Source organism: Methyloceanibacter caenitepidi (assembly GCF_000828475.1).
Taxonomy (GTDB): Bacteria; Pseudomonadota; Alphaproteobacteria; order Rhizobiales; family Methyloligellaceae; genus Methyloceanibacter; species Methyloceanibacter caenitepidi.
The window spans coordinates 1,251,174-1,481,859 of the sequence record NZ_AP014648.1; the positions used below are offsets into that span (position 1 = coordinate 1,251,174).

Annotated in this window: 193 protein-coding genes, 1 tRNA gene and 1 riboswitch (2 of these 195 only partly in view); of the genes, 114 read left to right on the top strand and 80 right to left on the bottom strand. The window is 61.5% G+C overall.

The annotated features are described in order from the left end of the window. Positions 1-1,039: the 5' portion of a DUF4331 family protein gene (locus GL4_RS05825; RefSeq protein WP_045365543.1), read on the bottom strand. The gene continues 38 nt to the left of window position 1, outside the view; 1,039 of the gene's 1,077 nt are visible here — the first part of the coding sequence; it begins with the start codon at positions 1,037-1,039; the stop codon falls past the left edge of the window. Between the two features lie 544 nt (positions 1,040-1,583). Between GL4_RS05825 and GL4_RS05830 the strand changes: the two genes are divergently transcribed. The 10 genes from GL4_RS05830 (at position 1,584) to GL4_RS05880 (ending at position 14,110) form a co-directional block, all read left to right on the top strand. Beyond that, positions 1,584-3,353, top strand: a complete 1,770-nt coding sequence (locus GL4_RS05830; RefSeq protein WP_045365546.1) for a PQQ-dependent sugar dehydrogenase — start codon at positions 1,584-1,586, stop codon at positions 3,351-3,353. A 25-nt stretch (positions 3,354-3,378) separates the two neighbouring features. Next, entirely contained in the window at positions 3,379-4,365 is a 987-nt protein-coding gene (locus GL4_RS05835) for an aldo/keto reductase (protein WP_045369577.1), read from the top strand. Between the two features lie 385 nt (positions 4,366-4,750). After that, positions 4,751-5,218: an RrF2 family transcriptional regulator gene (locus GL4_RS05840; RefSeq protein ID WP_045365549.1), complete on the top strand. Its 468-nt coding sequence runs from the start codon at positions 4,751-4,753 to the stop codon at positions 5,216-5,218. Positions 5,219-5,371: 153 nt separating this feature from the next. Beyond that, positions 5,372-6,394 carry a sulfate ABC transporter substrate-binding protein gene (locus GL4_RS05845; RefSeq protein ID WP_045365552.1) on the top strand — a complete coding sequence of 341 codons (1,023 nt, stop codon included), beginning with the start codon at positions 5,372-5,374 and terminating at the stop codon, positions 6,392-6,394. An 8-nt stretch (positions 6,395-6,402) separates the two neighbouring features. Further along, complete coding sequence (cysT, locus tag GL4_RS05850) at positions 6,403-7,251, top strand: sulfate ABC transporter permease subunit CysT (protein WP_045365555.1); 849 nt, start codon at positions 6,403-6,405, stop codon at positions 7,249-7,251. After that, entirely contained in the window at positions 7,244-8,128 is an 885-nt protein-coding gene (gene cysW, locus GL4_RS05855; RefSeq protein ID WP_045365558.1) for a sulfate ABC transporter permease subunit CysW, read from the top strand. Before cysT ends, cysW begins: the two co-directional genes overlap by 8 nt. 81 nt (positions 8,129-8,209) lie before the next feature. Continuing rightward, the gene (locus GL4_RS05860; protein ID WP_045365560.1) at positions 8,210-9,244 is read left to right on the top strand and encodes a TOBE-like domain-containing protein; all 1,035 of its coding nucleotides are present in this window, start codon (positions 8,210-8,212) and stop codon (positions 9,242-9,244) included. Between the two features lie 66 nt (positions 9,245-9,310). Next, positions 9,311-11,056 carry an SLC13 family permease gene (locus GL4_RS05865; protein ID WP_045365563.1) on the top strand — a complete coding sequence of 582 codons (1,746 nt, stop codon included), beginning with the start codon at positions 9,311-9,313 and terminating at the stop codon, positions 11,054-11,056. A 181-nt stretch (positions 11,057-11,237) separates the two neighbouring features. Next, positions 11,238-12,623, top strand: a complete 1,386-nt coding sequence (locus GL4_RS05870) for an OprO/OprP family phosphate-selective porin (protein WP_045365566.1) — start codon at positions 11,238-11,240, stop codon at positions 12,621-12,623. Positions 12,624-12,721: 98 nt separating this feature from the next. Continuing rightward, on the top strand, positions 12,722-14,110 hold the full coding sequence (locus GL4_RS05880; protein ID WP_082025505.1) for an FAD/NAD(P)-binding protein: 1,389 nt from the start codon (positions 12,722-12,724) through the stop codon (positions 14,108-14,110). A 179-nt stretch (positions 14,111-14,289) separates the two neighbouring features. Here the strand turns inward: GL4_RS05880 and GL4_RS05885 are convergent, their stop codons facing one another. After that, positions 14,290-15,183 carry a LysR family transcriptional regulator gene (locus GL4_RS05885; protein ID WP_045365575.1) on the bottom strand — a complete coding sequence of 298 codons (894 nt, stop codon included), beginning with the start codon at positions 15,181-15,183 and terminating at the stop codon, positions 14,290-14,292. A gap of 135 nt (positions 15,184-15,318) precedes the next feature. Between GL4_RS05885 and GL4_RS05890 the strand changes: the two genes are divergently transcribed. The 4 genes from GL4_RS05890 (at position 15,319) to GL4_RS05905 (ending at position 22,281) form a co-directional block, all read left to right on the top strand. Next, entirely contained in the window at positions 15,319-16,194 is an 876-nt protein-coding gene (locus tag GL4_RS05890; RefSeq protein ID WP_045365578.1) for an SMP-30/gluconolactonase/LRE family protein, read from the top strand. Between the two features lie 194 nt (positions 16,195-16,388). Continuing rightward, positions 16,389-17,948, top strand: coding sequence for a PQQ-dependent sugar dehydrogenase (locus GL4_RS05895; protein WP_425283186.1), 1,560 nt, complete (start codon positions 16,389-16,391; stop codon positions 17,946-17,948). Positions 17,949-18,130: 182 nt separating this feature from the next. Next, positions 18,131-19,183 (top strand): efflux RND transporter periplasmic adaptor subunit, encoded by a 1,053-nt coding sequence (locus GL4_RS05900; protein WP_045365581.1) that lies wholly within the window; start codon positions 18,131-18,133, stop codon positions 19,181-19,183. A gap of 2 nt (positions 19,184-19,185) precedes the next feature. Next, positions 19,186-22,281: an efflux RND transporter permease subunit gene (locus tag GL4_RS05905; RefSeq protein WP_045365584.1), complete on the top strand. Its 3,096-nt coding sequence runs from the start codon at positions 19,186-19,188 to the stop codon at positions 22,279-22,281. Positions 22,282-22,417: 136 nt separating this feature from the next. On the opposite strand, the gene GL4_RS05910 is transcribed toward GL4_RS05905, so the two are convergent. The 13 genes from GL4_RS05910 to GL4_RS05970 form a co-directional block, all read right to left on the bottom strand. Continuing rightward, positions 22,418-23,884 (bottom strand): DUF1254 domain-containing protein, encoded by a 1,467-nt coding sequence (locus GL4_RS05910; RefSeq protein ID WP_045365587.1) that lies wholly within the window; start codon positions 23,882-23,884, stop codon positions 22,418-22,420. 36 nt (positions 23,885-23,920) lie between these two features. Further along, positions 23,921-25,363 (bottom strand): DUF1254 domain-containing protein, encoded by a 1,443-nt coding sequence (locus tag GL4_RS05915; protein ID WP_045365590.1) that lies wholly within the window; start codon positions 25,361-25,363, stop codon positions 23,921-23,923. A 62-nt stretch (positions 25,364-25,425) separates the two neighbouring features. Further along, entirely contained in the window at positions 25,426-26,235 is an 810-nt protein-coding gene (locus GL4_RS05920; protein ID WP_045365593.1) for a hypothetical protein, read from the bottom strand. A 122-nt stretch (positions 26,236-26,357) separates the two neighbouring features. Continuing rightward, complete coding sequence (locus GL4_RS05925; RefSeq protein WP_244462690.1) at positions 26,358-27,263, bottom strand: helix-turn-helix domain-containing protein; 906 nt, start codon at positions 27,261-27,263, stop codon at positions 26,358-26,360. Between the two features lie 848 nt (positions 27,264-28,111). Continuing rightward, entirely contained in the window at positions 28,112-28,771 is a 660-nt protein-coding gene (locus tag GL4_RS05930; protein WP_108681345.1) for an ImmA/IrrE family metallo-endopeptidase, read from the bottom strand. Positions 28,772-28,806: 35 nt separating this feature from the next. Next, the gene (locus tag GL4_RS05935) at positions 28,807-29,145 is read right to left on the bottom strand and encodes a helix-turn-helix domain-containing protein (protein ID WP_045365598.1); all 339 of its coding nucleotides are present in this window, start codon (positions 29,143-29,145) and stop codon (positions 28,807-28,809) included. A gap of 65 nt (positions 29,146-29,210) precedes the next feature. After that, positions 29,211-31,007 (bottom strand): recombinase family protein, encoded by a 1,797-nt coding sequence (locus GL4_RS05940; RefSeq protein WP_045365601.1) that lies wholly within the window; start codon positions 31,005-31,007, stop codon positions 29,211-29,213. Then, the gene (locus GL4_RS05945; RefSeq protein WP_082025507.1) at positions 31,000-31,506 is read right to left on the bottom strand and encodes a DUF2924 domain-containing protein; all 507 of its coding nucleotides are present in this window, start codon (positions 31,504-31,506) and stop codon (positions 31,000-31,002) included. The genes GL4_RS05940 and GL4_RS05945 overlap by 8 nt, the downstream gene beginning before the upstream one ends. A 3-nt stretch (positions 31,507-31,509) precedes the next feature. Further along, complete coding sequence (locus GL4_RS17945) at positions 31,510-32,136, bottom strand: DUF3489 domain-containing protein (protein ID WP_045369583.1); 627 nt, start codon at positions 32,134-32,136, stop codon at positions 31,510-31,512. Positions 32,137-32,344: 208 nt separating this feature from the next. Next, positions 32,345-33,757, bottom strand: coding sequence for a phage terminase large subunit (gene terL, locus GL4_RS05955; RefSeq protein WP_045365606.1), 1,413 nt, complete (start codon positions 33,755-33,757; stop codon positions 32,345-32,347). A 4-nt stretch (positions 33,758-33,761) separates the two neighbouring features. Further along, positions 33,762-34,184: a DUF5681 domain-containing protein gene (locus GL4_RS05960; RefSeq protein WP_045365608.1), complete on the bottom strand. Its 423-nt coding sequence runs from the start codon at positions 34,182-34,184 to the stop codon at positions 33,762-33,764. Then, positions 34,181-35,524, bottom strand: a complete 1,344-nt coding sequence (locus GL4_RS05965; protein ID WP_244462691.1) for a site-specific DNA-methyltransferase — start codon at positions 35,522-35,524, stop codon at positions 34,181-34,183. The genes GL4_RS05960 and GL4_RS05965 overlap by 4 nt, the downstream gene beginning before the upstream one ends. Before the next feature lie 162 nt (positions 35,525-35,686). Further along, positions 35,687-36,352 (bottom strand): hypothetical protein, encoded by a 666-nt coding sequence (locus tag GL4_RS05970; RefSeq protein ID WP_045365611.1) that lies wholly within the window; start codon positions 36,350-36,352, stop codon positions 35,687-35,689. Positions 36,353-36,706: 354 nt separating this feature from the next. Between GL4_RS05970 and mddA the strand changes: the two genes are divergently transcribed. The 8 genes from mddA (at position 36,707) to GL4_RS17435 (ending at position 44,226) form a co-directional block, all read left to right on the top strand. Then, the gene (mddA, locus tag GL4_RS05975) at positions 36,707-37,432 is read left to right on the top strand and encodes a methanethiol S-methyltransferase (RefSeq protein WP_045365614.1); all 726 of its coding nucleotides are present in this window, start codon (positions 36,707-36,709) and stop codon (positions 37,430-37,432) included. Between the two features lie 193 nt (positions 37,433-37,625). Next, on the top strand, positions 37,626-38,393 hold the full coding sequence (locus tag GL4_RS05980) for a hypothetical protein (RefSeq protein ID WP_045365617.1): 768 nt from the start codon (positions 37,626-37,628) through the stop codon (positions 38,391-38,393). 388 nt (positions 38,394-38,781) lie between these two features. After that, positions 38,782-40,041, top strand: a complete 1,260-nt coding sequence (locus tag GL4_RS05985) for an ATP-grasp domain-containing protein (protein WP_045365620.1) — start codon at positions 38,782-38,784, stop codon at positions 40,039-40,041. Positions 40,042-40,970: 929 nt separating this feature from the next. Next, on the top strand, positions 40,971-41,894 hold the full coding sequence (locus tag GL4_RS06000) for a cation diffusion facilitator family transporter (protein ID WP_045365629.1): 924 nt from the start codon (positions 40,971-40,973) through the stop codon (positions 41,892-41,894). Between the two features lie 2 nt (positions 41,895-41,896). Then, positions 41,897-42,532 carry an ion channel gene (locus GL4_RS06005; RefSeq protein ID WP_082025508.1) on the top strand — a complete coding sequence of 212 codons (636 nt, stop codon included), beginning with the start codon at positions 41,897-41,899 and terminating at the stop codon, positions 42,530-42,532. Further along, complete coding sequence (locus GL4_RS06010) at positions 42,465-43,133, top strand: CBS domain-containing protein (protein ID WP_159079787.1); 669 nt, start codon at positions 42,465-42,467, stop codon at positions 43,131-43,133. The genes GL4_RS06005 and GL4_RS06010 overlap by 68 nt, the downstream gene beginning before the upstream one ends. Before the next feature lie 133 nt (positions 43,134-43,266). Next, positions 43,267-43,719 (top strand): DUF305 domain-containing protein, encoded by a 453-nt coding sequence (locus GL4_RS17430; protein ID WP_197539063.1) that lies wholly within the window; start codon positions 43,267-43,269, stop codon positions 43,717-43,719. A 3-nt stretch (positions 43,720-43,722) separates the two neighbouring features. Continuing rightward, positions 43,723-44,226: a DUF6692 family protein gene (locus tag GL4_RS17435; protein WP_052464168.1), complete on the top strand. Its 504-nt coding sequence runs from the start codon at positions 43,723-43,725 to the stop codon at positions 44,224-44,226. Positions 44,227-44,266: 40 nt separating this feature from the next. On the opposite strand, the gene GL4_RS06020 is transcribed toward GL4_RS17435, so the two are convergent. Then, positions 44,267-47,401, bottom strand: coding sequence for an efflux RND transporter permease subunit (locus GL4_RS06020; RefSeq protein ID WP_045365635.1), 3,135 nt, complete (start codon positions 47,399-47,401; stop codon positions 44,267-44,269). 13 nt (positions 47,402-47,414) lie between these two features. Further along, a complete protein-coding gene (locus GL4_RS06025) occupies positions 47,415-48,446 on the bottom strand; it encodes an efflux RND transporter periplasmic adaptor subunit (RefSeq protein ID WP_052464169.1) in 1,032 nt (343 codons plus the stop codon). Between GL4_RS06025 and GL4_RS18085 the strand changes: the two genes are divergently transcribed. Beyond that, a complete protein-coding gene (locus tag GL4_RS18085) occupies positions 48,432-48,839 on the top strand; it encodes a hypothetical protein (protein ID WP_156137408.1) in 408 nt (135 codons plus the stop codon). The genes GL4_RS06025 and GL4_RS18085 overlap by 15 nt on opposite strands. Positions 48,840-48,925: 86 nt before the next feature. Here the strand turns inward: GL4_RS18085 and GL4_RS06035 are convergent, their stop codons facing one another. The 5 genes from GL4_RS06035 to GL4_RS17145 all read right to left on the bottom strand — a co-directional run bounded on the left by GL4_RS06035 (position 48,926) and on the right by GL4_RS17145 (position 54,260). After that, the gene (locus GL4_RS06035; protein WP_045365641.1) at positions 48,926-49,720 is read right to left on the bottom strand and encodes a tetratricopeptide repeat protein; all 795 of its coding nucleotides are present in this window, start codon (positions 49,718-49,720) and stop codon (positions 48,926-48,928) included. Positions 49,721-50,390: 670 nt separating this feature from the next. Next, entirely contained in the window at positions 50,391-51,659 is a 1,269-nt protein-coding gene (locus tag GL4_RS06040) for an efflux RND transporter periplasmic adaptor subunit (RefSeq protein WP_082025511.1), read from the bottom strand. A 113-nt stretch (positions 51,660-51,772) separates the two neighbouring features. Beyond that, positions 51,773-52,132: a hypothetical protein gene (locus GL4_RS17445; RefSeq protein WP_159079786.1), complete on the bottom strand. Its 360-nt coding sequence runs from the start codon at positions 52,130-52,132 to the stop codon at positions 51,773-51,775. 187 nt (positions 52,133-52,319) lie between these two features. Continuing rightward, a complete protein-coding gene (locus GL4_RS06050) occupies positions 52,320-52,760 on the bottom strand; it encodes a DUF411 domain-containing protein (protein ID WP_045365647.1) in 441 nt (146 codons plus the stop codon). A gap of 1,179 nt (positions 52,761-53,939) precedes the next feature. Beyond that, positions 53,940-54,260, bottom strand: a complete 321-nt coding sequence (locus GL4_RS17145) for a MerR family DNA-binding protein (RefSeq protein ID WP_244462692.1) — start codon at positions 54,258-54,260, stop codon at positions 53,940-53,942. Between the two features lie 434 nt (positions 54,261-54,694). Next, positions 54,695-54,896: riboswitch (cobalamin riboswitch) on the top strand. A 105-nt stretch (positions 54,897-55,001) separates the two neighbouring features. Here GL4_RS17145 and GL4_RS18090 point away from each other — a divergent pair. Both GL4_RS18090 and GL4_RS16610 read left to right on the top strand, forming a co-directional pair. Then, the gene (locus tag GL4_RS18090; protein WP_159079785.1) at positions 55,002-55,676 is read left to right on the top strand and encodes a carbohydrate porin; all 675 of its coding nucleotides are present in this window, start codon (positions 55,002-55,004) and stop codon (positions 55,674-55,676) included. Then, positions 55,660-56,397 carry a carbohydrate porin gene (locus tag GL4_RS16610; protein WP_159079784.1) on the top strand — a complete coding sequence of 246 codons (738 nt, stop codon included), beginning with the start codon at positions 55,660-55,662 and terminating at the stop codon, positions 56,395-56,397. Before GL4_RS18090 ends, GL4_RS16610 begins: the two co-directional genes overlap by 17 nt. A gap of 28 nt (positions 56,398-56,425) precedes the next feature. Here the strand turns inward: GL4_RS16610 and GL4_RS17880 are convergent, their stop codons facing one another. Further along, entirely contained in the window at positions 56,426-56,626 is a 201-nt protein-coding gene (locus GL4_RS17880) for a hypothetical protein (protein WP_208430898.1), read from the bottom strand. Between the two features lie 288 nt (positions 56,627-56,914). Between GL4_RS17880 and GL4_RS06070 the strand changes: the two genes are divergently transcribed. The 7 genes from GL4_RS06070 (at position 56,915) to GL4_RS16615 (ending at position 66,919) form a co-directional block, all read left to right on the top strand. Next, the gene (locus tag GL4_RS06070; RefSeq protein WP_082025513.1) at positions 56,915-59,371 is read left to right on the top strand and encodes a TonB-dependent receptor; all 2,457 of its coding nucleotides are present in this window, start codon (positions 56,915-56,917) and stop codon (positions 59,369-59,371) included. 170 nt (positions 59,372-59,541) lie between these two features. Continuing rightward, positions 59,542-59,943 (top strand): hypothetical protein, encoded by a 402-nt coding sequence (locus tag GL4_RS17885; protein ID WP_208430899.1) that lies wholly within the window; start codon positions 59,542-59,544, stop codon positions 59,941-59,943. Between the two features lie 74 nt (positions 59,944-60,017). Then, the gene (locus GL4_RS06075; protein ID WP_159079783.1) at positions 60,018-61,397 is read left to right on the top strand and encodes a TolC family protein; all 1,380 of its coding nucleotides are present in this window, start codon (positions 60,018-60,020) and stop codon (positions 61,395-61,397) included. Further along, a complete protein-coding gene (locus GL4_RS06080) occupies positions 61,387-62,775 on the top strand; it encodes an efflux RND transporter periplasmic adaptor subunit (RefSeq protein ID WP_052464175.1) in 1,389 nt (462 codons plus the stop codon). The genes GL4_RS06075 and GL4_RS06080 overlap by 11 nt, the downstream gene beginning before the upstream one ends. Positions 62,776-62,782: 7 nt before the next feature. Further along, positions 62,783-65,917: an efflux RND transporter permease subunit gene (locus GL4_RS06085; RefSeq protein WP_045365656.1), complete on the top strand. Its 3,135-nt coding sequence runs from the start codon at positions 62,783-62,785 to the stop codon at positions 65,915-65,917. Positions 65,918-66,243: 326 nt separating this feature from the next. Then, complete coding sequence (locus tag GL4_RS06090; protein WP_052464176.1) at positions 66,244-66,741, top strand: efflux RND transporter periplasmic adaptor subunit; 498 nt, start codon at positions 66,244-66,246, stop codon at positions 66,739-66,741. Continuing rightward, positions 66,680-66,919 (top strand): efflux RND transporter periplasmic adaptor subunit, encoded by a 240-nt coding sequence (locus GL4_RS16615; RefSeq protein ID WP_052464177.1) that lies wholly within the window; start codon positions 66,680-66,682, stop codon positions 66,917-66,919. The genes GL4_RS06090 and GL4_RS16615 overlap by 62 nt, the downstream gene beginning before the upstream one ends. A gap of 118 nt (positions 66,920-67,037) precedes the next feature. On the opposite strand, the gene GL4_RS06095 is transcribed toward GL4_RS16615, so the two are convergent. Both GL4_RS06095 and GL4_RS06105 read right to left on the bottom strand, forming a co-directional pair. After that, positions 67,038-67,664, bottom strand: a complete 627-nt coding sequence (locus tag GL4_RS06095) for a cation efflux transmembrane domain-containing protein (RefSeq protein WP_045369599.1) — start codon at positions 67,662-67,664, stop codon at positions 67,038-67,040. Between the two features lie 768 nt (positions 67,665-68,432). Continuing rightward, positions 68,433-68,816, bottom strand: coding sequence for a YqhA family protein (locus GL4_RS06105; RefSeq protein WP_208430900.1), 384 nt, complete (start codon positions 68,814-68,816; stop codon positions 68,433-68,435). 666 nt (positions 68,817-69,482) lie between these two features. Between GL4_RS06105 and GL4_RS16620 the strand changes: the two genes are divergently transcribed. Next, positions 69,483-69,857: a phasin family protein gene (locus tag GL4_RS16620; RefSeq protein WP_172653307.1), complete on the top strand. Its 375-nt coding sequence runs from the start codon at positions 69,483-69,485 to the stop codon at positions 69,855-69,857. Between the two features lie 279 nt (positions 69,858-70,136). Here the strand turns inward: GL4_RS16620 and GL4_RS06115 are convergent, their stop codons facing one another. Next, positions 70,137-70,439, bottom strand: a complete 303-nt coding sequence (locus GL4_RS06115; protein WP_425283187.1) for a DUF3175 domain-containing protein — start codon at positions 70,437-70,439, stop codon at positions 70,137-70,139. 261 nt (positions 70,440-70,700) lie between these two features. Between GL4_RS06115 and ppsA the strand changes: the two genes are divergently transcribed. The 6 genes from ppsA (at position 70,701) to GL4_RS06145 (ending at position 89,354) form a co-directional block, all read left to right on the top strand. Beyond that, positions 70,701-73,094 carry a phosphoenolpyruvate synthase gene (ppsA, locus tag GL4_RS06120; RefSeq protein WP_045369607.1) on the top strand — a complete coding sequence of 798 codons (2,394 nt, stop codon included), beginning with the start codon at positions 70,701-70,703 and terminating at the stop codon, positions 73,092-73,094. Between the two features lie 723 nt (positions 73,095-73,817). Further along, positions 73,818-74,927, top strand: a complete 1,110-nt coding sequence (locus GL4_RS06125; RefSeq protein ID WP_082025775.1) for a TIGR03032 family protein — start codon at positions 73,818-73,820, stop codon at positions 74,925-74,927. Beyond that, positions 74,893-76,626: a type I secretion system permease/ATPase gene (locus GL4_RS06130; RefSeq protein ID WP_045365662.1), complete on the top strand. Its 1,734-nt coding sequence runs from the start codon at positions 74,893-74,895 to the stop codon at positions 76,624-76,626. The genes GL4_RS06125 and GL4_RS06130 overlap by 35 nt, the downstream gene beginning before the upstream one ends. A 15-nt stretch (positions 76,627-76,641) precedes the next feature. Further along, positions 76,642-77,946: an HlyD family type I secretion periplasmic adaptor subunit gene (locus GL4_RS06135; RefSeq protein WP_045365665.1), complete on the top strand. Its 1,305-nt coding sequence runs from the start codon at positions 76,642-76,644 to the stop codon at positions 77,944-77,946. Positions 77,947-78,070: 124 nt separating this feature from the next. Further along, positions 78,071-78,496, top strand: a complete 426-nt coding sequence (locus GL4_RS17960; protein ID WP_052464180.1) for a helix-turn-helix transcriptional regulator — start codon at positions 78,071-78,073, stop codon at positions 78,494-78,496. Positions 78,497-78,680: 184 nt separating this feature from the next. After that, positions 78,681-89,354, top strand: a complete 10,674-nt coding sequence (locus GL4_RS06145) for an FG-GAP-like repeat-containing protein (RefSeq protein WP_208430901.1) — start codon at positions 78,681-78,683, stop codon at positions 89,352-89,354. Between the two features lie 21 nt (positions 89,355-89,375). On the opposite strand, the gene GL4_RS06150 is transcribed toward GL4_RS06145, so the two are convergent. Together GL4_RS06150 and GL4_RS06155 are read right to left on the bottom strand one after the other, a co-directional pair. Beyond that, a complete protein-coding gene (locus GL4_RS06150; RefSeq protein ID WP_045365671.1) occupies positions 89,376-90,566 on the bottom strand; it encodes a helix-turn-helix transcriptional regulator in 1,191 nt (396 codons plus the stop codon). Positions 90,567-90,598: 32 nt separating this feature from the next. Continuing rightward, the gene (locus GL4_RS06155) at positions 90,599-91,786 is read right to left on the bottom strand and encodes a helix-turn-helix transcriptional regulator (protein WP_156137410.1); all 1,188 of its coding nucleotides are present in this window, start codon (positions 91,784-91,786) and stop codon (positions 90,599-90,601) included. 153 nt (positions 91,787-91,939) lie between these two features. Between GL4_RS06155 and GL4_RS06160 the strand changes: the two genes are divergently transcribed. Both GL4_RS06160 and GL4_RS06165 read left to right on the top strand, forming a co-directional pair. Next, complete coding sequence (locus tag GL4_RS06160; RefSeq protein WP_172653308.1) at positions 91,940-92,908, top strand: SphA family protein; 969 nt, start codon at positions 91,940-91,942, stop codon at positions 92,906-92,908. Positions 92,909-92,939: 31 nt separating this feature from the next. After that, positions 92,940-94,511, top strand: a complete 1,572-nt coding sequence (locus tag GL4_RS06165; protein ID WP_045365680.1) for an MFS transporter — start codon at positions 92,940-92,942, stop codon at positions 94,509-94,511. Positions 94,512-94,554: 43 nt separating this feature from the next. On the opposite strand, the gene GL4_RS06170 is transcribed toward GL4_RS06165, so the two are convergent. The 3 genes from GL4_RS06170 to GL4_RS06180 all read right to left on the bottom strand — a co-directional run bounded on the left by GL4_RS06170 (position 94,555) and on the right by GL4_RS06180 (position 96,838). Beyond that, entirely contained in the window at positions 94,555-95,325 is a 771-nt protein-coding gene (locus GL4_RS06170) for a cobalt-precorrin-6A reductase (protein WP_045365683.1), read from the bottom strand. Between the two features lie 79 nt (positions 95,326-95,404). Next, entirely contained in the window at positions 95,405-95,842 is a 438-nt protein-coding gene (locus GL4_RS06175) for a CBS domain-containing protein (RefSeq protein ID WP_045365686.1), read from the bottom strand. A 123-nt stretch (positions 95,843-95,965) separates the two neighbouring features. Further along, positions 95,966-96,838 carry a DUF2189 domain-containing protein gene (locus tag GL4_RS06180; RefSeq protein WP_082025519.1) on the bottom strand — a complete coding sequence of 291 codons (873 nt, stop codon included), beginning with the start codon at positions 96,836-96,838 and terminating at the stop codon, positions 95,966-95,968. A gap of 279 nt (positions 96,839-97,117) precedes the next feature. Between GL4_RS06180 and GL4_RS06185 the strand changes: the two genes are divergently transcribed. From GL4_RS06185 to GL4_RS06230, 10 genes are all read left to right on the top strand, one after another. Continuing rightward, positions 97,118-97,357, top strand: a complete 240-nt coding sequence (locus GL4_RS06185) for a hypothetical protein (protein WP_045365689.1) — start codon at positions 97,118-97,120, stop codon at positions 97,355-97,357. Between the two features lie 77 nt (positions 97,358-97,434). After that, positions 97,435-99,885 carry a PAS domain-containing protein gene (locus GL4_RS16630; RefSeq protein WP_052464181.1) on the top strand — a complete coding sequence of 817 codons (2,451 nt, stop codon included), beginning with the start codon at positions 97,435-97,437 and terminating at the stop codon, positions 99,883-99,885. 9 nt (positions 99,886-99,894) lie between these two features. After that, a complete protein-coding gene (locus tag GL4_RS06195; RefSeq protein WP_045365692.1) occupies positions 99,895-100,464 on the top strand; it encodes a SiaB family protein kinase in 570 nt (189 codons plus the stop codon). 11 nt (positions 100,465-100,475) lie between these two features. Next, positions 100,476-100,865 (top strand): DUF1987 domain-containing protein, encoded by a 390-nt coding sequence (locus tag GL4_RS06200; protein WP_045365695.1) that lies wholly within the window; start codon positions 100,476-100,478, stop codon positions 100,863-100,865. Further along, complete coding sequence (locus GL4_RS06205) at positions 100,865-101,908, top strand: adenylate/guanylate cyclase domain-containing protein (protein WP_052464183.1); 1,044 nt, start codon at positions 100,865-100,867, stop codon at positions 101,906-101,908. The genes GL4_RS06200 and GL4_RS06205 overlap by 1 nt, the downstream gene beginning before the upstream one ends. A gap of 228 nt (positions 101,909-102,136) precedes the next feature. Then, the gene (locus tag GL4_RS06210) at positions 102,137-102,802 is read left to right on the top strand and encodes a Crp/Fnr family transcriptional regulator (RefSeq protein ID WP_045365698.1); all 666 of its coding nucleotides are present in this window, start codon (positions 102,137-102,139) and stop codon (positions 102,800-102,802) included. A gap of 100 nt (positions 102,803-102,902) precedes the next feature. Then, the gene (locus tag GL4_RS06215) at positions 102,903-103,112 is read left to right on the top strand and encodes a YgaP family membrane protein (RefSeq protein WP_045365701.1); all 210 of its coding nucleotides are present in this window, start codon (positions 102,903-102,905) and stop codon (positions 103,110-103,112) included. Positions 103,113-103,239: 127 nt separating this feature from the next. Further along, positions 103,240-104,103, top strand: coding sequence for an MBL fold metallo-hydrolase (locus GL4_RS06220; protein WP_045369619.1), 864 nt, complete (start codon positions 103,240-103,242; stop codon positions 104,101-104,103). A gap of 14 nt (positions 104,104-104,117) precedes the next feature. Further along, on the top strand, positions 104,118-105,797 hold the full coding sequence (locus tag GL4_RS06225; RefSeq protein ID WP_045365704.1) for a bifunctional protein tyrosine phosphatase family protein/NAD(P)/FAD-dependent oxidoreductase: 1,680 nt from the start codon (positions 104,118-104,120) through the stop codon (positions 105,795-105,797). Between the two features lie 10 nt (positions 105,798-105,807). After that, entirely contained in the window at positions 105,808-107,562 is a 1,755-nt protein-coding gene (locus GL4_RS06230) for a SulP family inorganic anion transporter (protein ID WP_045365707.1), read from the top strand. 9 nt (positions 107,563-107,571) lie between these two features. On the opposite strand, the gene GL4_RS06235 is transcribed toward GL4_RS06230, so the two are convergent. Beyond that, on the bottom strand, positions 107,572-109,575 hold the full coding sequence (locus tag GL4_RS06235) for a sensor histidine kinase (protein WP_208430902.1): 2,004 nt from the start codon (positions 109,573-109,575) through the stop codon (positions 107,572-107,574). A gap of 90 nt (positions 109,576-109,665) precedes the next feature. Here GL4_RS06235 and GL4_RS06240 point away from each other — a divergent pair, with 90 nt between their 5' ends. Further along, positions 109,666-110,319 (top strand): response regulator, encoded by a 654-nt coding sequence (locus GL4_RS06240; RefSeq protein WP_045365713.1) that lies wholly within the window; start codon positions 109,666-109,668, stop codon positions 110,317-110,319. Positions 110,320-110,524: 205 nt separating this feature from the next. Here the strand turns inward: GL4_RS06240 and GL4_RS06245 are convergent, their stop codons facing one another. After that, positions 110,525-112,945 carry a hypothetical protein gene (locus GL4_RS06245; RefSeq protein WP_045365716.1) on the bottom strand — a complete coding sequence of 807 codons (2,421 nt, stop codon included), beginning with the start codon at positions 112,943-112,945 and terminating at the stop codon, positions 110,525-110,527. Between the two features lie 179 nt (positions 112,946-113,124). Here GL4_RS06245 and GL4_RS06250 point away from each other — a divergent pair, with 179 nt between their 5' ends. The 6 genes from GL4_RS06250 to modC all read left to right on the top strand — a co-directional run bounded on the left by GL4_RS06250 (position 113,125) and on the right by modC (position 120,578). Beyond that, positions 113,125-116,091 (top strand): cytochrome P460 family protein, encoded by a 2,967-nt coding sequence (locus GL4_RS06250; RefSeq protein ID WP_082025522.1) that lies wholly within the window; start codon positions 113,125-113,127, stop codon positions 116,089-116,091. 101 nt (positions 116,092-116,192) lie between these two features. Next, complete coding sequence (locus GL4_RS06255) at positions 116,193-117,446, top strand: MFS transporter (protein WP_045369620.1); 1,254 nt, start codon at positions 116,193-116,195, stop codon at positions 117,444-117,446. Between the two features lie 112 nt (positions 117,447-117,558). Continuing rightward, positions 117,559-117,903, top strand: coding sequence for a hypothetical protein (locus GL4_RS06260; protein WP_045365722.1), 345 nt, complete (start codon positions 117,559-117,561; stop codon positions 117,901-117,903). Positions 117,904-118,038: 135 nt separating this feature from the next. Then, complete coding sequence (gene modA, locus GL4_RS06265) at positions 118,039-118,809, top strand: molybdate ABC transporter substrate-binding protein (RefSeq protein ID WP_045365725.1); 771 nt, start codon at positions 118,039-118,041, stop codon at positions 118,807-118,809. Positions 118,810-118,824: 15 nt separating this feature from the next. Continuing rightward, positions 118,825-119,493, top strand: coding sequence for a molybdate ABC transporter permease subunit (gene modB, locus GL4_RS06270; protein WP_045365728.1), 669 nt, complete (start codon positions 118,825-118,827; stop codon positions 119,491-119,493). Further along, complete coding sequence (modC, locus tag GL4_RS06275) at positions 119,490-120,578, top strand: molybdenum ABC transporter ATP-binding protein (protein ID WP_045365731.1); 1,089 nt, start codon at positions 119,490-119,492, stop codon at positions 120,576-120,578. The genes modB and modC overlap by 4 nt, the downstream gene beginning before the upstream one ends. Positions 120,579-120,606: 28 nt before the next feature. Here modC and GL4_RS06280 read toward each other — a convergent pair whose 3' ends face one another. Next, a complete protein-coding gene (locus tag GL4_RS06280; protein WP_045365734.1) occupies positions 120,607-122,166 on the bottom strand; it encodes an MFS transporter in 1,560 nt (519 codons plus the stop codon). Positions 122,167-122,407: 241 nt separating this feature from the next. Between GL4_RS06280 and GL4_RS06285 the strand changes: the two genes are divergently transcribed. The 15 genes from GL4_RS06285 to ccoS all read left to right on the top strand — a co-directional run bounded on the left by GL4_RS06285 (position 122,408) and on the right by ccoS (position 135,000). Continuing rightward, positions 122,408-122,677: a hypothetical protein gene (locus tag GL4_RS06285; RefSeq protein ID WP_045365737.1), complete on the top strand. Its 270-nt coding sequence runs from the start codon at positions 122,408-122,410 to the stop codon at positions 122,675-122,677. 47 nt (positions 122,678-122,724) lie between these two features. After that, entirely contained in the window at positions 122,725-123,078 is a 354-nt protein-coding gene (locus GL4_RS06290; RefSeq protein ID WP_045365740.1) for a hypothetical protein, read from the top strand. Positions 123,079-123,187: 109 nt separating this feature from the next. Then, the gene (locus GL4_RS06295) at positions 123,188-124,681 is read left to right on the top strand and encodes a PAS domain-containing sensor histidine kinase (RefSeq protein ID WP_045369622.1); all 1,494 of its coding nucleotides are present in this window, start codon (positions 123,188-123,190) and stop codon (positions 124,679-124,681) included. Further along, positions 124,681-125,304, top strand: a complete 624-nt coding sequence (fixJ, locus tag GL4_RS06300) for a response regulator FixJ (RefSeq protein ID WP_045365743.1) — start codon at positions 124,681-124,683, stop codon at positions 125,302-125,304. The genes GL4_RS06295 and fixJ overlap by 1 nt, the downstream gene beginning before the upstream one ends. A gap of 136 nt (positions 125,305-125,440) precedes the next feature. Then, a complete protein-coding gene (locus GL4_RS06305; RefSeq protein WP_156137412.1) occupies positions 125,441-125,842 on the top strand; it encodes a DNA-binding transcriptional response regulator in 402 nt (133 codons plus the stop codon). A 106-nt stretch (positions 125,843-125,948) separates the two neighbouring features. Beyond that, complete coding sequence (locus GL4_RS06310; protein ID WP_052464184.1) at positions 125,949-126,629, top strand: helix-turn-helix domain-containing protein; 681 nt, start codon at positions 125,949-125,951, stop codon at positions 126,627-126,629. Continuing rightward, positions 126,626-126,985, top strand: coding sequence for a c-type cytochrome (locus GL4_RS06315; protein WP_052464185.1), 360 nt, complete (start codon positions 126,626-126,628; stop codon positions 126,983-126,985). The genes GL4_RS06310 and GL4_RS06315 overlap by 4 nt, the downstream gene beginning before the upstream one ends. A 191-nt stretch (positions 126,986-127,176) precedes the next feature. Then, positions 127,177-128,850, top strand: coding sequence for a cytochrome-c oxidase, cbb3-type subunit I (ccoN, locus tag GL4_RS06320; protein ID WP_052464186.1), 1,674 nt, complete (start codon positions 127,177-127,179; stop codon positions 128,848-128,850). 10 nt (positions 128,851-128,860) lie between these two features. Continuing rightward, positions 128,861-129,595: a cytochrome-c oxidase, cbb3-type subunit II gene (gene ccoO / locus GL4_RS06325; protein WP_045365747.1), complete on the top strand. Its 735-nt coding sequence runs from the start codon at positions 128,861-128,863 to the stop codon at positions 129,593-129,595. A gap of 10 nt (positions 129,596-129,605) precedes the next feature. Next, a complete protein-coding gene (locus tag GL4_RS17155) occupies positions 129,606-129,782 on the top strand; it encodes a cbb3-type cytochrome oxidase subunit 3 (protein ID WP_082025524.1) in 177 nt (58 codons plus the stop codon). 3 nt (positions 129,783-129,785) lie between these two features. Next, positions 129,786-130,652 carry a cytochrome-c oxidase, cbb3-type subunit III gene (gene ccoP, locus GL4_RS06330; protein ID WP_045365749.1) on the top strand — a complete coding sequence of 289 codons (867 nt, stop codon included), beginning with the start codon at positions 129,786-129,788 and terminating at the stop codon, positions 130,650-130,652. 25 nt (positions 130,653-130,677) lie between these two features. After that, entirely contained in the window at positions 130,678-132,144 is a 1,467-nt protein-coding gene (ccoG, locus tag GL4_RS06335; protein ID WP_045369629.1) for a cytochrome c oxidase accessory protein CcoG, read from the top strand. Next, a complete protein-coding gene (locus GL4_RS06340) occupies positions 132,141-132,644 on the top strand; it encodes a FixH family protein (protein ID WP_082025525.1) in 504 nt (167 codons plus the stop codon). The genes ccoG and GL4_RS06340 overlap by 4 nt, the downstream gene beginning before the upstream one ends. After that, a complete protein-coding gene (locus tag GL4_RS06345; RefSeq protein WP_082025526.1) occupies positions 132,641-134,836 on the top strand; it encodes a heavy metal translocating P-type ATPase in 2,196 nt (731 codons plus the stop codon). The genes GL4_RS06340 and GL4_RS06345 overlap by 4 nt, the downstream gene beginning before the upstream one ends. Then, the gene (ccoS, locus tag GL4_RS06350; protein ID WP_045365751.1) at positions 134,833-135,000 is read left to right on the top strand and encodes a cbb3-type cytochrome oxidase assembly protein CcoS; all 168 of its coding nucleotides are present in this window, start codon (positions 134,833-134,835) and stop codon (positions 134,998-135,000) included. The genes GL4_RS06345 and ccoS overlap by 4 nt, the downstream gene beginning before the upstream one ends. Before the next feature lie 43 nt (positions 135,001-135,043). Here ccoS and GL4_RS06355 read toward each other — a convergent pair whose 3' ends face one another. Continuing rightward, a complete protein-coding gene (locus GL4_RS06355; protein ID WP_156137413.1) occupies positions 135,044-136,198 on the bottom strand; it encodes an alkane 1-monooxygenase in 1,155 nt (384 codons plus the stop codon). A gap of 84 nt (positions 136,199-136,282) precedes the next feature. Here GL4_RS06355 and GL4_RS06360 point away from each other — a divergent pair, with 84 nt between their 5' ends. Beyond that, positions 136,283-137,236, top strand: coding sequence for an SDR family oxidoreductase (locus tag GL4_RS06360; RefSeq protein WP_244462693.1), 954 nt, complete (start codon positions 136,283-136,285; stop codon positions 137,234-137,236). Positions 137,237-137,238: 2 nt separating this feature from the next. On the opposite strand, the gene GL4_RS06365 is transcribed toward GL4_RS06360, so the two are convergent. Beyond that, positions 137,239-139,593, bottom strand: a complete 2,355-nt coding sequence (locus GL4_RS06365) for an efflux RND transporter permease subunit (protein WP_045365753.1) — start codon at positions 139,591-139,593, stop codon at positions 137,239-137,241. 552 nt (positions 139,594-140,145) lie between these two features. On the opposite strand from GL4_RS06365, the gene GL4_RS06370 reads away from it, so the two are divergent. Both GL4_RS06370 and GL4_RS06375 read left to right on the top strand, forming a co-directional pair. Continuing rightward, positions 140,146-140,802: a 3-oxoacid CoA-transferase subunit A gene (locus GL4_RS06370; RefSeq protein ID WP_045365756.1), complete on the top strand. Its 657-nt coding sequence runs from the start codon at positions 140,146-140,148 to the stop codon at positions 140,800-140,802. Further along, positions 140,799-141,452, top strand: a complete 654-nt coding sequence (locus GL4_RS06375; protein ID WP_045365759.1) for a 3-oxoacid CoA-transferase subunit B — start codon at positions 140,799-140,801, stop codon at positions 141,450-141,452. The genes GL4_RS06370 and GL4_RS06375 overlap by 4 nt, the downstream gene beginning before the upstream one ends. Positions 141,453-141,488: 36 nt before the next feature. Here GL4_RS06375 and GL4_RS06380 read toward each other — a convergent pair whose 3' ends face one another. The 3 genes from GL4_RS06380 to GL4_RS06385 form a co-directional block, all read right to left on the bottom strand. Then, complete coding sequence (locus GL4_RS06380; protein ID WP_045365762.1) at positions 141,489-142,193, bottom strand: zinc metallopeptidase; 705 nt, start codon at positions 142,191-142,193, stop codon at positions 141,489-141,491. Between the two features lie 88 nt (positions 142,194-142,281). After that, on the bottom strand, positions 142,282-142,392 hold the full coding sequence (locus GL4_RS17970; protein ID WP_244462694.1) for a sensitive to high expression protein 9 homolog: 111 nt from the start codon (positions 142,390-142,392) through the stop codon (positions 142,282-142,284). Between the two features lie 102 nt (positions 142,393-142,494). Further along, entirely contained in the window at positions 142,495-143,079 is a 585-nt protein-coding gene (locus GL4_RS06385; protein ID WP_045365765.1) for a hypothetical protein, read from the bottom strand. Between the two features lie 373 nt (positions 143,080-143,452). On the opposite strand from GL4_RS06385, the gene serA reads away from it, so the two are divergent. Together serA and GL4_RS06395 are read left to right on the top strand one after the other, a co-directional pair. Continuing rightward, on the top strand, positions 143,453-145,045 hold the full coding sequence (gene serA, locus GL4_RS06390; RefSeq protein WP_045365768.1) for a phosphoglycerate dehydrogenase: 1,593 nt from the start codon (positions 143,453-143,455) through the stop codon (positions 145,043-145,045). Next, positions 145,042-145,698: an HAD-IB family phosphatase gene (locus GL4_RS06395; protein WP_197539064.1), complete on the top strand. Its 657-nt coding sequence runs from the start codon at positions 145,042-145,044 to the stop codon at positions 145,696-145,698. Before serA ends, GL4_RS06395 begins: the two co-directional genes overlap by 4 nt. Positions 145,699-145,786: 88 nt before the next feature. Here GL4_RS06395 and GL4_RS06400 read toward each other — a convergent pair whose 3' ends face one another. Next, the gene (locus tag GL4_RS06400) at positions 145,787-146,404 is read right to left on the bottom strand and encodes a hypothetical protein (RefSeq protein ID WP_156137414.1); all 618 of its coding nucleotides are present in this window, start codon (positions 146,402-146,404) and stop codon (positions 145,787-145,789) included. A gap of 440 nt (positions 146,405-146,844) precedes the next feature. Here GL4_RS06400 and GL4_RS06405 point away from each other — a divergent pair, with 440 nt between their 5' ends. Next, a complete protein-coding gene (locus GL4_RS06405) occupies positions 146,845-147,465 on the top strand; it encodes a TetR/AcrR family transcriptional regulator (RefSeq protein WP_052464190.1) in 621 nt (206 codons plus the stop codon). A gap of 62 nt (positions 147,466-147,527) precedes the next feature. On the opposite strand, the gene GL4_RS16635 is transcribed toward GL4_RS06405, so the two are convergent. Next, positions 147,528-148,649 (bottom strand): DUF937 domain-containing protein, encoded by a 1,122-nt coding sequence (locus tag GL4_RS16635; RefSeq protein ID WP_052464191.1) that lies wholly within the window; start codon positions 148,647-148,649, stop codon positions 147,528-147,530. Between the two features lie 33 nt (positions 148,650-148,682). After that, on the bottom strand, positions 148,683-149,177 hold the full coding sequence (locus GL4_RS06415) for a hypothetical protein (protein ID WP_045365774.1): 495 nt from the start codon (positions 149,175-149,177) through the stop codon (positions 148,683-148,685). 263 nt (positions 149,178-149,440) lie between these two features. Here GL4_RS06415 and GL4_RS06420 point away from each other — a divergent pair, with 263 nt between their 5' ends. Both GL4_RS06420 and GL4_RS06425 read left to right on the top strand, forming a co-directional pair. Further along, positions 149,441-149,896: a hypothetical protein gene (locus tag GL4_RS06420; RefSeq protein WP_052464192.1), complete on the top strand. Its 456-nt coding sequence runs from the start codon at positions 149,441-149,443 to the stop codon at positions 149,894-149,896. A gap of 98 nt (positions 149,897-149,994) precedes the next feature. Then, positions 149,995-151,866 carry a L,D-transpeptidase family protein gene (locus tag GL4_RS06425; protein WP_082025527.1) on the top strand — a complete coding sequence of 624 codons (1,872 nt, stop codon included), beginning with the start codon at positions 149,995-149,997 and terminating at the stop codon, positions 151,864-151,866. A gap of 29 nt (positions 151,867-151,895) precedes the next feature. On the opposite strand, the gene GL4_RS06430 is transcribed toward GL4_RS06425, so the two are convergent. From GL4_RS06430 to pgl, 3 genes are all read right to left on the bottom strand, one after another. Then, a complete protein-coding gene (locus GL4_RS06430; protein ID WP_045365779.1) occupies positions 151,896-153,434 on the bottom strand; it encodes a class I adenylate-forming enzyme family protein in 1,539 nt (512 codons plus the stop codon). A gap of 81 nt (positions 153,435-153,515) precedes the next feature. Then, positions 153,516-155,693: a 1,4-alpha-glucan branching protein GlgB gene (gene glgB / locus GL4_RS06435; RefSeq protein ID WP_045365782.1), complete on the bottom strand. Its 2,178-nt coding sequence runs from the start codon at positions 155,691-155,693 to the stop codon at positions 153,516-153,518. Positions 155,694-156,018: 325 nt separating this feature from the next. After that, positions 156,019-156,750 carry a 6-phosphogluconolactonase gene (gene pgl / locus GL4_RS06440; RefSeq protein ID WP_045365784.1) on the bottom strand — a complete coding sequence of 244 codons (732 nt, stop codon included), beginning with the start codon at positions 156,748-156,750 and terminating at the stop codon, positions 156,019-156,021. A 165-nt stretch (positions 156,751-156,915) separates the two neighbouring features. Between pgl and rpe the strand changes: the two genes are divergently transcribed. Beyond that, positions 156,916-157,611: a ribulose-phosphate 3-epimerase gene (gene rpe, locus GL4_RS06445; protein WP_045365787.1), complete on the top strand. Its 696-nt coding sequence runs from the start codon at positions 156,916-156,918 to the stop codon at positions 157,609-157,611. Positions 157,612-157,650: 39 nt separating this feature from the next. Here the strand turns inward: rpe and GL4_RS06450 are convergent, their stop codons facing one another. Next, on the bottom strand, positions 157,651-158,145 hold the full coding sequence (locus GL4_RS06450; protein WP_045365790.1) for a YHS domain-containing (seleno)protein: 495 nt from the start codon (positions 158,143-158,145) through the stop codon (positions 157,651-157,653). A gap of 196 nt (positions 158,146-158,341) precedes the next feature. Continuing rightward, positions 158,342-158,806, bottom strand: a complete 465-nt coding sequence (locus GL4_RS06455) for a nuclear transport factor 2 family protein (RefSeq protein WP_045369646.1) — start codon at positions 158,804-158,806, stop codon at positions 158,342-158,344. 198 nt (positions 158,807-159,004) lie between these two features. Here GL4_RS06455 and GL4_RS06460 point away from each other — a divergent pair, with 198 nt between their 5' ends. Beyond that, positions 159,005-159,577, top strand: coding sequence for a TetR/AcrR family transcriptional regulator (locus tag GL4_RS06460; RefSeq protein ID WP_045365793.1), 573 nt, complete (start codon positions 159,005-159,007; stop codon positions 159,575-159,577). 121 nt (positions 159,578-159,698) lie between these two features. Here the strand turns inward: GL4_RS06460 and pgi are convergent, their stop codons facing one another. From pgi to tkt, 6 genes are all read right to left on the bottom strand, one after another. Continuing rightward, complete coding sequence (pgi, locus tag GL4_RS06465) at positions 159,699-161,321, bottom strand: glucose-6-phosphate isomerase (RefSeq protein WP_045365796.1); 1,623 nt, start codon at positions 161,319-161,321, stop codon at positions 159,699-159,701. 11 nt (positions 161,322-161,332) lie between these two features. Next, positions 161,333-162,409 carry a transaldolase gene (gene tal / locus GL4_RS06470; RefSeq protein WP_045365799.1) on the bottom strand — a complete coding sequence of 359 codons (1,077 nt, stop codon included), beginning with the start codon at positions 162,407-162,409 and terminating at the stop codon, positions 161,333-161,335. A gap of 23 nt (positions 162,410-162,432) precedes the next feature. Beyond that, complete coding sequence (locus tag GL4_RS06475; RefSeq protein WP_045365802.1) at positions 162,433-163,098, bottom strand: HAD family hydrolase; 666 nt, start codon at positions 163,096-163,098, stop codon at positions 162,433-162,435. Positions 163,099-163,122: 24 nt separating this feature from the next. Beyond that, positions 163,123-164,511 carry a glucose-6-phosphate dehydrogenase gene (zwf, locus tag GL4_RS06480; RefSeq protein ID WP_045365805.1) on the bottom strand — a complete coding sequence of 463 codons (1,389 nt, stop codon included), beginning with the start codon at positions 164,509-164,511 and terminating at the stop codon, positions 163,123-163,125. Between the two features lie 12 nt (positions 164,512-164,523). Continuing rightward, positions 164,524-165,537 (bottom strand): phosphogluconate dehydrogenase (NAD(+)-dependent, decarboxylating), encoded by a 1,014-nt coding sequence (gene gnd, locus GL4_RS06485; RefSeq protein ID WP_045365808.1) that lies wholly within the window; start codon positions 165,535-165,537, stop codon positions 164,524-164,526. A gap of 62 nt (positions 165,538-165,599) precedes the next feature. Beyond that, positions 165,600-167,699, bottom strand: coding sequence for a transketolase (tkt, locus tag GL4_RS06490; protein WP_045365811.1), 2,100 nt, complete (start codon positions 167,697-167,699; stop codon positions 165,600-165,602). A gap of 393 nt (positions 167,700-168,092) precedes the next feature. Between tkt and GL4_RS06495 the strand changes: the two genes are divergently transcribed. Beyond that, positions 168,093-170,540: a plasma-membrane proton-efflux P-type ATPase gene (locus tag GL4_RS06495; protein WP_045369647.1), complete on the top strand. Its 2,448-nt coding sequence runs from the start codon at positions 168,093-168,095 to the stop codon at positions 170,538-170,540. 28 nt (positions 170,541-170,568) lie between these two features. Here GL4_RS06495 and GL4_RS06500 read toward each other — a convergent pair whose 3' ends face one another. Next, positions 170,569-171,069 (bottom strand): DUF4405 domain-containing protein, encoded by a 501-nt coding sequence (locus tag GL4_RS06500; protein ID WP_045365814.1) that lies wholly within the window; start codon positions 171,067-171,069, stop codon positions 170,569-170,571. A gap of 409 nt (positions 171,070-171,478) precedes the next feature. On the opposite strand from GL4_RS06500, the gene GL4_RS06505 reads away from it, so the two are divergent. Genes GL4_RS06505 through GL4_RS06515 form a run of 3 tightly spaced genes read left to right on the top strand, consistent with a single transcriptional unit; the run spans position 171,479 to position 174,704 of the window. After that, positions 171,479-172,774: an efflux RND transporter periplasmic adaptor subunit gene (locus tag GL4_RS06505; protein ID WP_045369649.1), complete on the top strand. Its 1,296-nt coding sequence runs from the start codon at positions 171,479-171,481 to the stop codon at positions 172,772-172,774. After that, the gene (locus GL4_RS06510) at positions 172,771-173,499 is read left to right on the top strand and encodes an ABC transporter ATP-binding protein (RefSeq protein ID WP_045365818.1); all 729 of its coding nucleotides are present in this window, start codon (positions 172,771-172,773) and stop codon (positions 173,497-173,499) included. The genes GL4_RS06505 and GL4_RS06510 overlap by 4 nt, the downstream gene beginning before the upstream one ends. Continuing rightward, entirely contained in the window at positions 173,499-174,704 is a 1,206-nt protein-coding gene (locus GL4_RS06515; RefSeq protein ID WP_045365821.1) for an ABC transporter permease, read from the top strand. The genes GL4_RS06510 and GL4_RS06515 overlap by 1 nt, the downstream gene beginning before the upstream one ends. A gap of 2 nt (positions 174,705-174,706) precedes the next feature. Here GL4_RS06515 and GL4_RS06520 read toward each other — a convergent pair whose 3' ends face one another. Both GL4_RS06520 and GL4_RS06525 read right to left on the bottom strand, forming a co-directional pair. Beyond that, positions 174,707-175,075, bottom strand: a complete 369-nt coding sequence (locus GL4_RS06520; protein ID WP_045365824.1) for a SpoIIAA family protein — start codon at positions 175,073-175,075, stop codon at positions 174,707-174,709. A 30-nt stretch (positions 175,076-175,105) separates the two neighbouring features. After that, the gene (locus GL4_RS06525; RefSeq protein ID WP_045365826.1) at positions 175,106-175,393 is read right to left on the bottom strand and encodes a hypothetical protein; all 288 of its coding nucleotides are present in this window, start codon (positions 175,391-175,393) and stop codon (positions 175,106-175,108) included. A gap of 577 nt (positions 175,394-175,970) precedes the next feature. Between GL4_RS06525 and ppa the strand changes: the two genes are divergently transcribed. The 4 genes from ppa (at position 175,971) to GL4_RS06545 (ending at position 179,976) form a co-directional block, all read left to right on the top strand. Then, positions 175,971-176,501, top strand: coding sequence for an inorganic diphosphatase (gene ppa, locus GL4_RS06530; protein ID WP_045365829.1), 531 nt, complete (start codon positions 175,971-175,973; stop codon positions 176,499-176,501). A 101-nt stretch (positions 176,502-176,602) separates the two neighbouring features. After that, on the top strand, positions 176,603-176,854 hold the full coding sequence (locus GL4_RS06535) for a DUF6455 family protein (RefSeq protein ID WP_045365833.1): 252 nt from the start codon (positions 176,603-176,605) through the stop codon (positions 176,852-176,854). A 200-nt stretch (positions 176,855-177,054) separates the two neighbouring features. Next, positions 177,055-178,281, top strand: a complete 1,227-nt coding sequence (locus GL4_RS16640; protein WP_208430903.1) for a GGDEF domain-containing protein — start codon at positions 177,055-177,057, stop codon at positions 178,279-178,281. A gap of 138 nt (positions 178,282-178,419) precedes the next feature. Beyond that, positions 178,420-179,976, top strand: a complete 1,557-nt coding sequence (locus GL4_RS06545; RefSeq protein ID WP_045365842.1) for a CYTH and CHAD domain-containing protein — start codon at positions 178,420-178,422, stop codon at positions 179,974-179,976. Positions 179,977-179,981: 5 nt separating this feature from the next. Here the strand turns inward: GL4_RS06545 and GL4_RS06550 are convergent, their stop codons facing one another. Continuing rightward, a complete protein-coding gene (locus tag GL4_RS06550) occupies positions 179,982-180,359 on the bottom strand; it encodes an HPF/RaiA family ribosome-associated protein (RefSeq protein WP_045365844.1) in 378 nt (125 codons plus the stop codon). A gap of 225 nt (positions 180,360-180,584) precedes the next feature. On the opposite strand from GL4_RS06550, the gene GL4_RS16645 reads away from it, so the two are divergent. Further along, positions 180,585-181,349, top strand: coding sequence for a universal stress protein (locus GL4_RS16645; protein ID WP_052464194.1), 765 nt, complete (start codon positions 180,585-180,587; stop codon positions 181,347-181,349). A 118-nt stretch (positions 181,350-181,467) separates the two neighbouring features. Here the strand turns inward: GL4_RS16645 and GL4_RS06560 are convergent, their stop codons facing one another. Beyond that, positions 181,468-181,950, bottom strand: a complete 483-nt coding sequence (locus tag GL4_RS06560; protein ID WP_156137415.1) for a hypothetical protein — start codon at positions 181,948-181,950, stop codon at positions 181,468-181,470. 147 nt (positions 181,951-182,097) lie between these two features. After that, the gene (locus GL4_RS16650) at positions 182,098-182,514 is read right to left on the bottom strand and encodes a hypothetical protein (RefSeq protein WP_052464195.1); all 417 of its coding nucleotides are present in this window, start codon (positions 182,512-182,514) and stop codon (positions 182,098-182,100) included. 531 nt (positions 182,515-183,045) lie between these two features. On the opposite strand from GL4_RS16650, the gene GL4_RS06575 reads away from it, so the two are divergent. The 9 genes from GL4_RS06575 (at position 183,046) to GL4_RS06615 (ending at position 196,519) form a co-directional block, all read left to right on the top strand. Beyond that, the gene (locus tag GL4_RS06575) at positions 183,046-184,482 is read left to right on the top strand and encodes an ATP-binding protein (protein ID WP_156137416.1); all 1,437 of its coding nucleotides are present in this window, start codon (positions 183,046-183,048) and stop codon (positions 184,480-184,482) included. Next, positions 184,479-185,129, top strand: coding sequence for a response regulator transcription factor (locus GL4_RS06580; RefSeq protein WP_045365854.1), 651 nt, complete (start codon positions 184,479-184,481; stop codon positions 185,127-185,129). The genes GL4_RS06575 and GL4_RS06580 overlap by 4 nt, the downstream gene beginning before the upstream one ends. A 429-nt stretch (positions 185,130-185,558) precedes the next feature. Further along, complete coding sequence (locus tag GL4_RS06585) at positions 185,559-187,475, top strand: PQQ-dependent dehydrogenase, methanol/ethanol family (protein ID WP_045365857.1); 1,917 nt, start codon at positions 185,559-185,561, stop codon at positions 187,473-187,475. Between the two features lie 646 nt (positions 187,476-188,121). Then, positions 188,122-190,011: a PQQ-dependent dehydrogenase, methanol/ethanol family gene (locus GL4_RS06590; RefSeq protein ID WP_045365860.1), complete on the top strand. Its 1,890-nt coding sequence runs from the start codon at positions 188,122-188,124 to the stop codon at positions 190,009-190,011. A gap of 157 nt (positions 190,012-190,168) precedes the next feature. After that, positions 190,169-191,998, top strand: coding sequence for a quinoprotein dehydrogenase-associated putative ABC transporter substrate-binding protein (locus tag GL4_RS06595; RefSeq protein ID WP_172653310.1), 1,830 nt, complete (start codon positions 190,169-190,171; stop codon positions 191,996-191,998). 4 nt (positions 191,999-192,002) lie between these two features. After that, positions 192,003-192,836 carry a hypothetical protein gene (locus GL4_RS06600; RefSeq protein ID WP_052464198.1) on the top strand — a complete coding sequence of 278 codons (834 nt, stop codon included), beginning with the start codon at positions 192,003-192,005 and terminating at the stop codon, positions 192,834-192,836. 506 nt (positions 192,837-193,342) lie between these two features. Then, positions 193,343-193,861: a c-type cytochrome gene (locus GL4_RS06605; RefSeq protein ID WP_045365864.1), complete on the top strand. Its 519-nt coding sequence runs from the start codon at positions 193,343-193,345 to the stop codon at positions 193,859-193,861. Between the two features lie 322 nt (positions 193,862-194,183). After that, positions 194,184-195,506: an ABC transporter substrate-binding protein gene (locus tag GL4_RS06610; protein ID WP_208430904.1), complete on the top strand. Its 1,323-nt coding sequence runs from the start codon at positions 194,184-194,186 to the stop codon at positions 195,504-195,506. Between the two features lie 23 nt (positions 195,507-195,529). After that, positions 195,530-196,519 carry a PQQ-dependent catabolism-associated beta-propeller protein gene (locus GL4_RS06615; RefSeq protein ID WP_045365867.1) on the top strand — a complete coding sequence of 330 codons (990 nt, stop codon included), beginning with the start codon at positions 195,530-195,532 and terminating at the stop codon, positions 196,517-196,519. A gap of 106 nt (positions 196,520-196,625) precedes the next feature. Here the strand turns inward: GL4_RS06615 and GL4_RS06620 are convergent, their stop codons facing one another. From GL4_RS06620 to GL4_RS06645, 6 genes are all read right to left on the bottom strand, one after another. Further along, entirely contained in the window at positions 196,626-196,871 is a 246-nt protein-coding gene (locus GL4_RS06620; RefSeq protein ID WP_045365870.1) for a formate dehydrogenase subunit delta, read from the bottom strand. A 42-nt stretch (positions 196,872-196,913) separates the two neighbouring features. Further along, the gene (fdhF, locus tag GL4_RS06625) at positions 196,914-199,760 is read right to left on the bottom strand and encodes a formate dehydrogenase subunit alpha (protein WP_045365873.1); all 2,847 of its coding nucleotides are present in this window, start codon (positions 199,758-199,760) and stop codon (positions 196,914-196,916) included. Positions 199,761-199,770: 10 nt separating this feature from the next. Further along, positions 199,771-201,327 (bottom strand): formate dehydrogenase beta subunit, encoded by a 1,557-nt coding sequence (locus GL4_RS06630; protein WP_045365874.1) that lies wholly within the window; start codon positions 201,325-201,327, stop codon positions 199,771-199,773. Beyond that, positions 201,324-201,797: a formate dehydrogenase subunit gamma gene (locus GL4_RS06635; RefSeq protein ID WP_045365878.1), complete on the bottom strand. Its 474-nt coding sequence runs from the start codon at positions 201,795-201,797 to the stop codon at positions 201,324-201,326. The genes GL4_RS06630 and GL4_RS06635 overlap by 4 nt, the downstream gene beginning before the upstream one ends. A 150-nt stretch (positions 201,798-201,947) precedes the next feature. Next, complete coding sequence (locus tag GL4_RS06640; protein ID WP_045365880.1) at positions 201,948-202,880, bottom strand: LysR family transcriptional regulator; 933 nt, start codon at positions 202,878-202,880, stop codon at positions 201,948-201,950. Between the two features lie 92 nt (positions 202,881-202,972). After that, positions 202,973-203,431 carry a c-type cytochrome gene (locus GL4_RS06645; protein ID WP_052464199.1) on the bottom strand — a complete coding sequence of 153 codons (459 nt, stop codon included), beginning with the start codon at positions 203,429-203,431 and terminating at the stop codon, positions 202,973-202,975. Between the two features lie 322 nt (positions 203,432-203,753). Between GL4_RS06645 and glk the strand changes: the two genes are divergently transcribed. Beyond that, a complete protein-coding gene (gene glk / locus GL4_RS06650; protein WP_045369661.1) occupies positions 203,754-204,728 on the top strand; it encodes a glucokinase in 975 nt (324 codons plus the stop codon). A gap of 2 nt (positions 204,729-204,730) precedes the next feature. On the opposite strand, the gene bla is transcribed toward glk, so the two are convergent. Together bla and GL4_RS06660 are read right to left on the bottom strand one after the other, a co-directional pair. Further along, positions 204,731-205,612 (bottom strand): class A beta-lactamase, encoded by an 882-nt coding sequence (gene bla / locus GL4_RS06655; RefSeq protein WP_045365883.1) that lies wholly within the window; start codon positions 205,610-205,612, stop codon positions 204,731-204,733. 60 nt (positions 205,613-205,672) lie between these two features. After that, complete coding sequence (locus GL4_RS06660) at positions 205,673-206,137, bottom strand: cupin domain-containing protein (protein ID WP_045369663.1); 465 nt, start codon at positions 206,135-206,137, stop codon at positions 205,673-205,675. A gap of 173 nt (positions 206,138-206,310) precedes the next feature. On the opposite strand from GL4_RS06660, the gene GL4_RS06665 reads away from it, so the two are divergent. Beyond that, positions 206,311-207,297 carry a helix-turn-helix domain-containing protein gene (locus GL4_RS06665; protein WP_045365886.1) on the top strand — a complete coding sequence of 329 codons (987 nt, stop codon included), beginning with the start codon at positions 206,311-206,313 and terminating at the stop codon, positions 207,295-207,297. A 37-nt stretch (positions 207,298-207,334) separates the two neighbouring features. Here GL4_RS06665 and greA read toward each other — a convergent pair whose 3' ends face one another. From greA to carA, 3 genes are all read right to left on the bottom strand, one after another. After that, entirely contained in the window at positions 207,335-207,808 is a 474-nt protein-coding gene (gene greA / locus GL4_RS06670; RefSeq protein ID WP_045365889.1) for a transcription elongation factor GreA, read from the bottom strand. A gap of 124 nt (positions 207,809-207,932) precedes the next feature. After that, positions 207,933-211,340, bottom strand: a complete 3,408-nt coding sequence (carB, locus tag GL4_RS06675; protein ID WP_045365892.1) for a carbamoyl-phosphate synthase large subunit — start codon at positions 211,338-211,340, stop codon at positions 207,933-207,935. Between the two features lie 13 nt (positions 211,341-211,353). Then, the gene (carA, locus tag GL4_RS06680) at positions 211,354-212,601 is read right to left on the bottom strand and encodes a glutamine-hydrolyzing carbamoyl-phosphate synthase small subunit (RefSeq protein WP_082025534.1); all 1,248 of its coding nucleotides are present in this window, start codon (positions 212,599-212,601) and stop codon (positions 211,354-211,356) included. A gap of 282 nt (positions 212,602-212,883) precedes the next feature. On the opposite strand from carA, the gene GL4_RS06685 reads away from it, so the two are divergent. The 3 genes from GL4_RS06685 (at position 212,884) to GL4_RS06695 (ending at position 214,778) form a co-directional block, all read left to right on the top strand. After that, complete coding sequence (locus GL4_RS06685; protein ID WP_045365895.1) at positions 212,884-213,333, top strand: GatB/YqeY domain-containing protein; 450 nt, start codon at positions 212,884-212,886, stop codon at positions 213,331-213,333. Positions 213,334-213,810: 477 nt separating this feature from the next. Then, entirely contained in the window at positions 213,811-214,206 is a 396-nt protein-coding gene (locus tag GL4_RS06690) for a hypothetical protein (RefSeq protein ID WP_156137418.1), read from the top strand. Positions 214,207-214,376: 170 nt separating this feature from the next. Further along, positions 214,377-214,778, top strand: coding sequence for a hypothetical protein (locus tag GL4_RS06695; RefSeq protein WP_156137419.1), 402 nt, complete (start codon positions 214,377-214,379; stop codon positions 214,776-214,778). Between the two features lie 100 nt (positions 214,779-214,878). Here the strand turns inward: GL4_RS06695 and GL4_RS06700 are convergent, their stop codons facing one another. The 5 genes from GL4_RS06700 to GL4_RS06720 all read right to left on the bottom strand — a co-directional run bounded on the left by GL4_RS06700 (position 214,879) and on the right by GL4_RS06720 (position 218,938). Then, a complete protein-coding gene (locus GL4_RS06700) occupies positions 214,879-215,148 on the bottom strand; it encodes a hypothetical protein (RefSeq protein WP_045365903.1) in 270 nt (89 codons plus the stop codon). 93 nt (positions 215,149-215,241) lie between these two features. Further along, a complete protein-coding gene (locus GL4_RS06705; RefSeq protein WP_052464201.1) occupies positions 215,242-216,435 on the bottom strand; it encodes a D-alanyl-D-alanine carboxypeptidase/D-alanyl-D-alanine-endopeptidase in 1,194 nt (397 codons plus the stop codon). A 93-nt stretch (positions 216,436-216,528) separates the two neighbouring features. Beyond that, positions 216,529-217,548, bottom strand: coding sequence for an SMP-30/gluconolactonase/LRE family protein (locus GL4_RS06710; RefSeq protein ID WP_082025535.1), 1,020 nt, complete (start codon positions 217,546-217,548; stop codon positions 216,529-216,531). 68 nt (positions 217,549-217,616) lie between these two features. Next, positions 217,617-218,390 carry a DUF2189 domain-containing protein gene (locus GL4_RS06715; protein ID WP_045365909.1) on the bottom strand — a complete coding sequence of 258 codons (774 nt, stop codon included), beginning with the start codon at positions 218,388-218,390 and terminating at the stop codon, positions 217,617-217,619. Between the two features lie 158 nt (positions 218,391-218,548). Next, positions 218,549-218,938 carry a hypothetical protein gene (locus GL4_RS06720; protein ID WP_156137420.1) on the bottom strand — a complete coding sequence of 130 codons (390 nt, stop codon included), beginning with the start codon at positions 218,936-218,938 and terminating at the stop codon, positions 218,549-218,551. Between the two features lie 142 nt (positions 218,939-219,080). Between GL4_RS06720 and dnaG the strand changes: the two genes are divergently transcribed. Together dnaG and GL4_RS06730 are read left to right on the top strand one after the other, a co-directional pair. Further along, entirely contained in the window at positions 219,081-221,036 is a 1,956-nt protein-coding gene (gene dnaG / locus GL4_RS06725) for a DNA primase (protein WP_172653311.1), read from the top strand. A 231-nt stretch (positions 221,037-221,267) separates the two neighbouring features. Then, complete coding sequence (locus GL4_RS06730; RefSeq protein ID WP_045365917.1) at positions 221,268-224,408, top strand: autotransporter domain-containing protein; 3,141 nt, start codon at positions 221,268-221,270, stop codon at positions 224,406-224,408. A 109-nt stretch (positions 224,409-224,517) separates the two neighbouring features. Here the strand turns inward: GL4_RS06730 and GL4_RS06735 are convergent, their stop codons facing one another. Beyond that, positions 224,518-224,790 (bottom strand): DUF3303 domain-containing protein, encoded by a 273-nt coding sequence (locus GL4_RS06735; protein ID WP_045369668.1) that lies wholly within the window; start codon positions 224,788-224,790, stop codon positions 224,518-224,520. A gap of 231 nt (positions 224,791-225,021) precedes the next feature. Here GL4_RS06735 and infA point away from each other — a divergent pair, with 231 nt between their 5' ends. The 6 genes from infA to GL4_RS17890 all read left to right on the top strand — a co-directional run bounded on the left by infA (position 225,022) and on the right by GL4_RS17890 (position 227,437). Next, complete coding sequence (gene infA, locus GL4_RS06740) at positions 225,022-225,240, top strand: translation initiation factor IF-1 (RefSeq protein ID WP_045365920.1); 219 nt, start codon at positions 225,022-225,024, stop codon at positions 225,238-225,240. After that, on the top strand, positions 225,200-226,000 hold the full coding sequence (locus GL4_RS06745) for a Maf family nucleotide pyrophosphatase (RefSeq protein WP_082025537.1): 801 nt from the start codon (positions 225,200-225,202) through the stop codon (positions 225,998-226,000). The genes infA and GL4_RS06745 overlap by 41 nt, the downstream gene beginning before the upstream one ends. Next, positions 225,997-226,209 (top strand): DNA gyrase inhibitor YacG, encoded by a 213-nt coding sequence (locus tag GL4_RS06750; RefSeq protein WP_045365923.1) that lies wholly within the window; start codon positions 225,997-225,999, stop codon positions 226,207-226,209. Before GL4_RS06745 ends, GL4_RS06750 begins: the two co-directional genes overlap by 4 nt. Positions 226,210-226,364: 155 nt before the next feature. Beyond that, a tRNA-Phe gene (locus GL4_RS06755) sits at positions 226,365-226,440 on the top strand. A gap of 367 nt (positions 226,441-226,807) precedes the next feature. Beyond that, complete coding sequence (locus tag GL4_RS06760) at positions 226,808-227,044, top strand: hypothetical protein (RefSeq protein WP_156137422.1); 237 nt, start codon at positions 226,808-226,810, stop codon at positions 227,042-227,044. A 228-nt stretch (positions 227,045-227,272) separates the two neighbouring features. Next, positions 227,273-227,437 (top strand): hypothetical protein, encoded by a 165-nt coding sequence (locus tag GL4_RS17890; RefSeq protein ID WP_208430905.1) that lies wholly within the window; start codon positions 227,273-227,275, stop codon positions 227,435-227,437. Between the two features lie 43 nt (positions 227,438-227,480). Here the strand turns inward: GL4_RS17890 and GL4_RS06765 are convergent, their stop codons facing one another. The 4 genes from GL4_RS06765 to eat all read right to left on the bottom strand — a co-directional run. After that, complete coding sequence (locus GL4_RS06765; protein ID WP_045365929.1) at positions 227,481-227,969, bottom strand: hypothetical protein; 489 nt, start codon at positions 227,967-227,969, stop codon at positions 227,481-227,483. Positions 227,970-228,365: 396 nt separating this feature from the next. Further along, the gene (eutC, locus tag GL4_RS06770) at positions 228,366-229,175 is read right to left on the bottom strand and encodes an ethanolamine ammonia-lyase subunit EutC (RefSeq protein ID WP_045365932.1); all 810 of its coding nucleotides are present in this window, start codon (positions 229,173-229,175) and stop codon (positions 228,366-228,368) included. Between the two features lie 8 nt (positions 229,176-229,183). Beyond that, on the bottom strand, positions 229,184-230,572 hold the full coding sequence (locus tag GL4_RS06775; RefSeq protein ID WP_045365936.1) for an ethanolamine ammonia-lyase subunit EutB: 1,389 nt from the start codon (positions 230,570-230,572) through the stop codon (positions 229,184-229,186). Between the two features lie 37 nt (positions 230,573-230,609). Next, positions 230,610-230,686 carry the 3' portion of an ethanolamine permease gene (eat, locus tag GL4_RS06780; protein ID WP_045365939.1) on the bottom strand. Its footprint extends 1,333 nt past the window's final position, so 77 of the gene's 1,410 nt are visible here — the last part of the coding sequence; the start codon falls outside the window, past its right edge; it ends in the stop codon at positions 230,610-230,612.

A 230,686-nucleotide genomic window follows, 5' to 3' on the forward strand; every position in this document is an offset into this window, starting at 1 on the left:
ATGTTTCTGGAGCCGGAACGTAGGGAAAATTTGCCGACGGTTTCGAAACGACAGACTCCTTGCCGATTCCGAGCGCAACCGGAGTGTTGGTTGCGAGCGAGAACATCACATTCGGTGCGTTGTCGGTAAGCGAGCGCCCATTCCAATGATCGAAACTAAATGCCGCGGCGGTTCCAACGGTATACGGGAGGATGTTGGGGAAGAACCGGTGCGCCACCCGCTCGGCATAGGCGCCCGGATTCTCGGTCGAGCCGTATGCGCGGACCACGCTTTCAATCTCCTTGACTGCAGTCTCGCCATAGGTCGCGAAATCGTCGGCCGGCCGCCCGGCATTGAGCTCGTTTCCGAGGTCGGGATTAAACTGAGTAAAGAGCGGATGGATCATGGGCAGCCCGATGCGATTTATCGAGCGCCAGCCACCTGCATCCGTGGCCAGTGTCGCGACGGCCCATACGTCGATTTGGTGGCCTGTATCCGGCACGCTTGTCAGGAGCACCTCGTCGGGGACCTCGAGCACGATTGCGTAAACGGTATGGCCGGCGAAGAGATTGGTCGCTTGGTCCGGGGTCCACTCACCAAGTTCGATCGTTGTGCCATCTTGGAAGGCATGTCCGACCGCATGAAGTACGGTCGGCTCGATCCAGAAAGGGTCGCCAGCCTTACCCGCCCAAATACGGACTCCGCACGGCGTGGTAACTTCCTGACCGGTCACGCCTTCGGCGATCACTTGTCCGGACGCGTTCACATCCTGAGCGTCGATGCCTTCGATCTGGCGCAGCACGAATCGCTGATCGCCGGCTGCGTCCCTCTCGTCGAACGCAAACCGGTAGGTCAGATCCTCGACGGCATCGGCGTCGAGGTCGATCTTGAACTCATACAGGCCCTCAGGGTGATAGCCGGGGACAGGAATGTCGCCAGCGATAGAATGGCAAACATTGATAAGGAAGACTGTGCCGATCTCGCCCCGAAAGACATACAGATCGGTGATATCGAGACGGACATCCTGACGCGCAATGGGAGAATCAAGGTGGTGTGACATGGTCGGTTCCCGGTTGGTGTCTGCTGGGACTGCGTCGCCGCCAGAGTCTGCCCGGGAACGACGTGTTGGTCGTGTCTTAGCCTCAACCGCCAAGTCTTGGCTTTTCTGGAATTGCCGCGTTTGTCGTGTCGCTGCTGATTCAACGTCCGCAGTAACGCCATAACCTCACAAATGATACGTAGGCGGTGCGGATGAGCGCTCTTCTTTGCGGGTGGACGACCGCCCGCCGGTGAACAAGGTGATCTTGTCGTTCGTTACGTCCGCCTCGACTGGTCAGGCCCTGGTTGGCAAGGTCGACCGTGAACACGCTGATAGACTCGATCACCATGATCCATTGCGCTTCTTGGATGCGGACCGGAATGAATTTCGCGGCAGGCACGTGACTGCCGTCTGCATGGTGCCACAGGGGCACCAATGGATTGCGCTCCGGGTAGTAACTTGCGCGCAGGTTTCAACAACTCGCGACAACCGGGCCCAAGCCATCATCCGAGCAATGCCTACCTTCGACGGCAGGATGGCTCCGCAAAAGAAGGGAACTCGACTGATGCATAGAGCAAACGTATTTGCGGCAACAATCTTGCCCCTCATCGTTCTCTGCGGGTCAGGCTTTTTGTTCGTGGCTATCGATCGCAACGACGCGAGGGCAGCGGCACGAGCGGATTGTAATGAGCCAAACGGGAACATTACGCTCCCGTCCGGGTTCTGTGCCACGATCTTCGCCGACAAGATCGGTCATGCCAGGGAGATCATTGTCGCCCCGAGCGGCGCGGTCTATGTGAACACTTGGAGCGGCCGCTACTACGGCAACGATACGCCGCCCTCCGGTGGCATGCTCGTTGCGCTACAGGACACCACCGGCGACGGGCATGCCGATCTGATGGCCCGATTTGGCACCACATTTGACCAAGGCAATCGCGGCGGGACCGGTATTGGACTTCGTCGTGATTGGCTCTACGCGGAGACCAACGACCGTATCGTGCGTTACAAGCTGCAGGATGACGGCATCATCCCGAAAGATAAGCCTGAGACGGTCGTCTCGGGGCTACCCCTGACCGGCGATCATCCGATGCATCCCTTCGCCATCGACCAGGACGGGAATCTCTTTGTCGACGTCGCCTCGGCCACGAACTCTTGCCAGGCTCAGAACCGTACTCCGAATGTGCGGGGTGACAAGCCGTGCACCGAGCTAGAGACGCGGGCCGGTATCTGGCGCTACGACGCGGACAGGACGGACCAGAAATTCTCACGGGCTGAGCGTTATGCTACGGGCATCCGCAATGCCGATGGCATTGCCATCGATCCTAATGGCGACGGCCTATACGCGACTCAGCATGGGCGCGATCAGCTCTACGAGAACTGGCCAAAGCTCTATACCCAAAAGCAAGGCGCCAACCTGCCTGCCGAGGAGCTTCTGCACGTGCAACGCGGCGACGATTTCGGTTGGCCGGAGTGCTATTATGACGATGTCAATGGCAAGCTTGTGTTGGCCCCGGAATATGGTGGAGACGGCGGCAAGAAGGTCGGCATTTGCGCCGATAAGAAGGGCCCCGTCGCCGTGTTCCCGGCGCATTGGGCCCCGAACGGCTTGGTGCTTTACAGCGGCAAGAATTTCCCCGGTTCTTACGATGGCGGCGCTTTCGTTGCCTTTCACGGATCGTGGAACCGGGCGCCGTCGCCGCAAGGCGGTTACAACGTCGTGTTTCAGCCTCTGACAGACGGCAGGGCGTCAGGCGAGTACGTGGTTTTCGCGGACGGCTTTGCCGGCGGCGACAAAGACCCGGGCGGCGCTGCGCACAGGCCGTCTGGTCTGGCGGTTGGCCCCGACGGAGCGCTCTACATCTCCGACGACCAGCACGGTCGCATCTGGCGCGTCACTTATGAGGGCAACATGACGGCCGCCGTGGAGGCAGCGCCGCATTCGAAAGCAGAGACGAAGGAACGCACGGCCGCAGCGGCAGCACCTCCGGAGGGGATCCATCCCGATGCCGGTAAAGCTGCTGCCCTGCCGACGCCCCCCGGCCAGGCCGCGGAGCAGGTGGCGCTCGGCGCTAGCCTGTTCCGTAGCCAAACTTGTGCCGGCTGTCACGGCGCTGACGCCAAGGGCACGCCGTTGGCCCCGGACCTCACCAACGGCAAATGGCTTTGGGCCGACGGGACCGTTCCTTCAATCGCCAAGGTGATCAAGACGGGCGTGCCGCATCCCAAGAACCACGCGAGCGGTATGCCGCCGCGGGGGGGCGCTCAACTGAACCAGGCGCAAGTTTTGGCGCTGGCCGATTACGTCTGGGCGCTCAATCACAAAGCGCAGGACTGAATGCGAATGATGAAAGGCAAGAATGATGCAAATGCGTAAACTCGGACGTAGTGGTCTGGAAGTCTCCGCCATGGGACTCGGCTGCATGGGCATGTCGGATTTCTATGGCGAACGCGACGACGTGGAATCAATTGCCACGATTCACCGGGCGATCGAGCTCGGCATCAACTTCCTCGACACGGCCGACATGTACGGGCCGTATACCAATGAGACGCTGGTCGGAAAGGCGATCAAAGACCGGCGTCACGACGTACTAATCGCCACCAAGTTCGGCATCGTGCGCGATCCGAACAATCCGCAGGCGCGAGGAGTCAACGGTAAGCCAGACTATGTACGCAGTTCTTGTGAGGGCAGCCTCAAGCGTCTCGGCATCGAGACTATCGACCTCTACTACCAGCATCGCGTGGATCCCGATACGCCCATCGAAGAGACTGTCGGTGCCATGGCTGAGCTCGTGAAAGCGGGCAAGGTCCGCTATCTGGGCCTATCGGAGGCGTCGCCGGAGACACTGCGCCGCGCCGCCAAGGTCCACCCAATATCCGCGCTGCAGACCGAGTATTCGCTGTGGACGCGCGATCCGGAGGACAAGGTGCTGCCCACGTGCCGTGATCTCGGCATCGGCTTCGTGGCATATAGCCCCCTCGGGCGCGGCTTTCTTACGGGAAAAATCGACACGAAGAAGCTGCCGAAGAACGACTACCGGCACTTCTCGCCGCGCTTCCAGGGCGAAAATTTTCATCGCAATCTGGCCCTTGTGGAACGGGTCGAGCAGATGGCTGCGCAGAATGGATGCTCCCCGGCGCAGCTCGCGCTCGCGTGGGTTCTTGCCCAAGGCGATGACGTCGTGCCGATTCCTGGGACTAAGCGCCGCCGCTATCTCGAAGAGAATACGAGCGCAATCGATATCGAGCTAACACCGGCTGACCTGCATCACCTCGAGGAAATCATGCCTCAAGACGAGGTTTCCGGTGCGCGCTATTCGGAAGAGGGCATGCGGGCGTTGGACCGCTGAGTTGGATGCGCCGAGTCCTAATCCGGAAAGCTCACATCTAGAGCATGGATGGGAGTCGCACGGGCGAGGCTCGCCTCCATTTAAGGCCTAGTTGTGGCTCTCTACTCGGCGCCAGTGAAGGCCCCCCCCCGAACCTCGACCTACACGGACCGCCAGCGCGCGCCGTGGGCATCTGAGCCATAATCGTTAAGGTCCAGGCCAGAGTCTTAGCCGAGGGTCGCCGCGTAGCGTGGAATTCGCTAACGCAGTGGGTCGAGGTCAGGGGCAACCGCGATGTCCGCTTAGTGCCACTAGCGGACATGACCAGCCCGCCGACCTGCGCGCGTTGCAAAAGTACAAAAAATCTATTAGATCGATAGAGATTACCAGGACTTTGCCTCGACCGATGATTTCTCAGAAAGCCAGATACGCGCTCAGGGCTCTCTTAGCGCTGGCGCGCGCTGACGATTCCATGATGATCGCGGAGATTGCTGAGCAGCAGCAGATTCCCCGGAAGTTCCTGGAGCAGATCCTCCTCGACTTGAAACACCAGGGGATCGTTGCGAGCCGCCGGGGACGTCTTGGCGGGTACGACCTGCTCATGCCGCCGGATCAGATCACCTTCGGCCGGGTCCTAAGGATCATTGATGGCCCGATCGCACCCCTGCCGTGCCTGAGTCGCATGGCGTATAAGCGTTGTGCAGACTGCAAATCCGAGGCGACATGCGAAATTAGGCGCGTTTTTGCGCGGGTCGCGGAGTCCGCTCGGGATGTCCTGGACCGGGTGACGATCGGTCAGGCCATCGATGACGAGTGGGACGGCCAGTCTCTGGAAGAGCCGATCCCATCGTCCGCCACGGGTCGGCGCGCCTGACCCTTTCCCGGCGGGCGCAGGGAACTGTTTTCGCGCAAGCGGCGTTCCACCGAGAATCCCTTTCTCGCGATGCAAACAAAAATGGTCGACGGCGCGCTTGATAAACACTACTGACTATATAGAGTTTTAGGTCTTGTTAGAAGGAGACAGTCCATGAACAAGCACCTTCGAATTATCACAACCGCCGCGGCGTTCAGCCTGACCGCCGCCGCCATCCCTGCATTCGCCGACACAACCCTCCTCAACGCGTCCTACGACCCGACGCGCGAACTCTACAAACAGGTCAACGCCGCCTTCGCCAAGGATTGGAAAGAGAAGACCGGCGAGACCGTTACCATCGAGCAGTCGCATGGCGGCTCGGGCAAGCAAGCACGGGCGGTGATCGACGGGCTCAAGGCCGACGTCGTCACGCTCGCGCTCGAAGGCGACATCGACAACATCGCGAAGAGCGGCCTCATCGCGGAGAATTGGCGTTCACGCCTGCCGGACGCCAGCTCGCCCTATGCCTCGACCATCGTGTTCCTGGTCAGGAAGGGCAATCCGAAAGCCATTAAGGATTGGGACGACCTTGCCAAAGACGGCGTCGAGGTCATCACGCCGAATCCGAAAACATCGGGCGGCGCGCGCTGGAATTATCTCGCGGCGTGGGCTTACGCCGACCAGAAATACGGCCACGACGAGGAGAAGAACAAGGAGTTCGTCAAGAAGCTCTACAAGAACGTCCCTGTTCTCGATACGGGCGCGCGGGGATCGACGACCACATTTGTTCAGCGCGGCATCGGCGACGTGTTGCTGGCCTGGGAGAACGAGGCGTTCCTCGCTCTCAACGAGCTAGGCGAGGACCAGTTCGAGATCGTCGTTCCTTCTCTCTCCATCAAGGCCGAGCCTCCCGTCGCCGTCGTCGACAAGAACGTCGACGCCAAAGGCACGCGCAAGGTCGCTGAGGCCTATCTCAAGTTCCTGTACCAACCGGAGATTCAGAAGGCGATAGCCAAGAACTACTACCGTCCGGCGGAGCCCGACTATGCCGATGCCAAGGACTTGGCGCGTTTTCCCGACGTGCAACTCGTAACGGTCGATGATCCGCTCTTCGGCGGATGGAAGCAGGCGCAGCCCAAGCACTTCGCCGATGGCGCCATCTTCGACCAGATCTATCAACCAGCTTCGACGAACTGAGCGCATCCATGGCCAGCATCAGCGGCCTTGCGTTGAAGCGGCCGAGCGTCATTCCCGGGTTCGGGTTGGCGCTCGGCTTCGCTTTGACCTACCTGGGCCTGATCGTTCTTATCCCGCTAGGCGCGATGGTCGTTAAGGCGGCAAGTCTCGGCTTGCCGGGCTTCTGGGACATCGTCTCGAGTCCGAGAACGCTCGCCGCGTTGCGCCTGAGCTTCCTGACCGCGCTTTTCGCCGCAAGCATCAATGCGGTCTTCGGCGTCGTCATCGCCTGGGTGCTCGTCCGCTATCGCTTTCCGGGCAAGCGGCTGCTCGACGCCTTCGTCGATCTGCCCTTTGCATTGCCGACGGCCGTTGCCGGTATCGCACTGACGGCGATCTACGCTCCGAACGGCTGGATAGGGGGCTGGCTCGCCCCGCTTGGGATCAAGGTCGCGTACACGCCGCTGGGCATCCTCATTGCGCTTATCTTCATTGGGCTGCCATTCGTCGTGCGCACCGTTCAGCCGGTGTTGGAGGAGTTCGACCGCGAGATCGAAGAGGCTGCGGCCACGCTTGGCGCACGGAGGGCCCAGACGATCTCCCGTGTCATTCTGCCGGCTCTCATGCCGGCCATTCTCACAGGCTTCGCCCTTGCTCTGGCGCGTGCCGTCGGTGAATACGGCTCGGTGATCTTCATCGCCGGCAACATTCCCTACGTGTCGGAGATCGCGCCTCTTCTCATTGTCATCCGGCTCGAGGAGTTCGGTTACGCTGAAGCGACCGCAATCGGGACGGCGATGCTCCTGATCTCCTTCGGCATGCTGTTGCTCGTGCACCTGGTGCAGGCGTGGCGGCGCAGGAGGTTCGGCAATGACTGATGTTTCGCTCGCTCCGCTATCGCGCCCCGCAAACTATGGAACGGAAGTGACCACGGAGGGCTGGCCCGTCCGCGCGCTTCTGATCGGCGTCGCGATTGCGTTCCTCGCGCTGTTCCTGTTGCTGCCTCTCGCCGCCGTGTTCGTCGAGGCGTTCCGCGCGGGCACATCGGCCTATCTCAACGCCATCACCGCTCCCGATGGACGTGCGGCGATCTGGCTGACGCTGCTCGTCGCAGTCATCGCCGTGCCGGCCAATCTCGTATTCGGTCTTGCAGCCGCCTGGGCCATTGCGAAGTTCGAGTTCCGCGGCAAGAGCTTCGTCAACGCGCTCATCGATCTGCCGTTCTCGGTCTCGCCGGTCATCGCGGGCCTTATCTACGTGCTGCTGTTCGGCGCGCAGGGATATTTTGGGTCCTACCTGCAGAGTCACGGCATACAGATCGTATTCGCGCTCCCGGGCATCGTGCTTGCGACGATCTTCGTCACCGTGCCGTTCGTCGCGCGCGAGCTCGTTCCCCTGATGCAGGAGCAAGGCACGCAGGACGAGGAGGCGGCCTTGTCGCTCGGCGCCAGCGGCTGGCAGACCTTCTTCAAGGTGACGCTACCGAACGTGCGCTGGGCCTTGCTCTATGGCGTCGTGCTTTGCAACGCGCGCGCCATGGGAGAGTTCGGCGCCGTTTCGGTGGTCTCGGGCCACATCAGGGGTAGAACCAACACGATGCCTCTGCATGTCGAGATTCTATACAACGAATACAATTTCGCGGCCGCCTTCGCGGTGGCGTCGCTTCTCGCGCTTCTCGCGCTCATCACACTCATTGTCAAAGCCACGCTGGAGTGGCGTTACGCCGACCAAATCGCCGCCTCGCGCCGGCATTAGGAGACGATCATGGACGCCTGGGTTTCGAAGAACTTTGATCAATTGCCAAGTCAACGGCAGCATCACCTGGAAGAGAGACCAATGGATGTCACGGTAGAGAATGTCGTCCGCACATTCGGAACCACGGCGGCACTGCATGGCGTGTCGCTCCACATCCGTGCCGGCGAGTTGATCGCCTTGCTGGGGCCGTCAGGCTCGGGCAAGACGACGCTTCTGCGTATCCTCGCCGGTCTCGATGCGCCGACCTCGGGGCGCGTCCTGTTCGACCGCGACGACGCGCTCAAGCTCACGGTTCAGGAGCGGAACGTGGGTCTCGTGTTCCAGAGCTATGCCTTGTTCCGGCATATGACCGTGTTGGAGAATGTCGGCTTCGGCTTGAGTGTTCGTCCGAGATCGCGGCGCCCCAGCCGAAGCGAGATCAAGAGGCGGGCTCTGGAGCTCCTCGACCTCGTGCAACTGTCTGGGCTCGACACGCGGTATCCCACGCAACTTTCCGGGGGACAGCGCCAGCGTGTGGCCTTCGCCCGGGCTCTCGCCATCGAACCGCGCGTGCTTTTGCTCGATGAGCCATTCGGGGCGCTCGACGCTAAAGTTCGCCGCGATCTGAGGCGGTGGCTGCGCGAGATCCACGACCAGACCGGTCATACCACCGTGTTCGTGACGCACGATCAGGAAGAGGCGCTCGAGCTTGCCGACCGGGTTGTCGTCCTGAACAATGGAAAGATCGAGCAGGTCGGCACGCCTGACGAGATATACGACTCGCCGAACTCCCCATACGTATTCTCGTTCATTGGCGAATCGAGCGTCCTGTCAGTGAGCGTCGATAGCGGCGAGGTTTGGCTCGGCGGCCGCCGCCTCGGCATTCCCGCCTGCGGCCTCGGCGATGGTCCCGGACAGCTTTTCCTGAGGCCCCATGACATCGACGTGGTCCCTTCAGACGGCGACGGCATCTTTGGGACCTTCACGGCGGTTCGGCGCCATGGGGGGGCGCACCGCTTTGAGCTGGAGGTTGACGGAACCGAGGAGCGGATCGAGGTCGAGCTGCCGTCTCATGTGGATCGGGCGGTCGGGGACACTGTTGGCGTCCTGCCACGGCGATGGCGAGTCTTTGCGTAGCGCACGCCGGCACAGTCGTTTCGCCGTTCAGTCTACCGTCATAGTCGGCATGGGAGGGCTCATTCCTTGACCTTCGCCCAATCAGCGACACTGGCCCTGCTGGCCGGCTTGCTGGCCGCTTTCGCGGTGGATCGCTTCCGGATCGAGATTGTTGCTGTCACAGGATTGGCCGTGGGCGTCCTGTTAGGGGTTGTTCCGCCTGGCAAGGTGTTCAGCGGGTTTACAAATCCGGCGGTCATCACCGTTGCGGAGATCCTGATACTCGTCGGGCTCATCTCACGTTCCTCGCTGATGGACAGGGTGGCGGACCGCTTAGCGCCCCTCGCGACATCGGAGCTGCGGACTGTCGCGCTCGTTTGCTGCCTCGGCGCCGTGACCTCGGTGTTTATGAACAATATCGGCGCGCTGGCCCTTTGGGCGCCTGTTGCGCTGTCGCTTTGCCGTTTGAGCGGCGTGGCCCCCGGCAGCGTCTTGATGCCGCTCTCGTTTGCCACACTTCTCGGTGGGACCTGCTCGCTGATCGGCACGCCGGCCAATCTCGTCGTCTCCGGATTTCAGAACGAGGCGGTTGGCAGGCCGTTCACCTTCTTCGAGCTTGCTTGGGTCGGCGTGCCCATCACGCTGATTGGCCTGGTGTGGCTCATATCCGCGGCGCCCCACTTGCTGGCGGCACGTGGCCTGCAGATTTCAGCTGAGGACCAGGATCAAGCCAGACGTTTTTTCGCCGAACTGGAGGTAGGGGAGGGGTCGCCCCTCGTGGATTTATCCATCGCCGAAGCGGAGAACGAGCTGCACGGCCTCATCCATTCCTACCTCCGTGACGGACGCCACCTGTTCGGCAGCCGCGAACGTCATGCCGTTCACGCCGGAGATGTGCTGCTGGTCGAAGCAGCCGCGCAGGTGATCGCGGATGCAAGTTTACGGGGAAAAGCGCGCCTGTCCGAGCCCGACAAAGTGGGCCCGGGTGAGACGTGGGTCGAAGCGATCGTGCTTCCACACAGCACGATCGTCGGCTCGACGGCGCATACGATCGAGGCGTTCTCCAACAAGGGCATTCGGATCGTCGCAATGGCGACGCGCCTGCAGAGGATCGAGGGGCGGCTGGCCGACCTTCAGGCGCGAGTCGGGGACATCTTGCTGCTTCGCGGAGAGCCGGGCGCCATTGGCCAGGCGCTGGAGGATGTCGATTGCCTCCAGTTGACCCCCCGGACCAATTTCGCGGACGCCACATATGGGCGGCGGATTCTGATCGCATTCGGCGGTGCGATCGCGCTTGCGGCGACAAACCTGGTGCCACCGGAGCTCGCGTTCGGTGCGGCGCTTCTCGTGCTCGCCTTGGGTTGTGACCTCGACCTTAGAACAGCCGTCAGCGACCTGAACTGGCCCGTTCTCATCATGCTGGCCGCGATGATCCCCATTGGCGATGCCGTCGCATCGACGGGTCTCGCCGACATCATCGCGCAGCGCGCCCTGACGTCGATCGGGTCAACCGACCCGATGGCCCTTATCGCAATCGTGCTGTTCACCGCTCTCGCCATGACGCCGTTCGTGAATAATGTCTCGGCGGCCGTGGCGCTTGCGCCGATCGCTGTGGCGATCGCGCAAACCGTGGGAGTCCCGCCGGAGCCACTGCTTGTCGCCGTTGCCATCGGTGTATCGCTCGATTTCATCACGCCCTTCGGCCACCACAACAACACCCTCGTGATGAGCATCGGGAACTACAGGTTCGGCGATTTCCCGCGCGTGGGCCTTCTTCTGACGATCTCCACGACCGTCCCCGCCATCGTCCTGATCTTGTTGGCCTTTGGCTGAGGCCTTGTGCCGCGGCGGCGCCTTCAGCACGCCCAGCCTCCTCTGGAGAACGGTTTTTCCCGATGTGGCCCACAATTAGAAACTCCGTCGCTTGATAAACTATATAAACTCGGTAGAGTTTTAGGTGTATAGCTGGCCGAACGAAAAAATAGGCCCAATTTCAATTAGATGGAGCGGGGACATGGTGCAGGGACTGGACAAGACATGGTTGGAGCTGCTGCGAAAGGGAGCTCGGGAAGCCGGCCTCTATATGCTTGCCGGCGCTGCTGCGCTTGGCGTTGCCACGGGGAGCGCGCCGGCGGTGCAAGCGCAAGGGCTCACGGAGGCGCAGTACCAGCGCCTGAAGAGTGAAGTGAAGAAGGAACTCGCCGAGGAAGGCGGCACCGATCTAAAGGTCAAATGGAAAGGCGCGCCTGAGCTTTCCAGTTCCGACGGCAAGTTCAAGTTCAAGGTCCGTGGGCGCCTGAACGTGGACTATAACGGTATCGACCAGGACGAGGCCATCACCGGCGATCCCGACGTAAGCGCGGTCGAACTGCGCCGTGCACGCATCGGCGTGGAGGGCGTCGTCTTCTCGGACGTTGGCTACAAGTTCGAGATCGACTTCGCCGGCGACGGTGCCTCCGTAAAAGATGCGTACATCGAGTATAGCGGTCTGCCCTTCGACATCACCGTCGGTAACTTCAAGCCGTACAACTCGCTCGAGGAGATGATGAGCGCCAACTATCTGACGTTCATGGAGCGCGCGGCATTCATCGAGGCGTTCGGGCTCGACCGTTTGATCGGTGCAGGACTTTCCTACGATCAGAACAAGCATTGGACATTGTCGGCCGGTGTGTTCGCCACGACACCTGAGAGCGACCAGGTTACATTCTACGAAGACGGTACGACGTTCTCGTCGCGCCTCACGGTCGCCCCCATAAATGAGGAACGCCGGGTGGTCCATCTCGGCGCGAGCGTCCGACAACGCGATGCCGCCGGTGAACCGCGTGACGGCGTAACCGAGAATCTGTTCCGCTATCGGGCGCGGGGCGCGGATCTGCACCTTGCGGACCGTTTCATCGAGACGCCCTACATCGGCGAGTCGGATACGTTCTGGGGACTGGAGGGAGCAGTCGTGTGGGGCTCCTTCTCGATCCAGGGCGAATACTCGCAGAACAAGGTCGACGTCGCCTCCTCGATCGCCAATGTCAGTCCCACCTACGATGGCTGGTATATCGACGCGAGCTACTTCCTGACCGGTGAAACGCGTCCCTACAAAGACGGCGTTTTCGGACGCGTGAAGGTCAACAACCCTGTCTTCGACGGCGGTGGCTGGGGCGCGTGGCAGATCGCCGGCCGTTACGACGTGCTCGATCTTTCGGATCAGGCGGCTGCCATCGCTGCCGGCGGCGTGGTCAGCTGCGCTGCCTGCGGTGAGCAGAAGACCTGGCTCGTCGGTGTCAACTGGTACCTCAATGATTACACCCGGCTCATGCTCAACGTGAATCAGTCGGAGATCGCGGGCGGGATCAACGACGGAGCCGAGGTCACCGGTGTGGGCATGCGCGCCCAAATCGACTGGTAGCCAACTCCCCATCGAGGGTCTGATTCCTTCTCCTTGGAGAAGCCGATTGCAGGGGCCGCCCCGTTTGGGCGGCCGTCTCTTTGCCATGCGAGGTCGGAATGATGCTTCGGAAGCAACGCTTCTCAGTTTGCGTGATTGGCGGCGGGTTCACCGGGGGCGTAGCGGCGATTGCTTGCCTCCAACGCATAGAGGAACCTTTTCGTCTGACCATCGTCGAGCCTCGCGGATCGTTAGGGCGTGGCGTCGCCTATGGTGGTCACCATCCGCTCCACTTGCTCAATGTCAGGACTCGCGACCTTTCGGCGTATCCCGACAAGCCCGGCGACTTTCTGCATTGGGCCTTTCGGCACTTGGACCAAGGCGAAAACGATCCAGCTCTCTTGGAAGGATTGGGCCACACATTCCTTCCCCGCCAGTTGTTCGGAGAGTACGTCCGGCAACGGCTCATGGAGACTGTCGACGGCCGGCCGGATGCTCAATTCAATGTGCTCACCGGAACGGCCCTGTCGTGCCGTCGCGAAGGAGCCGCCTTTGTCGTTCGCACTGATAACGCCGAGGCGATCCGGGCCGACGTGGTGATCCTCGCGACGGCCTATGGCCTCCCTGCCGAACATGGAGACGGGGCGCTTTCGCCGTTTGGCAATGTTTCGCCCAATCGCTTCGCCCAAGCGCAATCTCTGATCTTGATCGGCTCGGGCCTCACGATGGTGGACGTGCTGCGAACCGCACGCCGCGAAGGCTTCGCCGGCGATGCGATCGTGATGTCGCGCAGAGGGCAACTGCCGCGAGAACATGCCGCGAAAGGCGTGGTTCCGAAGGAGATGGCGATCCCGGCGACCAAAAGCCTCGCCCGGTTGACCACATCCGTGCGCATCGCTTGCGAAGCGGCCGAGGCTTATGGAACGCCGTGGCAGGCCGTGATCAATGGCCTGCGGGCGTCTGTTCCTGGCATCTGGCGGCAACTGAGTGTCGCGGAACAGGCTCGCTTCATCCGCCATGCGCGGCCATTTTGGGATGCCCATCGGCACAGACTGCCGTCGGAGGTTCATCGGCAGCTCCAGTCCGAGCTCGATGAAGGACGTTTGCGTCTCATGCGCGCTCGCGTTCTCGACGTCGACGCGTCGGAAACGGGGTTCACAGTAAGTTTCAAACCTCGAGGCGTCGCATCGGTGGAGAGATTGAACGTGGATCTGGCCTTCGACTGCAGAGGCTACAAACCGGAACTTCGTTCGCCGCTCATCGGAAGCTTGATTGATGAGAATCTCGCCCGGCGGGATCCTCACGATCTGGGGCTCACCGTGGAGCCCGACGGGCGCGTATTGGGGTTGCTGGGCAAGCCTACACCGGGACTCTATGCGCTCGGCCCACTCGGCCAGGGTACGCTGTGGGAGATCACAGCCGTACCCGAGATCGTACGTCAAGCCGACCTTGCGGCATCGCAGATCGCTGGCCAGCTGCCGCTCGTCGACCTCGCAATGCCCGCTTAGGGTCAAAATCGGACCTCGGAGCGTAGCTGGCTCACGTCAGCTCCGTGCCAAGAGGGGCCGCCAGGGTTGGAGTCGAGCACGCCTGGTCTGTGTCGATCGCGTTTGTCTGGTCACTCGGCATCAGTTTCCGATCAAGCATGCAGACAGGCTCTAGCCGTGTTGACGGCCGGTCTTCCTGCTCAGCCCCGGTGGCGCAGCGCATCGACCAGGAGGGTAAAGGCCGAGGTCGGTTGCCTTCGGCTTGGATAGTAGAGGCGGTATCCAGGCCAAGGCGGGCACCAATCGTCAAGCACCCGTGTCAACCGTCCGTCGGCAAGATGAGGCTGAGCTACATCCTCCGGCAGATAGGCCAGGCCGAAACCAGCAAGGGCGGCATCGAGGGCAGGGAAGATGCTGTCGAAGACGAGTTGTCCCTCCACGCGCACGTTGATCTCGTGGCCGTCCTTTTCGAATTCCCAAGCATAAAGACCGCCCTGAGCGAGGAGGCGCAGATTGATGCAGAGATGATCGACTAGATCATGCGGGGTGATTGGCCGCCCATGCCGCGCAAGATAAGACTTCGCGCCGACCACCGCGGATCGGAGATCAGGACCAATGCGCACGGCGATCATGTCCTTTTCCACCTGTTCGCCAAAGCGAATACCCGCATCAAACCGATGGGCGACGATGTCGGTGAGGGCGTTGTCGACGGCGATCTCGACGTGGATGTCGGGATAGCTTGGCAAGAAAGCCGAAAGCTTCGGCCATAGGAGCCAGCGGACAGCGTGATCGCTTGCGGTAATGCGAATAGTTCCTGCGGGTTTCTCACGAAGCTCGCTCAGAGCTTCCAGTTCTGCCTCGATCTCATCGAACCTCGGCCCGGCGGATCGTAGCAGACGTTCCCCTGCTTCCGTCGGCGCAACACTTCGTGTCGTGCGGGTCAGGAGACGCACGCCAAGCCGTTCCTCGAAGGCACGAATTGTGTGGCTCAAAGCCGATTGGGAGATTCCCAGCTTTGCCGCCGCTTTGGTGAAGCTGCGCTCTCGTGCGACGGCAATGAAGGCTGGGAGATCGGCGACGTTCTGGCGGCTCATTTATGAATTCCATTCATAGGACTATGCAGATTATACGGCCTAATGCACGCCCGGGGCAGGGCCTAACTTAGTTCTGAGGCAGCGCACGGCCGCTCGTGCCGCGCCTCGCGAAATTGACCAATCAAGGAGCGCTGAATGTCGAGAATCACGAGCCTTCTGCTCGCGACTACGTTGGTGGCCGTCGCGAGCATTCCAAGCCTCGGCTTGGCCGCCGAATTGAAGGAAGTCTGGCGCGCGGAAGGCTTGCGTCAGCCCGAATCCGTCCTGTTCGATCCCGAGCGAAACGTGCTCTACGTATCGAATGTGGACGGCGGGCCAACCGACAAGGACGGCAAGGGCTACATCGCGAAACTGACGCCGGATGGAAAAGTCGAGACGGCGGAATGGGTGACGGGGCTGAATGCCCCGAAGGGCCTGGGGCTTTATGGTGACCGGCTCTATGTTGCGGATATCGATCGGCTTGTCGTCATCGACATCGGTACAGGAGAGATCTCTAAAGTCTACGAGGCACCGGACGCCAAGTTCCTGAACGACATCGCCGTGGACAAGGACGGACGCGTGTTCGTCTCGGACACGCTCACTGACACCATCTACGCACTCGACGGCAATACGTTCGGTGTATGGCTAAACAGCGGCGATCTGGCTGCGCCGAACGGTCTCTACGCCGACAACGATAAGCTGATCGTAGCGTCCTGGGGCAAAGGCGAGATGATGTCGGCAAAGCCCGACCATCTCAGGACCGTTGACCTGGACACCAAAGAGATCGCAAATCTCGGCGACGGCACCCCGATCGGCAATCTCGATGGGATCGCGCCGGATGGCGCCGGAGACTTTCTTGTCACTGACTGGGTGGCTGGCGCTCTCTTCCGGGTCCAGCCCTCTGGAAAGGCCGAGAGACTGCTCGACCTAAACCAGGGAACCGCCGATCTCTTCTACCGAAGCGACGAGAAGCTCGTGATGATCCCGTTCATGAACGATGGTGTTCTGGTCGCGTACCGCTTGGAGCCGTGAAGATGACAACGAATGCCAAACGATACCAACGAAGCCTGGGCGGCATAGCGCTGGGTTTCACACTCCTCGTATCAGGGTCAACTATTGCTCACGCTGAGGATGAGAGCTGTTCTGAGCCCGCAGGCATAAGCTTACCCCCAGGATTCTGCGCGACGATCTTCGCGGACGAGCTCGGTCATGTCCGTCAGCTTGCCGTGACCCCTGAAGGCGTTGTTTACGCGAATACCTGGAGCGGTGCCTACTACCCGAACGATCCGCCTCCAAAGGGGGGATTTCTGGTCGCGCTGAAGGACACGAAGGGCAGCGGCAAGGCCGACGTGATTGAACGGTTCGGTCCGCCCTCGTCGGCCGGGGTCAAGGGCGGTACGGGAATCTGGCTCTACAAGGACGGGCTGTATGCGGAGAGCGACGACAGCATCGTCCGCTATGAACTGAAAGACGGCGACATCAAGCCCTCGAGCGATCCGGAGGTGATCTTGAGCGGCATGCCGCTGACCGGGGATCACCCGATGCATCCCTTCTCGATTGACGATGACGGCAATCTGTTTGTCACAAGCGCTTCGCAAACCAATGTTTGCGAGGTGAGCAACCGCATGCCGCATTCGCCCGGGAACGATCCCTGTACGGAGCTTGAGACGCGCGGTGGGATCTGGCGCTACGATGCCAACAAGACAGGACAGATTTTCTCCCCGAAGGAGCGTTACGCTACCGGTATCCGCAATGCCGAGGGGTACGACTTCGACTCGGCCGGACGTCTCTACACGACCCAGCATGGCCGGGATCAGCTCCACGAGAATTGGCCTGAACTCTACTCGCAGCAGCAGGGCTTCGAGCTTCCCGCCGAGCAGGTCATGATCGTAAAGGACGGGGCCAACTATGGGTGGCCGTTTTGCTACTACGATCCGGAGCAGAAGAAGCTGGTGCTCGCGCCCGAATATGGCGGTGATGGGGGCAAGAAGGTGGGCCAATGCAGTGAGTACGAGCCGCCGGTCGCGGTCTTCCCAGCGCATTGGGCGCCGAACGACCTCAAAATCTACAAAGGTTCGCAATTTCCGAAGGCGTATGACGGCGGCGCATTCATTGCGTTCCACGGCTCCTGGAACCGGGCGCCTGGTCCCCAAGCCGGATACAACGTTGTTTTCCAGCCTCTCGCCGATGGCAAGCCTTCCGGCGACTACGTGGTGTTCGCGGACGGCTTTGCCGGCGCGAGCAAGGAGCCGGGCGGGGCTGCGCATCGGCCGTCGGGGCTTGCGATCGGGCCGGATGGTGCTCTCTACATCGGCGATGACAAGGTGGGCCGCATCTGGCGCGTGACCTACAACGGGGATTCCAACGCCCCAATTCAGGCCGCACCGGAGCCGACCGTGGAGGCCGCGGCCTCCTCCGGCGAAGCTTTCGAGGCGGACGGTGGGCAGGACGGGGCCGCCGTCCTTCCGGTGCCCCCCGGAGCGACGCCCGAACAAGTCGCGCTCGGTATGGAGATCTTTCACGGCAAGGCCGCGGGAGCAACCTGCGCGGGGTGTCATGGCGCCAATGGCATCGGGACCCCGGTCGGACCCAACCTGACGGACGGGACCTGGCTTTGGGGCGACGGAAGCGTTCAGGCCATCACCGAAACCATCAGGCACGGCGTGCCTAAGCCGAAGCAGCATCCCGGCGCGATGCCTCCTTTCGGCGGCGTTCCTTTGTCGGATGATAATCTTGCCGCGGTTGCGGCCTATGTCTGGGCAATTGGGCACGCCAAGCAAAGGTAGCTGAGCGTGGCTGTCTTGAGAGACCCCGCGGATGCGAGTTCGATGCGGTGCGCTGCCAGACGTTCGTCCGGCACGAGATTGCCCGTTGTCAATGTCGCTTTGGCGTCACGAACCCCGAACCAGCAATCGGGCTACTTAATGCCGCATTAGTGGTAAAACATGTCGGCTGGTGAGGGACCCAGATGTCGCAGATTTGTGTTGCAGCGCGTTGCTACGTGACCGCCATCTTGGTCTTGGCAGCCATAGCTATTCCGGCCGCCGCCGCGGACCAGAGCACAGACCGCGAGGCGGTTAGGGTCGAGGTGGCCAAAGTCGTGGCCGGGCCGCTCAACGAACAGGTCACTGCCGTTGGCACGCTTCTGTCGGATGAAGCGGTTACGATCAGCTCGGAGATCTCGGGGCGCCTTGAGGCTATCCATTTTGAGGAGGGCCAGCCCGTCAAGGAAAGCGCGCCGCTCTTCAGCCTCGACGACTCCGTCTACAAGGCTCAACTGGCCGATGCAGAAGCGAAGGCCAAGCTCGCCGAGCAGACCTACCAGCGCACGAGCAAGCTGTTCAGTAGCAAGTATGCGACAGCCCAGTCGGCCGATGAGGCCTCATCCAATGTAGCCGTGACCGGCGCCGCAGTGGAGCTAGCCCGCGTCCAACTCGAGAAGACAAGGATCACTGCCCCGTTCTCCGGGATCATCGGGCTTCGGCATGTATCTGTCGGTGAGTACATCACTGCGGGGCAGGCCCTGGTCAATCTGGAGGCGATCGACCCCGTGAAGGCCGACTTTCGGGTTCCTGAAAGGTTTCTTCCAGCGATCAAGGTCGGGCAGAGCATCCGCATCCGTGTCGATGCCTTCCCAGACGAGACCTTCGATGGTGAAATCTCCGCCATCGATCCTCGGATCGACGTTTCCGGGCGAAGCCTAATGGTGCGGGCCAAAGTGCCGAACAGCCAGCAGCGCTTGCGGCCGGGCCTCTTCGCGCGGGTGACAGTGCTACTCCAGATCAAGGAGGACGCGCTAACCATCCCCGAGCAGGCCATCGTGCCCCAAGGAGACGATCAGTTCGTCTACAAGGTGCAAGACGGCCGAGCCACGCTGACCAAAGTGAGTGTCGGCATGCGGCGTTCCGGCCACGTCGAAATACTTGAAGGCTTGAAGGAGGGCGATCAAGTCGTCACCGCTGGTCAGATCAAGCTGCACGACGGATCTCCCGTTTCCGCCGTTACTGGCACCGGTGCCTAGGCGTGACACTCTCAGAACTTTCGATCAAGCGACCGGTCTTCGCCACGGTTCTTAGTCTTGTGCTGGTTCTCGTCGGACTTGTGTCCTACCAGCGATTGAGCGTTAGAGAATACCCGGCCATCGACCCGCCGGTCATCACCGTGGAAACCACATATCCGGGCGCAAGCGCGGCTATTGTCGAGACGCAAGTCACGCAGGTTCTCGAAGATTCTCTTGCCGGCATTGAGGGGATCGACTTCATCACGTCGATCAGCCGCCAGGAATCGAGCCAAATCACCGTCACCTTCAACCTCGATCGCAACCCGGACTATGCCGCGGCGGATATCCGCGACCGTGTAGGCCGCGTGCGAGGCCATCTTCCGGAGGAGATTGAGGAGCCTATCATCCAGAAGCGCGAAGCCGACGCGCAGCCGATCCTCTATCTCGCCTTTTCGAGCACGAACCACTCCGCGCTCGAGATCACCGATTACGCCGACCGGTATGTCAAGGACCAGCTACAGACGCTCAATGGCGTCGCGGAAGTCAGGCTCTTCGGCGACCGCGCCTATTCCATGCGTCTCTGGCTCGATCCCGAGCGCCTCGCCGCGTACCAATTGACTCCGCAGGATGTCGAGAATGCGCTTCGGCGCCAGAACGTCGAAGTGCCCTCGGGCCGTATCGAGAGTCTGCAGCGTGAGTTTACCGTTCTAGCCGAGACGGATCTGCGCACGCCCGAGCAGTTTAACGATCTCATCATCAAAGATGCCAACAGCTATTTGGTGCGACTGAGGGATGTCGGCATGGCGGAGTTGGGCCCGCTCGACGAGCGCAGGATCGTCCGCTTCAACGGAGAGCCGGCGATTGCCGTCGGTGTCATCAAGCAAGCCACGGCCAACCCGCTGGAAGTCTCCGACGCGGTCAACGAGATGCTGCCGACGATCCGGAATTCGCTTCCCGAAGGCATGCAAGTCCGCGTTGCGCACGACAAGTCCATCTTCATCGCCGAGTCGATCAAGAACGTTTACACTACGATCGGCGAGGCCATCGTTCTCGTTATCCTCATCATCTTCCTGTTCCTGCGCTCCATTCGCGCAACGCTGATACCGCTTGTGACTATCCCGGTATCGCTGATTGGCGCATTCGCGCTGATGTATGCGTTTGGCTTCTCAATCAATACGCTGACGCTGCTGGCTCTTGTGCTGGCCATCGGTCTCGTCGTGGATGATGCGATCGTGATGCTCGAAAACATCTACCGGCACGTCGAGGAAGGCATGACGCCCGTCAAGGCGGCGCTTCTCGGCAGCCGCGAAATCAGCTTCGCAATCATTGCGATGACGATCACGCTTGCGGCGGTATATGCGCCGATCGGGTTCATGACCGGCCTCACTGGTCGCTTGTTTACGGAGTTCGCCTGGACGCTTGCAGGCGCGGTGATCGTGTCGGGCTTTGTAGCCCTTACGCTATCTCCGATGATGTGCTCGAAGCTTCTAAAGCAACAGACACACCGCAATTTCGCCTACCGCATCATCGAGCGTTTTCTGGATGGGGTTTCACGGCTCTATTGCTCCCTGCTCAAGGGCGCTCTCGCGGCGCGCCCCCTCGTGTTGCTCATCGGTCTAGCCGTCGCGGGTTCGAGCTATTTTCTATTTGCCAACCTAAAAAGCGAGCTTGCCCCTGTGGAAGACGAGGGGAGGATCAACGTGAACTTTCGCGGGCCCGAGGGCGCCACGATCGAGTTCACGGACGAGTACGCTCGCCAGATCGAGGAACTCGCTCTTGCCGTACCAGAGGCGGATCGAGTGTTTGTTGTGTCGGGAAGCCCTACGGTGTCCCAGGGACGCGTCATCCTGCGCGTCAAGCCTTGGGATGAGCGCGTGCGCTCTCAGCAGGAGATCGGCAGATCCATCGCGCCGGCCGTGTCGGCTGTGACCGGTGTAGTTGCCTACCCAAGCAACGCGCCACCTCTCGGTCAAAGCTCACGTTCGAAGCCTATCAATTTTGTCATCCAGACGTCCCAGCCCTATAGCGAGTTGCAGAAGGACGTAGATGCACTGCTCGCCAACATCCGCGAATATCCCGGTCTGGTCGACGTCGAGAGCGATCTCAAGCTCAATTCGCCCCAGCTCGACGTGTCCGTCGACCGCGAGAAGGCAGCCTCAATGGGCATCGAGATCGAAACGCTCGGCCGCACGCTTGAGACCATGCTCGGCGGCCGGCAAGTGACACGCTTTAAGAGGGAAGGCCAGCAATACGATGTTGTCGTAAAGGTGGCCGATATAGATCGTGAAAACCCCGACGATATGCGTCGTATCTACGTGCGGGGCGTGGGCGGAGCCATGACGCCGCTGTCGAATCTGATCACGATCAAGGAAACTGTGGCGCCGAAGGAATTGAACCACTTCAATCAGCTTCGGGCCGCCACCATCACTGGCCAGCTCGCGCCGGGCTATTCGTTGAGCGATGGATTGGCATACCTTCAAGAAGCGGCGGACAAGGTGCTGCCGCCGACAGTCCATATCGAGTACGCCGGGGAATCGCGCGAGTTTCGCGAAGCAAGCGCGAACATGTACATCACCTTCATGCTGGCACTCGCGTTCATCTATCTCGTGCTGGCCGCTCAGTTCGAAAGTTTCACGGACCCCTTGATCATCATGCTGACTGTGCCGCTGTCGGTGACCGGCGCCTTGCTGGCGCTTTGGTGGAGCGGCGGCACGCTGAACATCTACAGCCAAGTCGGGCTCGTAACCCTCATCGGGCTCATAACGAAGCATGGCATCCTTATCGTGGAATTTTCCAATCAGCTCCGCGGTCAGGGCCAACCTATGCATGAGGCCGTGATCGAAGCTGCTGCTTTGAGGCTTCGGCCGATCCTCATGACGACAGGCGCGATGGTGCTTGGGGCTGTGCCTCTGGCCTTGGCGACAGGCGCAGGCGCGGAAGGTCGCCAGGATATCGGCTGGGTAATCGTCGGCGGTTTGCTGGTGGGTACGCTCTTTACGTTGTTTGTCGTTCCCGTGGTCTACACATACCTGTCCCGGCGACAGTTCATCGAGTTCGACGAGACAGTTGACGCCGCAGATGGATCGGGCGCGCAGCAGCAGCCGGAAGCGGCGGAGTAGGCAGGGAAACAGCGGAAGCTCAGTTCTGCATTGGGTCAGAAGAAGCCCAAAGGTTAGCCAGCCGGCACGGCCCCAATGTGCCAACATCGGACCTTTCGGCCAATTCAATAGTAAGAAGTCGTAGGGCCGCTCGCGATCACTCGACAATCTCGATCTTCGGGGGCTGCCAGGAGCCATCGAGGATGGGCTTCTTGCCCCAGTAGGCGCGAATGTAGAGAGAGAACGGGCCATCTGGTGCCGGCAGCCAGTTACTCTCCTTGTCTTTCCCAGGGGACGCCAAACCGGCGTAGAGAGTCAGCGAGCCGTCGTCGTTGCGCTTGAGGTTTTTGTTCTTGGTGCCAAGCGAGTAACGGTTCCGCTTGTTGGGGCTGAAAAAGTGGTGCTCGTTGTAGAGGGTGAGAGACCAAAAGCCGTTGACCGGCGGCTCCTGCCCGGCCGCGAAGGTGATCGCGTAGGTCTTCGATCCGTCCAATGCTGCACCTGAGGTGTCGTTGTCTGTATAGAAATATTGGGTCTCGTTCGGCCGGTTGTCGAACATGTTAGATTTTGCCGTGCCGGTGCGGTCGTAATAATCGACGCCCCATTGGGCATTGTTCACCGAGCGATTCCAGCTATTGCCGGCGGGCTTGCCGTTGTGTTTCCACTCAAAGAAGGGCGCGATCACTTCCTTTTCAGTCGCAACAGCCTCCTCGACAATCGCCTTTTTGAGATCCGGGTTTTTCGCGACGACGTCCATCAGCCAGCGGAACTGGGCGTAAAGGGCTTCCTCTCCCGGCAGCGGCGCCACGGTCTTCAGCACCTCGGGAAACTGATCGAAGAATTTCTCCGGCACCACCCATGCCGTCTCGGTGTCGCCGTCTTGCGCTGGGTTGGGAATCGTGGGGGCCTCGCTCCAATCGATCGTCTTCATTTTGCCGTCAAACTCAGACAGCGGGTAAACGACGACCTGGTTGATCACCGATTGGATCGCCGTGCGATCCTCCTCGGTGTCGTTCTGGAAAACGCGCGGAATGGCGTTGGCGAGCGATGTTGAAGACCGGACTACGCCCGAGATTCCGTCCGGCAACTCACCTTTCCAGTTGGGCCCGGCCAGCAAGTAGAAGCCCGGCTTGGTGCCATAAGGCTGGCCAAGCTTGCCAAATTGGTCGGTGCGCTGGTCGTAGAGCGCGTAGACCCAGAACCGGTCGCCGAAATCAGGTACTTGAATAACGACTGGCTCGCTGTCGAGGTCGAAAAACCCGAGCCCGTAGACAACGTCTTGGTTGGGGCAAACCACGAACCTTTCGCTCGGTTCGATATAGTCGTGAAGCATGCCGATCTGCCCCCTCGGCGCCACGGGGAGCACGCCGCCCAGAAGACCCGGCTCCGGCGCTTGGGTAATCTTCGCGCGGCGGTTCATCATGTTCACCATCGGCCAGCCCCAAATATAGGCGGAGCGCGCGATGGCCCGGACGTATTCCGGCGGCGGCGTCGCATCGACCGGGGGTTTTGCGAGGTCGGCAAAACTTTGAGCTGTCGTCTGCTCTGCAAGCGCCGCTGAATGCAGCTCTGTCGCGCAAAGCAGCGCTGCCGCAGCGGCGACAGTCGCTAGGTACTTTGACATACGGTACTCCTGTAACGTTTCGCGATAGCGCCGCCGTCAGTTGATCTTGACGACGTCGTCCGGCTTCCAGGTCTGATCGAAGAATTCCACTCCCGTGCCATAGAGCCGCAGCGCAACGAGGAAATCCCGCCCCTCGACGGTCTGAATCCAGTTGGTCTCGGGTACATCGGCAGGCTTCTCGGGAGCAAAATACAGGTCGATCGAGCCGTCCGCGTTCTTCTCAACATCATTGAAGCCGTTGATCGACGGCAAAAGCTGCGGTGTCTCGGGCATAGTTCCGTCCACGACGTTGTACGCCGTGACGGCCCAGAAAAGCGCAGCCGGCGGATCGGGCGGCATATGGAGCTTGTAGGCGTTGGACCCGTTGAGGAAATCGCCATCGGCATCGCGAGGCGTGAAAGGGTATTTGGAGCCCGCGCCCAGGGAACGCATTACCATGGCTGGAGCCGAGGAATAGGCGAACTGGAAGTAGGCCGCGCGCTGATCTATGTCCAAGTAGCTTTCTTGCAGGAACTCGGAGGTCGCGCTGGCCCACGCGTTTTCGTACTGGCGATCTTTGTAGTAGAGGTTGCGTTTGTCTGGTCGCCCGAGCTGGCGATTGGCAAAGATCATTTTGGGAGCTGTCTCGACTGCCTTGTTCAACAGTTCCTGCTGCTCGGCGGTGGGCTTGAACGGTTGATCCTTGACGATGCCTATCGACGCGAGTACGCCGCGAAGTTCCGGATCGATTGCAGAAATCGGCTCGTAATCCACGAACTCCTTCAGCTTCGTCCAGAATGCATTGTCCACGGGATACATCATGTTCACGCGCTGGCCGCTGGCGTTTGGGAACTCCATCGGCTTGGCGTCCTTTTCCGAAGTCCACAACGGGTAAATGCGTGTCTGTTCCGCCAGCGTTACGGCCGGCGACGGGTCCGGACCGTCTTCACCCTTCTTCATGACCGTGCGAAAGAACAGGAACACGTTGTATGTTGGGGACTCGAAAGCGAAGTAGCCCTTCGGCACCTCGCCGTCATATCCAGGCGGCAAGAGCAGATAGAGCCCACCCCGCGCCCGATCCGGACCGATCGCGCCGACGTCGGTGATCGTGCGTTGGAAGAAATCCGTGAACATGCCGATGACGTTCGGTGGTGCAGCAACGACGAGCGGTCCCGTCTCTTTGAGATCGAGATAGCTCATCGAATAGATCACATCAGCATTGGGGGTGGGCACCCAAGTCAGGGAGTTCATGCGATCTTTCCAGATCGGAAGCACGTTGTAGCCCGCGCCGAACTTTTCCTCGGAGCCGTCCCGCATGCCGATGACATTGAGCGCGGGGAGCATGGTCATGTAGGCAAAGATCGCGCGCTGGTAATACAGCTCGTCCCGCAGTGACTCTGCTTCCTGTTGCGGCAGCCAGTTGCCACTGTTCAATTGCCGCATGAGGGGGGAGACGGCCGTGTCTTGAGCGGCAACCTGGCTGCACATCCCGAAAAACATCGCTGTGGCGATCGAAAACAACGCATGTCTATTCACGGTGTCCTCCCGTCTTGTTGTTGCAGTCACCCTCCCGTGGGAAACAGCAGTTGGATCTGGAAACGCGCCTGCCAGTCCGGCCCATTCTGGGGCGTGATGACATTGTCGTAGGCTTGCAGGGACATGTTCACGGGCTGCGACCCAATATTGAAGACGCGGCCCACGCCACCGCCGAATGGCAGGGTCCATTGATCGTCGGACGGCGCTTCCCAATTCGCGGTGATGATCGGCGCGGATGTGAGATACCAGCCGTTCTTCAGGTTGTAGTTGACGAAGTACTGGAACAGGAACGCGTTTACGTCGGGATCGCTGCCATCGCCGGCGAACGACCAGATATTGTTTACGAGGGCCCCGACGACCCATTTACTCGGTGTCCATACGATGGCGGCGGTGGGCCCAGCGCCCCATTTCTCGGGGCCGAGGCTATTGTCCGTGGCCGTCGGCAGCAGGAACGTCGGACCAGCGCCGATCATGAGCGTCGGGCTGACCTGATTGACGAAGAAGAAGCTCGGATTGAAGTTGCCGAGACCGAAATCGCTTTCGTCGCCCTGATAGACCGCCGGCTGATACACGACCGGCAAGATCCAGCGCGTCACCAGGTTCCAGTCCTCGTTCAGCTTGAACGGAATGACCGGTTGGATGTTGAGGATGTTCTGGTCGTTGTCGTATGGCCCAACGTTGAAGTTAGTGTTGTTCTGGAACGGGACCGAAATCAGATTGGCGATCGGATTTTGCGCCTGCTGAGCGAGATTGCCGTCCTGCGCTTGGGCCGAAGCGGCGTTCAATAAGACGAGCGCAAGAATGCCCGCGAGCGTTCCGCTGTGAAATCGCGACATGACGACCCTCCCAACCGTCGAGGCGTCCGACTAAAGAGTTCTTTTGTCCTGAAACTTAGCTCCGGCGGGCCTTCTCGGTCTATTCGGATCGTGCCAAATTTCTTACCCCTTGACGCTCGTGCTCAAGATTTCGAGCTGCGGTTGGCCAGTGTTTCGGATGGATGCTCGTCAAATAGCTCCCGGTACCATCCGGAAAGCCGACCGAGTTGTCCGATGCCCCACCGATTGGCCACAAGTGCAACCGTGGTTGCGCGCTCAGTCTCGCAGGCAAGGTCTTGCCGGATACGGTGAAGCCTGAGCCTTCGTATGAAAGCCTGAGGGGTTTCGTCGAGGACGTGGCTGAATGCTCTGAACACCGTGCGGCGCGACGCGTGCGCAGCGCGGGCGATCTCGTCCATGCTGATCGGGCGTCCAAGATTCTCAAGAACGTATGCGCGCGCGCGCGCGACGATGCGGGCGTGCCCTCGTGGATCGATGCCGCCTATCGGTGCACGTGGTTGGCGTCCCACATGTTCGATGAAGGTGTCAAGGAACCGATAACCGAGGACTCTGACATTGGATTGAGGCGTGTGCAGGCCCGCATGGAGCGCGTCATAGTGCACTTCGAGTCTGGCAACTGCATCGTCGGACAACCGGTGCTCAAGAACCCCACTGCCGTCCAGAGAATTGAGGTCCATAATCAGACCGCGATCCTCAGCCAACGCCTCAAGGCGATCGAATGATAGCGTGACCGAAGCGTAGATCGAGCCCGACGCATACAACGCGTCGTGATCGTCACCCGGCATGAAGACGCCGCAGTTGCCGGTCGCAACCTCGTTTAGCCAGTGCCGCGTGCCGCCAGCGAGCCTGACGCCGATACCAAGCGTGACCATGGTCTCCGACAGGGGACCTCTTAGCGCAACCCGACCTCCGATATGACCGGTACTAAAGAGCAGTCCGTCATGCTCGGCAAAGGCGAGGCTGCCAGTGATGGGACCGCGTGACATCTGGACGGCTTCGAGTCCCGCGCCATGCACCGCATCGTTCAAGTCTTCGATGTAAGCAATCGGGACGCGGGTCCAACCGTTTCCTCGTCCCGGCTCGTCTGTGCAAGGCTTGGAGATCAGCTTCTCGCCGTTGGTGGCGCCCCATTTCCGAGAGCGTACCGAGTCATCCATTTGGCTCGCCTCCCCTCCTGACAAAACACAGAATTGGCCAAGAATCTGCGACTCAAAGGCGCCAGAATTTGGGTCGCTTCATTTGTTTATGACGTCCGCTTTGGGTCAGGAGCGGCCGTCGGCCTTGAGATCCGGGACTTCCGCTTCGTGCCAGAAGCGGTCAGTAGCGTTGGAAGGTGCGCAACGACAATGCTCCCTAAAAATAAGCCCCGCGCCGGGGGCTGGCGACGGGACCGGAGTAACCCTGGGAGACTGTCTCAGTAATCTGAGTAACCATTATGATAGGCCCAATGTGGGCCCACCTCAAGCCCCCGGCCGCTCCGGGTCAACAGCTGACATTGGGACCGACTTTGGCATGTCTGTTACTTCAGCTATTGCGGACATTCATCAGAGGCGAGGGGATCGCTGTTGCTGAGAAAACGTTCCCTGTTCTCAGCAAATATTTCCCTGTTCTGCTTTATAGGGAATTCCACCCGCAATCCCTTGTATAAGCTGGCGTCCGGCCCGCGATTGGCCCGCTTTCGACTATGTTCCCTGTAATTTCCCGTAGATCAGGGAATTGGAAAGCGGAGACACGTTCGCTGCTGACTGCCAGCACAGCCACCTAGTCGCGTGGTTTCCGGCTCTCTGTTGACCACCGCTAAACAGCCCCGAAGAAGTGCGGAAATGCGCCACTAGTCCGCGATGGTTCTGCCTAGTGAGAGCAGAGAGACGCGCACCTACGCGGAAGGTGGGGACCTTCTGGCGGTTTTTCTCAGTGGGCCGATTTTGGGGGTCACACTTTGCGGAGCGAGGATGGTGAGCACCATCAGCCTAGCATCATGATGTGTGTCGAGCTTCGGGCCGTACAGGTGGTGTGATTCGAGGTAGTCACCGGCAAGCCGGCGCACCCGGCTTGCCGGCATCAGGATGGCACCGCAGACATATCCGGCCTGCCATTCCATCCAGTCATACTGCGCTGCGCCGAGAATTTTGTCGCGCTTGCATATCTGCCGGTTCGCATCCGGATTGCGCCGGAGCAGATCGGCGCCCGGCGGCTGCGTGTCCCACAGATAGGCATGGAAGTGGACGTGCCCATATTCGTGGGCAAGCGTCGTACGCAGCCGGTTCTGGTAGCGCTCGTCCGCAGCGAGCACTTTCGATATCTTTACGCTGGGCTTGGCTCCGGGATGAAATTCCGTGACGCCCTCCACGTCGGTGCCGTACTTCGACAGGTCCGCAAAGAGGTCAAGATCTTCCGCCTCACGCTCGATCACCTGCGTGAGGTCGTTGGTCGAAAGTGGGAACTCGGCTTTGCCGTACTTGCCGGCCAGAAACTTGCTGACCACGTTCTCGCACTCACGGTCCAGCTCTTTCGGCTCATAGTGCGGCCGCTCCAAAAAACGCCCTGTACTATCCCGCACGTACCTGACCACTAGCGACGGCCTCCACGCGCGGGCCCTGTCTTGCGAAAGGCTGTCATCGCCGCAGCGACTTCGTTTGCGGTCATTTTCTTTCGACGCACGTCCTCCGGGAACCGGCCGGCCAGATAGTAAAGCCAGTCCACCTCCAGTCCGAGGGCAACGGCAAACTGCTTCACCATGCGATCCGATGACGGGCTTCGCCGGTCATGTTCAATATCATTCAGGTACTGCACGGATATTGATTCTCCGTTTTCACGCTTGATACGCGATGCTACGTCCTTCAGGCCCAATTCCTTTTCCTTGCGTGCGGTGCTGATAGCGCGCCCAAAAGTTGTTTCACGCTCGCTCATAGACCCTCCCTGGTACAAAGCGATTACGCGGATCAGCGTAAATTCAGGCGGAGTTCTAGTCAAGGTCAGTCCGAATTGTCCGGCGAACCGATTTGCGGTCTCGCTCCATTGTCAGCGGTAACCTGATTACTCCATAGAAGCGGGATCCGGAGCCCAGTCCGGGCTAGACGCTTCGCCGTCATTTCTGTCGGCTGTCGTCCTTCCAATATCGTCTTTGTGATCTCCGGCGAGAGAAAAGCCAAACAGATCACTCGGGTCACATAGGCCCTATCGAGCCGCTCCGCACGCGCAATGGCGCCGATTCCGTCTGCTTCTCCTCGAACGATCTGACCGAACCAATCATGCGCTCGCGCGAGCGCCTTTTCGAGGTTTGGATCGGGCTCGGCGGCAGCGGCCTGCTGGTTTAGGACGACCAGCTTTGCTTCGACGCCCCGCCGCCTAAACCTCACCGGCGCCTCAATCTTAATCGATCCACGGCCCTTCACCACAGATGTGGCGACAACTTCCTGATTGAGTAACCGCGCGGCAATAGCCTTGCGTGCCATCTCAATCGCTACCTTGTCTTGCGCGACCGTGACGCGCCGCACGAGAGCAGCAACGACCTCCGCTTGGCTGGCGGCGGACCTCGCCACGCACGCATCAGCCAATCGTCCTGCTTGCGCGAGCGCGGCCGACACCTGATCTGGCGATCTCTTCTTGGAGGGCAGGGCACCGAGCACCTTGCCGCGGTCTCTGAGAAAGGCGGCCAGTTGACTGAGTACCAACTGCTCGATCTCATGCGCGGGAAGGCGCCAGCCTTTGGCCCGCAACCCAGCTTCGCTTCTGTTGCCCTGACGGTCGACTTCCTGTTTTTCGGCCTTGGGCGCCACCAGTGACCGCTCAACATAATACCGGTACCGCCGCCCGTGGTTGACCGCATGGGACGGCGTGAAGGGAACGCCTTCCGCCGTGAAGAGGAGACCGGCGAGCAGGCTGGGGTGCTTGGAGCTGGTGCGGCCGCGCTGGCGACCGGCGTTGACCTTTAGCTTTGCCTGGACCTTCTCCCAGGTCTCGGCACCGATGATCGCCTCATGCTCCCCGTCGTAGCTGGTCTGGCGGTGGGGAATCCGGCCGATATAGATGGGACTCGAGAGGATGCGATAGAGGTGGCCGCGGCTGAAGGCGCTGCCGCCCGTTCGGCGTCCATCGGTCAAGCCACGTATCTTGGTCTTGAGACCGAGGCGCCGGGTTTCCTCTAGAAGGTTTCGGACGCTGCCGAGTTCGAGATAGAGCGCAAACAGCCGCCTGACCGTCTTGGCCTCCTCGGCATTGATCTTGAGCTTCCGGTCGACGGCGTCATAGCCAAGCGGCACGGCGCCGCCCATCCACATACCCTTCTTCTTTGAGGCCGCGATCTTGTCGCGGATGCGCTCGCTCGTCACCTCGCGCTCGAACTGGGCGAATGAGAGAAGCACGTTGAGGGTGAGCCGACCCATGGAGGTCGTGGTGTTGAAGGCTTGCGTCACCGAGACGAATGAGACGCTATGTGTGTCGAACGCTTCAACGATCTTCGCGAAATCAAACAATGACCGCGTCAGCCGGTCGATCTTGTAGACCACGACGATGTCGACCTTGCCGGCGGCGATGTCGTCGAGAAGGCGTTTGAGGGCAGGGCGGTCCATGGTCCCACCGGAATACCCACCATCGTCATAGTGGGCGGTGAGGGCGTGCCAACCTTCATGGCGTTGACTGGCGATGAAAGCCTCGCAGGCCTCTCGTTGCGCATGGAGTGAGTTGAACTCCTGATCGAGACCTTCGTCGGAGGACTTGCGGGTATAGATGGCGCAGCGGGTGCGCTTCGCACGCGCGTTGGTTTTAGTCATCGGCCGGCGCCTCCTTGGTGCGGCGCTTCAGACCGAAGAAGGCCCAACCATTCCAGTTTGTGCCGGTGATGGCGCGGGCGATGGCGCTGAGGCTTGGGTAGGTCTCGCCGCGCCAGGCGAAGTCCTTGTCGAGCACGAGCACCTCGTGCGTCTCTCCGTGCCATTCGCGGAAGAGCTTCGAGCCTTTGCTCAACCTGCGCCGTTGCGGTCTAGATGACTTGCCGTTCGTCTGACCGGCCTTCTTGAGGAGCCGCCGCGTCTCGGAGTCGAGACCGCCGTAGACTTCGGCCTGGAGCCCGTAGGCCACGGCGCGGACCAGGAACGCTCGGCTGGCGTGGTGTGGCACGTGGGGGCTCCACAGCCGTCGCCATTCCGCCTCGAGCTCGGCCCGCGGGCAGTCGGGCAGGGCATTCACCCGTGCGACAAGATCCGCCTCGGCTTGAGCGGAAACTCGCCCGCGCCGCTGTGGGCGCGGGTGAGGGGACTGAGGCCGTGACATGACCTAGGCCTTGGCTGACTTCGTTGGGGCGATGCGGTAGCGGCGCACGCCGTTCTTGCCGACTTCGGAGACAAGCGGCAGCTTGAGCTTCTTCTTGACGAGGCCGGAGAAGAAGCCGCGCACCGAATGCGGCTGCCAGTCGGTCTCGGCAACGATGTCGTCGATGGTAGCGCCCGACGTCCGGCGCAGCATCTTGAGCACAGTCTCCTGCTTGCTTTGCGACGGCGCGGCGCGCTTCTTGGATTTAGGAGCTGAAGCGGTCCGCACCTTGCTGCGCGATCTTGCGTCCGTCTTGCGCTTGCGCGGCATACTCGCTGCCGCCTGCGAGGGTTTTATCTCCTCCGTCTCGTCGATACCGAGGGCGAGCAGCCCGGCCTTGGTAATGAACAGTCCAAGAGGACGGCCCTCTTTGTCACGGCGCCATTCAGGTGCGCCGGTGTTGGCTTGCCTTTCCTCGGCCAGCTTTCGCTTGCACAAGATGTCGACCATGACTCTGTTTTGAGCGGCGCCCTTCGAAGCCAACCTTTCGGGCAACGGGAGAAGTGATCCGTCAGGGCGTTGAGCCGCGGCGCTGAGGATCACGAGCTGCGCGTCGCTGAGCTTGGCGGTTGCGTTTTGGGCTTTTGACATAATTGCCTCCATCGTGGCGCGCCGGCCCGATGCCGGCGCTTTCCACCGCCCACAGCCCGGCCAGGAGGCCAGGGGAGGCGCTGACGGAGGCTTCTGCCCGTCGCTGCGTTGGTAGCATGCACGCTCGCTTCGCCGCTGAAGTCCAGTCGAAAAAAGGGGGCGGCGCCTAGGCGCCGCCCCGACCCTTCTGAAGGGTGAATGCGCAGACTCAGTCGCTCATGGCCGCCATCAAGGCCGAGGTGTAGTCGCTCACTTTGCAGGCGAGCGCCTGGCTGAGGGAGTCGACCTGGTCGTCATGCTTTCCCCTCGGGAACGCGAGCAGCTCGGCTAGTAGATCAGCCATGAAGGGCGCATTTCGTGGGAAGAAGACGTGACCCGCCTCGAACTTTGCAAGCTGGATGAAGAACCTCATCTGCTTGTTGTGCTCGACCTTCACGGCCTCGATGCGAAACCTCCCCTTCGAACGGAGGACCTGCGCGAGCGCGATTCCAACAGACGCATCTTCGACCAACACTTTTGTCGGCTTGAAGCGTTCCGCATGTGCGAGGGCAACCTGCTGAAGGCGAGGAAAATCGAAGCGTCCGCGAAGGACGTCGAGGAGATAGTAGTCTTCGCCGTCGACCAAGATCGTCGTGCAAACAGAGTAGTCATTCTGCTCGCCGTCCTTAGCGGCAGTGTCCCAACTCTGAATGACCTTTGTTCTCGGCTTCCGTGCAGGCGCCACATCGTAATGGCGGATCCATTCGCGCTTGAGCATGGCGCCGCCTTCCGGGATCGGTGCCTGCTGATACTGCGCGCCGAAGTCGTAGGTCCCGAGGTCATTCTGGAGGACACGTAGCATCTGGATCGACTCGTGCTCCGGATGCAGTGCCGTCCCGGCACGCCGATAATGGAACTCGTCGTCGCCGATCGGCACCTGCTCGTCGACCTCGGCGATCGCCGGCAGGCTCAGGACTTCCCAATGACCGGACCCGCCCATGAGATGACCGGAAAGGTCGTCCATGTGAACACGCTGCGTCACGACGATAATGGCGCCCGTCTCCTTATTATCGAGGCGCGACATGAGCGTGTTGGTGAACCACTGGTTCAGGCCGTCGCGCCGGGTCTTAGATAGGGCATCCACCGGCTTTTGTGGGTCATCGAGGATGATCATATTGCCGCCGAGCCCGGTGAGGACACCGCCGACAGACGTGGCCTTGCGGAACCCCTTCAAGGTCGTCGCGGCCTCGTCGTCGAGACTGCGGCTCAGCCGCATCTGCGGAAACGCGCGGGCATACCAAGACGACTCGACGATCGACCGGAAATCCCGGGCATGCTTCAAGGACAGCTCGCTGCCATAGCTGATCGAGAAGATACGCTGACGCGGGTCATGCCCGAGGACAAACGCCGGAAATGCCACCGACACCGTGATCGACTTCAGGTGCCGTGGCGGCATATTGATGATGAGACGATTGATCTCGCCGCGGCGGATGCGCTCGAGCTGATAGGCGATGGCCCGGATATGCCAGTTCGGCAGAAATGGCATGCCCGGGTTCAGCGTGAGCACGCTGTACTTCAAGAAACTCTCGAAATCACTCCGCAAGGCGAAGTCGAACAAATCGCGTTCGCAGATCCCATGCATGGGATTACTCCTTTACAGGTTGGACTTTGGGGGGAAAGCGTTTGGCGAACTCTTCCAGGATCGACTGTTCGTCGTGGCCGAGCGGTTCGCCGTGCTCGGTCTCGTCGCCTTCAATCAGGCGATAGCGATTCAGGAGAAATGCCATCGCCTTGAGGTCGCCCTTCAGGGCTGCCTCGAGGCATCGAAGCAACAGAGCTTCCAGCCTCGAGATCTTGCGCGCTCGACCACCTTCGCGAACCTCCATGCGCTGATGCATGATTTCGCGAAGGATGGTGGCTTCATTCTTCGCCCCCTTCGGTCGTCCCTTGGGATTGCCACTAAGGCCGGGCTTGAACTGGTGCTTCTTGGGCGGTTTGCCGTACCCAACCTCGTAACCACCGCCAGCAGCCTTGGTTTGCGCCTTCTTGGAGTGCTTGGGCTTGGTCATGACCGTCGTCCTCCTTTTGGAGGCTGAGGAGCCTCGCTCGCACCGGCGGCAAGGGCGTCGAAAGTCTGGCCGGTGCCCTCGAGGATCGCGTCGCGCTTGGTGAGCTTCTGCCACCGCCGGATCGCGACGTCGGCGTAGAGAGGGTCGATCTCTAGGCAAAAAGCCCGCCGGCCGGTCTGCTCGGCGGCGATGATCGTCGTCCCGGAGCCGGCGAAGGCGTCGAGGACGATCGACCCGCGGCGCGAACAGTCCCGCATCGCATCGGCGATCATGGCGACCGGCTTCACGGTCGGATGCATCGCCAGCTCGTCCATGCGGCCAGCCCGAAACGTGTTCACGCCGGCGTAGCGCCACACATTCGAGCGGTTGCGACCTCCGCTCCCGAGCCCGAAATTGTTCATGTGCGGTGCCTGGCCGTGCTTGAAGACAAAGACGAGCTCATGCTCGCTTCGGTAAAAGCTGCCCATCCCCGGGGTGCTTTTGACCCAGACGCACATATTTTTGAGCTCATCGAACACCTCGGCGCCGGCGTTCGTGAGGTCGGAGACATGCCGCCAATCCATAAAGACGTAATGGATCGCGCCATCGATCGAGTGATCGGCGCAAAGCCCAAGTGTGTCCTTGAGAAACCCCTCGAACTGGGCCGAGGTCATTTCGCCGGAGGCGCAGGCAAATTCACGGCGCTTGATACGGCCGCGGCCACCGACATTGCCCTGGATCTGGACGTTGTAAGGGGGATCGTGGATGCCCATCTCCGCGACCTCGCCCGTCATGAGCTGCGCGAAGGCGGCGTCATCCCGCGCGTCGCCGATCAGAAGCCGATGTCGGCCGAGTATGAAGAGGGCTCCAGGCCAAGACACGGCCGGTCCCTCTAGAGGCTCAAGCGCTTCATCGGCCGGATCGATCGGATTCTCGGCGAGAGTGTCAAACACGGCATCGATCTCGGCCGGTTCGAAACCGGTGATCGACAAATCAAGGCCAAATGCCGGCAGCGCCAACTCGAGCTCCCCGAGCTCAAGCGAGAGGATCTCGATATCCCAAGCGCTCTTGGTCGCCAGCTGATTGTCGGCGAGCGCGTAAGCCCGAAGTTCTGTCTCCGAAAGGTGCGAGACCCGGATTACTGGGATCCGCTTCAGACCAAGCTTCTTTGCTGCGCGCCACACCACATGGCCCGCCACGATCCGGCTCTGCTCGTCGACCACGACGGGCTTGATCACACCGAAATGCAGCACCGAATTCGCGACGGCTTCTTCTTGCGCCTTGTTATGAGCGCGCGCGTTGCGCTTGGCTGCCTTGAGGGAAGCCGGCGGCAGCATCTCCACCACCCACGGCAGCTTCACCGCAAGTGCGCTATCAGAAACCGCATTCTGGGTTTCAATTGTGCGAGACTGTATCAAGCGTTTTGACATGATCACCTCAATGCAAGCGGTGGAGGAGAGGCGGGAGCGCCAAAGCAGGCCAGCAACTGCACGGCCTATCGCGTTGCGATTTAGAAGTAGAGATCACGCGTTGCCCCTCCCGCGCTTGCTCGGCATCGTTTTCGCCAACGCAGTTTGGAAGTCGTGGGCCAGCCTCGTCAGTTCCATAACAGTTATTGATCGACCGGGTTCACGGGGAAACTGCGGCGTCTTTGCATCCACGACCGCAACCTCTGGAACGTCATTTGTTTTGGCTCCTAGAGGGCGCCCCATACTCGAAACGACCTGAAAGTAAACTGGACGAGTCGATGAGACGGCGAGATCGCCTGGTTTGGCCTTCGCCAAAATCTCTTCCCAGTCAAACAACTCCTGCGGATTCCAGCTCAAAATTTCGAAGTGCTTCGGCTCGAGATGAGGGCGTACCTGACGAAGGATCTTGACGACTGTACGCTGCGTCCATCGATGTAAGAGCTCGACGCCCAGACGCATGGCGAAAGCCTCATAAGCCGAAAACAGAATCTCAACACCACTTCCGGGGGCATCGCTTGAAAAGAATGCATAATTCGCTTGCTCCGGATCGCTGGATCGCGCTTTGCGCTTGAGTTGCCGATCGGTATCCAGCAGCCGCTTCACGGCCGTTTTCAATGTCTTAGAGGGAGTAGATCCCTCGCCGAGCATCATCGAAATTGCTTCCAGAACTTGATTGCGCTTGAAGCTAGCCATTGAAGTAACGATCCGGGTTTCATTCATTCATATAGATCGGGAGTTTCGTCGGCACAAGGGGGTAAAAAACCGCCGATTTCCGGGTTTTGGTAGGGTAAGCCGCAATGCGAGAAAAGTCAGTTTCGATTGGCAACAACCCGACCGGACATCCCTTGCTGTGCACTTCACGTCGCGCCTTGCACGGAGCGGACGTCGCGGCCTGCGAGTTTGAGGTCCGCTTCTGACCCCTCACAGTCATTGCGGGTTGGGCTGGGTAAGGTCCTTGGATCGCCGCGCCAGGATAGGGTCTGGCCTGGGCACAAGGTGCAGTCTAAGCTTTGCGAGTACTTGGAAAGGAGATTAGAAGCGGGCCAGTGGCTACCCGGCCCGAGGGAGGCGACAATGGCTGCACTTCTCTACGGTGCGTTCTGTTACATCCTCTTTCTGCTGACGTTCCTCTACGCTATTGGCTTCGTCGGCAACATCTTCGTTCCCAAGACCATCGACAGCGGCGAGCCGGGTCCAGTTATCGAGGCCCTGGTGATCAACGTCGTCTTGCTCGGCCTCTTCGCTGTTCAGCACAGCGTTATGGCGCGTGCGGGCTTCAAGCGCTGGTGGACGCGCATCGTGCCGCCCGCAATCGAGCGCAGCACCTACGTGCTAGCGACGAGCCTGATCTTGATCCTCATTTATTGGCAATGGCGTCCGATGCCAGAGGTGGTCTGGAACGTGACCAACCCAGTCGGCGCAAGCATACTCGTCGCGCTCTTCTGGCTCGGCTGGGCCATCGTGCTGGTCAGTACGTTCCTAATCAATCACTTCGATTTATTTGGCCTGCAGCAGGTCTACGCGCATTGGCGCGGTACTAAGTCCGAGCCGCCCGGCTTCGCCACGCCGTTGCTCTACCGCTATGTACGCCATCCGATCTATTTCGGGTTCCTGCTCGCCTTTTGGGCCACACCGGTGATGACGGTCGGCCATTTACTGTTCGCCATAGCGACGACAGGCTACATCTTCATCGGCATCTGGCTCGAGGAACGCGACCTCGTAAACTTTCACGGTGACGCCTACGCGCAATACCGCCGACGTGTCTCCATGATCGTGCCGATGCCCCCTCGAAAAAGCTGACCAGGAGGTCCGCTAATGGGATGAAGCGGACCACCTAGGTGGCCAGCCCAAAGGCAGCTTTCGACCCAAAGTGGTCGGAGCCAGTCTGGCCCCTTCAGGAATGAATCACTGATGAATTCCACTTGATCTGAATTTCTTTCACTGGTTGCATCTGGCTAATTTCCCTTCAGTGCCGGCAATAAGGGAGAGGCCCATGAGCGGGGATGTGGGGCGCGGCGCCTGTTTGCGCCGTATCGGCTGTTTTTGCTTCGTTTTTGCAGGGGTTCTGATCGCGGCTCAGGCCGCGCAGGCACAGTTCTATGTCCGCTCACCGGACGTGGAGAAGGGCGAGCTCAAACTGGAAGAGCATGGCGCGATCTATTCGGGTCCGGGTGAGGACGAACGCCGCCGCCAGTCTCACGAATTGGAAGTGAAATACGGTTTCACCGATCGGCTAGAGGGCATCGCTGAGCTAACCGGCCGCGAGAACATCGGCGACAGCCTTAAGTGGCAGAGGTTCGAGCTCGGCGGACAGTACGAGCTGATGGAGCGCCACGGCGATGGCTGGGGCCTCGCTTTTCGTTCTCTATACGAGTGGGCGCTACAGGACGGCGATCCCGGCGAGATTCTGTTTGGCCCACTCGCCAAGTACGTTCACGGCCAGGATTCGGCCACGGTGAATGCGTTCTTCATCGGCCAGGTCGGCGATCACCGCGAAATCGACAGCCTGGAGCTCAAATTAAACTGGCGGCTGAAGCACGAGTTCAACGAGACGTGGGGACTGGGCGTCGAAGGCTACAGCGAGATCGAGGACCTCTCACACACCGGGACCTGGGACGAGCAGAAGCATAGGGTAGGGCCGGTCGCTTATTTGGAACTGGAAGGCATGCCTAAGTGGGAGTTCGCTGCAGGCACGCTCTTCGGCGTGTCCGATGCGACGTCAGATATCACCCTAAAGTTCGACATTGAAGCCGAATTCTAGGACAGTGGGTTGTGGAACAGACTAGGCTAAGTCCTGTTTTTGCGGCACTTTGGAGCGTAAAGAGCAGCTCGGGCCTTGCTCGACTTCTGAAGGCCCTTGCTGCTCCCTCCGAGTGTCGAGCGTCGAGCGTTACAGCCGTCTGTGATTGCGCTCCTTTTTCTTTCTGGGATCGTTCGGCTCTCCTGGATTCCAATCCTCGATGAACACGATCGCCGCTGCAGCCACATACGAGCGTCTGATGCACAACTCAGTGCTACGAGGGATCCAAGGCTAAAGCATGTAAGCTTAGGCGAAGCGGTCACTTGGGCCTTCCCGCGATCCGGCAATCCGAGATGATTTCCATTAGACTGTTTGCCCGCTGTCACCCAAGGAATCCAAAAAGGGTATAATGAACAGCACTCCGACATCTGAAGCCGTTCGGCTGAATCACGGTTGCGCTTGCATTACTCTGGATCGTGAGGCTCTCGGCCGCGCGCTCGACGCAGAGGCCGAAGAGTCTGGGTTCAGCCAGCGGCTCATGACTGCGCAGCCCCACGCCTTTTCCGATGTCCCTGTTTTCCTCTCAGGCGACGAGTTCGCAAAAATGGAGCAGGTGGTAGAGGCGATTGAGCAGGTGAGTGGCCTAGAACGGTACAGGCAAGCGGTTTTAGCGTGGGCTCCTGACATCGCTCGCCGAGATTTCGGTCCAGCCGGAGCGCTAATGGGCTACGATTTCCATCTCGGCGAAGACGGCCCAAGCCTTATCGAGATCAACACCAACGCTGGAGGCGCGTTTTTAAATGCGGCGCTGGGCCGAGCGCAGATGGCGTGTTGTGGAAACGCTATTGAATATTCGGGGGAGCATTACAGCTTCGAAGATCTTGCCTTCAACATGTTCCTGGCGGAATGGGGCCGACAGGGCAGAACGGGGAAGCCGAGAACTATCGCGATTGTCGACGACGTTCCCGAACAACAGTTTCTTTTCCCCGAGTTTACTCTGGCGCGCGAAGCGCTAAAGCAGAGGGGGATTCCCAGTGTCATTGCTGATGCGCGGCGTCTTCACTACGGAGGCAAGAGGCTCACCTTTGAAGGAGAAGAGATTGATCTTGTCTACAATCGTCTTACAGACTTCGCGTTGGAGTGGCCTGAGCATCAAGCGCTGAGGCAGGCATATGAAGATGGCGCGGTTACGCTCACTCCAAATCCTCATAACCACGCCCTCTTGGCCGACAAGCGCAATATGTCCGTGCTTTCGGATTCAGATAGGTTGGAGAGCTGGGGAGGCGCTGGGGAAAGGCTTGCTCGGTTGCAGGCTGTGCCGCCCACGGTTCTGGTGACGTCTGAAAATGCTTCCGACCTCTGGGAGCGACGCAAGACATTGTTCTTTAAGCCTAGCAGCGGCCACGGCAGTAAGGCCGTCTATCGCGGTGACAAGCTTACGAAGCGAGTCTGGTCAGAGATCCTAAAGGATCAATACGTGGCGCAGCATCTAGTTCGGCCGAGTGAGCGCCTTGTCATGGTCGATAGAGCACCTGAAGTGCGCAAGATCGATGTGAGACTTTACACGTACCAATCGCGTACGCTGATCGGTGCTGCGCGAGTTTACCAAGGGCAGACTACAAACCTCTCCACTCCTGGAGGAGGATTCGCACCTTTGTTTATTGTTTAGCGGCCAAGATGTCAGCCTTGGCTTCTAGCGGGCTTAGCTGCCCACTCATCGTTGCACCGACACGTTACGACTTTCAGCCCCGCGGAAATCTGCTAGAGTAGAAGTGCCTTCAATGCCCCCCAAGGCTGGAAGGCATCAACTGGAGGGCGCCTTTGCTTTAGCAAGGCGCCCTTGCTTCATCAATGTTCTGACTCAAAGCGAACATGGGCAGCCTTCGGCGGCAGCTCGCCCGGTGCTTCAATCGATAATGTCGCGCTTCTGAAGGCATTCCTCGCGGTTGATCTCTCCGCGAGCATAGCGTTCTTCCAGCACCTTAATGGTCGGAGAACGCTGATCTAGCGATCCTTGATTATCAGCAAGTGGTCGAGAGCGGACGAACCACACCGCGACCGCAATGATTACAGCAAGGACTATAAGCCAGAATATGAATCCGAAGCCCATGTCACTGCCATCCATCATCTAGCCGTGGTCATAACCCCAGACTCATTGATCGGTATCAATCAAGAGTTACAGGCGCAGGGTGGTCATATTGGGAATTCCGCTCTTGACCCCAAGTGGACATATATTTACGGCGACCGTTTTCGGTCGAGAACCCTTGGGCCGGTCGCCAAATACGCGTCGACCGCGTTTCGGCTAGAAGGGCGCTTGTTGGCGCCGTGTGTCTAGAGCAAGATCTCCGTCGCGGTGACGAAAGGAGGCAGACTCTCAGTGAGTTCAAGCACGCGTCCCAGGTTCTCGACTACTCTGCAGCGATGCTTGCGCCGGTCTGGCGCATATCTACTTCTCTCAGCTGCCTCTCACGAATCGCGATGTAATCACGTGTGAAGGGAACGGCGTCTAGACGTTTAGCAAGTTGGATCTGGAAGACCATTAGTCCGCCGTGCCTAAACCCACATGTTGCCGACGTATCGGGAATATTGGAGATAACCATGTTTGATCACTCCGCGCATGTGCCCGAAAGGACTGCCGCAAACGAGCGAGCGCTCAAAATTTCGGGTTGGCTTACGGGCGTATACTTCCTGATTGAATTGGGCATAGGGCTGTACACGGGCTCCGTGGCAGTCACCTCCGACGCTTTTCACACGTTCTCTGCCGTCGGCGGTGTGGTGCTGGCCTTCGTAGCCATGAGGATAGCGCGCCGGCCAGTTAGCCTCGATCGGACCTTCGGGAGCTTCCGCGCTGAGATAATCGGTGCCCTATTGAATGGTGTCTTCCTCGCCGGCATGGCTGTGCTGGTGCTCGTCATGGGAGCGATGCGGCTAAGGCATCCAATTGAGCTCCCAACGACACCACTGTTGGTAGCTGCCGGCGGTGGTCTGCTGACAGAGATAATATCGATACGGCTACTCTACAGCGGTCAAAAGGGCGACCTCAATCTTAGGGGCGCGTTCTGGCACGTTATGCAAACCTTCATTGGGAGCATATTGATCCTCATTACCGCTGCCGTGATCTACGTCACCGGGTTCGTCGCCATTGATCCCATTCTGGGCATGGCCTTCGGCCTCGTGTTGCTGGCTGCATCATGGGGCATCATGCGCGATGCGTTGTCGATTCTAATGGAGGGAGCGCCGAGGTCTATTGACCTCAACGAAGTAGCTGTCGCCCTCGGCACGCTCCCGGATGTCCAAACCATCCATCATATGCATGCATGGAGTCTTTCATCCGATAAGAACGTATTCTCAGCGCATATCGGAACCGACAAGTTCGACCAAGCAGACACACTTTTAGAACAGGCGCATCGCGTGTTGCGTGATCAATTTGGCTTCTACTTCTCGACCTTGCAGGTCGAGACGAAGTGTCTGGATGAGGACCATGCAAGGGAGGTAGATATCTCAACCCTTCTAAGAAGATAACCATGCGGGCAGCAACTGGCGTTGGCGCCTTCGCACATGCACAAGGTGGAACAAAGGATCTAACGTTGTCGGGAGGAGGGTGCGATGTTATTGCGGCAATTTTGGCATTATCGCTCGTGGTGGCGACGTTCCTATTGCATTTCTTCGTTCTGCGTTGGCTCTCTGGGAGTATGGCTCGCATTCCAATGACGGCAGGGGTTCGCATCATGGTCATCGTCTTGGTGGCGCTCGCGGCGCATCTTGGCGAGATAAGTTTGTATGCAGGTGCTTATGCACTCGGTGATAGGGTGCTGACCGTAGGTAGCTTGGGCGGCGTAAGGATCGCCGAGCCGCTCGACTATTTCTATTTCTCTATCGTGAGTTACACGTCCCTCGGTATCGGCGATGCATTTCCCAACGACCATCTCCGCTTCATCACTGGTGTCGAAGCCCTGAACGGGCTGTTGCTGATCACCTGGTCCGCTACCTCGCCATGGGACGCCTATGGCCATGGCAGCCTTGCGCTGAGTCCAGTGGTCAAGGGGATCTGTAAGCAACAAAAGGATGAATCACATGCATGCGAGAGACATCATGACGCCAGACGTTGTCACAGTAGATCCGGAAACGGATTTGGCGTCCATTGCAAAGATCCTGATTAGACACCGAATCAGCGCGGTGATCGTTGCGGATGAGCATGATCACGTTTTGGGTATCGTAAGTGAAAGTGATCTTATGCGGAGCGCAAAACGGGATCCTGGGCGTGGTTGGTGGCTTTCTCTCGTTGCAGATCGAGGGGCGAAATTCGTGCACAGAGAGGGGGTCCGCGCAAAGGACATCATGACCCAAGACGTAATCTGTACGACCAAAGACGCGTCTCTGTCAGAGATCGCCCGTCTCCTCGAGTCTAACCACGTAAAACGCGTACCCGTTCTCGAAGGGGGGCAAATTGCGGGCGTCGTTAGCCGGGCAGATGTACTGCAAGGTCTGGCGGCCCTCCGTGGTCGGGAGGAAGAGCCGACGATCGAAGATCTGAACATTCGTATGGGAATCGTGGAGTTGGTGAAGCGGCGGGGGGGCGTGTCAATGCAATCGGTGAATGTAGTTGTACTCAGTGCGGAGGTGTTTCTTTGGGGAATTGTGGAGGACGATGAGGATAGGGTCGCTGTCGGTGATGCGGCCGAGGCGCTTGTAGGAAGCGGTAAAGTGCACAATTTTCTGAGTACGCTTCCCGAAGTGGCGCGGGGACTGCGTAAAATTTGAGGCGTGGCACCCGCAACTGAAATGTAGAGCAATCCAAGTGGAGATGGCGCAACTTTGTGGCATCTCGTGCGTTATGGACCCGTCAACTACGTGAGCACCCCCCCCCCCCCCCCCACTCCGGAGAAATTTGGACATGAGCTACCTACGTTTCGGCGCGATGATCGCCACATCGACGATTATCATGTTTGTCCTGATGTATTTAAACACCTTTGCCTTTGAGCACATATTTTTTAGCGAAACGCGCACCTATATGGCGCTTCTTATGGGAGCGACGATGGCGGTAATCATGCTCGGCTTCATGCTGAGCATGTACGAGAACAAGAGCCTCAATGCAGCGATCTTCGTCGGGGCCGCAATTGCTTTTGTACTTTCTCTCTACCTAGTCCGAAGCCAGGTTACCGTTGATGAGGTGTCTTATATGAGGGCCATGATCCCACATCATTCAATTGCGATCATGACCAGCGAACGCGCGGATCTTAGAGATCCTCGAGCTCGCAAGCTGGCTGACGAAATCATCGAGGCGCAAAGGCGGGAGATCGCCGAAATGCGCTATCTCATTCGTGAACTTGAGAAAAAGGATGACTAAGCCATGATCACACGAGCGTTTCTCACGGGAATGACTGTGGTCGTCCTAGCGCTCTCTGGGTGCGCGGAAAATGAGCACCCCGGGAATGACCGAGGTGCCGATAGGGCCAAAGATAAGCCAGTTGCCGATGTCGTGTCGGCGGAAGAGGCCGTGCGGCTCGCCGATGTTTCCTCGACATATCCGCAGACAATGCCTGAAGAGGAGTACGCTAAAGTGGTAAGCGGACCAACCTGCCGCTTTAGCTATACCCGAGTGGGTGATCCCGTTCTAGTGGTAGAGACTAGTGGTGCGGACACCAGCCAATCACCGGCCGTTATGAAGCTCCACGGAAAGCTTTTTAAGCTGCAAGCCAAACGCAGCACCGGCACTACTCGAGCAAACGGCGAAGGAATTGCGGCCGCGGTGACGCCAGATGGAGAGGGCGAGGAACTGCGCAACGCCGAGCTGCGGTTTCGGATACAAGGCGCTGGGGAGATCGGCTACTGGGGCTATTACGCGTGCAGTTGAGGGCGGCAAAGCTAAGTCCTAACTCACGCGTCTCCCGAGTCTATTCAGTCGGCGCGCTGGTCTTTTGCTCAACTACTGTCGCTGCCAGCGGCTTGGGCACAAACCACTTGTAGACGGCGGGAATCACCAAGAGCGTCAGCACCGTGGAACTCACGAGCCCACCGACCACCACCGTGGCAAGCGGAGCCTGCACCTCGCTTCCGGCGCCTGTGGCGTAGAGTAGGGGGATTAGTCCGAGCGCCGTCGTCAGCGCGGTCATCAGCACCGGCCGCAAGCGCATGCAGGCCCCTTGCACGCTCGCCTCGTCCACGGACTTCCCTTCGGCCACGAGCCAGTTAAGATAGGTGACGAGCACCATGCCGTTCTCCAGCGCGATGCCGAACAGGGCGATGAAGCCGACGGACGCGGGCACGGAGAGGTTGAGATCGGCGAGCCACAGCGCCACCACGCCGCCGACCAGCGCCAGCGGGATGTTGAGCATGATCAGCAGCGAGGCGCGCAGCGAGCCGAAGTTCATGAACAGCAGCAGGAACACGAGCCCCAGCGTGATCGGCACCACGATGGCGAGCCGGCGGTTCGCTTCTTGCTGGAGCTCGAACTGGCCGCCCCACTCCACGAGATAGCCGGACGGCAGGTCGACGGTCTCGGCGATGCGCGCCTGGCCTTCCGCGACGAACGAGCCGATGTCACGGCCGCGCACGTTGGTTTGGACGGTGATGAAGCGCTGGGTGTTCTCCCGCGTGATCTGCCGCGGACCGACGATCTCCGTCACCTCGGCCACTTGGCGCAAGGGGATCAGCAATCCGGGCGGCGTGCGGATGACGAGCTCGCGGATAGCCTCGGGCGTGGTGCGCGCGCCTTCGTCGTAGCGCACGAGGATGTCGAAGCGCCGCACGCCCTCGAAGACCTGTCCGGCCGTCTCGCCGCCGATGGCCGTGCGCACCGCCGATTGAACGTCCTCGATATTGAGGCCGTAGCGGGAGATCTGCCCGCGATCGACGCGGATCTGCAGTTGCGGCGTGCCGGTGACCTGGTCTTTCTGCACGTCCGCGGCGCCCGGAATGTCCCGCACGACCCGCTCGATCTCGCCGGCCTTCGTGAGCAGCACGTCCTGGTCCTCGCCGAACAGCTTGATGGCGAGCTCGGCCTTGGTGCCGGTGAGGAGCTCGTCGACGGCGGCGGCGATCGGCTGCGTGAAGTTGAACTTCGCACCGGGGAAGTCCTCGAAGGCTTCGCTCATCGCCGCGAACAGTTCCTCGGGCGTGCGGTCGCTCGGCCACTCCTCTTGCGGCTTGAGCCCGACGAAGGCTTCCGCGTTGTTCACGGGGTCCGCATGCGCGCCGACCTCGCCGCGCCCGACCCGCGACACCACCCGCTCCACCTCGGGGAACCGGTCCAGCAATTGCTGCTCGAAGCGCGTGACCGTCTCGCGTGCCTCCTCGAGCGCGATGGAAGGCGCCATGGTCACGCGGACCAGGAGATCGCCCTCGTTCAGCCGCGGGACGAACTCGGAGCCGAGCCGCGGAAAAATGACGAGCCCCACCGCGAGAATGCCGACGGCAAGCGCGATGGCGAGCACGCGGGCACGCACGAACAGTTCGATCAGCGGCTGGTAAGCGCCGATCATGCCGTTCACCAGCCGGTCCGCGAGCCGCACCTTGCCGCGCGCCTCGGGGTCCGGGCGCTTCATCAGCATCTCGGACAGGACGGGCGCCACGAAGATGGCGAAGACGAGCGAGCCCAGCATCGCGAGCGAGACGGTGAAGGCGAGCGGCCGGAAGGTCTTGCCTTCATAGCCCTGCAGCGTGAACAGCGGCAGAAAGACCACGATGATGATCACGATGGCGAAGGCAATCGGGCGCACCACCTCTGCGCAAGCCCGCGCCACGATCTGGTGCTTGGAGAGCGCCGTATGCTTCTCCTTGAGATAGCGGTCGACGTTCTCGACGATGACGATGGCGCCATCGACCATGATGCCGATGGCGATGGCGATGCCGCCGAGCGACATCAGGTTGGCCGACAAGTCCGTGACCCGCATGAGGATGAAGGCGACGCAGATGGAGAAGGGGATGGCGAAGGCGACGACCAGGCTCGGTCTCAACCCGCCCATGAAGGCGAGGAGCACGAGAACCACGAGGATGACGCCTTGCGCCAAGGCCCCGTTCACCGTCTCGACGCTGCGCAGCACGAGCTTGGACTGGTCGTAATAGGGCACGACGCGCACGCCTTCGGGGAGCGCCTCGTTGATCTTCTCCAGACGCGCCTTCACGTCGGCGATGACCTTCGACGTGTTCGTGCCGATCAGCTTGAGAACGAGCCCGGCGACGATCTCGCCGTCGCCGTCCTTGGTCGCCAGGCCCTGGCGGACCTCGCCGCCGATCTTCACGGCGCCCACGTCGCGGACCTTCACTGGCACCCCGTCGACCACTTTCAGGATCGTGTCCTCGATATCGGCGATGCCGCCCGCGAGGCCGATCGAGCGCACGAGATACTGCTCGGAATTCTTGACGATGTACTGCGCGCCGGCGTTGCCGTTATTGGCCTTCACCGCGTCGACCACGTCGCCGATGCCGAGCCGGTAGCGGAGCAGGGCCTGCGGATCGACCTGAACCTGGAACTGCTTGACCTCGCCTCCCAGCGACAAGACCTCGGTGACGCCCGGGACGGTCTGCAGGTTGAACTTGATGATCCAGTCCTGGATCTCGCGCATCTCCTCGGGCGTGCGTCCGCCCGTGGTATCCTCGACGTAGTAGAACAGGATCTGCCCGAGGCCGGTGGTGATGGGTCCCATCTCCGGCTCGCCGAAACCGTCGGGGATCTCCTCGCGCGCCGTCTGCAAGCGTTCCCCCACGAGCTGGCGCGCGAAATAGATGTCCGTGGAGTCCTCGAAATAGACGTTCACTACGGACAGGCCGAAATTCGAGACGGAGCGGATGGTCTTCAGTCCGGGAAGACCGTTCATGGCGACTTCGATGGGATAGGTGACGTAGCGTTCGACCTCCTCGGGCGCGAGCCCCTCGGTCTCGGTGAAGACCTGCACGAGCGTCGGCGATACGTCCGGGAAGGCGTCCACGGGAAGATTGCGGTAGCTCTGGAAGCCCGCCACCAGAACGCCCACGGCGAGAATGCAGATCAGCAGGCGCTGTCGCAGGATGGCTTCGAGGAAGGTATGCATCGAACGCGCGGCGCTAGTGGTTGTGACCGTCGTCGAAGCCCGACTTGGCGAGCTGCGACTTGACGACGAAGGCGCCGTCGGTGACGACCGTGTCGCCGGTGCTGAGCCCCGCCAGCACCTCGACATAGTCGTGGTTGCGCCGCCCGAGGGTGACCGATTGCGGCTTCAGCTTCCCGTCCTTGTGTTTGACGAACACGACGTCCTGTCCTTCATGCGTTTGCAGGGCCGAGGCCGGGACGCGCACATTCGCGGGCTCTTCGACGACCGCGATGTCGGCGGTGACGAACATGCCGGGCCGGAGCCGCATCGGCGTGTTTTCGAGAACGACACGGGCATTGGCGGTGCGCGTTTCCTCGGAAACGTTGGGCGTCACGAAGGCGATGGTTCCCTCGGCCTCGAATCCTCCGTCCGTCAGGATGGTCACACTTTGCCCCGCCCGGACCTGTTCAAGATCGTGGGCGTAGATGCTGATATCGACCCAGACGGTGGAAACGTCGGCGATGACGAAGGCCTCACGATCGGTCGGCACGGACTCGCCGCGGGTCAGATGCCGGGTGACCACGGTGCCGCTGAGCGGCGCATGCATGACATATTCCGTGAGGTCCGAGGCGCCTTCCTCGGAAATCTCCTTCAGGCGATCTTCGCCAATGCCGAGAGCGAACAGCTTCTGCCGCGCGTTGCGAAGGTTGATGCGCGCTTCGGCGTATTCGGTCTTGACTTCGAGGTGGATCTTCTCCGAGACGATCCGCTTCTCGATCAGCGCTTCGGCGCGTGAGAAGTTCTCCTTGGTCAGGGCCAGCCGTTCGAGGCTCGCGAGATAGGCCGCCTTGGCGTCGGCCAGCTCCCGGCTTTCCAAGACGGCGAGCGCTTGTCCTTCGGTGACACGGTCGCCTTCCGCGGCGTTGATCGTCTGGGCGATGCCCGGCACGCGCGGCACCACATGCGCGAGCCTGTTCTCGTCATAGACGACTTCGGCAGGACGCTTGATCGTCACCGCGATGGGACCGCCCGCGACGGGAGCCGTGCGGACTTGGAACGTCTCCATTTGGTCGGGGGTCAGATCGACGCCGCCGTGGTCGTCGTGGTCGGAATGCTCTCCTTCGTGGTCGTGACCTTCGTGTCCCTCATCATCCTCGTTACCTTCGTTCTTTTCATGATTCTCGTGATCGTGGCCCTCATGGTCATCGTGATTCTCATGCCCCTCATGATCGTCGGTCGCGGAATCGTCCGGGGCCTCTCGATGGCCTTCTTTGGTCTCCTCGTCGTGGGCATGGTCATGATCGTGGTCATGATCCGCAGCGCCTGCCTCAGCGTCCTCGGCGGGGGCGCGGTCTTTGACCGATCCTGTCTCTTCGACCGGATCGCTCCCCGCTTCGTGATCGTCATGATCGTGATCCGCGTGGTCCTCGCGGGCCGCGGCAGACGAGAGGGAATATGAAGCCCAGATACCAGGGATGACAGTAACACTGGCGATAACTAGAGCAGTACCGCAAAGCCCGCGCGCTAGCTTGCTTGAGCTCCTTTTCATTGGTCGATTTCCTGGTTGCTATTGCTGCGCTGGGAAAGTCGCACAACTCCGGCCTGCGCTTCTTTTGACTCCGGTTGTAAGGCTAGGGCGCTGCGGTAGTCTCTCAGCGCGCTATCAATATCGCCTAGTTTTTCGTAGGCGGTGGCCCGTTGTATCAGAGCCAGGACCGTGGGTTTGAAATTGATGCCGCGCGTGAGGTCGTTGATCGCTGCACGATAGTTGCCGTCCGACAGCGCGATCTCACCTCTACCGTAGTAACAGAGCGGCATGTCAACACGTAGGTCGAGGCCCTTTTCGAAATCAGCCAGGGCTTTCTCAGGTTCCATTTTCCGCAGATAGCTAAGGCCCCGATTGCAATAAGCGTATCCGAGATCAGGTCTTATTTTGATTGCCTCAGTAAGGTCGACGATCGCCTCATCGTATTGGAGTGCCGCCACACGGGCCGAGCCTCTGTTGTACCACCCCTCAAAGCGCTCTGGAGCAAGTGCGATGACGCGGGAGTAGTCACTAAGGCCCGCATCAAATTCACCGAGCCTCACGTAAGTGCTACCGCGGTTGAGATAAGCCTGGGCATGCTCGGGGTCGATCCCAATCAGTTCGCTAAAGTCGGCTATTGCTTGAATGGGCTTTCCCGCCTTGAGGCACGAAAAAGCGCGAGTAGCGAGCTGATCTGCACGCCTCGTTTCTGTCAAAGACGAGTCAATAGGGGCGACGTCGCATTGTGGCGTTGCCAGTGCCGGCAACGGAGCCGTCATACCAATAAGGATCAGTGAAAGGAATCTTTTGCGCATGGTTCAATGCACCTTTGCTGCGGACAAGATATGCAGCAGGACTCGAACTGGAATTGCCGATTCTGGGCGAAAGTCGAGCACCAATAAGGTGCACGACTCACCCAAGATCCCACTGCTGTTTAAGCAGACAGCGTCTGCACGGGGGCAGCCGTTGAATCAGGCGATTGCGCGTGGTGGTTTTAGAAGAGAAAAGGCAACGTAGAGTGCATAACCAGGGGCGGCCGCGAATCCGAACCTACCACTCTTCAGCCCTTGCCGCAGGTCATTCTGAGGCACCGCATGCACGGCGGGCGCGCAGCAATGGGCGTCTAGACAGACACTGAGGCCGTGGCTCGGGCTTTCCCTTTCGGTTTCAAGCCCAGAAGGATCGCTGTGCGTGAACGAGCTAACCAGCCTGACCTCCGCGGGACTGGCGTGCTCATGAGGCACGCCAAAATCGCTCGAAACGGTGTGAACGACTGAATTCGCATGCCCGACCGCGCCTCCGAACATAAGTGCGGTGGCCAAAAAAAGCCGGACCAGTCGTAAAAAAAAGCGGCTCATCGATGAAACCAGCCTCGGCGGGCAAGGAATGTCAAGCCACATTGCCGAAAATGACAGAGAAATCTGGCAATTCGTGACGAGCCCGACCAGGAAGATGTTTCGACCGACCAACTAACGATGCGCGCGATTATTCACGTGCCCCCTGGTTGAAGGCTTCGAGCGCCGCTTTCAGCTTGCTTTCGGCGTCGATGAGGAAGGTGGCGGAGATCACGACCTCCTCGCCTTCCTCCAAGCCGTCGATCACTTCTATAAAGCCGCTGCCGATGCGCCCAATGCTGACCTCGCGCGGCTCGAACCGGTCTTCACCCTTGGCGATGAGAACGATCTTGCGCGTGCCGCTGTCGATGACGGCGTTGGAAGGCACCGCCATGACGTCGGGAGCATCGGCGTCGGGACGGAGCACCACGTCGGCATACATGCCGGGCTTCATCGACCCGTCGGGATTCGGCAGCTCGATGCGGACCGAGACGGTTCGCGTCTCCATCGTTCGCATGTGGGGATAGATGAAGGTCACTTTGCCTTCGTGCGGGTCGTTGGGGAAGGCGCGGAGCGTTACCGTGACGGGCGTGCCGACCTTGACGTCGGCGATGTCAGCCTCGGCCACTTCGGCAATGACCCAAACATGCGAGTTGTCGGCGATGCGGAACAACTCCTCGCCCGCCTCCACAAACTGGCCCTTGAGCACGTTTTTCTCGATTACGTGGCCCGAGGCGGGCGCCGGCCAATCGAGCGTTCTCACATTCTCCTTGGTCTCGATCACCTCGTCGATCCGTTCTTGCGGTACGTCGAGGTTACGCAACTTTTGAATGGCGCCTCTGACGTCCCGGTTGAAGCCGGTGCGGCCTTGCGTGCGCAACGAGACCAGGAGGTCGACTTGGGCCAGCTGAATTTGCGGACTGTAGAACCGGAACATCGGATCGCTCGTCTTTACGTGCGCCCCGGCCTTATTGACAAACAGATCCTCGATGTAGCCGTCGGAGCGAACCGTCACGACCCAAAGTGTCGATTCGTCGTGCTCGACCGTGCCAACGCCGCGTACCTCACGGGATAACGCTTTGAGGCCGACCGTCTCGGTCTTGACGCCGCTTCGTTGAATCTTGGCCAGGCTCACCTTCACGGTGTCACTGTCATCGACCTCGTCGGCGTAGACGGGGATGTAGTCCATGCCCATGGAGTCCTTCTTCGGCACCGGCGAGGTGTCCGGCAGACCCATGGGGTTGCGGTAATAGAGAATCTTCCGTTCGCCGTTCTCGCCTTCGCTCATCTCGTCGTGAGCGGCGGGCTCGGTCGCGGCATGTATCGGCATCGGCTCGTCCCGATGCGCGTACCAATAAGTGCCCGCCGCCCCGGCGACAATGCCGGCGGCCAGCAAGGCCAAACTACTTAGACGCTTCATAGCGCGCGTCTCCAAATCCGAGAGTGACGGGCCTTCGCAGTACAAAGGGCTCGCGCGTGCAGCTCGCCAGGCACGAGCTTGTGCGTGGCGGCGACACGACTTCGTTCAAGGATCTAGACGCGGGGTGGCGGGAGAGCCGGGTGGTCCAGCGTGGACCGGAAGCTCGTAACCAAGTTCGCGAGTTTCGGCGCTGCTTTGGGCGGCGTGGCAAGATCCATCGCCGCGACTTGAGCGGCGGAGAGCACGGTGCATTTAAGGAGGCACGCGCTGGATTCGCCGCAGCCGTTCTTAGGTTGCTTTTCGCAGTGTTTGGACTCGGCACAGCAATTCGTGTGCGCCGCCATATCGGACGCATCGGGCATGCCGGCCGCCACTCCAGCCGCCACGGCTGAGGGCATTGCGACGGCCGAGACCGGCAGGGCGGCCAGCGACAACGCCACGACGGCATCGACTATGATGCGCAAACTCCTCATGCTGCAGTTGGCGTAACCGCCGACCGTATGCTGGTCAAGTGAACTCGCTGTGAGCCCTTGACGCCCGCTTTTGACCCAGAACTGACGCACCGCCTCCCAGTACTCCCAAGTCGTGGTCGCGCTGATTAGCGCAAATCCCCCGGCAGGCGGTCGAGAGCTTCGTACAGGCGAGGCCACTGTTTAATAATTACTGAGTGGCGTAGATCGATGTGGTGCCGTCCTTCTTCACAGCATAAACCTTGATTGGTCCCTCCTTTGGACCTTCCATTCCGGGAACGCCGCTTGGCATGCCGGGAATGCTGAGACCAATGGTGTCCCGTGGCTTTTCAGCCAGAAACCTCTTTATGATTTCGCTGGTCAGGTGCCCCTCAAAAACGTAGCCGTTCAGCTTGATAAGATGGCAACCTTGAAAGCCCTCGGGCACACCGGCATCAAGGCTCATCTCAGCCAAGTTGTTCACTGACGTTATATCCAGCTCGAAGCCGCTTTTGCGCAGGTAGTCTGCGTGGGCCTCACAGCACGTGCACTGCTGTTGCTTGTAGAATGTCCCTTCTAAAGTCTGCGCAAAGGCTGAGTCGGTGACGAAGGCAAACACCAACGCGGCAATTATTCTCATGGCGTGTTTCATCCGGATACTCCTTACAATGCAGATGGCAAAGGCAAGCGTGCCAAGTGTAACCCCATTGAGGGGCGAGACTTCGGTCGCACTCGCCCTGTCCTTCTCAGCGAAAGAACAGGTACTTGACTAAGGCCGCAATAACGAGCACGGCGATGGTACCGATGATCAGCCACCAAATTCCCATACCCCACATCATTCCGTTATTCATCATCTCGCTCATGATTCAATCCTCCTAGGACTGCTGTAGAGGCTGCACTCTTTGATAATTCAGACTAATACACGCGGCGAAGATCCCTGACGCAACGCTGGTGGCCATCATCTTTGCCATATGCCCAAGCGTTCGATTATACCCGGCGCTTGAGCATCGGTCTTTGTGGGATCGGCCAGGCCTATCGGATAAGGCCCGGCCGACCCTTTCTATCGAAGTCTAACGGTTAGAGCTTTTCGTTTGGGTCCCTTGCTTCTGACCCGGACACTCGACCGCGGAACCACACTTTCCCAAGTTGTGATAGGCGTTGTGGTGCGCGGTGGCGACGTCCGACGATAGACTTACAGCGACAAACGCTACTCCAGTCAGGACGACTGCTAGTGATCGATACATTTTTCCACTCCTTTGGGCATCGATGGTTGTTCGACCGCCGCATGAACGACGGAACGCCCCCAAAAGGCGGGGGTCCCATGACTAGGCAGGCCCACTCCAGGGACTGCTCAGACGAAGTGGAAAAAGCGAGGAGGTGGTGTAGGAGCGCGGATCACCGCGCTTCTGAACCGCGAACCTTCAGTTGATTTGAGGGAGGTAGTTTTAGAGGCGGCTTCTTCCGTCCAGGTCAACGGCAAAGCCATGGGCGAGCAGGGACTATTGCAAACGACCGGCACAACACAAGGCTTGCTACAGCCATCGCAATGGTCGCACTCGCCAGCCCCAAGATTGGTAGCCGTGATCAAGTCGACAGCACCGACAATAGGTTGAGCGTGGCTCAAGCCCGCCACTGCGTGCGAACTTACGGTGAGGAAGATGGCGAAAGCGAGCCGACTGACGAACGTGACCATCTCATCAGAATGATCTCTCTGCCAAAAACATCAAGGGTCTCGTGATCAAATATTTGGCACTGGCATCCGACCCCAGTGTCGTCGTCGCTTGCACTTGCTTATGACACTTCAGCGCAGTTGCAGTCGGTAAGCCGCCACTTAACTTTGCCCGGCTAGAGCATCGAAGATGGGGCACGATTTTTGATCGCCGGGCTTACACGCCTCGGCCAGACTTTTTAGTGCTCTCTCCAACCGCTTTAGGTTGGCGATTTTGCCCTGCACCTGATCCACGTGCCGAAGAGTCAACTCCCTTGCAGCGCAATCCTGATTTCGCCCTGAGAGACTGATCAATGTGCAAATGTCGTCCAACGAAAAGCCGAGTTCACGGCTGCGACGAATGAAGGTCAGGCGTCGAGTATGATGCCGGTCGTACATGCGAAGCCCACCCCGAGTGCGGGGCGGAGCATCAAGCAGCCCCACGCGTTCGTAGTATCTAATCGTCTCGATGTTAATGGTCGAACGAAAAAAGGTAGAACTGGGGAGCGATTGCCTTCTTATTGGACACAACGTTGCACGCTGTCGTAAAGGTCATACTCCACCGTGAAGGATGTCATCATCACCCACTAGCCGATCATCACCACTTTGACCGTTCAGCGTTTCGTGTGAGCCGGCCCGAGTGGCTGGTTGCCATTCCTGAACGACCAATAAGCGAGAAGGCGCTTTGCTACCGGAGAGCCAGCCTGATCTATGTACGGCAGTCACATACGAATGCCGTACATCAACGCCCCGCTAGCCCCAACTGGCGGGGCGTCCTTTTGCATGCATTAGCCTGCGCTGAGCAACGGCCTGGCAGTGCCTCGGGACCATCCGCCTGCCAAGCAGGAACTGGCGAATTGACGAAGTTGGAATCTACTGATAATCATTTGCAAGACGGTTCCTCTATGAGGATGAAAAGGGAATGTGGAGAAGTTGGCATAATGCCAGCTAAGTCCGCAGCTGCCCCCGCAACTGTGAGCGGCAAGCCGAGCGCCAACATGTCACTGGGGGAAACCCGGGAAGACGGCGTCTAGGCAGCGACCCGCGAGCCAGGAGACCTGCCGTCACAGGTGCCTGATCGGCGTCGTGCGAGCGGGGTGCTCGCAGGCGAAGAAGGGAAGCGCTAGTTCGCGTTCCATCCGTGAAGGCTTCGCGCCGCAGGCGCACATGGATGGAAATCCTATCGTGAAGTCGATCACGGCCATTTGTCTCGTCACAACTTTATTCGCAAGTCCGTTTCTTATCGCTAACGGTTCATGGGCCGATCAGCAGCATCATCCACATGTCCGTCTTCCAGACGGGATAGGTGAGCTGCCGCCGGGGATCCCGGAGCCCTCGATTGCAACGAGTCTGCCAGGATATGGAGATCCTCGAAGTGTACGCAATGTCCTTGCCCGGCAGGGAGTTTCTTACGGCATCGACTACACCAGCGACGTGCTAGGCAACGTCTCAGGAGGAATGGAGCAAAGCGTACATTACGCAGGACTTCTCGAGGGATACCTCGATGCCGATCTTGAGAACCTCACCGGTGCACGAGGGTTGAGTTTCCATATAGATTTCTATCAAATTCACGGCACCAGCATCACTGCTGAAAACATCGGCAGCATCGTCAGCGTTAGCAACATAGAGGCATTCCCTTCCACGCGTCTGCATGAGCTTTGGCTTGAACAGGCTTTCTATGACGGGCACGCCTCTATCCGTCTCGGCCAGCTGGGTGCCGACAGTGAATTTCTCATTTCGGAGGTGGCTGCGAGATTCATCGCCTCTACCTTTGGCTGGACGACTCTCAGCTCCGACAACCTTCCTTTTTGGCGGTCCCATCTATCCGTTTGCATCACCAGGGGTGCGCGTCGCTGTTGAAGTTCAGGACCTATTCCAACTGAAATTTGGGATTTATGATAGTGATCCAGCCGGTCCCTGCGCCGAGGAACGTGATCCCGGGCAGTGTAACGCGCACGGCTTCGATTTTCGCCTTAACGATCCCCCCTTGTTGCTCTTCGAGGCCGACTATTCCTACGGCAACGGCAGCTGCCCGTCCGGCACGGTCAAACTTGGCGGCTGGTACGATTTTGGCGAGTTCGATGATCCAATACACCCGCTCGCGCAGGGGCTTTCTGCGTCTCGCCATGAAGGAAACCAAGCCGTCTATGTGGTAGTCGATCAGGTGCTCTATCAACCAGAAGGCCAATGCGGCACAGGAGGTGTATCGGCCTTCGCCCGAGCGATCCTTAGCCCGGCTGACCGCAATCAGGTCGACACTTATGCTGATGTTGGCATTGTCTTCGACGGATGGGTGCCCGGGCGCCCTCATGACGGCATCGCTCTAGGCGTCGCGTATTCCGGTATTTCGAACGAAGCCTCCGATCTCGACCGCAAGGCGGGGCTGCATATCATTCGCGATTATGAACTAATCCTCGAGTTGAACTACATTGCAGAGATCGTATCTGGCTGGGCGATACAGCCAGTGGTGCAATACATCCATAATCCCGGAGGCTCGGTGCCCAATCTATTCAACGATACACCCAACCAAAAAGTCGAGAATGCGTTGGTCGTTGGGATGAGGAGCATCATCAATTACTGATCCCAGGAATAGCGTGACGAGTAGAAACTCATGTGAAATCGGGCGGCGATTCAAAATCGCGAAACAGGCTAGAAAAGAGCGCGTCAATGCGGAGAACATGTTCGGCACCGGGTATTAGATCTCCTTGCACAACAACATCTCTTTCGGGGGCGCCGACGTCGGCCTTTGTGACGATGAAGGCCGGGTGGTAGGGCGCCAGGATAAAAAAAAGGGTGACGTGATCCTGCACCAAGGCAAAGTCTGAGCTTATAGCGCGAATTGCCGTCCTCGAGAGACCAACCCAACCAGATGTAGGCACAGGGTAACTAAACCTTCGTGTGCGTGACGCCAGAAATCGGTTGAGGTCCTCTACTGCCTGGTCACTATCCTAAAAATGAATTTTGTTCATATATTAAGTTGAAAACCCTTCATTATGCGCAGCACTCGAACCCTAATATCGTTGCCTGTGGATTTGAGGGGAGCAGTTTCGCGTGAGATGAGGCGCGCCCCAAGGTCGATCAGAGCCGGGGGGCAGTAAATGGAACTCCGTGTCACGGCGGCGCATTCCGCGTCGCGTTCGTCCAGGAAACTCAGCGAAGTTAGAGAGCGGCTGCTCGCCTTGGCGGCCTCTGCGGCGCTCATTGCCCTATCGGGTGAAATAGTTCATGCACAGGAGACCGGGAAAACAACCGGAGAGGGCGGCCTAGAATCGGGCGTGACCGGCAACGGCGCCCCCGCCGCCACGGGCGGCAGCCCCGATCCTGGAGCCGACACCCAGGTCCCTCCGGTGATCGTCGAGCAGGATCCCGACATTGAGGCCGCGCCCGCCGTGGTCGAGGCGGAGCCCGACCCTGAGCCGAGGCCGCGGCCCCGCCCCGCGCCGCGCACCACCGCGAGCGCTCCCGTGAGCGCGCCCGCCGCCACGGCCGACGGCGGCTACGCCTCCCAGGACGCGATCGAGGAGGCGATCTTCGATCTCCCCGTGGACGGCAGCACGCTGAACCGCGGCTCGTCGGGCGTCGACGGCTATTACGCCGCGGGCACCTCGTCCGCGACCAAGACGAATACGCTGATCATGAACATCCCGGGCTCGGTCTCGATCATCCCCGAGGAGCTCGCCGAGGATCAGGCCGCCAACACGCTCGGCCAGGCGCTGCTCTACGTTCCGGGCATCGCCGTGCAGCAGGGCGAGGGGCATCGCGATCAGCTGACCTTCCGCGGCCAGGAAACCACCGCGGACTTTTTCGTCGACGGCGTGCGCGACGACATCGAGACGTTCCGCGATCTCTACAACGTCCAGACCATCGAGGTGCTCAAAGGCCCGAACGCCATGATCTTCGGCCGCGGCGGCGGCGGTGGCGTGATCAACCGCGTCACCAAGCGCGCCGACGGCGTTCCGATCTACGAGGGCACGGTGCAGGTCGGCAGCTGGGGCCGCGCGCGCGGGACGGCAGACGTCGGCCAGGCGATCTCGCCCAACGCCGCGTTCCGCCTGAATGCCATGTACGAGGACTCGGAGACGTTCCGGGAATTCTCGTGGCTCGAGCGCTACGGCATCAATCCGACCATGGGCTTCAAGCTCGGCGAGCGGACCACGCTGCATTTCAGCTACGAGTACAAGACCCACGACCAGAACATCGACCGCGGCGGTCCGTCGATCGACGGCAGGCCGTTTCAGGCTCCCCTCGAGACGTATTTCGGCCAGCCCTTCGCGAGCTTGACCACGTTCGACGGGCACGTGGCCACGGCGACGCTCGAGCACGAGACCACGGGCGGCCTGCAGATCCGCAACCACACCTTCTTCGCGGACTACGACAAGCTCTACCAGAACATTTTCGCATCTTCGGCGGTGAACGCGCCGGGGCCGGGTCTGGTGGAGCTCGACGGCTATCAAAATATCGAAGCCCGCCAGAACTTCGTCAATCAGACGGACTTCTCCTATTCGTTCGCGCACGGGCAGCACCTCCGCCACACGCTGGTGGGCGGCCTGGAGTTCGGCGTGCAAAAGAACGATGCGTTCCGCAATCTGCCGGTCTTCGTGGCGCCGGGTTCCGGCATCTTCACCCTCGACGTGCCGGTGGCCGATCCGACGGTCTTCACCAGGACCCTGTACAACCGGCCGAACCGGCGCCGTTTCACCGACCTCGATACGTCGAGCGCCTTCATCCAGGATCAGTTCGAGATCACGCGCTATTTCGAGCTGATCGGCGGCATCCGCTTCGACCGCTTCGACGTCAGCTTCGAGGATACGCTGAACGGCTTCCAGACCTCGCGCGTCGACGACGAGTGGTCGCCCCGCGTCGGCGGCGTCGTCAAGCCGTGGGAGAGCCTGCATTTCTATGCGAGCTACGCCAAGTCGTTCCTGCCGGCGAATGGCGACAATTTCGGCGAACTCAGCGTCACGGCGTCGGATCTGGAGCCGGAGACGTTCGAGAACTACGAGACGGGCTTCAAGTGGACGATCATGCCGCGCCTGCTGTTGCAGGGCGCGATCTACCGCCTGGACCGCGACAACCAGGCGGTGACCATCGGTCCCGACACCTTCGCGCGCGGCCTGACCCGGACGCGGGGCAAGGAGATCGAGATCAGCGGCTACGTCACCGACAAGTGGCAGGTGTTCGGCGGCTATGCCCACACGGACTCCGAGATCCTCTTCGCCGGCGACGATCTCTCCCTGGTCGGCAACTCGGTGGAGTCCGTCCCGGTCGACACCTTCTCGATGTGGAACAAGTACCAGCTCACCAAGAAATGGGGCGTGGGCCTCGGCGTCATCTACCAGGCGGGCTGGTTCGCCGAGGCGAACAACGCGGTTAAGGTGCCGAGCTACACGCGGTTCGACAGTGCCGTCTATTACGACATCAACGAGCACTGGTCCGCGCAGCTCAATGTCGAGAACATGTTCGACACCGAGTACTGGATCTCCTCGCACAACAACAACAACATCTCCTACGGGGCGCCGACCTCGGCCTTCGTGACCATGAAGGCGAAGTGGTAGGATCTAGAAACCGCTAGAGGTCCACTCTGACCCGTCCGCTCGCTGTGATCAGGAGGGCCGTGGACGCCCCCGCCCATCCTTCGCTGTCGCAGTGGTGAAGTCTTGATTCGGCCTTGAATTCCCTCTAACTTTCGTAGGTTAGTTAGGGGCCTACTTCGTCTATAAATCTCATGCATAGAGCACGCAAGTTCGCCATTTTCGCGTTGGTGGCACTCCTTCTTCCGGCTTCAGCCGTGGGAGCGTCGCTAGTCTGGTGTGTGGGCCTCAACGGGCACAACGCTATCGAAAGCGCGGCGTCCAGCCATCATCATGAGACGTCCAGGTTTTCTTCTCAGGTGCGTGAGCTTTGCGTGGAAGGCGGACGCTGCCTAAATTATGATGTATTGCAGCTCGCTGAAGTTCCAAAGAAATTGGCTTCGCTTGCATCGCCATCGAAGAATCCGACTGCCTCAGCGATCATTTCGCATAATTATTTTGATGGCTCCGAATCTCCCTTGGAAGTGGTCCGCACTTGGACTGGTGTTGTCGCCAGCCAACTCGCCCATCTCCGCACCGTTGTGCTGCTGATCTAACTCTCTCCGATTACAGGCACTGACTTCGCGTGCATCAAGCGCGCAGTCATCTATCGCCGTGTATGGGGGGGGAAATGATCGCAACAAAAATACGACGGTTTATCATCTTGATTCTGACGCTTTCGCTGTCCGCCTGCTACAAGCAGCCGGTTTCCTATCTCGATGGCGGGCCATCCACCTTGGCGGATGGAAGCCGCCTAAACGCCGAGACGGACGTCTCAGCGGTCACGCCAGCCGATAAGACTGTCGTTCGCTACGCGAACGCATCGCGCTATCCGGACTCGCAGGCAACTTATACTGGCACGGTCACGCTGAGCGATGCGGTTCGGCGCGCTCTCCGTTACAGCCCGGCCTTGGAGGCTGCGTCGATCGAGGTTGATGCCAAGCGCGCGGAAACTGTTCAGGCGGGCCTTAGACCAAACCCTGTCATCACGGGAGATGTACAGAATGTCGGACAGGATGTTCAGGAATCTACTTTGGAGCTCTCTCAGGTCATTCTTCTTGGCGGAAAGCGGCTAAAGCGTATCAGGGCCGCCGAGCTCGATGTCGGGGTCGCGGAATGGGATTACGAAGCTGTGCGTCTGCGGACAGCGAGCAACACTGCGGAGGACTTTGTCGACGTTCTGGGAAGCCAACGACGGATTCAGATCCTTGGCGAGCTCGAGGGCGTGGCCAGACAGCTCAAGAAAGCGGTGAACGAACGGGTGGATGCCGGAACGATAAGTGCGGTTGACCTAAAGAGAACCGAGATCGAAGTCATTCGTGCGCAGTCCCAGCTAAGTCAAGAAAAATCGCTCCTTGGCGTTCTACGCCGCCGGCTCGCGAACAACTGGGGTGCGCGCAGCGCAGACTTTGAGTACGTCAAGGGTGACTTGGCGACGGGCACTCGTCTGCCGTCGGCAGACCAACTCAGCGCTTTTTTGTCTTCGAATCCTGACGTTGCACGCTGGACGACCGAGATGATGCAGCGGGAGGCCGTTCTTAGGTTAGAGAAGTCCAAACGGATACCCGACCTGACTGTCGGCGCTGGCGCGCGGAACGTAAGGGACGCTGACGAAACGGGAGCCCTAGTTGGCCTCTCGATTCCGCTACCGGTATTTGATCGCAATCAGGGCAATATCGCTGCCGCACAAACCCGCGTTTTCAAGGCGCGACGCGAGACAATGGCCGCAAGAATCGATGTGAATTCCCAGATGCTGGAGGCCTACGGCGACCTTGTGGTTGCCTCCCGAAAGCTTGAGGCCCTGCAGAAACAGATCCTGCCTACCGCTCAAGAAGTCTACGCAGACACGAACAAGGGCTATGCCGCCGGAGAGTTCGATCTCTTGAGCGTTTTGGATTCTCAGCGAACCCTGTTTGCGACACGCCTGGAGATCGTGAATGCGCAGGCGGACTTCCAAAAGGCAAAGGTGAGAATCGAAGCTTTGATTGGACGCAGCCTCTATGACTTCTGAGAAGAATGGGAATCAACGACGCCCGCTGAACCGGCTGCTCATTGGGACGGCAATTCTTGTCGTCTTGATGGTTATGGCCGCCGTTGCTGTTTGGCTTCCATACTCGAGAGCAACGATTAATTCCCTCGTGACCACCGGTGTCGAGCGTGCAGAGACCAGCATCAACGGTGCTGGAACGGGCCCCGACCGATCGGATCCGCCCCATGCTGAGAATAGTGACGAACAATCAAAAACCGAGACCGAGAAAGACCAAGTTGCAGCAATCGGTGGCCCGGCGGACGACGGCGAATCATCGTCAGGGCAGCACGAGTCTGAAGGGGAAGGGGCGCCGGACCTCGGTGTCGAAAATCTCAAGCGCCTCGGTATCAAAGTCGCTGTCGCTGACGACAGCCCAATGGTGATGGATATCGAGCGTCCCGCAGAAGTGAAATTCGACAACGATCGGGTGGTTCACGTCGTGCCCCGCGTTGCTGGCGTGGTTAGCAGTGTGTCGGTGTCAGAAGGTGAGGTTGTCGAGGAGGACGAGGTCCTCGCGGTCGTTCATAGTCGAGAGCTCGCGGAAATGAAATCAGCGTATCTCGCTGATCTGGAGCGGCGAGACTTGGCATGGGAGAATTTCGACCGAGCGAAGCGGCTTTGGGAGAAAAAGATCTCTTCCGAGAAGGACTATCTGGCACAGAAGACCGCATTGGCTGAGGCGGACATTGCTTTGACCGCCTCGCAGCAGAAGCTTCGCGCGCTTGGTCTATCACAAAGCTACCTCGACAAGCTTAAGGATGGCGCGGTTGAAGACCTTGCGAAATATGAGATACGCGCGCCGATTACCGGAACTGTCATTAAGAAGCACATCAGCCTCGGTGAGGCTGTGTCCGTCGACAGTGACGCATTTATGGTAGCCGACACGTCGACCGTCTGGGTGGACATAACAGTCTATCCCGAGGACCTACGAGAGGTTGGCGCCGGACAAATTGTCCAAATTCAACTTGACGAGAACGACGTCGTTGAAGGGCAGATAGCCTTCGTCACGGCCGATGTACAAGAGGAGACGCGCACCGCCGTCGCGCGGGTCATCAGGGACAATGCAGGAGGCCGATTGAAGCCAGGCATGTTCGTCAAGGCGTGGATTGAACTGAGCCAAGAGACCGGCGGCGTTCGCGTTCCCAAGACTGCAGTGCAAAACTTCAACAACAACACCGTGGTCTTTGTCCAGGAGGGGGAAAGCTTCGAGCCGAGACCCGTCAAGCCTGGCCGCGAAAACTCGAAATACGTCCAAGTTCTATCGGGGCTTACTAAAGGAGAGAGCTACGTTGAAGAGGGGGCGTTCACGCTGAAAGCACTCATCCAGAAGGCACAAATGGGCGAAGGCCACGGTCACTGAGGATGCCATGCTGAACAGGCTCGTCGAGATTTCACTTCAGTACAAATTCCTCGTGATCATTGCGTTTCTTGTCGTGGGCTTTCTCGGCTGGCGGGCGGTGACCAACGTGCCAATCGATGCCTTTCCTGACGTGACGCCAGTCCAGGTGAACATCTACACAGAATCGCCGGGCCTTGCAGCCGAGGACGTAGAGCAACTCCTCACATTTCCCGTTGAATCGGCCATGGCTGGTCTGCCCAACGTCGACGAAATCCGCTCGGTAAGCTTATTTGGCCTATCTTACGTAGCCGTCTATTTCGCGGACGACGTAGACATTTATTTCGCGCGTCGCCTTGTAATGGAGAGGTTGGCTGAAGTGGGCGACCGGATCCCTGAAGGGTATGGCACGCCGGAAATGGGACCGAACGCTTCTGGCCTCGGTCAAGTCTATTGGTACACGCTGGAACGTACCGATGAGAAACTTGCCGAGGACATTTCCGACATGGATTTGCGCACCCTTCAAGATTGGTCAGTTCGATTGATCTTGAGAACCGCTCCCGGCGTCGATGACGTGATGTCCTGGGGCGGTCAGGAGCGGCAATATCAGGTCCAGATCGATCCCCTTAAGCTCATCAAATACAAGCTCGGCTATAGAGATATCATCGAGGCGATTGAGGCGAACAATCGGCAGGTTGGCGGCCAGTACATCGATCAAGGGCCAGAGCAGTTCCTAGTGCGAGGGCTGGGTCTCGTCGCGAATGAGAACAACATCGGCGATATCGTTCTGAAAGTTCACGATGGATCTGCTGTATACCTCCGCGACGTGGCCAAAATCACTCAGGCTCCCGCCTTGCGTTTCGGCGCCGTGACCCGCGACGGTAAAGAGGTGGTTCTTGGAATGTCTTTGGCGCGTATTGGAGAAAACGCCAAAGACGTAGTCGATGCAGTGAAGGGCAAGCTCTCCGTAGCGGAGCAGGCTCTGCCAGAAGGCATCGTTCTGAAGCCCATATATGACCGTACAGAGTTGGTGGAAAAAGCCGTAGGCACCGCGGAACGCGCCCTGATTGAAGGGTCGATCCTCGTTGCCATTGTGCTTTTTTTGTTTCTCGGCGAGTTGCGGTCGGCTTTCGTCGTTATCGCCGCGCTGCCGCTCGCAATGCTTATCGCGTTTATTTTTATGGAGCAGGCAGGACTCTCCGCCAATCTCATGTCTCTAGCCGGCCTCGCCATCGGTATCGGCATGATGGTCGACGGCGCCGTCGTGATGGTCGAAAACTCGTTCCGCATCATGGCGGAACGGAAGTCAGCCGGCGAGGAGGTGAACCGAACGGCAGCGGTTCTCACCGCCGCACGCGAAGTTGCTAACCCAATTGCATTCGCCATTCTGATTATTATCGTTGTCTTTCTGCCTCTCTTTAGCTTGCAAGGCCTGGAAGGCAAGCTGTTTAAGCCGATGGCTTTCAATATCAGCTTCGCCATGGCGGGCTCGCTTCTTCTGACGCTTACAATTATTCCCGTCTTGGCGGCGATCATTCTCAAACCCAAGGAGGAGCGCGACACCCTTATCGTTCGCTGGATCAAGCGGGGGTATCTGCCCCTTCTCGCGTGGTCATTGGCCAACAAGGGAAAAGTGGTTGTTGCTGCTGGGCTACTGCTGGTGCTCAGCCTGGCGCTCTTCCCCCTTTTAGGCAAAGAATTTATGCCGCAGCTACAGGAGGGCTCAATCATGTGGCGGGTGACCTCCATCCCTTCAACGTCTCTCGACGAATCGATCGAGATCTCGAAAAGAATCGAAGCTGCGCTAGCTGAATTCCCTGAGGTCGAAACGACGATCGCGATGATTGGACGGGCCGAGAAGGGTGAGACAGCCGACGTCAACTATATGGAAGTCTATACGGCGCTGAGGCCGCAAGACGAATGGCCATCCCGTCTGTCAATTGAAGATCTCGCCACTGCCATGCGTAAGACGCTGGAAGAAACAGTTCCGACGGCGGTGATCGCCTTTACGCAGCCAATCCAGATGCGTGTTGAAGAGCTGATTTCAGGTGTGCGGGCGACGCTCGCTGCCAAACTCTACGGCCAAGATCTCGCCGAACTTGACCGGTTGAGCCAAGATATCAAAGGGGTTATCGCTGGAGTGCCGGGCGTAGCGGATCTGTCACTTGAGGCAAACCTGGGCAAGCCCCAAATTCGCATTCAGGTCGACCGCGAAGAACTCGCACGTTATGGATTGAATGCAGATGACGTGTTGACGATCGTGCGCACTGGTATCGGCAACCAGCCGGTGTCCACTCTAATAGAAGGGGTGAAGCGCTTCGACATCACTGCACGGCTCCAGGACACATCGAAGCAGTCAGTCGAAGCAATCAAGAATATCCCCTTACGTACGCCTGACGGCGCTATCGTTCTGCTGTCACGGGTGGCCGACGTGTCTGTAGCCGAAGGCTATTCCTTCATCCGCCGGGAACAGCTTCAGCGTTATGCAGTCATCCAAATGGATGTTCGCGGGCGCGACGTGGACAGTTTTGTGCAGGATGCCAATAAAGCGATCGAGCAGAAGGTCAATTTACCTCCTGGATATTGGATCGAATGGGGCGGTGCATTCGAGAACCAGCAGCGCGCCCTTGCGCGCCTCTCCATCATCGTCCCGCTGACGATCTTCTTTATCTTCGTTCTGCTTCAAACCGCCTTCAATTCCGTTCGTCAGGCAGTGCTGATCATTGCCAACGTACCGTTTGCGACAATTGGTGGGCTCATTTTTCTATGGGTCTCGGGTCAATACTTGTCCGTACCGTCCGCGATTGGATTTATCGCCGTTTTCGGCGTGGCTATGCTTAACGGTATCGTGCTCACCTCATTCATCAATGAGTTGCGCGAAAAAGGATTTAAGATCTCAGATGCCGTGCGGCGCGGTGCCGAGCTTAGGCTTCGTCCGGTACTAATGACGGCAAGCGTCGCGATTCTCGGTCTTATACCGATGCTCTTGTCGTCGGGTGTAGGTGCTGAAACGCAGCGACCGCTCGCGACTGTCGTGGTTGGCGGCTTGATCACCTCGACCCTCCTCACACTCGTTCTGCTCCCCGTAATCTACGAGTGGGTTGAAATCAGAGTCGAAGAGCGCCGCAGCTCAGCCGAGCAAAGGCTTAGAGCGCATGAAGCCTAGGATGAAGGAGATTAAGGCGTTCCTGCACCGCAGCCGAGTCGCGGACATCGTACATGCCCTAAGAGCGGCTGAATTCCGAAACATCTCCCTAGTCGACGTCAAACCCGCATGCGGACCAAACCCCCGAATACAAGTGCGGTGGCTAGAAAAATCCCGGTAATTTTGGTACCGGAGAGGCCGCTAGGAGTGACTGCAGTTGTTCGCCCTGAGGGGAGGCGGGTAGGCCGCCCTGTTGTCGACGTGGCGCGCAGCTGGCCCAAGTCGATCTCCTGGTTTCTTTGCGTACGCAAGGCCGCACTAGCGACGTCGACGGAGCTATTCAAAAGTTGCGGAACCTCAACGTGCCGCAAGAGCGGATCGACGAGGTGATCAAGACCAAGGAGAATCTGAGAACGCTCGACTGGCCGGCGTCCGCCTCGGGTCACGTGATCGAAAAGAACGTGATCAAGGGCCAGTTTGTGGAGAAGGGCGATGAGTTGTTCCGCATCGCCGACAACTCTCATGTTTGGGTGATCGCCGAGGTCGCCGAGGCCGACATCGCCGATATCACGGTCGGCACGCCCCTCACGGTGACACTCCGTGCGTTTCCCAGCGACCCGCACGAAGGCAAGGTGACCTTCATCTATCCCCACATGCGAACGATGGAGACGCGAACCGTCTCGGTCCGCATCGAGCTGCCGAATCCCGACGGGTCGATGAAGCCCGGCATGTATGCCGACGTGGTGCTCCGTCCCAACGCCAATGCTCCCGACGTCATGGCGGGTGCCTGCCAACGCCGTCATCGACAGCGGCACGCGCAAGATCGTTCTCGTCGCCAAGGGTAAAGACCGGTTCGAGCCGCGCGAGGTCAGCATTGGGCGCATCGGCAGCGGCTTTATAGAAGTGATCGACAGCTTGGAGGAAGGCGAGGAGGTCGTGACCTCCGCCACCTTCCTCATCGACGCCGAAAGCAAGCTTAAAGCGGAATTGAAGGCGGTTAACGACGCGGCAACGCTGCAATGATTTTTGAAGAAGCGGAATTGGGTCTACTAGTCAAATAGCTTCGGCGAAGCTCGCGAGCCGACCCGAGCGATAAACGCCTTGCTCCAAAGAAGATGGCACGCCTCATTGTAGCAGAAGGTCAGGTGGTCGCTTCGACACTACGCAGCTCGCCCACCGCCTGCCGGAGGATTTGAACCGCGGAGCTGACGAATACGCCTGCCATCAATGCCGCAACAAATAGATCCGGCCACTTTGTGCCCGTGATCCAAACACCCAGCGCCGCGACCATCACCGCCACGTTGCCAATGGCATCATTGCGCGAGCAGAGCCAAACCGACCTGACGTTGGCGTCGCCATCCTTGTAGGGAATGAGGAGGAGAACGCTCGTGGCATTAGCGGCAAGTGCTAGAAAGCCGACGAGACCCATTACTTCTGCCTGGGGAGTGCCGATTACCAGGACATGGTACGCCGTTGCACCAAGGACCCACACTCCCATAAGCGTGAGACTTACGCCTTTGACGAACGCGGCCCAGGCGCGAATCCGCAGAGCGGAGCCGATCACCGCGAGGGTCATGCCGTAGGTCAGCGTGTCGCCCAGGAAGTCGAGCGCATCAGCCTGGAGCGCTCGCGAACCTGCCAACGCACCTGCACCCATCTCTACAAAGAACATAACGGCGTTGATGCCGATGACCGCCCAGAGACGACGCTTATAGGCAGGATCAAGACCCTCGAAACGTACCTCATTTCCGCAGCAACTTGCACTCATGCCCGCAACATAGTGAAGCGGGCGCCACAAACCAAGGTCGTGAGCGGCGGTGTGGCCGTTCTGGATAGGCACCGGCCTGGTTGTTAAGGATGTCTGCTCTGGGTCAAAAGCAGTCAGCGGCGAGCTGCTTCGTAACGTCCATTACCCAGCGGTTGTGAAAATTCATTAAGAGGCGAGGGCGATCCCTGTTGCTGAGGGAACGTTCCCTGTTCGCAGCCAATATTTCCCTGTTCTGCTTAGTAGGGAATTCCACCCGCAATCGCTTGTATAGGCTGGTGCCCTCGTCGCCTGACGACTTGAATCCGACTAGATTCCCTGTATTTTCCCGGGTATCAGGGAATTTGACGGCAGAGACGCGTTCGCTGCAGCCTCCCAGCACAGCCACCCAGTCGTGGCGTTCCTCGCTCTTTCCGGCCACCACTCAAACTGTCCCGAAGAAGTGCAGAAACTGGGCACCAATTGACGCTGAGGTTCTCTCGGCAGAGCGTTGAGTGGGGCACTTCGGCCCGCTATGGGACTTCCTGGCTCATTGTTCTCAGGAGGCTGATGCTTACGAGGCCGCCCCCCACAACGGCTATGGCGATTTGCGGCAGTCCATCACACTGCTGCTGTGGACGTTGTGCGCGGGCGATCGCGATTTTTTGGCTTTGGCACTCAGCTGCCATGTCGGCTTGCTCGGCCGACATCGGCCTCTGACACGGCGCGATCGTGGGGCTTGACCGTAACGCGCCTTTGTCTGCGGACGGCAGCCATGCAGTTATTGCGGGGCTATTCCTTCGGCAGGGGTTTCTGCACTTCCCTCGAATTGGAATTCGGGGCGGCTGATCTGCGAGGCTTGGGATGAAGTTCAACGAGTCGCAGCGCCAGCGCCAAGAGCGCCGTGCTCACCGGCAGCAGCATGATTGTCGCAATTCGGCCCCAGCTCATATCGGAGCCGCTTTCTTCGAATGATTGAAGAACCACGCGAAGAAAAAGAACGAAAAGAATCACTAGGATTAGCTCCGCCACGACCTGCTTGAGCTGTCCAATCTGCCGGACCCTAAGCCAAGCTGGCAACGCAAGCTGTTGTTCGGCCTCTTCCGGATGGATGAAGAGGGAGTAGATGCCGAAGGCAAAATAGAGAAGCACTATCGCAATCAAGAAGAGGTCCAAGGCCTCGACAACACTTGTGACAGCCGCCGTGCCGAACCGAGCTTCGTCAGTGGCGGAGGGGCAAGCCGTAAAAATCATATTGAAGCGATTGTTCCCTCTTTCAGCGCATTGCTTTGAATGGTGCTAAGCTGACGGGCTGATTGGAGTTAGACATGTCAGAAAAAACACAACGTGGGCCTCACTCCCCCGCGGCCAAGAAAACATCGAAAGCGACGAAACGTGTGGCTAAGCAGAAGCCCGCGCCTGCTGAGCCCGTTTCGGAGAAGACCCTGCGTGGGCCGCACTCACCAGCAGCCAATAAGGGCCCTGCAAAAAAGACTGATCCTAAAGGGTAGCGCAGCCTAGATTGACGCATGACAGGCCGCCTCCCAAAAATGATGTTCTCGATTGAGGGCTGTCATAGCCGGGAGCAGCGGCTTCAATTTATTTGGGCACGCGGTCAAGCAATTCGGAACGCGCCCGCTGCGGCGCACAATATCGCATGCGTCGAAGCGGATGCCAGCGTCTGAACTTTTCGTCTTTGCTCTGATTAAGTGCCCATCGCCGCGTGACTCAACGTCAGGTTTACGCTCGCCCGTCGCGAGTTGACGATGCCGCCTGATGGAATCCCGCATAGCTGCTATAGTGGTTCGCCTTGGGTTGGAAACATTCACTGGAGAGGACGCCATGGTCGATAAGTCTGTCTTTGATCTCCCCACGGAGCTCCGGAATCTGACCGAGCAATGCATGAAAGCTCAGACTTCCTACGGTCAGCTTATGCACTCGGTGACCCATACAATGAGGGCTTGGCCAGGCCTACCGTCAGAAACGATGGTTGCTGGATTCAATGAGTTCCAGGAAAGGGCAATGGACTTCGCGAAGGAAAACGCTGAAAGCTCATTCTCGTTGGCAAGAGAGCTCGCAAACGCGAAGGACGTGCAAGAGGTGATGTCAATACAGAGCCGTTATGGGCAGACTCAGATTCAGGCATACTCTCGTCAGGTCCAAGAGCTTGGCCGATTGATGGTCAACGCCATGAGTGGGGCGGGCAGAAAGATCTGAACGACTCGGCGAGACTCTCCATGCGAGACCATCAAGCCGGAAGCACCCGTATCAAGTCGAGCGCGGCTATGGGAAATAGGGCAGAGCACTTTCTGCTCTGCCCCTAGATTCAAACGTCCACGCCTTCAGAAATGACGAGGGCGTCGTGCCCAAGCACTATCTTAGACGTGAAACTCGCCGCTATTGGCACGGTTGGTAAAGCGCATTCGGCGCACGGGCTCGACGAACTCACGAGGCACGTCTGTCATGCCCTGCGCCCCCAAAGCTGATATGGGAGGTCTAAGCTTTTTTCGCTGGGGCACGTTCAAATAGGCGCCGAAGCTCATTCTTCGCCGCGTCGAGCCGCGCCCGGTCGTCGTCCGACAAGTTCCTGCCCGCGCGGTTCATATAGAAGACCAGCATCGACATAGCCGAGCGGAAAGGATCGGCCTTGCGGCGTGTGCTTGCTTCTGCCGAGCGCTTAAGGGATGCGGCGATCCGCTTGGGGTCCTTGAAGGTAAAAACGCCTTTCTCAAGGTCGAGCGCGTCCGATTGCGCGGTAACGTCTTGCGACCAACGTGAGGGTTTCTGTTCAGACATCATAGAAGCAAGGGTGGGGACCGTCGGTTTGGACCAGCCAGCACTGACGCACTTTATCAGCGTGAGCGCGAAAACAAACTTGGCCCCTAGGAAGGTTGGTTTCGGGGCTGCCAGTGGAGCCGGTGTCAAGTCCGACCAGGCTTTGAGTCGACGTGTCCCTTGACGTCAATCAAGGCGCGCAACACCCTTCCAGAGGGTAATTCCGCTGAATGGATTGATGAGCCACGACGACCGGCGTGAAAACTCTTGATCAAAGGCCGCAACATGAGCGATCGGCGAGAATTGGTCCTTCCACTCTCCATTCTTCGTCGCAGCGACGTCGCGTGTGTCGGTGGCAAGAACGCCTCCCTCGGTGAGATGATCGGCCAGCTAGAGGAGGCTGGCATCAACGTGCCTGGGGGATTCGCCACGACCGCAGCTGCCTATTGGCATTTCATCGAATCCAACAATTTGCAGTCCCGTATCGCGCAGACGATCGCGACGCTCGATAAGAAGCTTGGCAATCTAGCCAATGTCGGCGGGTCAATTCGTGATCTCGTTCTCGAAGCGCCACTCCCGCCGGACCTCAAGGAGGCGATCCACCAAGCCTACAGCGACATGAGCGCGGACGGAGCCGACTCGGTAGCGGTCCGGTCCAGCGCCACCGCCGAAGACTTGCCCGAGGCCAGCTTCGCGGGGCAGCTGGAGACCTATCTCAATGTCAAAGGCGAACAAGCGCTGTTTGAGGCCTGCAAGAAGTGTTTCGCTTCCCTCTTCACTGACCGCGCCATCGCGTACCGAGAAACCCATGGCTTCGATCACATGAGTGTCGCCCTCTCTGTTGGAGTGCAGAGCATGGTGCGCTCCGATCTCGCGTCTTCCGGCGTGATGTTCTCGATTGATACCGAGACGGGCTTTCCCCGTTCCGTTCTCATAACCGGTGCCTGGGGCCTCGGCGAGACGGTGGTGCAAGGCATGGTCGCTCCGGACGAGCTCCAGGTCTTCAAGCCTCTGCTCGACGAACCTTCGCTCGTGCCAATCATCGAGAAGTCGCTCGGCGCCAAGCGCCGCAAGATGATCTATGGAGCTAACGGCGCGACCGTCCTTACCGACACCACCGAGGACGAGCGCGGCAGGTTCGTGCTTACGGATGAAGAAGCGCTGACGCTCGCCCGCTGGGCCGTGCTGATCGAACGGCACTACGGCTGCCCCATGGATATGGAGTGGGCCAAGGACGGCCAGACGGGCGAACTCTACATCGTGCAAGCTCGGCCTGAGACCGTGCAGTCCCGCCGCGAAGCCGGGGAGCTCAAGACCTACAAGCTGAAACAAAAGGGAGAGTGTCTGGTTTCCGGACTGGCTGTTGGCGATGCGATCGGCGCCGGTAAGGTTTGCCGACTCGACAGCGCCGATCAGATCGAGCAATTCAAGACAGGCTCGGTGTTGGTGACGAAGATCACCGATCCCGACTGGGTCCCGATCATGAAACGTGCCGCGGCGATCGTGACCGATCATGGCGGAAGAACCAGCCATGCCGCCATTGTCAGCCGCGAGCTCGGCCTTCCAGCGATCGTCGGCGCAAGCGGCGCAACCGAGAAGCTGTCCGAAGGCCAAGACGTCACTGTATCCTGCGCAGAGGGTGACCAGGGTCACGTCTATGAGGGCATCGCCGAGTTCGACGTGACCGAGATCGATATCGGAAATATCCCTACGACGCGGACCAAGGCGATGCTCAATGTCGCTAACCCCGCAGCAGCGTTTCGCTGGTGGCGCTTGCCTGCCGATGGAGTCGGTCTCGCGCGGATGGAGTTTATTATCTCGAACCACATCAAGGTTCATCCCATGGCCTTGATCCGCTTCGGTGATGTCAACGACAAAGCGGCACGGATGGAGATCGAGCGCCTGACGGCCGGCTACGACACCAAGGCGGATTACTTCGTCGACAAGCTTTCGCGGGGAATCGCCCGTATCGCCGCGGCCTATTATCCCAAGCCGGTCATCGTCCGTATGAGCGACTTCAAGACCAACGAATATGCCGAGCTCCTCGGCGGCGCCGCGTTTGAACCGCATGAGGAGAACCCGATGATCGGCTGGCGTGGCGCGAGTCGCTACTACAGCCCCGATTATCGCGACGGCTTCGGGCTCGAATGCCGGGCCATCGCGCGTGCCCGCGAAGAGATCGGCCTCTCCAACATCGTCATGATGATCCCGTTCTGCCGTACGCCCGAGGAGGCCGATAGCGTCATCGAGGAGATGGAGAAGAACGGGCTCAAGCGTGGGCGGGCCGGGCTTCAGGTCTACGTGATGGCGGAGATTCCGTCGAACGTCGTCCTGGCCGAAGCGTTCGCCGAGCGCTTTGACGGCTTTTCGATCGGCTCCAACGACCTCACGCAACTCGTGCTCGGCATCGACCGGGACAGCGACCGCTTGAGCGGGCTGTTCAATGAGCGCCATCCGGCGGTCAAACAAACCATCGCCCGGCTCTTGGCGTCGTCAAAGAAGACCGGCAGCCACACCGGGATCTGCGGTCAAGCCCCGAGCGACCACCCTGAATTCGCGCGATTTCTCGTCGAGCACGGCATCGACTCGATCTCCGTAACTCCCGACAGCTTCTTGCGCGTTAAGGCGCAGATCGCGTCTGCGGAAGCGGCTCTATCGCAAAGAATTTCTGGGCCGTAATCTCTTGCGACTGATCACGACGGTGCCCCAGGCATGTCAATCAAATTCCGATAGACGTCTGCTTTGGGTGATCAACAGACACCGGAGAATTACTTTGGAATGTCCGTTGTTCTAGCGGTTGCGGACATTCATTGAGAGGCGAGGGCAGTCCCTGTTGCTGAGACAACGTTCCCTGTTCGCAGCCAATATTCCCTTTTCTGCTAAGTAGAGCTTTCACCCGCAATACCTTGTATAGGCTGGCGTCCGGCATCGCCCGACGGCCTGATTCCGACTGAGTTCCCTGTATTGTCCCGCAGATCAGGGAATTTGGCTGCTGAGACACGTTCGCTGCAGCCGCCCAGCACAGCCGCCCAGTCGTGGCGTTTCCCGCACCCTTCACTTACTCACCATACAGCTCGAAAAGGCGCGATCTGTGCGCCCTTACCTTGTGCAAGGCCTGCCGCCATTCTCGGCGTTGGCGTTTGAATTGTCGGCGCGGTCGAATCGATGAAAGCGCCGGCGCAACCACACGCTCGCGCGCCGTGGATTGCACTCGTGCCGATGTCCTGCGCTCGGCCGCCCCCAAGGTCGAAACGTCGAGCAGCTGGAGCTGAAACAGCAGTCCAGCCCCAAATGAGACGACCTGTCGGCGCATCACCCATTTGGGGCATGCCCCGCGCGCAAGCCCCCGTTAGCGTGGCAGTCCACGCAAGAAATCGTCCTGCGGCTGGGGAGTGGGAGAAAATGGCGCGTCGTGCAGACGTAGATAACTCTGTGGGGCAGGGGTTGGCGTACACAGGCGCTGGCGGTGAGCACACCGTTCAGGCCAAGAAATTTGAGCTAACCACGTCGAGACAGTTTGAGTCTTGGTTGGCTGAGCATCGAATCAACATTGCCTTCACGACATACCAAGTTGGGCGGTTGTTCTTCGTCGGGCTGAGTCCTAAGGGGAATCTCTCCGTATTCAATCGCACACTTGAGCGCTGTATGGGGTTAGCCTATGCCGACGGCGCTCTGTGGGTTGCATCGCTCTGCCAAATTTTGAAGTTCGTCGACGTTGCCGCGGAGCGCGCGCTCGAGGCGGGCTACGATTCATTGTTTGTGCCGCAAGTGAGTTACTACACCGGCGATATTGACGCTCACGATCTAGCGGTTGGGCCGGACGGCCGGCCCATTTTCGCGAATACCCTTTTCAGCTGCCTTTCCACTGTGAGCGAGGACCATAGCTTCCGGGCGGTATGGACCCCTCCGTTCATCGATCGGTTGGCCGCCGAGGACAGGTGCCACTTGAACGGCGTTGCCTGTGAAGACGGTAACCCGCGATACGCCACGGCCGTCGCCGCGACAAATGTCGCTGATGGATGGCGTGACCATCGCGGAGATGGCGGCATCGTTCTGGATTGCCAGTCCAGTGAGATAATCGCTCGCGGGGGCTCCATGCCGCACTCGCCGCGGCTCCATAACGGGAAGCTCTATGTGCTGGATTCTGGAAGCGGATATTTCGGGCAGCTTGAGCCAGACGATGGACATTTCGAGGCGATCGCCTTCTGTCCGGGCTTCTTGCGTGGTTTGGACTTCATCGGAAACTTTGCCGTTGTCGGGCTATCCAAGCCTAGGGGGAACAAGACATTCAGCGGCCTGCCGTTGGATGAGAACCTGACCAAACACGCTGTCGATGCCCGGTGCGGACTTTACGTCGTCGATCTGACAAGCGGCGACATCGTGCATTGGATCGTCTTGGAAGGATTGGTGGGCGAGCTATTCGACGTCGCGATCTTGCCGGACCGTACGAACACCGCGGCTATTGGGTTCAAATCGGATGAAATCAGGCGGGTTATTTCCATTGGTGACTAGTGCCGGCTATCCAAACGCGCAGCGTTCCGAAATTGCCCAGGCGCTGGCACGTTGCCGCAGCGCACTGGTGAGCGTCGGGCTGTTTAGCGCACTAATTAATATGCTGATGCTAACCGGCCCGCTCTTCATGCTCCAAGTCTACGACAGGGTGCTGCCAAGCGGGAGCGTGCCGACCCTCGTGGGCTTAGCCGTTCTAACGGTCGCGCTCTATGCGTTTCAGACTCTCCTGGAGGGTATCCGCGCACGTGTGCTGGTTCGCATCGGGGCATCCCTCGATGAAAGTCTGTCCTCACGCGCATACACCCTCGTCGCGCAGCTTCCGTTGCTTGCTCGGGTTCAGGGAGACGGTCTACAGCCGGTTCGCGATCTCGATCAAATAAGGAACTTTCTGTCGAGCGCAGGGCCGACAGCGTTCTTCGACCTTCCATGGATCCCACTCTATCTTGGTATCTGTTTTCTTTTTCATCCATTGATCGGAATTGCGGCTGTCGTGGGCGGCGTCATTCTCTTCACGGTTACGCTCGCCGCTGAGCTCCTGACACGAGACCCAGCCAGACGCGTTTCCGCGCTCGGTGCGAAACGCAATGCCAATCTCGAAGCCACGAGACGGAATGCGGAAGTTGTCCATGCAATGGGCATGGGCGGGCGGCTCTGCGACCGCTTCGCATCGACGAATAGCGAGTATTTGGATGTTAATCGGCGAGTGTCCGACATCGGGGGAGGACTCGGCACGCTTTCGCGAGGAGTGCGGCTCCTTATCCAATCGGTCGTGCTTGGTCTCGGTGCATATCTTGTCATTATGCAGGACGCGAGTCCGGGAATCATTATCGCGAGTTCGATTCTCGTTTCCCGCGCCTTGTCGCCCGTGGAACTGGCGGTGGGGAACTGGAAGGGATTCGTCGCTGCCCGACAGTCATGGGCGCGCCTAAGCAAGACGCTGGAGATGATTCCGACAAACGGCGAACTGCTTGAGCTTCCCCAACCCCGCAAGACGCTCTCCGTAGCGAGCGCCTCGATTGTCGCGCCGGCCGGCGGTCGAACCATCCTGCAGGACATCACGTTCGACCTGAAAGCGGGGGATGCGCTGGGGGTCATTGGACCGAGCGCTTCGGGAAAATCTTCCCTGGCGAGAATGCTCGTTGGCGTTTGGCGTCCGGTACGAGGCAATGTGTGTCTCGATGGAGCCGCCCTAGACCAATGGTCCTCCGAAATACTTGGTCGGTATGTCGGGTACCTGCCGCAAAGTGTCGAACTGTTTGACGGAACGGTGGCGGAGAACATCGCGCGCTTTGAGCGAGATCCATCGCCAGAGCAGGTACTTGGCGCCGCGATGGCTGCCGGTGTGCACGATCTCATTCTCTCGCTTCCCGATGGATACGAGACGGAGATTGGCGAATCTGGCGTCATGCTGTCGGCGGGGCAGCGGCAGCGTGTGGCGCTCGCCAGGGCGCTGTATGGCGATCCATTTTTGGTCGTGCTTGACGAGCCGAACTCAAACCTGGACGAGGAGGGCGATCAGGCCCTGGCGGCTGCCATCATGAGCATTCGCAATCGCGGCGGCGTCGCCATCGTCATAGCGCATCGGCCCAGTGCGATCGCGGCCTGTGATCAAGTCCTCATATTGATCAACGGTAGGCTCCAGCGAATTGGACCGAAGAACGAGATCCTCCGGGGGCTCGTACGCCCCGCGGCGGAATAGAGCGGAGGCCGGCAGATGTTTGGAAATCGCAGCCTGCAGTCGTCTCTCCGGCGCCATGTGCTGATCGGGCTCATCGTGGCAGCGCTTCTTGTTTTTGGAGTTGGCGTGTGGGCTGCGACGACAGTGATCTCAGGCGCAATCATTGCCCCGGGGAAGGTTGTGGTCGAATCCAGCGTCAAACGTGTGCAACACCCGACCGGGGGCGTCGTCGGCGAACTTCTCGTGCACGAAGGAGACCGCGTAAAACAGGGCAATGTGTTGTTGCGCCTGGATGCAACGCAGACCCGAGCGAATCTGGGCATCGTCGCCAAGTCCATTGACGAGTTGGAAGCGCGAGAAGCGCGGCTTGAGGCAGAGAAGATTGGTGCCGACGATATTGAATTTCCTTCCGACCTGATGTCGCGGCAGGACGATCCGGTCGTGGCCAAGTTGGTCAGGGGTGAAAGGAAGTTGTTCGAGTTACGCAGGAATGCGCGCGATGGCCAAAAGGCGCAGCTTCGCGAACGCGTTGCGCAACTGAGAGAGGAGATAAGGGGGCTTGGCGAGCAGGTCGACGCCAAATCGAAAGAAATCGCACTACTGAAGAAGGAGCTCGCGGGCGTACGTGACTTGTGGCGCAAAAACCTGGTTCAGATCACGCGGCTGACGGCGCTGGAGCGGGACGAGGCGCGGCTCGAGGGCGAAAGGGGGCAACTGACTGCGTCAATTGCTCAAGCCAAGGGAAAAATTGCAGAGGTCGAGCTTCAGATTATCCAGGTCGATGAGCTCGTGAGGAGCGAAGTCGCTGAAGAGATCTCCGACGGGCGCGCAAAACTCTCGGAACTCGCCGAGCGCAAAGTGGCTGCGGAAGATCAACTGAAGCGTATTGATATCAGAGCGCCGCAAGACGGTATTGTGCACCAGCTTGAGATGCACACTATCGGCGGCGTTGTCGCGCCCGGTGAGCCGATCATGCTCATTGTGCCCGAAGCGGACAAGCTGACAGTGGAAGCTCAAGTCTCGCCGAAGGACATCGATCAGGTGCGGCAAGGTCAGACAGCGATGCTTCGGTTCTCAGCGTTCGATCAAGGTACGACCCCGGCCATTCCTGGAGAGGTCGAGCGCATCGGTGCCGACCTGTCGGAAGATGAGAAAAGCGGGATGCAGTACTACGTCGTACGTGTCGCAATCGACGAAGAGCGATTTCGACAACTGGGTGGGATGCTTCTCGTGCCGGGCATGCCGGTTGAAGCCTTTATTGAGACCGAGCCGCACACCGTTATCTCGTACTTGATCAAGCCGCTGAAGGACCAGTTGGCGCGCGCATTTCGTGAAACCTAGGCCGCCAGCATTTCAAGGCCGCATATAGCCCAATTGGGGCATGACTTCATTGGTTGCGCGTCACTACCGTTGGTAAACAAAGCTCAACCTCAATGGGATCTTCCGTCAAATTTGGGGGTTTTTCGTGGAAGTCTTGAAGGGTGACCGGTCGCTTGAGCATCTGATCGAACTGCTGACCGATCCGGCCACGGAGCTGCGCGGGCGCAACAGAGTCATTATTGAACGTGAGGGCAAGCCGCCGATCGTGTTGACGGCGCTGGGGCTGACGCAAAGTGAGTGCGAGAATGGCCACGGTTCGCGATTCTTGCTCAGCTTCGCGCCAATTGGAGTGCTGCCTCGCCCCGATCAATCCCTGCTGTCGAAACTCTTTGGCCTGACGGCTGCCGAAGCGCGGCTAGCCTCGATGCTCGCCACGGGCATGAGCACGGACCAAGCAGCCGCTGAACTCGATATCGCGCGGGAGACAGTTCGAAGCCACCTGAAACCGATCTTTGCGAAAACCGGTACGCATCGGCAAAGCCAGCTCGTCGCTTTGCTTGCCAATCTTTAGCGCTCGGTCACCGGTTCCCCACCAATTCGGAAAAAAAGAGAGTCAACAAGCCGAACTAAAGCGCGCATGCCCCGATTGGGGGATGCGGGCACTGCTCCGATTGTCATTAATAAACGGTAAACGAGCCGCTGGGTTCCGACCTCGGCTGGCTCCATCCGCCGATTTGATCAAGGAGCGATCAGCCATGCCTCGGATATTCCACAAAGGCACTTCCCGGAACGACAGACTGCTTGGTCTCGGGGTGAGTGACGTCATTCTTGGCAAAGGCGGAAACGATCTAATTAGGGGCAGGAGCGGCAACGACAAACTCCTTGGTGATAGCGGCAACGACAAGCTTTACGGCGAAAGCGGGCATGACGAGCTCTACGGTGGGAGTGGCAATGATCGCCTCACCGGCGGAACTGGCAACGACAAGCTTTACGGCGGAAGCGGGAACGACAAGCTCTACGGTGGGAGTGGCAATGATCGCCTTTCCGGCGGAAGCGGAAACGACAAGCTTTACGGCGGAAGCGGAAACGACAAACTTTACGGTGGAGCCGGGAACAACAGGCTCTACGGCGCGAGTGGCAACGACTACCTCTCCGGCAGTAGCGGCAACGACAAACTCTACGGTGGAGGCGGCAATGATCGCCTCATTGGTGGTGCTGGCAACGACTATCTCGTCGGAAGTAGTGGGCACGATACAATTTACGGCGGAAGCGGCAACGACAGGCTCTACGGAGGGAGCGGCAGTGATCAACTCTTCGGTAGTAGCGGCAACGACAAGCTTTACGGCGGAAGCGGAAACGACAGGCTGTACGGGGGGAGCGGCCATGATCAGCTTTCCGGAGGCAGCGGCAACGACAAGCTCTACGGCGGTTCCGGCAATGACAGACTGCTAGGCGGTTCTGGAGACAACGAACTTCGTGGTGGTTCCGGCGTCGATACCGCCGTGTTCTCGCGGGCCTACGGCGATTATGATTTCCAGCAGGACGGAAACTTTCTTCGGGTCACCGGTCCCGAAGGATCAACGCTCGTTGCTGGCGACGTAGAGATCCTTCAGTTCGCGGACAGGTCCGTGGATCTCCGGAACACCAGCCCGCTAAATCAACCGCCTGTGTTGATCGGCGATCTCGCGGCGACACTTGAGGCCGGTACCGCCTATGTGCTGACCGCAGCCGATCTCGGCTTTACCGATCCCGACGACACCGCGAACGGCGTCGAATTCACGGTTTCCAACCTAACCGCAAACCTCAAGGTACAGCTCGACGGTGCCGACGCTTCGAGCTTCACCGCGCAGGACATCGCGGAGGGCAAGGTGACGCTGATCCACGACGGGTCAGCCACGTCTAGCGCCGGCTTTGGCGTCACCGTAGAGGACGGCAACGAAGACGGATCCGCACCGCCGGCGCCGGTGGCGTTCAACGTTACGGTAACGGCCCCGAACGAGATGCCGGACATCACGGTCGGCAGCAGCGATTCGGCCAGCGCCGATTTCATTGAGACCGACACGCCGCGCACCGCTTCGGGCACCCTGACGGTGACGGACATCAACACGACGGACAGCGTCAACGCGTCAGTCGGAGCCAGCGTCACCGTGGGCGGCACGGCGGCGGGCGATGCAAGTCAGCCCAGCGAGCAAGATCTGTTGGCGATGTTCAGCCTCACAAGCGCCAACCCGGTGATCGGCAGCAGCGATACGACCGGAACCATCGGCTGGGCCTTCGACAGCGGCACGGAAGCCTTTGACTATCTCGAAGAGGGCGAGACGCTCGAGCTGACCTACACGGTCGAGGTGTCGGACGGCGAGGGCGGCACAGATTCGCAAGATGTTACCATCGCCGTCACCGGCACGGACGACGACGGCACGCCGGATATCTACATCACCTCGTCTGTTCTCGATCTGGACAACATGGAGCTCACCATCACCGCCGAGCTCGACGATTTCACGCACACGGGCGGTCCATTCGACGTTTCGATTTTCTTCGGGATTCAGAATGCAAGCAACGGCGAGGGCGACACCGCAACGTCGACGCCTACGACATTCAATGGGATACCTACGGGGTCGCCAAATCCTGTTCCTGGAGACCTCACAGAACTGCTCATCAGAGAAGCGATTCTAGACACAGCTGCCAATACGATCGAGATCAGGGCGCTTGCCGCCAATTTCACTAGCGCGACCCAGCTCGAAGACTGGTTTGTAACTATAGGTTTCCAAAACTTTGCTGAGGGAGAGTCCGCGCAATCAAGCGGAGTGCCGCTCCAAGAGCTCGTCGACACCGGCACCGACATCTCCCTCGAAGACGGGGACTCCGCGAGTGCCGATCTGATCGAAACGGACAATCCCCGGACGGCGTCCGGCACGCTCACGGTGACGGACCGCGTGTTGAGCGACGAAGTGACAGCGTCGCTCGGCACCTCGGTGACCGTCGGCGGCACGGCCGCGGGAGACGCGAGCCAGCCCAGCGAGCAAGACCTGCTCGCCATGTTCAGCCTGACCAGCCTGAACCCCATCATCAGCGGCAGCAACGTCACCGGCACGATCGGCTGGGAATTCGACAGCGGCACGGAAGCCTTCGACTATCTCGAAGAAGGTGAGACGCTCGAGCTGACCTACACGGTCCAGGCTGCCGACAGCGAGGGTCCGTCCGACACCCAGGACGTCACGATCACCATCACCGGCACGGACGATGACGGCACGCCGGACATCTACATCACGTCTTCGAAGCTCGATCTCGACACGATGGAACTCACCATCACCGCCGAGCTCGACGACTTCAACCACACGAGCTTTGCCTCCGATTACTCCATTTCATTCGCGCTTGTGAATGATGAAAACGGTGAGAATGCCGCAAAGTCGACTGCTCCGACCATGTTCAACGGGAGTGTTGTCTCCACGCTTGATCCCATTGCCGGCGATTTCACGGAACTTCTCGTTAGAGAGGTAATTCTCGATACAAACGCCAACACACTGGAGATCAGCGCCCTTGCCGCCAATTTTACGGGCGCGACTCAGCTTGAGGACTGGTTCGTTAGCGTCAGCCTCCAAAACCTCATTTGGGGAGATGCGGCTTCATCAAGCGGCGTACCCCTTCAAGAGCTGATCGACACGGGCACCGACATCTCCGTCGAAGACGGCGATTCCGCGAGCGCCGATCTGATCGAGACGGACAATCCCCGTACGGCATCCGGCACGCTGACGGTGACCGACCGCGTGCTGAGCGACGAAGTGACGGCTTCGCTCGGCACCTCGGTGACTGTCGGGGGCACGGCCGCGGGAGATGCGAGCCAACCCAGTGAGCAAGACCTGCTCGCCATGTTCAGCCTGACCAGCTTGAACCCCATCATCAGTGGGAGCAATGTCACCGGCACGATCGGCTGGGCCTTCGACAGCGGCGCGGAGGCCTTCGACTATCTCGAAGAAGGCGAGACGCTGGAGTTGACGTATACGGTGATGGCTGCCGACAGCGAAGGCCCGTCCGACACCCAAGACATCACCATCACCATCACGGGCACGGACGACGACGGCGCGCCGGACATCTACATCACCTCGTCCGTGCTCGATCTGGACGCGATGGAGCTCACCATCACCGCCGAGCTTGACGACTTCAACCACACGGCGAGCCAGTTCGACTACGTTGTTTCACTCGCTCTTTCCAGTACGTACACCGGCGAGTTCTCCCTCGATTTTGCCGACCCAACGGCCTTCAACGGGGCCGTTGTTTCGACGCCGAATCCGGTCCCGGGCACCTCTATCCCGGAGCTCCACATCAAGGAAGCGGTTCTCGACACCAACAACAACACGCTCGAAATCGTTGCGATCGCTGCGAACTTCACAAACTCGCTCGAGGACTGGGAGGTGGTTTTAGGCCTCGAGAACGCCACTGCTGGCGAGAGCAATGCATCATCGGCGGTCGTACAAGATGTCTTCTCTTCCGGTACGGACATCTTCCTCGATACCGGAGACTCCCAGTCCGCAAGCCTGGCCGAGACCGACAACGGTCTGACCGCGTCGGGCACGCTGACGGCGCGGGACCTTCAACTGAGCGATGTGGTGAATGCCGCGCCCGGCGCCACCGTGACGGTTCAGGGCACGGGGGCAGGATCTCCCAGCCAACCCACACAGCAAGAGCTGCTGAACATGTTCAGCCTGACGAGCACGAACCCGATCATTCAGGGGGCCGCGACGACGGGAACGATAGGCTGGGCCTTCGATAGCCTTTCGGAAGCTTTCGACTATCTAGCTGACGGCCAGACTCTAGCACTTGTCTACACGGTGGAAGCGGCCGACGGCTCCGAACAGGCGGCCAGTGCAAACGTCATCGTAACCATCAACGGCACGGACGACGATCCGGACATCACGGTCGAGACAGGCAATTCGGCGAGTGCCGATCTGATCGAGACGGACAACGGCCGGACGGCCACCGGCACGTTGACGGTGACGGATCTCGACGTGATCGATCAGGTGACGGCCTCGGTCGGCACGACGGTGATCGTTGGCGGCACGGCTGCGGGCGATGCCAGCCAGCCGGCCGAGCAAGATCTGCTGAACATGTTCAGCCTGGCCAGCACGAACCCGGTGATCGCCAACGATGCGACGACCGGGACGATCGGCTGGTCGTTCGACAGCGGCACGGAGGCGTTCAACTATCTCGACGACGGCGAAACCCTGGAGCTGACCTATACGGTCGTGGCGTCCGACGGCGACGGCCCGACGGATAGCCAAGACGTTACGATTACGATCACCGGCACGAACGATGCGCCGGTGTTCACGTCCTCGGATGGGCCGAGCGTGGCGGAGAACACCCAAAGCGTCGTGACGCTCGCGGCCACGGACGTGGACACGGTGGGCGGGCCCGTGACGTTCTCGATCACCGGCGGTGCGGACGCGGCCCTGTTCGAGATCGTGAGCGGCAACCAGCTGCAGTTCAAGACGGCGCCTGACTTCGAGAACGACCCCCACGCCTACGAGGTGGAGGTGACCGCCTCGGATGGGACCAACACCACGCCGCAGACCATCAACGTGACGCTGACGGACCGGAACGACAACGCGCCGGTGTTCACGTCCTCGGATGGGCCGAGCGTGGCGGAGAACACCCAAAGCGTCGTGACGCTCGCCGCCACGGACGCCGACCCGGTGGGCGGGCCCGTCACGTTCTCGATCACCGGCGGTGCGGACGCGGCCCTGTTCGAGATCGTGAGCGGCAACCAGCTGCAGTTCAAGGCGGCCCCTGACTTCGAGAACGACCCCCACGCCTACGAGGTGGAGGTGACCGCCTCGGACGGCACCAACACCACGCCGCAGACCATCAACGTGACCCTGACGGACCGGAACGACAACGCGCCGGTGTTCACGTCCTCGGATGGGCCGAGCGTGGCGGAGAACACCCAAAGCGTGGTGACGCTCGCGGCCACGGACGCGGACACGGTGGGCGGGCCCGTCACGTTCTCGATCACCGGCGGCGCGGACGCGGCCCTGTTCGAGATCGTGAGCGGCAACCAGCTGCAGTTCAAGACGGCGCCGGACTTCGAGAACGACCCCCACGCCTACGAGGTGGAGGTCACCGCCTCGGATGGGACCAACACCACGCCGCAGACCATCAACGTGACCCTGACGGATGTTGCGGAAGGTGCGGCTCCAGTCGCGACCGACGACACGTTTTTGGGCGATCTGGATGCCTTTGTTTCGACTACGGGCGGCGGTGCTCCAACTCTGTCCTTTGTAAACAATGGCGACGGTGAGTTTTCGCTGAGGCAGACCCCTGGCAACGATCACGGGGTTCATGCGGAACTTGCGGACTTCGACGAGGATGGGGATCTGGACGCAGTCGTAGCTGCTTTTGGCGGCAATGCCCTCTATATCAACCAAAACGGCGCTTTCTCAGGGCCTTTGACCACGCTGGGAGGGGCAAACAGCCGGCACGTCAGCGTCGCCGATCTCAACGGCGATTCGCATCTGGACGTTGTGTTCGCCAATGAGAACGATGGCAACTATGTCTTCCTGGGCAACGGCGACGGCACGTTTGCGCAAACGACGAGCATGTCGGGCGGCAGCACGGCGCTTGCATTGGGCGACATCGATGGCGATGGGGATCCGGACGCATTGCTGGCCAACAGCAATCTCGGTGTATTCATTAATCAAGGCGTCCACTCCGCGAATTTCACGCAAATCAGTGTCACCGGCGTCGGCGACGTACGAGGCATAGAGCTTGGGGACCTCGATGGAGATGGCGATCTCGACGCTGTCGTAGCCAACTACAATGGAAACAACTTGATCCTCTTCAATGATGGTTCGGGGAATTTCACCAATTCCGGTCAAGCCCTGCAAGCAGGTGGCGGGGACTACAGGAGCCTCCACGTCGCGCTCGGTGATATCGACAATGATGGCGACCTCGATGCCTATGTGGCCAATCACTCAAACCAGATAGACACGGTTTGGAAAAACGACGGCAGCGGCCAGTTCAGCCTCTTCACGTCATTGGGATTCGGATCGTCTGCTGATGCCCAATTCGGCGACCTGGACAATGATGGCGATCTCGACATCTATGTATCGACCTTCTCCGCCCAAGACCGCGTTCTGATAAACGACGGCACCGGCAATTTCACGCCAATCACCATTCAATATGGCAACACGGACAGCGATGGGTTGAGCCTCGGCGACATTGACCAAGACGGCTTTTCGGAAGATGCGGTCAAAGTCTTCCGCCTGCTCGACAACGACTCGGATCCGGATGGAGACGTCCTGAACATCGTATCTGTCGGGACAGGCGGTTTGAGCGCCAACGGCGCGGCCGTGTCGATTTCTGCCGACGGCAAAAGCGTCATCTACGATCCGACCGCATCCGCGACGCTCCAAGCGCTGACGGGCTCTGGCATCCTCGACCCAACAGCCGATCAAGTCGACGACACGTTTGAATACACAATCAGCGACGGAAACGGGAACTTCGACACGGCGACAGTGACCGTGCGCGTCGTGGGCGAGGACGAGACTCTCGGCGACATCGTCGCCGGCAATTCCACCGGCTTCTCAGGAGTCCAGTTTACCGGCGAAGGCATGGACGACCAGGCCGGCTACGTTTCGATGGCAGGCGACGTCAACGGCGACGGCTCCGCCGACTTCCTCATTGGCGCGCCGGGTAACGACGGCGCCGCCGGTGGAGATTCCGGTGCGACCTATCTTGTGTTCGGCGGTCAGGACTTCGCCAGCTTCGCCGACGCACAAGGCGAGATTGCCCTCGGCACGGTTGGTCAGGCCGGCGGTCCTCTGGGCGTCAAGCTGGAAGGGCCGGTGGCGGGCGATCGCGCGGGCGCAACCCTGTCGGGCGCCGGCGACGTGAACGGCGATGGTTTCGCCGACATCCTCGTGGGGGCGCCGGACACGAACGGCACGCAAGGGGCCGCCTATCTTCTTCTCGGCGGTCAGACCTTCACCGGCGATCTGGGTGACGTTGGCACGTCCTTGGACGGTGCGGCCTTCTCTGGAAATCTCGGCCTCGGCGGCGGCGGCGATCTTGCCGGGCACAACGTGTCGTCGGCCGGCGACATCAACGGCGACGGGATCGCGGACTTCGTTATCAACGCCCCACGCGCCGACGACAATCCGGATACCAGCGCGGGTGCGGCCTACGTGGTCTATGGCGGTCAGTCCGGACTTAACAGTTCTGCGAGCCTCAACCTCAACGATGTCGGCGGGACCGTTCTGGGTTTTCGCCTGGTCGGTGAACAGAGCAGTGACTACGCTGGCAACACGGTGTCTTCCGCTGGCGACATCAACGGCGACGGCTTCGACGATCTGATCGTCAGCGCATTCCTTGGAGATGCGGATCATGGCACCGACCCGAATTCGAACGAGGGCGCGGCCTATGTCATCTTCGGCGGTCAGGGTCTCACGGGCACGCACAATCTCGCCGAGGTTGGCGCGTCTGGTCAGATCGAGGGCTTCAAGCTCAATGGCGTCGATCCTGGGGATCGTATCGGCGCGGTCGCCAACATCGGTGACATCAACGGCGACGGCATTGACGACATGGCCGTCAGTGCCCAGTACGCAGACACACCGGGTTCCGCCGGCGCGGACGGCGCCACCTATGTCATCTATGGCGACACTTCCCTACCGGTCACCGGCCCGCTGAACTTGGCCGATGTGGGCGGTTCCATCGCCGGGTTTGAAATTCAGGGCGAGCTGACCCTCGGAACCTTGAACGGCGTTGCAGCGGCTGGCGATGTCAACGGCGACGGCATCGACGATTTCATCCTAGGCGCGCGCGGCTTTGGCGCCAGCGTCGGGCCGGACGCCAACATGGGTTCGGCGTATGTGATATTCGGCACATCAAGCGGACTTTCCGGCGACGTGCTGCTCTCGGACCTATCTGCCGACGGCTCCCTCAATGGGCTGGCTGGGTTCCAGCTCATCGGCGAGGCGGGAGACAACTATGCGGGGAACTCTGTCTCCGGCGCCGGCGACGTGAACGGAGACGGGTTCGACGATCTTCTGATCGGCGCCTTCAAGAACGACGACGGTGGCGGGGCCGATTCCGGCGCGGCCTATCTCGTCTTCGGCGGCGCCTTCGGCGCCAGTGCTGCACCCGTGGCGACGACCGGCACGAACGCGGCGGAAGTGCTGCTCGGCGGCGCAAGCGGCGACACGCTGAACGGCGGCGGCGGTGCGGACGTAATCCGCGCAGGAGCAGGCGACGATGTCTTGGGTGTGGCGGACCTGAGCTTCAAGAAGGTCGATGGCGGCTCGGGTGTGGATACGCTGGTGCTCACGGGCGAATTCCACACCCTCGACCTGACCGACCGCCAAATGGCGGCGAAGATCGAAGGCATCGAGCGTATCGATCTCACCGGCACCGACATCAATACGCTGATCGTGGACCAGCTTGCCGTCTTCAACGAGACGCCCGCGGACAGCAGCGGCGTGCACATCCTGACGGTGGATGGCGATCCCGGCGACACATTCGTGTTTGCAGAGTCGCAGTGGACGAACGCCGGCACCATTAGCGACGCGACAGGTACCTATGATCGCTTCGTCTTCGGCAATGCCGAGGTGCGCGTGAAGCAGGATGTTGCTGTCACGATCCCGCCCGTCGTCGTTAACGAGGGCGCGATGCAACAGCTGACGACAACGGCAACAGCAGGAACTGCGGGACTAAACGCCTCTGCAGGTAACGACGGAGGAGACGGTTCACCAGGTACTGCAGGCTCGTCTGCGTCTGCAATTTACACCGATGCGATTGGCGAGGGCGGCGGCGGCATCGACAGTCTTCAATATTACGCAACTTCGCGCGGCCAAAGCGGCGGTCTGGGTGGTGTGGCAGGTACGCCTGGCTCCTCATTCTGGGATGTTACGTCTGTTACAACGAGTCCCGGTTACATAACTCGTACATATGATCCCCGCTTCGCCGCGGGCGACGGTGGGAATGGTGGGGTCGGGGGCGACGGCGGGGCGGCTCACTCACAACTCCAAGGTACTTCCTTAGCTGCTCAGGCGAGCGATGACACGGTCACCCTGAGTGCCCAATCGGTTGGAGGCTCCGCAGGAAACGGACACTCCGGAGCAATCGCGGGAAATGGACTACAATCAGGCCAGGAACTGAACAACAATTTCGACTACAATACCAACGTATACAATGGCGGCTTGCATGGCGATGGCGGCGATGGCGGCAGCGGTGGTATTGGTGGCGATGCCCTATCGGAGGTCCAAGGGAATACGGCGAGCGGCGGAGAAAACGACGATACCTTGAGTCTTGACGCCAGGGCGTTTGGGGGCCCCGGCGGTTGGGGTGGTAATGGAGGCGGCTCCCGTGGAGATGCGCAAGGGGCAGGTGGCTACCTATCCCATGGTGGTGCGGGCGGTCGTGGCGGAGATGGCGGAGATGCGGCCGTCAGTGTCCTCGACAATACTCTGGAAGGGGACCAAGGACATGACCAACTCACAATCTTCGTATGGGCGTACGGTGGCGGCGGTGGAACTGGCGGCTCAGCATCGACTGGCGGTCATACCCACTACGATGACGAAACTTATACTGACAACGATGTTGCCTACTTCTTCGGTGCCGCTGGCGACGGCGGCGATGGCGGGGACGGCGGCGATGCGTCTGTCTTGGTTGACGGCAACGAGTTGCTGGGTGGCTTCGGCAACGACAATTTGTCAATAGATGTCACGGCTACGGCCGGCGCTGGCGGTTCGGGTGGAACGTCTGATCCCGGATACAGCAGCGGAACCGTCGCAGGGTTGGAGGTCGAAGGGACCGCCTATGTGATTGGGACGGCGGGTGCCGATGGCGCCAATGGCGCGCAAGGTACGGCCAACGTCAGTGTCACCAACAACACGCTAAGTGGTGGCGATGGCGACGATTCGATCTCGCTTTCCATATCAACCAACGCAACAGGCACCTTCGTCGTGTCCGGGAACACGGTCGACGGCGGCGCCAACTTCGATACGTTCGACCTCAGTGGTGTCGATCGAAGCGCGGACATCGACCTCGACGCAGGTACTTTCTCTATAGACGCATCCGGCGCCAATACGATCGTCAGGGTCGAGAGCATCAAAGGAACGTCGGCAGACGATACGATCGGCGGTTCTGCGGCGAATGAGACATTCGATGGCGGTATCGGTAACGACACTCTGACCGGGGGTCAGGGCGCCGACACGTTCCATTTCGATGCAGGCTTTGGGCAGGACACGATAGTCGACTTTACGCCCGACGAGGATCTGATCGAATTCGCCTCAGGGCTGTTCGTGGATCAAGCGGCAGTTCTCGCGGCGACTGCGGACGATGGTCTCGGCAACACAGTCGTTGCGCTCGATGCGAACAACACCGTCACGCTGGAGGGCGTGTTGAAAGCCCAGCTCGATCAAGACGATTTCGTCGTTTGACTCGAACTCGGGAGGTGGCGCTCATTTCTCCAGCGGAATGCCCAGCGCCAGCACGCTTTTGACGAGTTCCGCCTGGCGGCGCGCGCCGGTCTTGCTCATCACGGACTTGAGCTGTTGGCGCACAGTCTCCAATGAGCGGTCTCTCTTCCCGGCGATCTCTTTCAGAGTGAGCCCCGCAGCCAGATCCCTGGCGATCTTCGCCTCGGCCTGGGTGAGGCCGAAGATGCGCTGCAGGTGCTCCGTGGTCGTTTCGTACGACTTTTGCGGATCAGTCAAGAAGACGGCCACGCGGAGCTGGCTCGACAGCCATGGGCCGGCGTCCGGCGAGCCTGCGGCGGGAGAACAGATCGTCGCGAGTATCGGCGGTGAATCCCGGCGCGCGAGCGTCAGCTGAAGGACCTTGCCGCCATCCTCCTGCCGAGTCTCGGCCGCTACTTTCCGGATCGCCTGCGCCAGCGCTGTCGCGGTTTCGGGCTCTGAGTGGGACGCCCTGCCATTGGAGCGGCAAATGCCATCCTCGGAATCGAGCAACTCCGTCGCGGACCGGTTGGCAAAGAGAATCTCTCCAGTGGTATTCGTGAAGAGCGTTGCCAATGCCAGGTCGTCGAACGCATTCTCAAGCTGGCGAGATTTGATCTCGCTGCTCACAAGGCGGCCATAGACGTCAGCCGCGCGGCGCAGATGCGGCATTAATAGCTGAAACCGGTCGACATCCGTTTGCGTGAAGGGCGGGTCGTCGGGTCCGCGATAGACCCCGACGCTGAACATCGTCCCGAGATCCTCGCTGACAATCGTGACCAGCAAGCTGAACTCCAAGCCGTATGGCTTGAAAAGGTCCTGGTACATCGGTGAGCGGTGCCACTCACTCTCCGTCACGATCTGCCGGCAATGAACAGGCTTGTTGACGTGACGTGGAAAATAGCGGCGGGGGCGGGGATCTACCTCGGGCCCGTAGTTTCCGTAGGCCAGGTAGTCTTCCTTCGCAGCCTCGGTGAAACCGTAGCCGAACCAGAGGTAGTGCTCAAATTGTCCGGCTGCTGTTTGCAAATGCATCGAGGCAAAGGGGGCAGCGAACCATTCGGTCATGACCTTCAGAGCAGTCTCCCAACGGCCAGGCTGTAATACCGCATCGTAAAAAAGTGGCGTGATGCGAAGTGCGGACTCGTAGTCTGCCTCGGAGAGTGTGGGATCATCGACAATATTTGTGTCCACGTCCAAAGCGCCCCCGGTTTGCCTGCGCGCTGTCATTGTTCCAGCGGAACGCCCAGGGCAAGCACGCTCTTTACGAGTTCCGCCTGTCGTCGCGCACCGGTCTTGCTCATCACGGATTTGAGCTGCTGGCGGACCGTCTCCAGTGCGCGGCCTCTCTTTCCGGCGATCTCCTTCAGAGTGAGCCCCGCAGTCAGATCCTTGGCAATCTCCGCCTCGGTTTGTGTGAGGCCGAAGATTCGTTGCAGATGCTCCGTGGTCGTCTCGTAGGATTTCTGTGGGTCGGTCAGGAAGATCGCAACGCGGAGCTGACTGGACAGGTAAGGAGGCGACTCGGGCGAAGAAGACGCAAGGGAACAGACTGTTGCTAGCAGCGGCGTTTGTTCGGCGCGAGGCAAGGTCAGGTGCGTCACGCGTCCTCCGCCACCAAACTGTGTGCTGGCCGATATCTCGCGAATATCTCGCTTCAATTGGGATGCGATGCCGGGATCGCGATGAGCAAGCTGACCTCCGCCCTGGAAGAGCCCATCTCCGGCGTCCAGCAACTGGTTTGCCGCATGATTGGCAAAGAGAATTCGACCGGACGTATCGGTAAAGATCGTCGCGAGCGCCAAGTCTTCGAAAGCGTTCTCAAGCTGACGCGACTTGAGTTCGCTGCCGACAAGCCGCGCATAGACCTCGGCGGCCCGGCGCAAATGGGGAACCAAAAGTTGAAACTTTTCGACATCGACTTGCGAGAAGGCCGGGCCTTCGGGACCGCGATACACGCCAATCGAAAGGTGCGTATCGAGCCCTTCGTGCTGGATGGAGATGCATATGTCATGGTCCAAGCCATGCGGCTCGAATAGATCCTTATAGGTCGGAGACTTGTGCCACTCTTCGGCAGATACGAGGTCTCGGTTGGGCACGGGCCGATTGATATATCTTGTGTAAGCGCCCACGCGCGGGTCGACGTCGGGCCCGTAGCGACCATAGGTCAGGTAGGCTTGGACAGCCTCTTCGCTCAATCCGTAGCTGTACATGAGGTAGTGCGGTTCGCGGGTCCCGCCTTCACTCATGAGACCAAGGCTATTGAAGTGAACAGTCGCGGCGACCGCCGGCGCGAAGAACTCACATATCGCTTTCAATGCCTCTCGCCAGCGGGTCGGTTCCAGAACCGCGTCGTAGAACAAAGGCGTGATGCGAAGCGCAGCCTTAATGTGATCTGGCGTAATACTAGGCAAAACCCTATTTGCACTCCGAAAATCTGTGCACTGCGGCCAATCGGTCGCAGAGCGCCAATATATTCTGGCCCGCCCTGAAACAATCCTATGTTTAGTCTATGACATCCAATTTAGACGTGTAAAGATATGGGGGGGTTTGCTAGGGGGTGTGCTGTGCGGTGTCGATTTCTGACCGTGATGGCTGCGAGCTTGTGGCTGAACAATCCGGCTGTTGCGCTAGAGGGGCCCACCGTCGCCGGTCCCATCGGCGGCAGCGATATGAGCTCCGCAGTCCTGCCTCCTCCCGGCCTTTACGGTGGTCTATTTGCTGCCGCATCCGGCACGCTCGATTTTCACGATGGCGAGGGGCATACGGTGCCGGCTCTGCGTGACGCCCACCTGCGCAAGCAACAGTTCGGGCCATTCTTCCTGTACGTACCCGACGTAAAGGTACTCGGCGGGGCTGTCGGCGTTAGCGGGTTTGTTGCAGCCGGGAACCAGTGTGGCAGCCTGTTCATCGGCCAGGACAACGAGTGCGAGCAGGGCCTTGGAGATCCGTACTTAGAGGTCGACTGGTCGCGTTCGTTTGGATTCGTACGGCCTTCACGCGACCCTGGCGCCTATCCGATTCTGCAAGGGCTTTCTGTCCTGTTTGGTTTCGGCACGGTTTTTCCGTCCGGAACGTACGACGATGACGATCGCCTGGAACAGGTCTTGAGCATGGGCACCAACATTTGGGACTTTGCCCTGACTGTTGCGCTGACCTACACGACCGCACCCATCCTCGCTGAGGGGACCGAGTTCAGCGCCAAGCTTTATTGGAACCAGTATCTCGAAAATCCCGCGAGCCACCATTGGACCGGCGATGTCATGAATGTCGACTTCGCAATCACAGAGCACATTGGCCGCTTTCAGGTGGGCGTGTCCGGTTTTTACGGCTGGCAAGCTGACGACGACGAGCTGTTCGGGGTGCCCATTGAGCCCGACGGGCTGCGCGCCACGGCGCTCGTGCTCGGCCCCGTCGTCAAATACGATCTCCCAGAGTATTCGTCCGTGCTGAAGGCAAAGTTCCAGACTAACGCGATCGCGACAAACGCCACGCCCGCCTGGGTAACTGTCGTTGCCTGGTCCAAGAAGTTCTGAACGTATGCACCCCCCGTCAAAGCGTTATGCCGTGTATGCACTCAGCGCTTTCGTCCTGGTGAATGTCTTCGCGTTCGTCGATCGCCAGATCCTTGCCGTGCTGGCGGAGGATATCAAAGCCGACCTCGGACTTTCCGACGCGGAACTCGGCTTCATTTTTGGAACGGCGATCTCTGTTTTCTATGTGATCTTCAGCATTCCGCTGGCACGACTTGCCGATGTATGGACACGCAAGAACGTGTTGGCCGGTTGTGTTGCGGCCTGGAGCGCCATGATCTTCTTGACGGGATGTGCGCGAAGCTTTGTCTCGTTTGCCGTCTTTCGGGCTGGCGTCGGCGTCGGCGAGGCAGGTTGTTGGCCGGCCCTGATGTCGCTCATCGCGGACTATTTTTCACCTCGCTTGCGTTCTACGGCGATGTCGATTGCGGCGGCCGGCGTGCCAATCGGAGGCGGCCTTGGACTCCTGCTGGGGGGATACGTCCTTGACGCTTGGCATGGTCTCTATCCCGATCCGGCCAACGCCCCCCTCGGACTCAAGGGCTGGCAAGTTGCATTTTTCGTTGTCGCCGTTCCGGGCCCTTTTCTCGCATTATGGCTTTGGTCTCTGAGAGAACCGCAACGAGGGCAGAACGAAGGGCTCGTTGAAGCGGTCCCTTCGGGCGCACAGCCGCGCCCCTTTGTGGCAACAATCACAGAGCTCGCAGCGACATTACCAGTCCTTAGTCTCGTGCCCATGTCGCGCCACGCAGGGGCCGCGCGGAGGATTATCCTAAACCTCGCCATTGCGTTCGCACTAGCAGGGGGCGCCGCAGGTCTGATCGCCGTCACGGGCAGCCCAGCCCAATGGATTGCCGTAGCAGTGGGCGTGTACTGCGTGGCGACTTGGCTGCAGAATTTGGCGCTGCGCGATCCGGCAGCATTCGCGATGATCGTTAAGTGCCGCACCTTGACGTTCGCGAACCTCGGCGTTGCCGCCTACGTCTTCGTGATTGCGGGCATCGCGGGGTGGTTCGTCCCGTTTATGATACGAGCATATGACGCGACCGCGGCCGAGGCGGGCGCCATTGTCGGCGTCATTCTTGCCGCCTGCGGCCTATTCGGAAACGTTCTGGGTGGCGCTCTTGCAGACATTCTCGAAAGGCGTACGGATCGCGCAAAGATCTACGTAATGCTTCTTTCGTTGGCTCTCGCCGCGCCTGCAATCGTCACAATGCTCCACGCACAATCCAAGATGGAAGCCTATAGCCTCTTCGGGATATTCTACTTCGCAGCAACACTTTGGTACGGGATCGGCCCGGCGCTCGCCAACTCGCTTGTGACGCCACGCGTGCGTGGGATCTCGACAGCGTTCTATCTCATCGTCTTTACCTTGCTGGGCGCTGCGATCGGGCCATATACGATGGGGTTTGTTAGCGACTCGTATGCGGCGTCGGGAGTTGATGCCGGAGAGGCTTTACGGAAGGGTATTCTTTTAGGGTCGGTTATGCTCGTACCAGCGGGGATTTTGTTGTCGCTGGCTGCGGTTTTCTTGCCCGCCGATCAGGCCGCGCTGTTGGACAGGGCATCGGGTTTTGGTCCGCGTCAGGCGCGTGTCGCCTGCTGATGCCGCACTTTTAAGTCCGCGTCGGATCAGGAACGGACAACGGTCAATGTTTCGCTGCTCGAAGCGCGGGCGCCACGGTGAGCGCATGGTCGCACCATGCAAGAGCCTCTCCGACAGTCGCCGCCGACGGCGCTTCGGGCAGGGCCGGACGCTGGATCATCACGACCGGAATACCGAGGGCCCGCGCCGCGGCGATCTTGCCGTAGCTCGCCTCGCCCCCGCTGTTCTTGGACACGATAAACTCTATGCCATGCTGCTGCAGAAGAAGACGGTCGCCCGCTTCGCTAAACGGCCCGCGCGCGGTCACATAGACAGCGTTCGGAACGGTGAGCGGCGGATCGATGGGATCGACGCTGCGAAGGAGATAGGCGTGGTGTGGCGCGCTTTCGAACGGCGCGATGTCCTTGCGGCCGAGAGCGAGAAACACACGGGCCGGGTGCTGCCCCAAAGTCGCCGCCGCATCGGCGACCGTAGCGACCTCTGTCCATGTATCGCCCGGTACAGCCATCCAAGGCGGACGTCGTAGCGCCAGAAACAGGACGCCCGTCTCGCGTGCCGCCTGATCTGCGTTTAACGAGATTTGATCCGCGTAAGGGTGGGTCGCATCGATCAGCATGCCGATCTTTTCCGCTTCGATGAAGCGGACAAGACCGTCGGCGCCACCGAACCCGCCAATACGTGTCGGTACGCCTTGGGCGCGGGGCGCGGCCGTGCGGCCGGCCAGTGATAAAATGATCTCAGCGTCACCGCGCGAATCGAGCGCGCCGGCGAGTTGGCGCGCCTCCGTGGTCCCTCCGAGAATGAGGATCTTCATGTTCGGTCCTGGTCGGTTTGCGGCGGAGACTGCCCCATCGCAGGGGTGCCTGTCCATTGCCGCTACCGGCCCAGGCCGTTCAACTACGTTCGCCGTGGATAAAGTGCTCCAGTTGCTCGATCACGAATTGCTGGTCGCTGATGACGGAGTTGACCATGTCGCCGATCGATACGATCCCGACGACGCGTCCTCCCTCCAGCACGGGCAAGTGCCGAACGCCTCGTTTGGTCATGATCGCCATGCAGTCTTCGACGGTATTGTCGGGCCGGACACAGGCAACGCGCGTCGACATGATGTCGCCGACCAATGTGTCCGACGAGGTCCGGCCCAACAGCGCGATCTGGCGCGCGTAGTGCCGCTCCGTGATGATGCCGACGAGCTTCTCCCCTTCCATCACGACCAGCGACCCGATGTCGTTGTCTGCGAGCATCCGCAGGGCGTCGAACACCTTGGCGTTAGGATGAATGACATGAACATCGTGTCCCTTGATGTCGAGAATGTGCTTCACCAAAGTCATCCCGCTACCATTTGGCATCGTGGAACCACACGAAGCATGCAATGCCATAAGGCCGTCGTTTGCGGATTTGCTCATATCGAATGTCCTCGGCAATAAACGGTTGGCGCATCAGAGTTGGCCCGGTCAGACCACCACCTTGCGGTACAAGTGCCAGGTTGCATGTCCGAGTACCGGCATCACGACGATCAGGCCGATGAAGGCCGGCAGCGATCCGATAGCCAGGCTGACCGCAACGACAAGGCCCCATACCGCCATGGTGACTGGATTCTTGGCCACCGCGCGGACAGAGGTGATGACGGCTCTGTAGAGTCCGACATCGCGGTCGAGCAGCATCGGAAATGACACGACACTAATCGTCAGAACCAGCACCGCGAAAAGGAAACCGACGCCCATACCGGCGACGATCATCCACCAGCCCTCGGTCGTAGTGAAAACGTCGCTCGCGAAGGCGGCGACGGAAACCGGCGGCTCGGGACCGAGGGTGAAGTAAAATATGGCGTATGCCGCGGAGAGCCAGAGCGCGAAAATCCCAAGAAGTCCTAGCCCCAACAATACGGCTGCGCCGAACGCCGGCGCGTGAACGACACCGAACGCGTCGCCCCAGCTAATGGCAGTGCCTTTCTCACGGCGGCGGCTCATCTCATATAGGCCCAATCCTGCCACGGGACCGATGAGCACAAACCCGGACGCGAGCGGAAACAGCAGCGGCAGCGCGTTGTTGCCGACAGTCAGCCAGGCGAGCAGGAGCCCAATCACCGGGTAGACGAGGACGAGGAAGATGACGTCACTCCGATACGCCTCGAAGTCGTCGATACCTTTTGCTAGGGCGTCACGGACATCGGCGACGCCAATGCGGCGCACCTTCGGTAAGGGGGCGTTGCGCGCTTTGGCGCTCCCCAGCAGCGCGTGCCCGACCGATTGCATCGAGACCGCGGCATCGGCTACGTGATCCCAAACCCATTCGATCGGATTTCTGATGTGTTGTGCGTCGGCCATCGTCGCTCCTCCCATGAAATTGGTCCGAGCGGGAGCGGATCACCCCCCGATGACTTGCCAGATCGCGTGCCCGCAGGCGAACCGCGTCGAGATGCGCAATTATACTCCTTTTCCTGCCGCAAGTCGTGCTGCGACGCGGTAGCCGCGCGGCGGTCTCGTATTTCCATGTCTCGGCGACTCGGATAGGGTCGAATACCCGCCAAGCCACTGTGTTGGCTTTGATTTTTTCTGCGGGCAGCCGATTGGAGACAGCCCGACCGATAAAAAGGAGGAGACGCGGTGACGTCTAATGCGAACGCCATCATGCAGTACTCGTTCCTGTACGTATTTGCCAACGACGGAACGATTGACGCTCAGGAATTGGCCATGCTCGAAAAACTCGCGCTTGAGGATGGAACTGTGGACGATCAGGAGCGGGACATGCTCAGCCGGATATTCGCCCGCGTGACCGCGCAGTCCGTATCCCCGGACGTGTGGGATGAGATCTGCCGTTTCAAAGCGAAGTACCAGATAGCCTAACGCCCGTGGACAACGGCACACCCTGCAACCCGGGCGAGAATGACGACAACCCTGCCGTGATCTGATACAGCCTAGCCATGACGTCGAAAGACACTGCCGCTCGCGCCGCCGCCGCGCTGGAACCTTTGCTGATCCCTGGCGCGGACCCCGCCGAGGTGACCGCCGCGATCGAGAAGGCCTTGATTGAGACGGCAGACGGCGGAAACGCGGATGCCTCGGCGCGAACCGCGCGGCTGCTCTCCGCCTCGCCTGCGGTGCTCTACTCCTTCAAGGCGCGCGATGACTTTGCGCCCACCTTTGTGAGCGACAATATCGAAGGCCTGTTCGGCTATGCGCCGGCGGATTATCTCGGCAATCCCGGCTTCTGGCGCGAGCGCGTTCATCCCGACGATCTCGAGCGCCTCGATGCCGATCTCGAGACTCTCTTCGAGACGGGTGAACTGACCGTCGAATACCGCTTCCGTCACAAGGACGGCACCTATCGCTGGGTGAACGACGAGCAGCACTTGATCTACGACGCACAAGGAGCGCCGAGTGAAGTAGTCGGGTCCTGGAGCGACATCAGCGCCCGTAAGAGCGCCGAGGCGCGGGAAGACGCGACACAGGCCCGCCTCTCGACACTTCTCGAGGCGGCCCCGGCCGTCATTTACAGTTTCAAGGCGCGCGATGACTACGCGCCTACCTTCGTCAGCGAGAATATCAAACGGCTCCTGGGCTATTGCCCGGAGAAATACATGGAGCATGCGGACTTTTGGCGCTCCCACGTCCACCCCGACGACCTCGCAGACGTCGAAGCTGAAGGCGCTTTGATTTTCGACAAGGGGCGCCAGGCCACCGAATACCGGTTCCGCAAACGCAATGGCAAGTATATCTGGGTCAGCGACGAGCAATATTTGCTACGCGACGAGCACGGTGAACCCGTCGAGATTGTCGGTTCCTGGACCAACATTTCCGCGCGCAAGACGGCCGAAGAGGCCGAAAATGCGGCGCGCGCCCGTTTCGACCTGATGCTCCACAGCGCTCCGGCCGTGGTCTATAGCTTCAGCGCGACGGGGAGCTTCGCGCCAACATTTGTCAGCGGCAACATCAAGCGCGTCTTGGGTTACGAACCCGACGACTATTTGAAACAGGCGGATTTCTGGCGCTCCCACGTCCACCCCGACGACCTCCCGGCGATCGAGGCCGGTCAATCGGAGCTGTTCGACGTGGGGCGCAGGGTCTCGGAATATCGCTTCCGCAAGGCCGACGGCACCTATTGCTGGGTCAGCGACGAGCAGACGCTCATCAAGGACCGCAACGGTGTCCCGCTCGAAGTCATTGGCTCCTGGTCCGAGGTGACGGAGCGCAAGACGGCCGAGCAAGCCGCCCTTCAGGAGCGCGAGCAACGGCTGACCGACGCCATCGAGACGATCTCGGAAGGATTCTCTCTTTACGACTCCGAGGACCGTCTCGTCCTGGGCAATCAGAAATATGGCGAGCTGTTCGACGCCGGCGACGGACCGCCCGCGCCCGGCACCGCCTTCGAGACGATCCTGCGCGAAGCCGTCGCCCATGGCCTTATCGCCGATGCCAAGGGGCGTGAGGAAGGCTGGCTCCGCCAGCGCCTCGACGAGCACAGATATCCCGGCGAGCCCATTCTTCAACGCCGGTCGGACGGCCGCTGGCTGCAGATCAGCGAGCGCCGCACGGAGACCGGCGGCACGGTGGCCGTCTATAGCGATCTCACCGACATCAAGGAGAGCGAGCGCCGCGCCGCGGCGGCGAACCACCTCATCCTGCAGAGCCTGCATTATGCCAGCCGTATCCAGTCAGCGGTTCTTCCCGCACGGCGCGAGCTCGAAGCCATCGCGGCGGATCACTTCCTCATTTGGGAGCCGCGGGACATCGTCGGCGGCGACTTCTTCTGGTTCCAGCCCGTTGAAGACGGCCATGCGATCATGGTCGGCGATTGCACGGGTCACGGCGTGCCTGGCGCCTTTATGACTCTGATCGCCTGGGGTCTGCTCGATCGCACGGTACGCGATGCGCCCGGCGGCCCGAGCGCCGTGCTGTCCGGCCTGCATCAGGGCGTGCAGAGTTTGCTCGGCCAGGATGAGCAGCAGGGCGAAACCGACGACGGGCTGGAAGCTGGAGTCTGTTTCGTCGACCTGAGCAAACGACAGATAACATTCGCCGGTGCCCGCTTCTCTCTGTGGCGGTCAAATCGCGAAGGCGTTATCGAGATCAAAGGCGATCGCGAGGGCCTCGGCTACCGGCGTTATCGGCCAGACACGAGATTCACGAACACCACGTTCGCGTATGGTTCAGGCGACGCGTTCTACCTCACGACCGATGGGCTTATCGAGCAGATCGGGGGACCGCGCGGCCGCGCCTTCGGCAAACAGCGGTTCCGCGACCTCTTGCATGAACTGCGCGATGCTCCAATGAATGAGCAGGAAGAAAAGCTGCGCGACGCCTTCGAGAAGTTTCAAGGCGATCAGAGGCGGCGCGACGATCTGACGGTTTTGGGCTTCATCCCTCATGCCTAGGAGGCCTCTATGCTAGCCGGCCAGTTGATGGATTTGCGGTCGATGCTGCATCAGCAAGGCGTGATCTTCGCCTATAGCGGCTATGTGACGGAACCGGTGTTGTCCGGCGTCGGCGAGGCGCTCAAGCAGAAACTCACCATCGACGATGCCGACACCAAGACTTTGCGGAGTGTCTTCGCCGTGTTCGTCGAGCAGATGCAGAACATCATCCGCTACTCTGCCGAAAAGGCGCGGCAGGAACTCCCACCTGCAGATGAGAAGGGCGCACTCATGGAGATGCGTTACGGCATCCTCACGATCGGGCGCGAGGGCGGCGACTACGTGGTCTGCGCCGGCAATCTTGTGCGGAAAGCGGACGTTGCGCGGCTTGAGGAACGTCTTGAAAAGATAAGGAATATGAGCAAAAACGACCTGAAGATTCTCTACAAGGAACAGCTTCGCGCCGAACCCGAGCAAGGCAGCAAGGGGGCCGGTCTCGGTCTCACGGAAATCGCGCGGCGTGCCTCGAAACCCATCGAGTACGACTTCGCCAATGTCGATGGCGACTACGTCTTCTTTGCCTTGAGAGCGACGATCTGAGGTCCGAATTGATGCGCGATCCTTTGAACATTGAGCAGACCTCCCGCACGCCGGCCGTGGTCTTCGACTACGCAAATAATCACCTGAAGCTGTCCGGCGAGTCGTATCCGGAGGACGTGACCGAGTTTTACCGGCCGGTCTTCAACGCGCTCGACGACTATCTCGGTTCGCTGGGCGAGGGCCGTTGCCGTTTCGACTTCGAACTCATCTATCTGAACAGCTCCAGCGCCAAGGCCGTGATGATGCTGATGGACAAGCTCGAGGATGCCGCCAAGAACGGCGCCGACGTGGATGTCTACTGGTTCTACGACACTAACGACGACACGATGCAGGAGCTGGGCGAGGAATTCGGCGAGGACCTCGAGAGCGCCGTGTTCCATCTCGAGAAGATGGCCGGCTGATGCCTTCGGACGATCTCTTCTCGGGCGAAGAGAAGGTTATCGCCGAGGCGCAGAAGCTCCTCGAGGACGGCCGTTTCGCCGAAGTCGAAGACAGCAAGCTCTACGAAGGTCTGCTCAAGGACTATCAGAAGCTGTTTCGCACCACGCGGCGGCTGATGCGTTTGAGTGACCGCAATGAGGAACAGCTCAACGCGCTGAGCAAGGAGCAGCAAGAAGCCAACGCGGTCATCGCCAAAAAGAACAAAGAGCTGAACGCGCTGGCAACCAAGCTGTCGAAATATTTGTCGCCTCAGATCTACCACTCGATCTTTACCGGCGAGCAGAGCGTCGAAATCGCCTCCAGCCGCAAGAAGCTGACGATCTTCTTTTCCGACATCATGAATTTCACCGAGACGACGGACAGGCTGGAGTCCGAGGACCTCACCAACCTGCTCAATCGCTATCTCACGGAAATGACCAACATCGCGCTCGAGTACGGCGCGACCATCGACAAATATATCGGCGACGCCATCATGGTGTTCTTCGGCGATCCCCAGTCGAAGGGCATCAAGGAGGATGCCTGCGCCTGTGTACGCATGGCCCTCGCAATGCTCAGGCGCTTGAGCGAACTCCATACGGAATGGCTGGAGCTCGGCGCCACGGAGCCGTTTCACCTGCGCATGGGCATCAACACCGGTTACGTCACCGTGGGCAATTTCGGCGGCGACGAGCGTATGGACTACACCATCATCGGCAGTTGCGTGAACGCCACCGCGCGTCTGGAGTTCCATGCCGACACGGACAGCATTCTGATCGGCCACGAGACCTACGCACTGGTGAAGGACGAGGTGGACGTGGAGGAGCGCGAGCCGATCAAGGTCAAGGGATTCGCCGAACCGCTCCGCTGCTACAAGGTGCTCGGGCTTTACGAGGACCTTGAGCGCGAGGGATCCGTCATCCGTGAGGAGCAGGATGGCTTCAAAGTGCTGCTCGACCTGAAGAAGCGCGAGCGTACCGAGGCCATCGAAGCGCTGCAGGCCATCATCGAGCGGCTCAAGCCGTAGTGCCTGCGGCGCCAGTTGTGCCGTCCCGATCGCAGCGACAATGGGGGCGAGATCAGTGCGGGGATAACCGCTCGCCTCTGAGGCAAATGTCTATTAAGACCGCGGCTGCGCCCGCCTCGAGTAGGGCGAAAGGGTGTGCTGTCGCGGACCTTAAACGACGATAAAAAGCTATAGTGCCTGTCCGGAAGACTGCCGAGCGGCGCGAGCGATTAGGAGAGAGCATTCTCGATGAAAGACGCTGATTGGATCGAGCGTTTCGAGGGATTGAGCCGTCTCCCAGCTCCGATCAAGGACGTGCTGGTGAGCCGCAGTCAGATCGTGAAGGTTCCGGGCGGCACCAAGGTCTTCGGCCCCGGACTGGAGCCGGACAACTTATTGCTTCTGGTCGAAGGCACGGTGAAGGTGTCGCAGACCTCCGAAAGCGGGCGGGAAATCGTGCTTTACCGGGTCGAGGCCGGACAAAGCTGCGTCCTGACCACCGCCTGCCTCCTCGCGCACGAGGCCTATGCGGCCGAGGGGGTGGCGGAGACGGATGTCACCGCCGTGGCGATCCCAAGGGCGGTCTTCGACGAGCTCGCGGCTACCTCGCCGCAGTTCCGCACTTTCGTCTTCGCGGCCTATGCGCGGCGCATCACGGACCTGTTTCGCGTCATCGACGAGGTGGCTTTCGGCAAGATCGACGTGCGTCTGGCGGACCGGCTTGTGGGGCTTGCGGGAGGCTCCGGAGAGCTTGAGGTCACCCACCAGCAGCTTGCGACCGAGCTCGGCACGGCCCGGGAGGTGATTTCGCGCCAGCTCAGCGAGTTCCAAAAGCGCGGCTGGATCCGCCTCTCACGGGGACACGTTTCGTTGAGTGACCCACAGGCCCTGGAGCGGCTGGCCGCCTCCGCCTGACGTTTTCACGCCCCGGTTGGGGCGTATGTGACTACATCACCGACAGTCCCCACCCGACCCGGTAAATTCCTGGCGAACTCAACCCTGGAAGGGCTCCGCCATGACCGCGAATGTCGGCACAATCGACCGGATTTTCCGCGCCGCACTGGGCATTGGATTGCTGTGGTTCGCGTTTTTCAGCGGTCTGCCGCTCGCCGACAGCCCGGTCTGGAAGTACGGCACGGCCATTCTTGGGGTGGTGATGCTGATCGTGGCCGTCGTTCGCGTCTGCCCCGTTTACAGCATTTTTGGCCTGAGGACGTGTGCCTGAAGACCGGTGAGGCCGGCGGTGGCTGGATGTCCCGGCGCTACCACAAGCGCGCGGGGTCGCCCCAGCCGGCCGGGTCCGGGCACCTATCTTGGAAAGGACTACTCTCGTGACGAACTACCCGATCGACATGACCGTCCATCCGGAAGTTGAATCCTTCTTCGACGAGCCGACGAACACGATCAGCTACATCGTGAAGGACCCGACATCCGACTCCTGCGCCGTAGTGGACAGCGTCATGGACCTCGACTACGCGGCCGGCCGCATTACCCATGACAGTGCTGACGCGATCATCGCCCGCATCAAAGAGCGTGGCCTCAAGCTCGAGTGGATCATCGAGACTCATGCCCATGCCGACCATCTGTCGGCGGCGCCGTACATCCAGCAGGCGCTCGGCGGCAAGATCGGCATCGGTTCCAAGATCATGGTCGTGCAGGAGACCTTCGGAAAGTTCTTCAACGAGGGCACCGAGTTCCAGCGCGATGGCAGCCAGTTCGACGCGCTGTTCGAAGATGGCGACACGTACATGATCGGCAACCTGCAGGCATTCGCCATGTACACGCCCGGCCACACACCGGCCTGCATGGTGCACGTCATGGGCGATGCCGCGTTCGTGGGCGACACCTTGTTCATGCCGGATGGCGGTTCGGCCCGCGCCGATTTCCCCGGCGGGGATGCCGGCACGCTGTACGACTCGATCATGAAGGTGCTGAGCCTGCCGGACGAGATGCGGCTGTTCATGTGCCACGACTATGCGCCGGGCGGACGAGACTATGCCTGGGAGACCACAGTCGCCGAAGAGAAGAAGAACAACATCCATGTCGGCGAAGGCAAGACCAAGGAGGACTTCATCAAGTTCCGCACCGAGCGCGATGCAACGCTCGGCATGCCCCGGCTGATCATTCCCTCGCTCCAGGTGAACATGCGCGGCGGCGAGGTGCCGAAGGACAAGGACGGCAAGCCGATGCTCAAGGTCCCGGTTAACGGGCTATAGTCGGAGAGGCGGATATGGAACTGAAACGCATTTCAGAAGCGCTGTCGGTCAGCGGCCAGATCACCCCGGCCGATGTCGCCGAACTCAAAGCGCAGGGCTTCCGCTCGATCGTCTGCAACCGGCCCGACGGCGAAGGCGCCGATCAGCCGACCTTCGAGGAAATCCACGAGGCCGCTGACGCGGCCGGACTCGAAGCGCGCTATCTGCCGGTCAAGTCCGGGCTCGTCCAGGACGACGATGCCGTCGCCTTCGGCGCGGCCCTCCGTGAGCTTCCGGGACCCGTCTTCGCCTACTGCCGCACCGGCACGCGTTCGGTGACGTTGTGGTCGCTGAGTCAGTCCAAGGCGATGCCCATGGCCGACATCCTGACGGCGGCCAAGGCGGCGGGCTACGACATGAACGGCGTCGCCCGGCGCATCGCCAATGGCGGCAAGACACCAACCGACACCGGCGATGCCAAATACGACATTGTCATAGTCGGCGGCGGGGCAGGCGGCATTGCCGTCGCCTCCAGCCTGCATGTGCGCAGTCCCGAACTCGACATCGCGATCATCGATCCCGCCGAGATCCATTATTACCAGCCAGGCTGGACCATGGTCGGCGGCGGCGTCTTCGAAGCGCAAGATACGGCCAAGACCATGGGCTCGCTCATTCCCCGCGGGGTTCACTGGATCAAGGCCGCGGTTGCCGCCTTCGAGCCCGAGAACGATGCGGTCATTCTCGACGGCTGTCGTGTGGTCAAATACGACCGTCTCGTCGTCTGTCCCGGACTCAAGCTCGACTGGGGCGCCGTCGAGGGTCTCGAGGAGACACTCGGCCGCAACGGCGTCACGTCGAACTATCGCTACGACCTGGCGCCCTACACCTGGGAGCTGGTGCAGCGGATGAATAAGGGCCGCGCGATCTTCACCCAGCCGCCGATGCCGATCAAATGTGCGGGCGCGCCGCAAAAAGCGATGTATCTGTCGGGTGACGCCTGGTACCGCCGCGGCGTTCTGAAAGACATCGATATCCAGTTCAACAACGCGGGCGGCGTCCTGTTTGGCGTCAAGGACTATGTCCCGGCGCTCATGGACTACATCGAGAAATACCACGCCACGCTGAACTTCTTCCACAATCTGGTCGCCATAGATGGCTCGGCCAAGACAGCGACGTTCAAAGTCGCCAAGCCGGACGCCGAGCCGTCGACCGTGACCATGGATTTCGACATGATCCATGTGTGTCCGCCGCAGACGGCGCCCGACTTCATCCGGGTGTCGCCGCTCGCGGACGCAGCCGGATGGGTCGATGTCGATCAGACGACGCTGCGGCACAAGACCTACGACAACATTTGGAGTCTGGGCGACGTGATGAACGCGCCCAACGCGAAGACGGCGGCGGCCGCACGCAAGCAAGCGCCGACGGTTGCCGAGAATATCGTCGCCGATATCGCTGGCGGCTCCGCGGTGGCGCAGTATGACGGCTACGGCTCGTGCCCCCTCACGGTGGAGCGCGGCAAGATCGTGCTGGCCGAGTTCGGCTATGGCGGTGCGCTCAAGCCTAGCTTCCCGAAATTCTTCATCGACGGCACGAAGCCCTCGCGGGCAGCCTGGATTCTGAAGGAGAAGATGCTGCCGCCGATTTATTGGTGGGCCATGCTCAAGGGCAAGGAGTGGATGGCCAAGCCCGAGCGGCTGTCGGTGGCCGCGAAGTGACCCGCGAAAAATGATCGCTCGGCTCCGCAAGTTCATTCCCGTGCTCGACTGGGGCCGCACCTACAACGCGGCCGCATTCTCGAACGACCTGGTCGCGGCGGTGATCGTAACGATCATGCTGATCCCGCAGTCGCTGGCCTATGCGCTGCTTGCCGGCCTGCCGCCGGAAGCCGGTATCTATGCCTCGATCGTGCCGATCATTCTGTATGCGATTTTCGGGACCTCACGCGCCCTGGCCGTCGGTCCCGTCGCCGTCGTGTCGCTGCTCACGGCGTCGGCCGTCGGTCAGGTGGCCGAGCAAGGCACGGCAGGATACGCGGTCGCGGCCTTGACCCTCGCACTTCTGTCGGGCGGCTTCCTGCTGACACTCGGTATCCTGCGGCTGGGATTTCTGGCGAACTTCCTTAGCCACCCGGTGATCGCCGGCTTCATCACCGCCTCGGGCATCCTGATCGCCTGCAGCCAGCTCAAGCACATCCTCGGCGTCGAAGCGGGCGGCCACACGCTGCCCGAGATGATCGGCTCGCTCGTGACGCATCTGGGTGAGACCAATCTCATCACCTTGGCCATCGGCGCCGGAGCCATCGCGTTTCTGTTCTGGGTGCGTAAAGGACTAAAGCCGCTCTTGCGCTCGCTGGGGTGCGGGCCGAAGCTGTCCGACCTCATCACCAAGGCCGGCCCCGTGGCGGCGGTCGTCCTGACGACGCTGATCACTTGGGCGTTCGTCTTGAGCAGCCAGGGCGTGTCCATCGTGGGCGAGGTGCCGCAAAGCCTGCCGCCGCTCACCATGCCGGGGCTCTCGCCCGGCCTGATTGCCGATCTCGCCATCCCCGCCGTCCTCATATCGATCATCGGCTTCGTGGAGTCCGTCTCGGTCGCCCAGACACTCGCTGCCAAGAAGCGCCAGCACATCGATCCGGATCAGGAGCTGATCGGCCTCGGTGCCGCCAATCTCGGCGCGGCTTTCACGGGCGGCTATCCGGTGACCGGCGGTTTTGCACGCTCGGTGGTGAACTTCGACGCGGGCGCCGAAACGCCCGCCGCGGGCGCATACACGGCCGTCGGCCTCGCGATCGCCGCCGTCGCGCTCACGCCGCTCGTCTACTTCCTGCCCAAGGCCACCTTGGCCGCGACCATCATCGTCGCCGTACTGAGCCTGGTCGATTTGTCCATCCTCAAGAAGACGTGGGGCTACTCGAAGTCCGACTTCTCCGCCGTCGCCGCGACCATCGTGCTCACGCTGTTGCTGGGCGTCGAGATCGGCGTCGCGACCGGCGTCGCCATCTCGGTTCTGCTGCATCTCTACAAGACGTCGCGGCCGCACGTGGCGGAGATCGGCCTCGTGCCCGGAACGCAGCATTTCCGGAACATCAACCGGCACGACGTCGAGACCGACCCCACCGTGCTGATGCTCCGTGTCGACGAGAGCCTCTACTTCGCGAACGCACGCTTTCTCGAAACCCTGATCTTGGAACGGGTGACCGAGGGCTGCGCCATCCGCAACGTCGTCCTGATGTTCTCGGCGGTCAACGCTGTCGACTACTCGGCCCTCGAAAGCCTCGAGGCGATCAACGAACGCCTCACCGACATGAACGTCGGCTTCCACCTTTCCGAGGTGAAGGGCCCCGTGATGGACCGGCTGCAAACGTCCCACCTCCTGCAGCACCTCAACGGTCGCGTGTTCCTGTCCCAATACGACGCCTGGGTGGCCGTCTCCGGTCGTCCTGTCGAACCGGTTGGTCGTGCCATGGCCGCCGCTTGCTGATCCTGCCGTTCAGGTCGCCGCGTTCTGAGTCCCGCTGCGCGGCACGGATACTGTGAAAACCGAGCCGCGCCCTGGCGTCGAGGTTACGTCAAAGCTGAAACCTTGTTCGCGCGCGAGCCGTGAGACGACGGCAAGACCGAGCCCCGTGCCGCCGGTCTCGCCTTTCTGGTAAGGCTTGAGCAGGCGGCCGGCTTCTTCCTGTGTCATGCCGGGGCCCGTATCGCGGATTTCGATGCGAACGCGGTCCTGCTCTCGCCGACAGCCGAGCAGGATGCGTCCCTGGTCGGTGTACTTCACTGCGTTGGACACGAGGTTGCTGACGATCCGCATGAGACCAATCGGATCGGCGGTCACGTGGAGGCTGCTGGGAACCATGCGAAAGCCCAAACCTTTCTCGTGCGCCTCGGCTTCGAACATTCGGGCCACGTTTCCTAGGACCACGGAAACTGGAAAGTCCTCCGCCGCCGGCTTGTCTTGCGTAGCCGCCGCAAAGCTCGCGTGGGGGTCGTCCATTTCGCCATGGCCGTCGTCCACCGTCGAGGGCCGGGTGTCTTTCAAGTTCCGGTCGATCAACTGATCGAGATAGGACAGGCTTCCGGCGATCTTGTCGCGGTCGAGGCCCGCGAGAGTTTCCATCTGCCGCAACGCCATGCGCAAGGAGGCGAGGGGCTGCTGGATGTCGTGCGCGGTAGTCGCGAGCTGATCGCGCCGCCGTTCCGCCAGCTGCACCGCGCGTGCATGTTTCTGCCTGGCCTCTTGGAGCGCCTCGACCGCCGCCAGCTTCTCCTTGGTCTCGACGATTTCGCGGCGCATGGCCTCGTCGCGTTCGCGGCGAATACCGAGAAGGTTCGCGAAGATGGCGAGAGCGAATGCGGTCCCTTCCAGGCCGAGTGCGTAGCGCGCACCGTGTCCGATCATGTCCTGCGAAAACTGGCCGGGCAACGCATAGCTCACCAGACCGACCAGGATCGGCGCAACGACGATGAGAGCACCGGCGAGAAAGAAGCGTCCGCCCGCTTGGCCGCGCCGGACCGCGGCGACGCCTGCAGCAACGTAGAGCGATGTGCAATAGACGGCGAGCGCGAGCGCGATGAATTTGAACCAGGACGCTTCGAACAGCCAGAAAGACGACGCGAACATCAGGCCGGACGCAACAAGGCCGCCAAGAAAGAGTGTGTTCAGTGTCGGGTGGTTATTCGGCGCATCCACGAACGAACGGGCAAATTGCAGACCGCTGGCGGCCCAGAGGGCGCCGATCGGAATCACCGCCATGGAATTCCACGCCGGCGATTTGGGCCACAGAAACTGGAAGCCGTACCCGTCCGTCTGGAAGAGGTAGAGAGCGGCCGCGCAGATATATACGCCGTAGTACAGCGCGGCCCGTGAGCGTAGCGCCGTGAGATAGATGACGCTGACAAGCGTCATGCCGAGCAGCAGCCCCAGAACCAGGAAGTTGTGCATATCTTCCTGGTCGACCTGCGCGAAGAAGTAGTCGGGGCTCTCGACAGAAAGGATCTGTTGCGTCGCGGCCTTCGAGGCATAGGCGATCAGCAGTCCTGCGCGCTCGTGCGCGCCGAGCCGGAACGTCGCGACGTGGTTGCGATAGGCCAGCTCGCGCGCTGCGAACGGCTCGTCAAGCGTATGAGACAGGATCTCGACCGGCGCACCGAACCCGTCGCCGGTTTCCGGAACGACGTAGACCGCCAGCGCATCGGACAGGGGATTGCTCAACAAGAGCTTCCACGTGCCCGCCTCATCCGAAGCGTTCTCCACCTCGGCCCACAGCCAAAACCGGGCTTTGGTGAATCCGAAATCCACGATGGTCGTCTCGATTTGCTTGAATCTGTCGGTCGAGACGAGATCGAGGGCTTGCTCGGCGCTGAGTGCGTGCTCGCCATCGATCAGGTAGCGAACATGCGGCGCCAAGTCGGCATGAAAGTCCGTGCGCTGAAGCTGCAAGGGCGTGTCGGGGTCCGCCCATGCTTGAGCCGCACCCAGAAGCCCTGCTAACAAAATGAGGCAGGCTTGCCAGGACCAATGGCGGTATAGTTGCGGGCGCTGCGTGATTGCGGCTTGCCGGTGCGCTGAGCGGGGGGTGTGGGAATGGCTCATGACGGGTTACCGAAAGTCAGCGCAACCGCGATCGTTGCGGACGACCACAAATTGCTGCGCGACGGCATCAAGCAAATCCTTCAGTCCGTGGACGGTATCTCTATTGTCGCCGAGGCCCAGGACGGCCTTGAAGCAATCAGCCTGGTGCGCCAGCACAAGCCGGATCTTCTGACCTTGGACATGGCCATGCCATACGCGCAAGGCCTCGAGATCTACGAAGAAGTGCGGCGCTGGAGCCCCGAGACGCGCGTCATCGTCTTTACGGGGCTGACCTCGCTCGGTCTTCTCAGCGAGTTGGTCACGGCTGGCGTCGATGGACTCTTCGCCAAGCGCGGCGATCCCGACGAGCTGAAAGACAGCGTTTCCGTCATCCTGAGTGGAGGGAAGGTGATCGCGCCCGAGATCGTGACTCTTCTGGAAGAGGGGACGCCGGCGAGCAGCCTGACGGCGCGCGAGCGGCAGATTCTCAGCCTCGTCGCGACGGGCCTTTCGAACAAGGAGATCGCGGCCCGCCTGGGCGTCAGTCTGAAAACCGTCGACAATCATCGCACCAACCTCATGCGCAAGCTCGACGTGCACTCCATCGCGGAGCTTCTGACCTACGCGCTGCGCGAGGGGCTCCTCGAAGGGTCGGATCAGCTGTGATTCGGCCATTGCGGGGACGTTTCCATGCTTCGGTCTCGTGGTCCATTCTTGGACGGGCTTGGAGCGCTCTCTGTAAAGGGATCGCAGCTTCAATTGAGAAGAGGCTAAAGCGAGGCTGGGGCCGGTGCGATAGGGTGGATCCCCTATATGAAGTGGGCGGGGCCGCGCGCGGCAGATGTCGGGACGCTAGTCGTTATTCGGCGCGTTAGTTCGTGGCCAGCTTGGCGCGGACCTCTTGGGTTTTCTTGAGTTCCCGAGCCGCATCGGCGGCGGCCAGGGTGGCGCCCCCGTCGGCGTAGCGCTTCTGTGCGTTGGCGAGCAGATCGGCGGCCTCGTCGAGTTCATCGTCCGTTCGCTCGAGCGCCGCGAGGTCCGTCAGCGTCTGGGCAAGCTGCACCTCCGCATAGGTCCGCTGCACGGCGAAATCCTTGCCCGTATAGACGGGCAGGGTGGAGAGTTGCATTTGCTTGGCCTCGCGCAAAAGGTCTGGCTCCCCTTCGAGTGCGCCCAGCTCGCTCAAGGCGCCCGCTTTCGCCAACTCGGTTTGCGCCTTCAGGTCGGGCAGATCGATCGCAGCAAGCTTCTCCTGCGCCGCCTCAGCCGCGGCAATAGCGTCCCGGAGTTGGCTCGCATTCTTGTTGCGCTCGCCAGCGACGCGCTTACCGTTGGCGAGGTACAGCTTCGCCTCTGCAAAGCCTGCCAAATTGCCGAGTTCAAGCATGATGTTCGCGGCCGCTTCGCAGGCCTCGAAGCTCTGCTTCAAGTGCGCCATGGCCGTCGGCGACAGCCGGTCGCCTTTGGGATCGAATCGATAGCCCGCCGCAAGGTGTCCCATGCAGGCGCCCCGCTTTAGCGCGGCCTCTTCCTGTACAGCCAAGCCCTCTTGAAACTGTATGCAGTTCGCCCGATCCTCGCCGGCCATCGACGCGCAGGCTGCCGCGGGTGCGGGTCTGTCCAGCCGCGACGCGCTGAGGTCATCCACGAGCGCAAGGCTCTTCTCCGCCCCCGAAACGCCCGAAGCGAAAACGGCGTCCGAGAACAACAGCGCCGCCAGTTGAATGGAAATACCGTCTGCTTCGTCGTCGCGCCCATGCGTTTCGAGTACGGGAAGGACGGCCTGCATGTGCTCGATGCTCCGCTTCAGCGCGGCTGCATCCACGTCCCATTCGGCCCGCGCGAGTTCCGCAGTCGCCATCAAAGTCCCGAAGCGCACGGCGTCGCGCGGCGCCGCCTCGGGCGACACCGCATCGAGGGCATCGGTAAAGTTCGCGATGCTGGCGTCCAATAGTGTCTCGGCTTCCTCGCGTGGAGACAGCCGGGCAAGCGCCAACTGGGCTTCACCCAAGTAACTTTGAACGCGCGCGCGGGACAGCGCGTCATGCGTCGCCGGCAGCTCGGCGAGTACGGTCTCGAACTTCTCCGAGGCGGTGGCGTAGCTCTTCTCGGCCTCGTCGTTCTGGCCAGCGAAGGTCTCGATATCACCGGCCAGTTTCGCCAGCAGACCCGTGAGATACGCGTACTCGACCTTGCCGAACGTGCCGTCCGCGTACCCCTCGTCGAAGGTCCGGGAGGTCTGATCGACCAGGGACATGATCGTGGCTGCGTCGTCGGGACTCATCTGATCCACGACCGCCGAGAACTGTGAGACGACGTCGGCGATGATCTCTGCGGCGAGGAAGGGCTGCGTGGTGAGAAGGCTTTGGTCCTTCTCAGCGTCTTGGTTCGGAAAGAGGTCGGTCAGGACCTGCATGGCCAGGGAGCTGTTTCCGTCAGCCAACAGCGCGCCGCCGATCTGCGCACGTGCCATTTTGATGTTCTTGTTGAGTTCGGCGCGCGTTTCGTCGTCGAGCGAATCCGGAAGCTCGCTCTGCAGCGTCTTGAGGCGCGCCATCCGCGCATAGAGGTCCTGCGCCCGGCCCGGCGACAGATAGCCGCCACGCTGACTCCAGGCGCTCGCTCCGGCGCCCGCGACCATGCCCGCCAGGGCACTGCCGATCTGCTCGGAGAATTCGCTCGGAATCTTGATAGGGTACAACTCGGGTTGAGCCGCTCGGGATTGAACCTGCGGTTCGCGGGTCAGGATGCGCAGCTCGAGCATCTTTGCCGTCGGCAGAGCCCGGCCCCAGATCAGCAGGTCGGCTTTCTGTTCCTTGAGCCATTCGCGACCTTGGGCGTTGGCCTGGATAATGTTCTCCGACAGGCGGCCATGCTCCGGCAGTTCCAGCTTTTTGGGATAGAGATTGACTTCGACGCTCGCGCTTCCATCCGCGTTGATCGGAAACTGGTGTTCCAACGCGCTGCGGACGCGAGAGGCGTACTCGTTGCCAGGATCGTTCTCCAGACGTGCCAGGAGAATCCCCACGCGGTCGCCCAGGAAGGGTTCCGGGGCCCACATCACCTCGTCCCTGTACTCCTGGTAAAGCCCCTCGCCGAACGCCCAAATCAGGGTGAGGGCCCCGCCGATGACCGTCCAAACGACAGGACTCAGGAGCGGGTGTTCATACCAGCGCCGCGCCGGTGCGGCAGGCGGCGGTGCGGCTGCAGCCGCCGCCGGCGTCGAGCGGCGCCTCGGCTTTGCCGCGCGCTTACGGGCGGTCGGAGTAGCCTTTTTCTTTGCGGTTGCCATGCGCCTCACGCCAGATAGTGCGTCCCGTGGGCAGGCTACAATATGGTTGGGCATGAAAACAGGGGCGTCAGCGCTTGACTGTGGTCGCGCGTAACGGATGATCGTTCCGGGCGAGGTGAGCTGACAGTCCTGGCTCGCATGACGGAATCGTGTCGTGCGATGCGAGGCATAGGACTCGTATGAGCCAGAGAACGGGTGCCACACATTCTATGCTCGGTGCGGGTGCCGCGAGGGCCCGGGGTTTACGGAGCCCGATCCGGCTCGGCGCGCGCGCGCTTCTCGTGGCCGGTCTTTTGATGGCCGCCGGGCCCGCGACCCAGGCGGCGGAGTCTCAGCATCGAGCAATCCCCAGTTATTGTGCCAATGCGAAGTCTTCGGGCCTGCCTCTTCCGACAAGTCTTCCGCAGGATGATTACGAGTCCCGGCTCAAGGCCTTCGTGAAAGACCGGCGCTATGTGAATCTGGGCTGGTGCGTCGACAAAGAGACGGCGGGGAATCTCGTCCGCGACACGGGGCCTTTTATCGACGGGGTCTATTACGGCACTCATCCCGCGGTGCGAGTCTACTATTCGCCTGAGGCCATGGCGTGGATCACCGGCAACCGGGAATCGCCGATGCCCGATGGCGCCATCATCGTCAAAGAGATGTTCCCGCCGCCCGCGGCCCGCTACGAAGGGCTGAGCGAAGATGAGGTCGTGGACAAGCTCTCCAACTGGACCGTCATGGTCCGGGACGCCGCCGGCGCCAAGGACGGCTGGTACTGGGCCGAGTTCAGCCGATCGGGCGATCAGGCCCACAATGAGCCCTTGGTGCACTTGAACTACCCCGATGCGGGCTTTGGCCAATACTGCGTTCGCTGCCACGCATCGGCCAAGCATCAGTCGACCTTCTCGACTACGCGCAACATCAAGGGCTTTCCGGGCGAACCGATCCGCTACCGCGTCGATGACTCATGGCGCGAGGGCGCGGTGGCGGCGCCTCATGTCCATGAGCCGAAGAACACCCAAAGGGGCTCTCATAGGATGGCGGGGCACGGACTTTCCGAGTTCGGCAAGGCGCCCCCGCGGCTCGGGTCGCCGAATCCCGAGTTCATCGCCCTGTTCTCGCCCGGACGCTTTCCGAAAGACGCGCCGCTGCAACTCCTCCCCAAAGAGACTGGAGATCGCGTGGTCGCGCCAGGGAAGGGCAAGCCGGGCTTTGTCACCTCCGATCAATGCATGAGCTGTCACGGGGGTCTGAATAGCCAGGGCCTGTCGGGTCCCAACCTGTTCATTGCGCTGAGCCCTGAATACGGCGATGGCTATAATCTCTCACATTACGGCGAATGGCGATGGTCGCCCATGGGGCTCGCCGGCCGCGATCCCATTTTTCACGCGCAACTCGACAGTGAGATTTCGCTCCTCGAGAAACAGTTCTCTTCGGACCCGGAAAAGGGCAAGACCTATGTGCGCCATTTGGAGAATCTGTGCTTCAGCTGTCATGCGCCCATGGGGCAGCGGCAGCTCAGCCGCGACGCCGAGACGCTGGACCTCGATCCCCTTTTCAAACGGGAGTACCTGTTTCTCACCGAAGACCACCGCGACGACCCGTATTACAAATACGGTGCGCTCGGCCGCGACGGTGTGAGTTGCGCGCTATGTCACAGTGCCCGGTCGGACAAGTTCGCCTCGGCCGATATCGGCAAGTTGCGCGCCTACCTGACAGAGGTCACGACAGGCCGCCTGCCGAGGGGCGAACTGGGCGAGATCTACGGGCCTCTGAAGGAGGACGACATTGCCGCCGAGCCCATGAAGAATGCGCTCGGGCTGACACCCAAGCACGATCCCTTCATCAAGAGTTCGCGCCTATGCGGGTCATGCCACACGGTCAATCTCCCTAATGTGGATCAGCCGATTCCGCCCGATCAACGGACCATGCTCGACGATCTGCCGAACGACGCCCTATTCCGACCGTTCAAACACACGATCGAGCAGGCGACCTATCTCGAATGGCTCAATAGCGCTTATCAAGACGAGTATCCCGAGTTCAACAAGACGCCCCAGCATGCGCAAAGCTGTCAGGGGTGTCATATGCCGGAAGGCTTCACGAGCGCCGACGGCAAGATCCATGTCCAACGTTTACAAGGACGCATCGCTTCCGTTCAGGACCACACCCACCCGGAGGCCGACCACCTGGTCGAAGCCGACGGCATCAACGTCCGCTATCGCGAGGAGGGCATCAGCCGTCACAAATTTCGCGGCCTCAATGCCACGCTCCTGATGATGTTCGAGCAGTTCAACGGCATGCTCGGCGTTCGCAAGGACGATTTCATGACGGGCGCCAAAGGGCTTTCGCAAGCCCTCGAGGGCTACGTCCAGCAGGCGCGCGACAATACGGTCGATCTCGAAGTTCAAGCGGCGTTCGACGGCGCCAACAGTCTCACCGTCGACGTGGACGTCACCAACAAAGCAGGGCATCGATTCCCGAGCGGGGTCGGTTTCCGGCGCGCGTTCCTCGAGCTTCTGGTCGTTGAGGATGGCGTGGATGGGGAGCGCACTCTGTGGAGCTCCGGCAGGACGAATACCGTCGGCGCGATCGTCGATGGCGACGGCAACGTTCTGCCCACTGAGTTCTTCGACCGCGATGCGGACGGGAAAGAGCAGTATCAGCCTCATCACGAAGTGATCTCGCGGCAAGACCAAGTGCAGATCTACGAAGAACTGATCCAGGACACGAAGGGCGACTTCACGACCAGCTTCATTCGCCGCCACAAGCACGTGAAAGACAATCGGCTCTTGCCGTTGGGCTGGCAGCTGCGCGGGCCTTTCCCCGATCGCTACGCCGAGCTCGAATACTATATCGAAGCTACGCATCCCGGTCAGGATGCCATACGCGACCCGGACTATACCGACGGCAAGGGGAGGGACCGTATACGATACGAGATCTCTCTGCCCGAGGGGACGGACCCCGACAAGGTGAGCGTTCGCGCAACGCTTTTCTACCAGTCCATTCCGCCCTATTGGCTGCGCCAACGTTTTGAGACCGCACCGCATATGCCGGCGACACAGCGTCTTTACTACATAGCGAGCCACTTGAATCTCGACGGGACGCTTCTCGAAGACTGGAAGCTGCGTCTCGCGTCGGTGACCGCGAAGCCCTCTCGTTAGACTCCAAGCGAGTTTCATGGTTGCGTGCGGTCATGACGGAGGCAGCACGTTCTCCAGGCTGAGGGGCAAAAAAGCGTGACGCGGGGTGGTCAGCGGTGGAGATGAGCAGGGCGCGTCGCGTATTGTCGATCGCGGCGCTGGTCATTGCCGGCGAGTCTGTCTTTCTCCTTCCCTTTGTGCTTGCGCGCGTTTTCCGCCCGACACTCCTCGAAGTTTTCGATCTGACCAACTTGGAACTGGGCACGGCCTATTCCGTGTACGGCGTCGTGGCCATGGCCGCCTACTTCTTCGGCGGCCCGCTCGCGGACAAGTTTCCCGCGCGCATCCTGTTGGCTGTCGCCTTGGTATCCACCGCCGCGGGCGGCCTCGTGATGGTGACCGTGCCGTCGTTCACCACGCTGGTGATGCTCTATGCGTATTGGGGCGTGACGACCATCGCCCTATTTTGGGCGCCGTTGATCCGCGCGACGCGCCAGTGGGGCGGCAAAGACGAGCAGGGCCGCGCCTTCGGCTTTCTCGACGGCGGTCGCGGGTTGCTGGCGGCCTCGATGGGCTCGATCATGGTGCTGCTGTTCGCAGGACTGCTTCCGGCCGACAGTAACGCCGCGACGCTTGCGGAAAAGACCGACGCCCTGCGCCGGATTATCCTGGTTTTATCGGGCATGACCTTTGCGGCTGCGGTTCTGGTCATGTTTGCGATTCCCCATAGAGACCCATCCGAAACAGCCGCGGGAGAGCCTTTGTCTCTGAGGGGCGTAGCGCGCGTGGCAGCCATGCCGACGGTGTGGCTGCAAGCCGCAATCATCCTGTGCGCCTATGTCGGCTTCAAAGCGATTGACGACTTTTCGCTCTACGCAAACCAAGTCGTCGGGCTCGACGAGGTTGACGCTGCGCGCGCCGGCGTCTTGTCGCTGTGGATACGCCCGTTCGCTGCTGTGGGAGCAGGGCTTCTGGCAGACCGGATCGGCGCTACTACCATGACGGTGAGTTCCTTCACGCTGCTCGCGCTGGGTAGCCTGATTTTGGCGAGCGGGCTGATCGGGGCCGGGATGGTCTGGGTCTTCCTGCTCACGATCGTCTGCACAAGCATGGGCATCTTCGCTTTGCGTGCGCTTTATTTCGCGATCATGCGGGAGGGAAAGGTGCCGCTCGCTTACACGGGCGCCGCTGTCGGCCTTGTGTCCGTGATCGGCTATACGCCGGATGTCTTCATGGGCCCGCTCATGGGCTATCTGCTCGACCAATCGCCGGGTGCGGCTGGGCATCAACACGTCTACTGGGTCGTCGCGTGCTTTGCGCTGTTCGGGCTGATCGCCAGCTGGCGCTTCGCTCGACAAACGTCGAGCGCGCGCTAGCGGGGACGGATGGACCGCCGCCGGCCGATCTCGGCCGCTGCGGTGATCCGGACGCGTCCAGGTTCCGTACCCTGCAAGTCCCGTGTTCCACCTCGGCTCTGGAGAGGTAACCATGTCGCGTGCTTTTTGCCTGATCGTCCTGCTCATTGCGCTCGCCCCCATGCCCGTCCACGCAAAGTCGCTCACGGCTGCGGAAGTCCTCGACGAGATGCTCAACAAGACAATCGTGACGCGCCAATTCGGGATGAACGTCACCATGCGCTATCGGCCCGGGGGTGTCGTCTCGGCCAAGGCCTTGATTGGGTCGGTGGATGGCACTTGGCGTGCCAAAGGGAACAAAATCTGTTCGACCTTTCCGAGCGGGCCCGCCAAGGGCACGAGCTGCGTGAGCTTCACCCGCGTCGGGCCCAATCAATATGTGAGCTCCGAAGGCGTCCGCTTCCGCGTCCTCGACTGATCCTGACGGCATCGCAGGCCGGCACGAGCCGAAAGACGAGGCATGTGCCCGCTGCTTTAGTGCCGCCCCCTCTTGCCACGCCGTCGGGCGCCTGCCAATTCTGTCGCCATCGGTCTTCTTACGCGGCGGAGCACAATGCCACGTACACTGGTGAGATTCTGTCTCGGCCTCGTCGCGGGGGCACTTGCATGCCTTCCGGTAAAGTCTGTCCGCGCTGCAGAGGCAACGGTTGCGGTCGCCGCCAATTTCACGTCGGCCGCGAAGCAACTCGGCGCAGCCTTCGAGAAGTCGACGGGGCATCGTGTGGTGTTCAGCTTCGGATCGACCGGGCAACTCTTCACCCAGATTGCGCATGGGGCTCCGTTCGATGTCTTCTTGGCGGCGGATGAAGCGCGTCCGCAGCGGGCCGCAGCAGAGGGGCTAGGCGTCGCGGGAACGCGTTTCACATACGCGATCGGGGTCCTTGTTCTTTGGAGTGCGGACCCCGCTCGGATCGACGGCACACCGGCGGTATTGTCTGACCCCAACCTGCGCCACGTCGCCATCGCCAATCCGGCTACCGCGCCCTATGGCGCGGCCGCGATCGACACGATGAAGGCGCTCGGCGTCCTCGAGGCGCTTGAACCGCGGCTCGTAGAGGGGAAGAATGTCGGTCAGACCTATCAGTTCGTGGCAACGGGCAATGCGCCGGTGGGCTTTGTCGCCGCCTCGCAGGTCAAGAACAACGACACGGGTTCAAGTTGGACCGTGCCCGACGACATGTACCGCCCCTTGCGGCAAGATGCGGTTCTCTTGACGCGTGGCCGCAACAACGAGGCAGCCAAGACCTTTCTGGCGTACCTGAAAGGCTCCGAAGCCCTCAAAGTCATCGAGGGGTTCGGATACAAGATGCCGGGAGAGGACTAAAGGGGGACTGCCGCCATGTTCGATGCAGCGCTGATTGAGACGATCCTACTCACGTTGCAGCTCGCGGTGGTCACCACCCTCGTTCTTCTCATCATCGGCATCCCGCTCGCATGGTGGCTCGCGCGCAGCACGGCGCGCGGCAAGGAGATCGTCGCGGTCCTGGTCGCGCTTCCCATCGTGCTGCCGCCGACTGTCCTCGGTTTTTACCTTCTCATCGCCATGGGCCCCAATAGTCCGCTCACGACTCTGATCGGCCGGTCGCTACCCTTCACCTTCGAGGGGCTTGTCGTAGGCTCTGTTCTCTATTCTATGCCCTTCGTCGTGAATCCGATCCGCACCGCGTTCGAGGCGATGGGTGAGCGCCATTGGGAAGCGGCCGCAACCTTACGCGCAGGGCCTCTGGACGCTTTCTTCAACGTCGCCTTGCCGTTGGCGCTGCCGGGCATTCTGACCGGCGCTATTCTGGGATTTGCGCATACGATGGGCGAGTTCGGCGTCGTGCTGATGATCGGTGGCAGCATCCCCGGCGAGACCAAGGTCCTTTCCATCGCCATCTTCGACTTCGTGGAAACGCTGGAGTGGGGCAAAGCCCACGTGCTGGCCGGCGCGATGCTGGCGCTGTCCTTCGCGGTGATCTTCGCGATGCGCATGGTCGAAACGCGTTTCAAAAGCGAGCGCCCGTGATCGAGGCACAGTTTTCAGGACAGCAAGGCAGCTTCAAGCTCAATGTAGAGTTTGCCGCGCCAAGTGAAGGGGTCACGGCTTTGTTCGGCCCCTCCGGCTGCGGCAAGACCACGGTGTTGCGGTGCGTGGCCGGTCTCACCCGCTTGGCGCAGGGCAAGCTCGTGGTCGACGGCGAGGTGTGGCAGGAGGGGCGGCGCTTCGTGCCGGTGCACCGCCGCGCGATCGGCTACGTTTTCCAGGAGGCTAGCCTATTTCCGCATCTGTCGGTGCGCGAAAATATCGAGTTCGGCCAGAAGCGCGCCAAACGGGCCAAAGGCAGCAGACAGACGATCGGCTTTGATGATGTCGTCGATCTCCTCGCCATCGCACCGCTTTTCGATCGGCCCACATCACGCCTGTCCGGCGGCGAGCGTCAGCGCGTCGCAATCGGCCGCGCGCTTCTCTCGCAGCCCCGTCTGCTCTTGATGGACGAGCCGCTGTCTGCGCTCGACCGTATGGGACGCGAAGAGATTCTCCCGTATCTCGAGCAACTGCACAGAACTTTATCGATCCCGGTGCTCTATGTGAGCCACGACATGCGCGAGATCGAACGATTGGCGGACACTTTGGTTCTCATGCGGCACGGTGCGGTCCGCGCTGCGGGGCCCATTGCCGACCTGCTATCCGATCCGAGCTTGCCTCTGGTCCGCATGCCGGAACCGGCGTCTGTGCTCGATGGAACCGTCAAGGAGTACGACCCCGGTTACGGCCTCGCGACCATCGAGGTGCCGGGCGGTACGCTTCTCGTGGCCGGCGATATAGGGCCGACCGGATCGACCCGGCGCCTGCGGATTGAGGCAAGCGATGTGAGCCTCAGTCGGCATGCGGTGAAGGACATCACGATCTTGAACGCGCTGCCGGTCCGCATCGACACGGTTCAGCCGATCGGCGAAACGCAGATGACCGTCCGGCTCAAGCTCGGAGAGGACGGGAGCGGGGCGCCGCTTCTCAGCCGTGTCTCGCGCCTGTCCTGGGACCGGCTCGGGTTCAAGCCCGGGGACACGGTCGTTGCGCAGATCAAGGCCGTCGCCCTCGCAAGGACCTAGCGGGCGTAGCCGTGGCGGAACGCGGTCGTTAGCCCGGCGTCTTCCGCGCACGGATAAGAACAGCGCATAGAACCACGCCAAGCAGCGCCGCGCCGGTCATCAGGCTCATGACCCCGGAGAAGCCGGCATCGAACGCCCTCAAAAGTGCTGACTGGACCTTCTCCATGTCGCCAGCCGGGAGTTGGGCCAGAGCCTTGCTAACTTGGCTCTCGGAGCCGTGGACCAACGTGACTTTCAGCGCATCCGCGTCCGGCAGCACGCTGCTGGCGCTATCCACAAACGGATCGATAATGCGGCGCTTGATCTGCAGCGCGACGACGGCGCCGAGTGCCGTTCCGACCGCGAGCCCCGAATAAAGGCATGTGTTGACGACACCGGAACCTTGCCCCGCATTGGTGTCGGGCAGGGCGTCCAAACCGATACGGGGCAGGAGGGTCATCGTCAGTCCCACGCCGACGCCGATGAAGGTCAGCCTCCACCAAATGTCCTCGAACGGCGTCTGGTGATCGACGCCGTGCATCAGCCGGAACCCGATCGCGAGGGCGGCCATGCTGACGGTCGCCCACACGCCGTAGCGGCTTGGTGAAATGGTATGTGGCGCCACCAGGGAGACCACGAACATCACGGCCGTGAAGGGCAGGAGCGCGAGTCCCGCTTGGAGTGCACTGAAGCCCAGGCCTTCCGGGGCCTGGATGTAATAGTTGATGAAAAAGAGAATCCCGATCTGCGTGAACCCGCTCAAGAACATGCCGGCCGCTGCCGCCGAGTAGTTCCGGTAGCGGAAGAAGTCGAAACGGACGAGCGGGTCCGCCGAATGGAGTTCCCTAGCGGCAAACCCGGCGCCGGCCAGCAATGTGAGCGCAAACAGGCCCAACGCTGGCAGTGAGGTCCAGCCGTAAAGGGGGCCGCAGGTCAGGGCGTAGAGGAACGCCGCGAGCGTCACGAACAGCAGGGCGATCCCGGCAAAGTCCGTGCGCTTGCCGCCCTCGAGCACGGCGGGCGTCAATCCGGTGCGCATCACCCACAGGCACAGCAGGGCAGCCGTTCCGAGGATCACCAGATCGAGAATGAAGATCGCCCGCCAGCTGATGCCGTCGGTCAACGCGCCGCCGATCAGCGGACCTAGAGCGAAGCCCAAGGCCACGGCGGCGGCCCACACGCCGTGGGCGGAGGCGCGCTGCTCGGCGGGAGTTGATCGGCTGATCAAAGCGACCGAAGCGGCCATGACGGCGGCGATGCCAAGCCCTTGGAGCGCACGACCCACAAGCAGCAGGATCGCCCCGTCAGCGATGACGATTCCGATGGAGCCGAGCGCGAAAAAGACAATGCCGCACAGGAAGATTCGGGCCATGCCGTACGTGTCGCCGAGATGACCCATGGCCGCCAGCGTCGCCGCGCCGAACAGCATGTAGACATTGATCACCCATTGCAGCGCGTCGAGATCGAGGTCGAGTTCCGACTTCATCGCGGGAAGAGCGGTCATGACGGCGGTCGTGTTGTACGCGACTGCGAATGCGCCCACGCAAGCCGCTACGACAACCAGCCAGAAACTGTGCTTCCGGCCGGCAGTATCGGTCGCCGGTGTCATGAAGTCCCCCTGATGCTCGCTCGCCCCGACCCCGTCTAGCACAAAGTGAGGATCATTGCGCGCGGCGGCGCGCTTGCCGGAATCGCGTGACCTGTGGCAAATCGCCTACGAGGCTTCGTGAGCGGAGCCCTTGAGGCGCGATATCTTGATGGGCATCAACGCCATGACGAGAGAATAGCGTAGGTGTGATCGCCGCCACCCCGGGGGAGCAGCACCAAGACAACCGGGAGGATAGTTCGTTATGAAGAATTTCGTCATCGTCGCGATCGTTTCGTTCTTGGCAGGCGCGGCCCACATGGGAAGCGCCAACGCCTCCGCCTACAGCGAGGCCGTGCGCAAGCATTGCCGGGCGGACTACAAGAATTATTGCGGCGAGTATGGGCTGGAAACAAATGCCTTGCGCAACTGTATGGACCGGCACGGCGACAAGTTGTCGGACGCCTGCGTGCGTGCGCTCGTCCAGTCCGGGGAAGTAAGTCAGCGGGAAGTCGACCGGCGCAGAAAGAAGTGACGCTAGAATCGCTAAGCGGGCAGATGAGCCTTTAGGGAGAAACATCCATGACAAAGCACGAACGGCTTCTCGGCATCGCCGCCGCCCTGCTTCTGACGCTGCTTAGCGTCAGCGCCGTGGTCGCCGGCGACTGGGCGGGGAAGTATGTGACCGAGGATACGAAGGGCAACACCTTCACGATCACCCTCGCGGCCGATTCCAAAGCGCATGGCGAGAAGCAGGGCCATGTCCTCGAAGGGGAGTGGTCGGTGGACGGCGCAAGCGCCGTCATCAAATGGACCACCGGCTGGACGACGAAACTCACCCAGGACGGGGACGGCTACACCAAAACTGCCTATCGGCCCGGGGCGCAGGTCACGGACGAAGGGGCGAAGGCAACCCCCGTCAAGCGGGTCGATTAGGGCACCTTAGGAACCGACGCTCGGCCTTCGCGCGGCGCGCGAAAGTGCTAATCTCCGGGTGATGCATGGACCTGTGCCGAACAAGCGTCCCCTCGGCTCAGTAGAGCGGTTGCGGCGTGCGATACTCAGCCCCGAGACGGGCGCCGTACATTATGGCGTGGCCGTCGCGGCCGTGGTGGGCATGGCCTGCCTTGCCTGGGGGCTGTATCCGTGGCTTGAAGGGCGCGCGTCCTTCCTCATTTTCATCCCTGGTCTGGCCATTGCGGCCGGTTTCGGCGGTATCGGTCCGGGCTTTCTCGCAACATTTCTGTCGGCGGCAATCGGCTATGCACTGATTCCGCACAGCACGGCGGCCATTCCGGATCTGGCCGAGCTCGGCATTTTCACCGGTGTGGGGATCGGGATTGCCTGGCTGGGCGAGCTGCTGCGCCGCACGCGCCTGCGCAGCCGCCGCAGTGCCAAGGAAGTCCGCGCGCGCGAGGCTCATCTGCGCTCAATCCTGGACACCGTTCCCGATGCGACCGTGGTCATTGACGAGACCGGCATGATCCGCTCCTTCAGCGCCGCGGCCGAGCGCCTCTTTGGACATAAGGAAATAGAGGTTGCCGGCAAGAACGTGGCTATGCTGATGCCTTCGCCGTTCCGCGACGAGCATGATTCTTATATCTCGCGTTACCTCGAAACGGGGCAGAAGCGCATCATCGGCTTCGACCGGGTGGTGACCGGGGAACGCAAGGACGGATCCACATTCCCGATGAAGCTCGAGGTCGCGGAAATGCGATCGGGCGAGCAGCGGTTCTTCACCGGCTTCATACGCGACCTGACCGAACGTCAGAGAACGGAGAAGCAGCTTCAGGATCTGCAGACCGAGCTGGCGCGGCTATCCCGCCTGACTGCCATGGGCGAGATGGCCTCGACCCTGGCGCATGAAGTCAATCAGCCGCTGACGGCCATCTCCAACTACCTACAAGGCTGCAACCGGCTGCTGGAATCCATCGAGGACCAGAAAGTCGCCATGGTGCGCGAGGCGTTGGCGGCCACGACGAAGCAGACCCTGCGCGCCGCCGATATTATCCGGCAACTCCGCGATTTCGTGACGCACCACGAAACGATCCGCCATCCTGAGGACATCAACGATCTTGTCGAGGAGACCAGCGCCTTGGCCCTGATCGACGCCAAGGACGAGGGCGTGAAGCCGAGCTTTCAGTTCGATCGGTCTGTCTCGAACGTGATGGTCGTCAAGGTCCAGATCCAGCAGGTTCTGCTGAACCTGATGCGCAACGCCATCGAGGCGATGGAAGGGTGTGACCCGAAAGTCCTATTGGTTTCGACGTCCCGCTCCCCCACGGATACGTACGAGACGGGGGAGCCTATGGTGCAGGTCATGGTCGCCGATACCGGGAGCGGTCTCTCAGAGGAGATCGCCGATCAGCTCTTTCAGCCCTTCGTCACGACCAAGGCCAATGGCATGGGTGTGGGCCTGTCGATATCCAAGCGCCTGGTCGAGGCGCACGGAGGGCGCATGTGGGTCGAGAAGAATCCCGGTGGCGGCACGGTGTTCCGGTTTACGCTGGAGCCGGCCGAAGGCGAGGACGCGGCGTGATGCCTGCCAATCCTATCGTGCATATCGTCGATGACGACGAGGCGGTTCGCCAGTCCTTGGCGTTCATGCTCGGTTCGGCGGGCCTTCCCGTTCGGCTCTACGATTCGGCCGGCGCATTTCTGGATGCCCTCGATCCGATGGTGTGCGGATGTCTCGTCACGGATGTCCGCATGCCGGATATGACGGGGATCGAGCTGCTCGGCCGGGTGAAAAGCAAAGCGCATTGCCTGCCGGCGATCGTCATTACGGGACACGGCGACGTTCCGCTTGCCGTCGAAGCCATGAAGGCCGGCGCGGTGGACTTCATAGAGAAGCCCTTCGAGGACGCGGTGCTGCTCAGGGCGGTGGAATCGGCGCTCAAAACCGCCGGTGGGGATGGTGACACCCAAATGCAGGAGGTCATGAGTCGGCTTTCAACCCTATCGGAGCGTGAGCGCCAGGTTCTTGAAGGCTTGGTGGCGGGCCAGGCGAACAAGGTCATCGCCGCTGCTTACGGCATCAGTCCGCGAACAGTTGAAGTCTATCGTGCGAATGTCATGACCAAGATGCAGGCGAAGAGTCTGTCTGAACTCGTGCGAATGGCGGTACGTGCCCATGTCGGGCCAGCCTCCGACACAGGCTAGCAATGGATAGCCAGCTGTTTTCAATGTCGATTTCCATTTGACGTGGCTCAATGCCGCAGGCGCGTCGCTGCCTAGACTGCGGGTGTCGGTACGGGGTGACCTGCGGGACGAGGGCGGACGTTGGGGAATGAGGCATATGAGCCAGGGTGGTACGGTGCTGATCGCCGTTGGTGACGGGACTCTTGCCGACAGCATGCGGTTTTCGTTGGAGTTAGAAGGATATGAGACACGTTTCTGCGATGAGCACGCGCTATCGCCCCTCCTGCGGGCGCCCTGTATCCGCAGTGCCTGCGTGGTGCTGGACCAAGACGTCTTTTCGCGGGTCGCAGAAGCTGGCGACTCACAGCTTCCCTGCGATCCCTGTGTCCCGGTCATCCTCATGGTCTCCCAGAAAACCGAGCGGCTCATGGCCAAAGCCAGGACCGGCGGGGTCACCACGGTCCTCGAAAAGCCGATCCTCGGCGGGGTCCTGTTAGAGACCATCCGGCAAGCAATTGAATCCAAAGGCAGTTCTGGCCAGCCCGTGCTGCCGTCCTGATTTAGGCTGGGCTACGTAGTTTCCCTTAGGGAGCCGGACCGAATTTTGATCGAGCGCAAACATCTCTATCTCTGACGTCAGTCAAATAAGCCTTCCGGGGGTTATCATGCTGACGCCAAATCCCGCCGTCGAACTTTCTCAGACTCAGATGCCGCCCGCGCCGCCGGTGTTTCCGCAGCCGCGCGACGAAGGTGACTTCCACACATCGAGCGTCCCGCTCAATTTCGCCCGCAACAGTGAGATTTTTGCCGAGGGCGAAAGCGCTGGCTACGTCTACAAGATCGTCTCGGGCGTCGTTCGCGTATCGAAGCTTCTGCCGGACGGACGCCGGCAGATCAGCGCCTTCCACCTTCCGGGCGATATGTTCGGCTTCGAGGTGGACGACGTGCACCACGTCTCGGCCGAGGCGATCGGGCCCGTAAAGGTCCTCGCCTACAAATGGCAGAGCCTGCTCAGCAACACGTCGTCGAGTGGCTTCGTCCACGAACTACTCAACCGCACCATGATCGGCCTCCGGCAGACACAGGATCATCTGCTGCTGCTCGGCCGGAAGAACGCGCTGGAGCGGCTGGCAGCGTTTCTCATCGAGATGGTGCGCCGCACGGGTTCGGATCGCTCGCTGCAGCTGGCCATGCCACGACACGATATCGCGGACTATCTCGGGCTGACCCTTGAGACGGTGTCCAGGATGTTTGCCGAACTGAAAGACGCCGGTATCATCAAGCTCGAATCGGCCCGGCAGGTGTCGGTGCTCGACATGCAGAAGCTGGAGGCAATGGCTACATGATTTTTCGCGGATCTCGGCAATCGCTTGGCGTTAGCGCGCTCCTGGCAGTCGGACTGCTGGTTGGTTTTGCTTCGGCGGCGCAAGCGGAAGAGCCGGTCGCGAACAAGCAGCGTCTCGAACAAGGCCGGGCGCTCGCCGACAGCGTCTGCTCGAATTGCCACCTAGTCTCCGGCGACCAGACGAAAGCCGTCGCTGACGTGCCGAGTTTCCAAGAAATTGCAGATCAGCCCGGTCAGACCGAGGGCGCGATCATGGCACGGATCGCCATCCCCAAGCATCCGATGCCCGTCATTCCGATCACCAAAAACGAGCTCGAGGACGTCGCAGCCTACATCATGAGCTTGCGAACCGAATAAGCAGCAAGCGAACGATCCTACTATCGTATGGGATCGCCGAAGCTTGCGCTGGATCAAGGTAGGCCGGCAGCGGTCGGCGTGTAACGAATGTGTACGGAACCGCGACGGCTGACGCGGCTCTGATGACGCTTCCGGGGCTCGGCGCCGCCGGTGGGGGTCTGGGCAAGGCTTGAGATTAAGGGGTTGGGAACATGGCCGCATCGACTCAGCGCGATGAGTGGAAAGCGCTATCGGATATTCTCGCGATTGGGGCCGCGGCGTTTCTCGTTATTATCGGTCTCGTCCTTGCGATAGCAGGAGACGGCTTGGCCATGAAGTTTCATGGCTGCGTCCTGCTTGGCGCATCGGGCCTTGCACTTCTTTATATGCTGACTCAGTTCGTCGAGGCGCGTGAGCCGGCGGACACGACCGGATACGCGGATGGCGTCGTCCGGGCCGGCGTCATCGCGACGGTATTCTGGGGCATAGCCGGGTTTGTCGTGGGCGATCTTATTGCCTGGCAACTGGCGTTTCCCGCGCTGAACTTCGATCTGCCGTGGACAAGCTTCGGGCGTCTGCGGCCGCTCCACACATCTGCCGTGATCTTTGCCTTCGGCGGCAACGCCCTGATCGCGACCTCGTTCTACGTCGTGCAGCGCACCTGCCGCGCGCGGTTGGCGGGCAAATGGTCCCCGTGGTTCGTGTTCTGGGGCTATCAGCTGTTCATCGTTCTGGCGGCCACCGGTTATCTGCTCGGCGTCACGCAGAGCAAGGAATACGCAGAGCCTGAATGGTATGTGGATCTGTGGCTGACCCTCGTTTGGGTGGTCTATTTCCTCGTCTTCATCGGCACCATCGCCAAGCGCAAGGAGCCGCACGTCTACGTCGCCAACTGGTTCTACCTGGCGTTCATCGTCACCGTCGCCATGCTGCACATCGTCAACAATCTGGCGGTGCCGGTGTCGCTGCTCGGGACGAAGAGCTACATCCTGTATTCAGGCGTCCAAGACGCCATGACCCAGTGGTGGTACGGCCATAACGCGGTGGGTTTCTTCCTGACGGCCGGCTTCCTCGGCATGATGTACTACTTCGTGCCGAAACGCGCCGAGCGGCCCATCTATTCGTACCGCCTGTCGGTGGTCCATTTCTGGTCGCTGATCTTCATCTACATCTGGGCCGGCCCGCACCACCTGCATTACACGGCTTTGCCGGACTGGGCGCAGACGCTCGGCATGACCTTTTCGATCATTTTATGGATGCCGTCTTGGGGCGGCATGATCAACGGCCTCATGACGCTGTCTGGTGCCTGGGACAAGCTGCGCACCGATCCGGTCATTCGCATGCTGATCGTGGCCGTCGCCTTCTACGGCATGTCGACCTTCGAAGGCCCGCTGATGAGCATCAAGTCTGTGAACTCGCTGTCTCACTACACGGACTGGACCATCGGTCACGTGCATTCCGGTGCGCTCGGTTGGGTGGCCTTTATCAGCTTCGGCGCGATCTACTGCCTCGTGCCCTGGCTTTGGCACCGCAAGGCGCTCTACTCGCAGCGTTTGGTCGAGTGGCACTTCTGGATCTCGACGCTCGGCATCGTGCTCTACATCACATCCATGTGGGTCTCGGGGATCCTGCAAGGGTTGATGTGGCGGGCCTACAACTCGCTCGGCTTCCTCGAATACTCCTTCGTGGAGACGGTTGAGGCCATGCACCCGTTCTACATCATCCGGGCCATCGGCGGACTGCTCTTCGTCATTGGCGCGCTGTTGATGGCGTACAATTTGTGGCGCACGGTCCGCGGCGATGAGCCTGTCGATGCGACCGATCAACCGCCCGTCGCCGCGGCTCCCGAGTTCCGCCCTGGCGAATACACGGCGCCGGCGGAGTAGGGAGAGACCAATGAGCTGGGGAAAACACGAGGTCCTGGAAAAAAGCCCGATGCTGATGCTGATCGGCATCCTCATCGTGGTGAGCATTGGCGGTCTGATCGAGATCGCGCCGCTGTTCTGGCTGAGTTCCACAGTTGAGAAGGTGCAAGGCATGCGGCCGTACTCGCCGCTGGAGCTGGCAGGGCGCAACATCTATGTGCGCGAGGGCTGCTATCTATGCCACAGCCAGATGATCCGTTCGCTGCGCGACGAGGTCGAACGCTACGGTCATTACAGCCTGGGCGCCGAGAGCATGTATGACCATCCGTTCCAATGGGGATCCAAGCGTACGGGCCCCGACTTGGCGCGGGTCGGCGGCAAATATTCCAATGAGTGGCACCGCGAGCACATGATCGACCCGCGCGCGGTCGTGCCGGAATCCGTGATGCCCGGCTATCCGTTCCTCGCGGAAAATGCGCTCGACTACGACGACATCCAGGATCAATTGAAGACCAACGTGGCCGTCGGAGTTCCTTATACGGAGGAGATGATCGAGTCCGCGAAGGCCGATCTCGAGGCGCAGGCTGGCAAGGACACAGGTGACGTGGAGGCGCTGCTCGCTCGCTACCCGAAGGCGCAGACCGGGCCGTTCGACGGCAATCCCGACGAAATCACCGAGTTGGATGCCCTAGTCGCGTACTTGCAAATGCTCGGAACGCTCGTCGACTTCGCCAGCTTTGACGAAGCCGGCCCCAATCTGAGGTGAGGACGGGACGATGGATTACGAACAAGTTGCTTCGATCAGCCAGGTAGCCGCGCTCATCTTCTTCATCGTGCTTTTCGCCGGTGTCGTTCTGTACGCCTTTTGGCCCGGCAACAAGAAGCGCTTCGATGAGGCGGCGAAACTGCCTTTGGAAGACGACCCAGAGTCCGACAACGGGAAAGACAGCTGAGCCATGGCCAAGAAGGACACCAACACCTCGGAGGACGTCGGAACCACCGGTCACGAGTGGGACGGCATTGAGGAATGGAACAATCCGCTGCCCAAGTGGTGGCTGTACGTCTTCTATGCGACGATCGTATGGGCGATCGGCTATTGGATTGTCTATCCGGCCTGGCCCACGGCCTCGTCCTATACGAAGGGATTCTTCGGCTACAGCCAGCGCGGCCAGGTGACGAAGGACGTGGCCGCCTCTCAAGCCGAGAAGGCGGTTTACCGTGACAAGATCGCTGCAAGCGATCTCGAGGCGATCAAGGCCGATCCGGAGTTGTTCAACTTCGCGCTGGCCGGTGGTCAGGCGGCTTTCGGCGATAACTGCGCGCCGTGCCACGGCCGTGGTGCGCAAGGGGCTTTCGGATATCCGAACCTGCGTGACGACGCCTGGCTGTGGGGCGGCTCGCTTGAGGCAATCCATCAGACCATCCAGCACGGCATTCGCGCCGAGGATTCGGCTACGCGCATGAGCATGATGCCGGCTTTCGGCAAGCTCGGCATGCTGAACCGCGAGCAGGTCTCCGACACCGCCGAATATGTGATGTCGTTGTCCGGCAACGAGGACGACGCCGAGGCGGCGGCGCGCGGCAAGGAGATTTTCGCGACGAATTGTGCCGCTTGCCACGGTCCCGACGGCCGAGGAAACCAAGCGCTGGGCGCGCCCAATCTTACGGACGAGTTGTGGTTGTACGGCGGAGACAAAGACACGATCGTCGAAACGATCAACTACTCCCGAGCGGGCATGATGCCGGCCTGGTCGGGGCGGCTCGACCCGGCGACGATCAAGGAGCTTGCGATCTACGTGCACTCCCTGGGTGGCGGTCAGTAGCGTCCGGGCGTACTTTGGAATGAAGATGGCGAATGTCGAGCTGGGCGGCGGCGGCGGCGCGTCCCCCTTCAATGAGGGACCGCAGCTCTATGCCGGGCGCACCAAGATCTATCCGAAAGAGGCCCACGGCCGGTTCAGGACGACCAAATGGATCGTCATGGCCGTCACGCTGGGTATCTATTACCTGCTGCCCTGGATACGTTGGGACCGCGGGCCCTATCTGCCCGACCAGGCTGTCCTGATCGATCTGCCGGCGCGCCGCTTCTATTTCTTCTTTCTCGAGATCTGGCCCCAAGAATTCTATTACATCACCGGCTTGCTGGTGCTGGCCGCATTGGCGCTGTTTCTCATTACGTCGGTAGCGGGCCGCGTGTGGTGCGGTTACACCTGCCCGCAGACGGTTTGGACCGACTTGATGATCGCTGTAGAGCGGTTCTGGCAAGGAGACCGCAACGCGCGCCTGCGGCTCGACAAGCACCCTTGGTCCTTCGAAACGATCTGGCGGAAGGGCGCCACGCATCTGACCTGGCTTGCGATCGCGGTGGCGACCGGGGGCGCTTGGGTCTTTTACTTCGCCGACGCGCCGACGCTGGCAAATCAGCTGGTGACATTCAGTGCGCCGACTGCCGCCTACTTCTTCATCGGCCTGTTCACGGTGTCGACCTACGTCCTGGGCGGTATCGCGCGCGAGCAGGTGTGCGTCTACATGTGTCCTTGGCCGCGCATTCAGGGCGCCATGTTCGATCGCGACTCCCTGTTGATTTCGTATCGCGCCTGGCGCGGCGAGCCGCACGGTCCCCATAAGGCCGGACAGTCTTGGGAGGGGCGCGGCGATTGCGTCGATTGCCGTCAATGCGTCGCGGTCTGCCCGGCCGGCATTGATATTCGCGACGGCGCGCAGCTCGAATGCATTCAGTGCGCGCTCTGTATCGATGCCTGCGACGAAATCATGGACAAGGTCGGCAGACCCCGCGGTCTGATCGCCTATGACACGATCCGTAATCTCGATGCCGGTGCGGAGGATGCCGAACCGCTGCGGCTGCTGCGGCCGCGAGTGCTGCTCTATGCCGGCGCTATCGCCCTGGTGAGCATCATCATGATCGTTGCACTCGTGCTACGCCCGGTGCTCGAGGTCAACGTGCTGCACGACCGCAATCCTCTGTTCGTGAAGCTGTCCGACGGCGGCGTGCGCAACGGGTACGAGGTCAAGCTTCTGAACAAGCAGTACGTCCCGCGGGCTTTCAAGATCGGTGTCTCCGGTCTGACGGGCGCCAGTGTACAGATGGTCGGTCACGAAGGCGGTGTCGTGCCGGTTCCGCCGGACCAATTGCAGGCCGTCAAGCTCTACATCACCCTGGATAAAGCAGGCGTTCGCGCGTTGCCCGAACAGGCGACGCCGTTCCAGCTCGTCGTGACCGACATCGCGACAGGAGCGAGCACCGAGCATGACGCGACCTTCCAGGGGCCGCCCAAGCAAGAGGCAAGACGATGATGGCGGCCGCGCCCTTCCCACGGAGCGTGACGGGCCGTCATGTGCTGATCGGCCTCGTCATCTTCTTCGGCGTTATGTTCGTGGCCAACGGACTGCTCGTCTACTACGCAGTTTCTACCTTCAGCGGCGGCGATCGCCCGAACCCGTATCGCAGCGGCCTCAACTACAACGAGACCATCGCCGAGGCGGAGCAGCAGGCGGCGTTGGGCTGGTCCGCGAAGGCGGACTATGACGAAAGCGCCTCCCGGATCACCTTGCAGTTCACCGATGCCGCCTCGGCGCCCGTCACGGGGCTGGCGCTGTCCGGCACGCTCGTCCGGCCGGCCGCCGATACGGACGACCGCGCCGTGACGTTCCGGGAATGGCGTGAAGGGGTTTACGTGTCCGATGTGACCCTCGATCCCGGCAATTGGGTTCTCAGCGTGGAGTCGTCGAAGCAGGAAGGCGGTTTACCGGTCTATCGCCTGAAGAAGCGATTGATCGTTGCCGACGGGCCATGACCGAGGCTCATGGCGCACGTCTCAAGGACTCGGCGTCGCGCGCGCAGCCACTCCAGCACGCTGAACCCTCCACCATGACGCTGGCCGTCGAGGACATGCACTGCGGCGGCTGTCTCCGATCCGTAGAACGCGCCGCCTTGCGTGTCCCCGGCGTTGCCACAGCGCGGGCCTCGCTCGCCGCCAAGCGGCTGACGGCGACCTACGACCCTGCCACGACGTGCGAAGCCGATGTCATCGCGGCGCTGGACCGCGTCGGGTTTGAAGCGGCGCTGCTGGAGGAATCCAAAGAGGATCGCGGAGACCAGCGCCAGAAATACCTGCTCCGGCGCGTCGCGGTCGCGGGCTTCGCCGCCATGAACATCATGCTCATCTCTATCGCCGTGTGGTCCGGCGAAGGGGGCGACATGGATCCGGCGCTGGCGCAGATGTTCCGTTGGCTGTCGGCGCTGATTGCCTTACCGACCGTCATCTATGCCGGCGAGCCCTTCTTCGTATCGGCCTACGCGGCGCTCAAGGGGCGCCGGCTCAACATGGATGTGCCCATCTCGCTCGCAATCATCCTAGCGACGGGCATGAGCATCTACCAGACGACGGAGGCGAGCGAGCAGGTCTATTTCGATGCCGCCGTCACACTACTGTTCTTCCTTCTCGTCGGCCGTTATCTCGACGAAGCCTTGCGGGTCCGCGCGCGCGGCGAGGCGCAGAATCTCCTGAGCCTGCAAAACGGCATCGTCACCCTCGTAGCTGACGACGGGAAGCAGGCAAAGGTCGCAGCCAGCACGCTTCGTCCGGGCGACCGGATTCTCGTTGCCGTGGGCGAGCGCGTCGGCGCGGATGGCGTTGTCGCGCACGGGACCGGGGAGGTGGATCAAAGCTTGATCACCGGCGAGACGTTTCCCGTGACTGTTGCGGACGGAGCCGAAGTCTATGCAGGCACGCTGAACCTGACGCGCAGTCTCGAAGTCGAGGTGACCGCGGCGGACGACGCCACGCTTCTCGCCGAGATTAGCCGTCTGATGATGGCCGCCGAGCAGGGCAAGGCCCGCTATCGAGTCCTGGCGGATCGGGCGGCACAGATTTACGCGCCGGCCGTGCATGGGCTGGGGCTCGCGACATTTGTCGGCTGGCTGGTCTTCGGCGCGTCCTGGCAGACGGCGCTCACCTACGCCATCGCGGTGTTGATCATCACCTGTCCTTGTGCGCTCGCGCTTGCCGTGCCGGTAGTTCAGATTGCGGCGGCCTCGCGGCTGTTCAAACGCGGCGTGATGGTGAAGGTGCCGGACGGGCTCGAGCGTATCGCTGAGATCGACACCGTCGTCTTCGACAAGACGGGCACGCTGACGCTTGGCGAGCCGCAACTGCTCGATGCCGAGACCATTCCGGCGGAGATGCTCGCTGCTGCTGGGGCGCTCGCGAGTGGGAGCCGCCATCCGTTTTCGCGCGCTCTCGTCGCCGCGGCGCAAGAGCGGCTCGGATCGGTCGAGGCCGCGAGGAGCGTTGAGGAGACGCCCGGCGAAGGCCTGTCGGTCGAGACGGCCCATGGCGAAGAGCGCCTCGGCTCTGCGGCCTGGTGTGGGGTCCAAGGAGCAGGCGGACATACCGCGGAGGTTTGGTATCGCCGCGGGGCCGAAGAACCCGTCTGCTTCCGGTTTGCCGACCGACTACGCGCCGACGCGGGCGAAACCGTCGCGGCACTCAAGGCGCGAGGACTTGGCGTCGCGCTCCTGTCCGGCGACCGGGAGGGGGTCGTCGCCCGCACGGCCCAAGAGGCCGGGATCGACGACTTTGTCGGCGAACTCAAGCCGGCCGGCAAGATTTTGTGGTTGGAAGAGCGCGCCAACGAGGGCCGCAAGGTCCTGATGGTGGGGGACGGACTGAACGACGCGCCCGCGCTTGCTGCCGCGCACGCCTCCATGTCGCCGGCAACGGCAGCGGACATCAGCCAACGGGCGGCGGATTTCATCTTCCAGGGGCGGGCGCTGTCGCCGGTTCTCGAGGCTGTAAAGACAGGCTGCCGCGCCCGCACCATGGCCTTCCAGAATTTCGGTGTAGCGCTGGTCTATAATGCGATCTGCGTGCCCCTTGCGATGGCGGGGTTCGTGACCCCCTTGATCGCGGCCATCGTAATGTCGAGTTCGTCCATTCTCGTAACGCTCAATGCGACCCGGCTAGCCGGAGGACCGAGATCATGACCGCACTTGCCTGGCTTGTTCCCGCCGCGCTCTTCCTCGGGGCCTTGGGCCTCGGCGCGTTCTTGTGGGCCTTGCGCTCCGGACAGTTCGAGGATCTGGACGGCGCAGCCTATCGCGCGCTTGAGGATCTGCCCCCGGACGACGAGGACGAGCAGCCCAACTAGTCCTTCGAATGATGTGCAGGCGCGGAGGCTTCCCCCGCGCGCATCACCCCGTGATCGGCCTATCGCCGGCTGGCCGTTCGGCGACCTCCCAGCCGCGCGAACGCATAATCTCGAGCTCGGCGTCGCTGGCAAAGCGCCTGTCCCAGTCCGCCAGCAGCGGACGCATGATGTACCGCCAGAGCGGAAATACGAGCGCGAACGTGGCCATCGTCTGATAGCCGTAGGGCAGCATCGGTACGTTCTCCGACGTGTCCAATCGCCAAAAGGGCTTTGTCGCGAACATGTGGTGATCGGAGTGCCGCGGCAGATTGTAATGCAGCACGTTCGAGAGCCGGTGGTAGCAGTCCCAGCTGTGGCGCGGCCGTATCGGAGCATTCTCGGCGCGGACGATGCCGTAATGCTGCACGTAATTGATCAACTCGTGGAAGAACCGCCCCAGCAGCGCGGCCAGAACGAATAGTAGGAGCGCGTAAGCGCCTCCGATAAGCGTCACCACCGCGACGATGGCAAGCGGCGCCGCCAGGGCCTGGATGAATTTGTTATGGCGCGACCAGACAGGCAGGCCCTTGCGGCGAAGCCGCTCCGCCTCGACGCTTGCTGCTTGCGCGTACTGTCCGTAGACGGCACGCACCAGGAACGGGAACAGCCGCTCGCCACGGCGGGCCGTCGAGGCCTCGTCGTAGCTGCCCACCCGGCGGTGGTGCACATGAACATGGTAGATGACGAAGGAAGTATTGAAGGTAAAGCCGAGCAAGACATGGGCGGCTGCTTGGGGAATCCAGCCTTGCCGGTGCGTAAGTTCGTGGCCCACCGTGGCGCCTACCAAGGCAAAGAGATAACCGACAACCCAGACGGCCCCGACCGTCTGCAGAGTGTGGTCCGCGACGGCGGTATTTCGTGCGTAGACCGCGAGCAGCACGGCCAGGAGGCACATGAGCGGCAGCGCCAGATAGAGATTGGCGTTGTAGAAGGTGCGCGCCCCGTCTCCCAACCGGTCCAAGTCTTCGCCGCTCAACTCATCGGCGAAGGAGCCGAACACCATGATCAAAAGGATGACCACGAACGGCATCCAGCCGCCGACCAGCAGCGAGACGGCACCCAGCAGCAGTAGAATGTTTGCGGACGCATATTGCCCGGCGGCGAGAATACCGGACCCCCACGTCCGGCGCCTCTTCACCTCGTTGGTGGACGAAACCACGGCCCTTCTCTTTGTGCGCTCTGACGGTTGCTTGTGCGTGCGGTCCCTATGCTACATATCTGGAAGCCGGGGAAAAGCCATAGTTTGACGTCTGACAGCACGGTGCCGGCTTTCGGAACAACCATGCGGACCGGTATCGCGCTGTTCGGACGACAGGCCGGCATGACCACGGCGCGGCGGGCACGGAGTCACATGCGAACGGTACTGATCACAGGGACATCCTCAGGGATTGGTCAGATCACGGCCAAGGTCTTGGTGTCAAAGGGCTGGCACGTGTTTGCCACCATGCGGAATCTTGAGAAGAAGGGACCGCTGGAGAAATCGGTCGAGGAGGCCGAGGGCCCCGGACGCCTGACGTTCGTGGCGCTCGACGTGACCGACCCTGCCTCGATCGAGGCTGCCGTAGCGGACATATTGTCCCAGACCGGCGGCACGCTCGACGCGGTCGTGCACAATGCCGGGGTCGCGATCGCCGGGGCCCATGAAGACCTCCCCGACGCCGAAATACGGCGTGTCATGGAAACGAACTTTTTCGGCGTGCTCGGCCTGACCCGAGCGCTCTTGCCCACATTCCGGGAGCAAAGGCACGGCCGGATCGTCTGTATCTCCAGCCAGTCGGCCTTTGCAGGCCAGCCCACCAACTCGATCTATTGCGCCTCCAAATGGGCCCTGGAAGGCTGGGCTGAGTCCATTGCCTATGAGCTGGACCCGTTCGGCATCGACGTCGTCCTTGTCGAGCCTGGCCCCTACAAGACCGAGATCTGGGAAGCGACCGAGCGGGTCACGCCGCCTGGCGGTCCCTATACCAATTGGGTGCGTTTGGTGATGCGCGGTGCCGACGCCCATGCGGAGAAGCATGCGCGCGATCCGGAGGAAGTGGCGCAAGTCGTAGCCACGGCCCTGGAGACGCCGAATCCGAAGTTTCGGTATCCGGTCGGCTTTTTCGCCAAGCTGGACTTCTTCCTGCGGGGGAAGGTGCCGAGCCGTTTCATTCGGCGCGGCACCACACGCTATCTCGGCATTCCGCGTACGCGCTGAGCCTACGCGGACTTCGCCTCGGCCTCTTCGGTGTCTTTGGGGTCCGCTCCGGCTTCGCGTTCCTCGCGCGAGGGCCAGTAGCGCTCCATTGTCGACATCACGGCAGGAAGGAACAGGAGCGCTCCGACCACCGCCGACGTCAGCACAATGACGACGATAGTTCCGTACAGGGCAACTGTCGGCAGCTTGCTCAACATCGTCGTACCGATGCCGCCGGCGATGAGCACCGTGGCCATTATGACGACGGGCCCCACATCCATGGTGGTCTTCCTGAGGGCGGCAGCCACGGAGTCCAGGCTCGCGCGCTCCAGGCGGTAGCGGGTGAGGTAGTGGATCGTCGCGTCCACGGCGATGCCGAACCCGACCGCGAAGGCAACGAGGCTGGTGAACTCGAGGCCGCCCTCCACGAGGTGGAGATAGGCTCCGCCCATGGCAATCGGGAACAGATTGGGCAGGACGCTGGCAAGCCCGGCCCGCAGAGACCGCATGCCGACGCCGATCAGCACGAGAATGAGCCCGATTGCCGTGATCAGGCTGATGTTGAGCTGCTTGATCATTTCATGGCTAGCCGCCGACGACACCGGCACGATGCCAGTGACGGCGATTTCGAGTCCCGGGTTCTTGGCCTCTATCTTCCCCATCTTTCGTTCGACGTCGTCGAGGATCGGTGTCATCTGGTCGGACGTCATGGCGTGGAACTGCGCCGAGATGCGGATCGCGTTCTCGTCTAGAGCCACGAAACTCGCGGCGAAGTCCCGCGTGTTCGTCGCCTCCAGAAAACCGATCAGCCGGTCCTCGCCGACCTCGCCGCCACCGAGCCACTCCTCGACCGTGTGGAGAGAGGTAACAGCACCGAATGCAGGCTCGTCGTCGAGGACCTTATGGACCTCCCGAATGATCTCAATTGTCTTGTACGACTTCAGAGCGTGATCCTTGGGGAAGTACAACAGCACCTCGAGCGTACTCGCGCCCGCAAGCTTGCTGTCGTAGGCCTGGATTGCCTTCAGGGCCGTACTTTCCGGTGGCATGTTGTTGGCATAGCTGTATTGCGGCTCGTTCAGGAAATGAAGCCAAAGGCCGCCTACGGTCAGCGCTAGTCCGATCAGAGCAATGCCCCTCGGGAACGACGTGACGGCGTCCGCGGCCTTGGCGCAAAGACCGTCGATGCCTTGGCGGAACATGTCGCTCTTCTGCGTCTTGCCGTGGACCTTCTTGGCGAAGCCGCGAAGGAGGAGCACGGACAAAGCCGGGACCATCAGCAGCGTGAGGATCAGCGACATGGCCGTTCCGGACGCCGTGGTGATGCCGAAATGTGCGATGAACGAATGCGGCATCCAGATCAGCGATGACATCGCCAGAGCCGTTGTCAAGGAAGTCAGCACGCAGGCCGGTCCGACGCGCTTCACAGCCCGCTCGATTGCCTCCTCCAGGGAGTCGCCGCGCTCGAGGCCTCGGCGTATCGAAAACAGCAAGTGCAGGCAGTTGGACAACACGATCACGAGGATGATCGTCGGCGCGATGCCTGTGAGTAGGTTGATGTCTTGGCCGAACAGCCACATGCCGCCCCGCAGCCAGGCCACGGCAAGGATCGCGGGCACGACGGCGATAATAATGAGCGGAACGCTGCGCAAGAAGATCCAGCAGACGATGATCCCAAGTCCGACCGCGACAAGACCGAACATCTGTTGGTCGCTAGAGAGCCCCGACAGAATCTCGTCGCGGATCACCGCAAGCCCCGTCAGACGCGCCGTCACGTTCGTTCCGGCCAAGGTCTCCTGAGTGGTCTTTCCGATCTCGGCGACGAGCGCGCGCTCCGCTGCCTGTCCCTCATTGTCCTGCGCTAATTGCTCCAGCGTCAGCGCGAAGACGGCGATGGTCCAGTCGTCGTTCAAGAGCTTGCCCTTGACCAGCGGATGACTGGTTATCTCTTTTCGCGCGGCGTCGTTGTCTTGGAGTTTCGAGAGGTCTTCCGGAAAGACCGGCAGCGGCTCGGCGTCTTCATCCTCGGGCGCCGTGACCGCGGTGAACATGGACAGCACGCCGGTGACGCCGTCGATCTTCAGCAGTTTTTCGCGAAGAGTGCGGAGAGCCTCGAGATCCTTCGTGTTGAATGGCGTCTCGGACTCGGTGACGATCTGAAGGTCGGGCTGGCTGGCGGGGAAACGCTCGTTGAGGAGGTCGAGCTGAACGAAGGCCGGATCGTCCGAGCGAAAGATCTCGCGAACGTCGCTTGAAAAGCGGTTATGGGTGGCGCCGAAAATTGCGAACGGCGTAATCACCGCGATGATTAGGAGGCATATCCAAGGATATCGCAGAGAAACGAGCCCGAGTTTCTCTATTCCGAAACCAGCCGTCATCGAAAATCTTCCTCTTAGTCGCGCGCCCCGAATCGATTCTACTTCTGCCCACCGGCGCAAACCATTGGCCCCGACCTGTAGCCTTAATTGGCGGACTTGAACAGGTGCCTTGGAATAGGTGCCTTATAGGACACCCCGTCCCGAAAACCCTGGCTTTTCTGCCCGCGCTGCCCCCCCCTCGCGGGCGTCTCGTTGCCGGTCATTCGGTGGCAGCCGGGGGTGAACTGCTTACGAGACACTACTGACGGAATCTCTAAGGCATCTCAAAGGCGCCGCAAGCCATGGAGCGGCCCTGGTCGTCCCCTGAAACGACCTCGACTGGACGCCCCGCGCGCCCAACTGAGCTTGGCACCATTTATACCGTGGTCTGTGTGGCAATCCAGAGAGGGCAGGGGAGGGCACCGTCGGCGTCCGGCGGGTCCGACTGCGGCGACACGGCGCAGTTGGGAGGCCTGTCACGTCGGTACACTCGGTACTTGCGAGGACTGGCGTGCATGTCACGGGGTGACGCGGGCAGCGCAGATCTTCGGCTGCGCAACTGGGGGAACTGGCATGAGGGAAGCAATTTCGGCCGCCGCCGCTGCGGAGCTGATCCGGGACGGCGCAACCGTTCTGATCGGCGGCTTCATGGGCGTCGGCTCGCCTCTCCGGCTTATCGATGCTCTTGTTGAGGCGGGACGCAAAGATCTCACCGTCATCGCGAACGATACGGCAATGCCGGGGCGGGCAATCGGCAAGCTGGTGACGGCCGGCGCCGTCACAAAGGCAATCGTGAGCCATATCGGGCTCAACCCCGAAACCCAAGCCAAGATGATCTCGGGTGAGATGGAAGTCGAACTCGTGCCGCAAGGCACGCTGGTCGAGCGCATTCGCGCAGGCGGCGTTGGGCTCGGCGGTGTACTGACTGCCACCGGCATCGGGACGCCGGTCGAAGAGGGCAAAGAGAAGGTCGAGGTGAACGGCAAGCCGTACCTTCTCGAGATGCCCATCAAAAGCGACTTCGCTCTCCTGGCGGCAAGCCGGGCCGACTATGTCGGTAATCTGGAATTCTCCCTGACGGCTCATAACTTCAATCCTGTCATGGCCCTCGCAGCCGAGACCGTCATCGCCGAGCCGACGAGTATCGTCCCCGTCGGCGTCATCCCGCCCGATGCGGTGAAGACGCCCGGCATTCTGATCGACCACCTGATTGAGAGGGCACCGGTATGAATCCGAAGGAACGCATCGCGCGCCGCGTCGCGCTCGAGGTCCAGCCGGGCTCGCTCGTCAATCTCGGCATCGGCTTGCCGAGCATGGTCGCGAATTACCTGCCCGAGCACGTGGACGTCTTCTTTCAAGCGGAGAATGGGGTGATCGGCCTTGGGGCCCGTCCCCCCGAAGGCATGGAGGATCCGAACCTGACGGATGCGGGCGGCGGTTTCGTCACCGCCGTCCCCGGCGCGGCCTCTATCGACTCGGCCATGTCGTTCGGGATCATTCGCGGCGGGCATCTCGACATGACGGTGCTCGGCGGACTGCAGGTCGACGAGCGCGGCTATCTCGCGAACTGGATGGTGCCGGGAAAAATGGTGCCGGGTATGGGCGGCGCCATGGATCTGGTCGCGGGCGCAAAGCGCGTCATCGTCGCCATGGTCCATACCGCAAAGGGCACGCCCAAGATCGTGCCGGAGTGCGCGTTGCCGCTCACGGCCGAACGCCGTGTCAGTTTGATCGTGACGGAGATGGCCGTGATCGAACCGACGGAGGAGGGGCTCGTCCTGCGTGAGGTGGCCTCCGATTCCAGCGTGGACGACGTCATCGCCGCCACCTCGGCGAAGCTGATCGTCGACGAACCGCCGTCGGAAATGAAGCTCGCCTAGGCCCGAAAGGCTAGGCGCGGCGTGCCGGCGACCTGACTACCGGGGCGCCGCGGTCCCTCGTCCCCGGAACAGCAGCACGAAGACATAGAACAGCCAGACGCCGATGGCCGACACGGCTGCGGCCACGTAGGTCCAGGCCGCCGCATCGAGAACGTGATCGACGCCGTCGATCTGCGTGTCCCCCTCGATAATGCCGTGGGTCACGAGCAGGTTCTTCGCGCGGCGGCTGGCGTCGAACTCGACCGGCAGCGTGAGTAGCGCGAAGACGAAGGACGCGCCGAAGAGAATGACCCCGCTCCAGGTCAGGGCGTTGGTCTGAAGGACCAGACCGGCCACGAACAGCCATGGCGCGATCTGCCCCGCGAATTGCACGAACGGCACCACATGGGTGCGGAATTCCATGGGCCCGTAATCCTCGGCGTCCTGGATCGCATGCCCCGTTTCGTGCGCGGCGATCCCTGCGGCTGCGACGCTCGGCGTGAAATATACGTCCTGGCTCAACCGCAGCACCTTTGCAGCTGGATCGTAGTGATCGCTAAGGACGCCCGGCGTGGATTCGATGGCAACGTCGTGCAGCCCTTTGGCGTCAAGCAGGCGGCGCGCCACCTGCGCGCCGGTGATCCCGCTGGTGGTCCGAACCTGGGAGTATTCCGTGACGTTTTTCTTGATCCGTGCCTGCGCGTAAAAGCCCAGCAAGAGACCGGGCGCGACCAAGATCCAAAATAGCGGGTCCTCGAACATGGCTCTCGCGGAAGGCTTTGGAGCGGACTACCCGGGCAACTGGCTGGAGAGCCTCGAAGATCTCTGCCGCCGGGACGCTCCTTTTCGTCTACCCGCGCCTCTTCCAGGCGTTGACGGCGAATGCAATCAGAATGGCGAGGATGACGCCAATCCCCACGGCAGCTAGCACGCCCCAAATCGTGACGGTTTCGCCCTGCATGGTGCGGATCCTCCCAAGACAACACGCCGTACGCGCTCGTGCGCGCGACGCACGGAGTCTACGCTATTTTCGCGTACCGCCTAGAGTCTTGGTTGTCAGGATTTAGCGCGCCGGTCCCAGGGCCCAGGCGCGTGTCGGCTGCTTGCCCCGCCCCAGGAGACGCTTGAACAGACCGCGATTGCGCGGTGCCGCTCGGACTTCGCGTGTTTCGCGCGGATCCTGGGCAGCTTGGGGGGCTAAGGCCCGGCTGAAGAGGCCCCGCCGCTGAGGCGGAAGCGCCGCGGCGATGCGGTCGACAGCGGGTTCGGCCACCGGCGGCTTATGAGTTGTGGGCTCCTGGACGCTCGCGACTGTTGTTGGCTTGTGCCGCTGGACGTCGGGGTGATCCTCCGCCAGCGTCTTGGCTGCAACGGCTGCCGTCTGGACCGTGCCCGTAGAACTCGAGCTGTCGCTGCCGTACGGCTCGGAGGTGTCGTTCGCGGCCAGCATGTTGGACGCGGGGGCCCGCGGGCGTACGCGAATGCCATCCCGGAGCGACCCGAGAGTCGGACCCCAAGACGTCAGAAGCGGCTTGTCATTGTGGATGGGAATCTCGTTCGCACTGAGTGCCATCTTGGACTCAGGGGGTTCGGTCAGCACATAAGCGATGCCGACGAGCAGAGCGATAAAGAGTACAAACCTTGTCATGGCCAGATCTCCGAACCTGGCCCCCCGTACCTCTTAGATGGGGGAGCGCGCCTCGCGTTTCAACCGGGCCCCTCGATTGATTGGGCGACAGGCCGTCTGTCCCTCCGAATCCGGACACCGGCGCGACGCCACGAAGACGCTAGCGGATCGGTGCCGCCGGCGCTTCTTGTTCTTTCCCCGATGGTTAGCTGGGTTGGTTAGCGGCGATGGTTAGCGAAATCTTTGGGGCCGTTGCTTGGCCCGCATAGACCCGCGCACGCCGGTCCATTGTCCCAAAGGACGAGACAGGGAGGCCCTTGCGGGGAGCGCGGAGACTGTCATTCTTGCACTGCAGCAAAACCCGTGATTCCCGAGAGCCAGGAAGGGGTACCCGATGAGCGCGCTCTACAGTGTCCTGATCGCCGATCCGATCCACGAATCGGGCCGCAATATTCTCGACAGCGACGCCCGCATTCGCGCCGATGTCGAAACGGGGCTCGACGAAGGCGCATTGGTCGCGCGGATCGGAGACTATGATGCGCTGATCGTCCGTTCCAAGACCAAGGTCACGAGACCTGTCATCGAGGCGGCGAGCCGCCTGCGGGCCGTGGGGCGTGCGGGGATCGGTGTCGACAACATCGACATTCCGTCCGCCACCGAACGCGGGATCGTTGTGTTCAATACGCCGGACGCGAACGCCACGACCACGGCGGAACTCTCCATCGCCCATTTGATGTCGCTGAGTCGCAATCTGCCCCAGGCCGACCGTGCCGTACGGGGCGGCGAGTGGAAGCCCGCGCGCTACTCCGGCGTTGAGCTCTCCGGCAAGACCATCGGCGTGATCGGCTTCGGGACGATCGGGCGCCTTGTCGCCGAGCGCTGCGCGGCTCTGAAGATGCGGGTTCTCGCATACGATCCGTTCGTTGCGCCGGAGATCATGTCGGGCCACGGCGCTGAAGCCGCCAATCTCGAGACCTTGCTCGCAAGCGCGGACTACGTCACGCTTCATTGCCCCTTGAGCGACAAGACGCATCATCTCCTCGACGCGCGTCGTTTGGCCTCGATGAAGCCGGGCGCCCGGATCGTGAATTGCGCACGTGGCGGCCTGATCGACGAAGTGGCGCTGCTCGACGCCCTGCGAAACGGCCACCTCGCCGGCGCCGCGCTTGATGTTTACGAAGCCGAGCCGCCAACCGGGTCGGCGCTCCTGACCCTCGACAACGTCGTCTTTACGCCTCATCTCGGAGCATCGACGGAGGAGGCCCAGCAGGCCGTGAGCCTTCGCATCGCCGAGGACATGATCAAGTTTCTGACCACCGGCGCCGCGGAGACAGCCGTCAATCTGCCCCGCGTCACGGCCGACCAACTCACGCAGACCGGACCGTACCAGGGCTTGGCGTACGCGCTCGGCCGTCTCGTGGGCGCGCTATGCGAGGGTCCAATTTCACGACTGGACGTGCATTTGTTCGGCCGCGTGGCGGAGTTGGATTCGCGGCCCATTACGGCCGAGGCGTTGGTTGGGCTGCTGAGCCAGCGCATGACCGGACGGGTCAACCGGGTCAACGCCGGCCATCTCGCCAGGGAACAAGGCATCGAGGTGACCGAGTCGAGAACGGAGGAGGCGCGGGATTTCGTTTCTCTCGTGGAGATTTCGGCGCAGTGCTGCGGGCAGACGACGACCGTGGCCGGCACGTTGCTCGGCGGCAGCCATGCGCGCCTTGTGCGGATCGACGGTTACGACGTGGAAGCCGTGCCGAAGGGGAACTTCCTCTTCACGCGCCATCAGGATCAGCCCGGCGTCGTCGGCGCACTGGGCAGCATACTGGGGAGGGAGAACATCAATATCTCCCGGATGCAGGTGGGCGTGGGCTACGACTCAGATACCGCCATTGCGCTGATCAGCATATCGGCCTCGCTGTCGGCTGCCGCCATGGACGAGATCCGGTCGTTGCCGCCCATCGAGCAGGCTGTGGGCTTTGCGCTGTGACCACGCTGGGCAAGCCCTTCGACATCGTCTGCTTCGACTGCGACAGCACCCTCAGCCGGGTCGAGGGCATCGACGAATTGGCGCGCCGCGCCGGTGCCGAGACTGAGGTCGCGCCGTTGACCGCGGCGGCGATGGCCGGCGAGTTGGCGCTCGACGCCGTGTACGGGAAACGTCTCGACCTTGTGCGCCCCGACCGTGCGGCTGTCGAATGGCTGGCGAAGCTCTATGTGGAGAAGATGGTGCCGGGCGCAGTCGAGTCCGTCCAAACCCTGCGCGGCGCCGGGACGGACGTTCACATTATCAGCGGGGGGCTGCGCCAGGCGATCCTGCCCTTGGCGGATACGCTCGGCGTACCGGTCGCGAACGTCCACGCCGTCGACGTGATGTTCGGCGGCAACGGCGCCTATGTGGATTTCGACCGGGACTCGCCGCTCGCCCGGCCTGGGGGCAAGGCCGAAGTTTGCCGCCTGCTGGGTAGCAACGAGCGGTCGGTTGCGCTCGTCGGCGACGGCGCGACGGACCTCGAAGCGCGCGAGGCGGGCGCTTATGTCGTCGGCTTCGGCGGCGTCGTCGTCCGCGACACCGTGAAATTGCGCGCCGACATCTTCGTCGCCGGCCCATCGCTTACGGCGGTCCTCGACGCGCTCTTGTAACGACCGCGCGGCTGGAGACGCGCAAAGGGAGGCACCGAATGGCGCCTCCCTTGGACGTGTGGCGTCAGCGGCGTGACGCGTGAGCCGACTAGCTCTTCATCGCATCGTTGAAGTTCTTGGCTGCCGTCTCGAGCGATTTCGCAAAGGCATTGCGGGACTGGTCGAGTGCGTCGCTCATCGCCGCCCAGGACGATTGGCCCGCTTTGGTCATCTCGTCGACTTTCGCAGCGAGGTCGGCCTGGGCTTTCTTGGCGTCTGCCTGAAGCTGTGCGACCTGTGCCTGCGCTTGCGCCTTGTTCTTGTCGTGGACGTCGTTGACGCGCGCCATGTAGGCATTGACCGTGTCCTGCCACGCCTGAACTTGCGCTTGGGCCCGCGCCTGGAACATCGCCTGATTGTCTTTCAGAAGACCAGCCCAGTCGCCGGCGTTGTTTTGAAAGTTGGCCCAGAGAGTTTCCATATCGGCCTTGGCCTGAGCGACAGAAGCCTCGCCCTGCGCCTGCGCGGTCTTGATGTCGCGCTGGCCTTGCTCGACCCATTGATTGAGTTGCGCAATGGCCTGTTCGGCTTGCGCGCGCGAATTCGCGTCGAGCTTGTCGAGATTGGCCTGCAGCGCTCCGGCGTTGGCAGCCATCTCGTCGAGACGTGCTTTCGCCCAATCGACGAAGACATTCACACTGTTCTGAAGGGGAGATTGTTCACTCATATCTCAGGCCTCACTTGCTTGGAGTTTCCAGGGATATCGAATTGGATACCAAATCCAATTGCCGCTCATTGCTCGTGTGGCGGCTGGCCGAAAGCCACGTTGCTGCAGCACTAGAAGTGCCTTCCGGATTCTGCAGTGATACGGGGCTCCCGTAACACCAATGTGGTGGCTCCCGGCCGGGCTGCACAGAGCAATGGACTGAGCCGCGCGAAAAACTTTAGCTGCGCAGACGTGGTGACGCCGAGCCCGGCACCGCAACAATCGGCATGGCGAAGCATTATCCGGCGGGGACGCGCCCGTGCGTCACGGTGCGGCCCGCAAGCCATAACGTTTGCAACATTTTCCCACCATTTTTGCCAGACGCGCGTTTTGGCACGGTTTCGGAGGGCATGTTACCAAAGCCGACCAAGTTGCACGGGCTGCCTTGATGGGGGTTTAGGTTGCTGAAACGAAGGGTTGAATCTGGTTCGCGCTTCCATCGTGAGGAGTGGCTCGCCGCCGCGCTGAATGTTCTGGCCGAGGAGGGACAGGCAAAGCTGCGGATCGACAAATTGGCGGCCGATCTCGGCGTCACCAAGGGCAGCTTCTACCATCACTTCAAGTCGCGGGACGATTTCGTCCAGAAACTGCTCGACTACTGGTCCCGAAGGTACACCGACCGGGTCATCAAGGAGATCGGGGCTCTGCAGGTGCCTGCCCGCGAACGCGTCCTCGAGATGATGCGTCTCATCGTCCGCGAGCGGTTGGACAGGTACGATATCGCATTTCGCAGTTGGGCGGCGCAGGAGCCGTCCGTAGCCGAGATGGTTCGGAAGGTCGATGCCAGGCGGCACGTCTTTTGCCGTTCGCTTTTTGCGGAAATGGGGTTCGAAGGCGCCGAGCTTGAATTCCGCACCCATGCTTTCCTGGCGTATCAGGTCGGCAAGGGAGTCATCTATGTCCCCGAGGCTTTGCGCGACCCCGACGAACGTCTGCGGTGGGCGGAAAGCTTTTTTGCCAATCCGTCTTTACCTGGCGACACTCGCATGTCGGCGGAAGCCGAGGCCGACGCGCCTGTCTAGACCGGCAGCGGCACAAGACTTCGCGCCCCTTAGAGTCGAGCCTTCCACGCGGGCCCGTCTCGTCAGTCCGCCTGAGGCGGTATTGCTCCGAAACGATCGAATATTTCCTGCAAGCTCGCCGTGTCGCGCTCATCGATGCTCGTGCCGTGTTCGAGCGCGTCGCCGAAGACAAACGCGCCCGCGCCCGAGGCGGCGAGGGACTGACGTGCTGCGGGGCCTTGGCCGAGAGCGCTGCCGAGTATCTCTTTCAGGATATCCCCGAGGATGCCGCCGCCTTGAGGTTGGGGCTGCGCCTTTCCGCCCCCCGGCGCTTGCTGGCCCGGCTCGACGATCACTGGCTTGACGCGCCCGTCCTGAACGGCCTTGCCGAGTTCCTTCAGGATCTGCCCGAAGATGTCGCCGCCCGGCGTCGCGGGGCCGCCCGGGAAGGTTTGATCACCGCCGGACGCGGGCGGACGGGGAACCGGCTGCGATTGGCCGCCAGTGTTGGGCAGTTCGCCGGTGACATCCGGGATGGGAAACTTCGGCGTCGCGGGTTCGGCAGGCCTACGGCGCCCATCGCCGATCGAATCCAGGATGTCGCCGATCGGCGGTACCGGACTTTGCCCCGGTTGATCGGGGGCCGACGAGCCGCCGCCCTGCTGGAAGATCTCCCGGAAGATGTCGAAGATCCCGCCACCGCCCGGACCCGGTTGTTGTGGCGCCGACTGTCTCGGCATAGGTTGCCGTGGCATGGGTTCGCGCGAGGCAGGCTCGGCCTGGCCAGAGCCGCCGCGCATGAGGCCGGACAGAAGCATCCCAACCAAAATAGGCAGGATCTTCTCGAGGATCGCACCGCCGACCCCGGACAACCGCTGTGCGTGAGCGGCGACGGCCCGGCTGGCCTCCGGCGACCCGAACAGATTGGCCAAGACCGCATTGCCCGAGGCGACTCCCTCCGGCGAGAGCGCGACATCGGGGTCGTCGTACATGGTGTAAAGGCTGGGCTGGCGGCCCGCCACATCGAACAGAGCAGCGAGTCCGTCGGGCGTAGCCGTGGAACGCTTCAGGCCCAGCGAGATTGCAGGCAGAAGGGCGGCAACGGCAGCCTCGGTCTGTTCAGGGCTGAGGTCGTAGGCGCGTGAGATGAGCTCCATGGCTTCGCCGTGCTGAGAGCGGGCGAGTATCTCCTGCAAATTTGCCATACTGGAATCCTCCTTCCGTCAGTTGCCCGCGGCTCACGCACTGAGGGTCTTCTGTATGTCGGCCAATGTTGCTTTTTCGGCGTCGCTCACCCGGACCCCGCCAAAGCCGAGAAAGCCGCCCTCCTTGGAGGCCTCCGCAACCTTTAAGCTGATCTCTTCCAGCCAGGCCTTGAAGGCGGCGGCGTCCTCGGGTGCTTTGGCATCCAGAATGCGGGCGACATCGGCAAGGGCGGACAGCGCCTTGGGCACGACTTCGTCCGGCGTGGCGCCGGCAAAGCGCGTTTTTAGGGCGTCTATGATCTCACTGCGCCCATCGGCGGACTCGAAGTCGGTCACGACGGCCTTGACCAGCGGATTGGCATTCGGATCGGACTTGGCCGTGACGAGGGCTGTGCCGCTTGCAAACGACTCCTTGAGCATTCCCCATAGCCCGCTGGGGTCCGCCGCCGTGATCGCCATGCCGGCGATCGTCGGGCTCGTTAGAATCGTGATCCATTCGTCGGGTGTGAAGCTTTGTTTATCGGCCATCGGCGCCTCCTCACGGAACGTAAGTTCCTATCGAAAGAACTGCACAATATCGAAGCAACGCGATCTTCGCGGGGGGCGATGTGAGCGCCCGACAATCTAATTCTGACAGTCTATCCTGATCCTTCTGCGGCGTTCGGCAAACTTTTTGGCGAACAAAGTCCACGCGTGGCGGTTAATGACAATGATGGCCTTGTAAATTGGCGTAGTTGGTTACACTTACCGGGGTATTCGTGGCAGGCAACGGGCATCAGAGGGGGGGATGTATGCGCGGTGGAGCATTCGGCGTTGGCGTGGGACGCGCCCGTCTCGCAGTCGCGGCGATCGTCGTGAGTGCATTCGTGGCCGGACAGACGTCGGCGAAGGCGGCTACGGACGAGGTCGGCATGGAACTCAACAAGTTGAGCAACGAGGCGGCCGGCTGTCAGGCCTATTTCGTTTTCGATAACCAGGGTGCCTCCGAGTACGACAAGCTCAAGATCGATCTGGTGGTTTTCAATTCCGAAGATGTTTTCGAACGCCGGTTCGCCATGAGCGTCGCGCCACTCGATGCCAAGAAGCGCACCCTGCGGATGTTCGAGTTCAAGAAGATCGCGTGCGACAAGATCGGAAGTTTCTTGATCAACGGCGTGCTCGAGTGCCAGCAGGGCAAGAAAACCAAGACAGATTGCGTTCAACGCCTCGTGCCGTCGAGCCGGGTCGATGTTGAACTGACGAAGTAAATCGGCGCAGAAAACGAAATTTGCGTCACGTTCTTGTAACCAGTTTCCCGGAAAACGGGTGTGTGATTCCACTCGTTTGACCGCAGCGAGGAAGAATTATGAGGTTTATCTGCCTCTCCACCATGGCCATTCTGTTCGCCCCGGCGCTCCCACTGAGCGCAGGTGCGACCGATATATACTCTTCGGCAACGCACCTTCCGGCCATGAGTGCTTCGGACATGAGTGCTTCGGACGCCGCAGAGATCTCCAAGGCGCCGCTGGTGGAGTTGATCGATACGGGGCCTGCGGGCGTCGCCGAGGCAGCTACTCCAGCTGGCGACGACGAGTCCCTCGCTGAGACTTCCGAACTCGACGCACAGGAAGCAGAGCTGACCGACGGGATCGAGGCGGTTCAGGTCATGCAGCCGATTGCGATGTCCGAGGACCTTGATTCCGCGGAGCCGGCCAACGAGAAATTGGCGGGCCTGCAGTTGCCCGACGCCGTGCCGCTCGAGCCCGCCAAGCTCGTTCCTGTCTCGCTGACGACCCCATCCCTCAAGGAAATTGCCCTCCAGTCAAAGGCGACGCCGGAGCCGTTGGATGAGACGGTCGCGCGCGACGATCTGGTGGAAATGGAACCGAGTGAACCGGTTGAGCCCGTGGAGATCGCGTCGACGGAGATCACCGGGCGGCATATCGCCGAGCCGCTGACGCTCATCATCTCCCTGAAGGATCAGCAGCTGCACGTGTACCGCGGACTTGACCGTGTCGAGAGCACGCGCGTGTCGAGCGGGATGCGCGGCTACCAGACGCTGACCGGTGTTTTCGGCATCCTTGAGAAGAAGCCGGAGCACTACTCGAACCTGTACGACAACGCACCGATGCCATGGATGCAGCGGCTGACACGCTCGGGAACCGCGCTGCACGCGGGCGTCGTGCCGAACTACCCGGCGTCCCATGGTTGCGTCCGGATGCCCTACAAGTTTGCGCCAAAGCTTTTCCGCATGACGGAGGTTGGCGGCAAGGTCGCCATGATGACGGGGCCGATGGTCGAGCCGAAGCGCATCGAAAGCGCCGCCCTGGTGAAGCCCGCGGCGCCGGCCGACACAGACGAAGTCCCGGTTGACGACAGCGTCGACGCGGGCCTTCGCGCAGGCGCCCTGGCGGCCGCCTTCGCGCCCGAGGAGAAGCTTGCGGCCGCGACCGGCGACGGCAGCGACGCCGAAGAAGATGAAAGGCCCTGGCATATTCTCGTGACCCGCCGTGAGGAGCGGGACATTGCGATTGGCACACAAGAGGCCCTCGCGGCCATGGGTTATCTCGAACCTCAGGATCAATTCGTCGGCTATCTCGGCGACGGCACCAGGAAGGCCATTCGTGCCTTCGAAAAGGATCATGGTCTGCGGCAGCGAGGCGTTTTCAGCGAGGATATCGCGGCCAAGGTCTACGAAGCCGCCGGCAAAGGGCCGCTTCCGGACGCCTATCTGTTTTTGCGCAAGGGTTTCAGCCGGGTCCGGCATGTGCCGGTGCAACTGAGCGATCCCAAAAAGCCGCTCGGAACGCATCTCTTCACTTACGTGCACCCTAGCGACGGGAGCGACCCGGGCTGGGTCGGCATCAGCCTCGAGGGCGAGGACTCCAAGGAGGTGCTCGACCGGATCACGATCCCTGAGGATATGCAGGAAGAGATCGCCGGCGGCTTGACGTCGGGTGCCTCGTTTATCGTCGCCGATGTCGCTAAGCATTCGTCTGTCCTGCCCGAGGGAGACGATTTCATCGTCCGGACCAACGACTCGGCAAAGTCCAACGTGGTCGCGGAGAAGGCCAAGGCCGAGCAGCGTAAACTTGCGCGCCAGCGGGCTGCCGCGCAGAGAGAGCGTGTCGCAGAGCGCGAAGTGCGGCGTCGTGGGATATTCAGCCAGCAGAGGGCGAGGACCAGGAGCCCGGTATCTTCCCCGCGCGGATTCGGCCTCTTCCGGCGCGGTCGCTAGGCAACGGTCCTAGCATCCGGCCGCATGCTCTAGGTTTGGCTTTTAGCGCTGGTCCCGGAATTCTCGTATTCTTCGCGCAAGCGGCGTCTGAGCAGCTTGCCGTTCGGCCCTTTCGGTAGCGTCTCGACTTGCGTGTAGATGCGCGGGCACTTGTAGCGCGCGAGCTTTTCCGCCGCGTGCCGCTCGATATCCGCCAGATCGACAGGCCCGTGCGGAACATAGAACGCCGCGATCACCGTCGTGTCCGCCTTGACCAGTACCTCGACGGCGGCGCTCTCGGCGATGGCGGGGTGGGCGTTGAGAACGTTCTCGACTTCCAGCGGCGAGACCCGGATCCCGCCGGCATTCATCATGTCGTCGGCGCGTCCGAGATAGGTGAGCGCACCGTCCGGCGCCATGCTCACAAGGTCGCCCGTTAAGAACCACTCGCCGTCGAAGCGGGCTGCCGTCTCCGCCTCGGCGTTCCAATAGAACAGCATCACGCCGGGGTCGCGGCGCGAGACGCTGAGCACGCCGGGTTCGCCGCGGGCAACGCAGCCGTTATCACCAAGCACGGCGATCCGCCGTCCGGTTTGCGGAAACCCCAGCGTTCCTGGAGGAGCCGGGTGGGCCGGACTGCCCGAAACGAAGGTGGAGCATTCGGACATGCCGAACGCCTCGAAGATCGGCGTGCCCGTGGCCTCTTCCCACGCCGCCCGCGTCGCGTCCGGCAGCTTCTCGCCGGCCGACAGGCCATGGCGAAGCGCGGCGGAACGGCTGGGCGGCGTGCGGAGAAGTTGCCGGTAGACCCCTGGCGAGGCCGCGAACATCGTGGTCTCGTGCGCGCCGATGAGCGCGCCGAGCTGGTCGGACGTGACGCCTTTTGCGGGGATCAGAGAGGTGGCGCCGCGCGACCAGGGGTCCAGCAATCCCGTCCCCAGTGTGTAGGTCCAGTTGAACGAGCCCGCATGCATCAGCCTGTCGTTTTCGGTCAGGCCGTACCAGCCTTCCCACATCATGCGGCGCGCCCAGATGGCACGATGGGCGTGGGTGACCGCGCGCGGACTGCCCGATGTGCCGGACGTGTAGATGATGTAGGCGGGACGGCTCGGGTCGCCGAGCGCGTAATCAGCCGGGGGCAGCTGGTATAGTTCCCGAAAGTCTTCCTCTCCGAGAATTGGGCAGGGCGGGGCCGCAGGCACGGCGATCCCGGCGCCGGCGACGATCAGCCGGGGCGAGACGTCTTCGCAAATTTGCGAAACCTCGTCGGCTGTCAGCAGCGCGGAGGTCGGAACGGGAATGATGTCGGCGGCAAGCGCCGCCAGGTAGCAGATGGGAAACTCGACGCTGTTGCCGAGACGCATAAGCAGCCGGTCACCGGGCTCAAGCCCTTGTTCCTTGAGACCCGTTGCCGCGCCGAGCACAGCCGACTCCAGGGCCCCATAGGTCCAGGTCTCCGCGCCATCGGGTGAAACCACGGAAAGCGCTGTTTTCTCGCTGAGTTCGCCCGCCCGGGACAGGACATAGGCCGCCAGGTTGAACGGTTCGGGGCAGGGAGGCGGAGGGCCCTGATCGAAAATCGCATCCATGCGAGGCCTGCTACGCGCTTCGTCCGTTCCGTGCAAGTCTTCCGCGTCGCTGTTCGGCGCGGTCTCGACATCGGCGGCGGGTCAAGCCTCGAGCGTTAGAATGAGTGTCGACAGCGGCGGCAAGGTCAGCTTCACGGAGTAGGGGCGCCCATGGCAACGCACCTTGTCGGCCTTCACCGCTCCAAGATTGCCGACGCCGGAGCCGCCATAAAGCTTGCAGTCCGTGTTGATCCGTTCGAGCCAGCGTCCTGCGGACGGCACGCCCACGCGGTAGTTCTCGCGCGGCACCGGGGTGAAATTGCAGACCACGAGTGCGGGCGCATCGCCGTCATTCCCCAGGCGCAGGAAGGAAATCACGCTTGCTTCGTTGTCGGTCGTGTCGACCCATTCGAAGCCGCGCGCTTCCGTGTCGTAGACGTGTAAGGCGGGCGTCTCGCGGTAGAGCTTATTGAGATCGCCAATGAGCTTCTGCACGCCCCCGTGCATGCCGTCGGCGAGCAAGTGCCAATCGAGACTCTGGTCGTGGTTCCACTCGGCCTCTTGCGCGAACTCGCCGCCCATGAAGAGAAGCTTCTTGCCCGGATGCCCCCACATGAAACCGAAATAGGCGCGCAGGTTCGCGAACTTCTGCCAGCGGTCGCCGGGCATTTTGTTGAGGAGCGAGCCCTTGCCGTGCACGACCTCGTCATGGGATAGCGGCAGCACGAAGTTTTCCGAGTAGGCATAGAGCAAGCCGAAAGTGAGCTTGTCTTGATGATGACTGCGATGGACCGGCTCGTTCTGCATGTAGACCAGAGTGTCGTGCATCCAGCCCATATTCCATTTGAAGCCGAAGCCGAGCCCGCCGACATAGGTCGGCCGCGAGACGCCGGGCCAGGCGGTCGACTCTTCGGCGACCGTCGTCGCGCCGGGCTCTTGTGCGAACACGAGCTCGTTCAAGCGCTTCAGGAAGGCGATGGCCTCGAGATTCTCGTTGCCGCCGAACTTGTTGGGAATCCACTCGCCGTCCTCGCGGCTGTAGTCGAGGTAGAGCATCGAGGCGACCGCATCCACGCGCAGTCCGTCGATCCCGAACCGTTCCATCCAGAACAGCGCGTTGGCCAGGAGGAAGTTCATCACTTCGCGGCGGCCGTAATTGTAGATCAGCGTGTTCCAATCTTTGTGGAAGCCGAGCCGCGGGTCTTCGTGCTCGTAAAGAGCCGTGCCGTCGAACCGGCCGAGCCCGTGGGCGTCCGTCGGGAAGTGGGCCGAGACCCAGTCGACCATGACGCCGATACCGGCGGCATGAAACCGCGCGACGAAATCTGAGAAGTCTTCCGGCGTACCGAAGCGCGAGGTGGGTGCAAACAGACCGATGGGCTGATAGCCCCAGGATCCGTCGAACGGAAACTCGCTCACCGGCATCAGCTCGATGTGGGTGAAGCCAAGCTTTTGCACGTAGGGAATGAGCTTGTCGGCAAGTTCGGCGTAGGACAGGTAGTCATTGCCGGGTCCGCGCATCCACGACCCCAGATGAACCTCGTAAATCGAGATGGGCGCGTGAATGTTCTGAGCCGCTTCCCGGTTTTTTCGCCACGCGCCGCCGCCGGCCGGGCGTCGGGGCATCGGATGAACGATGGAGGCCGTGGCGGGCGGGAGCTCCTGCTGGAAGCCGAACGGATCCGACTTCAGCGGCAACAGTTCGTTGCCGGGCCCGAGAATCTCGTATTTGTAGAGCGCACCGGCTTCGAGACCCGGCACGAAGATCTCCCAGACGCCCGCCTCGGGCCGCTTGCGCATGACATGACGGCGGCCGTCCCATTCGTTGAACGGGCCGACCACGCTGACACGGGCGGCATTGGGCGCCCAGACGGCAAAGCCGACACCCTCGACGCCCTCGTGCCGGATGAGATGGGCGCCGAGCTTCTCGTAGAGCCGCAAATGAGTGCCTTCACCCAACAGATGCAAATCCAGTTCGCCGAGGATTGGACCGAACCGGTACGAGTCGTCGATTTCTTCCGTCTCGCCGTCGCGCACACAGCGCTTGAGATAGGCGCTCGTGAAGGTCATCGGCACTTTGGCGCCGTAAAATCCCGCCTCGTGCAGGCGGACGAGTGGAATTTCCTCGCCCGTCTCCGGATCGAAAGCGCTGACGGAGTCCACGTCGGGCAGAAAGGCGCGGACCGATGCGCCGTCGCGGGAGCGCTTCAGCCCGAGCACCGCGAATGGATTGCCGTGCTCACCGCGCGCAATGGCGTCCATGTCGGCTTGGCTCGGCATCCAGCTCTTGCGAGGCAAAGGAATGTTGGAGGTCGGGGCGGGTCGCGGCACGATAGGATCTTTCACGGGTTCTACGATCTTGGGCTTAGGATTTCATGTGGACTAGGTAAGGATGACGATACTGCGGCGCACGAGACGATCTCGGCCCAACAGTTGTGTATCGTCTAGCTGTCCGTACGAGACAGCCTCGCGCGTAAGCGCTCTACGTCGCTCAACGCGATACGGCGTGGGCCCGACTCAATCAAGCCCTGATTGGCGATATTCCGCAGAAGCCGCGCGATGACCTCTCAGCGGGTGCGCAAATGATATGCGATTCCGATGCGCCTCAGGCCCAGCGGCCGGCCGCCGCGCGGTCTGCAAACCAGAGCACGTCCCCTAGCGCACGGATATGGGAGGCAGGGAAAGTTTCATCGCCGGACAGAATCTTGTCGAGGACCTCGCGCTTACTTTCGCCGGAGACGAGAAAGGCGACGATTTCGCTCGCGTTGATCGCCGGATAGGTGAGTGTGACGCGTTCCTCCACCCGGCCCTTGGGCACCGGCGCCACCCAGCGATCGCGCACCCGCAGCACCGGTTCGTGCGGCAGGAGCGACGCGGTGTGGCCGTCATCGCCGAGGCCGAGCAGCGTGATGTTCAACAGCGGCTTGCCGGGCTGAAGCGTGTCGGCCCCGTAGAGGCCCTGCAGCATCGCCTCGTAGTCCCGCGCGGCCTCGTCGAGCGTGACGCCGTCTGTCTTCACCGGGTGCACATTCTGCGGCGGGACAGGCACGTGATCGAGAAACGCCGCCCGGGCCATGCCGTAATTGCTGGCGGGGTCGGAAGGCGGCACGAAGCGCTCGTCGCCGAGGATCCAGTGAACCCGGTCCCAGGGCATCACCGACTTGACTGGCTCCTGGGCGAGGAGCTCGTAGAGCGGCTTCGGGGTATTGCCGCCGGACAAGGCGACGATCGTCCGCCCGGATCGCGCCGCCGCATGCTCGCAAAGAAACTTCGCGCCCTTGTGCGCCAGATCGGCGGCGTCCTCGCAAATCCGCAATGTGCCAAATGCCGGTGTCATATCGCCTGCCTCTTCTTGCTCAACGGTCGGGACACGATAGGGGCAGAAAGTGACACGTGCCGCAACCGTGCGTTGGGAAGATGCTTAGGACGCTTTCCCGGTTTCGACACCGCACGTCGACTCGCTATAGGGTGAGCCGCGCCCGGATCGATCCGAGGGACCTCTATGACCCAAGACATCGTCATCGCCGCGTCGATCTTGTCCGCCGATTTTGCCAAGCTCGGGGAAGAGGTTCGGGCGGTCGACCGCGCCGGCGCCGATTGGATTCACATCGACATCATGGACGGCCACTTCGTGCCGAACATCACCATGGGGCCGAATATTGTGAAGGCGATCCGGCCATACACACAGAAACCATTCGACGTTCATCTCATGATCGCGCCGTGTGATCCCTATCTCGAAGACTTTGCCGAGGCCGGGGCGGATATGGTGACCGTGCATGCGGAAGCCGGACCGCATCTCGACCGGTCGGTTCAACTGATCCGCAGCCTCGGGATGAAGGCCGGGGTCGCCTTGACGCCGTCGGCCCATGAGAGCGCACTTGAGTACGTGCTCGACAAGCTGCATCGTGTCCTGGTGATGACCGTCAATCCGGGCTTCGGTGGGCAGTCGTTCATCCCCGAACAGTTGCACAAGATCCGCGCGATCCGACGGATGATCGGTGATCGGCCCATCCATCTCGAAGTGGACGGCGGCATCCATTTGCAGACGGCGCCGCTGGTGGCGCAAGCGGGCGCAAATGCCCTTGTCTCCGGGTCGGGTGTGTTCGACGGCGGCGACTATGCGGCCAACATCGGCGCCATTAGGAGCGCGGCTGCATCGGCATTCGATTGTGGGGGCAGACAAGGGAATCGCCGCTGACGGACGGGCTGCCGCCAGCGGCGCGTTGACGGCACGTCCCTACCGATTGACTTCTGAGACGGCGACGTGATGCATCGCAGGCCAATTCTTCTCGGCCTTGGCAAGCGTCCCGGCTTTGTCCTCTTTGTATTTCTCGAACGCGCCGGCGTTGAGGAAGACATAGAGCTTGCCGTCGACGATGTCGGCATAGCGTGGCGCTGCGTCTAGCTTCTTGCCGATTGCGACACCGAAGGCGCAGAACCCGCCATACTGCGGCATGTACTTCTCCGGAGCGGCCTCAAACGCCTTCTGCGCGTCCGCGGTTTCGAAGTAGTAGGCAACGCCGTCGCGGACCGCCGCATGTTTCGCGTAGCCGTCGGCAACTTTCAGTCCCGTGGCCAACGCCACGGCATCGACACCGCGTAGGGCAACGCGCGCGCCGTCGACAGTGGTGCCGGTCGACACATTGTACTCGTCCACGGCGAAGGCGGCGGAACTGGCGGAAACGGCACCGACGAGGGTTGCCGCGGCGATCAGAGTTTTGATGGTCTTCATATTCGTAGTCCTTTCTCAAGTGTTGACCCAGGTCGGATAGCTGCCTGTGGGCCGGTTAGGTTGTCCGCCTGGCATCTGGCCGAGCGGGATCGTTCGCCGCCGAGCACGGCGGTCTCAGAGCGCGTCGAACGCGCCGCTGAACTTGAGGCCGCGCCTTTAGACCTGCGCGGCCAGGTGGTTGAGGGGCATCCGCGGCTTACAGGCCGAGATCGGATAGGCCCGGATGCTCGTCGGGCCTGCGCCCGAGTGGCCAGTGAAAGAGGCGATCGCTCTCGCTGATTTCGAGGTCGTTGATCGAAGCACGCCGCTCGGCCATGAGACCGTCGGGTGCGAATTCCCAGTTCTCGTTGCCATAGGCGCGGAACCATTGCCCGTCCGGACGGCGCGCCTCATAGGCGAAGCGAACCGCAATGCGTGCGTTGTCGAAGCTCCACAGCTCCTTGATGAGCCGGTAGTCGTGCTCGCCCTGCCATTTGCGCGTCAGGAACTGGACGACCTCGTCGCGGCCGTTGAGGAACTCACTGCGGTTCCGCCACACCGTGTCTTCTGTGTAGGCGGCGGCTACTTTGGCCGGATCCCGTCGATTCCAGGCGTCCTCTGCGGCGCGGACTTTGACGGTGGCGGAAGCTCTGTCAAAAGGCGGTAACGGTGGTCTGCTCATGATCATTCTCCAATATGTACCGATCTGTTCACTTATAACAAACCGATCGGTACAGTTTGTCAAACGAAAAATCCCACATGATCGGAGTCTGGTTCTGTCGCGCCCCTCGAAAACACTGATTTTAAATGAAAATTATCTTTTGCGCTTGTGCTGAAAGTCGCCCTAAAGGTATACTGATCTGTGCAGAAAGGAGGCGGCATGCGCGCAAGCAAGCGAGACGAGTTGGTGCAGAAGGCGCTTGAGATCTTTTACCGAGAGGGATTCCACGCGACCGGCATGGACCTGCTGGCCGCCGAGACCGGGATCTCCAAGACCACTATGTTCAAGCATTTCCGGACCAAGGAGGATCTGATCCTCGCGGTCCTGCGGCTGCGTGATGAGAACTTCCGCAACTGGCTCTTGCGTCGCATGGAACAGGCGGGTGCGCCGCGCGACCAATTGCTAGCGATGTTCGATGCGCTGGCCGAGTGGTTCGCGGAGCCGAAATTCCGATCCTGCATGTTTATCAAGGCAGCGTCCGAATATCCCGACCCGAGCCACCCGATCCACGCTCATGCGGCGGAGCACAAGAGGCTTTTGTTTTTGCAGCTTGAGAGGATTGCCGCCGATGCCGGCGCGCGGGAACCGGCGGAACTGGCGCGCGCACTCCTCCTTTTAAAGGAGGGGGCTATCGTGACCGCCCATTTCGGGCACGAGGCCGACCCCGCGGGCGATGCGAAGGCAGCAGCGGCGATCCTGATTGCCGAGGCGCTTCAGACGCGTTCAGCTTGAGCGCGGTGTTGAACCAGTCTTCACGCCCGTCGACGCTCAGTCATGGCTTTGCGTGACCGTTGCCGCGCCACACCTGTTCCAGAAAATTGCGGTGCCGGGCATCTGCGTCGCGTGAGCGGCGTTAGCCCTTGTGTGCCCGGTAGCGCTCGATCAGCGCATTGGTCGATGAGTCGTGGCCAAGCGTCGGTTCGTCCTTGGCTTCGAGCTCGGGGATGATGCGGTTGGCAAGCACCTTGCCGAGCTCCACGCCCCATTGATCGAACGAGTCGATATTCCACACAGCGCCTTGCGTGAACACGCTGTGCTCGTAGAGCGCCACGAGCCGGCCCAGCGTCTTCGGGTCGAGCTTTTCGGCGAGGATCATGTTCGTCGGCCGGTTGCCTTCGGTGACGCGGAAGGGCGTCTGCGCCGCCGGCGAGCCTTCCGCCGTCAGCTCCGCCGCGGTCTTGCCGAAAGCCAGCGCCTCGGCCTGCGCGAACAGATTCGCCATCAAGAGGTCGTGGTGGTGGGCGAGGGCGCTTAGAGGCGTCAGGAAGCCGATAAAATCGCAAGGGATCAGCTTCGTGCCCTGGTGAATGAGCTGGTAGAACGAGTGCTGGCCGTCCGTGCCCGGCTCGCCCCAGATGATGGGGCCGGTCTGCAGGTCCACATGCTTGCCGGCCATGTCCACATGCTTGCCGTTGCTCTCCATCTGCAGCTGCTGCAGATAGGCCGGGAAGCGCTTCATATGCTCCGAGTAGGGGAGCACGGCGAGCGTCTGCGCCCCGAAGAAATTGTTGTACCAGACCGTCAGCAGCCCCATCAGCATCGGCAGGTTCTTCTCGACCGGCGCGGTGCGGAAATGCTCGTCCATTTCGTGGAAACCGGCGAGCATGTCGCGGAACCCGTCCGGGCCGATGGCGATCATGGTGGACAGGCCGATCGCCGAGTCCATGGAATAGCGGCCGCCGACCCAGTCCCAGAACTCGAACATGTTCGCGGTGTCGATGCCGAACTTCTCGACTCCTTGGGTGTTGGTCGAGTTCGCGACGAAGTGCTTGGCGACGGCGTCCTCCGAGCCGAGGTGCTCGACCGCCCAGGCGCGCGCGGTCGCGGCGTTCGTCATGGTCTCGAGCGTCGTGAACGTCTTGGAGGAGACGATGAACAGCGTCTCTTCGGCATTCAGGTCGCGCGTGGCTTCGTCGAAGCAGGCGCCGTCGACGTTCGAGACGAAGCGGAACGTCATGTCCCTGTCCGAATAGGGACGGAGCGCCAGATACGCCATTTCGGGCCCGAGATAGGACCCGCCAATGCCGATATTGATGACGTTCTTGATGCGTTTCCCCGTATGGCCGACCCATTCGCCGCTGCGGATCTTGTCGGCGAAGGCGGCCATGCGATCCAGAACGCCGTGGACGTCCGGCACGACATCGTGCCCGTCCGTCTCGATGACCTCGCCGCTGGGGGCGCGCAAGGCCACATGCAGCACGGCTCGATCCTCCGAAACGTTGATCTTCTCGCCGCGGAACATGGCGTCGCGCCGCTCGGCGACTTTGCGCTCCTTGGCGAGCTCGGCGAGCAGCGCCACCGTCTCTTCGGTGATCCGCTGCTTCGAGTAATCGAGCGTGAGCCCCGCACCCTCGACCGTGAACTTGGCCGCGCGCGACGCATCCTTGGCGAAAAGATCGCGCAAATGCACGTCCTTGATCTTGTCGTGGTGCGCGGCGAGCTTCTGCCAGGCAGGCGTATCGGTGACATTGGACATGGCGGAAACTCCTAGCCGAGCGCCTTGCTCTTGGTTTCGATGGACTGCAGCAGGTCCTCCCAAGACTTCACGAACGAGGCCGCGCCTTCTTTCTGCAACTCCGCCGCAAGATCGGCGACGGAGATACCGGCCTTCTCGAAGGCGCCAATCGTCTCTTCGCAGTCGCCGCCGTTCGCGGGCAGCACGCCGCCCAGCTTGCCGTGGTCGCCAAAAGCCAGCAGCGTCTTGTCGGGCATGGTGTTGACCGTGTTGGGCGCGGCGAGCGCTTCCACATAAAGCGTGTCCGGCGCGGAGGGGTCTTTGGTGCTGGTCGAGGCGAAGAGCAGCCGCTGCGGCCTTGCGCCCATGGACTCGAGCCGCTGCCAGCGGTCGCTGTCCAAGAGGTTGCGGTACTCCCGATAGGCTTGGGTCGAGACAGCGATGCCAAGCTTGTCCTTCAGCTCCGCCGGCACCGTATCGATGACGGCCTTGTCCCAACGGCTGACGAAAACCGAGGCGACCGAGCGCACGTCAGGGGAAAGCCCTTCGGCGACACGCCGCTCCAGCCCTTTCATATAGGCGTTGGCCGCATCGATGCAGTGCTGCGAGGAAAACAGCAGCGTCACGTTGACGGACACGCCCGAATAGATCGCTTCCTCGATGGCGGGCAGGCCTTCTTCCGTGCCGGGGATCTTGATGAAGAGGTTCGGCTTGTGCGCGCGTTCGAACAGGCCCTTGGCAGAGGCGACGGTCGCTTGCGTGTCATATGCGAGCAGCGGCGAGACTTCGAGCGAGACATAGCCGTCGACGGTGCCGGTGCGTTCGTGGACGGGCAGGAACATGTCCGCCGCGCGCGACAGGTCTTGCAGGGCAAGCTCGAAGAACAACGCTTCGCCGGAATAACCCGCTTTGAACAGGCGCTTGATTTCGTCGTCGTAGCTGTCGCTCTTCGAAATGGCGTTGTCGAAGATGGTCGGATTCGACGTAAGGCCCGTCACAGAGTACTCGTTGATATACTTCGTGAGCGTGCCGCTATCGAGCATGTCGCGGGTAATGTCGTCGATCCACAGGCTTTGACCGAGATCGTGCAAGGCTTTCGTGGGCTTCACGGGTCTATCTCCTCATTGGGCCGTCAGAGCGTACTGAAATCGCACGTCATCAGTTCGGCGATGTTGGCGATTTCGATATCCGCAGGCGGCAAGTCTTTCAATCTTGCAGGGTCGTTGGCGTAGTGGCCTTGGCGCGGGAACACGGTGGTGACCCTATCGCCCCACGCGCGTTTGACCGCATCAAGAACACTGAGCTTGTCGTCGATAAGAACGTAGTGCTGCGCAGGAAAGGCGCGCTCTACGGCGTCCAGTTCCGTTTCCTTGTGCACATAGTTCAGGACACGCCCGTCGAAGGCCGTGATCAAGCCGGCCCGCTCCAGTTTGTGCGGCTGGTAGACGCCGTCGCCGTCGGTGAGGATCACGGGCAGGCCCCATTGGCTGACATGGCGCACGGCGGCCAGCGCGTCGGGGAACAGCCGCTCGGCGAACGGGTAGTCGATGACCCAATTTGCCAATTGCCCGATGCGCATGTCTTCCAAATGGGCGAGACGGAACCGCTCCAGCGTGCCGAGAAAATCGGCGTAACCGTGCTTGTCCCGCTGCTCCTCGTAGATCGCCCAAAGCTCGTCTCGCGCGGCATCGCCAAAAGTCAACGCAACGTAGTCGCCCAAGTCCGACTTCATGCGGTCGTTGTCCAGCAACGTGTCGTCCACGTCGAACAGAAAAACGGCCTTGTGCGTTTCGGTCATGGCGTTTGGCGTTTTTGCGTCCGGCTATTTCGGGCTTGGGTTGAGCCAACGCCCGTCCGCGCCGAAGAGCTGGTCGGCCTCACTCGGGCCCCATGTGCCTTGGTCGTAGCTGTAGACGGGTGTGACGTTGTCGAGGATGGGCCCGACGATGCGCCACTCCGCATCCACGATGTCCTCTCGGGTGAAAAGGTCGGCGATGCCCTCCATGGCGTCGCCGAGGAGCCGCTGATAGGGCGGCCGGTCGACGCCGGGCTGCCGCGTCAGCACCAGTTCCACGTCGTCGCCGATCATGCGGTCGCCCGGCACCTTCACGCGCGTGCCGAGCGCAATGGCGACGTCGGGCTGAATCCGGAAGCGCATATGGCCGCAGCCGATGGCTTTGATCTCACCGAAGGTCTCGCGTGGGGGCCGTTTGAACTCGACGACCGCCTCGGCCACGCTGACGGGCAGGCACTTGCCCGTGCGAATGAAGATCGGCACGCCTTCCCAGCGCCAGCTGTCGATGTAGAGTTTGGCGGCGGCGTAGGTCTCCACCGTCGAGCCTGGCTTGACCCCGGGAACGCCTTGGTAGCCTTTGTACTGCCCGCGCACGATGTGATTTGCATCGAGCGGACGTACGGACTTTAGGAGGCTGGCTTTGCGGTCGCGCAGCGCCTCATGCTCCTGACCTGTCGGCGGATCCATGGTGAGCGAAGCGAGGATCTGCAGCATGTGGTTCTGCAGCACGTCGCGGATGGCGCCGGCGCTGTCGTAAAAGGAGCCGCGGTCCTGCACGCCGAAATTCTCAGCCATGGTGATCTGGATACTGCGCACATAGTTGCGGTTCCAGAGCGGCTCGAAGATCGAGTTGGCGAAGCGCGTGTACAGAATATTCTGCACCGGCTCCTTGCCGAGATAGTGATCGATGCGGAAGATGTTCTTCTCGGAGAAATACTTGTCGAGGATCTGGCTGAGTTCGTCCGCCGATTCCCGGTCACGCCCGAACGGCTTCTCGACCACGAGCCTGGCATTTTCCGCGCAGCCCGACTGCGCAAGCTGACCGGCGACCTCGGAAAAGAGGAACGGTGGAATAGCCAGATAGTGCAGGGGACATTTGGCGTCGCCCAATTCCTTGCGCAGCTGCGCGAAGACCTTCGGATCGGCGTAGTCGCCCGATACGTAGTGAAGAAGACTCAGGAGCTTCTTGAAGGCATCGCTTTTGATGTCGCCGCCGTGGGTCTTGACGCTTTCCTCGGCGCGCTTCTTGAACTCATCGAGAGACCATTGCGTGCGTGCGACCCCGATAATGGGAATGTCCAATCCCTCGTCGCGGACAAGGCCGAGAAGCGCGGGAAAGATCTGCTTGAACGCGAGATCGCCGCTGGCGCCGAAAAAGACGAAGGCGTCGGAATGCGTTTGGTTCGGGATGGCCATGGCGCTGTCTGTCTAGTCCTTCTTCTCGAGATGGCCGCCGAATTCGAAACGCATGGCGGACATCAGCTTATCGGCGAACTCCGCATTGCCGCGCGAGGCGAAGCGCGAGAACAAGGCCGACGAGATAACGGGTGCCGGCACGCCTTCGTCGATGGCGGCGAGCAGGGTCCAGCGGCCTTCGCCGGAGTCCGAGACACGGCCCTCGAAATTGGCGAGGTCCGGGCTCTTCCGCAGCGCGCTCGCGGTGAGGTCCAGCAGCCACGAGCCGATCACGCTGCCGCGCCGCCAGACTTCGGCGACTTCGGGTAGGTTGATGTCGTACTGATAATATTCCGGGTTCCGCAGCGGCGTCGTCTCCGCATCCGTGGTCTGCGTAGTCTTGCCGATATTGCCGTGGTGCAGAATGTTCAGGCCTTCGGCATAGGCGGCCATGATGCCGTACTCGATGCCGTTGTGAACCATCTTGACGTAGTGCCCCGCGCCGTTCGGCCCGCAATGCAGATAGCCGTTCTCGGCAGTAGAGGGCTCGCCGGTCGCACCCGGCGTCCGCGGGGCTTCGTCCACGCCCGGCGCCAGTGTCTTGAAGATGGGGTCGAGCCGGGCGACCACGTCGTCTTCGCCGCCGATCATCATGCAATAGCCGCGATCGAGGCCCCAGACGCCGCCGCTGACGCCGACATCCACATAGTGAATGCCTTTGTCCTTGAGTTCGCCGGCGCGGCGGATATCGTCGTGATAGTAGGAGTTGCCGCCGTCGATAATAATGTCGCCGGTATCGAGCAGCGGCGTGAGTTCGGCGATGACCGCGTCCACCGCGCCCGCCGGCACCATCATCCAGATGGCGCGGGGCTTATCGAGCCCATCCACGAATGTCTTCAGATCGGTGCTGCCCTTGGCGCCCTTGGCGACGAGGCCGTCGACCGCCTCGGCGTGGGTGTCGAAGACGTGGCAGTCATGTCCCGCCTTCATGGCGCGAATGACCATGTTGGCGCCCATCCGGCCGAGGCCGATCATGCCGAGTTGCATTGCGTCTCTCCTCGATTCGTCATCTCAAGACATGCGCTCCGGGGTTGCGGAGCGCGGCAGTTCTATCGTCCCAATGTTTTCTTCGCGGCTTCGGCGACTTTCTCGGGCGTGAAGCCGAAATGCTCCGAGACGACCTTGAGCGGCGCCGATAGGCCGAACGTGTTCATGCCGAGCACGATGCCCTCCGGCCCCGCGTATCGATCCCAGCCGAGCGGCGAAGCTTCCTCGACCGTAACGCGCGCGCCGATCTCCGGCGGCAGAACCGAACGCTTGTAGTCGTCGCTCTGCTCCTCGAATAGCTCGCGGCAGGGCATGGACACGACGCGCGCCTTGATGCCATCCTTGGCCAGCATGTCCCGCGCGGCCACGCACAGCGCCACTTCGCTGCCGGTACCAATCAAGATGACGTCCGGCTTGCCGCCATCTGCGTCGACCAGCACATAGGCGCCCTTCGCAAGGCCCGATGCGGGCGCCATCTTTGAGCGGTCGAAGGTCGGAACGGCTTGCCGCGTGAGGACCAGCGCCACGGGGCGGCTCTTATGCGGCATCATGAGGCGATAGGCTTCCGCAGTCTCGTTGGCATCCGCCGGCCGGATCACGACCAGTCCCGGCATCGCCCGCAGCGAAGCCAGCTGCTCGACCGGCTGATGCGTCGGCCCGTCTTGCCCGAGGCTGATGGAATCGTGCGTCCAGATGTGAAGCACGGGAAGATCCATCAGCGAGGATAGGCGGATCGACCCGCGCGCATAGTCCGTGAAGATCAGGTAGCAGGAATCGTAGGCCCGCAAGCCGGACAGCACCATGCCGTTGACCACGGCGCACATGCCGTGCTCGCGAATACCGTAGCGCATGTTGTGGCCGGCATAGTCGCCGAGTTCGCCGTAAGACTGGAACTCGCCGGCGTCTTCATAGTCGAGAACGACCTTCGTGCTGCCGGCCACGTCTGCCGCGCCGCCAAGGACCCAGGGGACCTTCGCGGCGATGGCGTTCAGAACCTTGCCGGAGGCCTGGCGCGTCGCAATCCCGGTGGGGTCCGCATCGAAGCTCGGGATGTCCGCATCCCAGTCTTCTGGCAACTCCCGGTCGCGGATCAGCTCGATCTGCTTGGCTTGTTCAGGATGCGCGCGGGCATAGTCAGCGAACAGCGCCTCCCATTTCGCGCGCAGGTCCGCACCGCGGCTTCCCATATGAGACGTGAAGTGTTCGCGCACGCCGTCCGGCACCACGAAGAATTTGTCCGGATCGAACCCGAGGAATTCCTTGGTCCGGCGCACTTCGTCCGGACCGAGCGGTTCGCCATGGGCGGCGGGCGTGTCGTGCTTGCCGGGGGAGCCGTAGCCGATATGGCTGTGGATGATGATGATCGTCGGCTTGTCGTCCGTCGCTAGAAACGCGTTCAAGGCACCGGCCAGCTCGCCGATGTCGTTCGCATCCGAGACGCGTACGACATTCCAGCCATAGGCGTCGAAGCGCTTGGCCACATCCTCGGTGAACGTGATGTTCGCGTGACCGTCGATGGTCACGTTGTTGTTGTCGAAGATCCAGCACAGATTGGACAGCTTGAGATGTCCGGCGAGGGACGCGGCTTCGCTGCCGACGCCCTCCATTAGGCAACCTTCGCCGCACAGCGCATAGACATTGTAATCGAAGAGCTCGAAGTCGGGCTTGTTGTAGGTCGCGGCCAGCCATTTGCCAGCGATGGCCATGCCGACACTGGTGGCGACGCCTTGGCCGAGCGGGCCCGTGGTCGATTCCACGCCCGTCGTCCAGCCATATTCGGGGTGACCGGGGCAGCGGCTGCCTTCCTCACGGAAGCTCTTGATATCGTCGAGCGTGACGGCAAGGCCGTCTTGGTCTTGATAGCCGATATCCGCGGCTTCAATCCCTGCCAGGTGGATCAGGCTGTAGAGCAGCATCGAGGCGTGACCCGCCGAAAGAACGAAACGGTCACGGTTGATCCAATGAGGCGATTTGGGGTCGTAGCGGAGAAACTGCTGCCACAGCGTATAGGCGACGGGCGCCGCGTCCATGGCCGTGCCCGGATGTCCGGAATTGGCCTTCTGGATGGCGTCGATCGACAGAGTTCGGATCGTGTTGATCGCCAGCTCGTCGATCTTGTCTTGAGTCTGCGCCACGGGTCCCGAACCTCCTACGCTTCTCATGCTCGAGCCTTCAGCTGCGCGAAGGCTTCCGCCAAAGTCACAAACGTGAATGACAGGCCGGTGAAGCTTGAAGTTCACCGCTTGTGCCAGCCTGATAAGCCGATGGCGGCTCCGAGGAGACCGGAGCCAGTACGCACAGTGTCCGTCTATCGCCTTTCGATCAAGTCTTAGAACTGACGCATGAGTCTTGTACGCGATAATTTTGCACAATGTCTCGGGAAGCCTGGAGCATGGTAAGCAGATCGCGCATCATGCGGGCTCTTCAGTCGACCAGGCGGGCTTGGACGGGGAGGGCGACCCATGGCGGATGCGAAAGGCGATACAACGGCGCGTTCACACGCGCAGACGCGATCCGGCTCCGGTCACAGCTCCGCGACTGTTAACCAATCCAACTTGGCGAAACTCGATCTAGGCAAGCTCGAGCAGAAGCTTGGCACTTCGCCCGAGTCGGGACTGAGCAAAGCGGAAGCCGACAAGCGGCTTGCGCGCTACGGCGCGAACGAGATCGCCGAGAAGACGACCAGCCCCGTTCTGAAGTTCCTGTCCTACTTCTGGGGGCCGATTCCCTGGATGATCGAGGCGGCGGCCATTCTTTCCGGTATCGTCCATCACTGGTCCGACTTCGTCATTATCATGGTGCTGCTCCTCGCCAACGCCATCGTGGGCTTCTGGGAGGAGTATCAGGCCGGCAACGCCATCGCCGCGCTGAAGGCCAAGCTCGCGCCGCATGCGCGCGTCAAGCGCGACGGCGCCTGGTCCGACGTGCCCGCGCGACTTCTCGTGCCGGGCGACATCGTCCGTTTACGTCTCGGTGACATTGTGCCGGCCGATTCGCGGTCACTCGGACCCGACGCCGTCGAGGTCGACCAGGCCGCGCTGACGGGTGAGTCGTTGCCCGTTTCGAAGGCCAGCGGCGACGTTCTTTATTCCGGAGCGATCCTGCGGCAGGGCGAGGCCGATGCGATCGTCTATGCCACGGGCGGCGATACGTTCTTCGGCAAGACCGCCGCGCTGGTGCAGGAAGCGCACACCACGAGCCACTTCCAAAAAGCGGTGATGAAGATCGGCGATTACCTGATCGTCATCGCCATCGCGCTGGTGACGCTGATCTTCGCCGTCGCGCTGTTCCGTGGCGATCCCGTCATGGAGACGCTGCAATTCGCGCTCGTGCTGACGGTGGCCGCGATCCCGGTGGCTATGCCCGCCGTGCTGTCGGTGACCATGGCTGTCGGCGCCCGGCGTCTAGCGGCCCGTCAAGCTATTGTCAGCCGGCTCGCGGCCATCGAGGAACTGGCTGGCGTCGACGTTCTGTGTTCGGACAAGACCGGCACGCTCACCCAAAACAAGCTGACGCTCGGCGACCCCGTCTCCGTCGGCGGCGAGAGCCAAGACGATCTGGTCCTCGACGGCGCGCTTGCCTCTCGCGCCGAAGACCAAGACACCATCGACATGGCGGTCATTGCGGGCGTGAAGGACGCGGCAGAGCTCAAGAACTACACCGTCGGCCACTATCAGCCCTTCGACCCGGTTCACAAGCGCACCGAAGCGACGGTCGCCGACAAGAGCGGCAAGACGTTCAAGGTCACGAAGGGCGCCGTCCAGGTGATCCTCGCGCTGTCGAAGAACGCGGACGCCGTCAAAGAGGATGTCGACAAGACGACAAATGCGTTGGCGAAGCGCGGCTACCGGGCGCTTGGCGTGGCGAAAGCCTCCGATGGTGGCGACTGGGAGTTCCTCGGCGTACTGCCGCTCTACGATCCGCCGCGCCCGTCCTCGAAGGACATGATCGCGCAAGCCGAGGAACTCGGCATCGACGTGAAGATGATCACGGGCGATCAGCTTGCCATCGCCAAGGAGATCGCGAGCCAGCTCGGCCTCGGTACGGACATTCTCGATGCCAGCCAGTTCGGCGACACCAAGGCGCACGAAACGTCGAAGCTCGACCACGACATCGAGACGGCGGACGGCTTCGCGCAGGTGTTCCCCGAGCACAAATTCCACATCATCGATGTCCTGCAGAAGCACGGTCATATCGTCGGCATGACCGGCGACGGCGTGAACGACGCGCCCTCGTTGAAGAAAGCGGACTGCGGCATTGCGGTTTCGGGCGCGACCGATGCGGCCCGCGCGGCGGCAGCCATCGTGCTGCTGACGCCAGGCCTCACCGTGATCGTCGATGCGGTCAAGGAAGCCCGAAAGATCTTCCAGCGCATGAACAGTTACGCAATCTACCGCATCGCGGAGACGATCCGCGTGCTGCTGTTCATGACGCTCTCGATCATCGTCTTCAATTTCTATCCCGTCACCGCGATCATGATCGTGCTGCTGGCGCTTCTGAACGACGGTGCGATTCTCTCGATCGCCTATGACAATGTGAAGCCGTCGCCGAAGCCCGAGGCCTGGAACATGCGGCGCGTGCTGGGCGTCTCGACCCTGCTTGGCCTTGCCGGCGTCGCCGCATCCTTCGGCATGTTCTATATCGGCGAAGAGGTCTTGAAGCTGGACCGCGAAGTAGTTCAGACGCTGATGTATCTGAAGCTCTCGGTGGCGGGGCACTTGAACATCTTTGTCACGCGCACGCGCGGGCCGTTCTGGTCGATCGCACCGGCAAAGATTCTCCTGATCGCCGTGTTCGGCACCCAGGCCTTGGCCACGATCATCGCGGTCTCCGGCGTGTTGATGCCGGCCATCAGCTGGGAACTCGCCGCGATGGTCTGGGGCTATGCGCTTCTCTGGTTCCTGTTCAACGACCGGGTGAAGCTGCTCGCCTACCGCATCTTCGATCCAGCGGCCAAGCCCGTGATCGACCAGCGCAAGACGGCCGCGCCTGCGGCGGCATAGGGCAGGCGGGCATGTCGTTTGGTGCGGGCTACTCGCGTTTGGCTTCGACGATCGCCATGAGGGTGGCCCGCGGCGGGCGCCCGGAATCGGCTGCGATCTGAGACACGCTGAGATCGGTCGACAGAACGGTGAAGCCTTGCTGCTCGAGAATGTCCGCGATGCCGTCTGCGGGCAGTTTCAGGACGCGCCCGAGGTCGTCCAGCGACGCCTTCTCCAGCGACTGGAACAGGACCGGCATCGGATTCTCACGTCCGGAGAGCGCCCCGGGAACGATAAAGGCCGCGGCGGCAACGGTCGCGACGGCGACCGGGGCGATGATTATGCCGCGCCGGAAATATGTCTTCATCCCACCCCAATTCCGGACGATATGCAGGCCGATGGCCACGACAAACATCACCGCGAGCCATTCGTGCATCTCTTTCACGAGGTCCTTGCCGATGCCGAAGAACATGGCAAGGCCGGAGAGGGCCACGAAGAGGAATAGAGCCGCGGAGATTGCGGTCATGTATTTCTTCAAAGGTTCGCTCATCTCGACTTTCTCATGTTGTTAGTCGTGCTCTTCGAGGCGCTGGCTATCCAGGCTCGGCGCGTTCGCTGCCACGCAGGAGAAAGGATCGGCCAAAGGACGCCAATCGTCAGCACGGCGGCGACGATGCGAAGCGCTGCAATTGTGAACTCGATCTGCATCGGCAATCCGCAGGTTGGGCGATCCCTCAAGGGGCGAGCCTGAGACTAGGCGCCGATCTTTGCCGGGGTCGTGCTGATGCGTTTCGGAACGTTTCTCGCGCCGGAATTTTGTTTCGAAACGTTGCTGGAGTTCGAGTTGCTTGGTTTCGTTACAAAATTCTCCGGCAACAAGTGCTGCGAGACGCTAATTTGACAATCGTCGACGCGGGTGCCGAGTGCTCTCGCTCAAGGCTGTGAACCGAAGGATATCCATGAACGAAGTCGTGCCCCCAGAGAAGATCAAGCCGGACGACGCAAGGGCCGAACTAGAGTCGGTGCTGGGCCTCGGCAAACCGGCATCGCGCGTTCGCCGGTTGCGTCCTGTCATCATTCTGGGACTTGTGGCCGCTACCGCGTTCCTCGCTTACGCGCTCATCGGCGGCGGCGGTTCGGCAAACGGTGTCCAGTACGTCACGGAGCCCGCCACGCGAGGCGATCTCACCGTGACCGTCACGGCCACGGGCACGGTTCAGCCGACCAACGACGTCGAGATCTCGAGCGAACTGTCCGGCATCGTCCGCACGGTTCTCGTGGACTACAACAGCGCCGTGACCGAAGGCCAGGTTCTGGCCGAACTCGATACCCAAAAGCTCAAATCCGCCGTCGACAGCTCCAGCGCCAGGCTGCAGGCCGCCAAGGCCAAGGTAAGCGAAGCGCAAGCCAGCGTGGCAGAGACGCGGCTGGAGTTCGATCGCAAGGCCAAGCTGGCCAAGACCCATGCGGGCTCCATCCTCGATCTGGAAGTGGCCGAGGCCAATCTTAAGCGCGCCCTGGCGTCCGAAGAAAGCGCCAAGGCCGACGTGGCCGCCGCAAGCGCCGATCTCGCCCAGGCCGAGACCGACCTTGAAAAGGCGCAGATCCGTTCGCCCATCACCGGCGTCGTGTTGAGCCGTAATGTCGAGCCCGGCCAAACCGTGGCGTCGTCGCTGCAGGCGCCCGTCCTGTTCACCATCGCCGAGGACCTCAAGAAGATGGAGGTCCAGGTGGACGTCGACGAAGCGGACGTCGGCAAAGTTCGCGAAGGCCAGAAAGCGCGTTTCAATGTCGACGCCTATCCCAGCCGACACTTCGATGCCGAAATTCGGGAACTCCGCTACGGGTCGGAGGTCGTCCAGGGCGTCGTGACCTACAAGGCCGTGCTGACGACGGACAATTCCGAACTGCTGCTACGGCCCGGCATGACCGCGACGTCCGAGATCATCGTCGCCGAAGTCGACGACGCGCTGACTGTGCCTAATGCGGCCTTGCGGTTCACGCCGCCCAGCGCCGAACCGCGCGACCAGCGCAGTTTCCTGCAGAAGCTAATGCCGGGGCCCCCGCGGCTGCGCAAACCGAGCAGCACAGGCCAGCCGGCGGGCCCCGAGCGCACGGTCTGGACGCTCAGCGACGGCACGCCCGAAGCCCGGTCCGTCACCATCGGCGCCACCGACGGCAAACGCACCGAGATCGTGAAAGGCGACCTCATGGTGGGCGAGCCTTTGATCGTCGACACGGAGACGGCCAAGTGAGCAGCGACAAGGTCCGCCGCAGCGCCGCGTCGAAGGTCATAGACCTGCGCAACGTCTCGAAGATCTACGGACGCGGCGAGGCAGAGGTGCGGGCGCTCGACGGCATCGATCTGGCCGTCCCCAGGGGCGAGTTCGCGGCCGTCATGGGACCGTCCGGGTCGGGCAAGTCCACGACCATGAACATCATCGGCTGTTTGGATCAGCCCACCTCCGGCAGCTACCTCTTCAACGGCGTGGAGGTTGGCGGGCTCGACCGCAGCCAGCGCGCGCTTCTGCGTCGCAACTATCTCGGCTTCGTGTTTCAGGGCTTCAATCTTCTCGCCAGGACGTCGGCCGTCGAGAATGTCGAGCTGCCGTTGATCTATCGCGGGATGCGCCAGGCGGAGCGCCGCTCGCTCGCGATGGAGGCTCTCGAGCGCGTCGGTCTCGCAGGGCGCGCCGGACACACGCCGGCGGAACTGTCGGGTGGACAACAGCAGCGCGTCGCCATCGCCCGGGCCATCGTGACAAACCCCGCGGTGCTGCTGGCCGACGAACCGACCGGCAATCTCGACACCAAAACCAGCGGCGAGATCATGACCTTGCTGGTGGACCTCAACCGGTCCCGTGGGATCACGGTCCTCATGGTCACGCATGAGCTGGAAATGGCCCGCTATGCCAGCCGCGTCGTCGAGTTTCTCGACGGCCGCATCGCCAGCGACAGTGCCGTTCAGAAGGCCGCCTGATGTTTTACGAGACCCTGAAGCTTGCGGTCCAGGCGATCCGGCGCAACGCGCTGCGCTCGTTCCTGACACTGCTGGGTATCGTCATCGGCGTCAGCGCCGTCATTGCCATGGTGACGATCGGCAACGGCACGACGGCCAAGGTGAAGGAAGAGATGGCGAAGCTCGGCACGAACGTCCTGTTCGTCCGGCCCGGACAGTGGGGACCCGGCCGCTCGAGCGCGACGGCGAAGCCGTTCAACGCACGCGATATCGTCGAGATGCGAGAGCAGCTGCGCGGCGTCCGCGCTGTCGCGCCCTTGGCGCAAGAGGCCGTGACCGTCGTCTATGGCAATGAGAGCCGGAGTACCGGCACGATCGGGACGGACGCAAGCTATGTGATCGCGCAAGACTGGAACCTCACGGAAGGCCGGAACTTTCTCGATAGCGAGACGCGCAGCGGCCAGGCGGTCTGCATTCTCGGCAAGACCGTGCGGGACGCGTTGTTCGGCAGCGAGGACCCGATGGGCAAACGGATTCGCTTGAGCAATGTCTCCTGCGAGGTGATCGGCGTGTTGGAGCCGAAAGGCGAGTCCGGTTTCGGCAATGATCGTGATGACGTCGTTCTGATTCCCATTCGCACCTATCAGCGGCGGATCGCCGGCAATACCGACATCAACCGCATCACTGTTTCGGCCGAAGACGGTGCGGACACGTCGAAAGTTCAGGCGGACATCGAACGGCTGCTCAGGGAACGGCGCGGGATCTCCGGCGGTAAAGAGGACGATTTCGGTGTCGCTGACATGAAGCAGATCGCCGATACGCAAGCGGCGACCACGGGCATCCTGACCATGCTGCTCGGCGCGGTTGCCGGTGTCAGCCTGCTGGTCGGCGGCATCGGCATCATGAACATCATGCTCGTCTCGGTCACCGAGCGGACGCGTGAGATCGGCATCAGGCTGGCGATCGGCGCGCAGGAAAGTCAGGTGCTGATGCAGTTTCTGGTCGAGGCAGTCGTGTTGTCCCTGTTCGGCGGGGTGGTGGGCGTCCTATTGGGGCTTGCGCTCGCGGGTGCGGCTTCGGCCGGTATGGCCATCCCCTTCGTCTTCGACCCTGGGATCGTGCTGATCGCCTTCGCCTTCTCGGCCCTGATCGGAGTGGTGTTCGGCTATTTTCCCGCCCGCCGCGCCGCGCAACTCGACCCGATCGACGCGCTCCGGCACGAGTAGCGCTAGGGCGCTTGCGTGATCCAGAGCCGGGCCTGAGCCGCCTCGGCGAGCGGGTAGACGCGGACCGAACTCGGCAGGAACACGCCGAAGATCTTCACCGCGCCCGCGATCCACTCGATGTCGGTAATGACGGCGATACGATCCCACTTGGTGAAGTGCACCATGCCGGTCTTGAAGTCCTCCCAAGCCGCGCCGGCATCGTATCCGGTAAAATCGGGCGCGACCTCGTACAGCATGCGGACCTTGTCGTGGGACTGAAGCGCTTTCTCCACCGCCGGGATCAGCACGTCATCATAGTCCTGCCGCGAGACATTGCCGTGGCAGGCAATAGCCACGACGTTGCTCGGGAAGCCTTTGAGCAACTCGATCATGAAACGCTCCGCGTATCGGAGGAGTGATCCTCAAGGAGCCTTGGAAACGCACTTCTCGTCGCCGGCGTTCCACGTGCAGCCGAAGCTGCTCGTATTGCAAATGGACTCGCCTGAATGATTGGAGCACGGGTCCGAATCCGGGGCAGGACCGGGAAGGCAACCCTTGTTGTTTGCCGCGTCGTACCAGCATTCAGGCTGGGCCGCGCACATGGCGGAGTCGCGGATGGCTTGGCAGCGGATCTCTTCGGCTTGGGCGCCGGTCCCGCAAAGGGTGAGCGCGACGACGGCAATGCCGAAAGCAATAAAACCCGAGCGCATGAATCCTCCGATTTGTTTTGTTTGGGCGTCCGATCCTTTTACTTACCGAAGCGCGCGGGCGGTGAACAGCCCTGGCGGCGGCTTGCGTCCTGGAACGGCCGGGCGGACCAAAGACGGCGGCGGATGGCGTCCTACTTTAGGCTTCTAGACCGACAGGTGCGGACCGGGGTAAGGCGTGCGGCGCATGTGCTGAACTCTCGCAGGACCGGCAGCCGCTGTGGTGACCCGGCAGGACTTTGGCGGCTTTTGGGAGCTGATCGTGAACCAGGCGCGGAGTGGGGCTGGAGGCCGGTGCGACGTGTTATCAATTGCACGGATATGGGCCTGGAAACCTGCCCGGGACGTGCTATCAGCATCGGGACTTCAGACGCGGCACGGTGCCGGATCCAGTCCCAGCGGGACGCGATATGCCGGTCTTATCAGCGACTTGGATGCACAAGGACGTTTTCGGGCGCCGTGGCTGCGCAATGCCCCTCGGCACATCCAGACCGGATGCGGCACGGGGGGCGTCAGGTTTGACTAAGGTGTCGGGGCTGGATCTGCCGGCCGTTCAACGAGCTTAGGAGAGAGCGTTTCTATGGATATCCCTCACATTCCGGTCGGCGATAACCCGCCCCATGAAGTCAATGTGATCATCGAGATTCCGCAGGGCGGATCGCCGGTGAAGTACGAAGTCGACAAGAAGTCGGGCGCGCTCTTCGTCGACCGCTTCCTGCACACGGCGATGTTCTATCCGGCGAATTACGGATTCATCCCCCACACGTTGTCCGAAGACGGAGATCCCGTCGACTGTATCGTGATCACGCCGACGCCTGTTGCTCCTGGCGCGGTTATTCGTGCCCGCCCGGTCGGTGCTCTTCTCATGGAGGATGAGTCGGGCATTGACGAAAAGATTATCGCCGTTCCGATCGACGAACTGCATCCCTACTACAAGCGTGTGACCAGCTACCGCGATCTTCCCGAGATTCTCGTCGAGCAGATCGGCCATTTCTTCGAGCACTACAAGGACCTTGAACCCGGAAAATGGGTGAAGGTCACGCGCTGGGCCGAGGTCGGCGAGGCCGGAGAGCTCATCCGCGCCGGTATCGAGCGCAATAATGCGTCTTAGTGGGCCCTGGATCGCTTGATCCAACTCAAGGTGACGCTTTTTACTCTGTCGTCCATTACCCGGATTGCGCGGCATCAATCCGCGCGGCCCGGGGAAACGTCATGACCGATCCAAAGCCTGAACTCGCCGGCTTCCACCGTCAGGTCCTTATGGAGGACATGATGGAGACAGTCGGGGTGGAGCAATTCGACGTCGTCGATCTCGACGGCGGTCAATCCTACATACGCGCTCGCGCCAATTGTCATGCCTGCGAGTGCAAGGACGCTTGCTCAAATTGGCTCTCCGCCAACGCCGCCGGCGACCCGCAACCGTTCTGCCCGAACGCCAGCTTGTTCCAGACCGTCAAGGGCTAGGGTAGGCGCCGTCGGCGGGTTGGGGACCGTCCGCTTCGCTCTCCGGCGTCGGGGCCGCGACTGCAGTGTGTAGAATGTCACGTGCGCCGTCACCGCACGATGGTATTGTCGGCCCTGGGAGTAGTCTTGGGCACTCGGGCCTCACAATACGAATTGGTATGCATCTCGACTTGTTAACAATTTCGGCCGCAGACGTTGCTGTGGCGGCGATCTTGGCTGGCATGTTGCTGCTCACGTGGGGCCGCGACGGCTGGTCGCTCGAGGCCGCGCCGCGCTTCGTCGGCTCGTGGGGGCTGGCCATCTTGGTTCTCAGCCTTGGCGGCGCAGCCATGCTCGTGTCCGCCATCTATGGATTCACCGGTGGCGTCTTATTTGGTGCCAGCCTTTCCATACTTTCCGCGGGCATGAGGTGGCATGCCGCTCGGCTCTTCGCAGGCCGCCCGTCGGCACCGTTCCGGATACTTTTGGGCCCGGCCGCCTTTCTGCTTGGCGTGTCCCTAGGGCTTGCGCCGTCGTTGGACGACCGCTTCGTGGTGGTCTGTTCGATCCTTGCGATCTACGGCTTCGCGGCGGCCTACGAGCTGAACCGGATGCCCGATGCATCGCAGTCCTGGCCGGCCATCACGCTGCTGGTGCTCGCGAGCGTCTCCTATGTCTCCTGGATCCCGATTGCCTTTACGGTACCGCTCGAGTCCATCGCCGCGGCGATGACCAACCAATGGCTTCCCTTCGTCGTGCTCGCGACCCTGCTGCTGCGTGTCGCTCTCGCCTTCATTGTCTTGTCCATGGCAAAGGAACGAGACGAGGAAGAGCAGCGGCGTTGCGCGCAGACGGATATTCTGACCGGGTTGCCGAACCGGCGGGCCCTGTTCGAGGTCGCGGAGGCCGTTGTCGAGCGGCGCGTCCATGGCGGCGGCACGCCGGTCTCGCTGATGATCGCGGACCTCGACTATTTCAAGGATACGAACGACACCTTCGGCCACACGCTTGGCGACGAGGTGCTGCGGCTCTTCGCCAAGGTCGCGCAGTTGAGCCTTGGCGACAACCACGTGATCGGGCGCCTCGGCGGTGAGGAATTTGCGGCAATTTTGCCCGGTGTCGGGGCTGAGGAAGCGGTTGATGCGGCGGAGCGTCTGCGGGCGCGGTTTGCGGAGTCGGCGGGTTTCGTGAGCGGCCTTCCGGTTGGCGCCACGGTAAGCATCGGCGTTACCGCCGATCTGCATGTCGACTCCGGGCTCTCGACACTCTTCCGGCGCGCGGATGCGGCACTGTACGCCGCCAAGAGCGCTGGCCGGAACAGGGTCGTGTTCATAGGTCCCGACGACACCGCCGTGCCTGTCGGGGAAGGGCGCGTTGTGCGCACCTCTCCAACACGGCTCTTTGCGGGGCCCGGTCTGTTGGAGTTCTCGCAGGTGCGATCCGCCTGAGGCTTTCTGCCGGCAGTCCAAAAGGCCATGGGGCGGTCTGTCCGGTGGCCGCGACATGTACCTTCCTGTTACTCAAGGCTAGGATAATCGCCACAAACGGTATTGGCGTGCCGCCACCGTTCGAATTGGGAGGGGATTGTGTCCGGAGAGACGCCGGAGAGTGACGCAAAGGAGATCGAGCTCAAGCTCGTCTTTGACCCCGAGCACGCCGCAGCCGTTTTGGCGCATCCCCTCTTGGCTTCAGGGGACGGCGCGCCGCCTGGACCGCGCGTCATCGAGTCTAAAGAGCGCGAGCTTCTCTCCGTCTACTACGACACGCCGGACGACTGCCTGAGAAAGGCGGGCGTCTTCTTGCGGGTGCGCCGAACCGGAACGGGCTATGTCCAAACCATCAAGACCGCGCGCGCGGAGAGCGAGTTCTTGGAGCGGAGCGAGTGGGAATGTGATCTGCCGAAGCAAGGCTACGACCTGTCGGCGGCCGCGGGAACCGCTCTGGAGCCGCTGCTCAGCGATGAAGTGCGCTCGGCGCTTGCCCCGCGTTTCGAGACGATGTTCATGCGCCGGACATTTCTAATCGACGATGGCGGGAACCTGATCGAGGCGGCGGTCGATCAGGGCGATATCGTCGCCGGAGAGGCGCGGGCGCGCGTTTGCGAGTTGGAACTCGAGCTCAAGTCCGGGAGTGCGGCCGTCCTGTTCGCGCTGGCAAAGCGTCTCGCCGAGACGGTGCCGTTGACCCTAAGCGTCAAGACCAAGGCTGAACGCGGTTTCGATCTCCTTGACGGCGGCGAGCCCGACTTCGAAAAAGCACTTCCCGTCGACATCCCCCCCAATGAGACTTGCGCGAACGCCTTTCGCATCGCCACGCGCAACTGCCTGCGCCAAGTGCTCGCGAATTTGAATGGAACTCGCCAGGGCAAGCCCGAGGCACTGCACCAGATGCGAGTCGGGCTCCGGCGCATGCGGGCAGCGGTCCTGCTATTTGGAGATGTCGTGGACGGCCCGGAGCGCCCGCAGATTGCCGCCGAACTCAAGTGGATTGCCAACCACCTCGGAACCGCCCGCGATCTCGACGTATTCAGCTCCGACATCGTGGCGCCGCATCGCGCGGAATATCCCGACGACCCTGGATGGAAGGCCGTCGAGGGTCGTGTGCGCCAAGCGCGGGCCGAGGCTCAGCGGGCGGCCGTCGAAGCGACCGGTTCGGCGCGCTTCCGCATGGCGCTATTAAATCTCGGGGCATGGATCGAGTTTGGCGATTGGACCCGCGGCGAAAATCCGCTCGCGGCGAAGCCCGTCGCGGACTATGCGTCGGCGAAGCTTTCGCGGTTGCGCCGAAGCGTGGTGAAGAAGGGGAAAGGCCTGGCGAAGCTGAGCGCGCCCGAGCGACACAAGGTGCGTATCCATGCCAAGCGGATGCGGTACGGAAGCGAATTCTTTAGCGCGACGTTTCCGGGCAAGAGCCAAGTCAAGAGGTGCCGGAAATCGCTCGCGGCGCTGGAACTGCTGCAAGATTCGCTCGGTACGCTCAACGACATTGCCAACCGGCGGACGATCTTCAACGTCGGCGGCGAGCACGAGTCCGTGACGCTGCCCGTGCCGAAAGTGGACCCCGGCGAAGAGAAGGCGCTGATGAAAACGGCGAAGCACGCTTACGCGCGCTTCGCCGATGTCAAACCCTTTTGGAAAGCCTAAGCGGATTATTCCGCGGGCGGAACGGCGCCGTCACGGGCCGCCGGATGGTTCTTCACATCACCGCGCATCCGGCGCGCATGGTCTTCCAACTGGCGTTCCGCTGCGTTGAACGCATCGCGAACCGCGAGATAGACATCCTCATGGGCGTGGTCGAGCGGTTTCGCCCGGTCCACGACCAAGTCCTTGCCGGGGACACTGATGTCGATGTGAACGCTGTAGAGCTTTCCCTTGTGGTGATGTCGGTGAGGGGCTTCGACGACGACCGTGCAGCCGATAATACGGTTGTAGAGCCGGCCGAGCTTGGCGGCCTTTTCGCGGATACGCGTTTCGACTGCCTCGGAGGGATCCATGTTGCGGAAGCTGATATCCAAGGGAAATTCCATAAAGCGCCTCCATACTGCGTCTCAATTTCGCAAACGATACCGGCTATTTTGCTCCCAAATGTGGAGAAAAGGCGAGCGTCTTGTTTGCGTTGAGTCAAAGCGCCGATACGGTGCGGTGGACAGCGTATACAACCAGCTGAGCGGAGTATTTCGAGGTCCGTCATGAAGCCCACACGAGTGCTACTCCCTATCAATTCAAAAGGAACGACAGCCACTTGTTCCGACATGGCTTTCGGACTTGCGCGGCGTTTCGAGGCCGAGCTCGAGGTCTTGCACCCCTGTCCGCCGCCGGCGCAACGGTTGCCCTATGCGACGGAGCTCAGCCCCGTCTATTTTGAAGCCTATCTGGACGTGTCCCGAAAGCAGGTCGAGTACGAGGAAAAACAGGCGGTCGCCTGGTTCGAAAAGGCTGCGGCCAAGTGGGACGACGTTGAATCGCAATTGCTCACCGTCGAAGGTCTCGTGGGGCCGGCGATTGCACAGCGGGCGAAGACGGCGGACTTCAGCGTGTTGCCGACCGTCTCGGCGGCCGACGACGAGATGTTTGCGGAAGCCCGGGATGCCGCGCTGTTCTCATCGGGCCGTCCCGCGCTGTTCGTGCCGGACGAGGCGAGTGACCACATCGGCGAGACAGTCGTGATCGCCTGGAAGGACTCTGTCGAATCCGCCCGCGCGGTTGCCGCGGCCGGACCGTTCCTGGAAGGAGCCCGGCGGGTCCGGCTCATCAGTCTGGTTCCCGACGGCGAACCCGAGGACGAGACGGCCACGGCGATGGCCAATTATCTGAAAGCGGCTTGCCTGCCGGTCGAACTGAAGTCGGCGGCGCTGGGCAGCCGGGACGTTGGCGATGCCATCCTGGAGGAGGCGGGTTCGGGCGTTCTTCTCGTCATGGGCGGATATGGGCGCTGGCGCTGGCAGGAATGGGTCTTCGGCGGCGCGACCGACCACGTGCTGCGCAACACCGACGTTGCCGTCTTGATGAGCCACTAGACGCGCCGCGATCGATCGATCTGGCGCAGGAGCCGCTTGACGGTCGCTAAGAAAAAGGGGCGCGGACCTTCCGGCGTCGCGCCCCTGATCATTTTGGTACTGAAAAGACGATGAAAGGCTACTGAGCGCCTTCGCCCATCCCCATCGCGTCTTTGGTCATTTCCTTGCCCATATCGACCGCGGCGTCGGAGCCTTCCTTCGCCATGCCGGCAGCGCCTTCGACGGCGCTATCCATCATGCCGCCGGCGGCTTCACCCATGCCCATGGCGTCCTTGGACATCTCCTTGCCCATGTCGACCGCGCCACGACCGGCCTCCTTGGCCATGTCGGCCGCGCCCTCGACGGCGCTCTCGGTCATGCTGGCCGCGCCTGAAGCGGCATTCTCGGCGGCGCCGGTTGCGCCTTCCATGGCGTTCTCCGTGGCTTGGCCGGCCGTGTCGGCGGCGCCTTCCGCGCTCTCCGCTGCGCTATCGGCAGCGTCTTCGGAAAATCCGAGCGCTCCCTTGATGGTGTCCAGCCAGCTCTCCTCGGCGTGCGCCGTTCCGAGGCCGAGGCCGACCGTCAGTGCGAGCGCAACGCAAGCCTTTTTGATGAGCGTCATTGGTTTCGTCTCCCTCTCTTGAAGCCCCGTCGTCTTGATGTCCCTTGCCGCCGCGTTTGGCGGCAATCCCGATTCGCCGAATCGACTGGGGTGTGCGATGGACCCCATCACACACCCCAGTTGCGCATTGCAAAAAGAATCGACGCGCTAGTTGCCGCCGCCGACAACGCCTTCCACGGCGCCCTTGGTCATTTTGGCGGCGCCGCCGACAACGCCCGCGGCTCCACCGACCACGTTCTTGCCGGCCTTGACCGCGCCTTCGCCGACGCCCTTCGCGACACCGACCGTGCCGCCCACGGCGCTCTTGCCGACGTCGCCGGCACCCTTGACCGGATTCTTGGTCATTTCGGCAGCGCCCTTGGCCATGCCGCCGACACCTTCGACGGCACTCTTGCCGGCATCCACCGCGCCTTCACCGGCTCCTTTGGCGGCGCCGACAGTGCCTTGGGCTGCGCCGTCGGTCATTGCCTCGGCGCCGTCCCTGACGTCGCCGGCCTGCGCGGCGGCGACCCCCAGAAGCAGCATGAACGCCGTCGTGGTGCCTGTGATCTTGGTGAACGTCATAAGCTTGGTCTCCTTGAGCTGGGCCCTGGAACAGGGCCAAATTCAAACTTGCCACCCCCATAAGGGAGCAGCTCTCGACCTTTCCAGCGGTGTGGCGTGAAAGGACAAAAGCCTCGGCGTGCCCTGGCGAAAATGTCGCGGGCGAGTGTGGGGGAAACGGCTGAACCGCACGGAGGTTCCGCGACGCAGATTGAAGCGGACGCAAAAAAGAAGGCCTGGACCGGTCCGGCGGGGCGCCAGCCCCGGCAAGATCGGCCGGTCGGAGGGCCGAGAAGGCGCGTTGCGCCTACATCCCGGATTTCCCAGTCTTGGTCGGGAACATCTTGCAATGCTATTACCACGAATGGCATTGCTATTTGGCGACTTCGGGCGTGGACTGCGTGTGGTCTACCCGTGCGATTCCAATGCCTTACGCAGCGCACTTGAGGCGGATGCTAGGAGCGCCCGGGTACTTGCATAGGTAAGGCCGATGACAAGCCGCTAGGGTTCCATGCTTGTCCAGGTCCGCTGCACCGTGGAGACATACTGAAAGTGCTGCAAAAGCTCTGGTATGATCGGCCAGTTCGCACCCAACTTATTGTGGTCGTGGCGGCGATCAATCTCTTTGCCGCCTTGATGGCCGGTGTCGTGGCTATTCTCAACACCCGCACGGCGACCAAGGCCGAGATGGAGTCGTCGCTTGAAGTCGCCGAACGCTTTGTCGATGTGACGCTGAGGGATCTCGCGAGGCAAGGCAAGCTCGACAATCTCGACGAGGAATTACCGCCCCTGCTGAGACATTTGCGGCATGTCCGCATCATGTTCCTGAGCGACTCCGGCCAGCTGGCCATCATTTCGCCCAAAGGGGCCACCGCCGGGGTCAAGGGAACGCAAGCGCCCGGCTGGTTCGTTTCCCTGGTCCATCCCGAGATCGCCCAAAGGAAAGTGCGCCTTCTCCCGGATGGTTCGCATCCGGTGATCATCCTCGGAGAGCCGTCCGATGAAATCTCGGAGGCCTGGCAGGACTTTCTCTCGCTTGCGCTGATCTGGAGCGCCATCAACGCCATTGTGTTGGTGGTTCTCTACATTGTGCTCGGGCGGGTTCTTGATCCGCTGGCGAGTCTGTCTCGAGGCATGCACCAACTCGAGGGCGGTGAGTATTGGGCCAGGTTGCCGAGCGCGAAAGTCAAGGAAGTGGCCGTCATTACGGACCGGTTCAACATGCTGGCGAGCGCGCTCGATGTGACGCGCAAAGAGAACGAGAGCCTCTACCAGCAGCTGATCAACGTGCAGGAAGCCGAGCGCCGCGAAATCGCCAACGAACTCCACGACGAGGCTGGAGCCTGTCTGTTCGGCATTGCCGCGAACGCATCGTCGATCCAGACCACGGCGGGGCAGTTGGACGGGGATCGCGCGACGAGGATTTCCAGTCGTGCGGGCGAGATCCTCTCGATCGCGGAGCGGTTGAAAGTTATGAACCGGGGGCTTCTCAAGAAGCTGCGGCCGGGGCCGCTCGGCCAGGTCAAGCTGGCGGACCTGATCGTAGAACTCACCGCGGGCCTTCAAAGCCAACATCCCGATACGCAGATCAATGCGGCCGTTGGTTCGGTCGCGAAATCCTACGGGGAGTCTGTGGATCTTGCGATCTACCGCTGCGTTCAGGAGGCGATCACCAACGCGATCCGCCACGGTCATGCAGAGAATATCGATGTGGATCTGGATGAAGTGCAAATCGCGAATGGCACCGGCGATTACCGGGCAGTCCGCCTGACGATTGCGGACGACGGCGAAGGCATGGAGCCAAACAAAGCCAAAGGTTTCGGACTTACGACCATGACGGAGCGCGTCCGATCGGTCGGCGGTACCTGCGTAATAGAGGGTATCCCGTCAAAGGGCACGACCGTCCGCGTCGAAATACCAATCAAGCAGAAAAAAAATGAAACTACGGCGCCCGCTCGGGCGCAAGAATCGGTCAGGGAGCTATCATGACTAGAGTCCTCGTCATCGACGATCATCCGATCGTTCTACAAGGAACCCGGCAATTGCTCGAGGATGTCGGCGTAAAAGAAGTCCATCAGGCGCAGAGTCTGGCCGATGGTTTCCGCGCCTACCGAATGCAGAAGCCGGACGTCATCATTGTCGACCTTGCCATGCATAGCGGGTCGCTCGGCGGCCTGTCGTTCATCCGTCGCTTGCGGCTGCACGATCAGAACACACCCATCCTGGTCTTTACGATGCATTCCGATCCGGTGATCGTGTCGCGTGCGCTCGAGGTCGGGGCCACGGGCTATGTCCTGAAGGATACGCCGCCTGAGGAAGTGCAAACGGCGTTTCAGCGCGTCCGCGACAACAGGCCCTATCTCAGCCACGATCTCGCATCCGAGGTGGCCTTCATGGAAGCGCGCGGCACGACCAATCCGCTGCGGCGCATGACGGTTCGCGAACTGCAGACCTTGGCTCTTGTGGCGGAAGGGAAGCCGTACGGCGTCATCGCAGAGCATTTGCATGTGAGCTACAAAACCGTGGCCAATACCTGCACGCAGTTGAAGGCAAAGCTCGGTGTACGGACGTTGCCCGAATTGATGCGAATCGCCATTCAGCATCTCCCAGCGGCCAACAGCAAAATGCAGCGCTAGCACTGCTACAGCGTCGCCTGACGGCATGGGCACACTGTTGTACTAACCAGGAAGCATACTGGAACGTCTGTGCCAGGACCTGGCACAACGCAAAGAATATCGAAGTCTCGCGTGCGACTCGATTGGCAAGACCGCGGGTGCAATGTGGCAACCGGCGTGATGCTATCTTCCAACGACTATGGCGAAAGTCGTCTCGGCATTCTGCGCTAACTTGGAAGTCGCGAATGCCGCACGATGACAACTGAGATCGCTGCGATTGGCAATTGCCGATCATCCCGCGCAGCCCCTCCGCTTCGCATCGCTGGCATTCCGAAACCAGGTCGGAAAAACGCACCTGCGGCTGGGACATGACCGGCCCACGCGCGTCCGATTCCGGCAAGTGGATGCTCGGGCTCTTTAAGCCGAGTAGCTAGGGAGAGGAGAAAAAAAATGAAACTCAGTTTAGGTGTCCTGACCGGCACCATCGTCGCGGTGACGATGGGGCTCGCTGGCCAGGCGTCGGCCATGAATACGGACGAGGAACAGCTGAAGCGTATGGCTGATCCCGACCAGTGGCCGGCCCCGGGTCGTGACTTTGCTCTGACGCGTCACAGCAGCCTGTCCGACATTTCGACGGAGAATGTTAACAAGCTTCAGATGGCGTGGATGCAGGGCACGAATGCCCTTCGCGGTCACGAAGGTCAGCCGCTTGTGATCAAGGACGTGGGCGGCAAGCCCATGCTGTTCATGATTTCCGGTTGCCCGTCCATGGCCAATTGCAACGTGGTCCAGGGTCTGGACCTTTCGGATCCCGACAATCCGAAGCAGGTTTGGTCCTACGTCAAGAAAACCGACCGTGACGAGTCGGCTGTGCCGCGCGCTTGCTGCGACACCGTCAACCGCGGCGGTTCTTACGCAGACGGGAAGTTCGTGTTCGGCACGCTCGACGGTTTCTTGATTGCCCTCGACGGCCAGACGGGCAAGGAAGTTTGGGTCGTCAAATGGGCGTATCCCGAAAAGGGCGAGACCATCACGCCGGCGCCGTTGATCGCGGACAACAAGGTGTTCATCGGTTTCGGCGGTAGTGAGTTCGCAGCGCGCGGCCGTGTCGGCGCCTTCAACTTGGCGGACGGTTCCGAGGCTTGGGTGTGCCACACCACGGGTCCGGACAAGGACGTCTGCCTGACACCCGAGACCAACAAGGCCAACCCGCACTACGGCACGGCCGGTCAGGACCTCGGCGTCAAGACTTTCCCCAATGAGGATTGGAAGATTGGCGGCGGTACTGCGTGGGGTTGGTACTCCTACGATCCGGATACCAAGCTGGTCTACTACTCCACCGCCAACCCGGGTCTGTGGAGCCCGCAATATCGTTGCCCCGACAAGACTCACGAGGAGTGTAACGCAGTCGATCCTTCGCTCGACGGGCAGGTGGGCCGCTTCGACAACAAGTGGACCCTCAGCATCTTCGCCCGGAAGATCGAGAACGGCGAGGCCGTGTGGGTTTACCAGATCACGCCTTTCGACCAGTGGGACTATGACGGCATCAACGAGAACATCATCACGGAGATGGAAGTCGACGGTAAGAAGCGGAAGGTTCTCTCCCACTTCGATCGTAACGGCTTCGCCTATGTTTGGGATGCTGCCGACGGCACGGTGCTGCGCGCGACGAAATACGTGACGACGGACTGGGCCGAGAAGATCGACCTCAAGACCGGCCGTCCGATCAAGGTGCGCGATCATTCGCCGCTCGAAGTTGGCCGCAACGTCTCTGCCTGCCCGTCCGCCATGGGTGGCAAGGACCAGCAGCCCGCTTCGGTCGATCCGAAGGAGCCGAACCTGTTCTATGTGCCGACAAACAACTGGTGCATGGAGCTCGAGCCTCAGGAGCGCACGCACACGAACCAGGGCACGGTCTACGTGTTCGCGAACGTGTACATGTATCCCGAGAAGCAGGGCGTGACCGGCAAGATCAAGAAGTACGACGTCTTGACGGGCAAGACGCTCTGGGAAATCCCGGATCCGTTCCCGAACTGGAGCGGCACCATGAACACCGACGGTGGTCTGATGTTCTACGGTTCGCTGGGCGGCGACTTCCGCGCGGTCGACCGGGACACGGGTAAGATCCTGTGGAGCCGTAAGCTCGGGTCCGGCATCATCGGCAACCCGATCACGTTCAAGACGGGCGGCAAGCAGTATGTCGGCGTGTACTCCGGCATCGGCGGCTGGATCGGTCTGCCGGTCACCGCGGGCCTCGACCTGAACGACAAGTTCGGCGCCATCGGTGCGACGGCCATGACCAAGGCCGCCGGCCTGCAGCACGTCCCGCAGGGCGGCACGCTGAACGTCTTCCGCGTCTACGACTAACGCTCGTATTCGCGCGAGACCCCAACACGATTCGCGCCCGGAGCCATCGAGGCACCGGGCGCGTCTCGTTTGACGGCGGCATGCGCGAGTCGCAATTGCCGAGCGCCGCACATTTTCGCTTCGCCAAGTTCACGCGCCTCGAAGGGAGGAGCATTCGTCTCCGGCGACGTCTCGTCAGACGTGAAATGTAGCTGTCAGAGCGCGCTACCGCGTGCGCAAACTCATTTCTTGTGCGGCGCAACAAATGAAAACTGCATTTGGCAGAAATCGTTGCCATCGGCACATTTCACTTGCAATGGCATTACATTTGGCAATTATGAGGGGGTAGCTCGGCAATGAGTGAGTGACGTAGTTCCACAGAAAGAACGGTGCAACGTGACTTGCAAAGAGTCGGGCACAATTTCCTCGTGAGGTGTCACCGCGTCTTGTGTTCAACGGAGAACCCGCAGCCAGTAGCGGGCGCGAGGCGAGATTTTGCTTCTGCGTTTTTCTGGCAGTCTCCAATTTCCACAAACACGTTGGCAGCTTCGGAATTTGCTGAGGGCTCGTTGACCTTAAGCATCGCTTAGGGTCGGGAGTGCCAAGGCACAAAGAATTACTCAGAGTTCGTTTCGGTGAACTGAGTAGCTAGGGAGAGGAGAAAGATATGAAACTGAAGTATGGTGTCCTGACTGGCACCATCGTCGCAGTGACGATGGGTCTTGCTGGCCAGGCGTCGGCTATGAATACCGACGAGGAACAGCTGAAGCGTATGGCTGATCCCGATCAGTGGCCTGCCCCTGGTCGTGACTTTGAGCTCACGCGCCACAGCACGCTTTCCGACATTACGACGGATAACGTCAACAAGCTGCAGATGTCTTGGGCCCAGGGCACGAACGCCCTTCGCGGTCACGAGGGTCAGCCGCTTGTGATCAAGGACGTTGGTGGCAAGACCATGCTGTTCATGGTTTCCGGTTGCCCGTCCATGGCCAACTGTAACGTTGTTCAGGCTCTCGATCTGACGGATCCTGACAACCCGAAGCAGGTCTGGTCGTATGTCAAGAAGACCGACCGTGACGAGTCGGCTGTGCCGCGCGCTTGCTGCGACACCGTCAACCGTGGCGGCTCCTATGCCGATGGCAAATTCGTCTATGGTACGCTTGATGGCTTCATCATCGCCCTGGACGGCCAGACCGGTAAGGAAGTTTGGGTCGTCAAGTACGCCTATCCCGAGAAGGGTGAGACCATCACGCCGGCTCCGTTGATCGCCGATAACAAGGTGTTCATGGGCTTTGGCGGCGATGAGTTCGCCGCTCGTGGCCGTGTCGCCGCCTTCAACCTGGCGGACGGTTCCGAGGCTTGGGTGTGCCACAGCACGGGTTCCGATAAGGACGTGTGCCTGACGCCCGAGACCAACAAGGCCAACCCCCAGTTCGGTCAGGCTGGTGAAGATCTTGGTATCAAGACCTTCCCCGGTGAGGACTACAAGATTGGTGGTGGTGCTGCTTGGGGTTGGTATTCCTATGATCCCGAGCTGAAGCTGGTCTACTACTCGACCGGTAACCCCGGCCTGTGGAGCCCGTCCTATCGTTGCCCCGATAAGACCCATGAGGAGTGCAACACTGGTGCGTTCGACAACAAGTGGTCGATGACGATCTTCGCTCGTAAGATCGAAAACGGCGACGCTGTCTGGGCTTACCAGATGACTCCGTTTGATCAGTGGGACTATGACGGCATCAACGAGAACATTCTTACCGACATGGAAATTGACGGTAAGCAGGTGAAGGCTCTCACCCACTTTGACCGTAACGGCTTTGCCTATGTCATGGATCGTACCGACGGTTCCCTTCTGCGCGCCACGAAGTACGTGACGACGGACTGGGCCGAGAAGGTCGACATGAAGACCGGCCGTCCGATCAAGGTGCGCGATCATTCGCCGCTCGAAGTTGGTCGTAACGTCTCTGCCTGCCCGTCTGCGATGGGTGGTAAGGACCAGCAGCCTGGTGCTGTTGATCCGAAGGAGCCGAACATCTTCTACATGCCCACCAACAACTGGTGCATGGAGCTCGAGCCTCAGGAGCGCACGCACACGAACCAGGGCACGGTCTACGTGTTCGCGAACGTGTACATGTATCCTGAGAAGCAGGGCACGACCGGCAAGATCAAGAAGTACGACGTCCTGACGGGTAAGACGCTCTGGGAGATCCCGGATCCGTACCCGAACTGGGGTGGTACCATGGTCACCGACGGTGGTCTGGTGTTCTACGGCTCGCTGGGCGGTGACTTCCGCGCGGTCGACCGTAACTCCGGCAAGGTTCTTTGGAGCCGTAAGCTGGGCTCGGGCATCATCGGCAACCCCATCACCTATAAGGTTGGTGGTAAGCAGTATGTTGGCGTGTACTCCGGCATCGGCGGCTGGATCGGTCTTCCGGTCACCGCTGGTCTGGACCTGAACGACAAGTTCGGCGCCATCGGTGCTACGGCCATGACCAAGGCCGCTGGCCTGCAGCATATCCCGCAGGGCGGTACGCTGAACGTCTTCCGCATTTACGAGTAACTCTCGTAAACGTGTAGAATAATTGGCGCCCGATGCCCTTGTGGCATCGGGCGCCTCTTTTTATATATCCGGGAAGAAATAGACCCCCATGGCGGGTAAGCCTGGTGGGATCAAGTCCCGCCGCACGGCCCCGCCTTACCAGTTGAGGCGAACGCCCGTGCCATTTCGAATTTCCAAACTTTCCGCGACAATTGCCGTCGCAGCGCTTGCGATCACTACTGTGTCGGCCCATGCCGACGACAAAGAGCCCGTCCGGCGCGATCTCAATAAGACATATGAGGAACTGACCCCCGCCGAGCACATTGCGATCCGCGCCGCCGCTAAGGCCGCCTATAAGAGGAAGAAGCTTAATACTCTGAATGTCTGTGCCGATCCCGGGAACATGCCGCTCTCCAACATTCAGCGGGAGGGCTTCCAGAACAAGATGGCCGAAATCCTCGCGGACGCGACCGGCGCTACGATCAAGTATCACTGGCAGCCCCTGATCGATCGCGGCCTGACACGGTCGGTCTTCGACGAACAGCTCTGCGACGTGATGTTCGACATCCCCACCTCGTTCGATCGTTTGCTCACGACTGAACCGGTCTACAAGACGCCGTACGTCTTGGTTTACCGGAACGACAAGGGATTGAAACTGTCGGGTCTTGATGATCCCCAGTTGAAGGATCTGACCATCGGTGTCTTCCAAACCTCCGGTGTTCGCCGGGCCCTGGCCAAGCGGGGCATAATCGACAACGTCAAGCTCCAGCTTCAGAGTCACGACGGCGATCTCGTTCCCGAGAATCAGCCCTGGTACGTGGTGCAAAAAATGCTGGATGGGGAGCTCGACGTGGCGGCCGTCTTCGGGCCGTTCGCCGGCTGGGTCAAGACGATGAAGAATGAACCAATTGACATCGTTCCCATCAATCTGGACGACGACACGGTGCCGATGGAATTCGAGATGTCGATCGGCGTGCGTCCCACCGACGTCTTCCTCAAATATCTGCTCGAATGGGCCATGGACGACAACGCCGAGGAGATCGAGGCGCTGCTGCAGGATTACGGCGTACCGTTGGTCCAATGCAGCAAGTGCTACGTGCCCGGCGATCTGCCCGCCCACGGCAGCTATATCAAACTTGCCGATCAGAAGTTCGAGGCACGCCCCGATCTCGCCTCGCCGGATCAGATCGTGACTCGCGAGAAGCTGGAAGGCTGGCTCGAAGACGGAGCGGATCCAAATCAGGAGTTGAGCAACGCGCTTCTGTCCGGAGACAAGGACCGCATCAAGTTTCTTGTGTCTCAGGGCGCCGACGTCAACAAACCGGACCTTCAGGGCTGGACCCCGCTGACGGCCTCGGCCCGTCAACGGCGGAACGAGACGATCGACCTTCTGATCGAATTGGGCGCCGATCCCAACAAGGCGGACGCCAATGGTATGACGCCCTTGGCGGCGGCGCTGATGCGTGACCACGTTCCCTCGATCAAGACCCTGATCGAGCATGGTGCCGATGTGGAGGTGCCCGGTCAGGAGGACTTCCGTCCACTCGCGCTCGCGCTCGCGGAGAAGAAGTACGAGGCCGCCCAGGCGCTGATGGACGGCGGAGCCGATGTCAGCGTCGCCTCGGGCAATCAGGGCCTGACGCCGTTGATGATCGTCGCGGCGCAGACGGGCCCGGCGGAAGGGTCGATCTTCCTGCCGGGAAGCGTCCGTCCCACCGACATCGCTCAGGCGTTGGTCGATGCGGGGGCCAATCTGGATGCGCAGGCGGCGAACGGTATGACGGCCTTGATGATCGCGGCTGCGAACAACAGCGCACCGATGATCGGCCTGCTGATGGCGGCCGGCGCCGACCCGGACGTCAAGAACGAGGAAGGTCAGACGGCGGTGGATGTCGCGAACCTGAACGACAACAAGGAGGCCTCGCAGGCCATCCGAGTGCTGTCGCTGTCGCGGCCCGGCGCTTCGACCAAAGCCGACAGCGACGACAGCAAGACCGTGAAGCAGTGATGCAATGACCGGAAATCTAACGAAAAATTGGGGGGCTGCGGCGATAGCCGCGGCCCTTTGTTTTGCCGGAATCGGATTCGCTGATGCGGCGGACTACCCGGATTTCGACGATGCCTCGGTGACCGCACGAACCGAAGAGGTCATCAAGGAGCGGTCGCAGGACGGCGTGTTCGTCTTTCACGACCCCAAGCTCAACGAGGACCTCAATCTCGTCTACGAGAAGATGCGCGTCGTCCGCGGCATGAAAGGGTATGGCTGGTTCGCGAATGCGATTTTCCACGAGAAGGACGATCCGCAGAAGCAATACGCGCTGGACTTTTGGTTCAAGCCTCAGCGGGACGGGGACAGCCTCGATCTAATCGACATACGCGTTCAGAAGGGCCCGAAGCGCGACGGCGATGGCTACATCATGGTGACCCGCCTGCCGGTGGCTTGGTGGTGGCTACCGGTGCAGGAGCATCCGGGTGACATGGAGGTTGTTCGGGCTTGGCATGTGATGAGTGCGATCCACAACTACATTGCCGAGAACAAGAATGAGAATGGCGCGCTCGAGTTGAAGGACGAGAAGACGGGCGAGACGATTCCGCTCGAGTTCGTCGAGATGCACCAGCCTGTTCGCTATCTCAAGAAGGACGGCCACTACTTTGCGTGCACGGACTTCCGGCGGGTGGGTAGCAAGGAGCAGTATTTCGACGTGGACTTTTGGGTCGACGAAAAGACCGGCCGGCTGAAAGTCACGGATGTAAAAATCCACAAGGTTCCTATCAATGAAGATGGGATCTGGATCCAGGTGCCGCGGTATACCTTCGAGGATATGGACTTCGAGATCACCCAATAGGCTCCGGGTGCGGTGGCGAGGGCCCGGGCTGAGCCGCTTTGGGCGCATCGCTTTGCCGCATGTGACATTCACTTGCGCTTCGCGCCATTTCGACTATGACGGTTGGAAAACGGCCAAAGCGCCCAATAATTCAAAGAAAAAATTCCTATTGTTCCCAATCGCAAGATTGCGCCCCTTTCGGGCTGAGGAGGACAACGCCATCACGACCGTGGCGATAAATAGAACGGGCCGCTTGTTGAGCGGCACGGCTGGGCAAGACCGAACCGGCCACGCAGGGCGATCGCGTCCTGCGAGGGGGGTTTGGCATGATTCCCTGCCGCGCGAGTCCTGTGCCCGTGGGCTTTTTTCCGACTTTTTTCTGACGCAACCGCCTTCAAAGACGGTAGTGTGGCGCGTCATGCCCTCTATCGAAGGCATGTCAGCCAGCGCTCGAGGAAGGTCGGAATAGGCGTTTTTGATTTCGATAGGCTCAACCAGAACTGAAACTAGGGTAAGGAAGACGTACCGTGCGCAAGATTATCACTGGAGTAGTAGCTGCTGCCTTCGTTGGCGCGATTGGCCTTTTTGCTTTGGATGCTCGGGCTGAGGAATGCTGCGAGAAGGGCGACACCACGCCCCCGCTGGAGCTCATTGAGAAGACCCCGATCGGCGGTCTCCACAACCCCTACAACGACGAGATCGATGCCGTCGCAGAGACCGGGCACAAGATCTACCTGTCCTATAGCTGCAATGGCTGCCATGGCGGCGGCGGCGGCGGCGGCATGTGCCCGCCGCTGACGAACGACACCTGGGTCTACGGCGCCGACGACGACACGGTGTTCCGCTTGATCGCCGAAGGCTCCGACAAGCTGCAGGAGCAGGGCTACACGCGCGTCCGCAAGGAAATCGTGACCGGCCCGATGCCGCCGTTCGGCAACATCGCCAAGACCTCCGACGATCTGTGGAAGGTTATCGCGTTCATCCGCTCGAAGAACCCGAGCTCGATGAAGAACGTTGCCACGCCGGCCCAGACGCCTGGTCAGTAGACCGCTCGTAATACCAATTGGTCGATCGAAGGCCGCCGATCCATCCTGGGTCGGCGGCCTTTTCGCGTCCTAAAACATTGGTAATGAAAAGCACCATCACTTGGCATTGGTTCCTGGGCGCGCCTATATCATTACTAAAGAACCGTCATCGTCTGCCTCGCCGCCTTGGCGGTATTGTGCACCGCACATTGCCAAGGGGCCGGTGGTCTGAGACAGAAGGGCGAGAAGCCCTCGGCGGCAAGAAATTGATTGGAAACGTACGAGAGAGATGGTGCCTTTGCGTTCGATTTTGCCCCGTATGCCGTCTGCCCGATCCGGCGGATTGGCAATTGCCGCCTTCCTCCTTCTAGCCCCTGCAGTCGGACCTCTGCCCGCCCGCGCTCAAGACGCCGAAGGCAAGGCCGCCGCCGAGACGCAGGCAAAGACTGGCGATGCTCAGCCCAAGTCTGGCGATGCAGCGGCCGCGTCGAAGGCAGTCGAGCCTGCAGCAAGTAAGCCGAAGGCTGCAAAGGCGGACGCATCAAAGAAGACGATGCACGTCGTCTATCTCGGCAAGGAATACGAAGAACCGTTGCCGCTCTCCTATGCGGAGAAGGTCATCACCGACAAAGGCATTCAAGGCGCGCGCCTCATGCTCAAGGAGGCAAACCAGGCCGGCAACTTTGTGGGCTACTCCTTCGAACTCGAAGAAGCCATCGTCCCTGAAGACGGGGACGTCGTAGCACGGGCCAAAAAGGCGCTCGCGGCCGGCCACCGGTTCTTCGTCGCCGACCTGGAACCCGACGACCTTTTGGCCGTGGCGGATTTGCCGGAGGCCAAGGACGCGCTCATCATGAACATTCGCTCCAGCGCCACCAAGCTGCGCCAGGAGGAATGCCGCCAGAATGTCTTCCATATCATCCCGGACTACGCGATGCGCGCAGACGCCCTGGCGCAGTACCTGATCTGGAAGAAGTGGCCGAAATGGTATGTCATCCGCCGCGATACGCCCGAGGACCAGGACTATCTCGCGCAGGTCCAGCGCGCCGCCAAACGCTTCGGCGGCAAGGTGGTGGAAGACCATCTCTACGATCTTCCGCCCGGAGCCCGTAATCTGGACTCGGGTCATCAGCAAATTCAGCAGCAAATGGCTCTGGAGACCCAGCGCGCGCCGGACCATGACGTCGTTTGGTCGATCAACAGCGACGATGATTTCGGCGACTATCTCATGTACCGCACGACCATGCCGCGCCCGGTGGTGGGCACGCAGGGTCTTCAGGCAACGGCCTGGGACAAGTCCTACACGGAGTCGGGCGGCATGCGCTTTCAGCGCGCAATCCCGCGCCTGGCAAACCGCCCGCCTGTCGAACGTGACTACACGGCATGGCTGGGCCTGCGCGCTCTGTCGGATGCGGCACAGAAGTCCGGCACGGTCGATCCCAAGGGCGTGAAGGATTACCTGCTCTCCGACGACTTCCGGCTCGAGGCCTTCAAAGGCCAGGCGCTGAGTTTCCGCACCTGGGACCACCAGATGCGCCAGCCGATCATTCTTGGCGGCGGTACCCGCGTTCCGGTCTCCACGTCGCCGCAGGAAGGCTTCCTGCATCCCAAATACGTCACCGACACGCTCGGGTTCGACGAACCTGAAACCAAGTGCAAATTCTAACGAGCTGCCGCAAAGGGTACCCAATGACACGCATCGGCCTTGCAACTGTTTGTGCGACGGCGTTTGTTCTCGCCGCCGCTCCGCTGGCTCACGCCGAGACGATTTTCGTCTCAAACGAGAAGGACAACACCATCACCGTCATCGACGGGGACACGATGGAGACCATCGATACGATCGAGACGGCGCGCCGCCCGCGCGGAATCATGCTGAGCCCGGACAACAAGGAGCTGTTCGTGGCGGCGGGCGACGGCGACATCATTGACGTCATCGACACGAAAACGCTGAAGATCACGCGGCAGCTGGAAAGTGGTCCCGATCCGGAGCTGATGGATATCGATCCCGACGGAAAGATCATCTACATCGCCAACGAAGACGACAGCATGGTCACGATCATGGATATCGCCAGCGGCGACGTTCTGTCGGAAGTGCCAGTGGGTGTCGAGCCGGAAGGCATGGCGGTCAGCCCCGACAACAAATACACCGCGGCGACCTCCGAGAGCACCAGCATGGCGCATATCATCGATAACGAAACGCACCAGCTCATCGCCAACGTGCTGGTCGACTCTCGGCCTCGCGAAGCGAAGTGGACGAAGGATGGCAAGGAGTTGTGGGTGTCGTCCGAGATCGGCGGCACGGTCGCCGTCATCGATCCTTCGACTTGGGAGGTCGTGAAGAAGATTCGCTTCGAAGTGCCGGGCGTACGCCCCGAGCAGCTTCAGCCGGTGGGCATGGACTTCGTCAAGGACGACTCGCTCATCATGGTGCCGCTCGGTCCGTCCAATCGCGTCGCCGTCATCGACACCGCCAAGAAGGAAGTGGTGGATTACATCCTCGTGGGTCAGCGTCCTTGGCACGGCGAGACCAGCGCGGACGGCAAGAGATACTATGTGGCCAATGGCCTGACGAACGACATGACGGTCATCGATCTCGACTCGCTGAAAGCGGTCAAGTCCGTGCCCGTCGGACGTCTGCCCTGGGGCGTGGCCGTGATGCCCGGCAAGCCTGGCGCCTAGCGCTCACGCGAAAATTCGAAGTTGGAATCGGCGGCCGCCCCATCGTCGGGAGCGGCCGTTTCTTTTGCGTGCCAGCGAGGCACCGGCCGGCGCGCCGCCGTGCCGCTTAGGTGCCCTGGAAGCTGGTCTCGGCGGGCTTCTTCGCCTCTTTCAGATGAAGGATCGCCTCTTTCACGTAAGGATCGAGGCCGTCTCCGCCTTGGTCTAGATAGGCGAAGATCGCCTCGCGCATACGCGGGTCCCAAAACTTCTTGATGTGGCCGGCGATCCCCGGAACGATTTCGTCCTTCTTCTGATACTGGAAGAACTTACCGATCTGGTTCGCCATGTAGACGAGATTCTCGGGCTTCATAGACGCAAGGCTCTCCGTGATGCGAGGCGAGGGGGCGCAGGGCTACTCCGCCGCCACCAAAGGTTCGGCGATACGACGTGCTGCCTTCGACAGCTCCTCGTACTCCTCCTGCCACTCGGACGGCCCGTTGGAGGCTGAGACCTGCACGGCCGTCACCTTGTACTCGGGGCAGTTGGTGGCCCAGTCGGAGAACTCGGTCGTCACCACATTCACCTGTGTCGTCGGGTGATGGAACGTGGTGTAGACGACGCCGGGCGCCACGCGTTCGGTGATCAGCGCCCGCAAGGTCGTTTCGCCGGTACGGCTGGCGATCTTCACCCAATCGCCGTCGCGAACGCCGCGGTTCTCGGCATCGAAGGGATGGATCTCAAGAACATCCTGATCGTGCCAGACGACGTTCTCGGTACGCCGTGTCTGGGCGCCCACATTGTACTGGGACAGGATGCGGCCCGTCGTCAGCAAGAGCGGGAAGCGCGGGCCGGTCTTCTCGTCCGTCGCCACGTATTCGGTGACCACAAACTTGCCCTTGCCGCGTGTGAAGGTCTCCGTGTGCATGACCGGGGTGCCTTCCGGCGCCTCGTCGTTGCAGGGCCACTGCACGGATCCCAGCTCGTCGAGCTTCTCGTAAGAGACGCCCGTGAAGGTCGGCGTCAGGCGCGCGATCTCGTCCATGATCTGGGCCGGATGATCGTAATGCATTGGATAGCCCAGAGCATTGGACAGCATCTGGGTGATCTCCCAGTCCTCGTAGCCGTTCATCGGCGCCATCACCTTGCGCACACGCTGGATGCGGCGCTCGGCGTTGGTGAACGTTCCGTTCTTCTCGAGGAACGTCGAACCGGGGAGGAACACATGAGCGTAGTTGGCGGTCTCGACCAGGAACAGATCTTGGACCACCACGCATTCCATCGCGGCGAGGCCGGCGGCCATGTGCTGCGTGTTCGGGTCGGACTGAAGGATGTCCTCACCCTGGATGTAGATGCCCTTGAACGAGCCATCGAGCGCGGCGTCGATCATGTTGGGGATACGCAGACCGGGCTCATCGAGCAGCGGACGGCCCCAGAGGGACTCGAACAGCTCCATCGTCGCCGTGTCGGAGACGTGGCGATAACCGGGTAGCTCGTGCGGGAAGGAGCCCATGTCGCAGGAGCCCTGCACGTTGTTCTGACCGCGGAGCGGGTTCACGCCCACGCCTTTGCGGCCGATATTGCCCGTCGCCATGGCGAGGTTGGCGATAGCCATGACCGTCGTGGAGCCCTGGCTGTGCTCGGTGACGCCGAGCCCGTAATAGATGGCTGCGTTGCCACCCGTGGCGTAGAGCCGGGCGGCCTTCCGGATCAGGTCGGCGGGAACGCCGGAGATCTTCTCGACCTCTTCGGGCGAGTGGCGCGGATCGGCGACAAACCGGGCCCAGTCCTGGAACTCGTCCCACTCGCAGCGCTCGCGGACGAAGTCCTCGTTCACGAGGCCTTCGGTGACGATGACATGGCCCAGAGCCGTCACGACGGCGACGTTCGTGCCGGGCCTCAGAGGCAGATGGTAGTCGGCCATCACGTTAGGCGACTTCACCAGGTCGGTCTTTCGCGGATCGATGACGATCAGCTTTGCACCCTGGCGCAGGCGCTTCTTCATGCGCGAGGCGAAGACCGGATGGCCGTCGGTCGGGTTGGCGCCGATGACCAGGATTACGTCGGTCTCCTCGACGGAGTCGAAGTCCTGCGTGCCGGCGCTTTCGCCGTAGGTCGTCTTCAGACCATAGCCGGTCGGAGAGTGGCAAACGCGAGCGCAGGTATCGACATTGTTGTTGCCGAAGCCGGCGCGGATCAGCTTCTGCACCAGAAAGGTCTCTTCGTTGGTGCAGCGCGACGAGGTGATGCCGCCGACCGAGCTCTTGCCGTACTTGGCCTGGATGCGTTTGAACTCAGACGCGGTGTATTGAATAGCTTCTTCCCAAGAAACCTCGCGCCACGGATCGGTAATCTTCTCGCGGATCATCGGCTTGGTGATGCGGTCCTTGTGGTGCGCGTATCCGTAGGCGAAGCGTCCCTTCACGCAGGAATGGCCGCGATTGGCCTTACCTTCCTTCTGGGGGATCATGCGTACGAGTTCGTCGCCGCGCATCTCAGCCCGGAACGAGCAGCCCACGCCGCAATAGGCACAGGTCGTCACGGTGGCCGTATCGGGCGTGCCGATGTCGATCACGGATTTCTCGTTGAGCGTCGCAGTCGGGCAGGCCTGCACGCAAGCGCCGCAGGACACGCACTCGGAGTCCAAGAAGCTCTCTTCCATCGACGGCGAGACGACCGACTTGAAGCCGCGATTGGCGATCGTCAGTGCGAACGTGCCTTGCACTTCCTCGCACGCGCGCACGCAGCGGGAGCAGACAATGCACTTGGCCGGTTCGTACGTGAAATAGGGGTTGGAGTCGTCGATGCCCGGATTGGGATGCTTCTTGCCGTCATAGCCGTAGCGCACATCGCGCAGGCCCACGGCGCCGGCCATGTCCTGCAGCTCGCAATCGCCGTTGGCGGAACAAGTCAGACAGTCAAGCGGATGCTCCGAAATGTAGAGCTCCATCACGCCCTTGCGGAGCCGCTTCAGCCGGTCGGTTTGTGTCTTGACCACCATGCCCTCGCCGACAGGCGTGGTGCACGAAGCGGGCGTGCCGTTCCGGCCTTCGATCTCGATGAGGCAGAGCCGGCAGGATCCATAAGAGTCCAGCATGTCCGTGGCGCAGAGCTTGGGGATTTGAGTCCCCAACTCCATTGCCGCCCGCATGATGGACGTTCCTTCCGGGACCGTAACCTCGGTGCCGTCGATGGTCAGCGTGACGAGCTTCTCTGACTTCGATTGTGGTGTTCCGTAGTCGGTTTCCGGATTCAATGGCATCGAATTTTCCTCACTCAGCGGCCTCGAGGCGCTTCTTGTCGGCGCCGAAATCTTCAGGGAAATGGGTTAGCGCGCTCATCACGGGGTAAGGGGCAAAACCTCCGAGAGCGCAGAGGGAGCCCAACTTCATCGTGTTGCAGAGATCTTCGAGGATCTCCAGGTTCTCGGCACGGTTCTCGTTGGCGACGATCCTGTCGATCACTTCCATGCCGCGGGCGGAACCGATCCGGCAAGGGGTGCACTTCCCGCAAGATTCGATCGCGCAGAATTCCATGGCGAAGTGTGCCTGTTTCGCCATGTCGACAGTGTCGTCGAAAACGACGATGCCGCCGTGGCCGATTAAGCCGTCGCGGGCCGCGAAGGCCTCATAGTCGAATGGCGTGTCGAAAAGTTCGCGGGGGAAATAGGCCCCAAGCGGGCCGCCCACTTGAACCGCGCGAACTGGGCGGCCGGAATAGGTGCCGCCGCCGATGTCGTCGACAAGCTGGCCGAGCGTCACGCCGAAGGCCGTTTCGTAAAGGCCGCCGTGCTTGATGTTGCCGGCAAGTTGGATCGGCATGGTGCCGCGGGACTTGCCCATGCCGAAGTCGCGGTAGAACTCGCCGCCCTTGTCCATGATGATCGGGACAGTCGCGAGCGATATGACGTTGTTGATGATGGTCGGCTGACCGAACAGGCCGATATGCGCCGGAAGCGGCGGCTTGGCGCGCACCTCGCCGCGTTTGCCTTCCAGGCTGTCGAGCAGGGAGGTCTCCTCGCCGCAGACATAGGCGCCCGCGCCGTCGCGAACTTCCATGTCGAATGCGAAGCCCGACCCGGCCACGTTGTCGCCCAGCAGGCCCGCTTCGCGAGCCGCGTCGATGGCGGCGCGCAAGGCGACACTCGAATGGGGATACTCGGACCGCAGGTAGATGTAGCCGTAGGTCGCGCCCACTGCGATGCCGGCGATCGTCATGCCCTCGATGAGCACGAAGGGATCGCCCTCCATGATCATGCGGTCGGCGAACGTGCCACTATCGCCTTCGTCGGCGTTGCAGACGATATATTTCTGCTGAGGCGGCGTGTCGGCGACCGTGCGCCACTTGATTCCGGTGGGAAACCCTGCGCCGCCACGGCCGCGAAGGCCGGACGTCAGTACTTCCTCAATAATGCCGTCGGGACCGGCTTCGAGGGCCTTTTTCAGGCCGGCGTAGCCGCCATGAGCCTTGTAGTCCTCAAGAGAGCGCGGATCGGTCGTGCCGACCCGGGCGAAGGTCAGGCGGGTCTGGTTCTTGAACCAGGGATACTCCTCCACGACGCCGATGCATTTCTCGTGGGGCTTGCCCTCGAGAATGCCGGCCTCGATGAGGTCGTCGACCTTGGAAGCCCTAACGGGGCCGTAACCGACGCGGCCCTGGTCCGTTTCCACTTCGACCAAGGGCTCCAGCCAGTACATGCCGCGTGATCCGTTTCGCACGATCTCGATATCGAGCCCGCGCTCTTCGGCCGCCTTTTCGAAGCGTTTGACGACGGCCTCGGCCCCAAGGGCCAACGCGCCGGAATCGCGGGAAATATAGATACGGATCACGCCTGCGCCTCCTTGAGCAGCTCATCCAGCCGCTCTTCGTCGAGCCCCGCGTAGACATCCTTGTCCAGCATGGCGGCGGGGGAGGAATGACACAGTCCGAGGCAGTATACGGGCTCGAGGGTCACGCGGGCGTCGGCTGTGGTGCCGCCCATCTCCACACCGAGCTTTTCCTTCGCGCGCTTCTCCAACGCACGCACGCCGGCGGCTTGGCAGGATTCCGCGAGGCAAATCTTGAGGACACGGCGTCCCGGCGGCTCGCGCCTGTAATCGTGATAAAATGTCACGCAGCCATGGACTTCGGCTCGTGTAATATTTAGCGCATCGGCAATTAAGGGTTCCGCTTCAAGCGGCACGCAACCGAAAACCTCCTGCAAAGCATGGAGGATAGGAAGCGTCGCACCCTTTTGATCTTGATGTTGCGCAATGATCTCGATTGCGCGCTCAGACGTCCATTTTTCGTATTTTTGCATTGCCCGGGAACACTCTTTCAGCCGGGGTGAAAATGGACAGTTATTTCTGTGAAATCAATAAAGCAAAGCCGTTGGGGGATCGGGATTCCTGATTGATCCGACAGGAATCTGCCATGGTTTCAGGCGCTACCAGATTGGGCCCATCGGTCGCTAGGCGTCCGCGCTCTCCGGCGGCGACTTGATCGCCGCAATACCCTCTAGGACTGGCGCAAGTTGCTTGGCCTCCGCCACAAGCGCGCTGATCAGCGGGGTCAGCGGATTGCGGTGCGGCACGACCAGCCCGATCGAGTGCGTCACGACGGGATCGACAATCGGGATGGCGCGGACGTTCTTGGTGACGCCCAGCACTTCCGCCAGCCGCGAGGGCATGACGCTGGTCCATTTGCCGGTCCGAACATGCGCGATGAGGACGATGACGGAGTCCGATTCCAGCCTCGGTTCCACTTCGGCGCCGACCTCGGCCAGCTGGGCGTCGATGATGCGGCGGTTCTGCATGTCGGGCGTCAGCAGGCAGAGCGGCATCTGCCCCACCTCATGCCACGTGACGCTTTCCCGGTCCGCCAGCGGTCCCTCGCTGGAAGCGAGCAGGCGGTAGTACTCGGTATAGAGCGGTACGGATTGCACCCGGCCCAGCGGTTCGTTGTCGAGATATGTCAGCCCGGCGTCGATCTCCAGATTCTCCAGCATGCTCAAGACCTCGATGGAGGTCCTGGAGTGGATAGTGAAGCGCACATCCGGATGGTTCGACTGGTATGGGGTGGTCAACATGGCCACGATGGGCAGCGCCGTCGGGATGGCCGCCATCCGCAAATGTCCCGCAAGTCCATGTTTTAGCGCATCAATTTCCTGGCGCATGGCGCGCGTGTCGGAAACGATTCGCCGCGCCCAGTCCAGCACGCGCTCGCCTTCCGGCGTGAACCCGCGAAAGCGCGAGCCGCGTTCCACCAAAAGCACCCCGAGCGTGTCCTCGAGCTGCTTGATTCCGGCCGAGAAAGTCGGCTGACTCACGCCGCAGCTTTCGGCGGCGTGACCGAAATGGCGCTCTCGCGAGAGCGTGATGAGGAATTCAAGCTTGTCGATCATGCCGTGCCCGCGGGCGGTCTCAGTATTCGTTTGGCAGCCGACTCCGATACTGGAGGCAGCATGCCGCCACGGCAACCTTTGAAGTGGCTGGCCTAGTCCTTCTTCTCCGCCCGGAAGGTCTTGTGACAGGTCTTGCACGCGTCAATGACGTCCTTGAATTTGGCCTTCCATTCCGGGGACTCACTCGACACCGACTCTTCCAGCGCTGCCGCAGCCGACGCCAGATTCTCGATATCCGTCGTGAACTCCGCCCACTGGGTCCATACCTCAGGCTTCGCCTCGCTAGGGTGACCGCCAGACCCTTCCGGGAAGAGCCCCTGAATCCTGGCCGAGGTGTCCTCGATTTCCTTGGCTGCGGCGGTTGCCTTGGCGGCATCGAATGGCGTCTGGCCCTTTGCCATGGCGCCAAGAACCTTCATGGCATCCTTCTGGGTTTCCATGAGGTCCATACGTTCCTTGACGACGCCCGTTGCCTCTTCGTGGGCGAACAGTGTGGCCGGTGTGAGAAGCAACGTGCCTACGGCAGCGAGCTGGACAAGCTTGAATTTCATCAGTGTCTCCCGAGCAGTCGATATGAGCTTGGCGCATTTGGACAACAGTCAGGCTCTAGTGTGTTCATCCCGTCTTACGGCGTCCCTAACGCGAACCTGATCCTAGACTACGGAAGCCATGGAGCCTCAGAAAGACGGTTCCCGCTCACGCTCGTGTGATCCCTGCTACGTTCCACAGCTTGGGACCCGAAAAAGCCCGGGCCGAGGGAGAAGTAGTCGCAGGACGGCGCCAAATCGGCTAACACGAGGGCCGCGATTTTCGCGGCCGCCGCCTCTGAGATTTGAGGTGGAGGTTAGGGGTTTGATGCCGGGGGCCGATGCCATGACGACAGACATTCCAGCGTACGCAGTTGTCGCCGATATCGGCGGTACGAATGCGCGCTTTGCGATCGCCGATCTCGCCTCGCTTGAGCTCTTGGACATCCGGACTTTTCCCACCGCCGAGCACGCGACTCTTGCGGGCGCCATGCGCACTTATCTCGAGGATGCGCCGCAGAAGGTCGCCCATGCAGGCTTGGCCGTGGCGGCGCCTCTGCTGGAAGACACCGTCAAATTCACTAACGCGACCTGGACGTTCAAGCGAAGCACGCTCGCCCAGGAGGCCGGGCTGGACGCGGCGTATGTGTTCAACGATTTCGAGGCTCAGGCCTACGCGCTTCCCGTGTTGACGGCCGACGAGCTTCATCTGCTCCACGGCGGAACCGCCATCGAGAAGGCGCCCAAAGTGGTCCTCGGCCCGGGAACGGGGCTAGGCGTTGCCAGCCTCGTCTGGTCGCCCGCTGGCTGGGTGCCGGTCGCGGGCGAGGGGGGGCATCAAACCTTCCCCGCGGAGAATGAGCGCGAACTCGCCATCCTCGAGCGCATGCGCAAAGGACTCGAGCGGCTGTCCGTGGAGCGCGCGCTGTCGGGCCCGGGCCTTGCCGATATCTACCGGGCGGTCGCCGCGTCCTACGGGTTCAGCGACGCGGAGCATACGCCGGCGGAGGTCGAGCAGCTTGCCATCGCCGGCGAGGACGACATGGCCGTCCAGGCCCTGGACTACTTCGTTAAGTGGCTGGCGCGGTTTGCCGGCGACATGGCGCTGGCCTTCGGTGCCCGCGGCGGGGTCTACATCGGCGGCGGGATCGCCCCCAAGATGCTGACCCGGTTGGAGCAAGCGGATTTCCGTGAGGAGTTCGAGCGCAAGGGGCGCATGAAGCCGTTCGTCGAGTCGATCCCGATCAACGTGGTCGTCAGCGACTATCCCGGCCTGAAAGGCGCGGCCGCGGGGCTGCGCACCAAACTCGCAAACGCTTGAGATCAGCTCGCCGCGGCGCCGATGGCGCGGCCCACATCGGCCAGTGCCTCATCCCGCGCGGCGGTATCGGCCTTCGAGCCGGTGAGATAGGCAGCGATCAGAATAGGCTCTCCGGCCTCCCCCCACGCAATGGCCACGTCGTTGCTCGTGCCGTGGGGGCCGGTTCCGGTGCGGTCGCCGACGCGCCATGTGGGCGGCAGCCCCGCCCTGAGGCGATCCTTCCCCGTCTCGTTGGCGACGAACCATTCGGTCAGACGGTCCCGCGACAGAGGTGACAGCGCGTCGCCGAGAAACAGCTTTTGAAGATTGCCCAGCATCGCTTCGGGCGTCGTGGTGTCGCGAAGTTCGCCAGGGCCAAACACGTTGGCGTCCGGTTCCATGCGGTCGATGCGCGTGACGGTGTCGCCCAGCGACCGCACATACGCCGTCGCCGCTTCCGGGCCCCCGAGGCTTTCGAGGAGGAGATTGGCGGCGGTGTTGTCGCTCCAGACCATCGCGGCTTCGCACAGTTCCGAGACCGTCATGGTGCCGCCGGCATTCTGCTGCGCGACGGGTGCGTAGGCGAGGATTGCGTCGGCGGGAACCGGCACTTCGCGTGAGAGCGTCTCGTCGCCTTCGTCGACCCGGTGCAGGACGGCAGCAACCGCGAGGAGCTTGAACGTGCTGCACATGGGAAAGCGTTCGCCGCCATGGCGCGCCGCCTTCAAGCCGGCGCCGGACACGGCGACGCCCAACCGCCCCCCAACTTTCTTTTCGATTTGAGCAAACTGACGGGCGAGATCATTGTCGGAGGCGTGGGCGAGGGGAACCGCTCCGGGACCTCGGACGAGGGCAAGCAGCGAGATGGCCGTAGCGCTCTGAGCGAACTGGCGGCGGGTGAGCATAAGCTTCGTCTAGCGGAGGAAAGCGACCGAAAAACGTCCGGCCGCTTTCCGAAAAACGACCTAGACCGGGTACGGCTCGTTGCACTTCTCGCCCGCCGCGCGCTGCTGCTCCAAAAGCGCCGAGAACTCCGGAATGCCGAACGTGGTTGCCACGCCGCCGTTCTCATCGAGGACCTCGTAGACGACGTCCTTCACGTTGCGGTTGGAGAAAAACACGATGACGTCCTCGTCGCCGCCGCCTTCCGTATGCGTCTCACCGGGGCCGGCGGACACGTAGCTGCCAACGGGACGGAGCTCCTTGATCTCGCCATTGGGGCGATAGATCCGCAACTCGCCCTGCAGCACCAGGGTCCGGTAGGGGACCATGTGGTTGTGCATGGCGATCTTCGAGTTGGCGTCGAACTTGAACAGCAGATCGACAGTGCCGTTCTCAACGTCTACCTCGCAGATGTGATAGGCGAGGTGGTCGATGCCATCGATCGTCCGCCAGTTGATATTGCTGTCGTCGAATCCCGTGCTGGGCATTGCATCCTCCTTTTTTGACTTCGCGTTATTGTCCGCCGCCGGAGGATCGAGTTTTTCGACCAACTTTTTGGCCAATCTTCCCATCGGCAGCGATGGCAAAGGACGGTAGAGTCCTGCGGGAAACCCACTTGCCATTTGGTGCCAAACGGACGGCGCCTTGAGGAAACGGGATCATGCGGAGCTACGCGCTCACCAAAGCGAGCACAGTCGGGCCGATCGCCGATATCGTGGCGGCGTCTGGCGGTTCGATCACGAAGGTCTTCCAAAAGGCGGAGCTGCCGCTCACGCTGTTGGAGCAGCCCCAGCGGCTGATCCTGCTGCGCGATCAGTTTCATCTCCTGGAGACCGCCGCCCGCACCATCGGCGATCACAGCCTCGCCGTTCGCCTCTCGACGGAAGCGGGGATACCGGGCCTGGGGGCCTATGGCGCCCACCTGATCACCCTGCCGACTCTGGGCGATGCGATCCTCGAAAGCAGCCGCTCTCTCGCCAGCCTCTTGCAGGGGGCGACCACCATCGCGCTGGCAGTCGAAGGGCGTTGGGCCCGATGGACCTATTGCGTCACGAAGAACTTGGGGCTCGGCCAGCAGAAGAACGAGATGCTAGCCATCGGCTACATGCTCGCCCTTCTCCGGCATTTCGCGGGGCCGAGATGGACACCCGACCGCGTGGAAGTCGCCGGCCGGTTTGACGGACGCCGGGAGATCGAACAGGTCGTTGCGTGCGACGCCATCAGTGGCGAGCGTGCAGGGGTCGTCTTCCCGGCGAGACTTCTGGAACTGACCAATCCGCGTCCGCCCAAAGAGCGCGAACCCGACTATCCGCCGGTGCCTGCCGAGACCGAGCTTACCGAGGTGGTCCGGCACGTCCTGCTCTTGCAGCTCGATCACGGAGAGGCCGGTATCGACAGCGTTGCCCGGCGCCTCGGTCTCTCGCGCCGAACGCTGCAGCGCCGCTTATCCGAACAGGGCGTAAGTTTCGAAGCGCTGGCCCAGCGAACCGTGCGCGATCGGGCTCGGAATCTCCTAACGGAGACCGGCACACCGATCACGGATATCGCATACGAGCTTGGCTACGCCGACCCCGCCCACTTCACCCGGGCATTCCGGCGCTGGACAGGCGAGACGCCGCAACAGTGGCGGCGCCGCTTGGCCCAGTAACGGTGTTCCGGAAGAGGGGCTATGCGCCGGCGCGAGCCTATTTGTACTCGACCTTGACGATCTCGTAGGACTTGCCGCCGCCGGGGGTCGAAACTTCGACCACGTCGTTCTTGCGCTTGCCCAGCAGGGCACGGGCGATCGGGGAGGTGATGGAGATCTTGCCTTCCTTCACGTTGCCCTCGATTTCGCCGACGATGCGGTACTTGACCTTGTCCTCGGTATCTTCGTCGATCAGCGTGACCGTCGCCCCGAACATGACCTGGTCGCCCTTGAGCTTGGACACATCAATGATGTCCGCGCGGGACAGCTTGTCCTCGAGATCGGCGATGCGCGCCTCCGTAATACCCTGCAGCTCCTTGGCGGCGTGGTATTCGGCGTTCTCGGACAGGTCCCCGTGCGAACGGGCTTCAGCGATCAATTTGATGATCCGCGGCCGCTCGGCGGTCTTGAGATTCTTGATCTCAGCCTCGAGGGACGTGTATCCCTCTGCGGTCATCGGCACCTTTTCCATGTCAGTTCAAACTCCTTAAGGGCGGGCCCCCTTTGACAATACTGTCAAGGAATTGACCCACGGAAGTCAAGAATCTGTTGATTTAGACCGTTTTCTAAAGCTTGCCGGTGGGCTCCGCGGAGCCTCATCCAACGTAGCTTTGCAGCGGCGCGACGGTCAGGTTGCCTGCTCGCAAGGCCCGAATGGCCTCAGTAGCGGCAAGCGCGCCGGCGAGCGTTGTATAGTAAGGAATGTGGTTCAGCAAGGCCGACCGGCGGATCGACATGGAGTCGGCCAGCGCCTTGGCGCCCTCGGTGGTGTTGAAGACGATGTCGATATCGCCGTTTGTGATGGCGTCGACGATGTGGGGGCGCCCCTCGAGGACCTTATTGACCCGCTCGCAGGCGATCCCGTGCGCGGCAAGATGGCGCTGGGTTCCCCGCGTGGCCACGATCTGGAACCCCATCTCGATCATGGTCCGCACCGGCGCGAGCAGCTTGTCCTTGTCGAGATCCTTCACGGAGACGAAGACGGTCCCCGACAGGGGCAGCTTGGCGCCGCCGCCGAGCTGACTCTTGGCGAAGGCCACGGCGTAGTCGCGGTCGAGCCCCATCACCTCGCCGGTTGAGCGCATCTCCGGTCCCAGCACCGGGTCCACGCCGGGGAACCGGGCGAAGGGGAATACGGCCTCTTTCACGGCAATATGGTCCAGCACCGCCGGGCTGAGGCCGAACGCACTGAGCGGTTTACCCGCCATGATCTCGGAGGCGATGCCGGCAATCGGCTTGCCGATGACCTTGGCCACGAACGGCACCGTGCGCGAGGCCCGTGGGTTGACCTCCAGGATGTAGATGTCGTCGTTCTGAATGGCGAACTGGATGTTCATCAGCCCGACCACGTTCAGCGCCTTGGCCAGCTCCCGGGCTTGCCGCTCGAGCTCCGCAACGATTGCCCGCTTCAAGGAATGGGGCGGGAGCGAGCACGCGCTGTCTCCGGAGTGCACGCCCGCTTCCTCGATGTGCTCCATGACGCCGCAGATGAAGACGCCGCGCCCGTCAGCCAGCGCGTCCACGTCTACTTCGATGGCATCGCGCAAATACGAGTCGAGCAGGACGGGGCTCTTGCCGGACACGACGACGGCCTCGGCGATGTAGCGCTCGAGTTGTGCTTCGTCGTGAACGATCTCCATGGCCCGGCCACCCAGCACATAGGAGGGGCGGATCACCACGGGGAAGCCGATCTGCTTGGCGATGGCGACCGCCTCTTCGGCCGAGCGTGCGATCCCGTTGTTCGGCTGCTTCAGGCCGAGCCGTTCGATCAGCGCCTTGAAGCGGTCGCGGTCTTCGGCGAGATCGATCGCGTCGGGCGACGTGCCGAGGATCGGAATCTGGGCGTCTTCGAGCGCCGCCGCCAGCTTCAGCGGGGTCTGGCCACCGAACTGGACGATCACGCCTTTTACGGCGCCGTTCGTCTGCTCCTTGCGGATGATCTCGATCACGTCTTCTTCCGTGAGCGGCTCGAAATAGAGCCGGTCCGACGTGTCGTAGTCCGTCGAGACGGTCTCGGGATTGCAGTTGACCATAATGGTCTCGAAACCGGCCGCCGACAGCGCGAACGCCGCGTGGCAGCAGCAATAATCGAACTCGATTCCCTGGCCAATCCGGTTCGGGCCACCGCCGAGAATGATGATCTTGTCCTTGGCCGTCGGCCGCGCTTCGCAGGAGTCGCCGCCCGCGAAACCCGTCTCGTAGGTCGAGTACATATAGGCCGTGGGCGAGGCGAACTCCGCCGCGCAGGTGTCGATGCGCTTGTAGACCGGGCGCACTTGGAGCGCATGCCGTGCGCTGCGGACGTCGGCGGGCGTCATGCCCGCGAGCGTGGCGAGCCGGTCATCCGAGAAGCCCATGGCTTTCAGCGCGCGGAACGCGCCTTGCGTTTGCGGCAGACCGTGTTCGCGGACACGTTCTTCCGTGTCGATGATGTCTTGAAGCTGCCGGATGAACCACGGGTCGATGCGGCAGCTGTCATAGATCTGCTCGTGATCCACCCCGAGACGCAGCGCTTGGGCCACTTTCAGCAGGCGGTCGGGCGTCGGCGTGCCGAGGGCTTCGCGGATCACGTTCTTGTCGTCGCCTTGCCCGAGCCCCTCGAAGTGGTACTCGTCCAACCCCGTCAGACCCGTCTCCAATGACCGCAGTGCTTTCTGCAGCGATTCAGGGAACGTCCGTCCGATGGCCATGGCCTCGCCGACCGACTTCATGGCCGTTGTGAGTGTCGGGGCGGAGCCCTGAAACTTCTCGAACGCGAAACGCGGAATCTTCGTCACCACGTAGTCGATCGTGGGTTCGAACGAGGCGGGAGTCGCCCCGCCGGTAATGTCGTTTTCGAGTTCGTCCAGCGTGTAGCCGACGGCGAGCTTGGCGGCGACCTTGGCGATCGGGAAGCCGGTCGCTTTCGACGCCAGCGCCGAGGAGCGCGACACGCGCGGGTTCATCTCGATGACGATCAGCCGTCCGTCGTCCGGGTTCACGGCGAACTGGACGTTCGACCCGCCCGTCTCGACGCCGATCTCGCGCAACACCGCGATCGAGGCGTCGCGCATGATCTGGTATTCTTTGTCCGTGAGCGTCAGCGCCGGCGCGACGGTGATCGAGTCGCCCGTGTGCACGCCCATCGGATCGATATTCTCGATGGAGCAGATGATGATGCAGTTGTCGTCCTTGTCGCGGACGACCTCCATCTCGTACTCCTTCCAGCCCAGAACCGATTCTTCGATCAGCACTTCGCAAGTGGGGGAGGCGTCGAGGCCGCGCTCGACGATCTCCAGGAACTCTTCGCGGTTATAGGCAACGCCGCCGCCGGTGCCGCCGAGCGTGAACGACGGGCGGATGATGGCGGGCAGGCCGACCTCCTGCATGGCCTCCAGGGCTTCGATCAAACCCTTTTCGACATAGCGCCGCCGGCGCTCGGATTCTTGCCGGGCCCAGTCCGCTTCGAAAGCGAGCATGGCTTCGGCGCGCGCATCCGGATCCCGGTACTCGGCCTCGATGCGCGCCACCTCAGCCTTGTAGGTCGCGCGGTCGGCGCGCTTCAGGGAGCCCGCATCGGCGAGGCGCGACTTGGGCGATTCGAGCCCGATCTTGTCCATCGCCTTGCGGAAGAGCTCGCGGTCTTCCGCTTTGTCGATGACGTCGGCCTTCGCGCCGATCATCTCGACGCCGTACTTCTCCAGGACGCCGGCGCTCTCGAGGCTGAGTGCGGTGTTGAGCGCCGTCTGGCCGCCCATGGTCGGCAACAGCGCATCGGGCCGTTCGCGCTCGATGATCCGCGCCACGAATTCGGGTGTGATCGGCTCGATATAAGTGGCGTCGGCCAGGTCCGGATCCGTCATGATCGTGGCCGGGTTCGAATTGACCAGGATGATCCGGTAGCCCTCGTCCTTCAGCGCCTTGCAGGCTTGGGTGCCCGAATAGTCGAACTCGCAGGCTTGGCCGATGACGATCGGACCGGCGCCGATGATCAGAATGGACTTTATGTCTTCGCGTTTGGGCATCGTTCGGGCCGGGCTATGAACTCTTCCGCGCGGCCATCAGCTCGACGAAGCGCGTGAAGAGGTAATGACTGTCTTGGGGGCCGGGCGAGGCCTCCGGATGGTACTGCACCGAGAACACGGGCTTGTCCTTGACCTTCAGCCCGGCGTTCGAGCCGTCGAACAAAGACGTATGCGTCTCGGCGACCGTGTCGGGCAGGCTTTCCCGCGTCACCGCGAAGCCGTGGTTCATCGAGGTGATCTCGACCTTGTGGGTCTCGAAATCCTTCACGGGGTGATTGGCGCCGTGGTGCCCCTGATGCATCTTGGCGGTCTCGGCCCCCAGCGCCCGGCCCAGCATTTGATGGCCAAGGCAGATGCCGAAGGTCGGGACGCCGCTGTCGATGATCTTCTCCAACTCGGGCACGGCGTATTCGCCGGTCGCCGCCGGATCGCCCGGGCCGTTCGAGACGAAAACGCCGTCGGGCCCGCGTGCCAGAATGGCCTCGGCGCTCGTGTCGGCCGGGACCACCGTGATCTTGCAGCCGACCTTAGCCAGCTCGCGCAGGATGTTGCGCTTGAGCCCGAAGTCGATGGCGACCACATGGAAGCGCGGGTGTTCCTGCCGGCCGTAGCCCTCTCCCCAGCGCCAGGATGTCTCGTCCCAGGTGTAGCTCTGTCCGCAGGTGACGTCCTTGGCGAGATCGAGGCCCACCATGCCGGACCAGGCAGCGGCCTCCCGTTTCAGCGCGTCGATGTCGAAGACGCCATCCGGGGAATGCGCGATCACCGCGTTCTGCATGCCGTTCTCGCGGATCAGCGCCGTCAGCGCCCGTGTGTCGACGCCGGTGATGGCGATGATGCCGCGCGCCTTGAGCCAGGAGTCCAGATCCTGCGCGGCGCGCCAATTGGACGGCGCAGTAATCGAGGTGCGCAGGACGCAGCCCTTCACGCCCGATGAAGCAGCGAGATTCGAGGTTTCGATGTCTTCGGTATTCGCGCCCACATTGCCGATATGGGGGAAGGTGAAGGTGATGATCTGCCCGGCATAGGAGGGATCGGTGAGGATTTCCTGGTAGCCGGTCATAGCCGTGTTGAAACAGACTTCTCCCACGGCGCTGCCGGTCGCGCCCGCGCCGCGTCCTTCGATCACGGTCCCGTTCGCCAGAACGAGCAGGGCCGTAGGCGCTTCGTCGGCCCAGGGCTGCGTACGAAGCTGCGTCCTTGCCGGCGTGGCATGCGTCGGCGCAGCCTCTGAGGGCGCTGTGTCGTGCTCGTCAGTCATCCGCGAATATCTATGTTCGGCCGGTGTCGGTGGTCGCCAAAACGACAGCTGCAAACGGTGGGGCGTTGCGCTCTGGTGAGTCAGGCGTGAGAACCACGATTTTTAAGGAGCGCGCGTCCTTAAGATGCGTTCTTTACGTCAGCTTTGTGATGGGGTCAATGCCGGGGTGTAAAATTTTTCTTGTGAAAACAATGCCTTAGATACGCAAATTCGCTTGCGTGTCCGGGCGCCGTCGATTAGGTTGGAAACTTCCTTCCAAAAGCAGCCCAACAATAGAGACAGATGCGCGAGACCATCACCGCCGCACTGAAAGACGCGACCAAAGCGCGTGACGCGCGCCGCGTCTCCACGCTTCGCCTTGTCAGCGCCGCCATCAAGGATCGCGACATCGCGGCCCGGACCGCCGGGGCCGGGCAGGCGACGGACGCCGAATTGCTGGAACTCTTCGCCAAGATGATCAAGCAACGCGAGGAGTCACAGAAGATCTATGCCGAGGCCGGGCGTACCGAGCTTGCCGACCAGGAAGGCGCCGAGGCCGACATCATTCGCGAGTTCCTGCCGAAACAATTGTCCGACGCGGACATGGCCAAGGCCATCGACGACGCGATCGCCGAGACCGGCGCCAGCGGCATGCGCGACATGGGCAAGGTCATGGGCGTGCTCAAAGACCGCTATGCGGGACAGATGGATTTCGGCAAGGCCAGCGGCGCGGTGAAGGCGAAGCTCGGCTAGACCGTCGATTTCCCTCAACGGCGACTGTTTCAAGCACGCGACCGCATTGCGGCGCATGACCGCACCGATGGCGCGCTCTGTGTCGTGACGTCGCGCATCTGCATCAGCGTCATCGTCAGTACTCTGATCGGCCATTGTGCAGGTGCACAAAAATGCGCGCCGACCACACAATGCAAACGCCTCTTGGCCACACTGAAACCGCATTGCGTTAACGCTTCCGTCACACCTGCGCGAAGCCGAAACGAATAGCTCATCTCGATCGGGTTTCCTGATCGAGTCATAGAAAAATGCCTGTTAAATCAGCAGGTTTTTCAATCCGAAAAGCTGATCGAGTCATCGGGAAAGTCGTGCGGCAGCCGGCCACGCGGCAGTATGTCATTGCGCTGCACCATAGACATGACGCGATGCAACAATATCTATGAGTGCAACGGGGCGCGGAATCAGTTCGCGTCCGAATTTGAGATTGGAGGCCTACCGATGTTGAAGAACATCCTTCCTATTGCAGCCGCTGGTGCACTGTCGCTGTTTGCGGCCACCGGCTTTGCTAGCGCCGACGACTCGCGTGTGACGAATCTTGGTCCTGTTGGACCATATCAGCCGATTCTCGCCAATGTCGGTGACTCGCGTCTTCTTGCTTACTACGAGCCCCAAGGGGGCAATTGTGCGGTGAGCGCTGTCATGTCAACGGCGGCGGCCGACGGTGCTGTCGACGCCAAGCGCGTGCGTGTGTCGCTGCACCCGGGTGAGCTCTTTCACCTCGATGGCGTGAGGAACGAGCGTGTGGTTTTTGCCTGCGCGCCCGATGCCAAGGCAATGACCATCCTCAACAAGGGTGAGGTCCTGACCCGGCAGGCTAGCAACGTCGTTTACTAAGCGTCTTTGACGCGAGCCCTTGCTGCTGCGAGCGGGCATCAAAGCCGGGCGGAACGTCGGTTCCGCCCGGTTTTATTTTGTCAGTTTCATTGCGCTACTTTCCCTTGTAGGCCGCCTTCAAGCAGGGCAGCATGCGCGCGGTTTTCACTGCAGAACAAAGGGACAATCTGATGAAACTTTTCAAGTTTGCGGCTGTGGTGCCGTTCGCGGCTCTAGCGCTCGCGTCTGTGCCCGCCCACGCGACGCCGAAATATGCGTGCGCCGTGCACGAGGTCTTCGAGTGCACCGCCGTTTCGGGTTGCAAGCGCATCACACACGAGACGGCCGGCATCCCTCCCATGCTGACGCTCAGCGTCAAAGAGAAGAACCTCTTCTCGGGCCTCTTTGGTGGCGGCGCTCTCTTGGAGCAGGGCGATGTCTATGACGACGAGAAGGTGCTGATCATGCGCGGGCGCAAGGGTCTTCAGACCTGGTCGGCCGTCGTCGAAAAGCCGTCCGGCAATATGTCCGGAACGATCGCGCAGGCCGGCCGCGCCTTCACGCAGTTCGGGACCTGCGTCGAAGCCAAATAAGCTTGGCGCGATCCGAATAGAACATGCGCGCCGCCGACGCGGCGTGCGGAACGAGGCCGGGGAACGATTGCTTTCCCGGCCTCTTTCTTTGCCATGCCGTCTAAGGCTCGTCGCGATCTGGATTGTGTCGCGCGGCTTTCCGTTCGCGCCGCTTCATCAGATAGAGCAGCGCGAAGACCCCGATCGCAAGGAGCAAGAGGCCACCGGCCCATGCCAGGGGCGTGCCGTAAGCATAGATGAGTCCGATGCCGATCGCGGGCGTGATGCTCGAGGCGACAACGTCCGGCAGATCGATATCGAGCATCCACCAGACGACGAGGGCGATCACGGCGAGGATTGCCAGCAATACGACCAGAGCAACGACCATCATCCCTTGTCCCCGAATCGTCGCAGCAAGGCGATTGTACACGTTCCAACCGTGGCTGAGGCGCGCATTGCTGCAGCCGCGGCCGCGCGGCGAAGGCTAGAGCCCTTGCTCGATGGCCTTGAGCACAGAATAGCGCAGCCGGCCGCCGCCCCTGAGGGCGATGACGAAACGCACGCGTCCATGATTGGCCGTGTCGGCGTAGCCGGCCAGAGTCCGGATCCCGGACATGGTGCCGGTCTTGTTCGTGCCGCCGTCGCGGCCTTGCATCAGTTCGGCGTAGGTCACGAATAGGTCAAGCACCTTGGCGAGCCCCTGTGCCGTGAAGCGGTTGCCGCGGCTGAGGCCGGAGCCTTCCTCCATATAAATGTCGTCCTGCAAACCATGCTGAGCCAACATCTCGTTCGCCACTTTGAGAGATTTTTCCAGGCTTACGGGACCGCCATAGCGCGCTGCGCCAATCTCCAAGAAAACTTGGTTGGCGATGTAGTTGTTGGAGCCGATCAGTAGCAAGTTGATGATGGCCGCGAGAGTTCGCGATTGCAGGTGCACGTAAACGGGTTGGAGGCCCGGAGGCACCGGCCCGATCGTGATCTTACCGTCCACCTTGCCGCCTGCCTGCTCGATAAACGCTTCGAGCAGTTCGCCCGCATAGAGCAGGCTGAGTTCGGGATCCTTCGCAAGGCTGATGCGGCCTCGGCCCTTGGGACCCCGCGCTTTGAACTGGCTGATGGCGAGCGGTGTAATCGGTGTCTGCTTCTCGCCGGAAACGACGGAGCTGCCGCGGCGCACGGCGTTGATCGTGTTGAAATTCACCGCCAATGCCGAGTTCAGCGCGTTGTACGAGCGGCTGTTGTTCTCAATACCGGGGATATCGACCTTCTCGGGATAGTAGCTTGGATCCAGCACCATGCCTGTAATCGGCTCGGGTCCGATCGCCGCTACGAGTTCCGGCGCCAGCAGTGCCAGCTCTTCGGAGACCAGCATCGGGTCACCGCCGCCCCGTACGTAGAGCACGCGATTCTCGTCGAGATAGAAATGCGTCTTGAAGCGATAATCCGGGCCCAAGACCTCCATCGCGAGCCACGCCGTCACGACTTTCGCGACGGAAGCCGGGACGAACGCCTTGTCGGCGTTCTGCTTGATGAGTTCGGTGCCTTGTTCGTCGATCACGTAGACGATGCCGTTGGGCGCCAGCGCTCGAACGCGCTCTTTCGCGCCTGCGAATGCAAGCGTAACAAGTCCTTGGGCGGGCACGAGAAAAAGGGCAAGGATCAGCAGACGGGACCACATGACAGCTCTCTTTTACAGGCCGACCGGACGAAATGGCTACAGCGATCTTGGCTCGAGACAGCGGCGGTTGCATGTCCGCCTGCGCCGGCGCTATCAATCAGCGGCTTTACGTGGCGGCAGCGACAGTCGCGCGAGCGCAGCATGGCGAACGCTTGCCAGCCAAAGCGTACCCTCGGACTGCGCCACGGCGGTCACGAACGAGAAGCGGCGGTGCCGCATGCGGATATTGTAGACGAGCCGTCCGTCGAGACCGTAGGCCTGCACCCACACGATCCGCTTCGGGCGGGGCAGCAGCGCGCGCGGCACTTTCAATGCGAGCCTCCGCAAGGCCGGATGCCGTGGCAGCAGGAAGTCCAGCAGAGCGACGCGCGGCGCCGGCAGCGCCACCCACAACAGTCCCGTGTTCGACAGGCTGATATTGTCTGGGAAGCCGGGCAGCCCGGTGACGAAATCGCTCCATGTCCCGGCGCGCTGGCCCTTCAGCCAAAAGCGGCGGATCCGGTAGCCGAGTGTTTCGGCAACGTAGAGGCACGACTCGTCCGGGGCGAGCGCAAGCCCATTCGCGAAGGCAAGGTTCCGGCTGAGCGCGGTGACGTCACCATTGGGCCGTACACAGATCAATTTTCCCGACGTCGCGTGCGCGATGGCGTCGGCTTGATAGTCGTCCCACGTGGCCGTTTCGGAGGATGTGGTCAGGTAGATGGTCCCACCCTCGGACCGGACAGCGTTGCTGCAGAAGCGCAAAGGCGCGCCTTCGATCTCGTCCAGCACGGCCGCGACGCGCCCAGTCGACGGATCGAGGAGGAGCAAGCCCTTGTCCTGGTCGCACACGAGCAACGTTCCGTCCGTGCAGGCCTCGAGACCCAGGGGCCGCCCGCCGGTATTGCCGAGAACAGTCGTGCCGTGGGGCGTCAGGCGCACCACGTCGCCATTGCCGAGACCCGTGATCGCCGATCCGCCGTCCTCGACCAGGACGTCCTCGCCGCCGGAGCCGGGGAGGTCGTGCAGCGACAGCGGCGCCGCAATCGCGTCGTCGCGGGACCCCTTGTCCGGGGATGTGGGCGGCGGCCGCCAGCGCACCGGCCTGTGCAAAGCCGACTGTCTCGAAGCCATGCTTTGCGATGCCACGTTCCGCAGGGTGAGGGAAGGCCGCAGTTGAGGGCGGCGGATGGCCTCGTGGCTTACTCCTGCAGAGGCCCGGGCACCAGGTCGCGGTAAGCACGCCAGCTGGCAAGACCGAGCCAGGGAAAGACCACGATCAGCGCGATGAAGCCGGTCGCGGCGCTCGCCAAGGTCAGCACGCCGAGGATCGCGGCCCACAACAGCATCGGCCAGAAATTCTCGGCCACGGCCCTGACGCTGGTCGCGATCGCGGTGAAGACACCCGTGTTGCGGTCCAGGAGCATCGGCGCGGCCACGACCACCCCGCAATAGGTGAGAAAGGCGATCAGGCCGCCGGCCAGCGTGCCGGTGACGAGCATCGTGTTCCCGTCCGAGGTGGTGAGAGCGAAGGTGACGAAGTCGTCCACCGTCCGGTGCAGCTGATAGGTCGACAGGCCGTAGACGATCTGGGCGATGCGCCCCCAGAGCAGGTAGATCAGCAACAGAAACAGGCCGAGATAGGCGAGATCGCCGCGGAGGGCATCGCGGACAAAAAGCATCTCCCCAAGCGTCGGCTTCTCGCCGCGCTCTATGCTGCGCCCCGCCTGATACAGCCCCATGGCGATCATGGGCGCGACGAACACGAAGCCGCAGGTCAAGGCCAAGGCCCAGAACTCCGCGTCGGAGGCGATCAGCGCGAAGGCGATCCCAAAACTCACGATCGCAAGGAGAAGGCCATAGGTCAGGCACGGCACTGGCGCCTTCCAAAGGTCGCGCCAGCCGCCGGCGAGCCACCGAAACGGCGCCTTCCAGTCGACAATGGCGATATCGGGCAGTCCACCAGATGTATCCAAAGTTCGCTCCCCCCAAAGTCGCCCCGTGGCGGTCAACGGCGCTGTGGCCTTCGCAGACAGGGCAGTCACATGCTCGCGAAATGGGGCGTACGCGTCCTTGCGGCACATCAAGCCCAATCGGGTCCTTAGGGGCTCAAACGGGGCCGCGCAAGCCGGATCTAGGAAGCTTCGGCCTGTCCGCTGGCGGAAACGGGGAGGCTCGGCGCATTGGACGCCTTGTGCGCCGGGGCCGATGCGGCGCCCCGTGTCGCCGGATCGAGTTTCGTCCGATTGGGCTTGGTCTTGGCCAGCACGCGCTGCATCTGCTTCGGCAGATACGGCTCGGCGCGGATCAGCTTCTCGTCTAGCCCCTTGTTCCGCTGGCGCAGGAGCCGGGCCCAGGCGGCGATGGTCGGGCTGCTGGCGATCAGGAGCGTCAGACCGATCACCATGAGAATGAGGCCGGTCGGAATCGGCAGCCAAACGGTGGCAAGGCCCGCGATCATGCAGACCGCACCGGTGATCTTCAAAATGAGATTGCTCAGGCTCGAGCTAGTCCTGCCGCGCATCCATCCTGCGTAGTGAACGCCGGTGACAGTTCTATGGCGTAGGCGTGGCGCCGCACGGCGGATCCGAGGCATTCTTCGGCTTGCGGATGGGGAGGAGTTCAGTCCTTGGTTCCCCTTTCGTTCCAAACAGTGGATAATGGTGATGAGTTGGATTCGCGCCGCGCTTTGGCGCGTCCGAAACCCCACTGTCATAGAAATGAAGTTCTCCGATTCGTTCTTGGATGAGGTCCGTGCCCGTCTCCCCGTGAGCCAGGTCGTGTCGCGCCGCGTGCAGCTCAAACGGGCCGGGCGCGAGTGGAAGGGGCTGTCTCCCTTCAACAAGGAGAAGACGCCGTCCTTCACCGTGAACGATCAGAAGGGCTTCTACCACTGCTTCTCCTCCGGGCGGCATGGCGACATCTTCCGCTTCGTCATGGAGACGGAGGGCTTGAGTTTCCCCGAAGCCGTGGAGCGGCTGGCCGGGGAGGCAGGCGTGCCGATGCCGGCGCCCGATCCGCAATACGAACGCACCGTCAAGGAGCGGCTCGGGCTCATGGATGCGCTCGAAGCTGCCGCAAAGCTCTTCGAGCAGGCGCTCAGGTCGGGCGCGGGGCGCGACGCGCTCACTTACGCGGAAGGCCGCGGGCTGTCCCGCGAGACCATCGCCGAGTTCCGCATCGGCTATGCGCCGGGTGGACGCGACACCCTCAAGAACGCGCTTCTGCAAAAGGGCTTTACGGAGGCACAGCTTCTCGATACCGGGCTCGTCATCAAGCCGGAAGACGGGCGCCCCACCTACGATCGCTTCCGGGACCGGCTGACGATCCCGATTCTCGATGTGAAGTCGCGTGTCATCGCTTTCGGCGCCCGCGCACTCGCCCCCGATGCCCAGCCGAAATATCTGAACTCGCCCGAGACGCGGCTCTTCGACAAAGGCTCCACGGTGTTCAACTTCGCCCGTGCGCGCGGTTCCGCCTTCGACAAGGGCGAGTTGATCGTCACGGAAGGCTACATGGATGTGATCGCGCTGCATCAGGCAGGCTTCAAGAACGCGGTGGCGACGCTTGGAACGGCCTTCACGGCGCGGCAGATGGAGCAGCTCTGGCAACTCGCGCCCGAACCGGTGATCTGTTTCGACGGTGACCGGGCGGGCGAGGCGGCCGCGGCGCGGGCCGTGGATCGGATGCTGCCGGTGCTGCGCGAAGGCCATTCCTTCCGGTTTGCCTTTCTGCCCCAGGGGCAGGACCCGGACGATCTCGTCCGCAGCGCCGGGGCGTCGGCCTTCTCGGCCTATCTCAAGAACGCCATGCCGCTGATCGACATGGCCTGGCGCCGGGAGCTGCGCGCGGGCGCCATCGACACGCCGGAGCGGCGCGCGGCGTTCGAGGCGCGGGTCGAGGCACTGTTGGGCGAGATCGAGAACGTGCGCGTCCGCGAGCACTATCGGCGCGAGATCAAGAACCGGCTGTTCGAACTGTGGCGGCCTCAGCCGCGCTCCGGCAAGGACGGCAGGCCGGGCCGGCGCAACGGCGCGAAGCCCACGCGCCGCGAGGCGTTGCCGCCGCCGACCGCCTACGGCTTCGGCACGATCGTCACCCTGGCGCTCGTGAACCATCCCTGGCTGCTCGATCGGTTCGCCGAGGAAATAGCAAGCGTGGACGTGACGGACAAGAAGCTCGCCGCACTGCTCGCCGCCGCCACCAAAGCCATCCACGACGACCACGCCATCACACGCGAGGCGCTGATCGCGGGGCTGCGGGAAGGCCCCCACGGGGCGCTGCTCGACCGGCTGCTCCTGGAAAGTCATCATGCGCGGCATGCCTTCCTGAAACCCGATATGCCGCGCGACGAGGTGGAGGAGCAGTTCACCGATATGCTCTATCGCTGGCGGGCGCTGCCGACGCTCACCCGCGAGATCGCCGAAAGCGCCGAGGTCATCGCCGACATGTCCGAAGCCGAGTTCGAACGCTTCGCCGTCCTTCAGCAGGAGGTGGCGAGCGTCGGCCTCAAACAGGACACGGACGATGCCGCTATGCGCGACGCCAAGCAGCGCTTTCAGGACACGCTTGCGCGCCTGAAAAGCGCGCCACCCGCCAAAGGCCGCCGCCGGCAGGGGTGATTTCCTAGCTTTTGGGCAGGTGCCGGCGAAATCCGGCTCAAAAGTGGGAAAAACTTTCCTTCGGAATCAGTGGGCAGACAATCCGTATACGTGTGTGGCATTCCTGCACTAGTGGCGGCGTGCCGCACCCGCTACTTTCAAAATCGTACGGAAAACTTGGGTTTCTTGACGAAACGGGGTCCCGCGACCGCATAGGGTTTTCGGTCGCATAGAGGGTGATTGGGGGGCTGAATGAACCGGCACGCTAGGCGTCGGGCGCGGGCGTTTGCGGCTCGCGATCTGCATCTGACAGCAAGGGGCGCCGCGCCGGCAGAGGCCGCTCCATCGAAGCAGCAGCTTACCTATCGGTTCACGACGGCATGCCCCAGGGCGCTCCTGCTCGGCACGGCGCTCGCGTCGACATTTTTGGTTGGAACGCTGGGCGCGCCGGCCCCGGCCCACGCGGTGGTCGACTGTCTGGCATCGGCGCCGCCTTCTCCTGGACCGATCGCGGTCGGAGCCGCGGACAGTATAACCTGCGTAAATACTGAAACGCGGATCAGTGCAGGCACTGCAATCGAACTTCTGACGGGCGGCAACGCGCACGATATCTACGTCAACAACAGCGGTGAATTGATCGCTGGATATATCGGCATCGGCGCGAGCACGACAGGCAACAACAGTTCGATCACCATCACAAATTCAGGCGACATTACTGTCAGCAGTGCGTCCGAACACGTGGCGATTGAAGCGGTCACAACAGGGTCTTTTAGCCCGATAGACATCACAAATTCGGCTGTGCTGGATGTCACGACCGCTTCTGGCAACGCTTATGGCATTCGCGCTAGGACCAACTACGTCAGCAGCCCCATCACCATCAACAACACCGGCGAGATACGAACGACCGCCACGGGCGGCTTCGATGCTTGGGGCATCTTCTCCAGTAGCTTCATTTCCAGCAACAACGTCGTGAACAATAGCGCTGCGATTGTCGTAAACGCGACGCAGGGCTTCGGTCTTGGTATCGAAGCACGGACCAATGGCTCCAACAGCGCCATATCGGTCACCAATAGCGGCGACATCACGGTCAAGTCGCGCGAGGATGCGGACGGCATCGACGCCGAGGCTGACAACAACAACAATGACAGCCCCATCACGATCAACAACAGCGGTGCCATTAATACTAGATCAACGGGAGCGGAAGCTGAAGCTATCGATGCCTCGAGCAACGGCGCGCGCAGCGGCATCACGGTCGTCAATCACGGAGAGCTCAGGGTGAACGGCGTTGATGCCAATGGCATCAATGTAGCGACGATTGGGCAGAACAGCCCTGTTGACATCACTAACAGGGCGAAAATCTGGGCGACGGCCTCGGACACGGCCCGTGGTATTAGCGCGGCCAGCCTTTCGGACATCAGCGTCAACAACAGCGCGGATATCAAGGCGATTTCGAGCCAAGGTCGGGCCGACGGCATCTTCATCTTGAGTTTTGGCGACAATGCCCCCACGCATGTGACGAACAGCGGCGACATCTACGCCTCCGGCAAAACCATTTCGTTCGGCATTGCTGCTTCGCAGTTCGGGGCGAACAGGCCTCTGACGATCGACAATTCGGGGTCGGTCTTTGCGAAAGGACCGTCCGGCGCGCCCATGGGCTACGTGGCGGGTATCAGCGTCTACAGCCAAGGTGGACTGACGACGATCAACAACACGGGCGACATCGGGGCTTCGTCGCATCTCGCTATTGGCTTCAACCCGAACAGCACAGGCAGGGCCGACATCTTCAACGCCGGTCACATCACGGGCTTCGTGAACCTGACGGAACAGAACGACCGTTTCTTCAACCAGGCGGGCGGTGTGTTCGAGACGAAGAAGACATCGTTCTTCAACGGCGGCAACGATCTGTTCGTGAACCAGACGGGCGCGACCGTGCTGGCGGCGACGAATCCGAACGCCCGTGAGATGAGCGGCTTCGAGGGCCTCGAGACCTTCAAGAACAGCGGCGGCACGATCTCGCTGGTTGACGGCGGCGTGGGCGACACGTTCACCATTGCCAACACGCCGGGCGGCGCGGACCTGAAGTTCGAAGGCGGCGGGTATCTCGCCGTGGATGCTGAACTGCGCGGTCCTGGCTCGACAGCTGACAACTTCATCGTGGACGGCAATGTCAGTGGCCAGACCAAGGTGATGGTGAACAACACCAGCACCCAGCCCGGCGTGTTCAACAGCCAAGGCATCCCAGTCGTTTTCGTTGACGGCAAGACGCCGAGCGCGGGCAACTTCGTGCTCGCCGATGGGCCGATCGACACCGGGTTCTTCGACTACGACCTGTTCTTTGTGCCCACAGGCAGTGGCTTCTGGGAATTGCGCAGCTTCCCCGGCGCTTCCGCCCAGGCCCTGCCGAAGCTGCTGACCGCGGCCCAGGACATCTGGCATGAGACTTCAAGCACCTGGTTCGACCGCACCGCCGACTTGCGCGTGGTGCTCAATGGCGGTGGGTCGCCCGCCTATGACGCCGGGACGAAGTCGCTTGGAGAGACGGGCGGCAACGGCCTCACCCCCGGCGTGTGGATCAAGGGCGGCGGCTCGCGGCTGGACCGGCAGGGCAACGCCACCACGCGGGCCTACGGCAACACGTACACTTACGATCTCGACACCGAGCTCTCCACCATCGACCTGCAGATGGGCGTGGACATGGGCCAGTACGATGTCCTCTCTCAAGGCGACGTGCTGATCTTCGGCGTGCTGGGCGGCTTTGTGGGCGCCGGGCTCGACTACGACAGCCTCGGCGACAATTTCGACTTCTCCGGCGGCCAGGTCGGGGCGTATGCGACCTATCTCAAGGGCGGTCTGTTCGTCGACACACTCCTGAACGTGCATCTGTACGAGATCGATACGCCGAACTTCGGCTTCCCGGACAGCCTCAACGCCACCACGGTGGGCTTGAGGACGGACGCCGGCTACCGCTTCGGCTCCTTCACCGGCGGGGCCTTCTTCGAGCCTTTGGCCACGATCGAGATCGCCTGGGCCGATATCGACGGCTTCAACGTGGGCGGCAATAAAGTCAGCTTCTCGGACGACGCCAATGTCCGTGGCCGGATCGGCGGCCGCGTCGGCACCACCACGCAGGCCTGGGAAGGCACCATGATGGAGCCGTTCCTGATCGCGAGCCTCTGGGGCAACCTCTCGGAGGACAACTCGGCCAGGCTCGTCTCCTCCGGCACCACCTTCCAGTTCCAGGACGACCTCGACGATGTCTGGGGCGAGCTGTCGGCCGGTGTGAACCTCTTCAACTTCTCCCAGACCACCGCCGTGTTCGCCAAGGTGGACTACACCTTCGGCGAGGACGTGCAAGGCCTCGGCGGCAAAGCCGGCGTGCGCGTCGCTTGGTAGGTAGATACGCCAAAGATTAGCGGCCGCCGGACAGGGCGGCCGCTGCAATACCTGCGTCTTGGCCTTCGTCTCGGATCGTGCCGTGCGCGGTGAACCGCCGCCGGACCCGTTAGCCCTTCGATTCCAAGAATTTCTTCAGGCTATCGAAATCCATGACCGGGGCGATCTGATGCACGTTGAGATCCGTCCAGGGTTCGAACAGGGCCATGATCGCTTCGGCGCTATCGGATTCGAAGATGCTCCAGGTTTCCTGCTGCGTGAGCGAAATCCACGCGCCGAGCAGCTTCACGCCTGAGGGTTCGACCACGCCGTTCTCCATGAAGCGCGCCAAACTCTCATCGCGCGCGTCGGGGTCGATTGTCACGTAGCAAACAAAAAGCATGGTGTGCTCCACTCGCTAAGCCGTCGCTATTGGCAGCACGGGCGTCAAGCCTTGGGGGAAGCCCGTGCCACCACAAGATTGGCGATTGTATACGACATCGCGTTGACCGCACGCGCCGATGGTGGCCGGTGAACCGTTCTGCCTGTGCCAGACAAATCCCGGAATCCAACTTGATTTTAGCGTCCCACGCGACCATTCTCCGCGGCAATCCAAGGATGCGGAAGGAGCCTTATGGCGAAGGAAGAAATGCTCGAATTTCCGGGGGTGGTCACCGAACTCCTCCCGAACGCCACTTTCAGGGTGAAACTCGAGAACGAACACGAGATTATCGCCCACACGGCGGGACGTATGCGCAAGAACCGGATTAGGGTGCTTGCTGGTGACAAAGTTTTGGTCGAGATGACCCCTTATGATCTCACTAAAGGTCGGATCACTTACCGGTTTAAGTAGCAAGCTCGGGCTGAAGCGGAGCACGCCGGCGCCTGCCGAGGCGGAGCCCGTGGCTGCTGCTGTGCCGGGCAAGGTCAAGGCACCAAAGCGGCCGACGCGCCGCCGCGCGCCCAAGCCAGGCTCCAGCTTCCGGCCCAAGCTCGTGCTCGCCTCCGCGTCGCCGCGCCGGCTGCAGCTGCTCGAACAGGCAGGTCTTACGCCGGACGCGCTGCGTCCGTCCTCGGTCGACGAGAGCGTCTCGAAGGGCGAGGTGCCGCGTCAGATCGTGCGCCGGCTGGCCAAGGCCAAGGCCGAGGCTGCGTTGAAGCTTGTCAAAAACGAGCCGGAACTCGCCAAATGTTTCCTGATCGCCGCCGATACGGTTGTCGCCGTCGGCCGGCGCGTGCTCGGCAAGGCCGAGCTCGAGAACGAGGCGGCCGATATGCTGCGGCTCCTGCGCGGCCGCGCCCATCGCGTCTACACGGCGGTGACCATGGTGACACCGGAAGGACGCTGGCGCGAACGCGTGGTGGAGACGCGCGTGCGTTTCCGCAACATCACCGACCAGGAAATCGGCGCCTATCTCGCCAGCGGCGAATGGCGCGGCAAGGCGGGCGGCTACGCCATTCAGGGCATTGCCGGGGCCTTCGTCATCAAGCTGGTGGGCTCCTACACGAATGTGGTGGGCCTGCCGCTCACTGAGACAGTCAGCATGCTGGCAGGCGAGGGTTATCCGGTGGCGCTGCTGTGGCTGGCCAAGGCCGAGGTCGACGCCGCGTGAGCGCCGGAGGGGACCGCAAAGCGGCACCCAAGTCGGTCGCCCGCTGCCCGATCTGCCGCAAGCCGGCGGTCAAGGCCCATCGTCCCTTCTGCTCGAAGCGCTGCGCGGATCTCGATCTCGGGCGCTGGCTCAAAGGCGCCTACGCCGTTCCCGGAGACCCAGCCGAGGAGGCCTATCCCGAGCCGCCGGCCGGTTGGGATAAGGAGTGACCCGGCGCGATCGCCGGCCCACGTGGCGTGAAAAAACCCGCCAAGTCCGGTCTCGACAGAGCCCGGCCGATTGCCTATAAGCCAGGGCCTTACGGGATAGGGCCTTGCGCAACTTTCGCCAGGCGACCCATCGCGTCCAGCCTGACACAAGGCACGCCCAGGTAGCTCAGTTGGTAGAGCAGCGGACTGAAAATCCGCGTGTCGGTGGTTCGAATCCGCCCCTGGGCACCACTGCTTTTATCCGGCATTTCTTAATCAGGCTGAATAACACAGCCGGCACCGTTCAGAGCAGCCGCGACGTGCGTCCCGTCGTGTGAGCAAAACGGGGGCACGTCGTACGCGCCGCGGTGTCCGGATTTGGCCCGAAGCGGACGCCGGACCGTGGAACGTCCCGATTCTATCCGAACAGGGAGACGTAACGTTCCCCTCCGGAGCGATAGCAGCCAAAGAACAAGGGCGACGAGGAGTAGCGCCGAGTCTCAGACATCTTCGACTGCTACGCAGTCTTCCAAAAATGAATATCATGCGGTGATTCGGGTCAGGGGCTCGGAAAGGCGCACCGGTGCTTTGGCAGCCGGTGCGTGCAGGGGAGGTGCACTTGGGACGACTGCGAAGACTTTCGACTGAAAGCTCGGCTGACGTCGTACAGATCGACCTGCAGGACCAGGCTGCCGGTCGTGGTTCAACGTGGTTTTTGATAGCCGTCGGTCTTGGTCTGTTTTGCGTCTATCTGGCGATCTCGTATCTCGAAGCCTGGATCCAACTGCAGGCGGTCTGCGAAGCCGCTATCGGCAGGGATGCACTGATGCTTTGCCTGCAATACGGGGCGCAGTGACAACGAATATCTGGGTACACCACCGCGTTCCTGTCTTCCATGGGCGGAGAACAGGCTAGAGTTCCAGTCGGTAGCAGAGGCAGGGATGCCCGGCACCGACTTGGGCAAGCCAGCCGACACATACCCACTTTCCCGGCTCGCTTCACGCTACGTTTTTTCTACGACAGACTCCGAGACTGCGGAGCCGGCGCTCTGCTGACCGAGTTCGGCTTTTGGCACATCGCGGCCGTGCCAATTACCCTGCCTCAAGACCCGCTTCTGACCCGAAGCGGAATTGTTTCCGAACTGTCGAGCTATGCGCTGAGGGAGGGGCTGCGCGATATCGCGGCTCTCGCCTGGCGGCATTCGCTCTTCTCCGAACCGCAGATGCGTGAACGGGGCGCAGGGTCTTAGCCTGCGTCCCGTTCGAATCTTGGTCTCATAGGAGTCGTGCCGATTAGAACGGCGCGATGAACTTCGCGACGTTCTTGCCGGCGTCGCAGACCTTGCCGTTGCAAATCTTGAAGGCCTTGTCGATGGCCTTGTTCTGCGCGTCGGCCGCCTTCTTCATACCCTTCTGGACCGCGCGGCCCGTCTTGGACTTCGCCAGCGTTTTGTCGACGCCGCCTTTGACGTTCTTGATGCCTTTTTCGAGACCCTTGGTCACCTTGGAGCCGCCCTTGCCGACATTGGTCATGGCCTTGCCGACGGACCCGCCGACACCGCGCTTGGCTTGGGCCTTCTTGCCGGCCTCAATGAGGTAGTCGAACGACTTGCCCATGCGCTTGGTGGCTTCCTGGGCCTTCTTGGATGTGCCGGCCGCCTGGGCAAAACCCGGATCGGCAACTTCGATGGCGCCAAAGGCGACGGCGCAGGTCACAAAGGCCGTCGCGAAAAGAACGGCAGTGCGCTTCGTGGTGCGGATGATGTTGGTCGTATTGGTCATCGTAATCTCTCTTTCAGCTTTGGTGCGCTGGCTTGATTGCCAGAAGCTGATAGAAAAATTAGCGGTGCCAACGGCGCGGCTGTATAGGGTCAACACCTCATATGGAGACGAGGCCGCGATGTCTGCTTCTGATCCAAAGCCGACACGTCATCGGCGCATCACTTTGAAAGATAGGCGACGTGTCACTGCCGGCTCATTTTCGCCGGCTGATGGTTGCCGGGCCAGGGGCAGTGAGCGTGAGCGACATCTATCTTTCGGCTGAGCATGTCGGCATTGAGGGGGGGGAGGTAGAGGTCCCCTCTGGTCGCGGCGCTGTGCGCTGTCCCGACCCAAGTGACGATCAATCGGGGTGGAAGCCCATGCAACAGGCTCTCTCTCCTGATCACGCTCGGCCGTTCAGCTTTCGATGAGAAAATTGTCGTGAGAGCCCGTGCTGACCTGGGCCAGGTTCTCGGCCTCGTCCTTGAGCATCACCCCTGACAATCCTCTGCGCCGCGCTTCGGTCATAAGGTAATTCAGCTTGTGCGCCGCATGGGGGTAACTCAGCCCTGCAGGCCGGACATTGGAGATGCAGTTCCGCGATTCGTCAGTGAGACCGGTCCGCGGGTTCAGCGTCATATAGATACCCATGCTGTCGGGAGAGCTTAGTCCGGGACGCTCGCCGATCAGAACAACGACCATCTTGGCGCCGAGAAGTTCCGCAACCTCGTCACCGATCGCCACGCGCGCTTCCTTCACGATACAGAGCGGCGCGATATGCCAGTCGTCCTTGGGGAGCGACGGCAGCATGGCGTCGAGGAACTTCGCGGCATTCTCTTCGATGGCGAGCGCGGAAAGTCCATCGCCGATCACGAACACTACGTCATAGGGCTCTTCGGGGCGAGGCAGGTTCTCGAGCACCCTGGCCGAGGCCTCGTCGAGGCGTCGCCCCAAATCGGGCCGTTGCAGATAGGTCGCCCTGCTGTCGGCGCGGCTGTTGAGCAGGACCGCGGCAAGCCCGCGCGTCCGAAGGCTTTCCTCCAAGGCCGGAATGTCGAGCGCGTGATGCACCGCATCGCGCGCGCGCGCATGCGCTAGTTGAAACTCCAAATGCGGCTTGGTCGGAAGGCTGGTGCCCGAATGACCGAGCGCGATGCGCGCCGGAGTGTATTGGCGCAGCTTGCTCCAAGGATCGTTGGCAACGACGGGGCGTTTGTCGTTAGACACGGGAGACCTCACTGCAAATGTTCTAGGGCGTGCTGGAACGGCTTCGGCAGACTCGTAGACAGACGGATATCGTCATCGGCCGCAAAGATTCCCGTGTCCTTCAGCCAACTTTCGAATTCCGGCGCCGGGCTGAGACCGAGCACTTTTCGCACATAGAGCGCGTCATGGAAGGACGTCGTTTGATAGTTGAGCATGATGTCGTCGGAACCCGGAATGCCCATGATGAAGCTGACCCCGGCGGCGCCGAGCAGCGTCAGCAGCACGTCCATGTCGTTCTGATCGGCTTCGGCATGGTTGGTGTAGCAGATGTCGCAACCCATCGGCACGCCGAGCAACTTGCCGCAGAAATGGTCTTCCAGTCCCGCGCGCACGATCTGGCGTCCGTCGAAGAGGTACTCGGGCCCGATGAAGCCGACGACGGTGTTCACGAGCAAAGGCTCGAATTTACGGGCAACCGCGTAGGCCCGCGCTTCGAGTGTCTGCTGGTCGACCCCGTGATGCGCGTTGGCCGACAAGGCGCTTCCCTGCCCAGTTTCGAAATACATGACGTTGTCGCCGAGGGTGCCGCGCTGGAGGCCGAGCGCAGCCTCCCGTCCTTCCCGAAGCACGGCGAGGTCCACGCCGAAGCTGCTGTTGGCGGCCTCCGTGCCGGCAATCGACTGGAACACGAGGTCGAGGGGAGCGCCCCGGTTGATGGCCTCGATGCTCGTCGTCACGTGCGTCAGCACGCAAGACTGGGTCGGGATGTCGTACCGCCGGATAATCTCATCGAGCATCTCCACCAGCGTGGTCACGGCGGCAATGCTGTCAGTCGCCGGATTGATGCCGATCACCGCATCGCCACTGCCATACATGAGGCCGTCGACGATACTTGCCGCGATGCCGGTCGGGTCGTCAGTCGGATGGTTGGGTTGGAGGCGGGTCGACAGGCGCCGCTTCAAGCCGATCGTATTGCGAAACTTCGTCACCACACGGCACTTCTGAGCGATCAGCACGAGGTCCTGCACACGACAGATCTTCGAAACAGCGGCAACCATTTCCGGTGTGAGGCCCGGCGCGAGTGCGCTTAGCGACGCTTCGGTCGCCGTGTCGGACAAAAGCCAGTCTCGAAACCCGCCCACCGTGAGATGGGCAACGGGCGCGAAGGCGTGCGCATCGTGATCGTCGATGATGAGGCGGGTGACCTCATCGCTTTCGTAGGGAACGACGGCATCGGAAAGAAACGTGCTGAGCGGCGTTTCGGCCAGGACCATCTGTGCCGCCACGCGCTCTTCGTCGTGGGCGGCGGCGACCCCGGCCAAGTAGTCGCCGGAGCGGGCGGGGCTCGCCTTTGCCAAAAGGTCCTTCAGCGTGTCGAACGTATAGCGATGGCCGTCGACAGTGTGAGAGTAACGCATGGTACCGAGCCCCTTCGCCCAACCGCTTTACGACAACTCAGTCTAGCCCTTCCTCGCCCGGAGCATGCGCCACCAGGTGATGACGGCTGTAGATGGCGAAGTAGGCCACGAAAA

Bases quoted from the DNA above. Each gene is read 5' to 3' on its own strand.
- GL4_RS06135 (WP_045365665.1), top strand. From the start codon at position 76,642: ATGTTTGGAAATCGCAGCCTGCAGTCGTCTCTCCGGCGCCATGTGCTG.
- GL4_RS06075 (WP_159079783.1), top strand. From the start codon at position 60,018: ATGATCGCAACAAAAATACGACGGTTTATCATCTTGATTCTGACGCTT.
- GL4_RS06125 (WP_082025775.1), top strand. From the start codon at position 73,818: ATGGCGCGTCGTGCAGACGTAGATAACTCTGTGGGGCAGGGGTTGGCG.
- GL4_RS06180 (WP_082025519.1), bottom strand. From the start codon at position 96,838: ATGGCCGACGCACAACACATCAGAAATCCGATCGAATGGGTTTGGGAT.
- GL4_RS05915 (WP_045365590.1), bottom strand. From the start codon at position 25,363: ATGTTTTTCGGGATGTGCAGCCAGGTTGCCGCTCAAGACACGGCCGTC.
- GL4_RS17885 (WP_208430899.1), top strand. From the start codon at position 59,542: ATGCATAGAGCACGCAAGTTCGCCATTTTCGCGTTGGTGGCACTCCTT.
- ccoO (WP_045365747.1), top strand. From the start codon at position 128,861: ATGAGCTGGGGAAAACACGAGGTCCTGGAAAAAAGCCCGATGCTGATG.
- GL4_RS05885 (WP_045365575.1), bottom strand. From the start codon at position 15,183: ATGAGCCGCCAGAACGTCGCCGATCTCCCAGCCTTCATTGCCGTCGCA.
- GL4_RS06515 (WP_045365821.1), top strand. From the start codon at position 173,499: ATGTTTTACGAGACCCTGAAGCTTGCGGTCCAGGCGATCCGGCGCAAC.
- GL4_RS16645 (WP_052464194.1), top strand. From the start codon at position 180,585: ATGGCTTTCGGACTTGCGCGGCGTTTCGAGGCCGAGCTCGAGGTCTTG.
- terL (WP_045365606.1), bottom strand. From the start codon at position 33,757: ATGCATGGGATCTGCGAACGCGATTTGTTCGACTTCGCCTTGCGGAGT.
- GL4_RS06215 (WP_045365701.1), top strand. From the start codon at position 102,903: ATGACCGCGAATGTCGGCACAATCGACCGGATTTTCCGCGCCGCACTG.
- GL4_RS06375 (WP_045365759.1), top strand. From the start codon at position 140,799: ATGAATCCGAAGGAACGCATCGCGCGCCGCGTCGCGCTCGAGGTCCAG.
- glgB (WP_045365782.1), bottom strand. From the start codon at position 155,693: ATGCCGAGCCAAGCCGACATGGACGCCATTGCGCGCGGTGAGCACGGC.
- GL4_RS06660 (WP_045369663.1), bottom strand. From the start codon at position 206,137: ATGCCCAGCACGGGATTCGACGACAGCAATATCAACTGGCGGACGATC.
- fixJ (WP_045365743.1), top strand. From the start codon at position 124,681: ATGCCTGCCAATCCTATCGTGCATATCGTCGATGACGACGAGGCGGTT.
- GL4_RS06765 (WP_045365929.1), bottom strand. From the start codon at position 227,969: ATGACCAATACGACCAACATCATCCGCACCACGAAGCGCACTGCCGTT.
- GL4_RS06460 (WP_045365793.1), top strand. From the start codon at position 159,005: ATGCGCGCAAGCAAGCGAGACGAGTTGGTGCAGAAGGCGCTTGAGATC.
- fdhF (WP_045365873.1), bottom strand. From the start codon at position 199,760: ATGCCATTGAATCCGGAAACCGACTACGGAACACCACAATCGAAGTCA.
- GL4_RS06315 (WP_052464185.1), top strand. From the start codon at position 126,626: ATGATTTTTCGCGGATCTCGGCAATCGCTTGGCGTTAGCGCGCTCCTG.
- GL4_RS06175 (WP_045365686.1), bottom strand. From the start codon at position 95,842: ATGACTTTGGTGAAGCACATTCTCGACATCAAGGGACACGATGTTCAT.
- GL4_RS06245 (WP_045365716.1), bottom strand. From the start codon at position 112,945: ATGGCAACCGCAAAGAAAAAGGCTACTCCGACCGCCCGTAAGCGCGCG.
- carA (WP_082025534.1), bottom strand. From the start codon at position 212,601: ATGACTGACGAGCACGACACAGCGCCCTCAGAGGCTGCGCCGACGCAT.
- GL4_RS06230 (WP_045365707.1), top strand. From the start codon at position 105,808: ATGATCGCTCGGCTCCGCAAGTTCATTCCCGTGCTCGACTGGGGCCGC.
- GL4_RS05970 (WP_045365611.1), bottom strand. From the start codon at position 36,352: ATGAATGAAACCCGGATCGTTACTTCAATGGCTAGCTTCAAGCGCAAT.
- GL4_RS06380 (WP_045365762.1), bottom strand. From the start codon at position 142,193: ATGTTCGAGGACCCGCTATTTTGGATCTTGGTCGCGCCCGGTCTCTTG.
- GL4_RS05980 (WP_045365617.1), top strand. From the start codon at position 37,626: ATGAGCGGGGATGTGGGGCGCGGCGCCTGTTTGCGCCGTATCGGCTGT.
- GL4_RS06730 (WP_045365917.1), top strand. From the start codon at position 221,268: ATGAACCGGCACGCTAGGCGTCGGGCGCGGGCGTTTGCGGCTCGCGAT.
- GL4_RS17445 (WP_159079786.1), bottom strand. From the start codon at position 52,132: ATGAGGAGTTTGCGCATCATAGTCGATGCCGTCGTGGCGTTGTCGCTG.
- gnd (WP_045365808.1), bottom strand. From the start codon at position 165,537: ATGCAACTCGGCATGATCGGCCTCGGCCGGATGGGCGCCAACATGGTC.
- GL4_RS06745 (WP_082025537.1), top strand. From the start codon at position 225,200: ATGATCTCACTAAAGGTCGGATCACTTACCGGTTTAAGTAGCAAGCTC.
- ccoP (WP_045365749.1), top strand. From the start codon at position 129,786: ATGGCCAAGAAGGACACCAACACCTCGGAGGACGTCGGAACCACCGGT.
- GL4_RS06025 (WP_052464169.1), bottom strand. From the start codon at position 48,446: ATGGAGACGTTCCAAGTCCGCACGGCTCCCGTCGCGGGCGGTCCCATC.
- GL4_RS06225 (WP_045365704.1), top strand. From the start codon at position 104,118: ATGGAACTGAAACGCATTTCAGAAGCGCTGTCGGTCAGCGGCCAGATC.
- GL4_RS06370 (WP_045365756.1), top strand. From the start codon at position 140,146: ATGAGGGAAGCAATTTCGGCCGCCGCCGCTGCGGAGCTGATCCGGGAC.
- GL4_RS17430 (WP_197539063.1), top strand. From the start codon at position 43,267: ATGAGCTACCTACGTTTCGGCGCGATGATCGCCACATCGACGATTATC.
- ppsA (WP_045369607.1), top strand. From the start codon at position 70,701: ATGAGCGATCGGCGAGAATTGGTCCTTCCACTCTCCATTCTTCGTCGC.
- GL4_RS06240 (WP_045365713.1), top strand. From the start codon at position 109,666: ATGGCTCATGACGGGTTACCGAAAGTCAGCGCAACCGCGATCGTTGCG.
- ccoN (WP_052464186.1), top strand. From the start codon at position 127,177: ATGGCCGCATCGACTCAGCGCGATGAGTGGAAAGCGCTATCGGATATT.
- GL4_RS06640 (WP_045365880.1), bottom strand. From the start codon at position 202,880: ATGATCGACAAGCTTGAATTCCTCATCACGCTCTCGCGAGAGCGCCAT.
- glk (WP_045369661.1), top strand. From the start codon at position 203,754: ATGACGACAGACATTCCAGCGTACGCAGTTGTCGCCGATATCGGCGGT.
- GL4_RS06500 (WP_045365814.1), bottom strand. From the start codon at position 171,069: ATGAGCGAACCTTTGAAGAAATACATGACCGCAATCTCCGCGGCTCTA.
- GL4_RS06385 (WP_045365765.1), bottom strand. From the start codon at position 143,079: ATGACAAGGTTTGTACTCTTTATCGCTCTGCTCGTCGGCATCGCTTAT.
- GL4_RS05945 (WP_082025507.1), bottom strand. From the start codon at position 31,506: ATGTCACGGCCTCAGTCCCCTCACCCGCGCCCACAGCGGCGCGGGCGA.
- GL4_RS06005 (WP_082025508.1), top strand. From the start codon at position 41,897: ATGCGGGCAGCAACTGGCGTTGGCGCCTTCGCACATGCACAAGGTGGA.
- GL4_RS06520 (WP_045365824.1), bottom strand. From the start codon at position 175,075: ATGATCGAGTTGCTCAAAGGCTTCCCGAGCAACGTCGTGGCTATTGCC.
- GL4_RS06400 (WP_156137414.1), bottom strand. From the start codon at position 146,404: ATGAGTGAACAATCTCCCCTTCAGAACAGTGTGAATGTCTTCGTCGAT.
- GL4_RS06000 (WP_045365629.1), top strand. From the start codon at position 40,971: ATGTTTGATCACTCCGCGCATGTGCCCGAAAGGACTGCCGCAAACGAG.
- GL4_RS05900 (WP_045365581.1), top strand. From the start codon at position 18,131: ATGTCGCAGATTTGTGTTGCAGCGCGTTGCTACGTGACCGCCATCTTG.
- GL4_RS05920 (WP_045365593.1), bottom strand. From the start codon at position 26,235: ATGTCGCGATTTCACAGCGGAACGCTCGCGGGCATTCTTGCGCTCGTC.
- cysT (WP_045365555.1), top strand. From the start codon at position 6,403: ATGGCCAGCATCAGCGGCCTTGCGTTGAAGCGGCCGAGCGTCATTCCC.
- GL4_RS06635 (WP_045365878.1), bottom strand. From the start codon at position 201,797: ATGCAAAAATACGAAAAATGGACGTCTGAGCGCGCAATCGAGATCATT.
- GL4_RS06210 (WP_045365698.1), top strand. From the start codon at position 102,137: ATGAAAGACGCTGATTGGATCGAGCGTTTCGAGGGATTGAGCCGTCTC.
- GL4_RS06475 (WP_045365802.1), bottom strand. From the start codon at position 163,098: ATGACCGAAACGCACAAGGCCGTTTTTCTGTTCGACGTGGACGACACG.
- GL4_RS06170 (WP_045365683.1), bottom strand. From the start codon at position 95,325: ATGAAGATCCTCATTCTCGGAGGGACCACGGAGGCGCGCCAACTCGCC.
- rpe (WP_045365787.1), top strand. From the start codon at position 156,916: ATGACCCAAGACATCGTCATCGCCGCGTCGATCTTGTCCGCCGATTTT.
- GL4_RS05870 (WP_045365566.1), top strand. From the start codon at position 11,238: ATGGTGCAGGGACTGGACAAGACATGGTTGGAGCTGCTGCGAAAGGGA.
- GL4_RS06130 (WP_045365662.1), top strand. From the start codon at position 74,893: ATGAAATCAGGCGGGTTATTTCCATTGGTGACTAGTGCCGGCTATCCA.
- GL4_RS06535 (WP_045365833.1), top strand. From the start codon at position 176,603: ATGACCGATCCAAAGCCTGAACTCGCCGGCTTCCACCGTCAGGTCCTT.
- GL4_RS06310 (WP_052464184.1), top strand. From the start codon at position 125,949: ATGCTGACGCCAAATCCCGCCGTCGAACTTTCTCAGACTCAGATGCCG.
- GL4_RS16635 (WP_052464191.1), bottom strand. From the start codon at position 148,649: ATGGCAAATTTGCAGGAGATACTCGCCCGCTCTCAGCACGGCGAAGCC.
- serA (WP_045365768.1), top strand. From the start codon at position 143,453: ATGAGCGCGCTCTACAGTGTCCTGATCGCCGATCCGATCCACGAATCG.
- GL4_RS06095 (WP_045369599.1), bottom strand. From the start codon at position 67,664: ATGAGTGCAAGTTGCTGCGGAAATGAGGTACGTTTCGAGGGTCTTGAT.
- GL4_RS05845 (WP_045365552.1), top strand. From the start codon at position 5,372: ATGAACAAGCACCTTCGAATTATCACAACCGCCGCGGCGTTCAGCCTG.
- GL4_RS05910 (WP_045365587.1), bottom strand. From the start codon at position 23,884: ATGTCAAAGTACCTAGCGACTGTCGCCGCTGCGGCAGCGCTGCTTTGC.
- GL4_RS06685 (WP_045365895.1), top strand. From the start codon at position 212,884: ATGCGCGAGACCATCACCGCCGCACTGAAAGACGCGACCAAAGCGCGT.
- GL4_RS06050 (WP_045365647.1), bottom strand. From the start codon at position 52,760: ATGAAACACGCCATGAGAATAATTGCCGCGTTGGTGTTTGCCTTCGTC.
- GL4_RS06455 (WP_045369646.1), bottom strand. From the start codon at position 158,806: ATGAGCAGACCACCGTTACCGCCTTTTGACAGAGCTTCCGCCACCGTC.
- GL4_RS06070 (WP_082025513.1), top strand. From the start codon at position 56,915: ATGGAACTCCGTGTCACGGCGGCGCATTCCGCGTCGCGTTCGTCCAGG.
- GL4_RS06695 (WP_156137419.1), top strand. From the start codon at position 214,377: ATGAAACTTTTCAAGTTTGCGGCTGTGGTGCCGTTCGCGGCTCTAGCG.
- cysW (WP_045365558.1), top strand. From the start codon at position 7,244: ATGACTGATGTTTCGCTCGCTCCGCTATCGCGCCCCGCAAACTATGGA.
- GL4_RS05985 (WP_045365620.1), top strand. From the start codon at position 38,782: ATGAACAGCACTCCGACATCTGAAGCCGTTCGGCTGAATCACGGTTGC.
- GL4_RS16650 (WP_052464195.1), bottom strand. From the start codon at position 182,514: ATGACGTTCACCAAGATCACAGGCACCACGACGGCGTTCATGCTGCTT.
- bla (WP_045365883.1), bottom strand. From the start codon at position 205,612: ATGCTCACCCGCCGCCAGTTCGCTCAGAGCGCTACGGCCATCTCGCTG.
- GL4_RS06340 (WP_082025525.1), top strand. From the start codon at position 132,141: ATGATGGCGGCCGCGCCCTTCCCACGGAGCGTGACGGGCCGTCATGTG.
- GL4_RS06710 (WP_082025535.1), bottom strand. From the start codon at position 217,548: ATGGCTTCGAGACAGTCGGCTTTGCACAGGCCGGTGCGCTGGCGGCCG.
- GL4_RS16630 (WP_052464181.1), top strand. From the start codon at position 97,435: ATGACGTCGAAAGACACTGCCGCTCGCGCCGCCGCCGCGCTGGAACCT.
- pgi (WP_045365796.1), bottom strand. From the start codon at position 161,321: ATGTCCAATGTCACCGATACGCCTGCCTGGCAGAAGCTCGCCGCGCAC.
- ppa (WP_045365829.1), top strand. From the start codon at position 175,971: ATGGATATCCCTCACATTCCGGTCGGCGATAACCCGCCCCATGAAGTC.
- GL4_RS06085 (WP_045365656.1), top strand. From the start codon at position 62,783: ATGCTGAACAGGCTCGTCGAGATTTCACTTCAGTACAAATTCCTCGTG.
- GL4_RS06585 (WP_045365857.1), top strand. From the start codon at position 185,559: ATGAAACTCAGTTTAGGTGTCCTGACCGGCACCATCGTCGCGGTGACG.
- GL4_RS06200 (WP_045365695.1), top strand. From the start codon at position 100,476: ATGCGCGATCCTTTGAACATTGAGCAGACCTCCCGCACGCCGGCCGTG.
- ccoS (WP_045365751.1), top strand. From the start codon at position 134,833: ATGACCGCACTTGCCTGGCTTGTTCCCGCCGCGCTCTTCCTCGGGGCC.
- GL4_RS17155 (WP_082025524.1), top strand. From the start codon at position 129,606: ATGGATTACGAACAAGTTGCTTCGATCAGCCAGGTAGCCGCGCTCATC.
- GL4_RS05835 (WP_045369577.1), top strand. From the start codon at position 3,379: ATGCAAATGCGTAAACTCGGACGTAGTGGTCTGGAAGTCTCCGCCATG.
- GL4_RS06220 (WP_045369619.1), top strand. From the start codon at position 103,240: ATGACCGTCCATCCGGAAGTTGAATCCTTCTTCGACGAGCCGACGAAC.
- GL4_RS06080 (WP_052464175.1), top strand. From the start codon at position 61,387: ATGACTTCTGAGAAGAATGGGAATCAACGACGCCCGCTGAACCGGCTG.
- GL4_RS06035 (WP_045365641.1), bottom strand. From the start codon at position 49,720: ATGCGCAAAAGATTCCTTTCACTGATCCTTATTGGTATGACGGCTCCG.
- GL4_RS06020 (WP_045365635.1), bottom strand. From the start codon at position 47,401: ATGCATACCTTCCTCGAAGCCATCCTGCGACAGCGCCTGCTGATCTGC.
- GL4_RS05860 (WP_045365560.1), top strand. From the start codon at position 8,210: ATGGATGTCACGGTAGAGAATGTCGTCCGCACATTCGGAACCACGGCG.
- GL4_RS06705 (WP_052464201.1), bottom strand. From the start codon at position 216,435: ATGTGGTCCCGTCTGCTGATCCTTGCCCTTTTTCTCGTGCCCGCCCAA.
- GL4_RS06690 (WP_156137418.1), top strand. From the start codon at position 213,811: ATGTTGAAGAACATCCTTCCTATTGCAGCCGCTGGTGCACTGTCGCTG.
- greA (WP_045365889.1), bottom strand. From the start codon at position 207,808: ATGGAAAAGGTGCCGATGACCGCAGAGGGATACACGTCCCTCGAGGCT.
- GL4_RS17945 (WP_045369583.1), bottom strand. From the start codon at position 32,136: ATGTCAAAAGCCCAAAACGCAACCGCCAAGCTCAGCGACGCGCAGCTC.
- GL4_RS06420 (WP_052464192.1), top strand. From the start codon at position 149,441: ATGCGCGGTGGAGCATTCGGCGTTGGCGTGGGACGCGCCCGTCTCGCA.
- GL4_RS06735 (WP_045369668.1), bottom strand. From the start codon at position 224,790: ATGCTTTTTGTTTGCTACGTGACAATCGACCCCGACGCGCGCGATGAG.
- ccoG (WP_045369629.1), top strand. From the start codon at position 130,678: ATGGCGAATGTCGAGCTGGGCGGCGGCGGCGGCGCGTCCCCCTTCAAT.
- dnaG (WP_172653311.1), top strand. From the start codon at position 219,081: ATGAGTTGGATTCGCGCCGCGCTTTGGCGCGTCCGAAACCCCACTGTC.
- modB (WP_045365728.1), top strand. From the start codon at position 118,825: ATGTTCGATGCAGCGCTGATTGAGACGATCCTACTCACGTTGCAGCTC.
- GL4_RS06525 (WP_045365826.1), bottom strand. From the start codon at position 175,393: ATGCGCTCGGGTTTTATTGCTTTCGGCATTGCCGTCGTCGCGCTCACC.
- GL4_RS06620 (WP_045365870.1), bottom strand. From the start codon at position 196,871: ATGAAGCCCGAGAATCTCGTCTACATGGCGAACCAGATCGGTAAGTTC.
- GL4_RS06250 (WP_082025522.1), top strand. From the start codon at position 113,125: ATGAGCCAGAGAACGGGTGCCACACATTCTATGCTCGGTGCGGGTGCC.
- GL4_RS06205 (WP_052464183.1), top strand. From the start codon at position 100,865: ATGCCTTCGGACGATCTCTTCTCGGGCGAAGAGAAGGTTATCGCCGAG.
- GL4_RS06645 (WP_052464199.1), bottom strand. From the start codon at position 203,431: ATGAAATTCAAGCTTGTCCAGCTCGCTGCCGTAGGCACGTTGCTTCTC.
- GL4_RS06255 (WP_045369620.1), top strand. From the start codon at position 116,193: ATGAGCAGGGCGCGTCGCGTATTGTCGATCGCGGCGCTGGTCATTGCC.
- GL4_RS06580 (WP_045365854.1), top strand. From the start codon at position 184,479: ATGACTAGAGTCCTCGTCATCGACGATCATCCGATCGTTCTACAAGGA.
- GL4_RS06720 (WP_156137420.1), bottom strand. From the start codon at position 218,938: ATGCGCGGCAGGACTAGCTCGAGCCTGAGCAATCTCATTTTGAAGATC.
- pgl (WP_045365784.1), bottom strand. From the start codon at position 156,750: ATGACACCGGCATTTGGCACATTGCGGATTTGCGAGGACGCCGCCGAT.
- zwf (WP_045365805.1), bottom strand. From the start codon at position 164,511: ATGGCCATCCCGAACCAAACGCATTCCGACGCCTTCGTCTTTTTCGGC.
- GL4_RS06115 (WP_425283187.1), bottom strand. From the start codon at position 70,439: ATGATGTCTGAACAGAAACCCTCACGTTGGTCGCAAGACGTTACCGCG.
- GL4_RS06280 (WP_045365734.1), bottom strand. From the start codon at position 122,166: ATGACACCGGCGACCGATACTGCCGGCCGGAAGCACAGTTTCTGGCTG.
- GL4_RS06305 (WP_156137412.1), top strand. From the start codon at position 125,441: ATGAGCCAGGGTGGTACGGTGCTGATCGCCGTTGGTGACGGGACTCTT.
- GL4_RS06700 (WP_045365903.1), bottom strand. From the start codon at position 215,148: ATGATGGTCGTTGCTCTGGTCGTATTGCTGGCAATCCTCGCCGTGATC.
- GL4_RS05880 (WP_082025505.1), top strand. From the start codon at position 12,722: ATGATGCTTCGGAAGCAACGCTTCTCAGTTTGCGTGATTGGCGGCGGG.
- mddA (WP_045365614.1), top strand. From the start codon at position 36,707: ATGGCTGCACTTCTCTACGGTGCGTTCTGTTACATCCTCTTTCTGCTG.
- GL4_RS06195 (WP_045365692.1), top strand. From the start codon at position 99,895: ATGCTAGCCGGCCAGTTGATGGATTTGCGGTCGATGCTGCATCAGCAA.
- GL4_RS06450 (WP_045365790.1), bottom strand. From the start codon at position 158,145: ATGAAGACCATCAAAACTCTGATCGCCGCGGCAACCCTCGTCGGTGCC.
- GL4_RS06260 (WP_045365722.1), top strand. From the start codon at position 117,559: ATGTCGCGTGCTTTTTGCCTGATCGTCCTGCTCATTGCGCTCGCCCCC.
- GL4_RS06560 (WP_156137415.1), bottom strand. From the start codon at position 181,950: ATGACGCTCATCAAAAAGGCTTGCGTTGCGCTCGCACTGACGGTCGGC.
- infA (WP_045365920.1), top strand. From the start codon at position 225,022: ATGGCGAAGGAAGAAATGCTCGAATTTCCGGGGGTGGTCACCGAACTC.
- GL4_RS05935 (WP_045365598.1), bottom strand. From the start codon at position 29,145: ATGAGCGAGCGTGAAACAACTTTTGGGCGCGCTATCAGCACCGCACGC.
- tkt (WP_045365811.1), bottom strand. From the start codon at position 167,699: ATGAGAAGCGTAGGAGGTTCGGGACCCGTGGCGCAGACTCAAGACAAG.
- GL4_RS05940 (WP_045365601.1), bottom strand. From the start codon at position 31,007: ATGACTAAAACCAACGCGCGTGCGAAGCGCACCCGCTGCGCCATCTAT.
- GL4_RS06590 (WP_045365860.1), top strand. From the start codon at position 188,122: ATGAAACTGAAGTATGGTGTCCTGACTGGCACCATCGTCGCAGTGACG.
- GL4_RS06505 (WP_045369649.1), top strand. From the start codon at position 171,479: ATGAACGAAGTCGTGCCCCCAGAGAAGATCAAGCCGGACGACGCAAGG.
- GL4_RS06600 (WP_052464198.1), top strand. From the start codon at position 192,003: ATGACCGGAAATCTAACGAAAAATTGGGGGGCTGCGGCGATAGCCGCG.
- GL4_RS06425 (WP_082025527.1), top strand. From the start codon at position 149,995: ATGAGGTTTATCTGCCTCTCCACCATGGCCATTCTGTTCGCCCCGGCG.
- GL4_RS05830 (WP_045365546.1), top strand. From the start codon at position 1,584: ATGCATAGAGCAAACGTATTTGCGGCAACAATCTTGCCCCTCATCGTT.
- GL4_RS06775 (WP_045365936.1), bottom strand. From the start codon at position 230,572: ATGCGTTACTCTCACACTGTCGACGGCCATCGCTATACGTTCGACACG.
- GL4_RS17970 (WP_244462694.1), bottom strand. From the start codon at position 142,392: ATGCAGGGCGAAACCGTCACGATTTGGGGCGTGCTAGCTGCCGTGGGG.
- GL4_RS06145 (WP_208430901.1), top strand. From the start codon at position 78,681: ATGCCTCGGATATTCCACAAAGGCACTTCCCGGAACGACAGACTGCTT.
- GL4_RS05960 (WP_045365608.1), bottom strand. From the start codon at position 34,184: ATGACCAAGCCCAAGCACTCCAAGAAGGCGCAAACCAAGGCTGCTGGC.
- GL4_RS06415 (WP_045365774.1), bottom strand. From the start codon at position 149,177: ATGGCCGATAAACAAAGCTTCACACCCGACGAATGGATCACGATTCTA.
- carB (WP_045365892.1), bottom strand. From the start codon at position 211,340: ATGCCCAAACGCGAAGACATAAAGTCCATTCTGATCATCGGCGCCGGT.
- GL4_RS06290 (WP_045365740.1), top strand. From the start codon at position 122,725: ATGACAAAGCACGAACGGCTTCTCGGCATCGCCGCCGCCCTGCTTCTG.
- GL4_RS06285 (WP_045365737.1), top strand. From the start codon at position 122,408: ATGAAGAATTTCGTCATCGTCGCGATCGTTTCGTTCTTGGCAGGCGCG.
- GL4_RS17435 (WP_052464168.1), top strand. From the start codon at position 43,723: ATGATCACACGAGCGTTTCTCACGGGAATGACTGTGGTCGTCCTAGCG.
- modA (WP_045365725.1), top strand. From the start codon at position 118,039: ATGCCACGTACACTGGTGAGATTCTGTCTCGGCCTCGTCGCGGGGGCA.
- GL4_RS06550 (WP_045365844.1), bottom strand. From the start codon at position 180,359: ATGGAATTTCCCTTGGATATCAGCTTCCGCAACATGGATCCCTCCGAG.
- GL4_RS05840 (WP_045365549.1), top strand. From the start codon at position 4,751: ATGATTTCTCAGAAAGCCAGATACGCGCTCAGGGCTCTCTTAGCGCTG.
- GL4_RS05890 (WP_045365578.1), top strand. From the start codon at position 15,319: ATGTCGAGAATCACGAGCCTTCTGCTCGCGACTACGTTGGTGGCCGTC.
- GL4_RS06430 (WP_045365779.1), bottom strand. From the start codon at position 153,434: ATGGATGCGATTTTCGATCAGGGCCCTCCGCCTCCCTGCCCCGAACCG.
- GL4_RS16620 (WP_172653307.1), top strand. From the start codon at position 69,483: ATGGTCGATAAGTCTGTCTTTGATCTCCCCACGGAGCTCCGGAATCTG.
- GL4_RS06665 (WP_045365886.1), top strand. From the start codon at position 206,311: ATGCGGAGCTACGCGCTCACCAAAGCGAGCACAGTCGGGCCGATCGCC.
- GL4_RS06365 (WP_045365753.1), bottom strand. From the start codon at position 139,593: ATGACGGCTGGTTTCGGAATAGAGAAACTCGGGCTCGTTTCTCTGCGA.
- GL4_RS06615 (WP_045365867.1), top strand. From the start codon at position 195,530: ATGACACGCATCGGCCTTGCAACTGTTTGTGCGACGGCGTTTGTTCTC.
- GL4_RS06345 (WP_082025526.1), top strand. From the start codon at position 132,641: ATGACCGAGGCTCATGGCGCACGTCTCAAGGACTCGGCGTCGCGCGCG.
- GL4_RS06010 (WP_159079787.1), top strand. From the start codon at position 42,465: ATGACGCCAGACGTTGTCACAGTAGATCCGGAAACGGATTTGGCGTCC.
- GL4_RS06040 (WP_082025511.1), bottom strand. From the start codon at position 51,659: ATGAAGCGTCTAAGTAGTTTGGCCTTGCTGGCCGCCGGCATTGTCGCC.